This window comes from Alphaproteobacteria bacterium (assembly GCA_039980135.1).
GTDB lineage: Bacteria > Pseudomonadota > Alphaproteobacteria > UBA6615 > UBA6615 > UBA8079.
Window position 1 is genome coordinate 343,973 of record JBDXCV010000003.1, and the last position, 229,418, is coordinate 573,390.

A 229,418-nucleotide genomic window follows, 5' to 3' on the forward strand; every position below is an offset into this window, starting at 1 on the left:
ACCGATTTCCCGCCGATTTCGAACGGTTTTCTTTTTTTGACCTTTGCCATCAGGCCTTCCGCCGCTTCCGGGTGCTGCGGGTCTGAGTCCGGCCGGGCTTCGCGTTTTTCTCGATGAATTCGATGATCTTGCCGGCCACGTCGATCCCGGTGGCGTTCTCGACCCCCTCAAGGCCCGGTGACGAGTTCACTTCCATGACCACAGGGCCGTCATTTGAGCGCAGCATGTCCACGCCGCACACGTTGAGGCCCATCGCACGCGCGGACTTGACCGCCGTGGCGCGTTCCTTGGCCGTGATCTTGATCGATTCGGCGGATCCGCCGCGATGCAGATTGGAGCGGAAATCGCCTTCCTTGCCGCGCCGGATCATGGCCGCGACCACCTTGTCGCCGACCACAAGACAACGGATATCCTCGCCGTTGGCTTCCTTGACGAACTGCTGCACCAGGATGTTGGTCTGAACGCCGCCGAAGGCCTGGATTATGGATTCCGCCGCACGGGGTGTTTCGCCCAGGATCACGCCGATCCCCTGGGTGCCCTCCAGAAGCTTGATCACCACCGGCGCGCCGCCGGCCAGCTTGAGGAGTTCTGCGGCATCGGACGTCCGATGGGCGAACACCGTCACCGGCAATCCAATGCCTTCGCGCGACAGGAGCTGCATCGAGCGCAGCTTGTCCCGGGAGCGCGATATCCCGACGGATTCGTTGACCGGATAAACGTCCATCATCTCGAACTGGCGCAAAACCGCCGTTCCGAAGAAGGTCACCGACGCGCCGATTCGCGGTATGACCGCGTCATACCCTTTGAGGGATTCGCCCTGATAGTGAATTTCGGGGTCACTCGAGGCGATGTCGATATAGCAACGCAGGTGGTCGATGACATCGATGTCGTGACCGCGCTCTTCCGCGGCCTCGACCAGACGTTTATGGGAATAAAGATCGGCATTGCGGCACAGCAGAGCGAGTTTCATCGTATTTTCCTTTTGCTGGGACGGCTGCTGGTGATGTCCGCATAGTTGCGGCCGTCGAGGTAGGAGTGACTCGTGTCGATCAGGCAACGGCCCCGGATGGCCTGGCGCCCCAACAACATCCGGAACCCCATGGGATCCCGGTCTGCGAGGGTCAATTCGATCGGCCAGACGCGGCCACCGAGGGACAAACCTGTTTCAATCACGTAACGCACTTGCTTGTGGCCGGTGGAACTCTTTATCACGCGCTCGTCGCGGATCTCGGCAACACACTCGACCGGGGCGACCTTTCCGCGCTGGCCCGGCCGGACCATGAACGCGACGTGGGGGGTGCCCTTCTCGAAGGTTACGCGCTCGCGAAAGGCATGAATGGCGGATGTGCGCGCGCCGCTGTCGATCTTGGCCTTGATGGGGTCGATCCCGAGGTCGGGGAGGCCGACCCACTCGCGCCATCCGACGATGGGAATCTCGTCCGCCAGCCGCAGCCGCAGAACCGGCGACTTCCTTGGTTTGTCGACATGCTTGCTGCGCCGGCGCTTGGGTACATCGCTCACGCGGACCCCTGGGCGGGGTCGCGCGCGTCGAGGGTATGGCCGGGCCCGTCCGGCCGGTTTTCCAGCGCGGCCTCGTTCACGCGGCGATAGTTTGCGAATGTCTTGTGGCTCAGGACCACCAGATAACTATCCATGTCGATCGACACATAGCCGCGCTCGTAGAGCGCGCGGGCGACGGCCTCGATGTCCTCGGGCCAGAGGCGGCGCTTGCCGAGATACTTGCCCAACAGCTTCATGGACACCCGAAAACGACCCCTGGGCTTGCCGCCGAACGGGCAGTCGTAGAGGTCCACCAACTCATCAGCGAGTGTTTCGATCCGCGCGTGCTTTTTCTGGTGCAAGGTTAGTTATTTTCCATATAGAAACTATTATTTATCTATAGTCGAAAATAATCTTTCTTACAAGAACGGCCTTCTAGATCGCCGCCCCCACGAGGCTGCCGATACCCGCCGTGAGTGCCATCGCGAAGGCGCCCCACAAAGTCACGCGGGCCGTCGCGCGCGCCACCGGCGCACCGCCGACCTTCGACGACACCGCACCCAGAAGCGCCAGGCTCACCAGCGATGCCACGGCAACCACCGGAATGGCCTGACTCACCGGCGCCAGGGCGACGGCGATCAAAGGCAGCCCCGCGCCGATGGAGAACATCGCCGCGGAGGTCCACGCGGCCTGCATCGGTCGTGCAGCGCCGGTTTCGTGCATCCCCAGCTCGTCGCGGGCATGGGCGCCGAGCGCATCATGGGCCATGAGTTGGGTGGCCACTTCGCGCGCGAAGTCCTGTTCAAGGCCCCGCTCTACATAGATTTGCGCAAGCTCTTCGCGCTCGGTTTCCGGCGACGCCTCAATCGCCTGCCGCTCGGTCTCCAAATCCGCGCGCTCGGTGTCGGACTGGGAACTGACGGAGACATATTCGCCGGCCGCCATGGCCGTCGCGCCGGCCACCAGCCCCGCAATCCCGGCGATCAGGATGGTCTCCCGGTCGGCCGAGGCGGCGGCCACGCCGACGATCAGACTCGCCGTCGAGACGATCCCGTCATTGGCCCCGAGGACGGCGGCGCGCAGCCAGCCGATCCGGTGGACGAAGTGATGCTCGGGCTGATGGCTTGCTTGGCTCATTTGCATATCCTTTCGCGCCGGAATTGTACGCCCGCAATACCGACCAGACATACCCCGTCATGCCGCGCCAGAACAGCCTCCGGGCCATTTTCCGCTTCGGTCGTATCGGTGGCGGCGCATTCCGTGAGACATCCGACGGCCATTGTGGGCGCACGGGCGCGGGGTCGTTATGGTAGCCGGAACCAAAGCGAGGATGCCCCCATGAGCGACATCTACATCGTCGGCGTCGGCATGACGCCCTTCGGCCGGTATCTCGATCGCCCGATCAAGGAGATGACCCGCGCGGTCGTCACCGACGCGCTGGCCGATGCGGGCGCAGACGTCGCGGACGTCGAGGCGGCATGGTTCTCCAATGCCGCCCAGGCGATCCTCGAGGGGCAGGGGTCGATCCCCGGCGAGATCGCGCTGCGCAACATGGGCATCCAGGAGATTCCGGTCACCAATGTCGAGAACGCCTGCGCCAGCGCATCCACGGCGCTGGACATGGCCGTCACCTGGCTCCAGGCCGGGCGCGGCGGCGTGGCGCTGGCGATCGGGGCGGAGAAGATGTTCCACGAGGACCGGGTGAAGATGTTCTCCGTATTCGACGGCGGCTGGGACGTCCATGACGTCGCGGCGGCAACCGAACGCCTGCTGGCGCTGGGGCAGGGGGTCGCCGACCCGGACGGCGAAGAAGACACCGGCCAGCGCAGCGTGTTCATGGACGTCTACGCCGCGCTCGCCAAGTTCCACATGAAGTCCTTCGGCACCACCCAGGCGCAACTCGCCGCCGTGGCCGCCAAGAACCACGCCCATTCGGCCCACAATCCGTTGTCCCAGTACCGCGAAGCCATGACCGTCGACGAGGTCATGGCCGGCCGTAAGGTGAGCTGGCCGCTGACCCTACCCATGTGTTCGCCCATTTCCGATGGCGCGGCGGCAGCGATCATCTGCCGCGAGGAAGAGCTCGACCGTTTCGACCGGTCCCGCGCCGTGAAAATCCACGCCACCGCCCTGCGCACGGGTTCCGACCGCGAGCCCCAGGACTTCGACCGGCACATCACCCATCTGGCCGCCCGCGACGCATACGAACGCGCCGGCCTGGGACCCGACGACATGGACGTGGCCGAGGTCCACGACGCGACCGCATTCGCCGAGATCCAGCAGATCGAGAATCTCGGCTTCTGCGACTTCGGAGAAGGGGGCGCGCTGACCGAGAGCGGCGCCACAAGTATCGGCGGCCGGATTCCGGTCAACCCGTCCGGCGGCCTCGAATCCAAGGGCCACCCGGTCGGCGCCACGGGCCTCGCCCAGGTGTTCGAGTTGACGGCCCAGCTGCGCGGCGAGGCCGGTGCGCGGCAAGTGGCCGACGCCAAATTCGCGATCGCGGAAAATGGCGGCGGGTTCCACGGCATCGAGGAGGCCGTGGCCTGCGTCACCATTCTGGGGCGAATTTAAAATCGGCACTCCGTTTGCCGCGCATATATTGCGCAGCATTTTTCCGTCAATTTGAAATATTGCGTCGCACAAATTACCTTGTAAGGGTCTGTTCTTCCTGCTATTTATGTTTTGTGCACTGCAACAATATTTATACACAGGTGCACGGAGGCGACGCCGTTATCAGATACGACAACGGAGTCAGCTATGACCACAGACAACAATGACACAACCGACCGCGACGCCGCCGCGCGCCGCGCAGTGGAACTCACACCCCAGGCAATCAACGAAATCTACGAGGAAGCCAGCCGTCTGCGCGCAGAAGCGCTGCATGACGGGACCGTCCGCGCATTTCGCATCGCAAAGCGGGCGATCGTGGCGGTCTACCGCGCGCTCTTCACGAGCGAAGCTCGCCGCCACGCCTAGGCCAACGTAAACGCCATAGAGAAACAACGCGGGGCCGGCCCACCCGTTGGCCCCGCGCCTGTTTTTCCGCGCTACCACTATAAATCAACCGCGCGGCGGGACGCCGCAAATGCGGACGAACGGTCTTGCCTTTTGTGCGCTGCACAATTAGCGTTCGGGTCGTAACAGTGCCGGCGCTTTGGTGAACTCGGGGGCCAACCCGAGGCCGAGCCTGGCCAGTCGAGGATAATCCCGGAAACTGCCGGGCATAAATCCTGTCGGGGGACAGCGACCATGAGCACAGCTTCGCAAGCGAACACGCCGGCGCAGGGCAGGCGCATCGGCGTTCCGGACCTGCGCAATCGCAAGGGCGGGGACCCCATCGTCAGCCTGACAGCCTATACCGCGCCCATGGCCGAAGCCCTCGACCCGCATGTGGATTTCCTGCTGGTCGGCGATTCCCTGGGCATGGTGCTGTATGGCTTCGAATCCACGCTGCCCGTCACCCTCGACATGATGATCGCGCATGGGGCGGCCGTGGTGCGCGGCAGCACACGCGCCTGCGTCATTGTGGATATGCCGTTTGCATCCTACGAAGCGTCGCCCGCCGCCGCTTTCGCGGCCGCCTCGCGGGTGCTGACCGATACCGGTTGCGCCGCCGTCAAGCTCGAGGGCGGGGTCGCGATGGCCGAGACCATCGCTTTTCTGGTCGCCCGCGGCATCCCCGTGCTCGCCCATATCGGCCTGACCCCGCAATCGTCGAACACCTTTGGCGGATTTCGGGTTCAGGGGCGCGACGCGGCCCGCGCCCAGCAGATTCGCGACGACGCCCGGGCCGTCACGCAAGCCGGCGCTTTCGGCGTCGTGATCGAAGGGGTCCCGGAAGCCCTTGGGCGAGAGATCACCGAGGACATCGCCATTCCGACCATCGGCATCGGCGCGTCGCCGGCCTGCGACGGGCAAATCCTCGTCACCGAGGACATGGTCGGATTGTTTGGCACGTACACCCCCAAATTCGTCAAACGCTACGCTGAGCTTAACCCTTTGATCCAGTCCGCCGCCGCAGAATATGCCGGAGACGTACGCGCGCGTACGTTTCCCGGCCCGGAACATTGTTTCGGCGACGCGAAGCCCGGCGCCTGAGCGCGGCCGCCGATATGTCCGATCTGCCCGCGCCCGGCCTGACAATTGTCCGCACCGTCCGTGAACTGCGCGAAACCGTCGCGGCATGGCGGACCGCCGGCGAGACCGTCGGCCTGGTCCCGACGATGGGGGCGCTTCATTCGGCCCACATGGCGCTGGTCGAGGCGGCCCGCGAACATGCCGACCGGGTGGTGGCGACGATTTTCGTCAACCCGACCCAGTTCGGCCCGGACGAGGATTTCTCCAGCTATCCGCGCCGCGAGGCCCGTGATGTCGAGACCCTGCGCGATCACGCGGTGGACCTCCTGTTTGCACCGGGGGTCGAGGAAATGTACCCGGACGGATTCGAGACCGTCGTCAACGTGCCGGAGATCAGCCAGGGCCTGTGCGGCGACCATCGGCCGGGCCATTTCGCGGGGGTCGCGACCATCGTCACCAAGCTGCTCCTCCAGGCGCTGCCCGATTGCGCGGTGTTCGGCGAGAAGGACTATCAGCAGCTCCAGATAATCCGGCGGCTTGCCCTGGATCTGGATATCCCGGTCCGGATCATCGGGCTGCCGACCGTGCGGGAGGCCGATGGTTTCGCGATCTCGTCGCGCAACGCCTATCTGAGCGCCGTCGATCGTGCCAACGGGCCGAAACTGCACGCCACCCTGCAAGACGTCGCGGGGCGGATCCGGGACGGCGAAGCCATATCCGTCGCCTGCGCCGCGGGTCACGAGGCCCTCGCGGCCGCGGGATTCTCGCCGGTCGAGTATCTGGAAGTGCGAACCGCCGACACGTTGCTGCCCGCCGACCAGGCCCCGGCAGGCACGCCCCTGCGCGCGCTGGCCGCCGCCTGGCTGGGCAAGACGCGGCTGATCGACAATATTCCGGTCGCGTGACCGTGCGCGGCCTATTCGTGGGGCACGTCGCCCTGGATGACGATGCGATGCATCAGCCGGTGTTCGGTGTAGTCGAACAGGGCGTAGTGCAGCGATAACCGGTTGTCCCAGACCGCCAGATCGTTGGTCCGCCATTTGTGCCGATAGTTGAACTCCGGCGTGCGCAGATAATCGAACAGGTAGCGCAACAGGAAGTCGCTCTCGCGGCGGTCCATGTCCTTGATGAAGCTGGTCATGGACTCGTTCACGAACAGCCCCTTCTTGCCCGTCACGGGATGGGTCCGCACGACCGGATGGAGTGCGGGCACATTTTCGGCGCGCTTGTTGCGGATGTAATCGGTCCCCTTGTCGCCCTCATACATCTCGGGGCGGACGAACTCGGAGTAGGGCTGATAGGAATCGTGATACGCCCACAGTCCGTCCACGTGGGCCCGCATGCGGTCCGACAGGGCGTCATAAGCGGCCACCATGTTGACCCAGACCGTGTCACCGCCGCGCGGCGGGATGTCCTTGGCATAGAGCACCGTGCCCATGGTCGGCCGCGCGGTGCCGACAAAATCCGTATGCCACAGGTCGCGGGTCACATGGGGCGGGTTGTCCACGTCATATTCGAGGATGTCGATTTCCGGATTGTCCTTGCTCTTCTCGAACCCGGACACGGCGGAGGGCTGCGGCTCGCCGAAGCGGCGCGCGAAGGTGACCTGTTGGTCCGGCGTGATGTCCTGATCGCGGAACACGATCACCGTGCGGTCGAGCAGAGCCTCATGAATCTCGTCGAACTGCCGGTTGGTCAGGTCTTTGGAAAGGTCGATGCCCTCGATGATGCCACCGCACGCCGGCGACATCTCGTGCAGATCAAAACTTTCATAGCTCATGGCGTATCTCCGTATTCCCCACAATTATCTTGTACAAACGAGGCAGGCGGAGCAAGGCCCGCCTATGCTTCGGGCGGTTTGATCATCCGGCCCAGATTCTGGCCACCGAAAATATGGACATGAAAGTGGGGGACTTCCTGGCCGGAGTCCGTGCCGTGGTTGGCCAGGATTCGGTATCCGGGGTCTGCCAGTCCGAGTTCGCGCGCGACCTGCCCGACGGCGCGCATGAACCCGGCGATCTCGCCATCCGACGCGCGCGCCGTGAAATCCTCGTTCGACACATAGGCGCCCCTCGGGATGACCAGCACATGCACGGCGGCCTGAGGGTTGATGTCATGGAAGGCCAGCGCGTGTTCATCTTCAAAGACCTTGTCGCAGGGAATTTCCCCGCGCAGGATTTTCGCGAAGATGTTCTGGTCGTCATAGGTCATGTCATCGCTCATATCGGGGAACGCCTCAGCTCTGCCGGTTGGCTTTCTCGTCCAGCCCGGACATGCCCTGGCGTTCGGCCAGCTTTGCCCAGACATCCTCGGGCCGGATGCCGGCGTCGGCCCAGAGCACACAGAGATGATAGATCAGGTCGGCGCTCTCGGCCGCCAGCGCTTCCGGCCCCTCGCTCAACGCCGCAACAACGGTCTCGACCGCTTCTTCCCCGACCTTTTCCGAGATCTTGCCCGTGCCGCGCGCAAGGAGTTGCGCGGTATAGGACGAGTCCGGGTCGCCGCCGCGCCTCGATTCGATCACCGCAAAGAGCGCGTCGACGATTTCCGCATTCGGTTTTTCGGCCATCAGATGCCTTCCTTCCCGTCTTCAGCCAGCACCGGCCGGACCGGCACACCTGCCGCCGCCATATGCGCCTTCGCCTCGCCAAGGGAGTGCTCGCCGAAATGGAATATCGATGCCGCCAGCACCGCCGAAGCATGACCGTCACGCGCGCCTTCCACAAGATGGTCCAGCGTGCCGACCCCTCCCGAGGCAATGACCGGAATGGAAATCGCATCGGCAATCGCGCGGGTCAATGCGACATCGAAGCCCGCCTTGGTGCCGTCCCGGTCCATGGATGTGAGCAATATCTCGCCCGCGCCATAGGCCTCCATCTTCTGCGCCCATTCGACCGCATCGAGACCCGTCGGATTTCGGCCGCCATGGGTGAAGACCTCCCAGTTACCGGCCACGCCTTCCGATTCCACCGCCTTGGCATCGATTGCCACGACGATGCATTGCGTGCCGAACTTCTCCGCCGCCGCGCGCACGAAATCGGGGTCATTCACCGCGGCGGTATTGATCGAGACCTTGTCGGCCCCGGCGAGCAGAAGCTTGCGGATATCCTCGACCGTGCGCACGCCGCCGCCGACCGTCAGCGGCATGAAGCAGGCCTCGGCCGTCCGTGCGACCACGTCGAAGATGATGGCGCGGTCCTCATGGCTCGCGGTGATATCGAGGAAACACAATTCGTCGGCCCCGGCGCGATCATAGATCTGCGCCTGCTCGACCGGGTCACCCGCGTCGCGCAAGCCGACGAAGTTGACGCCCTTCACGACACGTCCGTCCTTTACGTCGAGACAGGGAATGACACGCACCTTGAGCATCACGCGGCCTCCCGCAAGCGGGCCAGCGCAGCGGTCAGGTCGATCCGCCCGTCATAGATTGCGCGGCCCGAAATGACCCCGGCGATTCCGTCGCCCGCATGGGGCAGGAAAGCCTCGATATCGGCGAGCGACGACACCCCGCCCGAGGCGATGACCGGGATCGAGACGGCCCGCGCAAGCGCCACCGTTGCGTCCACATTCGGGCCCTGCATCGCCCCGTCGCGGTCGATGTCCGTATAGATCAGCGCCGCCACGCCCGCATCTTCGAACCGGCGCGCGAGTTCGTCCGCTTCCAGGTCCGAGGTCTCGGCCCAGCCCTCGACCGCGACCCGGCCGCCGCGCGCGTCGATGCCCACCGCGACCCGGCCCGGATGATCACGGCAGGAATCGATCACCAGCGTCGGGTCCTTGACCGCCGCGGTGCCGAGGATCACCCGGTCCACACCGTCGGCCAGCCAGACGGCGACATGTTCTGGCGTACGGATACCGCCGCCCAGCTGCACCCGGACGCCGGCCGCGCGGGTGACATCGAGGATGCCGCGCACGGCATCACCATTGACCGACTGGCCGTCGAAGGCGCCGTTAAGGTCGACAATATGCAGCCAGTCCGCGCCGGCGTCGACGAAGGCGCGCGCCTGGTCGGACGGGCTGTCGTTGAACACCGTGGCCGCGTCCATGTCGCCACGCAGCAGCCGCACGCAGGACCCGTCTTTCAAATCGATCGCAGGAAACAAAATCATGGTCAGCCCGTTCGAGGATCCCGGTCAGAGATTCTTGGTGTAGAAATAGCCTTCAATATACTCGCCCGCGACCCGCACATATTTGGGGTGGGTGCCCCAGCGCACATAGCCGCTTTCCTCGAAGACCTGGATCGCGCGGTCCTGGGTCGCGCGGACATCCAGATTGAGGACCGTATAGGCCTCGCGCCGGGCCAGCTCCTCGCAGGCGACGAGAATGCCCGGCGCCAGGCCGTGACCGCGCGCCCAGGGCGCGACGAAGAAGGTCGATACATTAACGGCGAAGGACTGGGATTCGCTGCTCGCGCGCGGCCGGTTGAGCTGTGCGGCCCCGGCGATCACCCCGTCGAGCCGGCCGACAAAAACCGTGCGCCCCGGTACCAGAAGGTTGCCGCGCCAATAGGCCTCCATCACGTCGCGCCGCGGCGGCGTCAGCCAGCCAAAGCCGCCGCCGCCCATGATCGCGGCCTCCGCCGCGTCACACAGATCCGCCAGATCGTTGCCCCGCAACTCCGAGAGTCGTTCGACCGCGGTGTCCGTCATGGGGTCCACCTCAGGAATGCATCGATCAGCGCCAGACCCGTTTGCTGGCTCTTCTCCGGATGAAATTGCGTCCCGACCATGTTGTCACGCCCGACCGCCGCCGTGATCGTGCCGCCATAATCAACCGTGGCGAGCAAATCGCCCGCATTCTCCGCCGCCAGTTGATAACTGTGCACGAAATAGGCGTGCGGACTCCCGCCGCCGAATGCCGAAAACAACGGATGGTCGGGCGCGGCGATGGCGAGTTCGTTCCAGCCCATGTGGGGGATCTTGAGGGCGGCGTCCGACGGCGCGATCGGCACCACCTCGCCGGGGATCCAGCCGAAGCCCGGTGCCTCGCCATGTTCGAGGCCACGCGTGGCCATCAGCTGCATGCCGACACAGATCCCCAGAAACGGCTGCGCGCGCGTACGCACCGCCGCATGAATCGCGTCGAGCAGGCCATCGCGCGCTGCCAACCCGTCGCGGCAATCGCGAAACGCGCCGACGCCGGGCAGCACCACACGGTCGGCCCCGGCCACGATGTCGGCATTCTCCGTGACGACGATCTCCCGGGCCAGGCCGGCCTCGGCGGCCGCGCGCTCGAACGCCTTGGCCGCCGAGCGCAGATTGCCCGAGCCGTAGTCGATGATGGCAACGGTCTCCATCGGCCTAGGCCACTCCCGCCATGTGGCGTCGCAGATATCGTCGCTCGGCATCGCGCAGCCGCCGGGCGGCGACGGTCCCGCGCTCCAGCATGGAGCGCCGCGCCAGCACATGGCGGCGCCAGTCATTCGCCCACAGGCCGATCGCCGCCTGCAGCCCCAGCGAGACGGTAAGGTCGCCCGCCTCGGCGAGACCCACGACCAGGCCGATCCCGCTGACGGCACCGGACAGTAGCGCCAGCCCGATCGCCGTGCGCCACATGCCGTGCCACAGGGCCCAGAACGGCCCGAAAAGAAAGGCCGGCCAGCAGAAACCTTCCTTGATCAGGATCGCGTCGCCGTCGGGTGCGGCCGACCAGCTGTTCGTGTGCACCGTGAAGATTTTCGTGCCCATCTCTAGTTTTCCGACTTCGAATCTTCGCGCGCCATGCGCAGCTTCAGTTCCGTGGTGGCGAACAGCCGCAGATCCGGCAGGAAGGATTCCTTCCGCAGGAAGCGCACATCATGCCGGGTCACCGGGCCGACGAACATCAGCTTGTGGCTGACGCTGTAGCGCGCATGCGCGATGCCGAACACCTTCTGCAGGATGTAGAAGGTCAGATAGTGATTGTCGACCACCGCGCGCACCGGCAGGTCCGACCGGGCGACCACATGAATCAGGTCGAGATTGAACAGCTTGTCGCCGTTCACCGGCGAGTGGCGGTCGGGCCCGTCGGAGAAGACGAAGTCAAAAGCCCGGTCGGGCAGGGTTTCATACTGTACGCCCCGGAAACATTTGTAGAAGCCGTCGCGCTTGGGGCTGTGGATCAGGTCCACCACCTCCCGGACCTCGTCGGGAAGGCGCGCGCCGGCGATGTCGAACCAGGCCTTGTCGTCTTCCATGGAGGTCACGCGGCCAGGATTTCCGCCGTCCTCGCGCGCATTCTCCATCAGCGCATAGGCCAGCACGACGGTCGAGATACCGGTCCCGCATTCGAGAATTTCGCGCGGCCGGAACGCCCGCACCTGCTCATACAGGGTGAGGTAGTCCGAAAACGACGCGCCGGTCACCGCCGTGCCTGCGGCGGCCCGGGTCATCAGGTCCCAGAGGGGCCCGTTGGCCCGCAGCACCGCCTCGGCGCGCCGCGCACGTTTGGCGACCATGCGGTCGACCATCCACTTGCGGAAGCGCACGAGCGGGCCATAGGCCGCCGCGCTCACCGCCGTGGGCAGGGCGCCCGGTGTGGATTCGTCGCGCTTTTCCGGGCGCCCATCGCCGCGCCCGTTCTCGTTTCCGCTGTCGCTCATGTCTGCCGCCACATGGCCGATCTAGTCGATCGAGCCGCCCAGCACACCCTTGGTCGACGGCACATCGTCGGCGCGGCGCGGATCGATCTCCACGGCGATGCGCAGGGCGCGGGCGAGACCCTTGTAGCAGGACTCCACCATGTGATGGTTGTTCTCGCCATACAGCGTCTCGACATGCAGGGTCAGCCCGGCCGACTGGGCGAAGGCCCGGTACCATTCCTGGAACAGCTCGGTGTCCATATCGCCCAGCTTCGGGCGCGTGAACGGGACCTTCCACACCAGGAAGGGGCGGTTCGACGCATCGAGCGCGACCCGGGTCAGGGTCTCGTCCATCGGCACCAGCGCATCGCCGTAGCGGCGGATGCCCCGGCGGTCGCCCAGCGCCAGGCTGATCGCCTCGCCGACGGCATAGCCGGAATCCTCGGTCGTGTGGTGGAAATCGATGTGCAGGTCGCCCTTCGCGCGCACCGTCAGGTCGATCAGGCTGTGGCGCGAGAGCTGTTCGAGCATGTGGTCGAGAAATCCGATGCCCGTTTCCACGTCATAGGCGCCGGTGCCGTCGAGATTGACCGCGACGGAGATGTCGGTTTCCTTCGTCGTGCGCACGACGTTGGCTACACGTCCTTCGCCGCGCTCGGCGAGTTCCTGAACACTCATGGTTTTCACTCCTGCAAACCGGCCCGGGGCCGGATTCGGCGCCTAGATAGCAGGCGCGGCCGCCCGGCGCCATCCCGCGACGCATACGACTGCGTGTAATTCGGATTGGCCTACCGGGCGGATTTCGGCATCATACGTCAATTCGGCCCCATCACGCCTCGCTTGACGATGAACACTTTGCCCGGACGCACCCGCGTCTTTACAGATCAGGATTTCCTGCTCCGTGCCGGCGAGAACCCGGACACGGGCTTCGTGATCGTGACCGGGCGGGTCGAGCTGCGCAATGCCGCCGGCACCCTGCTGGGCGACGCGCGCCAGGGCGATGTCATCGGCGCGGCGAGCCTTTTGTTCGGCGGGCGCCAGGATCTGAGCGCCATTGCCGCCGGGCCTGTCGAGGCGGCAATGGTCGACCGGGGCACCGTGGCGGCGCAACTGGCGCGAAATCCCGAGCTGGTCCGCCGCGCGGCCACGCAGCTGCTGGCGGGCCTGGACCTGGTGCCGGCCGCGGAATCGGGTGCGGACACGCGCGTCGATATCTTCGCCGAGGCCGATACCAGCCCTGATTCGAGGGATGAATCCGCCGACGATTCAAACGTCGTCCCGATCACCGGGAAACGCACACGCCGGCCCGCCGCCCATCCGGGCGAGGTCGCCGCGCTGGGCAGCTGGTCCGCGATCTGGCTCAAACCCGCCAGCGACGCGACACGCAGCGGCATGCCCCGGCGCGGCGTCAAGATCAAGGAGACGCCTTTCGGTGTCGGGCGCAAGCCGAAGCGCGGCGAGCAGATCCCGCGCACCGATATCGTCCTGCAGTTTTCCGACGCGCGGCCCTACAATCTCTCGCGGCTCCATTTCATGATCGAACTCGGGCGGCCCGGCCTGATGATCCGCGATGCCGGCAGCCAGCTCGGCACTCTCGTCAACGGCGAGCGGATCGGCCTCGATGAGCCGCGCAACGCCGTGCCCCTTCACATTGGCGAGAACGAGATCGAGGCCGGCGGCTACAACACGCCGTTCCAGTTCATCATCGATATCCGGCCCTGAGCGCGGCTTTTCCGCCGTCAGATCGCCCCGGCGGGGCAGGGTCGCCTTGATCCAAAAGGGCGACCGCCCCACATGGAGGGGTCTCGGCCATTGCGCCCACCGCCCGGATGCGGCAGGACTCGGGGGCCGCCCTGACGGCCCAATGAATCAATCTGGAACGCGACCATGAACAATTTCCAAGCCGACGATCGCATCCCGTCCTGGCACGGCACCACGATCCTGTCTGTGCGCAAGGGCAACGACGTGGTGATCGCAGGCGACGGGCAGGTCACCCTGGGCCAGACCGTGATCAAGGCCACCGCGCGCAAGGTCCGCCCGCTGGGCGACGGCAGCGTGATCGCCGGCTTCGCGGGCGCGACCGCCGACGCGATGACCCTGTTCGAACGCCTCGAATCCAAGCTCGAGCAGCATCCCGGCCAGCTCACCCGGGCCTGCGTGGAGCTCGCCAAGGACTGGCGCACCGACCGGTATCTGCGCCGCCTGGAAGCCATGATGGCGGTCGCCAGCAAGGACACGTCGCTCGTGCTGACCGGCACCGGCGACGTGCTGGAGCCCGACGACGGCATCATCGCCATCGGCTCGGGCGGCAACTATGCGCTGGCCGCGGCCCGCGCGCTTGTCACCCGCGATGAGCTCACCCCGCGCGAGGTTGCCGAGCAGGCAATGGCCATCGCGGCGGACATCTGCGTCTACACCAACACCAATGTGACGATCGAAAGCCTATGAGCAATTTTTCCCCGCGCGAGATCGTCTCCGAGCTCGACCGCTTTATCATCGGCCAGAACGACGCCAAGCGCGCCGTCGCCATCGCACTACGCAACCGCTGGCGACGCCAGCAGCTGACCGGCGATATGCGCGAGGAGGTGCTGCCCAAGAACATCCTGATGATCGGCCCCACCGGTGTCGGCAAGACCGAGATTTCCCGCCGCCTGGCGCGGCTCGCCAACGCGCCCTTCATCAAGATCGAGGCGACCAAGTTCACGGAAGTCGGCTATGTCGGCCGCGACGTGGAATCGATCATCCGCGACCTGGTCGAACAATCGATCCTGATGACCCGCGAGACGCGCCGCAAGGAGGTCGTGGCCCAGGCCGAGTTCAACGCCGAGGCGCGTGTTCTTGATGCGCTTGTCGGCGAGAATGCGGGCGAGTCCACCCGCGCCTCGTTCCGCGAGAAACTCCGCGCCGGCGAACTCGACGACAAGGAGATTGAGGTCCAGGTGGCGGATTCCGGCGCCGGCGGCATGCCGACCATGGACATACCCGGTATGCCCGGCGGTCAGATGGGAATGATCAACCTCAACGATATGCTGGGCAAGGCTTTCGGCCAGCAGACCAAACCCCGGCGTATGACCGTCGCGGAGAGCTACGAAGTGCTGATCGCCGACGAGGCCGACAAGCTTCTCGACGACGAAAAACTGGTCCGCGAGGCGCTCAAATCGGTCGAGGATGACGGTATCGTCTTCCTGGATGAGATCGACAAGATCACGGCCCGCTCGGACCGCCAGGGTGCGGATGTCAGCCGCGAGGGCGTACAGCGCGACCTGCTGCCGCTGATCGAGGGCACGACCGTCGTCACCAAACATGGTGCGGTGAAGACCGACCACATCCTGTTCATCGCCTCGGGTGCTTTCCACCTGGCCAAGCCGTCGGACCTGCTGCCCGAGCTCCAGGGCCGGCTCCCGATCCGGGTCGAGTTGCGGGCGCTCACCCAGGAAGACTTCGGCCGCATCCTGCGCGAGCCGGAGAACAGCCTGATCCGGCAATATGTGGCGCTGATGGGCACCGAAGGCGTCACCCTCAACTTCACCGAAGGCGCGATCGACACGCTCGCGGAGATGTCGGCCCAGATCAATCAGTCGGTCGAGAATATCGGTGCGCGCCGCCTGCACACGGTGCTCGAGCGCCTGCTCGACGAGATCAGCTTCTCCGCCCCCGACCGGGACGGCGAGGAGATCGAGATCGACGAGGCGATGGTCAGGGACCGGCTGGAAGAACTCACCAAGAACGCCGATCTGTCGAAGTTCATTCTGTAGGCGCCAGCAGCCCGCACCCATATTCGTCACCCCCGCGAAGGCGGGGGTCCATAAACACCAGTGCAGGCCCGGGCTACCTCCCGTGACTATGGATGCCCGCCTGCGCGGGCATGACGACCAAAAGAAACACCATGCCCGGACTTGATCCGGGCATCTCATGCTCCCGCTTCCCCACCTGCGCACCGCGTCGTAGACTGGCGCCAACCAACAACACGCTCTTCAGGGGGAGACACCACCATGCAGATACCCACCAAGATCGTCGATCTCTCGATGGCACTCGACAATGAGACCGTCGTCGATCCCGAGATCATGCGCCCGCAAATCCAGTATGTGAGCCAGGCGGAGAACGCCGAGGCGATGGCCGGCTTCTTCCCCGGCATGAAGGCGGTCGATCTGCCCGACGGCGAGGGCTGGGCCTGGGAGATCGTCACGCTCACCACCCATAACGGCACCCATATCGACGCGCCGTGGCACTATCATTCCCACGACAAGGACGGGAACCCGATGAAGACCATCGACGAGCTGCCGCTCGACTGGTTCTACCGCCCGGCCGTGAAGTTCGATTTCCGCGACATGCCCGACGGCTATGTCGTCCAGGTGTCCGACATCGAGGCCGAGCTCAAGCGCATCGACTATGCGCTCCAGCCGCTCGACATCGTCCTCGTGAACACCAAGGCATCAGAGCATTACGGCACCGAAAAATACCTCTCCAGCGGCATCGGCATGGGCAAGGAGGCGACATTGTTCCTGACCCAGGATCACGGCGTGCGCGTGACCGGCATCGACGCCTGGGGATGGGACGCACCCTTCTCGCTGCAGCAGGAAAGCTATGCGCGCGACAAGGACGCGCTCGCCGTCTGGCAGGGCCACTGGGCGGGCATCGAGCAGCCCTATTGTCACATGGAGAAGCTGCTCAACCTCGAGACCCTGCCCGATCACGGCTTCATGGTCAGCTGCATGCCATACAAGATCAAGGGCGCGTCCGGCGGCTGGATCCGCTGCGTCGCGATGATGTTCGACTAGGCGTTCGACATTACAGATTTGAAAAGTTCGTAGGAGCGGGTTTGAAACCCGCCCCTGCTGCTTTTCGGGACAGGACACGGTCACTCAATCAACAATCGTCACCCCCGCGAAGGCGGGGGTCCATAAACGCCGATGCACAATCAGGCACGCGCCTGTGATTATGGATGCCCGCCTGCGCGGGCATGACGACAAAAATATCCCTAATACAAATCGCCCCGCAGCCGGGCCAGGATCGCCGCGGCGTCCTGGTCCGACAGGTCGCGGATTTTTTCGGCGAGCGTGTTGGCCAACTCCGTATGGGTCTCGCTGAGCCCCGACGTGTCGACCGTGATCTTGGGATGGGACAGTGCGGCGAGGCGGTGCATTTCCTCATAATCGTCCCAGATCAGGTTGAAATACTCGCAGACCTGTACCACCAGCGCCTCGGACGGGCGGCCCCGATGGCCGTGTTCCAGCGAGGAGAGATAGGCCTCGGAAATCTCCAGATCCGACGCCATCGTCTTCAGGGTGATGCCCCTGTCTCCACGCAAGGCCCGCACCTTGCTGCCGAACGGCGTCATGCCCCACCTCCCCGGCGGTCGCCTCTTTTCCGGCGCAGCAGCACATAAAACGCCCCGTCGCGTCCGTGCTGTGGGCGCGCGGGCGTAAACGCCAGAACATGCGCGCGACACGGCGGCTGGTTCAGCCATTGGGGCAGGCGCTCGCGCAAGACGCCCGAGCCCTCGCGCGACCCGCGCCCGGTGATCACCAGCACACAGCGGCGGCCCCGCGCCGCACATTCCGTGATGAACCCGGCCAGCGCATCATGGGCCGCATCCTGATAATGACCGTGCAGGTCGAGGCGCGCCTCGATGGGCAGCTTGCCCCGGCGGAACCGTTCTGCCGTGCGGCGGTCCATGCCCGCCGTGTCGCCGGCGGAAATATCCCGAGGCGGCCTGGGCGGGGCGACGGGCACCGGACGGGGGGCCGTGACGGACGCTGCCTTTTTCTTCACGGTTTTTTTCGCCGGAGGCGTCTTCGGTTTCGGCGCGGGTTTTACAGGCTGCGAGCGCCGGCGCTTCAGGGGCTCGGCGTCGGCGAGCGCGCGGCGAAACAAATCCTTGTCGTCATCATCCCTGTCGCCGGATGTCTCCATCGCCGACACGGGCCCGCTCAGTCGTCCTCGACGATGACAATGTGCAGCCGCCGGGGACCATGGGCGCCCAGCAGGAGCGTCTGCTCGATATCCCCCGAGCGCGACGGCCCGGTGATGAAGTTCACCGTGCGCGGCGGCAGGCCGCCCCGACCGGAATCGGGGTCGGCAGCCAGGTCGCGGACCGCGTCGAACACATCCTCGTAGGATTTGACGACCCGGCTGGCCGGCAGCACCACCACATGGGTCTCGGGAACGAAGTTCAGGGTCGAGGGATGCGCCGGGCCGGAATACATCGCCAGGGTCCCGGTCTCGGCCACGGCGGATGGTGCCGAGGTGATGCTCACCTGGTCGGGCTCACCGGGTACACCACGCCGGATGTCGAGCAGCGAATTGTCGGCCCAGGGCGCGGCGTCCAGATCCGTGTCCGGCGCCATCACCACCTCCGAGGGCAGGTTCTCGCCGCGCAGATAGTCCGACACCGCGCCGGGCACCTCGGCCATGTTCGACACCCGCGCGGTGGTCGCGAACACCTTGGTTGCCATGGTCTCGAACAGATCGACGAGGCCGGACTGATCCGTGTCGGTGCGCGCGGGCACGATGTTGCGCCCGTGCCCGGCGATCCTGGCCCGCAGGGTTTCGGCCGTCGCGGCGTCGACCGGCCCGTCCCGCCCCTTCGCCCGGCGAAGGGATGCCAGGATCTGGTTTTTTCCGTTGTCGGGCCCGCCGCTGGCGCTCATCACACACGCTCCCCGGATCGCCAGCGCGACTGGAAGGTCCGGCCCTGGGGCGCGGGCAGCTCGCGATACTTTGTCCAGCCCCCGGCCAGCGGCAGCGACGACAGGCGTCCGCGTTTGCGGCCCATCCAGGCGAGCATCCGCATCTGCAGGCCTGTTGCCAATTGATAGAGCTTCGGCCGGCGGGCGAAGAATGCCCAGACGCCAAGGCCGACCCGCGCGGAGCCCGGCGAGAGATGGCTCTCGAACTCCCGCTCGCGCCAGTGGCGCATCATCTTCGGCAACGGGATGCGCATCGGACAAACTTCTTCGCAGCGCCCGCAGAAGGACGAGGCGTTCGGCAGGTGCCCGGCCTCATCGACCCCGAGGAGCCCCGGCGACAGGACCGAGCCCATCGGCCCCGGATACACCCACCCATAGGCATGCCCGCCGACCGACTGATAGACCGGGCAGTGGTTCATGCAGGCACCGCAGCGAATACAGCGCAGCATCTCCTCGAACTCGGTGCCGAGCATGTCGGTGCGGCCGTTGTCGAGCAGGATCACGTGATACTGCTCGGGACCGTCCGGGTCCTCTTCGCGTTTCGGCCCGGTCGACAAGGTCGTGTAGCTGGAGAATTCCTGGCCCGTGGCCGACCGCGCCAGCACCCGCAGGATGGTGGCCGCGTCTTCCAGGGTCGGGACAATCTTTTCCAGGCTCGCCAGCACGATGTGCACCTTGGGAATCAGCTGGGACAGATCGCCATTGCCCTCGTTGGTGACGATGATCGAGGACCCGGTCTCGGCAATCAGGAGATTGGCCCCGGTGATGCCGACCTCGGCCTCGAAATACTTCTTGCGCAGGATGGTTCGCGCCTCGTTCAGAAGCATCGGTGGTTCTTCCAGCACCCGGTCAGGGTCGAGCTCGGTGTGGTTCTCGCGGAAGCTCGCCTCGACCTGCGCCTTGGTCAGGTGCACCGCCGGCGCGATGATGTGGCTCGGACGCTCGCCGCGCAGCTGGATGATGTACTCGCCGAGATCGGTCTCGACCGGCCGGATGCCGTGCGCCTCGAGCGCCTCGTTGATCTCGATCTCCTCGCCGATCATCGACTTGCCCTTGTTGACCGTCCTGGCGTCGACCGATCGGCAGATGTCGAGGACGATCCGCTGGGCGTCCGCCGCCGTGCGGGCCCAGTGAACATGGCCGCCACTCTCGACGACCTTTTCCTCATAGGCCTCGAGATAGAAATCGAGATGTTCGAGCGTATGGTTCTTGATGTCCCGGGCCTGGTCGCGCAGATCGTCGAACTCGGGGAGGTTGTCCCGCGCCGTCGCACGGCCGTCGACGAAGTGACCCCGCGCCTTGTTCAGGGCGGCCTGCAGATCCGCGTTGGCGAGCTGATCGCGGGCGTTGTTCTTGAAATTGCGACTGGTGGAATGAGCGGTGGGGTTCGTCGACATCGCACTCAGTCCTTTCCACCAGAGGGAGAGACGGCTGGCGGTTCGCCGATAGAGGGTTCGTCCCCCATCCCGGCCAGCACTTCCGCGACATGGCGTACACGTACATTCGCACCGTCGCGCTGCAGCTTGCCCGCCATGTTCATCAGGCACCCCATGTCACCGGCCAGAAGTGTCTCGGCACCCGTGGCGACAATCTTCTCCATCTTGTTGGAGACCATGTTGTTGGAAATATCCGGATACTTCACACAGAAAGTGCCGCCGAAACCGCAGCACACATTCGCGTCTTCGAGTTCGCGCAGATGCAGCCCCTCGACGCCGGCGAGCAGCGCGCGCGGCTGACCATGGATGCCGAGCTCACGCAGGCCCGAGCAGCTGTCGTGATAGGTAACCGTGCCCGCAAAAGCCGCCTCGACCGATTTGATTTCCAGCACATCCGTGAGGAACGAGATCAGCTCATGGGTGCGCGCGCCGAGTGCCGTGGCACGCGGCGCCCATTCCGGATCATCGGCCAGCAGCTCGGCGTAATGTTTGGCGATCATGCCGGCACAGGACCCCGACGGCGCGACCACATAATCATAGCCCTCGAAGGCCGCGATCACCTGGCGGGCGATCGCGATCGTGTCCTTGCGGTCGCCGGAATTATAGGCGGGCTGGCCGCAACAGGTCTGCGCCTCGGGCACCTCGACGGTACAGCCGGCATCCTGCATCAGCTTCACCGCCGCAAAGCCGACGCTCGGGCGGAACAAATCCACCAGGCAGGTTACGAATAGTGCCACGCGCGGGCCGTCGCTCATCACTCTCTTCCCCCAACTTTTCCATTCTGTTTAGCACATTCGGGCCGTCTTCAAAGACAGCCCGGGCCCGCAGCGCAGCCACCGGCAGATCATGCGGCCGGCCTGCCGTCAGCTTTGCGGCATGAGCGCGCGGGGAACAAGAATATAATAGCTGCCCCGGCTCTTCATGCGGCCGGCCTTGTCCAGCGCCGCGCGGCCTGTGCCCCAGTAGAAATCGCCGCGTACCGCCCCCCGGATAGCGTTGCCTGTGTCTTGCGCCAGCATCAGCCGTTGCAAACGGCGGTCGTCGTCGGCCCCGGCATCCGGATGCTCCGCGTCCAGCCAGACCGGTACGTTCAGCGGAACATGCTTCGGGTCGACGGCCATGGACCGTTCGGCGGTCAACGTCACCCCGGCCGCACCTGTCGGTCCGTCACCATCAATCTCGCGGAAGAAAATGTACCGCCGGTTCACCGCCAGCGTGTCGCGCATGATCTCGGGGTTCGCCTCGAGCCAGGCGCGGATGTCTTCCCAGCCCGCGCGACCCGCGTCGAGCTCGCCATTCTCGATCAGCCAGCGCCCGACCGAGCCGTAATTGTGACCGTTATGTCCGGCGAAGCCGATCCGTGTGCGTGACCCGTCGGGCAGGGCGGCGATTCCGGAGCCCTGGACCTGGAGGATAAACACATCGAGGATATCGCGCGCCCAGAACAGGATATCGGCGCTGTCACTGATGGCCCCGGCCTCGATCTCGCCGCGCTGACGATAAGGGACCAGCCGACCGGCCTCGACCCGGCCGACGATGCTCCGCCCCTTCAGTTCGGGATCGAACGCCTCCAGACGCACCGACACATGATCGCGCGGCAGCGCGTAGATCGGCTCGTGATAATCCGCCGAGCGTTCACGCGAGACCTCGATGATCGGCTCGAAGTAGCCGGTGAAAAGACCCGGGTCGTCCGCAGCGGCCCGCACCCGCAGCGGCACCAGGTTGGCCTCGATGAAGTTTCGCAAGGCGTCGGTGTCGCCCCCGGGGAGCGCCAGAACCCCGGCACAGACCACCCGCCAATCCGCGACGGTACCCACCACTTTTCCGGTCGCCTCGTTCAGTGACGGGCCAACCGGCCTGTCGTCGGGCCGGGCCGACAGGTGCGCGCAGGATTGCCGCCAGGCCGGCAGTGCCTCGGCAAGATCGTCCGCACTCCAGCCGGGAAGTTCGCCGAAGGCGACAGGCGTGTAGGTCGTTCCGGTCTCTGCGGCTGGCTCTTTTTCGGAATCACAGGCCGTGAGCGCGATCATGCCGGCGAGCAGCACAGAGCGCGTGATGGCTGTTCCGGGGACATATCGCGCGGCAAGCACCGGCGTCCGGCTCAGTTCGGCGCTTCGGTGGCGACGAGCGTCCAGTTCGGATTACGCGACCGCGTGTTGCGCGCAAAAGTCCAGATATCGGTCACCGTCGAGACCTTTGTGGGATCGCCCGATACCGGCTCTCCCGCCGCGTCGCGCACCACTTCGATCTGTTCGGAGACGATCTTCGCGGTCACGAAAGCCACGCGTCCGTCCATGCTCGCCTCGAGCACCTCGGCTTCGCGGATGCCGACAAGGGTCATCTCCATCGTCTCGCTGCGGGTTTCCCGTTCAACGATCGCGCCGGCGAAATTCTCGTAGACCTCGTCGCTGAGCAGCGGCCGCAGGGTCTCTCGATCGCCCGCGGCAAACGATGTCACGATCATCTCGAACGCCATACGCGCGCCCTCGACAAATTCGTTCACGGAGAAATTCGAGTCCGCGGCCTGAATAGCCTTCAGCCCGTCCGCAGCCGGAGTCCCGTCGGGAATGTCGCTTGACGCATCATTTTGTGCATCGGCTTGTGCATCGGCTTGGGTGCTGCGATCCGGCAGGCTGACGACGGTCGAATCGTCGTTTGCGTCCTGCGGGTCGACGCGACCGGGGGCCTGATCGTCGCGGCCGGCATAGGGGTCATGGGGCGGGCGTTCGTTCCCGGTCCGCTTGCCCAAAACGCTGCGCAGGCGAAACACCAGGAAGGCCGCCACCATTGCCAGAAGAATTATGTCTAAGAATGCCACGCGCCGTCCGTTCTGCCGTCGGTTTCACTGAAGGACCGCCCCCTGAAGATCGCAAATCTTTGCAAATGCGACCGGAAGCGGGTTGCTCGCCGTCTCAACCGTACCAACATTACGTTCTTGCTTCGCCCGATACCAGCGGCGGTTGCAAGGCCGGTCGCCCGGCGGTGCGCTGTCTGGTAACTCCTAGATAGGGGTAACATGATGAAAGAACAAGAATGCCGATCCTGATTCTCGCCCTGTTCATCGGCATCCCGTTGATCGAGATCTATCTGTTTATCCAGGTCGGCGGCGCGATCGGTGTCTGGTCGACGATCGGCCTGGTCGTCCTCACCGCATTCATCGGTACGGCACTCCTGCGCCAGCAAGGCATGGCGACCCTGGCCCGCGCCCAGGCGGAACTCGACCAGCAGCAATTGCCGGTGCGTGAGCTGTTCGACGGTGTGTGTCTGCTGATCGGCGGGCTGCTTCTGCTGACGCCGGGATTTCTGACCGACGCGCTCGGCTTCGCACTGCTGATTCCCCCGTTGCGCGCCATCTTCGGGCGCGGGGTCTGGGCGGCGCTTGCGCGCTCCCGCAATGTTCATTTTTCCGTGTATGGCGCCGGCGGTGGCCAGGCTGGTGGACATGGCAACACCCGGGGGGACGGCCCGGGCGGTGGCGGACCCGTGCTGGACGGCGAGGAGTTCGGCGTACGCAGGGACGAGGACGCAACCGGCAACGATCCGGGCCCGTCCGATCCGGCACCGCGCATCGGCAAGGAATAGGCGCGCGCGGTTGTCGTGCAGCGCATGTCCGTGTTAGCCAATGCGCGAACTTTTCAAGCGCGTTTGCGCGACCATGAAAACGATATGGAATTGCCATGAGTGACGAGAACGCAGGACAGCCCCAGCCGAATCCGGACGGCACGGACGCCACCGGCGCACCGATGATGATTGTCAACGCTCAGTATGTGAAGGATCTCTCCTTCGAGAACCCGAATGCGCCCCAGTCCCTGAGCCAGCAGACCGGCGAACCGAATGTGCAGATCGCCATCGACGTCAATGCGGACCAGATCGCCGACAAGTCGTTCGAGGTCTCCCTGACCCTGCGCGCGGAAGGCACGTCCGGCGAAGACGCGTTGTTCATCGTCGAGATCGTCTATGCGGGCATCTTCACCCTGGGCGAGGTGCCGGACGAATATGTCCCGCCGATGCTTTACATCGAAGCCCCGCGCCAGCTCTTCCCCTTCGCCCGCGCCATCATCGCCGATGCCGTGCGCGACGGCGGGTTCCCGCCGCTGCTCGTGCAGCCGATCGACTTCATGTCGATGTACCAGCAGCGGATCGCCCAGATGCAGGCCGAGGGCGGCGAAGGGAATGCCCCGGCACCCGGCGCGACGGGTGCCCCGGGTAACGGCGATGCCGGCAACCCGGATGCAGGCGGCGACAAGCAGAAGTTCGAGTTCGAACTCTAGACGTCCGCCTTCGACGAATCCCTAATCATCGGCCCTGGTCGTCAGGGGCCGACCAGACCGGGTCATTCAGGCTCTCGACGAGCGTCGCATGCGCGGCCAGTTCCTCGGCCGAAGGCGCGTGCGGGCGCGCGGGCCGGGCCTGGCGCTGGATGATCGCCGGACCATCGTCGGATTTCTTCTCGCCGCCGGCCAGCGCCAGATCGGGCTGACGGCCGCCGCGCAGCTGCAGATACACCTCCGCCAGCAACTCCGCATCGAGCAGCGCGCCATGCTTCTCGCGCCGGGACAGGTCGATCTCGAAACGCCGGCACAGCGCATCGAGGCTGGCCTGCGCGCCGGGGAAAGTCCGCCGGGCCAGCGCCACCGTGTCGATCGAGCGATCCATGGGAAGAATGGGGAAACCGAGCCGCTTGAGCTCGGCGTTGAGGAACTTCATGTCGAAACCGGCATTGTGGATGACCAGTTTCGCGTCCCCGATGAATTCGAGGAATTCGCCGACGACTTCCGCGAAGACCGGCTTTTCGGCCAGGAACTCCTCGCTCAGCCCATGCACGTTGAATGCCTCGACCGGCATGTCGCGTTCGGGATTGACGTAGACATGGTAGGTCTCGCCGGTCGGGATATGGTGCTGCGCCTCGACGCAGCCGATCTCCACGATGCGATCGCCGTTGGCCGGGTCGAGACCCGTGGTTTCGGTATCGAGAATAATTTCGCGCACGTGTGACCCCGTCCTGCTTAGTTGGTGCCGGGCGGGCCAGACTGCGCGGCGGTCCGGATCGCCATGACGATCCGTTTCAATCGGCGGAAAGTATAGGCCTTGCCCAGGCCGGTCTCTACGACAAAGTCGGCGCGCGCCCGTTTCTCGCGATCGGGCATCTGGGAGGCGAGTATCCCGGCAAAACGTTCGCCGTCCATGCCGGGTCGCACCATCACACGGCGGCGCTGCAGCCAGGCCGGCGCGCTGACAACGATCACCCCGTCGACCCGGTCTTCGCCGCCGGTTTCGTACAATAGCGGGATATCCAGCACGACCAGGGGCCTGCGCTGGCGTCTGTGCAATCGCAGGAAGCCTTCCGTGGCGGCCCGTACGCGGGGGTGAATGATCGCCTCGAGATCGCGCCGCGCGGCCGCATTGCCGAACACGGCGGCCCCCAGCGCCTGGCGATCGACCCCGCCTTCGCCGGCGGGATCAGCCACCGCGTAAGGGAAACGCGCGGCGATTGCCGCGCGCATGTCCCGGTCCCGGGCAAACAGCGCGTGCACCGTCGCATCGGCATCATGGACCGGCACCCCCATCACCCGCAGCATATCTGCGGCAGTGGATTTTCCCATGCCGATCGAGCCGGTGAGTCCGAGCACGATCATGTTCGCGCCCCGCCGTGCGCATCACGCGCCTGCAGGACCGCGGTCCGCAAATCCGCATCGACTTCGGGATCGACGCCGAACCACGCGTGGAACCCCGCGCGCGCCTGATGCAGCAACATGCCAAGTCCATCAACGACGATATTGCCCCGCGCCCGCGCCGCACTGAGCAGCCCGGTTTCCAGCGGGGCGTAGACGATGTCGTTCACCACGGCATCGACGGGCAGGCGGGTCAGGTCCAGTTCGAGCGGCGGCTGACCCGCCATCCCCAATGTGCTGGTGTTGATCAGGAGTCCCGCATCCGACAGCGCGGGCACCGCTTCGCTCCATTCGTGGGCGCTGATGGTCGCGCCCGTATCGCCGACCAGTTCCGAGAGCGCCGTCGCGCGGGACAGGGTCCGGTTGACGATGCGGATCTCCTGCACACCGGCATCCGCCAGGCCGACCACGGCGGCGCGCGCGGCACCCCCGGCACCGAGGATCACCGCCGGCCGGCCCCCGAACCGTGCCGCCAGCGCCGCGCCCGCGCGGGCGCGGATATTCTCGATCAGACCGTAGGCGTCTGTGTTGGTTGCCGCGAGCGCGCCGTCCCGGTCCACGATAATCGTGTTTATCGCGCCGATCCGGCGCGCATTGCTGTCGATCGAATCCACGATCCCGAGCGCGGCCTCCTTGTGGGGGACCGTCAGGTTCACGCCCGCAAACCCGCTTTCCGCCAGTGTCGCGAGAGCGGCGGGCAATGCATCCGGTTCGACCGGAATCGCGTCGTAGCTGCCGGCGATGCCGTACCGCGCGAGCCAATGGCCGTGCAGTATCGGCGACAGGGAATGTGCGACCGGCCAGCCCATGACGCCGGCCTTCAGAACCTCTGTCATGTCATCACCACATCTTCGTTGCGCAGGAATTCCAGCACCGGCAACAGCGGCAGGCCCAGAATATCGAAGAAATCGCCGTCGATCGTCGAAAACAGGTGCGGCCCCATGCCCTCCATCTCGTAGGCGCCGACCGACCGGCAGGCGGCCGCGCCGGCGGTCGCCACATAACGCTCGATAAAGCCCTCACTGAGCGTACGCATACGCAACGTCGCGCTGGAACCATGATGCCAGATCACCTCGCCGCCACGCACCGCACATACCGCGACGTGCAGCGTGTGGTCCTTGCCCATGAGCTGCTTCAGATGCCCGCGTACGCCTTCGAGGCCGACCGGCTTTTCGAACAACACGCCCTCGCACGACAACACCTGGTCGGCACCGAGTACGATCGCGTCCGGCGCGACATCCGTGGCCACATGCAGCGCCTTGAGTTCCGCGAGGACCTCGGCGATCGAGCCATGGGTCGCATCCTCCGCCAGGAGCCGGTCGCGCACCTCGGCCTCGTCGATATCGGCCGGGACGATGTCGTGAGGCACGCCCGCCGCGGTCAGGAGCCGGGTCCGGACCGCGCTGGCCGACGCCAGCACGATGCGCGCGCCATCCCGGGCCATCGCGGCGCCCGGCGCCGGGCCCGCTTCCGAACCGATCCGATCAGCCGGCGCCGTCATTGTCTTTTTCGGCATTCTCCGCGGCTTCTTCCAGCCACCGGTTGTAGACATTGACGATCGCTGCGGCCGTCTCCTCGATCGACCGCCGGGTCACATCGATGACGGGCCAGTTGTTGCGGGCAAAATAGCGCCGCGCCTGGGTGATTTCCGCGCGCACCACCTCCGGATCCACATAGTCGGTCTCTTCATGTTCGTGCAGGGACGACAGCCGCGCCCGGCGCAGCTCGACCAGGCGCTTGGGATCGTTGGTCAGCCCGATCACAAGCGGGTGAGTCAGATGTTCGAGAATCTCGGGCAGCGGCACACCAGGCACCCAGGGCACGTTCGCGGCCTTGATTCCCCGGTTGGCGAGGTACAGGCAGGTCGGCGTCTTTGACGTGCGCGACACCCCCACCAGGACGATGTCCGAGCCGTTGAGCTCTTCCGTGCGCTGCCCGTCGTCATGGGTGAGCGACCAGTCCATCGCCTCGATTCGGGCGAAATAGGCGTCGTCGAGCTCATGCTGGCCGCCGACCCGGTGGGTCGGCTGCTGGCCCAGATAATTGCCGACCGCGTCGATCACCGGATCGAGCACGGAAATGCACGGCACCTTGCGCAGCCGGCAGCCGCGGATCAGCTGTTCGCAAAGATCGTCGTCCACGAGGGTAAAGATCACCGGGCCGGGATTCTCGTGGATTTCCTCGAGCACGAGGTCCATCGCCTTGGGGGTGCGCGCCATCGGCCAGAAATGCTCGACCGACGGCGTATCGGAAAACTGGGCCAGGCAAGCGCGTGAGACCGACCGAATGGTCTCGCCGGTGGAGTCGGACACCAGGTGCAAGTGAAAGACATCACCTGTTGCAGCAGTTTTTTCGGTTTTGGCCATCGGCGGCACCATCTGGGCTGGGAGCGAATGCAATGACAACGGGGATAAGTCACGCCTTGGCGCAGCGCAAAATATTTGTTCAACCTTATGCCGTTCGCAAAGCCCCCTGTCATCCCACGGCGAACAAAGTTTCCAACAGCCGGTATGCATTCCCGCCCGCAGGCATTCATCCTTTTGCACGCTGCAAGTGATCCACATGCAACGCCGGCACGAATATATTTCAGAACAATGCACTGGGAGATTTGCGAACAGCGTGTCCCATCGTCCATGCACAAACCACGACCACACTGTACGGATTTGTGAGCAACGAATTATCCCTCGGATTCACCGCACATCTACAACTACAGTTCACTTTTCACTACGTTCAATTACTTATTTTTAGGATGCGCCAGGATAACCGGATCGGCATAGTCGGCGCGCATTCAGCTCAGCCCAAACGTCAGCTTTCAAACCCGTGTCCAACCTGTTTCTCGATGCCCTGTCCGGCCGACATCCCGGCAAGCCCGTCACCCGGCCGCCCTTCTGGTTCATGCGCCAGGCCGGCCGGTATCTGCCGGAATACCGGGAAATCCGGGCTCAGGCCGACGGATTTCTGGATCTCTGCTACACCCCGGAACGTGCGGCCCGGGTCACCCTGCAGCCCATCGAACGCTTCCGGCCCGATGCCGCGATTTTGTTTTCCGACATTCTCGTCATCCCCGACGCCATCGGCCAGGAGGTCGGCTTTGTTGAGGGCACCGGCCCTGTCCTCACCCCGGTAACGAGCGGCGCGGATCTGGCGAAATTCGATCCCGGCCGAACACTTGATCATCTCGCGCCGGTATTCGAAACCGTCTCCCGGGTCCGCGCGGAATTACCCGACGACGTGGCGCTCATCGGGTTTGCCGGCGCGCCCTGGACGGTCGCGACCTACATGGTCGAGGGCGGCTCCAGCCGGGACTTCAATGGGGTCAAAAGCTGGGCGGTGCGCGAACGCGCGGACTTCGCCGCCATGATGGATATCCTGGTCGCATCGACCACTGATTATCTGGTCGCCCAGGTCGATGCGGGCGCGCAGGCGCTGCAGCTCTTCGACACCTGGGCCGGGGCGGTGCCGGCGGGTGACTTTGATGACTGGGTGATCGCGCCGACCGCGCGCATCGTCGCCGGGGTGAAGGCGCGCCAGCCCGATGTCCCCATCATCGGTTTTGCGCGCGGGATCGGCGATCGGCTCAAGGGGTATGTCCGCGGTACCGGTGTTGATGCCGTCGGGCTCGATGCGTCCATGACCGCGGCCGACGCGGCGGCCAGGGTGCAACCGATCTGTCCCGTGCAGGGAAATCTCGACCCGGCTTATCTGATGGTCGGCGGCGACGAGATGGAGCGCGCGGCGCGGGAGATTCTCGACAGCCTCGGCGCGGGCCCGTTCGTCTTCAACCTGGCCCACGGCATCCACAAGGACACACCCTTTTCCCATGTCGAACGGCTCGCCGACATTGTCCGCGAATGGTCGCCGAATTCATGAGCGCGAGACCATGACCACCGCCGTTATTCTCTACAATCTGGGTGGCCCCGACGGGCCGGATGACGTCCGGCCGTTCTTGTTCAACCTGTTCAACGACCCGATGATCATCGGCGCGCCCGCACCCATCCGCTGGCTGCTGGCACAGGTCATCTCGCGCAAGCGCGCCCCCATCGCCCGGGAAATCTACGCCAATATCGGCGGCGGTTCGCCCCTGCTGGCCAACACCCGGGCCCAGGCCGACGCGCTGGAGGCGGCGCTGAACGCGGGCGAGGGCGATTACAAATGCTTCGTCGCCATGCGCTACTGGCACCCGATGGTCGATGCGGTCCTGGACGAGGTGATCGCGAGCGCGCCCGACCGGATTGTGTTGCTGCCGCTCTACCCGCAATTCTCGACCACGACCGTGGGCTCCATGATGCGGGTCTGGGAGCGGGCCGCGCGCAAACGCAAACTCGACATTCCCGTCACGGCGCTGTGTTGCTACCCGACCGACCCGGGCTTCGTTGACGCGGTCACGGGATTGCTCGCCGGCGCCCTCGAAACGGCGACAGCCGAAAAGGAAAAACTGCGCGTTCTGTTCTCGGCCCACGGGTTGCCCAAACAGATCGTCGAGGGCGGGGATCCCTACCAGTCCCAGGTTGAGCAAACCGCCGCCGCCGTGATGTCGGCGCTCGGGCAGGCGCTCGACTGGCTGTGCTGTTACCAGAGCCGGGTCGGCCCGCTGGAATGGATCGGGCCCGCCACGGACGACGAGATCGAGCGCGCCGGGGCGGACGGGAAATCGGTGATCATCGTGCCGATCGCTTTCGTGTCGGAACATTCCGAGACTCTTGTCGAGCTCGATATTGAATATCGTGAGCTGGCCGACAAGGCCGGCGTGATCGAATATATCCGCGTCCCGACCGTCGATACCGCGCCGGCATTCATCGACGGGCTGGCGGATCTGGTGCGCGGGAACATCGCGGCGGGCTGCGAAATCTGCAGCGGCGATCCTCAGGCAACCGGCGGACGGATTTGCGCGGCCGAATGGCCGAAATGCCCGGTTGCGAAGGCGGCCTAGAGCGCGATGGGTGATTTCCTCGTTACGGCCTATCCCTGGATCAAATCGCTCCATGTAATCGCGGTGATCTCCTGGATGGCCGGGATGCTCTATCTGCCGCGCCTGTTCGTCTATCACTGTGACGCGGAAATTGGCTCCGACAAGTCCGAGACCTTCAAGGTGATGGAGCGGCGCCTGCTGCGCGCGATCATGAACCCGGCGATGATCGCGACATTCGTCTTCGGCGGGCTGTTGCTGGCCACGCCGGGGATCGTCGATTGGGGGTCGGGCTGGATCTGGATCAAGCTGGCCGCGGTGGCGAGCATGACCGTGGCCCATCATGTTTTTGCCAAATGGTTCCAGGCGTTCGCCGCCGACACAAACACCCGCCCGGCGAAGACCTATCGCCTCGCCAACGAGGTACCGACACTCCTGATGATCGTGATTGTCGTCATGATCATTGCCCGGCCGTTCTAGGCACCTGTTTCGGGCGTGTGTTCCGCGCCATCTGCAGATCGACGCAGGATTGCCGCAAAACCGTCATAAGGATTGACTTGACGCGGCACGCTCACTAAGTGCGTAATATCCGCGCGCACAAGACAGTAACCTACGCGCACACCCTTCCGCATAAGTCGTTTTCTTCCGGCGTTCCCGTCGGCGTCCACGAACTTCCGCTGACATATTCAAACGCCCCCGAAAATTCGGTTCCCAGCCGATAGGGCGCGTCGCATTTCCCAAACAGAACTGGCCTCCCCATGGAAGCAATGAAACTCCAGGACCTCAAAGACAAATCCGCCGCCGATCTCCTCGCCTTCGCCGAGGAACTCGAGATCGAGGGCGCGAGCAACCTGCGCACCCAGGACATGATGTTCGCGATCCTCAAGGAGCTGGCCGAGGACGAGGTGCCGATCACCGGCATCGGCGTGCTCGAAGTGCTGCAGGACGGCTTCGGCTTCCTGCGCTCACCGGAATCCAATTTCCTGCCGGGCCCCGACGATATCTATGTCTCACCCAGCCAGGTCCGCCGCTTCGCGTTGCGCACCGGCGACACGGTCGAGGGCGAAATCCGCTCTCCCAAGGATGGCGAGCGCTACTTCGCGCTGGTCAAGGTCGCGCAGGTGAACTTCGACGACGTCGACCACACCAAGCACCGGGTCAATTTCGACAACCTCACCCCGCTCTATCCCGAGCGGAAAATCGAGCTGGAAATCGACGACCCGGAGAACAAGGATCCGTCGTGCCGTGTGATCGACATGGTGGCCCCGCTCGGCATGGGCCAGCGCGCCCTGCTCGTGGCCCCGCCGCGCACCGGCAAGACCGTGATGATGCAGAACATCGCCAAGGCGATCATGGCCAATCATCCGGACATCTATCTGATCGTGCTGCTGATCGACGAGCGGCCGGAAGAAGTCACCGACATGCAGCGCACCGTGCGCGGCGAGGTGATCTCCTCCACCTTCGACGAACCGGCCTCGCGCCATGTGCAGGTCGCCGAGATGGTGATCAACAAGGCCAAGCGCCTGGTCGAGCACAAGCGCGACGTGGTCATCCTGCTGGATTCGATCACCCGCCTCGCCCGCGCCTACAACACCGTCGTCCCGTCCTCGGGCAAGGTGCTGACCGGCGGCGTGGACGCCAACGCCCTGCAGCGGCCCAAGCGCTTCTTCGGCGCCGCCCGCAACATCGAGGAGGGCGGCTCGCTGACCATCATCTCGACCGCGTTGATCGAGACCGGCTCGCGCATGGACGAGGTCATCTTCGAGGAGTTCAAGGGCACCGGTAACTCGGAAATCGTCCTCGACCGCAAGCTTTCCGACAAACGCGTCTGGCCGTCGATCGACATCACCAAGTCGGGCACGCGAAAGGAAGAGCTGCTGGTCGACAAGGACGCCCTGTCGAAGATGTGGGTGCTGCGCCGGATCCTCAACCCCATGGGGGTCGTCGACGGCATGGAGTTCCTGCTCGGCAAGATGAAGTCGACCAAGAACAACAACGACTTCTACGACACGATGAACCAGTAGGGGCTGTCGGCCACTGCGTCGTTGAAATCCTCTCGTCACTCCCGCGAAGGCGGGAGTCCATAAACATCAATGCGGACCCGGTAATCGCCTGTGACTATGGATGCCCGCCTGCGCGGGCATGACGATTTTGGTTTGACGCGGGCTCCCGCAGCCATACCCTAATGGTTCGTGGGCGAGATGCCCGGATCAAGTCCGGGCATGACGATCGTGGTTTTGGGATTGGAAGTTCATGCACACCGAACTCGTGACCATCCCGACCGACACCGCGCAACCTCTCGACGGCGCCTGGTACGAGCCCGACGGCGGGGCGACCGCTGGGACCGTCATGCTGTTTCACGGCAACACCATGAACTTCTACGTCGGCGCGCCGCGCTTCCTGCCGCCGGCGTTGGCGGAGTTGGGCTTCGCCTGCCTGGCCTTCAACCGACGTGGCCACGACATCCTGTCCAACCGGAACAGCCGCGCTGTCGAGGGTGCGGCCTATCAGACCACTGCCGAGGCAATCGCCGACAACGAGATCGCCGCGCACTGGGTGGCGGCTGAGCGCGGTTCCGTGGTCGGGTCTGATGCGCCGGTCGTCATCGGACACAGCAATGGCGGTTTCCTGGGGGTGCAGCACGTCGCCAACCATCCCGAGACGCCCGCCCTCGTTCTGTTATCGGCCCATGCCGGCGGCGATGTCGCGGCGGCGCTGGCGCCCACGACAGGCCTATTGGGCGGCGCGCGCAGCGAGGAAATTTTCCGTGAGGCGGAGGCGATGATAGCCGACGGGCGCGGTGACGAACTCATGCTCCTGCCGGGCTGGTGGTACGTGATCACCGCGAACAGTTATGTCGACCGGCTGACGACCATGCCCAACACGGTCGCGACCGCGCCGAAGATCGCCTGCCCGAGTTTGTATATTCGCGGCGATCAGGAAATCCGCGATTCCTATCCGGCCGAGGACTTCGCCGCCGCATCAGCAGGCCCGTGCGATGTCGAGATCGTCGAGAATTGCGACCACTATTACAACGACCGTGAGGATGCGATCACCGACCTGGTCGCGGGTTGGCTGAAGCGGACCTTGATTGACGGGTAGTACAAGAAACCCGCCAACCCCCTTTCGTCATACGCGGACTTGATCCGCGTATCTCAGCTCAGACCCAGACGAGATGCCCGGATCACGTCCGGGCATGACGGCGCCTGTTAGGCCATCAGGATCGTCGAGCCCGTGGTCTTGCGGGCGACCAGATCCTTGTGGGCCTGCACCGTCTCCGACAGCGGGTAGCGCTGGTTGATTTCGATCTTCACCGCGCCCGATGACACCACGCCGAACAGGTCGCCGGCACAGGCCAGCAGCTCGGCGCGTTCGGCGATGAAGTCGAACAGCATCGGCCGGGCGGCATAGATCGAGCCGTGGGCCGAGAGCTCGGTGAGCTCCACCGGGTCGGGTGCGCCCGAGGCGTTGCCGAAGCTGATCAGGTAGCCGCGCCGCTGCAGGCATTCCATGGACCCCCTGAGCGTGTCCTTGCCCACCGCGTCATAGACCACGGGCACACCCGCGCCGCCGGTGATCTCCTTCACTTGTCCGACGAAGTCCTCGTCCTTGTAGTTGACCGTGTGGTGGCAGCCATGGGCGCGCGCCAGCTCGGCCTTCTCTTCCGAGCCCACCGTGCCGATGACCGTGACCCCCAGATGGTTGAGCCACTGGCAGGCGATCAGGCCGACGCCGCCGGCCGCGGCGTGCCACAGCACGGTCTGGCCCTTCTGCACCGGGAAGCAGGACTTGATCAGGAACTGCACGGTCATGCCCTTGAGCATCATCGCGGCGGCCTGTTCGTCGGAGATGTCGTCGGGGAGCTTCACGGCGATCTTCGCCGGCATCACGCGTTCCTCGGCATAGGCGCCGAGCGGCATGTCGGCATAGCCGATCCGGTCGCCCACGGCCAGGTCGCTCACGCCCTCGCCCACCGCCACGATCTCGCCCGCACCTTCAAGCCCCAGACCATTCGGCATCGGCACCGGGCGCGCGCCCGAGCGGAGATAGATGTCGATGAAGTTGAGACCGGCTGCGGTCTGTTTCACCCGGATTTCGCCGGGGCCGGGGTCGCCGACCTCGACCTCTTCCCACTTCATGACGTCGGGCCCGCCGGCCTCGTGGAAACGGATTGCATGGACCATGTGATTTCCCCTGAAATTTCTTCTGTGTGTTTGTTGAGGTGACCCTATCGGCTGGTTCCAGCACCTTCAAGATCGAGGCTGGCCTGGTCGTCTCCGGCGAACGCCAACCCTTCGAGGCGCAACAGCTGGCGCTTGGTCTCGACACCGCCCCGCCCGGAATAGCCGCCGATGCCGCCCCCCGTGGCGAGAATCCGGTGGCAGGGCACGATGATCGGGATCGGGTTCTTGCCGCAGGCCGTGCCCACCGCGCGGGCCGAGGAGCCGATCTCCCGAGCGAGGTCGCCATAGCTGCGGACGGCGCCTGAGGGAATTTCGCACATCGCCGCCCAGACTTTTTTCTGATGGTCCGTGCCGAGCGGCGCGAGGCGAAGGAAAAACTCGGTGCGGTCCCCCGAAAAATATTCCGCCAGCTGTTTTGCCGCATCCCGTAGAATCTTCGAGGTCGGCGCGGTTGGCTTGGCGTCTGTCCAGTCCAGTGCCGTGATGGCGCCGCCGGCCGCCGTGACGCGAATACGTCCGACCGGCGATTCAATCACGCAGGTCGTGGAATCGTCGTTTCCGGTCACGGGGACAATTCGGCCATGAGCGCCGTTGCGTCGGTGATCGGCAGGGAACAGACCGGCCCCCGGCAGACATAGGCGGTGGCCTTGCTGTCATCCTGGGTCTTGCCCGTCGCCGGGTGACCGGCGGGCAAGGCGCCATCCGGCGCGATCACCGAGATGATCCGTTCGGCGGCCGCTCCCCGGTAGGCCGAGCGGTGGAGCTTTTTCGTATCGGCCGCGTCGGGCGCGCCGATGATCGCGACCTGGGTGGCGCCGGCGAGCAGGCCCGCGGCGCGCAGCAATGTGCCGTAGCCGAAGGCGTTGTTGTGAATCTCGCCCGAGAAAGCCTCGATGATTCCCATGGACCGATCGCGATAGAACCGCTCGCCGGTCAGGTAGAACAGCCGCGCGAATGCGCCGGCCAGCAACCCGTTACCGGCAGGCGTGGCATTGTCGAAGCCCGTCCGGGTGCGGGTGATCACGTCGGTGGCCAGGTCCGAGGTAAAGAAATACGCCCCGTCGTCGGCGGTGAAATGAGCCTCGATGTACGCCGCAAGCGCGCCCGCATCGTCGAGCGGTTTCTTTTCGCCCGTGGCCTCATGGAGTGCGAGGGCGCCGGTCATGAGAGCCGCATAATCGTCCAGCGTCGCGCGATGCCGCGCCTCGCCGTTTCGCCAGCTGTGGGACAGCTCGATACTGTCGTCCGGCAGTTTCGTGCTGAGGTTGTCGCGCACGAACCCATAGGTGTCACGCGCGGCTTCCAGCCAGTCGGGCCGCGCGAAGGTCATTGCCGCCTCGACCAGCCCGGCGATCATCAGCCCGTTCCAGTCGGTCAGGATCTTGTCGTCGAGCGCGGGGCGAACGCGCGGCGCGCGGACCTCGAACAGCCTTGCCCGGGCCGCACGCAAGCGCGCCTCGGTGGCGTCGTCCTTCAGCTCGGGATCGCGGCTTCGGTTGAGGATATTGTGGCCGTCCCAGTTGCCGCCGGGCCGTACATCGTAGGCGTCTTTGAACACGCCGGCTTCGTCACCCAGAACAGCGTCGATCTCCGCCTCGCTCCAGACGTAGAACTTGCCCTCGGCCCCCTCGGAATCCGCGTCCAGCGTGGCGTAGAACCCGCCTTCAGGATGGGTCATCTCGCGCTGCAGCCAGGAAACCGTTTCCTCGACGCGTTGGGCATAGAGCGGGCTTTTGGTGCCGCGCCAGGCCGACGCATAGAGCTCCAGCAGCTGGGCGTTGTCGTAGAGCATCTTCTCGAAATGGGGGGCCAGCCAGGCGGCGTCGGTCGAGTAGCGTGCGAACCCGCCGCCGAGATGGTCGTAGATGCCGCCCTGGGCCATCCGGTCGAGGGTGAGGGTCACGGCGTCTCGTGCGGCCGCCCCGCCATGGGCCCACATCAGGGACAGCACGCCGCATTGGGGGAATTTCGGCGCGGTGCCGAAGCCGCCATGGCGCCGGTCGACCTCTCCGGCGATGGAGTCGGCGAAGGCCGTGATCTGTTCCGGTCCCGGCGCCGCACCGGGTTGGGGCCGGGCCATGTCGCCGAGCGCCTGGAGGATGGCGGCGGTGTTGGTCTGCACCTTGTCCTGCTCGTTCCGGTAGATCCTGTCGATATTTTCCAGCAGGTCCGGGAAGCCGGGTCGGCCGAAGCCGGCGCGTGGCGGAAAATACGTCCCGCCCCAGAACGGTTCGCCATCCGGCGTGCAGAACATGGTCAGCGGCCAGCCGCCCTGCTCGCCCATCAGGGACAGCGCACCCTGATAGATCGCGTCCAGGTCTGGGCGCTCCTCCCTGTCCACCTTGATGTTGATGAACAGCTCATTCATCACGGCGGCGGTGGTGTCGTCCTCGAAGCTCTCATGGGCCATGACGTGACACCAGTGACATGCGGCGTAGCCGATCGACAGCAGAATCGGTTTTTTCTCTTCCCGGGCACGCGCCAGGGCAGCGTCTCCCCATGGATACCAGTGGACGGGATTGTCTGCGTGTTGCAGAAGATAGGGACTGGTCTCGTTCCCCAGCATGTTTTCGGACGTATGTTCGGACATGGGGTGGCGGTCTCTGATATCGGGGATCGGGTACGGGGCGCGAAACAGGGCCGCAATCTACAATGTCGGCGCGCCGTGCGCATAGACAAGGTGGCGGCGATACGGTCAGGCGGCGGCCAGGTGTGGGCCGGGTGTCTGGCGCGAGGCGACAAGCGGAGGGACGGATTATGAAAGTCACGATCAACATCGATTGCACGCCCGAGGAGGCGCGCAGCTTCATGGGCCTGCCTGACGTTGCTGCGGCCCAGCAGGCGGTGATCGACGAGTGGCAGAAACAGGCCCTGGACGGCATGTCGGCGATGGACCCCCAGAGCCTGTTCAAGGCCTGGATGCCCGACGGGAACCCGATGGGCACGGAGGGCTGGGAGCAGTTCCAGAAGGCGTTCTGGTCTTCGATGACCAACGCGACCAAGCCCGGCAAGTAATCCGGAATTGGGCCCCACGCCGGATAACAGTGCGGACACGATCTACGCGTTGTCGAGCGGCGCCGGCCTCGCCGGCGTCTCGGTCGTGCGCATTTCAGGGCGGAACGCCGACGCCCTGCTGACCGTGCTCGGCGTGTCGCCGCTACCCGAGCCGCGCTATGCGGCGCTTCACAAGTTGCGGGCCGAAGGCCGCAACGGGGCCATCGATCAGGCGCTGATCCTGCGTTTTCCGGCGCCCGGCAGTTTCACGGGCGAGGATGTCGTGGAGTTGCACGTACATGGCGGCCGGGCGGTTTTGGCGGCGGTGTTCGACGGAATTTCCGCGACAGGCCTGGCGCGCCACGCGGAAGCGGGGGAGTTCACCCGACGCGCGTTCGAGAACGGAAAGCTTGACCTGACGGCCGCCGAGGGCCTGGCGGACCTCGTGGCGGCCCAGACAGACGCCCAGAGGCGCCTCGCGCTGCGCCAGTATGATGGAGCATTGGCCGATCTCTACGAAGGCTGGCGGGCCCGCCTGATCGACCTGATGGGCCATGCAGAGGCCGAGATCGATTTCTCCGACGAGGAGTTGCCCGAAGGACTGAAGGCCGCGACCGGTTCGAGTGTCGCCGCGCTGAACGAGGAGATAACACAACATATAGTAGGTTCAGACCAGGGTGAGCGGATCCGTACCGGGTTTCCCATCGTCATTCTCGGCGCTCCGAATGTCGGAAAATCAAGTATTATCAATCACTTGGCGCAACGCGACGTGGCCATTGTGGCGGATACCGCCGGGACCACCCGGGATGTCGTCGAGGTACATCTTAATCTGGGCGGGTTTGCGGTCACGGTTTCGGATACGGCGGGCATTCGCGAAGCGTCGGACGCTGTTGAGGCGGAAGGTGTGCGGCGTGCGGAACAACGCGCCGAGGATGCGGCCCTGCGCCTCGTGGTGCTCGACGCGACCGATAGTACCTTGCCGGATCGGGTTCGCACGCTGATCACCGGTGATTGCCTGGTGGTGGTCAACAAGGCCGATTTGCTCAATGATCCCTATACCGGTCCGGGTCTGCCGAAAGGGTATGAGCCCGTACTTGTGTCTGCGCAAACCGGCGAAGGACTTGACGGGTTTCTCACACAACTGACCGATTATGTCCGGGAGCGGCTGGAACTATCGGAGGCGCCGTTGCCGACGCGTCAGCGGCATCGGGATGCCCTCGCCGAGGTGCATGACGCATTGACCCGTGTGGCCAACGCGGCCTATCCGGAGCTCGCCGCCGAGGATGTGCGGACGGCACTCCGGGCACTCGGGCGGATAACCGGGCGGGTGGATATCGACGAGGTTCTCGATACCGTCTTTCGTGATTTCTGTATCGGGAAATAGAACCGGCATTGGCCGCTAAACTGCCGTACGCGGAGCCGGATGTTTCACGTGAAACATCTGAAAACCCATAGGAAAACCGCACAACCGGCCACCGATTATCGCAGGTACGCTTTGACAGGTCCGGCGACAGGGCCTACATAGCGCGCGCAATGGGTGCCCTCAAAAAATCCTACGACGTGATCGTCATCGGCGGCGGCCACGCAGGCTGCGAAGCCGCGGCCGCGTCTGCGCGGGTGGGTGCCTCCACGCTCCTGGTCACCCACAAACTCGAGACCATCGGCGAGATGTCCTGCAACCCCGCGATCGGTGGACTGGGTAAGGGTCACCTTGTGCGCGAGATCGACGCGCTCGACGGGATCATGGGCCGCGCCATCGACCGGGGCGGGATCCAGTTCCGGATGCTCAACCGCACCAAGGGTCCGGCGGTGTGGGGCCCGCGCGCCCAGGCAGACCGGAAGCTGTACCGCCTGGCGATTCAGGACATACTGGCCGAACAGGGGAATCTCGACATTCTCGGCGCCGCGGTCGACGACCTGATCCGCGAAAAGAATGGTCGCGCGTCGGGCGTGGTTTTGTCGGACGGCAGTGAAATCCCAGCGGGATGTGTCGTCCTGACCACCGGCACGTTCCTGTGCGGGGTCATTCATATCGGTGAGAGCCAGACGCCGGCGGGTCGTTTTGGCGAGGCGCCCTCGATGGGGCTTTCGAAGACCCTCGAGACGGCTGGATTCGCGCTCGGACGTCTCAAGACCGGGACGCCGCCACGTCTCGACGGCCGGACCATCGATTGGGCCGGATTGGATCGGCAACCTGGCGATTCGCCGCCGGTGCCATTTTCCTACCTGACCGATGCGATCACCACGCCGCAGATCGATTGTTACATCACCCACACGACGCCCGAGGCCCATGAACTTATCCGGGCCAATCTGGACCGGGCGCCGATCTATTCCGGTCAGATCGAGAGCGGGGGGCCGCGTTACTGTCCTTCGATCGAGGACAAGGTCGTTCGCTTCGCCGACAAGCAGCGCCACCAGATCTTTCTCGAACCCGAGGGTCTGGACGATGACACGGTCTATCCGAACGGGATCTCGACATCGCTTCCAGAGGATGTCCAGCGGGCGATGCTGCGGGCGATTCCGGGTCTCGAAAACGCCAGGGTCATACGTCCCGGCTACGCCATTGAATATGATTACGTAGACCCGCGGGAACTTGGCACTACTTTGGAAACGAGGCGGATTTCCGGACTGTTCCTGGCGGGTCAGATCAATGGCACTACCGGGTATGAAGAGGCCGCGGGACAGGGTCTCGTCGCCGGAATAAACGCCGCACTGATGGCGTCGGGGGCCGCGCGACGGTTCCGGCCCGATCGCGCACAATCCTATATCGGCGTGATGGTCGATGACCTCGTTACCCGGGGTGCGGACGAGCCCTATCGGATGTTTACCTCGCGCGCCGAGTATCGGCTCCTGCTGCGTGCCGACAATGCAGATCAGCGGCTGACCCGGCTCGGGGTCGAGCTCGGTTGCGTTGGGGCGGCTCGTGCGGCGGTTTTCGAGCGCAAGGCCGAGACCCTCGTCGCGGCGCGGCAGCGGCTCGAAGCGGTCAATGCGACGCCGGACGCCCTTGCTCACCATGGGATCAAGGTAAACCGGGACGGGGTGCGGCGCAGTGCGTTTGACCTGTTGTCCATGCCCGATACGGATTTCGAGGCCGCGGTCCGGGTCTGGCCGGAACTATCGACGATCGCCCCGCCGGTACGCGCGACCATGGAAATCGAGGCAAAATACGCCCGCTATCTGGATCGCCAGGCCGCGGACGTCGCGGCCTATCGCCGCGACGAGGCGCTCGCGTTGCCGGCGAACCTCGACTATCGCGTTGTGCCGGGGCTGTCCAACGAAATCGCCGAGAAGCTGGCGCGGCAGCGGCCCGAGACCCTGGGCCAGGCGGGACGCATCCCCGGTGTTACACCCGCCGCGCTGGTGGTCCTGCTTCGTCACGTAAGGCGCGCGCGCAAGTCGGACGCGGCGTAGTACACAATATATAGCGGTTGGTGCGAGGCCACATCCTTGGTATAGGGGTGGCATGGATCCTGACGCTCACATGTCCCGGAACGAATTCGCCGATCTCATGACGGGTGCGACAACCGGTGGGTTGCATGTTTCACGTGAAACATTGGCCGCCGAAACATTTGAGCGCCTCGATGTTTATGCGGAAACCCTGCGGGCCTGGCAGCCGCGGATCAATCTGGTCTCGAACAAGTCCCTCGACGATCTGTGGCGCCGACATTTTCTCGATTCCGCCCAGCTCGGCAAATGGATAACGCCGGACATGCAGGTCCTCGACATGGGCAGCGGTGCGGGGTTTCCGGGGCTGGTCGTATCGATCGTCACCGGCGCCCATGTGGTTCTGGCCGAATCCGATGTGCGCAAATGCGCGTTCCTTCGCGAGGTGCGCCGCCTGACCGATGCGAATGCCGAGATCGCCGAAGGTCGGATCGAGGACCTGGGTACCGGCCCGTTCGATGTGGTCGTGGCCCGGGCGCTCGCGCCGCTGTCGGGGCTGCTCGACCACGCGGCGGGGCTGATGAAGCCAGATGGATATTGTGTTTTCCTCAAGGGAGCGCGGGTCGATGACGAATTGACCGACGCGAAGGAAAACTGGAATATGCAAGTAGAGCGACACCCGAGCCTGTCCGAACCGGACGGTGCGGTGCTTAGCATAAGGAACCCGTCCCGTGTCTGATCACAGCATTATCGACAGCCCTGCGAGCGGTCCGTTCATGCCCGAAGGCCCAGCGCGAGCGCGGGGTACACGCATCATTGCCGTGGCGAACCAGAAGGGCGGTGTCGGCAAGACGACCACTGCGATCAATCTCGCAACCGGCCTGGCCGCCTGCGGGCAGAGCGTCCTCGTGGTCGATCTCGACCCTCAGGGAAACGCGTCGACGGGCCTCGGCATTTCAGAATATGAAACAGATGTGTATAACGTCCTGATCGGCGGCGGCCGTTTCGAAGACGTGATCTGCCCGACGGAGATTCCGCGGCTCGATGTCGCGCCCGCTTCCGCCGATCTCGCCGGGGCGGAGATCGAGCTGATCGAAATCCCCCATCGGGAGTCGCGCCTGCGTGAAACCATTGCCCCGGTGCTCGGCCGGTATGACTATGTCCTGATCGATTGTCCGCCGGCCCTCGGCCTGCTCACGATCAACGCGCTCGTCGCCGCGGATTCGGTCCTCGTGCCCCTGCAGTGCGAGTATTTCGCACTCGAAGGTATGACCCGGCTGATGAAGTCCATCGAGCGGATCCGTCGCGCCTACAATGAGAGCCTGAACATTCAGGGCATTGTACTCACCATGTATGACAGCCGGAACAACCTCTGCCGGTCGGTCGAGGCGGATGTCCGGGCGCATTTCAACGACCGGGTCTACAAGACCGTCATCCCGCGCAATGTGCGCTTGTCCGAAGCGCCGTCCTACGGCAAGCCGGCCCTGGTCTATGACCTGGCCTGCGCCGGCGCCCAGGCCTATGCGCGACTTGCCGCCGAACTCCTCCGCCGGGAAGGTGTCGGCCCGATCGGGGAGGCAGCCGAATGAGCGAGCCCACCGCGCGTCCGCGCCTGGGGCGCGGCCTGTCCGCACTGCTCGGCGATGACGGGGAAGATTATCAGGAGCTGGACAAGGCCAAGCCGTCGCGTGAGCTGCCCATCGAGCAACTCCACCCTGGCCGATTCCAGCCGCGCACGAATTTCGACGAAGAAGAGCTCGCCTCGCTCGTCGAATCGATCCGAGAGAAGGGAATTCTGCAACCGATCCTCGTGCGCCGCGATCCGGTGCAGGCGGACCTTTACGAGATCATCGCCGGGGAGCGGCGCTGGCGGGCCGCGCAACGTGCAAAACTGCACGAAGTCCCGGTCATCATCCGGGAGCTTGACGACAAGGCGGCGCTGGAGATCGCGCTGATCGAGAATATCCAGCGCGCGGACCTCTCGCCGATTGAGGAGGCCGAGGGATATCAGCGTCTGATGGAGCATTTCTCCCACACCCAGGATGCCCTGGCGAAGGCCATGGGCAAAAGCCGCAGCCACATCGCGAATCAGCTGCGTTTGCTCACCCTGCCGGAAGAGGTCCGCCAGATGGTTGACCGCGGCGAGTTGACGGCCGGGCATGCGCGCGCGCTCGTCGGGCGCGAAGATGCGGTCGAACTGGCGCGTCAGATTTCGCGGGACGGCTTGACCGTGCGTGATATCGAGGGCCGGGTGAGCAAGGCCGCCGGACGCAAGAAGGCGAAGAAGCCGAAAGCCCGGAAAAGCACCGATACCTTGGCGCTGGAGAGGGACCTGTCGGATGTCCTCGGTCTTAAGGTGTCGATCAACCCACGTGGAGGCGAGAGCTCGGGACGGGGCGTGCTGGAGATCGAATTCTCCACCTACGATCAGCTCGACGATGTCCTGCAGCGGCTCAACCAGAAGACACGGTCGGGTGGCGGCGTGTCCTCGGGCGGCGCCGGCCTCGGGATACCTGAAAACCCCAATAATTAATTATTTCAATTACTTATGGTTAACGCGCGCGACGCATGCTGGCGATCGCATAAAGTGTGCGTCCGCAGGCCGCGTGTGCCGGAACGCCGGTCGTCTTGAGGACCAGTTCAGCCTCGCCGAGCCGCGCAAGCGCAAGTTCGAGCTGGCCGCGGGACCAGTTTCGCGCCTGGTACTGAAACGGCCCCGACTGCTTCCAGAATACGGGCGGGCGAAGTTTCCGCGCGGCATCCTCATAACGAACCCCGGTCTCGATCTGTCCCGCGACGCGGTGCAGGCGCTGGAAATGGCGCTGGGTCGCGCGGATGAGGCCGATCGGTTCGCCGCCCTCCGCCCAGAACCGTTCGATTGCCCGGTCGAGCTGGCCGATATCGCCACCCGCTGCGGCGAAGACCGTATCGTCCATGGTCGTGGCACCGATATCCCCCACCGCAGCCAGCACGTCCGCTTCCGTCGCGGTTTGGTCGGGGCCAATGAAAAGGACGAGTTTCTCGATCTCGCGTCGGTTGGAGAGCCGGTCGTCGCCGAGAAACCCGGTCAGCGTATGAAGCGCGTCGGGGTCAATCCCGATACCTGCTTCGGACAGGAGGCTGCGGGCGAGCCCTGCGCGCGCGCCTTCGTCATCGGCATAGCAGGGCAGGGCGGCACAATCATCGCGTTTCTCGCAGAGCTTCCGAAGGCTCGACCGGGCCGTGAGGGCGCCGGCCTCGATCAACGCCACGGCATTCATCCCTGCTTCCGCGCCGGCGTCCAGCGCGCTTTCAATACTTTTGGTCAGTCCGTCGGTCGCATCACGAATGGTCACGAGGCGTCGACCGCCGCCGAATGACAGGGCGAGCAATTCATCGGCAAGCCGGGTCGGGTTCTCGCCGATGGCCGCACCGGTCAGCTCGGTCGATTGAAAAGGGTCATCCGGGTTGTCGAGGATTCTGCCCGCCAGTGTTTCGCAGTGTTCGTGGACGAGGCCGGCGTTGGGGCCATATACGAGAATCGCCGTGATGCCCGGATCCGGGTTGGCGACGAATCCCGCGACGCGGCCGGCCGAAATCTTCATCGTGAGGCGGGGGCCGCAGCCTGAATGTTCTGGCGTGACAGGTATATCGCCAGCCTGTCGACAATTGCGTCTGCGATGTCGCGTGCGCCGCGCCGCCGCGCATCATTTTCCGCCGCAAGCGTGGCAAAATCCGAGGTCAGAATATCGTAGCCATTCGACGACCGGATATCGCCCGAGAGCAGGGACTCATCCTTGCCGACAGGCGTCAATGCGAAGGTTGCCGTGATGATGAGGTTCGCGCGCGTCGCACTCGCATCACGGCGGACGGCGAGGCCCTGTTTGGATTCGTTCAGTTGAACGCTCACGACATAGAAAGGCTCCGGTGCGGGCCTGGGGTTCAGCCGGTTTGTAAGCTCGATGCGAACGAGCTGGCCGAGACGGTCCGCGAGGGGTGGTACCGACACGCGGCTCAGCAGATCCTCCGTCGGGGTGCCCTGTTCCTGATCGCCATACAGCGGCTCGAAGCCGCAAGCGGCAAGGCCAAGCAGCGCGACGACGAGAAGCGCGCGCACCCTAGACGACGAAGTTGACCAGCTTGTTGGGTACATAGATGACCTTTCGCACATCACTGTTGCCAATCGAATCCGCCACATTCTGCACGGCCCTGGCGGCGATCTCCACGGTCGACTGATCCTCGTCTGCCGGGAGATCAACCGTACCACGCAGCTTGCCATTGACCTGAATAGCCAATGTCACACTGTCGGCCACCAGCAGAGAAGTATCCGCGACCGGCCAGGCCTCGTCGCAGATGAGTGTGTCCCGTCCCAGCAACGACCACATCTCCTCGGCGAGATGGGGCATCATCGGGCCGATCAGTCGGACGATTGCCTCGAGCGCCTCGCGCAGCGCGGCCCCCGAGACAGCCGTGTCCCGGGCGGACGCCTGGATGGTATTGACCAGCTCGTAGAGATGCGCGACCGCGCGGTTGTAGTGGAACCGCTCCAGATCATCGGTGACATCGGCAATGGCCTGATGCACCGCGCGGCGCAGTGCGGCGGTCGATTCGTCACCGGTGCCAGCATCGGTTCCGGGCGCGGGCAGGCCGTCGACATTGTCGAGAATAATCCGGGAGATACGGTTTACGAACCGGAAGGCGCCCTGGACGCCGGCGTCGGTCCACTCCATGTCACGATCCGGCGGGCTGTCCGAAAGGATGAACCAGCGCGCCGTGTCGGCACCATAGGCAGCAATGACATCGGTCGGGTCGATCGTGTTCTTTTTCGACTTCGACATCTTCTCGATGCGCCCGACGGTGACCGGCGCGCCGTTGTCGGCCCGCGCGAAACTGCCGTCGTCATTCTCGACCACGCGCTGGGGCTCCAGCCATTCGCCGGCATCGTCGCGATAGGTCGCGTGATTGACCATGCCCTGGGTGAACAGCCCGGCGAAGGGTTCATCGAGCGTGAGATAATCCGTGTCGCGCATCGCGCGCATGAAAAAGCGTGAATACAGGAGATGTAGAATCGCATGTTCGATCCCGCCGATATATTGATCCACGGGCAGCCAGTATTCGCCGTCATCCCGCGCGACCGGCATGTCCGCATGGGGCGAACAGAAGCGCGCGAAGTACCAGGACGAATCCATAAAGGTGTCGAATGTATCGGTGTCCCGCTCGGCGGACTTTCCGCAGGACGGACAGTCGACCTGCTTCCATGTCGGATGGCGATCAAGCGGATTTCCGGGTGATTCGAAGTCGATATCCTCGGGCAGAACGACCGGCAAGTCTTCCTTGGGAACGGGCACGATGCCGCAGTCGGCGCAATGAACGACCGGGATCGGGCAGCCCCAGTAGCGTTGGCGCGAGACGAGCCAGTCGCGCAAGCGATAGTTGATCGTGCCCTCGCCCTGGCCGGCGTCCGCCAGGCGATCGATCACCGTTCGCTTGCCGGCCTCCACGTCCAGGCCATCCAGAAAATCCGAGTTCGCGAGTTTTCCGTCTTCGGTAAACGCATCGGTGCCGACGTCGAAGGTCGTCGGGTCGGCGCCATCGGGAATGACGACCGGCAACACGGGCAGATTATAGGTGTGGGCGAAATCAAGATCGCGTTGATCATGGGCGGGGCAGCCGAAGATGGCCCCGGTCCCGTATCCCATCAGCACAAAGTTGGCGATGTAGACCGGCAGCTCGACACCTTCCGCGAACGGATGTTTGACCCGGAGGCCGGTGTCATGGCCGCGTTTCTCAGCGGTTTGGATGGCCTCTTCGCTGGTGCCGAGCTGGCGGCATTCCTCGATGAATGCTGCGGCTTTCGGGTCGGCGCGTGCGATCTCTTCCGCCAGCGGATGGTCGGCGGCGATGGCACAGAAACTGGCACCGAAGATCGTATCCGGCCGTGTGGTGTAGACCCGCAGCACCGTGTCGCGCTTGTCGGTGAATGCGAAGTCGATATGGGCGCCCTCGGAGCGGCCGATCCAGTTCTCCTGCATCGCGCGGACCTTGGGCGGCCAGCGGTCGAGGGTTTCGAGCGATGCCAGGAGTTCGTCACTGAACGCGGTGATCCGGCCGAACCATTGGGACAGGCGCCGCCGTTCGATCGGGGCGCCGGAACGCCAACCCTTGCCGTCGATGACCTGTTCGTTCGCCAGAACCGTGTTGTCCACCGGGTCCCAGTTCACCCAGCCATCCTGGCGATAGACCAGATCCTTCGCGAGGAAGTCGATGAACATTGCCTGTTCGTGCCGGTAGTAGGATGGGTCACACGTCGCGAACTCACGACCCCAGTCGATGGACAGCCCCATCGCCTGAAGCTGGTCGCGCATCGTGGCGATGTTTTCATAGGTCCAGGATGCCGGGTGGACACCCTTCTCCATGGCCGCGTTTTCTGCCGGAAGCCCGAACGCATCCCAACCCATCGGGTGCAGGACGTTGAATCCCTGCGCGCGTTTGTAGCGGGCGACGACGTCGCCCAGCGTGTAGCAGCGCAGATGCCCCATATGAATGCGCCCTGATGGATAGGGGAACATCTCGAGGACGTAGTATTTCGGTTTTGCAGGGTCGGCTTCGACGGCGAACGTGCCGCGTTTGGTCCAGGCGGCCTGCCATTTTTGCTCGGCTTCGCGAAAGTTATAGCGTTGGGACATGGCCGGAAACCTTTTCGGCGCCTTACATTCTCAGACGCGGCGGCTCAGATAAATTCGTGTCGGACGGCAGGGTCGAACGGCGATGTGTCCGGCTAGCCGCCTGATTGAGAGATGCGCAACTCGCGTGCGCGCGAGAGAATGGCATTCTCGAGGCTGGTCGATGTGTTCTTGCCGGTGTTCGCATCCAGCCACCCGGCCCCGCCGTCCCGTTTCTGGCGGAACACGGAAACACGGACGCCGTCCGACCGGAGCTCGCGGCCCAGGATGAAGACCGTCACCTTGAAGCGCTCTTCGGGGCTTTCGGGCGGCGCATACCAGTCGGTGATGATCACGCCACCGAACGGATCCGCCGACGATAGGGGCAGGAAGGAAAGTGTGTCGAGAGATGCCCGCCAGAGGAACCCGTTGACGCCGATCCCCGAATTTGTCGGCTCGTTGTCGCCACCGCCGAGCAGGTTGATGTCCCCAAACAGCTTGCCGCCGCTCTTCTTTTCCTTGTCTTCAAAACTCTCGGCATCGGCACGCTCGGAAGTAATGCCCTCGCATGCGGTCAGACCGACGAGCAGGACAGTGGCGGCGATACGCAATGCAAGTTTGAAACGCATGGTCTGGACCCGATATGCAGCGGCTTCAAACGCGCGCCGGCGTTGTGAAACCAAGTGCCGAATCATTAGCAGAGATTTGGGCACAAAAAAACAGGGCGACAGAAATCTGCCGCCCTGCTTTCTCGTCTAGCTGTAGAGCAGCTTAGAAGACGAAACGGTTGACGAGCAGGAAGCCCTTACCGTCGTTGTCCGCGGTCGCGCCGGTACCGGCGGCCGTCGTGGCGTTGTCATGCGAGAGGAAAGTCAGCTCTGCACGAAGGGCCCAACCCGGAGCAACTGCATAACCGGCACCCAGACCATAACGGGTGATCTCGGTCTCGGTTGCACCAGCGGCAGAAGCCGTGGTCGAGTTGTCCTTGTTAGCCTGGAGGTACCAAGCACTGACGCCCCACGGGCCGGCCTGATAGCCAACACCAACGCTCCACTGGTCGCCCGCATCTGCGCCCGTGGCCGTGAGGGCCGGGGTCAGGAACGTGTCGCCATAGTCGCGATAGTGAGCACCGACAGTGAAGCCAGCGAAGTCGACTTTACCGCCAACACCCCAGATGTCGAGGTCTTCGGCAGCAGCACCACCAGTGGTTTCGTCGTCGCCGCCTTCCCAGCCGGCGGAAACGCCGACGCCAACATTGTCGAACTTGCCGACATAGTTGACGGAGAGGCCGAGAACGTTCTCGAAGTCGCCATCGTTATCAGCGTCAGCCGTGGCCGGTCCGCCCGAGACTTCACCCGTATCCGGGGTCCACGAAGCACCAATCTGGAAACCAGAGAAGCGCGGCGAGAAGTAGGTCGCCTTCGTGTCATCGGAGGTCGTAATGACCTGCCAGTCAGCGCGACCCTGCAGCGTGTCGGTACCGAGACCGCCAAACACCGTGTTCAGGTCGCCCAGGCCGCCGAACGGTCCGCCAGCACCCTTGGTCGCGTTCCACGCGCCAAGCTGCATACGGTTCGTTGCGTCGTCCTGATCGCCAAGCTCAACGCGGCCCCAGGCATCACTGTCCAGGAACGCCCAAGCTTCGTCAGCCGCTGTACCGTCGGCAGCGCCGGCGTTCAGCTCAATGTTGACACCATACTTGATGCCGTTGTCGGCCGTCGTCGACGCACCGATGTGGATTTCGGACTCACTGACCGTGAAACCGTAACCACGACCATTGGCCGCAGAAACATCCTCATCCTTGATGTAGGCGGAGAACCAGAACACACCGCCGAGGGTAACGTTCATGGTGTCCTTCGAGCCCACCGTGCCGGCACTTGCCGGAGCAGCGAGAAGCGAAGCACCCACCAAAGCCGTAGTGGCTAGTAGAGTTTTCTTCATTAATCCAACCTCCAAGATCATGGACTTGCGTCCGCGATTGGCCCTAAGGGCCTGATCAGCTTCGACACAACTGGCGTTTTCGCGGACGCCAGACATTAGTTGCGAAGCCTTGCGAAGGATAAAACTCCGGAACTCCGGGGGTTGCAACGAATTCCGTGATTATTCCGCAACGATTTCCATCAATTGTTGCAATTAAACAACAGTGCCTAAGCGCCTTGAATCGTTGAGGATCGTTCGGATTGCCTATTTGCTGTGCGCCGGGTAGCCCATTTGTTCGATGAATGGTGTGAGCGGCGCAAACGTCGTTTCCAGGAATGGCTCGAAGTGTTTCCACCGTGCGATCGCGCGCTGATGCACCGGTTCAATCACGGTATTGTAGCTTGCGGTATTGACCCAGTCGCCGGCCTGGGCCGCAGGAACGTTTCCATCAAGGCTTCCCGAGGCGGGTTCGAGGCCACAAAAATTCAGGATGCCGGGCAAATGACCGTCAACGTCAGCCGACAGCTCTTCATAGTGAACGGTCATTGTCCGGTGACGAAGCGCCGGTTTGAAGGCGAGCCAAAGGCCCATCACGGCTTCATACAGGGCGACGGTATCGGTCAGGTCGGAAAGCAGGTGGGTGGTGCGATTGACCACGAACTCGGTCGAAAAACAGCTCAGGCAGACGTCGCGGGGGTCGCGCAGCAGGACAAGCAGCGGTGAATCGGGGAACATACGCGCGATCAGCGGCAGGTTCACGGTGCTCATCGGGTCCTTGTTTACAAGGACCATGCCGGGTTCCAACGCCCGGGGTATGAGCCGTGCGACGCTGTCGCGATAATCTGAACGAAGTTGTCGGAGGTCGTCCTCGGTCAGCTGTTCAAGTGCTGCGGGCGTAAGAAATGAACTGCCGGTGATCTCGTGGAACCGGTTCACGGCGTTGCGCATTGTCGGCAGCTCGTCGCTTATGACGACATTTGGGCTGTTGCCGATCAGCCGCTCGAGCATCGTCGTCCCTGAGCGGGGAAACCCGACGATGAAGATCGGGGGCAAAGCATTCGCATCCTGGTCCGGGGTCTCTCTGGTCATCGAAGGGGCGGCGGTCGAGAGATCGGCTGCTTCGAAAGCCTTGCGGCTTTTTTGCAGGCGAGACAGATGATCTTGTGAGTTCATGCGTTGCGCGCGTGTGAGATTGCGGAGAAGCTGGTTGGCGCGCGTATAAAACCGAAAGGCCTCCTCATATTCGCCGGTCGTCTCGCAGATTCGGCCAGCGGTGTAAGAGAAGCGTAATTCCGCCGGGCTGTCGCGGACAATGTCTTCGCTGGTGTGTACACGAGAGCGTGCGAGCTCATAGTCTTTCGAGCGAGCGGCAGTTTGCACGAGGACGGTGTGGGCCATGGGCTCGAGCGGGTTTAGCGCGAGGGCCCTTTCCGCCGCCGCCTGGGCTTCGTCGAGGCGAGACACCCGCTCATGATGTTCTGCCAGACGCGCCAGCATCCGAGGCTCATCGGGGTTGACCTCGAGCGCGTCGTCGATGACGGCGTGCGCGGCTTCCGGGTCTCGCCGCCGTTCGTGGACCTGAATCAATGCCAGGGCCGTGTCGACGCGCGAGGGCGCCAGCTTTCGGGCGAGGGACAGCGCCTCGATGGCAAGGTCGGTCTGGTCCAATTCGTTGAAGCAAAGACCCAGAAGATGCAGGGCGTCGGGCCATTCAGGGTGGGCCTCGGTCAGGGTCCGCAGGTGGGCGTGGGCTGCGTCGAGCTTCCCCTGGCGCAACAGCGCAGCGCCAAGGTTACGTGCCACGATCCGGTTGTCGGGATGGCGCGTTGCCAGAATTTCAAAAAGTGTTGCGGCGGTATCCGTGGCTCTGCGGGCGAGCAGCTCTTGGCCAATCTGGATAAGGTGCTCTGTGATTTTGGGGCTGGCGTCGCGCTTGGCGCGGACAAGCTGGAGAAATTCATCATGCCGGTCCGACTGGGCCAGCAGGGCGACGAGGTTTGAGAACGCGTCCTCGTAATCTGGCTGAAAACGTAGTGCCTTGCGGTACCACTCGATGGCGTCGTCGGTTCGCTCCATGCGGCGTGCGCCTTCGCCGCGATTGAACCAGTAGAGGGCGTTTTTGGGATCGAGCTCCGTCGCGCGCGCGAATCGCGCCATGGCGTCAGTCAGGCGGTCGGTCTGGGCGAGCAGGACACCCAGCAGATTTTCCGCATCCGCATGTTCCGGGTCGGCGGCGAGCACGGCTTCATAGGCTGCCTGAGCCGCGCCAAGCTGGCCTCCCTGGTGTAATTTCAACGCATTCGAAAGGCTTTGCTTCGAACCGGTTTTCTTGTCGGTCATGGGCTTGGGTCTTTGCTTTTTTCTGCCATGTGCTTAATGCCGTGGCGGTTGGCCGGGCATCCCTATGCCGGCGCGATGACGCGCATCGAAGAGAGATCGCGAATCAGCTTGGCGCGCGCCGCGGCATCGAGACCCGGGAATGCCGCCGCGAAATCATTGTCTGAAAACTGGCGGGCATCGACGATCCACGCGACAGGATCGACGATGTCGTCGGGAATGGGCACCTGCCCCTTGCTGCTCTCGAGCAGCGCCTTGCCCTTCTGGCGGACGATCTTGAGGCTTTTGACCGACACCTCGAAACGATCCTCGCCGTTTTCCGCCAGCGCATCGCCGGGCAGGTCGAAACCGCCGCGATGATAGTGGAATCCGTCATGCAGCGGGGCGAGCGCCGCGTGGAAGGCGTCGCTCTTGCCGATCTTCGCGACCCGATCGACCAGGTCGTCGACCCAGGCCCGGCGCGCCTCGTCGCCGGTGCCGATCAACGGGATGTTGGACCGCATGGCGGGGTCCGCCAGCGCGTGCTCGAACAGCAGGGTCATCACGTCGATCCCGATGACATGGGTGACGCCGAAGGACAGGTGGATGCAGCCCTCGCTTGAAGCGAGTGCGTCATGATACTGGCCGCGCGGGATATAGAGGACGTCGCCCGGCCGCAGGGTGATCGCTTCGCGCAATTCGCCGCGGTTCTGCTCGTTGAAGGCGTCGTCCACGTTCTTAAACGCATCGTTGGCGATCGGGTTTTCGAGGCGGCCCTCATAGATGTTCCAGACTTTCTCGCCGGCGACGTGCAGGGCGAACACCTCATGGGTGTCGAAATGGGTCGGGAAGGCCTGATGGGTCTGCCAGGAGCAGTACAGGTTGCTCTGGACCTTGGCGCCGAGGCGGCTTTCCAGCGCGTCGGTGGCGGCGATCAGTCCGGGGGTGAGCGTGTCGATGTCATTGGCCACGATCGAGGCCCCGCGCCGCAGCCAGGCTTTGACCCGCTCGGCGTCGGGCTGCATGGTTTGCTGGTGGTTGCGGTCGATGGCCGGGCGGCAATATTTCTCTGTCGGGATCGCCTCGGTGTCGAGGAACAGCCGCAGGTTGCTGGGGCTCCAGATCGCCGTCATGTTGAGGACCGCGCTCAGCGCGTCCCAGCTCATGACATCGTCGAGCTTGTCCGGCGCGGGTGCGGGGATGTGCAGCGGCTTCTGGTCGTGATAATCGGCGAAGAATTCCGCTTCGCTGATGGGCGCGATCAGGTCCGCGAATGTATCGATTCGTTTTCCCATGGCACCTTTATAATACGACGGGACGCGGACGAACATCGCGTTCACGAAACGGAGGATGATGTGTCGATTGAAGCCGATATCGCCGCGCGCCTGGAACAGGTCCGCGCGCACATCGCCGCCGCCGCCGATCGGGCGGCCCGCGACCCCGGCGACGTGACGCTGGTGGCCATCAGCAAGACCCAACCCGATGAACGCATTGCCGCCGCACTGGCCGCCGGTCAGCGCGTGTTCGGCGAGAACCGGGTGCAGGAGGCCGAGGCCCACTGGGCCGATCGCCGCACGACGATCGACGGCCTCGAGCTTCACCTGGTCGGGCCGCTGCAGACCAACAAGGTGAAGGACGCCGTCGCGCTTTTCGATGTGATCCAGACCGTCGACCGGCCCAAGCTGGCCGAGCATCTGGCGCGCGCGTTCGAACGCGCGGGCGCGCCGCGCCGCTGTTTCGTGCAGGTCAATACGGGCGAGGAGCCGCAGAAGGCCGGTATCGTGCCGGCCGAGGCCGACGCGTTCATCGCTTCATGCCGCGCGCTCGAGCTGCCGGTCGAGGGGCTGATGTGTATCCCGCCGGCCGATGCGCCCGCACCGCCGCATTTCGCGCTGCTTGGCGAGATCGCGGCACGCAACGGGCTGACGAAACTAAGCATGGGCATGTCGGCGGACTTCGAAGCGGCGGTCGAACTGGGCGCCACCCATGTGCGGGTCGGCACTGGCGTGTTCGGCCCGCGGGATGCGGCCGCCTAGCCGGGCCTGATGTCGATCAACATGTCCGGGGTGAGGCGCGGCGCCATTGCGCGCAATGTCTCGTGCGGCAGGGCGATGCAGCCTTCGGTCGGGTCCAGGCCGGGCGATGCGCAATGCAGGAAGATGGCGCTGCCCAACCCCGGCACCGGCGGCGCATCGTTGTGGCCGAGGATCACCAGCAGATCGTAGAGGCCGTCGGCGCGCCACATGGTCTCCGCCGATGCGTCATAAGGCAGGACGACCGCGCAGTTGTAAGCCGGGTCGGCGGGGTCGTCGCACCAGCCGTCGGACGCCTGGATGGCGGTCGCGGGGAGCAGGGTTTGCGGCAGGTCGAGCCGGTCGGCGCGGTAGCGGATTTCGCGCAGGGCGAACCGGCCCGCGGGTGTGGCGCCATCGCCCTCGCGCTTGTCGGCGGTCACGCCGGCGCGGCCGAGCGTGCAGGCATGGGTGTTCCCGAACACGCTGAATTTGCCGTGATGGGCGCCGGTCGGGGTGACGAGAATGTCCATGCGCGGAGTCTAGCCGCGCGGGTGACGGATCGCGAGGGGTGTGCTCTGGCCGGCAGGTTGCCTGTTGTGTGCCCTAGCCGGCAGGTGGTGCGTTGCGCGCCCGGGTCAGCGCTTCGTATTTGTTCAGCGCGTCGAGCATGGCGTTGCCGACCCAGGGCTTGGCGGTGCCGGCCTCCGGCGCGGCGCCGTTCTGCAGGGCCTCGTTCATGCTTTCGGCATCGCGCAGGGCCTCGTTTACCCAGTTCGCGGGGAGTGAACGCAGGAAGCTGTCGGTTTCGGCCGCGTTTCCGGCCGTTGTGGGGGCCGGCGTGGCGACTGCTGGGGCGCCAGGCGCAGCATCCGGTGCCGCGTTGTTCGTGACCCGATCGATGCGTACGGCCGGTTGTGCATTCAGCGGCGCTGGGACGGGTCGCGCAACGGGTGGCGCGACCGGCGGTGCCAGGGAAACAGGAGCGGCGGTGGCCACCGCAGGGGTCAGGCTTGCCAGCGCGGGCGGGCCGCCCAGTACGATCTCGGGGTTTGTGGCGTCGCCGGCATAGTCGCCGGCGTCGGCCTGCTCGTGAATATCGGCCTCGGCAGGCTTTGCGCGCGCCTGCAGGGGGGCGATGTCCGGCCCGGTCTCGTCGGAGAACATGGCCAGCGCGTGGCCGAGCATGTCGTCGCCCGACGCCTGTTCGAAGATCGCATTGGCGGAGGCCGAGGCGAGGCCGATCGGGCCGCCGAACAGGCCGCCGCCGACGATGCGGGCCGAGGGGCTGATCTCGTCGCCGGTGATCTCGCGGTACAGGCTGGAGACCAGCGGGATGTGCTGCAGCGGGTTGACGATGTCGAGCAGGGTGGAGAAGAAACCCTCGCCGTCGCCCTGATTCTCCGCGCCGCCGAACGCGCCGCGCGCGTCGATGCCCACGCCGAGGGTGGGGTCGTGGTAGCCGAGCATGGCTTCGCTGTGGGCCGGATTGTGGGCGGTCAGACTCATGTCGCCCGGGTCGTTGCAAGCGCGGGGCCATGCGGCGAAGGCGCAGCGGATTCCGAAAATCGTGTCGATTCAGATAGTTACGGACCGGCGCGTGTCCGGTGTGTGCGGGCCGGCGCCCGCCCACCCGGCATTAATTGCCGCTTTTTGCCGGGCGCCTAGAACAAATGACCCGCGCGGGACCGCTTGGTCGCCAGGTAGAATTCATTGTGCTGATTCGACGGGAAGGCGTGCTCGACCCGCTCGGCGACGTCGATCTGCCACTCGCGCAACGCGGCGACCTTGTCGGGGTTGTTGGTGAGCAGGCGGACGGACGCCACGTCGAGCTGGCGGAGCATTTCGGCGGCCGGCCGGTAAAGCCGCTCGTCGGCCTCGAAGCCGAGCTGCTGGTTGGCGTCGATGGTGTCGAAGCCCTGATCCTGGAGGGTGTAGGCGCGCAGCTTGTTGACCAGCCCGATGCCGCGTCCCTCTTGGGCCAGATACAGGACGATGCCGCCGCCCTGCTTGCCGATCTCGGCGATGGCGCCGCGCAGCTGGTCGCCGCAGTCGCAGCGCAGGCTGCCCAGCAGGTCGCCGGTGAAACATTCGGAATGAAGCCGGACGAGCACGGGCTCGGCGGTGTCGGGCGCGCCGACGATGATGGCCAGATGCTCGCGCCCGCCGTCGCTGGGCCGGAAGGCGACGACCTCCACCTTGTCGTTTACGTCGAGCGGCATCCGCGCCGCGCCGACCCGCTGAAGCGTGCGGGCCTCGATCTCCTGATAGTTGCGCACATGCTCGAGCTCGACCGTGAGCAGGGCTTCGGACTCGGCCCAGGACGGCAGATATTCCAGGCGCTCGGCGGGGATCGGCGCGACCACGGCGGCGGGCAGGAGTCCCGCCAGCTTGAGCAGCTCGATCGCGCCGGTCTCGATCGCACCCGGCCGGGTCGCCGGATCGATCTGCGAAATCGAGATCGCCGGCACCTGTTTTTCGGACTGGGGGGCGGCCGGGTCGGCCATCATGCGCACGGTCTCGGCGGTCATGCCCGCGGCGAGCGCCACGCGGACGGCGCCGTCGGGATGGTCGGTCAGCCCCAGGATCGCGGCGCGGCGCCCGGTCAGGAGCAGGGATGGCGAGGCCTTCGCCAGCCCGGAGAGGCGCGCGAGCTGGCTGGCCGACGCACCTTCGGCCGGGTGGACCAGCAGCGCCTGGCCCGGCCCGGAAAGCACGATGGTCGCACCCCGGCGCAGATCGGAGATCGCGCGCTCGACGGGCTGGAGGGTGTTGGGAAGCTGCTGCATCGTGGGTTCGGGTCGGTCTTCCGGCGGGGCGTTCGAGATTCGGAATATGCGCCAACCATGTTCGGTCGGCAATACGGCGGCAAAACGGGCGCCGGACGCGCCGCCGCTCGCTTGAATGTGATCGCGCGTGATGCGCCGGATTGCCTTGCAACGCCGCGATCGCGCGCTACGTGTTTGGGGACGAACAGAAGGCAGCGCAGCAGTACAGGAGGGGGCCGTCATGGCGAAAGCAGTCTGGAACGACATCATCCTCGCGGAGAGCGAGACCTATGAGACGGTCGAGGGGAACATCTATTTCCCGATGACCGCGCTGAACAAGGAATATTTCTCCGAGAGCGCCACGACGACCGGTTGCCCCTGGAAGGGCACGGCGAAATACTTCTCGGTCGATGTGGGCGGCGCGGTCAACGCGGACGCCGCATGGTATTATCCCGATCCGAAACCGGCCGCGGAGAATATCCGCGACCACGTCGCCTTCTGGCGCGGCGTACAGGTGAGCGCGTAATCATGGCGAGTTTGGCAATGGCAAATGTGATGGAAACCAAGACCGCGAACGGCAAGAAGATCCTGCTGATCGACGACGACGACGCGCTGCGCGATTCCCTGTCGGAGCAGCTGCGCCTGCACGAGGAGTTCGTGACGACGGAGGCCGTCAGCGCCGCCGCCGCGCTCGAGGCGACGAAGGACGAGTATTTCGATGCGATCCTGCTCGATGTCGGCCTGCCCGACATGGACGGACGCGAGGTCTGCCGCCTGCTGCGGCGCAACGGCGTGAAATCCCCGATCATCATGCTGACCGGCCACGACACCGACGCCGATCAGATTCTCGGCCTCGACGCCGGCGCGAATGATTATATCGCCAAGCCATTCCGCCTCAACGTCCTGCTCGCGCGGCTGCGCGCCCAGCTGCGCCAGCATGAGCAGAGCGAGGACGCGGTCTTCACGATCGGGCCGTACACCTTCCAGCCGGCCCAGAAGACCCTGGTCGACGGGGAGCAGCGCAAGGTGCGCCTGACCGAAAAGGAAACGGCGATCCTCAAATATCTCTATCGCGCCGGCGACAAGGTGGTCAGCCGCGACACCCTGCTGGGCGAGGTCTGGGGCTACAATGCCGGGGTCACGACCCACACGCTCGAGACCCATGTGTATCGCCTGCGCCAGAAGATCGAGGCCGATCCGTCGAACGCGCGGATTCTGGTCACCGAGCCGGGCGGGTATCGCCTGGTTCCGTAGAGGGCGTTTCGTCGTCGCCCTCACCCTGAGGTCGGATAACCATCATCGTCATACGCGGGCTCGACCCGCGTATCTCGTCGCCGCTGCTCGAGAGATGCCCGGATCAAGTCCGGGCATGACGTCGAAGTTTTCGGTATGCGGTCGATGTCTTAAGCGTCGGCCTTCAGCGCGCGGATGCGCGCGCCCAGATACAGCGTGCCGGCGATGGTCAGGCCGGCGATCCCGACAAATGTGTAGGCGACGGTGATCCAGTCGCCGGTCCATTCGAACATGCCTGCCGCGATCAGCGGCCCGGCGAGGATGCCGAGGTAGCGCCCGGTCAGCACGACCGCGAACGCGTCCGTCCCGGCGCGATGGCCGCCCACGAGCGTCGAGGGCAATGCCCACAGCGAGGTCGGGGTGAGGCCCGCGGCGATGCCCCAGACGACGAGGCTGGCCAGCCCGATGACGGTGTGACCGGCGAACGGGATCATCGCCCAGCCGACCGCCTGCAGCGCCAGCGCGAAGGTGAGCAGCTTCACGACGCCGACCCCGGTCTTCAGGATCATCCCGCCGATCAGCGAGAAGACCAGCAGCACGACCACCGGGATCTGGTTGATCAGCACCGCCCCGTCGGCGGAAAAGGCACGGACATCCACCAGATAGACCGGCAGCCAGGTGAAATAGCCCATGAACTGGGCCTGCCACAGAAAGAAGAGGCTGGCCGCGACCCACAGCGCGCGAATCTCTTTTTGTGTGAGGGGGTCGTCCCCCGTCTTCGGCGCGGCACCGGCGTTGGTGGCGGCCGCGGCCGGTGCCGCGCGCATATGGGCAACACCCGGCACGGAACCGCGTTTGACGATCCACCACGTCCACAAGGCCACGGCGACGGTCGCCGCCGCGCCGAACCACCAGACCGGCTGCCAGAAATCCACCGCGACCGACGGCTGGGCGACGAGATTGGCCACCAGCTGGCCCACGGGAATCCAGGTGGCCTGTGCGGCGATGACAATCGGCAGGTGGCCGGGCCCCGCGCTCATGTTGGCGAAGGCCGGCATGCAAACGGCGAGCACGGCGGCCCCGAACCCCTCGATCAGGCGTGACGTCAGCATCACCGTGCCGGACTCGGGGAAGGCCAGCCCCAGCGCAGTGCCCGTGAGCATCAGGCCGAAGGCGGCCATCAGGTAGCGCTGGGCGCCGTCGCGCCGGATCGCGCGGCCGACCCGCACGCTGATCAGCATGCCGGCGATGGCGAAGATCGACATGAACCCGCCGGCCACGATGGTGTTGTAGCCGTACAGGTCGAACATCACCGGCAGGACCGGCGGCACCTTGAACTGGAAGTAGGCGGCGACGAAACCGAGCACGATGCCGTAGGACACGCCGGTCCAGTTGGTCTGCGTGGTCTGGGTGGCGGGGTTGGACATGGGGGCGGAACTTTAACGGGTGGCCGTGACCGGTGTGTGTCTATCTTTATAGGCGGGCCGACTCCGCGCCGCTACACGCTAATCTTCCAACGCTGCCTCGCGCCCTAACCCACCGGGTGCTTCTCGAAATACGCGACATCCTCCGCCGACTGCGTCCAGCCTTCGTTGGTCGGCCAGTCCACCTTGCGGGAGACCTTGTCGCCGCCGTAGCGCACCCTGAACAACAGGGTGCGTTCGGGGCCGTTGGTGTATTCATGCACCTCGCCAGGCGGGTGGACGACGAAGCCGCCAGGTTTGATCTCGACCGTCGTATCGGGGGTCTTCATGGTGCCGCCGCCGGAAAAGCAGAAATAGATCTCGGACGCGTGGGGGTGGCAGTGGTTGGGGCTCACCTGCCCCGGTTCCCAGCAGGCGACGGTGACGTCGCCGCCCTCGACCTCGCCGAGGATATTCTCGACATGTGTCTTCGGGTCGAAGGCCTGTTCGGCCTGCAAATCAAACGCCAACATGATTCATTCTCCTGCGGAGTCGGTTTTTCTGTGAAGCCGGCCGCCTGCGACGTCAGCCCGGGAACCCGCCTGTCCTAGCCCCCGAACCAGCCGGCTTCGGGGAACGGCACGTAGAATATCTGGGTGAACACCAGATAGGCCACGATGCTGATGCAGATCGGCACGACGATCGCCAGCCGGATGTTCGGGGTCGTGCGCTCCTGAGTGAGATAAAGCGACGCTCCGATCAGCATGACCAGGCTCGATGGCCAGAATCCGAGGCGGAACATGGCGAGCAGAAAGCCGAGCACGATCAGCAGGAAAACGACCACGTCCACCAACGACGCCCGATCGTCCGCGGACATCGCGAGGAGATCGGGCACATGCTTGCGGGCGGCCGAAACGATGAACTTCGCGAGAAAGAGAATCGCGATGCCCAGGGTGACGTAGTTGGCCAATAGCGGAAACGCCCAGTCCTTCGGGTCGGAGCTCGAACCGACGGAGAACATCGCGCTGACGCCAAAAAGCATGAGCGCGGTCAGGAGGTCCCGGTCTGCGAGTCTTTTCAACATGTTCATCCCCCTACTCCGTTCCGTCCGGTTTGATGTGTGAGGTGCCGTCCTGAATGCCCTGGCGCGCCTTCAGCCGGTCCACGTGACGAGTCCAGACCACGAGGACGATGGACAGCACGCTGAGCGAAATCAGGATGACGTTGATCGTGCCGGTGAAGAAGACGTCCCAGACCGACGTCGCATCGGAGATGTACATCGCCTGGACGAGCGACGGTTCGATGATCGGGCCGAGGATGAGGCCGAGCCCGATGGGCCCCGGATGGAATCCCAGGCGCCGGATCAGGAACACGAAAATCCCGAGCGCCAGCATGATGTAGACGTCGAAGATATTGTTCCGGATCGCGTAGGCGCCGATGATCGCCAGCAGCATGATCAGGGGCGCCAGCAGCCGCAGCGGAATCCTGATGATCTTGACCAGGAGCGGCGCGAACAGGCTGCCGAGGATGAAGGTCACGATCCCCGCGAAGAGCAGGGACCAGCCGAAGGAGAAGACCAGCGAGCCGTCGCTCTGGAACAGCTCCGGGCCGGGATTGAGGCCGCGCAGCATGAGCGCGCCGGCGATGACGGCGGCCGGCGAGGAGCCGGGTACGCCCAATGTGACCAGCGGGATCATGGCCGCGGGGGCGGCGGCGTTGTTGGCGATCTCCGACGCGGTGACGCCGCGCAGATCGCCCTTGCCGAACTGGCTCTTGTCCTTGGCCCAGCGCACCGCCTCGTTGTAGGAGACCAGTGCCGCGATCGGGCTGCCGGCGCCGGGCAGGATGCCGATGAACGCGCCGATCACCGCCGAGCGGATCACGTGGAACGGATGGGCGAGGACCCGGCCGATGGTCTTGAGGGTCTGCCCGCGCACCGGTTGGTACTCGGCAATGAATTCCTTCCGGCGCAGGTCGGCGACCATCGACAGCACCTGGGGAATGGCGAAGATGCCGATCAGGCCGGCGACGAGGGACAGGCCGCCGCGGAGCTCGGGCACACCATAGGTGAAGCGCGCGATCTCGTTGCCGTGGCTGATCCCGATGCTGCTGATCAGCAACCCGATGGCGCCGCCGGCAAGCCCCTTGAGGATCGAGTCGCCGGCCAGGCTGCCGATGATCGTGAGGGCGAAAATGCCCAGCCAAAAGAACTCCGGCGGGCCGAATTTCAGGGCGATGGCGATCAGTGGCCAGGCGAGCAGCAGGTAGGCGGCAGCGCCGAACAGGGTGCCGATCGCGGAGCTGAAACAGGCGGCGACGATGGCCTCCTGGCCCCGGCCCTTATGGACCATCGGATGCCCGTCGAACGCGGTTGCCATGGCGGCGGGCGTGCCGGGCGTGTTGACCAGCACCGCAGGGATTGCGTCGGAGAACATCGCGCAGACATATAGCCCGCCCAGCATTGCGATGCCGGCTTCGGTCGGCAGTGCGAACGTGAACGGCACCAGCAGGGCCGTGCCCATGGTCGCGGTCAGGCCCGGGAGGGTGCCCACCACCATGCCGATCAGGACGCCGACCGTCAGCCAGAACATGACCGACCAGGTGAGCGTTTGCATGAGACCTTCGATCACCGCGCAATTCCCATCATTGTGTTTGTTTCTATGTGTTGCTCATCCGGTCCGGCGCCGATGGAGAAACGTCACCTTGAGGCACAAGCGGACGGGCTGCCCCGGCACCCGATTGCGGATGCCGGGACAGCCCGAAACTTGAAAAGCCGCTACTTTGCGAACTTCTTGATTGCCGTGTCGACATAGGCCTTGGCTTCGGCCGGTGTCTGGCGCATCTGCACCAACCCGATGCTGTTCACAAGCTCGACGACCTTGGGGTCGGCGGTCGCCTGATAGAGCGCATCGTTGAGCTTCGCGACACGATCGGCCGGGGTGCCCGGAGGTGCCATGATTCCCCACGTCGTGGTGTAGGTCCACTGGGGCTCGCTCGGCACGCCCGGGAGGGCGCCGGTGGTGTTCGGGCCGGCGATGACCAGCGTGTCCACCGTGGCCTTGTGCTTCACGGCGTGATTCGACGCCGTCATGCCCGCATCCACATGGTTGCCCTGCAACATCGGCATCATCTTGCCAACGCCGCCGGACACCGGCACGTAGGTGGTCTCGATGCCGAGAATCTTGGCGAGCTCGGCGAAGTTACGGTCACCCGTGCTGCCGACACCCGCGACCGTCAGCTTGCCCGGGTTGGCCTTGGCGGCGGACACGAACTCGGCCAGCGAGGTGTACTTGCTGCCCTTCGGCACCATGAGCGCACCCACGGAGCGCACCGTCATGCCGATATAGGAGAATTCACCCGGCTTGAAGCCGACGTCCTTGCCCTGGGCCGTAATGACGACGTTGGGAACAACCACGTTGGAGATGGTGTAGCCATCGGCCTTCGAGCGCCACAGCTCGTTGAACCCGACAGCGCCGCCGCCGCCGGTCTTGTAGACGATCCGGACCTCGACGCCGAGGGCCTTTTCCAGGCCCGGCTGGAGCCGGCGTGCCTGCTGATCGGAGCCGCCGCCGGGGGAATAGGGGACGATGAACGTGATCGGCTTGTCGGGGTAGGTTTCGGCGCTGGCGGTGCCGAACGCGGCGACGGCCGTCATCAGGCCCAGGCCCGCGGCGAGAATCATGCCGCCGTGTTTTCTCTGGTTCTTGGTCATAACGTTTCCTCTCGTGCTGATATTTTTTACTTGTGGGCAGAGGTTTTCCCCGGCCCGATTTTGACCTCCATTCGACGCGGCCGATAACAGTGGTTTGTGGCAGCATCGAAGCCGCGAGGCGGTCAGGGAATGCATCCCTGATTGACCCGGCGACCTGTCGTGAAAACCCTCTGATAATGTGGGCGCGCAGTCAACCTCCGACCGGTCTTATATAATACTCATTTCGTCGGATACTCCGTGCCGGCCCGGCGCGAAGGACGGCATTGCCCCGGCAAATGGACCAGGGCCAAACGCCGCCGGGCATTGTGCGGGAGGTGCACGGACACTATATCGTTCCGGTATTACTCGCGGTGCCGGAAATCGGGCAGTCTTCAGGTCGATGTATTCAACTCTGTCATACGGTGTTCACTCGCGTGGCGCAGTTCGTCCGCGCGCGCGGCATGTCTGTGAGCCGTCCGTGAGCGCTTCGCATGGCTGATTCCGTCGAGGTCCGTTTCTGGGGGGTGCGCGGTTCCATTGCGTGTCCCGGCCCCGACACGAACGTTTTTGGCGGCAACACGTCCTGCGTCGAGGTCACATGCGGCAATCCCGATAGCGGCGGCGGCCGGGTCGTCCTCGACGCCGGCACCGGCCTTCGCCCGCTCGGCAGCGCGTTGGGCAATACGGGCGCCGGCGTGGACGCCGACCTCCTGCTGAGCCACACCCATCTCGACCATATTGTCGGGATGCCGTTCTTCGGCCCGGCCTATTGCCCGGACTCGAAGCTGCGCATGTGGGCCGGGCACCTGCAGCCCGACCACAAGCTGGCCGACGTCCTGTGCATGATGATGGCCGACCCGCTGTTTCCCATTCCGATGGACGTGATGGCGGCGGACAAGAGCTTCCACGATTTCCGTGCCGGCGAAACATTCGATCTGTCCTGTGGGGCGCGGGTGCGGACATGCCCGCTCAATCATCCGGGCGGGGCGACCGGTTACCGCATCGAGCAGCACGGTCGCGCGATCGCCTATATCACCGACACCGAACATGTCGCGGGCACCCATGACGAAAACATCCTGGCGCTGATCGACGGGGCGGATCTGTTCATCTACGACGCCACCTACACCGACGCGGAATACGGGGCCCATGTGGGCTGGGGCCATTCGACCTGGCAGGAGGGTGCGGCGCTGGCGGCGATCGCCAATGTCGGGACATACGTGCCGTTCCATCACGACCCGTCCCATGACGATGCGGCGATGGCGGCGATCGAGACAGAAGCGAAGGCGGTGTTCGAGAACACCGTGGTCGCGCGCGAAGGCCTGACCCTGACCTTCTGAAGGGTCGATCACGCGGGCTTGACGTGAAAAGGCCGGCGACCGTCGCCATATCGGGTCGTTGAAGACAGCCCGGCCGGAGCCATGACGGCGCGAAGCGAAGAAGTATCGACGAATCTGGTCGCCCGCGCGGTCACCGCGCTGCGCGGCGGCACCGCGCCGGTGCTCCCGCAACGGGTGCGCGAGGATGTCGCGCGCCAGCAGGACCGCTCGGAACAGATCATCTCGATCGTGCAGATCGTCATCGTGCTGCTGTTCGGCGGGTTGTTCCTGGCCGCACCGGGTGGCGGCGGGGTCGGCGCCGACGGGATCGACCTCGCTTTCGAGCTGACCCCCTGGGCGCTCGGTGGGTATCTGGTTTTCTCGGCCGCCCGCTACTGGGCGAGCTGTCGGATGCGCCTGCCGGGCTGGTTCCTGACATTGTCGGTGATCGCCGACATGGCGTTGCTGATGGTGCTTATCTGGTCGTTCCACCGCACCTATCAGCAACCGCCGTCATTCTATCTGAAGGCACCGACGCTGCTTTACGTGTTCATCTTCATCGCCTTGCGGGCCCTGCGTTTCGACGCGCGCTATGTGCTGCTCGCCGGGGCCACCGCCATGGTCGGCTGGTCGGCGCTGGTGTTGTATGCCGCCGCGTTCGAGACCGGCGAGATGACGATCACCCGCAACTATGTGGAATACATCACCGGCAACACGATCCTGCTGGGGGCCGAATTCGACAAGCTGATCACCATCGGCGTGGTGACGGCGGTGCTGGCCGCCGCCGCCGTGCGCGCGCGTCAGATGCTTTTTACGGCGGCTTCGGAGGGCTCCGCGAAACGGGACCTCTCGCGCTTCTTCGATACCTATGTGGCCGACCGGATTACCGGCAGCGAGCATGAACTGCGCGCGGGCGAGGGCCAGCATCGCGATGCCGCCGTGGTGTTCTTCGATATCAGGGGTTTCACTCGGTTGTCGGGCCGGCTCGACGCCGACGCGCTGGTGCAGCTGCTGTCGGAATACCAGTCACGGATCGTGCCGATCGTGCAGGACAATGGCGGCGTCATCGACAAGTTCATGGGCGACGGGGTGATGGCGACCTTCGGGGCGGTGGTGCCGAACCGGACTTACGCCGCCGACGCGCTGCGGTCGATCGAGGCGGCGATCGACGCGATAGACCGGTGGAACGCGAAGCTGGTGGCGGCGGGCAAGCCGGCGCTGGACGTGAACGCGGCGGCCGCGTCGGGCGACCTGATCTTCGCTGCGGTGGGCGACGAGAGCCGGCTCGAATACACGGTGATCGGTGACACGGTGAATTTGGCGGCGAAGCTGGAGAAACACACCAAGCGCGAGGACGCCTGCGCGGTCGTGACCGTCGAGACCTACGACCTGGCGCTTCAGCAAGGTTTCGCGCCGAAGGACCCCGGCGAGCGGCGGATCGGCCGCGTGGTCGAAGGGGTCGCGGACCATGTAGATCTGGTGGCGCTGGGGCGCAAGCGGGCGGTTTAGGCGCTTGCGCGCAGACCCCTATTTATACGGATCGGCCGCATCCCGGAGGCCGTCGCCGAGGAAGTTGAAGGCCAGGATGGTCAGGATGACCGGGATCATCGGCGCCATCAGCCACGGATAGAGCACCACGACCTGGATGTTCTGGGCCTCGTTGAGCAGCACCCCCCAGCTGGTCACCGGCGGACGCAGGCCCAGGCCGAGGAAGCTGAGCGCCGTCTCGCCGAGGATCATCTCGGGAATCGCGAGGCTCGCCGAGGCGATCAGATGGCTGGCGAAGCTGGGCACCAGGTGGCGCCCGATGATGCGTTTGGTGCTGGCCCCCATCAGGTTTGCCGCGACGGCGAAATCTTCCTCGCGCAACGACAGGAGCTTGGACCGCACCGCGCGGGCGAGTGAGGGCCAGTCGAGCATCGCCAGGATGAGCGTGATGCCGAAATAGATCACCAGCGGCGACCATTTGGCCGGCAGCGATGCCGAGAGCGCCATCCACAAAGGCAGGCGCGGGAATGACTTCAGCACTTCGATCAGTCGCTGGACGCCATTGTCGACCCAGCCGCCGTAGAAGCCGGCCACGCCACCGATGGCGATGCCGAGCCCGAAGCTGAGGAAGATTCCGATCAGGCCGATCGACAGCGAGATCCGCGAGCCGTAGATCATGCGCGAGAGCATGTCGCGGCCGAGCCGGTCGGTGCCCAGAAGGAACACGGGCTGGCGCCGGCTCTCGGGACAGAACAGATGGAAATCGCCCTTGAACAGGCCCCAGAATTCATACTCGGACCCGGGGTAACCGCCCGAACAGAAGAAGCGGATGCGGTTCACCTTGCTGGTGTCGACCGTATAGATCTTCTGCAGGGTCTCGGGGTCACGCTTGGACCTGTAGCCATACACAAACGGCCCGACGAGCTTGCCCTCGTGGAAAAGATGCACGGCCTGGGGCGGCGCGTAGATGCTGCGCACGTCGCGGTGCTGCAGTTCGTACGGCGCGAACACTTCAGCAAAGGCGGCGACCAGATACAGGAAGATCAGGAAGAAGCCTGCGGCGACCGCAATCTTGTGGCGCTTGAGTTTCCACCACATGAGCTGCCACTGGGAAGCCATGTAATATTTTTCCTGCTCCGGCGTGAGCACCACCTCGACATCGGCGTCGAAGGGCTCGTCGGACACGAAATGGGGAATCCTGTCCGGCGGGCTGTTGTCAGGCTTTTCGTTACCGGGGGTCTCGTTATCGGGGGTGTCGGAACTCATCGGGTCGTTCCCCCGCTGAGCCGGATTCTTGGATCGAGCGCCGCCAGGGCGAGATCTGACAGGAGCGTGCCGATCACGACGAGGAGTGCCAGGAACATCAGGAAGGAGCCGGCGAGGAACATGTCCTGGGCACGCAGCGCGTCGAGCAGCATGCGGCCGGTGATGTCGAGGTTGAGCACCACGGCGACGACGGCGGAGCCGGAAATGACTTCCGGTAGGATCGAGCCGATATCCGCGATGAACGGGTTGAGTGCCATGCGCAGCGGGTACTTCCAGAGCAGCTTGCGCGGGGCGAGCCCCTTGGCCCGGCCGGTGACCACATACTGTTTCTGCAGCTCGTCGAGCAGGTTCGCGCGCAGGCGCCGGATCATGCCCGCGGTGCCGGACGTGCCGATGACGATGACCGGAATCCACAGATGCTCCAACACCGAGAGCATCTTGTCGAGCGACCAGGGCGCGTTGCGATACTGGTCGTCCATGATCCCGCCGATGGACGTGTCGAACCACTGGTTGGCCAGATACATCAGCACGAGCGCGAGCAGGAAGTTCGGGGTCGCGAGGCCGAGATATCCGATCAGGGTCGCGACGTGATCGGACACGGAGTATTGGCGGGTCGCCACATAGGTGCCGATCACGAAGCTGACGATCCAGATGAAGGCGATGGTCGAGAAGGTCACGACAAACGTCAGCAGGATGCGCTGGCCGATCAGCTCCGACACGGGACGGTTATGCTCGAACGACCAGCCGAAATCCCCCTGGAGCAGCCCGAAGAGCCAGGAGAAATATTGTTCGACGGGGGTTTTATCGAGTCCGTAGGCGCGCCGCAGGGCCTCGATCTGGTTCTGATCCACGGCCTCGCCGCGCGACGCCATCTCCGCGATCAGGGTCTCCAGATAATCTCCCGGCGGGAGCTGGATGATGATGAACACGATCGCGGAGACCGCGAGCAGTGTCGGGATCATCAGGAGCAATCGGTGGATGATGTAGCGAAACATTACGGGTTATCGATCTCGGACTCTGCGAATGCGGCTAGGGGCGTTCGAAGTAGAAGGTGTCGGGCAGGTAGATGCCGAAATGGGCGCCCGGGTCCCAGGCGTAGATCGCCTTCTCGGGCACACCCTTGAGGTTCTGCATCACGACGACCGGCTGCTTGGTGCAGCACACGACGCCGATGGTGAAGGTCTCGTCGGCGTTGATCTGCAGGATGCGTTCCCAGAATTCGGTGCGTTCGGCCTGGGACGATGCGGATTGCCAGCGGCGGAACAGGTCGAACAATTCCTGGGCCGCGGGCATGTCGATGGCGTCTCCGGCCTGGCCCTCGGTCTGATAATACTGGCCCCATTTCGGCCACTGGTACTGATCCTGCCGGGTCGGGACGAATTCCTCGGGGCTCATATTCGCGGTGACGATGCCGTTGTTCGCCCCGAACCAGACCCCCATCATGGTCTCGCCTGCGAACACCCGGTTGCGGAACACCTCGCGCTGGGACGGGCGGGTGAAGATCTTCACGCCGATGTCGAGCCAGGAATCATGGACCAGCTCGAGCACGTCGGTCTGCTCGGTCTCCTCGCCCGCGGTCTCGACGACGATCTCGAGCCGCCGCCCGTCGGGCAGCAGGCGGACCCCGTCCTTGTCGCGTTTCTCGAGGCCCATGCCATCGAGCAGCGCGTTGGCGCGGTCGAGATCGAACGCGGCCCATTTGGTCTGGAATTCCTCGCGGAACAGCGGGCTCTGCGGCAGTACCGTGTTGTTCGACGGCTGGGCGAGACCGAAATAGATCACCTCGTTGATCTCCTCGCGGTCGATGGCGAGGCTGAGCGCGTGGCGGAAATCACGGTTGCGGAAGACCTCACGCCAGCCCGGGTCGGCGATGTGCAGGTTGGGGTAGAGCGCGATCCGCGCGCCGAGCGAGGTATCCCACAACAGGGTCTTGAAGCCCTCCTTCTCTTCCGACTGTTTCAGGAAGGTGAAGTGGCTCATGAACAGGTTGCGGGCCTGCAGGTCGATTTCGCCGGCGCTGGCCTTGGCCGGGATCAGCTTGCCGTCGGAGATGTTCATCAGGACCCGGTCGATATAGGGCAGCTGGTTGCCGGCCTTGTCGACCCGATGGAAATAGGGATTGCGCATGAACACGAACTGCTGGGCCGGCGGGCGGATCGTGTTGAACCAGGGCTGCAGGGTCGGCAGCGCCGGGTTGTCCATGTCATAGAGATTGTCCTGGCTGTTATGCAGGGGTCCCCAGCCACGCATGCGCCGCTTCTTGATGAATGCCTCGAGCTCGGCCGGGTCGGCGTATTTCTTGTGGAACTGCTTCAGATAATGGGCGGGCCGGTAAATGAAGGGCGGGCGCGGGCCGGCCAGTGCGGGCAGGAAGAACGGGTTCGGTTTCGACCAGCTGAAGCGAATTGTTTGCGCGTCGAGGATTTCGACCTTCGGGACCTCGCCCTCGACCTTCAGCAGGACCGGCGGCCCGAGCGGGGACAGGTCGGAATTGTTGGCCATTTCCTCCCACCAGTAACGGAAATCCTCCGTCGTGAAGGGATGGCCGTCGGACCATTTGTGATCCTTGCGGAGCTTGAAGGTAAAAATTTTGTCGTCGACCGTCTCGAAGGATTCGAGGATATCCGGCACCAGATTGTAGCCGCCGTCATAGCCGACGAGCCGGGCATAGCCGTAGACCGTCATCAGTCGGGTGTCGCGCGCGCGGGCCATCGCGATGCGCAGATCGCCGCCATAGACGCCGGGGCCGGTGTCGATGACGCGCGGCGGACGGGGCAGCCGTTGGTCGACCGGCGGGAGGTAGCCTTCCTTGACCTCGGCCGCGAGCATGGGAGATTCCGCGAAGTCGGCGGCAGCGGTTGCCGGCGTCAAGGCGAGTGCGGCGATGATGGGGGCAATGATCTTCAGGCGCATCACGCGACCTCCGGCAGGGCGCCGCGTTCCGGGTCGGCGCGTACATAGTGCCCGTCTTCCAGCTCGACGAGCCGGGGGCGGGATTGATTGTCGATTGTGAAGGGCGCTGGCCAGCGGGCCGGATCGGAGGCGCGATCCTCCATCAGGTCGGCCAGATCGAGGCGGTTGTCGAGGCTCGGCTCGGGCACGGCCGAAAGCAGCGCCTGGGTGTAGGGGTGGGACGGGTTGCGAAACAGGGTCTTCGCCGGCGCCAGCTCGACCAGGCGCCCGGCGCACATCACGGCGATCCGGTCGGCGATGTAATCGACGACCGCGAGGTTATGGCTGATAAACAGATATGTCAGCCCGAGGGCCGACTGGAGATCCTTGAGCAGGTTGAGGATCTGGGCCTGGATCGACACGTCGAGCGCGCTCACCGGCTCGTCGCAGATCAGCAGGTCCGGTTTGAGCGCGAGCGCGCGGGCGATGCCGATGCGCTGGCGCTGGCCGCCGGAGAAGCTGTGGGGGTAGCGGTTGAGGAAGCGGGGGTCGAGGCCGACCAGGCGCATCAGCTCGCGCACCGTGTCGGCGCGGGTCTCGGCCGTGCCGATGTCATGGATGACGAGGGGTTCGGCGATGATCTCGAACACGGTCATGCGGGGGTTCAGGGAGCCGAAGGGGTCCTGGAAGATTAACTGTACCCGGCGGCGGAAATCCTTGAGCTCGCGGCCCTTGAGCGCCAGCACGTCGACCGGCTGGCCGCCGTCATAGAAGGTAACGCTGCCGCTGTCGGTGGCGAGCGCACGCATGATCATCTTCGACGTCGTGGTCTTGCCGCAGCCGGATTCGCCGACCAGGCCGAGGCATTCGCCGCGCGCGATCTCGAAGCTGACATCGTCCACGGCGAGGACTGAGCGCGCTTCCTGGGAGCCGAAATAGCTGCCCTTGCGGATCAGGAAGCTCTTGGAGATGCCGTCGACCTTGAGAAGCGGTGTGCCGGCGGCCGCCTGGGGCGCGCGGTCGGCATCGGGCTTGATCAACTCACCGGATTCCGCCTTGATCTCGCGCAGCGGCACGAGGCGTTCGCCCTCGGCGAGGCCGAAGCGCGGCACGGCGTTGAGCAGCGCCTTGAGATAGGGGTGGCCGGGTGCGCGATAGATATCCTCGACGGTGCCGCTTTCCATCACCTTGCCGCGGAACATCACCACGACCTCCTCGGCGACGTTCGCGACCACGCCCAGATCATGGGTGATCATCAGGACCGCCATGTCGAGTTCCGACTGAAGGTCCTTGATCAGCTTCAGGATCTGCGCCTGGATCGTCACGTCCAATGCGGTGGTGGGTTCGTCGGCGATGAGCAACGCGGGACGGCAGACCAGCGCCATGGCGATCATGGCGCGCTGGCGCAGCCCACCCGACAGCTCGAAGGGATAGGTCTTGAGCGCGCGGGGCGGGTCGGGGAAGCCGACCAGGCGCAGCATGTCGGCGGCGAGCTCGGTGCCGGTCTGCTTGTCCACGTCGCGGTGCAGGTGGAGTGCCTCGGTGATCTGGTCGCCGACCGTGTGGAGCGGCGACAGGGATGTCATCGGTTCCTGGAAGATCATCGACACCCGGCCGCCGCGGATTGACCGCATTGCCTTGCCGTCGCGTTCCAGTTTCGCCAGATCGACCGGGGTGCCGTCGCCGCGCGGATCGGTGAACAAAATCTCACCGCCGGCGATGCTGCCGATGTTCGGGAGGATGCCCATGATGGCCTGGCTGCAGACCGACTTGCCCGAGCCGGATTCGCCGACCAGTGCCGTGGTGCCGCCCTGGCGGACCCGGAAGGACACGCCGTCCACGGCGCGCAGCTGGTCACCGTGCACGGTGAAGTCGACCTTGAGGTCGCGAACGGTCAGGAGGTCGGTCATCGTCGCCAATCCGCCGGGTTGCCCCAGCCGGTGAGGGCCGCGGGAGTGGGGTCATGATCCGGCATAATCGCGCCGAGACCAAGGGCCGCAAAGTTGCGCGCGCTGGCATCGGTGAGTTCGATGTCGAGCTGACGGGCGGCCTCGAAGGCGGCGCGGCAGATGGTCTCGAAATCCTCCAGCGCGGAGTTGAGCGCGATGGTGCGGTTTGCCCCCTGAAGCTTGAGCTGCATCCAGCCGGCCTCGCGATCGCGCCGGGTCGAGAAATAGGAAAGCTTTACGGTGGCGAGGTCTGGCCACGGAATGTTTGCGCCACCGGGGCCTCCGGTTGAAATGCCATCCGAATCCACCCGCACCGTAATCGCCCGGTTGCGCCAGGTGCGTAGCCCGAAGATGGCGAACAACACGGCGGGGATGGCGAAAACCAGGGTGACGACGATACCGAAATCGACGGCGGCCAGAGGCACCAGGCAACAGAAGAGCCCGATGCCGGCGCGCAGCAGATCCGCGTTGATGGCGCGGGGCGAGTAGCGGTGACGGGTCATGTGATCGCGAATACCTCGGCGGGGGATTGCCAGACTACCGCAGGGTGGGCCCGGGTGCGGTTCACAAATTCGCCCACAAAGGCGTGCATGTCGTCGTTCATGTCGGCGTGATGGGTCATCAGGCCGGTTGGTTCGTTTGTGTCGGCGTCACCGGTGCGCCGCGCGGTCAGATGTTTCAGCGTGTCGTCGATAATATTGTCCGCCCCCATGAAGCCTCGCGCCATGCCGGTTCGTTTGCCGTGCCAATCGATCACGTCGAGATGAACATTGGATTGACGCAACCCCCGGACGGGGGCCTCGCGCTTGCGTGCGCCGATGGTGCTCAATCCCCGAATGCCGATCTCCGGCAGGAAGGGAACGATGTGCGGGGCTATTCTGTTCCAAGGTGGCACGAGCACGGGAAGGCGACTGGCGAATTTTTCCAATGCCTGGCCGCCCATCGCCAGATCGGCGACCACATACTCGGCCGGGCGGCTGTCGTCGAGCTCGATCTTGCGGCCCTCCCCGGCGTTGAAGTCCTTGTGGGAGTAACCGTGCTGCAGGACCGAGATGCCCGTCTCGTCCGCCAGTCGGTCCCGCAGGCCGCCGGTGGCGTTCGCGGGAATGACGGCCAGTGCGAGGGGAATATCAAGCTGGGCGCGCTGTTCCAGCAACCGGTCGAGCGCGGGCGTGTGGTCGGCGGCGTCGTCGTCGCGCCACCAGAAGCTCGCAGTCAGGCCGTCGCCCGCCCAGCTGTCGAGTTCACCCATGAGGGCGCCCCACGCCGAATCCGGCATGTCAGAGCTGTCGGGCATAGAATTTGGCATAGCCGGGGCCATGGGTTTGCAAACACTCCCTGCGCGGCCCGAACCCCCCAATCCGGACTGTCTCCCAGCCATCAGACTAGCCGGTTCGAGAGCCGGGAGTAACCCGGATTTCGGGGAAATTCATGGTTAACTCAGGTCAAGGTCGGGCCAGGTCCGGACTGATCAGGCGCCGCGGTGGCGATTCAGCGCCGATTTCAGGATTTCCGCGCTGTTCCGCGCACCGCCGAGGTCGAGGCCGGAATCGGTGGCCCGATCGACGGTTACCGCCCGATCGACCGCCGCGGCGACGGCCGGCGGGTTGACTGCGTCGGGTTCGATGATTTGCAGGGCCCCCCGGTCCGCCAGCAAGCGGCAGCGCAGGGTCTGTTCGCTTTCGAGCCCGCCTGCATAGGGGATGCAGACGGCCGGCGTGCGGGCGGCCAGAACCTCCATCACCGTGTTGTAGCCGCCCTGGGAAATCGACAGCCGGCAATTCGCGAGCAACCGAGGAAAATCGGGCCGCGATCGCTCGACCGTGATCCCGCCGGGTGCGCTGTCGCGGTATGCCGTAAAGTCTGTTTCCGGCAAATTGTGACCGATCAGGACCCGCCACGGCGCATCCGACAGGCCGGGTGCGGCGGTCAGCGCGCGCGCGCCGATGGCCGCTTCGAGCATGTCGTCGCTCACCGCGCCGCCGCCGGTGGACACGATGACCTCGCCCGCGCCGGGGCCCTTCTCGTTGCGCGCGGGCGCCGGATCCACGACATAGCCGGTGTAGCGGGAGATATCCGCGATCTCGGACATGCGGGGAAAGGTCTCGTCGAAGGCGATGAAGTCGGGGTCGCCATGGATCAGCACGAGGTCGAAAAAGTCGCGGGTCCGCGTCACCATCTCGTCGATGCGCTCGGGCTTGCCGGGTTCGACCAGGATGTCTCGTACCGACGAGACAATGAGCGGCCGATTGGTGCCCTGCCCGCGGGCGGCTGCGATGAGAGGCTCGATCTCGAAACGCATCTGCCGGCGCCCGAACGGATACATCTCGATCAGGATGATGTCCGGCTGCTCGTCTTCGAAAATCGCAAGCAAATGGTCGCGTCGGCGGGCCTTCCACGCGTCGTCGATCCTGTTGTCGTCCGCGTCGACCAGCACCTTGAAGAACTTGTCGGTCGCGCGGGTCGGCGGCAGCTGGGCGAAGCGCGCGGCCCCAGCGTCAAAGCCGGGCACGGCGGTGCCGCCAGACACCAGCAGCACGTCGAAACCTCCGGCGTCGAGCGCGCGGGCCAGGGTGCCGGTGCGCATCAGATGGCCGATGCCCAGCAGATGTTGCACGTAGAACAGAATTTTCGGGCGCGGGCTCATTTGCCGGTGCCTTGTGTCGGCGCGGCGAGCGAAACATTGAGCGCATCGATTTCCGCGCTGCCGTCAGGTGACGCATGGAAGATCTGTGCCTTGCGCCGCGACATCTCGTCCGGAGTTTCGCCGGTCAGGTTCCAGCCGGTGGCCAGCGCATAGACGGTGCGGATGACCCCGCGATGGGTGACGACGATGCGCGGCGCGGGGTCGGTGGCGAGTTCCGCCAGCGCATCGGCGACCCGTGGCAGCATGTCGAGCCGGCTCTCCCCGCCTTCGGGCCGATGGTCGCCCAGGTGGGCGTCGTCGCCGAGTTTGGCCTCCATTTCGTGCAGGTTCCGGCCTTCCCAAATGCCCCAATGCTTCTCGACCAGACGCTCGTCATAGGTGATCGGCCCGAGGCCCGGATTGTTGGCCTTGAGGATGTCCGCCGTTTCGCGACAGCGGACGAGCGTGCTGGCGACGATCGGCAGGCCGGCGAGTTCGCCCAGAAAATCGGAGGGCAAACGCCAGGCAGCGACCATGGCGCGCCCGTCGTCATTCAGCGGGATGTCGCGGCGGCCCTGCATGCGCCGCTCGACATTCCAGTCGGTCAGGCCGTGACGGATAAAGGCGAGCCGGGTCACGCGGCGCGCCCGGCGATGGAGACGGTGTTCAGGGTGGAGTCGAGCATGGCGGCCGCCGTGGGGAGATCGAACTTGGCGCCGATCCGGCGCATGGCGGCGGTGCCCATCCGGGCGCGCAGGTCCGAATCGTCCATCAGGCGCCGGACCGCTGCGGCAAACGCGTCGGGGTCGCCCGGAGCGGGCAACAATCCGGTCACGCCGGATCCGACAATATCCGGTACGCCGCGCGCCTTGCCGGCGATCACGGGCAGGCCCGCGGCCTGCGCCTCGAGTAGCGCGATACCGAATGCCTCATCGACGGCCGGCCAGACGAGGATGTCGGCGAGCGCGTAGGTCTCGGCCAGGCGTTCGGGCTGGAGCGTGCCGAGTAATCTGACCCGGCCGGGTGCCGCGGCCTCCAACGTCGCCTCGATCTCCGCGCGTCGGGGGCCGTCGCCCGCGACGAGCAGGCGCCAGTTTCCCCCGTCGAGCTGCGGCAGCGCGGCGGCGAGCTGTTCGTAGGAGTCCTGCTTGGCGCCGGCCCGCATCATGCCGACCGCCAGCAGAATCAAGGCGTCGGCAGGCCAGCCGGTGTCGCGGATGAGCGCGTCACGCAGATTGCCGCGCCGTGCGGCCGCTGCCGTGAACGGGGCGGCGTCGACGAAAGGAAACATCCGCCGGTGAAGCACCGGCGGGGTCGCGACCGGCTGGAGGCAGTCCCAGTCGTCGCTGTTGAGGGTGAGGATCGCATCGGCACGCGCGATGGCGGCGTTGGCGCCCCGGTAGCCGATGTCCCACGGACCGCCGGCGCGTTTGGGTGCGGTGGACGCCTCGGTGATGATGTAGGGAATGCCAAGTGAATCCGCGACCGGTGGGCCGATCCAGTCAGGGGCCTTGTGATAGACGTGATAGGTGAACCAGGCCTCGGGACGTTCATGCGGCGGGCGTGCCGCGAGGCGCCGGATCAGCCGCGCGGCGAATTTCTCGCCCAGGACCCTGAGCCGAGCCTGGCGGTCCGGGTCGCCTGCCCCGTCCCGGCTGACGAATCGCGAGACGAGCTCGGGTTTGTGACCGGCATGGCGGAGTGCGAGCAAGAGCAACCGCGCCAGATGGCGATCGCCCGAGGGAACCGGATGATCGGGCGGCTTCATCGGCGCGTAGAACGCGATACGCATGTCAGGCGGCTGCCGCGCTGGTGTCGGATGCAGGCGGGCCGGCGGCGTCGCGCAGGTCGTCGGCGATCGCGTCGAGGCCCGCATTCATGTCGAAACGCTCCCGCACATTGCGCGCACCGGCGGCGGCGATCGCCGCCCGGCGCCCGGCGTCTGCGGCCAGCGTCTGAATTGCGTCGGCGAGTGCCGCCGGATCACCTGGCGCCGTCAGAATACCGGTCTCGCCATCGGTGATCAGTTCGGGGATGCCCGCCTCGTCGGTTGCCACGCAGGCCACGCCCATCGACTGGGCTTCGAGCAGCACGTTGGGCAGCCCGTCGCGATCGCCGTCGGGCGCGATCTTGCTGGCCAGTACGAACATGTCGGCGCGGGCGAGCAGCGCGCGGACGTCGGTCTGGGGCTGGCGCCCGTGCCAGTCGATCCGGCCGTCGATGCCGAGCCGCCGGGCCTGATTTTGAAGCGCGCCGGACAGCGCGCCGCCGCCGATATGTTCGAGCCGCCAGTCAAGATCAGCCGGAAGGCGGGCGAGCGCATCAAGCAGGTCGTCATAGCCTTTCTTGGCCACGAGGCGCCCGACCGACGCAATCTGAAGCGGTCCGGTCGTGTCGGCGGTTTTGTCGGGAGAGTCGTTCCGGGGGAAGCGCGCGAAATCGAGGCCGTGATAATTCAGATGAATCCTGTCCGAGACGTCGCCTGCGAGCGAGCGCAGCTGTTCGGCCCCGGCGCGGGTGCAGGTCGTCAGCCACGCCGCGTCGGTAATCTTTTCAGCGATGTCCCAGTCCGGGGTCGTCCAGATGTCCTTGGCATGGGCGGACACGGCGAACGGCAGGCCGCGCATCGTCGCGGCGTAGCGGGTGACGGAGGCCGGCGTGTGCAGGAAATGGGCGTAGAGCAGGTCTGTAGCCGTGTCGAGATCGGCGGCGAGTACGCAGGCCTGGCCGAAACGGCGTATTCGATTGGGCGTGCGATCACGGCGCCAGTCGGCGCGGAATCTCGACCAGGCGGCGCGATAGCCGGGCAGACGTCGTGCGCGCCGCCAGCCGCGCAGAACCCGCAGGGGTTCACGCCAGAGATACTCGGGCAGATAGGTGACGGGCGCGCTGATCTCGTCATGGATCGGATGGGTCGCGGGATCATAGGGCGCGCGCAGTGACTGGATGTCGAGCGCGAACCCGCGTGCTTCGAGGCCGTGAAGTTCCTGGGCGATGAAGGTTTCGGAAAGGCGCGGATAGCCCTTCACGATCACGGCGATGCGTGATCCGGCCGGCAATGTCCCGGGGCTCAAGAGTGACCCGTATGCTGCCCGGATCTGCCGCGATCGACGACATGCATGCCCGCATGGCGGCGTCCGGCGGCGATTTCGACGAGCCGGTTCACATTGCGCAGACCATCGAGAAGGCCCGGCACGACGACTTCCGAGGGCACGCTCTGCTGCGGCAGATGTCGGAGCGCGGTCGCCATCACCTTCCAGTCGGGCAGCGAGGTCTGGTCGATGGCAGCCGCTTCTGGGACGAGCATCTTCACCAGCCCCATCTCCTGCATGCGCGATGCGCGCAGAAATTGTTCGAGGCGCGGCTTGGTACGCGGCACGATCAGCGACGGCCGATCGAAGGACAGGATTTCACACACCGTGTTGTAGCCGCCCATGGCGACGATCCCGGCCGCATCCGAAATCAGGGATTCGGGGTGCGTGTCGAAGGTGACCGATTCGACATTGTGCAGCCGGGCGATCCGGGCGGTGAATTGCGAGACGAGGTCGGGGTCGAGAAACGGCCCGAACATGAAGAAGGCGGGCACCGGCTGCGCGGAATCATTCTCGTAGGCGCGCAACACCCAGTCGAACATGAGCTCGCCGTCGCCGCCGCCGCCGGCCGTGACCATTATATATGGCCGGTCGCCGAAAGGTTTGTCGGCATCGAGGGCGGCCGCGCCGCTTCGCACCGCGCGGCGCAGATACCCGGTATAGCTGGTCTTGCGCGCGATGGCGCCCGGCAGGTCGAGTCCTTCGAGCGGGTTCGAGACCTGGGGCAGGCCGTAGATCCAGATTTCGTCGTAGAGATTTTCCAGCGCCGGCAGCACGTTCTTGGTCTGCCATTCGGGCGCCAGCAGGAGCGGATCATCGAGAATGTCGCGCAGGCCGAGGATCAGCTGGGTGCCGCGTTTCTTGAGGGCAACGAGGGTGTCGAGCACTTCGCCGCGCAGGCCGTGGGGCTCCTTGTCGACGATAAACACGTCGGGCTCGTAGGACAGCGCTGTGTGGCGAATGATGTTGGCGCGCAGGGCGACCGTTTCCTCGATGTCCATCGGCAGTTTCAGGGGCTTGTACTCCCCGTTCTGCAGCTTGATGACACCGGGGATGCGCACGAAATCGACCCGGTCGCGGAATTCGAAGTTCCCGATAATCGGGGAGCCGGACAGGATCAGCACACTCAGGCCCGGATCGTGCTGGACCAGCGCATGCGCGATGGCGCGGCAGCGGCGCAGATGGCCGAGGCCGAAGGTATCGTGGCTGTAGATCAGGACTCGCCGGTTGCGCGTGGGCAAAACCAACTCCCGTTCGTGGCGCGCGTTCGCCGGGACTATGGCACAACCCGGTTATTCGCCGAAAGTCCTTGATTCATCAACAATCGGAAGAACTTGCTCGCGAATGAGTTACCGTTTTTGCTTGTATGCGCTAGTCTCCGCTCTGATATGCGTGAAGTATAGAGTTTCCGGGAGAAGCGTGTGAACGAACGTCTCGAACGCAGCATGTACAGTTTTGTGCTGCGCTACAGCGGACGCCAGCAGCTGGGCATACTGGCTTTCGTGGTGTTGTCCTGGCCCGTGGGTTTCATGCTCCTGGATCTGCCCAAGCAGATTATCAACCGGGCCCTGGAAGCGAAGGAGGATGTCTTCCAGCTGGCGGTCCTGGGGGCGCTGGAGATCCCGCTGCAGGTCTCCCAGTCCACCTTCCTTGTCATCCTGTGCACCGTTTTCCTGGCGCTCGTTGTCGTCAACAACGGGCTCAAGTTCCACATCAACACGACCAAGGGGCGGACGGCCGAACGGCTCCTGCGCCGCCTGCGCTATGCGCTCTATTCCCGGGTCCTGCGATTCCCGATCCCGCGCTTCAAGCGGACCAGCCAGGGCGAGATCATCTCCATGATCACCGCCGAGACGGAGCCGGTCGGCGCCTTCTTTGTGGGTGCGGTGGTCGATCCGATCTTCCAGGGCGGGCTGCTGCTCGTGGCGATCGGCTTCATCATTGTTCAGAATCCGTGGCTCGGCCTGGCCGCCGCTGCCTTCTATCCGCTGCAAATCTATGTGGTGCCGCGGCTGCAGAAAAAGGTCAGCGCGTTGGGCAAGGCCCGGCTGCGGGAAATACGCCATTTGTCGGATCATGTGGGCGAGACCGTCAGCGGTATCGTCGACATCCACGCCAATGACGCCTCGAACCTGGAACTCGCGCGTTTCACGGACCGCCTGAGCAACATCTACAATATCCGGTTCGAGATTTTTCAACGCAAGTACATGATCAAGGCGCTGAACAACTTCCTCGACAAGCTGGCGCCATTTCTCTTCTACCTGTTCGGCGGCCTGCTGGTGATCGACAACAAGCTCGATATTGGACAGCTTGTGGCGGTGATCGGCGCGCATCGGGAGATGTCGTCGCCGTGGAAGGAAATGCTCAACTGGTACCAGCAGCAGGCCGATGCGCGGGTCAAGTATGACCAGGTGGTCAGCCAGTTCGATGTTGACGGGATGCTCGACGATGCGATGCAGCACACCGACCCCGAGCCGGGTTTCTCGCTGGCCGGCGAGATCGATATTTCGAATCTCAGCCTGGTCGACGAAGACGAAGTGCGCCGGCTCGCCAATCTGACGATCAAGCAGGTCACCGATTCCAATCTTGCGGTCGTCGGCGCGGGCAACAGCGGGAAAGATTATCTCGGCCAGGTGCTGGCGCGGCTCGCGGTTCCCACATCGGGCCAGATCAAGATTGCCGGCCATGACCTGACCGCGCTGCCGGAATCGGTCACCGGCCGGCGCATGACCTATGTGTCGGGGGCGCCGTTCATGCAGTCCGCCAGCGTGCGCGATAATCTTCTCTACGGGCTCAAGAACCGCCCGCTGCGCCCGGCCGATTATGATGACGAGGAGGCCCCCGCGCGCGAACGGGACTTCGCCGAGGCCGCACGCACCGGTAACATCGTGTTCGACTATCGGGCGGATTGGGTCGATTTCGAGGCGGCCGGCGTCGAGAATATGGACGAGCTGTTCACCCGCCTGATCCAGGTGCTCGATATCGTCGAAATGTCCGACGACATCTACAATCTCGGCCTGCGCGGCACGATCGACCCGGATCGCCGCCAGGACATCGCCGAGGCCGCACTGAAGGCCCGCGCGGGCCTCACCGAACGCCTGAGCGAGCCGGAATATGCCGGGCTGGTCGAGAAATTCGACAGGTCGCGCTACAACACCAATGCCAGCGTGGCGGAGAACCTCCTGTTCGGCACGACGGTCGGCGATGCATTCGATCACGATCGCATGGCCGAGAATGATTATGTGCTGCAGGTCCTGCGCGATGCCGACCTGATCGACGACATGCTGGCGGCGGGACGGTCGGTCGCCGAGACGATGATCGAAATCTTCGCGGATTTGCCGCCCGGCCACGAATTCTTCGAACAATATTCCTTTATCAGCTCGGACGATCTGCCAGAGTTCCGCACGCTCCTGTCGCGCACGGAAAAGAGCGGCGCTGACGACATGCGGCCCGAGGATCGCGCATCGCTGCTGTCGCTGCCGTTCAAGGTGGTGACCGCGCAGCACCGGCTCGGGGTCGTCACGGACGAACTGGAGACGAAGATTCTTCGCGCCCGCGAACTGTTCGCCGAGAACCTGCCCGATGATCTTCGCGGCGGGGTCGAGTTTTTCGAGCCGGAGAAATATAACGCTGCGGGGTCGCTCCAGGACAACATCCTGTTCGGCAAGCTGGTCTATGGACAGGCGGAGGGCATGCGCCGGATCGGCGGCCTGGTGGCGGAGACGCTCGACAATCTCGGGCTTCGCGGCGCGGTTCTCGAAGCGGGGCTGGAATTCCAGGTCGGGGTCGGCGGCAGCCGCCTGTCGTCCGGTCAGCGCCAGCGCATGGGTATTGCCAGGGCCCTGCTCAAGCGCGCCGATATCATGGTGTTGAACGAATCATCTTCGGCGCTCGACCCGGCAGCCCAGGACCGCCTCGCCGCGAAGGTGCTCGAAGCCCGCGGCGGCCAGGGTGTGGTCTGGGTCGCGAACCGGGCCTCGATGGCGTCGCAGTTTGCCCAGGTCGCCGTGCTGGCCGATGGCCAGATCGCCGAACAGGGCAGCTATGACGAGTTGAACAAAGAGGGGACGGCCCTGCATGAACTGCTTCAGTCCTCCTAGCGCGGGGCGGGGCGGAAACCGGTGGCCGATGGGGAGTAACGAAACGTGAGCCTGAACGAAGAAGTCGAACTGCTGCGGAATATCCCGCTGTTTGCGAAACTCGAGCCGTCGAAGCTGAAGCTGTTGGCGTTCACGGCCGAGCGCATCACCTATGAGCCGAACCAGGTCCTGTTCAACCAGGGCGATGTGGGCGACGCGGCCTATATCATTGTCGACGGGGCGGCGAAGGTGATCGTCGACACGCCGGACGGCGAACTCGAAGTGGCATCGCTGGGGCGCAATGATTTCGTCGGCGAAATCGCGATCCTGTGCGATGTGCCCCGCACGGCCACTGTGCGGGCGAGCGCCAAGACCGTCACCCTGAGAATTACCAAAGACCTGTTCTTTCGTCTGGTGGCCGAGTTCCCGGAGATGTCGGTCGAGATCATGCGGGAGCTGGCGTCACGCCTGGAGCACACGACCCAGCAGTTGCGCGAGGCGCTGGCGCAAAACTCGTGAGCCGGCTCGACAGTTTCATCCGGCGCATGCAGGCGCAGCGCGACTGCCTCAACAACGCGGCCGGGATGATCGCCGACGTGCCTGGTGCGGTGTTCGATCTGGGTCTCGGCAATGGCCGCACCTTCGATCATTTGCGTGAGACCCTGCCCGACCGCGAGGTTTTCGTGTTCGACCGGGTGGTGAACGCCAATCCCAAAAGCACCCCCGACGCCGACCATCTGTTTCTCGGCGAGGTGGTCGACCAACTGGCCTTGCAACAGAGCCGCTTCGCGAACGCCGTGGCGCTGGTGCATTCGGACCTCGGGACGGGCACCGCGGAGGATGCGCCGCTGACCGCGGCCCTGATCCCGCTGTTGCGCCCGGTGCTGGCATCCGGAGCGGTTCTGGTGGCGAACAATCCGTTTCCCGATGCCGGGTGGGAGGCCCTGCCGCTGCCGGACGGCGTGCCGGCGGAGCGCTATTTCATGTATCGGGTTGGCGCTTAGGCGGAGTTGATCACTCGTTTCGTCATGCCCGCGCAGGCGGGCATCCACAGTCACGGGCGGCAGTCCGGTCATGTACAGGTGTTATGGACTCCCGCCTTCGCGGGAGTGACGACCGAGGTTTTGGCTAGGCGTCGATCTCGACCACGACAGGCACATGGTCCGAGCTCTTCACCCAGTCACGTGCGTCGCGCAGAATCTCGTAGGACTTCAGCTTCGATTTGAGCGCCGGCGTGACCCAGACATGGTCGAGGCGGCGGCCCCGGTCGGATGCCCGCCAGTCCTTCGCCCGGTAACTCCACCAGCTGGCGAGCTTTTCCTCGTCCCCGGCGAAATGGCGGACCGCGTCGACCCAGCCATGGGCGGTTTGCACCCGATCCAGCGCCTCCACCTCCACCGGCGTGTGGCTGACCACGTCGAGGAGCTGCTTGTGTGACCAGACGTCGGATTCCAGCGGGGCGATGTTGAGGTCGCCGACGAGCACGCGCTTGGCGCGCGGGCTGGCGATGTCCGCCAGCCAGTCTGTCATCTCGTCGAGGAACTGGAGCTTGTGGGCAAATTTGTCGTTCTTTTTGGGGTCCGGCACGTCACCGCCGGCGGGCACGTAGAAGTTGTGAACCTCTACCCCGCCCGCGAATTTTGCCGTGACATGGCGGGCGTCCTCGCGTCCGCACCAGTCGCGTCCACCCGTCGCGGTGAAAGGCAGCTTCGACAGGATCGCGACGCCGTTATACGCCTTCATCCCGCGCACATGGCGGTGGGGATACAGGTCCGCCACCGTGTTGTGGGGGAACAGCTCGTCGACCACCTTGGTTTCCTGCAGGCAGACAACATCGGGCGCGGCAAGTTCGTCGAGTTGTGCGAGGTGATGGGCCCGCATGCGGACCGAGTTGATGTTCCAGGTCGCGATCCGCATCGCTCGGCTTCTCCGGCTGCCCCTTCGAGACGACCGCTGCGCGGCCCCGTCAGGGTAAGGTTTCAAATATAATCCTCATGCTGAGGAGCGGACTTTTTATAGCCAAACCTCAGAATGAGGAGTGGCGGAAAGCCGCGTCTCGAAGCATGCGTTCCGGTGAGACTTAGCGCACCGAGATTTCGATGTCGCTCAGCCCGTCGATATGACCGTGCATCTTGTCGCCGGAAACCACGGGGCCGACGCCGTCGGGGGTGCCGGTGTAGATGAGGTCCCCCGGCGCGAGCGTGACCAGGCCGGACAGGTTGGCGATGGTTTCCTTAAGGTTCCAGATCATCAGTTCGAGGTCGGAATCCTGTTTGGTCTCGCCGTTGACCTTGAGCCAGAGGTTGCCCTTCGGGAAGTGGCCGACGTCGGCCACCGGGTGAATGTCACCGCAGGGTGCCGACTGGTCGAAACCCTTGCCCATGTCCCACGGACGTCCCTTCTCGCGATGGGCGATCTGGACGTCGCGGCGGGTCATGTCGAGGCCGGTCGCGTAGCCATAGACATGGTCGAGCGCGTTTTCTTCCGTGATGTTCGCGCCGCCTTTGCCGATGGCTGCGACCAGTTCCATCTCGTAGTGGAGATTGTTGGTCTGGGGCGGGTAGTCGATGGTCCCGCCCGTCGGCACGATCGCGTCGGCCGGCTTGCAGAAATAGAAGGGCGGATCGCGCTCGTCGCCGCCCATCTCGCGGATATGCGCGACATAGTTGCGGCCGACGCAGAAGATGCGGCGCACCGGATAGCGGGCGGTTTCACCGACGACGGCGACGGAAACCTGTTCCGGCGCGGGAATGACATAATCCATCCCTGTTCTCGCTTTCAAATTTGTTGTTGTTGGCGGCGCCTATTTAGGCTGCCGGGGCGACACTTGTCACGGGGCCGGGTGGGGAAAACTGCCGCTCTGCAGGCTGCCGAAGCCGATGCTCAGGCGACATCCGCGCCGGCCCGGGCCGCGGCGCGGCGGCGCGAGGCATGGCCGAAAGCCTCGAACAGGGCGCGGTTGAAAGGATGGCTCCCGACATTGTACTCGGCGTGCCACTGCACGGCGGCGACGAAGCCGGCGCTGCCGGGCATCGAGATCCCCTCGACCACGCCGTCGTCGCTGACCGCCTCGACGCGCAGCCCGTCGGCAACGCGGTCGAGCCCCTGGCCGTGCAGGGAATTTACCATCACCTCATGGCCGTCGATGCCGGCGCTTTGCGCAATGTCGGCGAACAGCCCGTCGGGTGTGAGGTTGATCGGGTGGCGGATGGCGAAGCGTTTGGCCATCACGTCGGTCTGGGGCATGCGGTGATCGTTGACGCCATCGAGTTCCCACAAATAGGGGTGCAGGGAGCCGCCGAGTGCGACGTTGATTTCCTGGATGCCGCGGCAGATGCCGAAGATGGGCAGCCCGCGCGCGATCGATTTGCGGGCGAGCGGCAGGGTCGTGGAATCCCGCATGGGGTCACGCAGGGTCTCGGGCCGGAACGGCGCCCCGTCATAGTGATGGGGCTCGACATTGCTGCGTCCGCCGGTCAGGACCAGCCCGTCGAGCTTGTCGATGAGGTCGTCCACATGCAGTTCGCCGCCGCCGTCCACATCGCCCAGGGTCGGCACCATCACCGGAATACCGCCCGCACCCTCGATCACGGCGGTCACATATTTCAGCCCGGTACCGATGAAATCGATACCGTTATTGTCTCTCACATCGGCGTTGACGCCGATCAGCGGGCGGAAGGTGTCGGAGCGGGGCATGGACATTCTCAAGCAGGAAGGCGCGCGGTCATTCGGCACATAACCGAGCGGGGAATCTATTCAATAACGTTGTTCGGGTCGATGGTCGAGAACAGGTCGCTGGCGTTCTTGAAGGCGACACCAAATCTGGGCTCGAGCAACGAAACATCGACCGCCGTGCCCTGGGCATCGACCACCCGCCACTTGGCGAGACGCAGTGGGGAATCCTCGAACATCAGGGTGACAGACCCGGTATCGGGAGAATCGGTCTCCTCGAGTGTGACGCGGAAGGCCTTGGGGGTCCGTTCGAACCGGGTCACGGTCACTTCGCCCGACAGCGCGATTTCATCATCTATGAGGAGCGCGGCAGGGGTCTCGCTCACCGGCAGGAAGGTGGTCTGCTTGAGCTTGGTGTCGTGGTACATGAGTAGCGGGCTGCTGGCGATCATCAGCACCGGCACCGGCGGCGCGTATTCGATGCGCAGGCGGCCCGGCCGGTCGAGCATGATCCGCCCCTCGGCCACACCGTCCTCGGAGAATTGCAGGAACCGGCTCTCCATCGTGGTGAGCGCATTCAGATAGGCCTCAATGCGTGCGAGATCGGCGCGGTCGGCCGCGCTCAGGGTCGCCGGGATGGCCTCGGCGGCCGCCGCGAACCCGTTCCCGAGCGGCGTCCACATGGCGGCCAGCAGGACCGACAATATGGTCGCGATGCGGGATGTGCATTTCACGTTAAACATGGGCGTCAGAATAGGCGTGCCGATGCGCGGGCGCGAGTGACGATTTTGTGGCAGCGCCCGAGTTTTTCGGTCAGTGGCTGTGGTCGCCGACCAGCACCTCACGCTTGCCGACATGGTTGGCCTGGCTGACCACGCCGTCATTCTCCAGCTGCTCGATGAGGGTGGCCGCCCGGTTGTAGCCGATCCGAAGATGTCGCTGGATAAAGCTCGTCGAGGCCTTCTGTTCCCGGGCCACAAGCGCCACGGCCTGATCGTAGAGATCATCGCCGCTGCTCTCGCCCTCGGCCGATTCGAAGCCCGGGATGCCGTCGGCGGCCCCCTCGTCTTCCGTGACGGCGTCGATATATTCCGGCTCGCCCTGGGCCTTGAGGAAGGCGACCAGATCCTCGACCTCCGTGTCGGCCAGGAAGGGGCCGTGGACGCGGGTGATCCGACCGCCGCCGGCCATGTAGAGCATGTCGCCCTGGCCGAGCAATTGCTCGGCGCCCTGCTCGCCCAAAATGGTGCGGCTGTCGATTTTCGTGGTGACCTGGAACGAAATCCGGGTCGGCAGATTGGCCTTGATGGTGCCGGTAATGACATCCACAGACGGACGCTGGGTGGCCAGAATCAGATGGATTCCCGCGGCACGCGCCATCTGGGCGAGACGCTGGATTGCCGCCTCGACATCCTTGCCGGCGACCAGCATCAGGTCGGCCATCTCGTCGACGACGACGACGATGAAAGGCAGCGGCGACATATCGAGGGGCTCTTCCTCGAACACCGGCTTGCCGGTTTCCTCGTCGAAGCCGGTCTGGACCTTGCGGGACAGAATTTCGCCCTTCTTGCGGGCCTCCTCGACCCGCTGGTTGTAACCGGCGACGTTGCGCACGCCGAGCTTGGACATGGAGCGGTAGCGGGTTTCCATCTCGCGTACGACCCATTTGAGCGCGACCACCGCCTTCTTCGGGTCGGTGACCACCGGCGCCATCAGATGCGGGATGCCGTCATAGACCGACAGCTCCAGCATCTTGGGGTCGATCATGATGAAGCGGCATTCCTCGGGCCGCAGGCGGTAGAGCAGGGACGCGATCATCGAGTTGACGCCGACGGACTTGCCCGAGCCGGTGGTGCCGGCGATCAGCAGGTGAGGCATGCGGGCCAGATCGACCATGACCGGCTCGCCGCCGATGTCCTTGCCCAGCGCCAGCGACAGGCCGGCATTGTGTTTCTCGAAGGTACGCGACGCCAGCAGCTCGCGCAGATAGACCATCTCGCGCGACACGTTGGGCAGCTCGATGCCGATCACGTTCTGGCCCGGGACCACGGCGATTCGGACCGACACCGCGCTCATCGAGCGGGCGATATCGCCGGCCAGGCCGATGACCCGGCTGGTCTTGGTGCCCGGCGCGGGCTCGAGCTCATACAGGGTCACGACCGGGCCCGGGCGGACCTGGACGATCTCGCCATGGACGCCGAAATCCTGCAGCACGGATTCGAGCATCCGGGCGTTGGCCTCAAGTGAATCGTCCTTGGCGCGTCCGGCGGCGCGGGCCGCCTCGTCGGGCTCCTCGAGCAGATCGAGCGGCGGAAATTCATAGTCGCCGTTGGGGTTGGGCAGGTCGAGCTTGCGCTGCCTGGCCGCCTCGGCGCGCTTGCCGGCCTTGGGCTTCGGCGCGCGCGCAGCCACCCGTTTCGCGCCATGGCGCGCGGCCTCTTCCGCGACGACCGCGTCATCGTCGTTATGCGCGTTTTCGGGTGCCGACGGTGCGCGCGTCGGCGTGCTGCCGGGCACGAGCGAGGGTTCCTGGCGCGCCGTGCCGCGTTCGGCGATGAAATGTTTGACTCCGCCGGATCCGCGACGCACGGCGCCCGCGCCGTGACGGGCCGACCAGCTGGCCCCCAGGCGTGCGCCGCGCGCGCCGAAACGTACGCCGTGAGCGGCCCCCAGGCCCATGGCACGCCATTCGCTGCGGGTCAGGCCGAGGGCGAGGAACGTGAGAATGACCGCCGTACTTGTGGCGACGCCGGCCACCGCGATCGCGGGAATGCCGAAGCCGGAAAGCCAGACTGCGGCACCGGGGAAAGTCAGATCCCCGAATGTGCCGCCCAGCCCGGCGCGGATCGGCCAGCCAACGAAGGCTGGCGCGGCGTGCAGCGCGAAGGCAAACGCGCAGATGGCAAGAAGGACGCCCAGCACCCGCCAGCCGAAACGCGGCACGGCGCGGTGACGGACCAGCCGGGTGCCCCAGGCGAGCAGGGCAAGAACGGGCAGGATGGCGACGATGCCGAAGGATTGCAGCGCGATATCGGCGATCGTGGCGCCGGCGGGACCGAGCAGGTTGGCCGGGGCCTGGCCGGTTGCGTTATTGAAGGAGGCGTCGAGGCTGTCATAGCTGGCAAGTGCGATGGACAGCGCGGCCGCGCCGGCAATGAAAAGGGCGCCGGTGACCTCGAACATCCGCCGTTTCGCGAACTGGCGCACGGGTTCGGGCAGGAAAGCGAGCCTCGCTGCAAGACCGCGACCGGTTCCGGTATGTGTTTTTGCCACCATGTTCCTTGTCCCTCTGCTGGGTTTTTCGTTTTATTTCAGGCGTGTATGGGCGATTTTTGCTTGGCGAGTGTATCCAGGAGGCGCGTCATCGCGTCCCGGGTCGTGTCCAGATCGTGCACCAGGGCGAGCCGGATGTAGGCCGCACCCGGATTGGAGCCGTCGGCGTTGTCCCGGGCCAGGTAGGCGCCGGGCAGGACCCTTAGCCCGGCCTCGGTCCAGAGCTTGCGCGCCGCCGCCTCACTGTCGCCGACATCGAGCCAGAGATAGAAGCCCCCGCCGGGCCGGGTGGCACCGAACGCGCCGTCGAGCATGTCCAGGGCCAGATCGAATTTCTGCCTGTAGAGATCGCGGCTCGCCTCGACATGGGCCTCGTCGCGCCAGAGCGCCGCCGAGGCGTTCATGACGGGAAGGGGCACCTGGGCCCCGCCATACTGACGCAGGCGCAGTAGCAGGCGGATCAGCCCGGGATCGCCGGCCACGAAGCCCGACCGCAGGCCCGGCACGTTCGAACGCTTGCTCAAACTGTGGAAAACGAGGGTGTTCTTGAGCGGATCACCGTCGCCGGACGCGCCGCCCAGTTCACGACATGCGTCGAACAGGCCCGGCGGCTTGTCGCCGGTATAGATTTCCGAATAGCACTCGTCGACGGCGAGCACGAAATCACGATCCCGGGCCAGGCTGACCGCGGCTTTCAGGCGTTCGAGGCTGGCCACGGAGCCTTGCGGGTTGGCGGGTGTGTTGAGATAGGCGAGCGCCGTGCGGTCGAGTTCGGCGTCCGGTACGGCCGCGAAGTCAGGCTGGAAGCCGGTTTCCGGGCCGGCTGGCAGGTAGACCGCCTCGCCTCCGGCCAGCGCCGCGCCGCCCACATAGACCTGATAGAAGGGGTTGGGCATCAGCACCGCAGGTCGGGCACCGTTTTTCTCGGTCGGCACCGCCAGCAGGGCGGCCATGAACAGCGCCTCGCGGGTGCCCGAAACGATGGCGATGTGGCGCGCCGGGTCGACCATGCTCGGGGGCAGTGCGTAGCGGGAGGTCAGCCAGTCGGCGATGGCGGCCCGGAGATCATCCGGGCCGTTGGGCGGCGGGTACTTGCCCCACTCGGACATGTCTTGCGTGAGCAGCGGCGCGATGAAGCCGGGTGGCGAGTGCTTGGGTTCGCCGATCTGCATGTGTATGGGCGCACAGCCGTCCGGTGGCGCGCTGTCGCCGAGCAGCGACCGCAGGCGGTCGAACGGATAATCCGTCAGTGTGTCGAGTACGTCGTTGTGCATGCCAGGCGCGTGTTTTTCGCCCCCGAAACGAGCGGAAGCATTAAAAGTATACCAAAGTCATGAGGTTGTATCCATAAGCTAATAAATCACACAAGAAAAATGCCTGTCGGGCCTGTGATTCTGGTTCGAATCGTTTTGCTTAAAGTGACGTATTACGTGGTGATAGTGATAAAAATACACTAATTTCATGGTTCTAGGCGGTTTTTTGGTGTGTTTGGCGCAAAAAAGGGGCCCGGCGGAAGAACCGCCGAGCCCCGACCCTGGGAGGTTTGGTTTGACCGGTCAGGCGCGTTGCGAACCGCGTCCGAATTCGGGATAGGCCTCGAGACCGAGTTCGGCCGAATCGAGCCCCAGATCTTCTTCTTCATCGCTGGCCCGGATGCCCATGGTGTATTTGAGGGCGAGCCAGACGATCGAGCTCGTCACCACGACGAACACGCCGATGGCGAGGATGCCGACGATCTGCACGAACAGGTCACCGCCGCCGAAGATGCCCACGGCGAGCGTGCCCCAAATGCCGGCCACCAGATGGGCCGAGATCGCGCCGACAACGTCGTCGATCTTCATCTTGTCGAGCAGCGGGATCGCGATCACCACAAGCACACCACCAATGGCGCCGACGATGATCGACATCAGGTGGTTGGTCAGGTCAGGTCCGGCCGTGATGGACACGAGACCGGCGATCGCGCCGTTGAGCGCCATCGTGAGATCGACCTTCTTGTACATGATCTGGGTCATGAGCATCGCGGCCACCACACCGCCCGCGGCAGCGAGATTGGTGTTGGTGAAGACGATGGCCATCCAGGTCGCGTCCGCAGCAGAGCCCAGCGCCAGCTGAGAACCGCCGTTGAAGCCGAACCAGCCGAGCCAGAGGATGAACGTGCCCAGAGTTGCCAACGGCAGATTTGCGCCCGGAATCGGGTTTATCTGGCCGTTCGGGCCGTATTTGCCCCGACGCGCGCCGAGGATGATGGCACCGGTCAGTGCGGCCCAGCCGCCCACGGAATGGACGATGGTGGAACCCGCGAAGTCCGAGAAGCCCATCTCCGACAACCAGCCGCCGCCCCAGGTCCAGGAGCCCTGGATCGGGTAGATGATCGCGGTCAGCACGACGACGAAGATCAGGAACGGCCACAGCTTGATGCGCTCGGCCACGGTGCCCGAGACGATCGAGGCCGCGGTGGCGACGAAGACCATCTGGAAGAACCAGTCCGAACCCACGGAGTAGCTGTTGTCCACGACAGCCGCGACCATGGCGTCGGTCGCTTCGTCGGCGCCGAGAAGCGCCAGTTCCGCGTCAGACGGGTTGTAGAGGAAGGAAATCGACCCCATGAAACTGCCGACATCGACATACATGAGATTGTAGCCGACGAGGTAGTAGAGGATGCCCGCGATCGAATAGAGGGCGATGTTCTTGAGACAGATCGTGGCCGTGTTCTTGGAACGTACGAGGCCGGATTCCAGCATCGCGAAGCCCGCGGCCATCCACATGACCAGCGCGCCCGAAAACAGGAACGAGAAGGTGTTGAATACATAGCCGGTCTCGGCCTCAACCGCCGCCATGGCCGGCGGGGCGGCCAGGAGCGCGGCGCATGCGGCGCCGATGCCGACCGCTGTTTTGGTCGTTAAACGAAACATTGTCTTGATAACTCCTTTGCCTAGAGCGCTTCGGTGCCGGTTTCGCCGGTGCGAATCCGCATGGCGCTGAGCACGTCGACGACGAAGATCTTGCCGTCCCCGATGCGACCGGTGTTGGCCGCCTTGGAAATTGCTTCAACCACGGAATCGACCTGGTCGTCCTCGACGACGATCTCGACCTTCACCTTTGGGAGGAAACTCACGGCGTACTCCGCGCCGCGATAGATTTCCGTCTGCCCCTTCTGGCGTCCGTAACCCTTAACTTCGGATGCGGTCAGGCCCTGAACCCCTAATTCGGTCAGTGCCTCGCGTACCTCATCCAGTTTGAACGGCTTGATCACCGCCATTACCAACTTCATGAAAGCCCCCTTCTGCGCGAGCCGATGGCCGCCCCCGACCATTCGGGCGCGGTTTCTACCGCAATGCAATACAAGAGCCATGCCAAACGGGACGGGAAAAAACATTGTTGCAATTCAACCAGATAGCGCGCGCGCCGCAGAACATGACGGAACGGGCCCGCATAAAAAATGGTCATGGAAAACGATATGCCTGTTTTTTATGCATATAATTTGTGCGGAAACGCCGCATCACGCGCTCTCCCCGCGGTCTAGACATTGTGCTGGGGGCGGGCCAAGTTTCCGCCATGAGCACGACCCAAACAGTCGAAGCCGTGATCGTCGGTGCCGGGATGGCCGGTCTGACCCTGGCCCATGCGCTGGCGAGCGCGGGCATCGAAGTCGCGGTCGTGGACCGGGCCGATCCGAAGACTTTCTCCGATGCTGCCCATGACGGCCGCACGACGGCAATCGCGGCCGGCAGCGCCGCGGTGCTTGACGGGATCGGCATGTGGGGCGCGCTTGCGCCGAAATCCTGTCCGATCGCAGCGATCCGGGTGAGCGATGGCGATGCGCTAATGTTCATGCATTTCGATCACCGGGAGGTCGGAGATGATCCGCTGGGGCATATCCTCGAGAACCGGGATATCCGCAGCTACCTGCTGGCCAGCGCCGCGCAGGCGGCATGTATCGAGTTGATCGCGCCGGCCGGCATTGCGTCCATTGTGCGGAATACCGGCGGCGTTTCGGTCGCGCTCGACACGGGCCGCGAGATACGCGCGCGGGTGATCTTTGCTTGCGACGGGCGGGGTTCGTCCCTGCGGCGCGATGCGCGCATTCCGGTCACCGAATGGCGTTACGACCAGTCGAGCTTCGTGTGTACGATTGCGCACGAACACCCGCACCAGAACATCGCCCATGAGCGTTTCCTGCCGGGCGGGCCGTTCGCGATCCTGCCGATGCGTGATGCGGACGCGCCGATCGAGACCGCATCAGGCAAATTGCGCCATGCGGCTTCCATCGTGTGGAGCGAATCCAACGAGTTGGTTCCGGCCATACGCGACTTCGATGACGCCGCTTTCATCGCCCAGCTTGGAGAACATGTCGGGGGGTTCCTGGGCGAGATTGCCCTGGCGAGCCCCCGCTGGGTGCATCCGCTCGGCCTCAGCCATGCGACGCGCTACACCGATCAACGCCTGGCGCTGGTGGGCGATGCGGCGCATGCGATCCATCCGATCGCCGGCCAGGGCCTGAACATGGGCATCCGCGATGTGGCAGCACTGGCCGAGGTGGTCGTGGACGCGCGGCGGCTCGGCCGCGATATCGGCGACCCGGATATTCTCGCGGATTACGAGCGCTGGCGGCGCTTCGACAACATGCTGCTGGCGGTGGTGACCGATAACCTGACCCGGCTGTTCTCGAACGACATCGCGCCGGTGCGCGCCGCGCGCGATCTGGGGTTGGGGATCGTCAACGCGATCCCGGCGGCGCGGAAATTCTCCATGCGCCACGCCATGGGTGTGGTCGGTGACCTACCGAGGCTGGTGCGCGGCGAGGCGCTTTAGCGCCGGTCAGGGATCGCGGGATAGCCCGCGCGTGTCCAGGTCCGCCAGGTATTGCGCCCACCATTCGGTGTGGCTGTCCCCCAGTTCGCGCAGATAGGCCCAGGTGAACAGGCCGGTGTCATGCAGATCGTCGAAATGCAGACGAACGGCATAGTTGCCGACCGGCTCGATTTTCATGATTCCGACATGCCGGCGCCCCGGCACGATCTGGCGTTCGTCGGCCCCGTGGCCGCGAACCTCGGCGGACGGGCTGTAGACACGCATATACTCGGCCGGAAGCACATGTTCGACCCCGTCATCGAAGGTGACGGTCAGGGTCTTGGTGTCCTTGCTGTAGTGCAGGTCGGTGGGCCAGGGGTCGCTCAACGGGAGACCGTCGCCGCTACTTGCCGTCGGCGTCGAGTTCGCGGGCCTCGTCGGCCAGCATGATCGGGATGCCGTCGCGGATCGGGTAGGCAAGACCGGCCTGCTTGCTGATCAGTTCCTGGGCGTTTGCATCATATTCCAGCGGGCCCTTGGTGACCGGGCAGACGAGTATCTCCAGCAGCTTGGGATCGACCTTGGTGGTGTCCGTGTTCGTCTCAGTCATGAACGCTCCTTAATTCAGCGCAGTGTTGCCGTTGTCGTTATCGGCACGCAAGGCGGATTCGACGAAACCGATCAGCAGTTTGCACCGCTGGGCCAGATCGTCGGCCTCCAGCAGCACCTGTTTCTCGGCCGGGTCGAACGGACAGACCATCGACAGGGTCGTCACCAGCCGCTCGTCCGGTGTCTTGACCAGGGCCTCCCAGTCGGCCCCGATGCCCTGTTTTTCGAAATAACCCTTGAGACCGCTGAGCAGTCGGTCGCGTTCGATCGTGGCATCGTCGGCGGGCGTGAGATCTGGGTGATAAGGCGTGAAGTCCGGGCGTATCCGCCGGTATCCGTCGCGAAGCTCGAGTTCCTCGGCGACGTCGAAGCGGCAGATGCCGCGCAACTCGATGAGGTAGCGGCCGTCCTCGGTCTCCTGGAAACCCGTGATCCGCCCGGCGCATCCGGTGCGGTAGAGGTCGGTGCCGTCCGGCGCACTGAGCCCGGGTGTGCCGTCGGCGGCGGGCTGGATGATGCCGATCATTCGCCCGCCCGCGAGGGCCCCATCGACCATCGCCAGATAGCGCGGTTCGAACACGTTGAGCGGCAGCGTGCCGCGCGGCAGCAGCAGGACCCCGTTCAGCGGAAACAGCGGCAGTTCGTCGGGAAGCGCACCCCTTGGCGAATCTGGCGGCGAATCCGGCGGGGTGTCGGTCATGTGGCGCGGCCTACGAAAAAAGGATCGATGAAAGCTTGCGCCGCCCGGCGTTGGTGAACGTGTCGGTCGGGCCCAGCGCCTCGAAAATCTTGAGCAACTCGGTGCGCGCCGCCTCTTCGTTCCACGCGCGGTCCCGCTGGATGATCTCCAGCAGCGCGTCGATGGCGCCTTCCGGGTCGCCAGCCGCGAATGCCGCGACCGCATAGTCGAAGCGGGCCTGATGGTCGGCCGGGTCGGCCTCGACCTTGGCCTTCAGCGCGTCGATCTCGCCTGCGCTGGCGGACCCCGCCTCGGCCAGTTCGACGGCGGAAACCACGCTCTTGAGATCTTCGCTCGCGCGGGCCTCGTCGCTTGCCGCGTCGATCAGTTCGCGGGCCTTGTCGATGGCGCCGCCTTTGACGTAGGCCCGGGCCATGCCCGACAACGCCCGGAGATTGTCCGGCTCCTGGTTGAGGATCTGGGCATAAAGCGCGCCGGCGTTGCTGATGTCGCCGCCCTCCATCGCCGCGTCGGCGGCGTCGAGCGCTTCGTCGAGGGGAGAGGGACCCGCGGCCCCGGCCCCGCCATGAACCTTCACGAGCTGGTCGACCCAGGCCTTGATCTGGCTTTCGGGCAACGCTCCCTGGAAGCCGTCCACCGGCTGGCCGTCACGGAAGGCGTACACGGTCGGGATCGACTTGATCTGTAGCTGGGCGGAAATGTCCGGCGCCTTGTCCACATCGACCTTGACCAGGCGCACAGCACCCCCGGCCTCCATGACCACTTTCTCGAGTAGCGGCGTGAGCTGTTTGCACGGACCGCACCAGGTGGCCCAGAAATCGACAATGACCGGAAACTCGCGCGATGCCTGAATCACGTCGCGGACGAAGCTGTTCTGGTCCGCGTCGATGATCACCGCGGATGCGCCGCCGGCGGCCGGCAGTTCGCCGGGGGCGGCAGGGGCGGCGGGAGCGGCTGTGGGGTCGATCTGGATCGGGTCCATCGTGTAACTCTGTCTGGTTTGTGTTTTCTTGCGTGCGAGGCAGAAGATGGAGCCTCGATGCCCGGCTATCAAGCCCCGAGTGCGGGACGGAACGCGGAAAGGCGCCTGTTTCGTCGTTAATCGAGGGCGATCATCGTCGGCGGGTGGTCGCATGCCGCCAGGAAATGCAGCAGGTCGTCGCGCGAGATCGCTGCCGTTGCCGCGTTGTGCAGCGGATGGGCGTTGATCGGGTCGTGATCGAGAATGCCGCGGTCGAGCACCATGGTGACGATGCCTGTCGTGTCGTTCATGACCGCAAACGGCGTGACGGAACCGGGCGCGACACCGAGCGATGCCTGGAGCAATTCCGCGCTGCCAAAGCTCAGATTGCCGCTGGCGCCCAGCGTATGGCGCAGTGCCTTGAGGTCGACGGTGGCGTCTTCCAGGACCGTGACCAGCCACTGGTTTCGCTTCTTGTCGCGCAGAAACAGGTTCTTGATATGGCCGCCGGGCAGGGTGCCGCGCAGTTCGCGGGATTCGGCCACCGTGTGCAGGGGCGGGTGCTGGTGGATCTCCACCGCGATGCCCAACGCATCCAGCCGCGCGCGCAGCGGTGCTTCCGTTTCGTGATGATCGGTCATATTCGCGGATATACCGGGTTTGGCCTTTTGTGGGTAGTTGTGGTCCGGCGGAGGGAATCGAACGATTCCGGTTGATCGGCACTTGAAATCGAAGGCCGGTTGCGGTTATGTCCGGCAACTCGTTGCGGGAATAGCTCAGTGGTAGAGCATCACGTTGCCAACGTGAGGGTCGCGAGTTCGAATCTCGTTTCCCGCTCCAATACTTGAAGGGTCCGGTCGGATTACCGCCGGGCCCTTTTTGTATGCGCACCTGTATCGCTACGCGCCGGTACTTGCCTGCCGGTGCACGGACACCCTACGCTGCCGGGACTGAACCATGTCCGTGCACTACTTGTCGTACGCGAGGGAGGCCGCCATGCCGTTTTACGAGAAGGGTGATGTTCGCATCCGATACGAGGAGGCCGGGCGCGGCTTTCCGTTGCTGGTCACGCCGGGCGGCGGTCTCAACTCGCGGGTCGATAACTGGCCGACCGCGGTGTTCAACGCGATGGATGCCTTCAAGGATGATTTTCGCTGCATCACGATGGATCAGCGCAATGCCAATGGCGGCGAGAGCACGGGGCCGATCGACATCGACGACCCCTGGGGCGCCTTCGCCGACGATCAGCTCGGGCTGATGGACCATCTGGGCATCCGCGAATTCGCCTATATGGGTTACTGCATCGGCGGCTGCTTCGCCGGAACGCTTCTCAAGCGCGCGCCCGAACGCGTCGTCACTGCGGTGTTCTGTCAGACGGTGGGACACCGGCCCGATGATCCCGATGTGATGTACCGGTCAGGCCGGGATGTGTGGGCGCCCGATCTGCTCGCCCGGCGGCCGGACCTCGACCAGGACATCATCGACGCGTATCTGCACAGTCTTTACCGGGCGAACCCGGACTTTCTCTACAGCGTGGCGCGCGATGACATCCGTGACTGTCCCACGCCGATTCTGGTGCTGCCGGACGATGTGCCCTCCCACCCGCTTCAGACATCGGTCGATGTTGCCTCGCTGGCGCCGAACGCCGAGATCACGGTCTTTCCATGGGCAGAGCCGCCCGAACTGAAGGCGCGAACGATCGACCGCGTGCGCAAATTCGTCCGGACGCACGTTGCCGGGCTGTAGCGACGGGACGCGTTCGGCTATCGGTTCCGCCTGGCGATTGTGAAAGACCGGAATAAAATTAAATCGAAATACGGCCCTTGCCGGGTGGCGACCGGACCCCCTACGGTGCGTTCAGTCTGGCCGTCAGACCTAAGCAATAACGTGCAACACTCGGCCGGAAATAAATGTGCCGCCTCGGCGGTGCATCGTCTGGGAGGACGAGCAAAAATGTCATTTGCAGATACCAAACGCTTGACCAGTGCGGGCGCCAAACTGATGGTGGCTGCCGCTATCGCCAAGGCCGAAGAATTCGGCATCGCGGCGACGGTGGTCGTCGTCGATGCGGGCGGACACCCGATGATGCTGGAGCGCATGGATGGTGGCCGTTTCCATACGGTGCATTCCTCGACCACCAAAGCGGTCACCGCGTCCTCGAATAAACGGATCACGACCACCCAGGGTGCGCAGGGCCAGGATCTCGACACCCTGCACGCGATCGGCCTGACCCTGGCCGCCGGCCCCGAACGCTGGACGGCCATGGAAGGCGGCTATCCCATTATCCTCGATGGCGAATGCCTCGGTGGCATCGGCGTGAGCGGAGGTGATTGGCAGCAGGACGCGGATATCGCACAAGCCGCCCTCGAAGCGGTGGGTATCTCGAGTTAGGCAAGACGTAAATCCAATAACCACAGAATCTGGGAGGATTCCAACATGAACATGTTTCGCACGATGATGGTCGGCGCTGCCGCGCTCGGCCTTGCGGCGGCGGCGACGCCAGCCCAGGCGTTTCCCGACGGTCCGATCGAGTTCGTCATTCCCTTCGGCGCCGGCGGCGGTGCCGACATCGAGGGGCGGCTGCTCGCCAAGGAGATGTCGGCCGTCCTCGGGGTGCCTGTGACGCCGGTGAACCGTCCCGGTGGCGGCGGTGCTGTGACCTACACCTACATCAAGAACTCCAAACCCGACGGACACACCGTCGGCTGGAATTCCACCTCGGTGCTGACCACAACCAATCTTGGCAACACGGATTTCGCCTATGACGCGATGGACCATGTGGGACGGGTCGAGTTCCAGCCCCAGCCGTTTGTTGTCAAGGGCGACGCGAAATGGAATACCTTCGCCGAGTTCGTCGCCGACTGTAAGGCAGCCCCAGGCACGTTGAAGGTCGCCAACTCCGGCACTGGCAGCGCTACGCATACCTCCGCGATCCAGTTGATGAACGCGGCGGGCTGCGAGGTCGTGCATCTGCCCAAGGGCATCAAGGGCCGCAACACGTCGGTCCTGAACGGTGAGGCTGACGCGATGATCGCGCCGCTGACCGGCGCCGTGAATCTGACGAATGCGGGAAAACTCAAGATCCTGCTGATGCCGACTGCGGAGCGCAGCCCGGTATTCCCGGATGTCCCGACAGCCAAGGAAGCGGGCTATGATGTCGCGCTCGACTTGTTCCGCGGCCTGTCCGTCGCGCCAAACACGCCCGACGACGTGAAGTCGAAGCTGGCTGACGCAATGTCCAAGGCGGCGAATTCGCCGGCATTCCTGAAGCTTGCCAAGGACAAGGGTTTCACGGTCGCCCCGCTGGGACATGCGGAGTTTGAAGTCCTGCTGGCGGAAGAGAATGCGAAGGTGAAGGAAATCTTCGCGAGCGCCGGACTGCTCAAGACCAACTAAGCCTATCTTTGTGGGCCCGCTCCGGGAGAACACCCTCCCGGGTGCGGGTCCCATGCCTTCACGTCCGGCCTTCTGCCGGGCGCCCCGATCCAATTTTTTGCGCGGGTCCCATGCGCCGCCGAAACATTCTTGCCGCACTGGTTCTGCTTGCGCTCGGCGTTGGCTACGGCGTTTTCACGTCGCAACTGCCGGTGCGCAGCCTTCCCGACACACCGGGGCCGCCGTTCTTCCCCTGGATCAACACCGTCGTGATCCTCGCCCTGTCCGCCGCGCTGCTCGTGCAGGGTTTGGTGGGGACGGGCGGGCCGGCGCCGGCACAAGTACAAGGCCGCTGGCGCGCCGGCTGGGCGTTGGGGGTCTTCGTCGTCTACCTGGCAATTCTGCCGGGCCTCGGCTTCATCCTCGCGACCGCGCCGTTCTTCGCGGCCCTGATGCTGCTGTTCGGGGAGACCCGGACCCTCCGCGTTGCCGCCGGCGCGATTATCGCCACGGCGCTCCTGTATTTTCTGTTCCGCCACGGATTCAACGTGTTTCTGCCGACCGGGGTGCTGAAGGGGATCGTGCCGTGATCGGGTTTGAAACATGAGTCCGGATGTCCTCGCCGGGATCGCCCAGGCATCGGGTGCGCTCGTCCTGCTGACGACGGCGGTGGGCGTGTTTATCGGCCTGACCGTTGGCATGATCCCCGGCATGACGATCAGCACCGGCATCATCATCCTGCTGCCGGTGACGTTCGTGCTGCCGGCGGACATCTCCATCGCGCTTCTGTTGGGCCTCTATGTCGGCGGGATGACCGGCGGGAGTTTTTCGGCGGTCCTGCTCAACATTCCCGGGACGCCGTCGGCGTCGGCCACGGCGCTCGACGGCTACCCCATGTCGGCGCGCGGCGAGGCCGGCCGCGCGCTGGGTGTCGCCATCACGGCGAGTTTCATCGGCGGCATGGTCAGCTTTTTCTGTCTGCTGTTCATTGCACCATTGCTGGCCGACGTCGCGCTGAGTTTCCGCACCGAGGACATGTTCGCGCTTATCTTCTTCGGCATCACGATCATCTGCAGCTTCGCGGCCCAATCCCTGGTGAAGGGCCTGCTGTCGGGTGTGATCGGCCTCGCGATTGTCACCATCGGGCAGGACCCGGTGATGGGCTCCCAGCGTTTCACTTTCGGGCAGGTCAATCTGATCGGCGGCGTTCACTTTCTGACGGCGATGATCGGGCTGTTCGCGATCCCCCAACTGGTCAGCAATCTGGTGGATGTATCGGGCGGGGCCGCGCGCGTTCAGACGAAGCTGAAATCCGTCCTGCCGCGCCTGTCGGATTTGCGTGCGATCCGCCTGCCCGTCACGATCGGGTCGCTGACAGGCGCCTTTCTCGGCATCCTGCCGGGCGCGGGCGGGCCTATCGCGGCCTTCATCAGCTACGACTATACACGGCGTTTCTCGAAGCGTCGGGACGAATTCGGCACCGGCGCGGTCGAGGGGGTGGCGGCGCCGGAATCAGCGAATAATGCCGTCACCGGCGGCGCGCTCATCCCGATGATGACTCTGGGCATCCCCGGTGATCCGGTGACGGCGATCCTGATCGGCGCGCTGATTATTCACGGCCTGGCTCCGGGTCCGCTGATGTTCATCGAGCGGGGCGACTTCGCCTTCGGGCTGATCTTCTCGTTCTTCTGGGCGAACATCTTCAACTTCGTCATCGCGCTGACAGCGCTTCGGGTGCTTGTCAGGCTGCTGGCAACGCCACGGGCGCTGCTGATGCCGACGGTGGCGGTGCTGTGTGTGATCGGCGCCTTTGCGCTGCGCAACAATTTCTTCGATGTCTATGTGATGCTGTTCTTCGGTTTCGTGGGGCTGGCCATGCGCTGGCTCGACATGCCGGTGGTGCCGTTGCTGCTTGCTCTCGTGCTCGGGGTGCCGCTGGAGGAAAACCTGCGGGTGGCCCTGACATCGTCCCAGGGCGACATCGCGATCTTCTTCTCGTCGCCGATCAGCGTGGCCTTCCTCGGCCTGTCGGCGCTTTCCATAATCTGGTCGCTTCGGTCGGCCCGGCGGCGGCGCATGTCGGCGCAACCATCCAACAAGGAGAATTCATCATGAGTAGTTCACCGCTTCGCGTTGCATCCGTTGGCCTGGGCTGGTGGTCCGATGTGCTGGCCGATGCGGCCGGCCGCACCGATGGCCGGGTCGAGATCGTGTCCTGCTTCACCCGCTCGGAGGACAAGCGTCAGGCGTTTTCCGAGAAGTATAATTGCGGGGCGGCAGCGAGCCTCGATGAGATCCTGAACGATGATTCGATCGACGCGGTCATCAACACCACGCCGAACCATGTACATCTCGAGACCACTGCGGCGGTGGCTCAGGCGGGCAAGCATGTGTTCCTCGACAAACCGGTGGCCAACACCATCGGCGAGGCGCGACAGATCACCAAGGCCTGCGCGGATGCAGGGGTGGTTCTGTCGGTGGGTTATCAGCGCCGGCGCGAGAATCATTTCCGGTGGATCCAGGAGCGTATCGCAGCCGGCGAGTTCGGGACCCTTGTGCAGGCGGAGGCGAATATCAGCCGTGACCGGGCCGGCCAGTTCGAACTCGGCCACTGGCGCTATACCGCCGAGGGCATGCCGGGCGGCGTGATGCTGCAGATCGGGCTGCATTATGTGGACGTGCTGACGATGCTCCTCGGTCCGGTCGAATCCGTTTCGGGCATGGCCGCCCAGCTGGTTTTGCCGGGGGACAATCCGGACGTCGGGACGCTGCTGATGCAGCATGAAAACGGGGCAGTGTCGTCGCTTTCGACCAGCTACGCCTCGGCGTCTGAATATTACCTGATGAACATCTACGGCAAGAAGATGAGCGCCTACTACAATCTGTTCGACGGGCTGCGCTCCCTCAGCCAGGGTGACAAGGACCAGACGCCTGTGGCGGTCGAGAAGAACGACGCCATCGCAGAGCAATTGATCGAGTGGGCCGACGCCATTGCGGGCGACGGGTCACCCGAGGTCGGCGGCGAGAGCGCCATGACGTCGCTGGCCGTGGTCAAAGCTGGGATCAAGTCGGTCGCCGAGGGGCGGCATGTGACGGTGGCGGAGATTCTCGCGTCGGACGATTGATCACGATTTATCGTTGGGACGCCTGTTTCCACCGATCCGATTCGCGGCAGGCTGTAGGGTCTGTGGGGGAAATGGCCTGGAGAAAGGTGGACCGGAATGTCGCAGGATCATATTGACGAAGAGCGGGTCGAGGCGGCGTTCAAATCTATTCGTGCCGCACGCGCGAGCGCATGGAACCTGTCGGTCGATGAGGTCGCCGCGCTGGCCGAGCGGGTGCGCCTGGAGATCATGCTGGAGCGCGGGATGCGCCGGGCGCGCAAGCGCTGGTACCGGGCCTATGCGGACTTCCTCGACGATGTGGTCGAGGAACGGTTGGAGAAGGAAGGCCGCAGCGCGGATACCTTCCATGCGGGTGTGGTGAATTATGTGCGCGGCATGCTGAGCGATAATGGCGGTTCGGATGACGGGTGATCATGTATCACCGGCACGTGGATGACGGGGGAAGACGACGATGCTTGAAAAGACCGTAAATGTGCACACTGACGACGGCGTGATGGAAACCTTCATCACCCACCCGGAAGCGGGCGGCCCGTTCGCGCCGGTCATCCTGTACATGGACGTGTGGGGTATCCGCGAGCAGTTGCGCGACATCGCCCGGCAGATCGCCTGCGTCGGCTACACGGTGGTGCTGCCGAACATCTACTACCGGATGGGCGGCGAGCATTTCGATTATCGGAACCCGGATGGCACGACCACGTCCCTGAAGGATATGCCCGCAGCCGAGCAGGAAAAAATCCTGGCCTATCGGAGCCATGTGAGCGATCCGATGGCAGTGGCGGACACGGGGTCGCTGATGGCGTTCCTGGCGGGTGAGGACGCCGTGCGACCAGGCCCCGCCGGGTCGGTCGGCTACTGCATGGGCGGCCGCCACGTCCTGCGGGTCGCCGGCGCGTTCCCGGAAACGTTTGTGGCCAGCGCGTGCCTGCATGGCACGCGGTTGTTCGTGGAAGAGGGGGATTCACCCCATAGCGAGGCGCCGCGGGTGCGCGGCATGTTCTACAACGGTATCGGCGCGAAGGATCACTACGCGCCGGCCGAGACGGTGGCGGCGGTCGAGGCGGCGTTTGTGGGCCAGGATTGCGACTACACCCAGTTCATCCACCCTGGTGCGCCACACGGCTATGCCATTCCCGACCGCGACGCCTACGACAAGCAGGCGACGTATCGGGACTGGGAGCATATCTACGCGATGTATGACCGGATGCTGCGGGGGCGGTAGGCGCAGGGGGACAGAACAACCCTGGCCCGAGACGGACCGGGGTTGTTTGTTTTCGGCATGGGCGAACCCGGATCAGGCGGCCTCGGCGCGTGCATTGACGGCTTTCAGCGCCGCGAGAATATTCTCGGGCGAGGATTCGCCATAAGGGTCGTCCTCGGCGTTGTCGCCATATCCGGGCTCCTCGAACCAGGCCTCGACCACACCGTCATTGACGATCGCGGCGTAACGCCAGGAACGCATGCCGAAGCCGAGATTGTCCTTGCTCACGAGCATTCCCATCTTGCGGGTGAACTCGCCCGATCCGTCCGGGATCAGCTTGACGTTCTCGAGGCCCTGCTGCTTGCCCCAGGCATTCATGACAAAGGCGTCGTTGACCGACAGGCAGTAGATCTCGTCGATGCCGTTCTCGCGGAACTCGCCGGACAGCTTCTCGAAGTTGGGGAGCTGGTAGGTCGAGCAGGTGGGAGTAAAGGCGCCGGGCAGAGAAAAGAGCACGACGCGCTTGCCCTTGAAGAAGTCCGCCGTATCGCGGATGTCCCAGCGGAACGGGTTGGGGCCTTCGATGGAATCGTCGCGGACGCGGGTTTTCCAGGCCACGGTGGGGAGGGTTTTGCCGATCATCGGATGTCCTTTCGTTTCGAGCATCATTCAGATGCGATGTTGTTTATTAGAACAATTCTAATGTAATAACGAAGCGCGCGGAATCAATGGCGCGCGAGAAATAAACTCACGCGCTGATCGAGGGCCGGAAATCCGGCGTTACTTGCCCTGAAAAGCGTCCTTCATGACCTTGCCCAGGAAGTCGATCTTGCCGATCTGGACCCCCTCGGCGCGCAGCAGATCGTAGGCGGTGGTGCAATGGAAATACACCTGCGCCTGGGCGATCTGCAGGACGAAGTCGATGGCGGGCAAGGTCAGGTCGCCGAGGCGCACAGTGATCGTCACTTCGCGCGCAGGGTCGCCGTCGATGGCGTCCGGCGCGACGCCGCGAATGAAATCGAGCGTATCGGCGATCCGCGCCCGCGCGTCCGAGATATCCACCGCCAGCGCCTCGGGCAGGGCCGGCGCGGGGATATCCGCGAGCGTGGCGATGGTCTGGCGGGCGTGGAAACAGGCCCGATCGACTTGATGACCAAGCGTGAACATGTCGGGCGCGCAACGACGCTCCAGGAGTTCACCCTCCTCGAGCCCCTTTTCCGCCGCAAAATCCGCGCCCCGGTCGAGGACGAAGTCGAGGTTGGTGAGCATCTGGTCGTAGACCGGAACGGTGATCCGGTGCAGCGATAGGGTCATGTTCTGTGTTCCTGTGATAAGCGGGTTTAGTCGAAGCTGAAGCCGATGGTGCGGCAGCGAAAATAGAGCCCGCCATCCTGAATGACGAGGCTGAGCATCGCCGTGTCACCCTCATTGTGATGCTCGTGCAGTTCGGCGGGCGGCGTGATCATGAGCGCATGGGGGTGCCAGTCCAGCCGGTTCCCCTCGATGACCGAATACACATTGTCCGCCGCGATCGGCAGGGTGAGTGCGACCGAATTGTGCCGGTGGGGCCGCTGGACGGAATGTGGGTCGAGCGTGTTCATGGCGAGCTTGATGGACGGGTGTGCCGCGTCGGCGTTGCCGTTGCGCTCGCTGGTCAGGTGTAGCGCGCGCCCGGATGCGTTGGGGTCGGCGGACTGGTCGGACCGGACCCGGCCCATCTCGGCCATGATCTCGGCCATGGGATAGCGTACGGCCCGGGTGGGGGCGGCATCCGGGGTGGGTGCCTCGAGACCATGAAAGGCCAGTTCGGGTTCGTTGGTGACCAGGAGCAGGACCGCGCCCTCGGCACCGCCGTCGAGGCGGGTCTGGCCGCCACCGGGCAATGTGAATACGTCACCGGATTGCCAGGCGAAACTTTCATTGCCCTTCGAGGCCCGGCCGTCACCGGAAATCACGTAATAAAACTCGCCGCTTGCGTGGAAAGCGCCGGTCAGGGTCTCGCCCGGCGTGATGCGGGCATAGCGGGCCAGCATGAGCGGCGTGGTCGCGGGCTCGTCGAGACCGATCTGCTCTCCGATATCGAGCGGAATCCAGCCGGTTGGTGTGTCGGGTGCCATGGCCCGGTCGCGTTGGGTGACAAACGCCATTTGCGGTATGGGGGGCCGTTCGACCTTGAAGATGTTCGCCGGGCTGTAGTAGCGCGCCCGCGCCTCGACACTCTCTGCCTGATCCGTGCTGTTGACCGTGCCGTCCATGATCCGCCTCCCATGTTGTGTCTGCCAGTCTAGTTCAACCGGACGGGCGCACCAATCGACATGACTCATGCCCCTTGACCGGACTTGCCACGCAGCATTCACTGGGGACAATCGGGGACAGGACAACGCATGCCGGACACCATCGCCACGACGGCCATAACAGACCTTAAGTCACGTGCCGCCGCATTTGAGCCTGTACTTGCGGCCCGGGCCCCGGCGACGGAGACCCTGCGCCGCCTGCCCGATGAGACGATCGCGGAACTCAAGGAAGCGGGGCTTCACCGGATTTGCCAACCCGCACGCTTCGGCGGGGCGGAGGCGTCGCTCGACGAGGCCTGCGACATCGTTGCCACCCTGGCGCGGGGCTGTAGCTCCACGGGCTGGGTGACGGGTGTCTACACGGACCACCAGATTCTGATCGGCATGTTCGACCCGCGCGCGGCCGACGATGTCTGGGGAGAGAACCCCGAAGCCCTCGTCTCCGCCGGTTTCACCCCGGGGCGAGACCACGAACAGGTCGAGGGCGGCTGGCGAATCTCGGGCAGTTGGGAGTGGTCGAGCGGCTGCGATCATGCCGATTGGCTGATTCTGGGCAGTCTGTTGCCGACCGGCCCGGACGGCGCGATCGAACCGAACTACTGCATCGTATCGCGCGCCGACGTTTCCATCGAAGACAACTGGTATGTCATGGGGCTGGCCGGAACCGGCAGCAAGAACTTGCATGTCGAGACCGCCTTCGTGCCCGACTATCGCGCGTTGCCGTTTCGGATGGCGGGCGCGGGCGGTGCCGAGCGGGCCGCGGCGCGGGGGCTGTCAGATGTACCGGCGCTCTACCGGCTGCCCCATCCGCCTTGTGTGCCGTTCATGCTGGCTGTCCCGGCTCTGGGCATCGCGGAAAGCCTGCTGGACGCCGTGGTCGAACAGATGGCGGGCCGTCGCTCGCGCGGGGTGCGGGTCGCCGAACATCAGACGCTGCAGGTGCATATCGCGGAGGCGGCGGCGCAGATCGATGCGGCGCGGCTGTTGATGCAGCGCGATACCGGCGAGGCGATGGCGGCGATGCATGCCGGCCGCGAGCTGGGCGACCTGGAACGGGTGCGCAATCGTCGCGATCAGGCCTATCTGGTGCGCGAGTGTCGGGCGGCCGTAGATCGCCTCTTTACCACCCTGGGCGGCCAGGGGATATTCCTCGACAATGCCCTGCAGCGAAAGTTCCGGGACATGCACGCCATGAGCGGACATTTCGCCCTGAACTGGGATGTCGCCGCGACCACCTACGGGCGGGTGGCGCTGGGCCTCGAGCCGACGACCCATCTGAGATGACCGCGATGTTCTACGAGGGCCGCCCGCCGCTTGAAATCGTCGGGCAGCTGATGATCGCGACGCTGTTTCTGGGGCCGCTGGTGGTCAACGCCGCGACGAAGGAGCAACAGCATGTGGACCGGATGGCGGCGATGAAGATTCCGCTGCCGCGCGCGACCCTGTGGGCGGGTTTCGCGCTGCAGGCCGCGGGCGGCGTGATGGTCGCGCTCGACTGGCAGGCGAGCCTCGGGGCGGCTCTGCTAATTGTCTTCACGGTGCTGGCGAGCGCCATCTTCCATCGCTTCTGGACGGTGGGCGACCCGCTGCGCCGTCACCTGCACCTGTCCTTCCTGTTCTCGAATATCGCCGTCATCGGCGCGCTGTTGCTGCTGATCTGACGCACGTCTTGCTTCGGCGGTGCTCGCTAGCGGTCTTTTGCCGCCTTAAGATATGTCGTGTCGATGTAATGCGCGGGTCCGTGAAGATCGTCGGGCGCGGGACCGAACTCGCGCCGCAGGTCGAGCACCGTGGCGATACCGGGCAAGTCGAACATGCCGTCGCGGCGTATGCCGGTATCGGCATCGAAGAACACGTCGCACGCCCCCGCCGCGACCCCGCGCGGCATCTGGGGCATGTTTTCGGCGATGATGTCGAGGGCGGTCTCGCGGTTGGCGGGGTCATAGAGCCAGTTCACGGCCTCGAGCCACCCGGCGATGAAGCCGGACAGGTCGTCGGCGTTCTCACGCGCCCAGGCGACGCGGGTCCCGCCGACGATCCCCTGATAGGACTCCAGCACATCGGCCGCACGGGCGAGCACATGGTGGCCCTTCGAAGCGCCCATGATTTCGAACGGGGTCACCTGCAGCGTGCCCTTCTGTTCGGGGTGTTCCATCATCGCCTGCCAGCGTTGCAGGACGCCGCCGGTGGACATCCACTCGATCGCGTTCTCGTCGATACCGTTCAGCGCCAGCATGCGCCGGAGCACGAAGGCGAAGCCGGTGGTGAGCGCGTCAGCGGTCAGGATCTTGCCCGGCAGGTCGGTGAAGGACTTTATGTCTTCCTGGACGACGAAACGCAGGAACGCGTCGTCGGACCCCATGAAGGCGAACAGGTCGGTGTCGCCGTCGGCGGGAACCTCTCCCTGGCTCTCCTTGTAGGCGATGATGTTGTCGATCGCCGTGAGCATGATGTCGAACTCGCCCGCCGCGATCCCGGTCAGCTGCTCGACCGAGTTCGGCGTGAAGATGATCTCCAGATCGAGTTCGCGCCGGGCGAAGAAACCCTGCTTGAGCCCGGCCCACAGAGGGATATTGATGGCCCCCGGGAACACGTTGATGGTCAGCGTTCGCATGGTCTTGTTCCCCCGTTTGTGACCCTTGTCGCCCCAGGCTATTTCGCGCAATGCCGGAGCCGCTCATTTTCCTGTTTGTGTGCGCGCGAAAAAAGCGCTTTGTTCGCGCTGTCATGACAACCACCACCATTACCTATGCCGGGCGGCACCAGATCACGGTCCTGCCGGGCCGCGCGCTCCGCCTGTCCGACGGCAATTATCCGTTGTTCAAATCGCCCGTGCCGGAAACCGTCGCGGCCCCCGACGAATGTCTGGCGTTCCTGCGTGAGCTCAGCGTCAGCTTGGTCGATGTGTTCGATATCGCATCGCGGCGCTGGCTCAACGCCTATTTCGATGCGGTGATCGCCCGAGCGGATGCCGCGCGCGACGAATTGCCTGTGCCCGGTGGCATGGAGGCGGTGGAGAACGGCTATCGCAACTGGTGCTACGGCGCCTATCGGCCGCTGATCCGGGCGAATTTTGAAGACGACGGCCAGACGGTCAGCGCGACGATACTGTTCTGGCTCGACGACGGGCCGCTGGTTGCCCAGCCCGGCGAGGGGATCGACCCTCGCCTGCTGGATTATCTGACCGGCGTCGCGGCCCCGCACCATCCGTTCGTGCGGCGGCCGCTCGCCGGGCTGCTAGGCTAGATGTCCAGGGACAGGCAGTAGAGCCCGCCCGCATGGCGATCTACGCAATAGACGATGCGGTTCTCATCGACATAGACATCGTTGATCTGGGCCGTCGCGACCGGTGAATTGTCTGGCTTCGGCGGCACGAAATACGCCACTTCCTTGGGCTGCAGCGGGTCCTTGAGATCGAACACCCGCAGGCCCCCGTTGAAGAAGGTGCCGAAGATCAGATCGTCGGACTGGAAGGACGGGCCGGGCCGGTTTTCATGCAGGTTATGCGCCCCGAATCGACCGCCTCGATTGCGGAAATCGTCCAGCGGCGGCATCGGCAGGGTACCGATCGGCACGAGATTGTCTTCCACGCGCGCGTCGACGACCCAGGCCAGTTTCGGCCAGTCCATGGCGTCGTCCCGGATGCTTTCGTCCGTGACGATCAGGATGTCCTTGCTGAACAAGGGCAGCACCGTGTGGGCAAACCCGTTATAGGGCGGACTGGGGTTCCAATCGCCGATCACCTTGGGGTCCGATTTGTCGGAGATGTCCATGATGAAGGTGCCGCCATCGAGATAGCCGAGATACATGCGGTCGGGGCGCTGGGGATAGACGTTGGTGTTGTGGGCGCGGAAGCCGGAATCGAACGTCGGGTGGCGCGGCGGCGGCGGCACGTTGTCGCCCTCGCGGGTGCCGGGATACCACCAACGACCGATTTCGCTCGGTTTCGACGGGTTGCGCACATCGATGCAGCGGTAGAACTGGTCGTCCTTGGGGTGGGTGGGCACGAAATCGTCCGAGCCGCCCGCGAAATGGACATATTCGCCGTCGGCGAACCAAAGCTGATGGACGCCGCGCGAGTGGGGACCCGAGCAATCGAAGAAGGAGATCGATTTGGGGTCCTCCGGGGTCGATAGATCAAACAGCTCGACGCCGACCTTCTGCTCGTTCACGCCGGGCGTCTGGTAGGCGACGGCCATGATATCGCCGGTCACTTCCAGCGAGTTCGAACGCATGTTGACGATTGGCAGTTCGGTCTGGATGACAACCTTGGGCTTGCGGGGGTCGGAGACGTCGACGCCGGTGAAGTTCTTCGGCCCGGATTCATGGGCCAGCCACATGATGCGGCGACCGTCCGGTGCGACTTGCATGGCCATGCCTTCGCCCATGCCGCCATGCCCGACGAGCGTGTCCTGGGACAGCAGTGTCATATTTTTGATTTCTGGACCAGCCATCGTGATTCTCTCCTTGGATTGGAATTTTTGTTGGATTGTTGGTGCCGATTATACGGCGTTTTGGTTGGCGTTTTGAATGGCCTGCCAAACTCTTTCCGGCGTGGCAGGCATGTCGATATGGCGTATGCCGAGAGGGCGCAGCGCGTCGCAGACGGCATTCATGACCGATGGCAGCGCCCCCACGGTGCCGGCCTCGCCCGCACCCTTGAGGCCCATCGGGTTGTTCTTCGACGGGATGTTGTGTTCGTGCACGTCGAAGCTCGGAAAATCATCGGCGCGCGGCATGGCGTAATCCATGAAGGAGCCGGTCAGCAGCTGGCCGCTATCCGGGTCATAGATCACGCGTTCGAGCAGCGCCTGGCCCGCGCCCTGGACCACGCCGCCATGTACCTGGCCCTTGACCATCATCGGGTTCAGGGCGACGCCCACGTCGTCGAATACGGTATAGGCGATGATCTCGACTACGCCGGTGTCGGGGTCGATCTCGACCTCGCAGGCATGCGCGCCGTTGGGATAGGTCGGCCCGGGTGGCACGATGATGGCGCCCTCGGCGAGGCCCATGTCCATTTCGCGCGGCATCTTGGCCGGCAGGTAGGACGCCTTGGCCACGTCCGTAAGTGAAATGGCGCGATCGGTGCCGGACACGGTGAATACGCCGTTGTCGAACTGAATATCGGCGGCCGCGGCCTCCAGCAAATGGGCGGCAATCAGGGTCGCACGTTCGACGATCTTTTCCGATGCGCGCAGAAGTGCCGCCCCGCCGACGCTGATCGAGCGTGAGCCGAATGTACCCTTGCCATGATGCACGAGATCGGTGTCGCCATACTGGACCCGGATCGAATCGAACGGAACGCCGAGAGCCTCGGATGCGATCTGGGCGAACGCCGTCTCATGGCCCTGACCGTGGGAGTGGGTGCCCATCAAAACCGATACGCCGCCATCGGTATCGAAACGCACGGCTGCACTTTCCTCGTTGGGGTGCGGCAGCGGTCCGCCGGCGATCTCGATTACCGAGGCGATGCCCATGCCGCGCAGCTTGCCACGGGTCGCGGCCTCGGCGCGGCGTGCCTCGAAGCCGTCACGGTCTGCCGCGCTGATGACATTGTCGAGGCAGCCGGCGAAATCACCGCTGTCGTAGGTGAAGACGAACCCCGTGTCATAGGGCAGAGCCTCGTTGGGGATCAGGTTGCGCCGGCGTAGCTCGACCGGGTCGATGCCGAGATCATGGGCGGCGGTGTCGATCAGCCGTTCTAGGCCATACGAGGCTTCCGGCCGCCCGGCACCCCGATAGGTCGCAGTCGGGCTTGTGTGGGTGAACACGCCGCGTGCTTCGACATGGACATGAGGCGTGGTGTAGACGCCCGACAGGCCACCGAGATTGTTGGTAGGTGAATGAGGCCCGGAATTGCTGAGATAGCCACCCAGTGCGGCGTCGGTGGAGACCCTGAGGCCGAGAAACCTGCCGTCGTCATCGAGCGCGAGCGCGGCGTGGGAGACGTTGTCACGGGCATGGTAATCGCTGATCAGCGCCTCGCTTCGGGTTGCCGTGAAACGGACCGGACGCCCCGTGCGTCTTGCCGCCCACAAGACCAGGGCGTGCTCGACGAAGGGGCTGCCGCGCATGCCGAATCCGCCACCCATGTCGGGCGAGATCACGCGCAGTTTGCCTGCAGGAATTCCGAATACGTTCTTCGCGAGGTCGGCGCGCAGCCGGTGCGGCGATTGGCACCCGGCATAGAGTGTGTAGCGTCCCTCAAGCGGGTCGAAGTAGCCGATCGCCGCGCGCACCTCCATGGTGTTGGTCGACACGCGGCTGATTACATAGTCCAGCTCGACCACATGCGCAGCCGTTGCGAAGGCCGCGTCGGTGGCATCCTTGTCGCCCAGGGAGAAAACAAAACTTTCGTTTCCGGGTACCGTGTCCCAGACTCCCGCCGCGCCTTCGTCCCGGGCGCGACCGGTCTCGATGACGTGGTCGCGCGGCGCGTAATCGACCACGATCGCCTCTGTCGCGTCGACCGCCTGGGCGTAGGTTTCGGCGATGACGGCCGCGACGGCCATGCCGACCAGATGGACCTCGCCGTCGGCCAGCAGCGGGTATGGCGGCTCGACCATGGGGGCGCCGTCGCGTTGTTTGCGTTTCACGCTGCAGGCCAGCCCGCCGATGCCATCCGCCTTCAGATCTTCAGCCGTCAGCACCTCGATGACGCCGGGCATCGCGGCCGCGGCAGACGTGTCGATTGCGCGGATGTCCGCTGCCGCATGGGGTGAGCGTGCGATGGCCATATAGGCCGCCCCCGGCACCTTGCGGTCGTCAGTGTAGTTGCCCTTGCCCGTGAGAAGGCGCCGGTCTTCGACCCGCGGCACCGACTGGCCGATGCCGTATTCGCGCATCAACAGCTCCCGGAACGCGCCGGGGTTGGCAACATGCTTACGCGGGAACTCGGCATCAGGGCCTAGTCACCCTTCTGTTCATCGCCGGCTGCGAGTGCCGCTTCGCCCTGCTCGACGGCCTGGTCCCAGGCCTTTGGTTTGAACGAGTAGTACAGCGCGATGACAATCATGAAGATGATGACGTCCGAGATCCAACGGCTGAAGATGAAGCTGAGCGGGCTGTCGTCCGAGACGATCAGCACATTGCGCAGCCCTTCTTCGGCGATCGGACCCAGGATGATGCCCAGCAGGATACCGGCCGGCGAGAAATTATACTTCTGCGCCAGATAGCCGACGATCCCCATGGCGACCATGATCCACACATCCCAGGGGTTTCCGCTGGCGGCGAAGGTGCCGACGACGCAGAAGATCATGATGATCGGTGCCAGCAGGCCCCGCGGGAACAGGGTCACATAGGCCAGCAAGCGCGCCATCACGGCGGCGATCCCGCCCATGAAGAAGTTGGCCAGGATGAAGCCCCAGATCACCGTGAAGATGACTTCGGGCGAGTCCGTAAACAGCCGATCGCCCGGTTGCAGCCCGTGGATCATCAGCGCGCCGAGAATAACGGCTGCCGAGATGCCGCCGGGAATACCGAGCACAAACATCGGGATCAGGGAGGTGCCCGTCACGCCATTGTTGGAACCCTCGGTGGCGGCGAGACCCTTGACCTCGCCCTCGCCGAACTTGTCGCCGGGCTTGCCGCGCTGGATCTCCCAGGCATAGGCGATCCACTGGGCCACACTGGCGCCGGCGGCGGGCACGATGCCCATAACCAGGCCGGTCACCCAGCCACGCACCAGCGACCAGCGGCAATGCATGATCTCCGACCAGCGGGGCATGATGTTCCAGCTGAGTTTCGCCTTGCCGGAAATATTGGTCCTGGGGCTGCCCTCGCACAGGGTCAGCGCCTGGGCGAATGCGAACAGGCCGATCACGGCGGGCAGGATACCGACGCCGGACAAAAGACCGGTCATGCCGTAGTTGAATCGCGGATAGGCCGACGCCGCATCGACACCGATGGTGCTGATCAGCAGACCAGCGAGCCCGGCGATCAGCCCCTTCAGGACGGCCCCGAAGGACACAGCGGCGATCGCCGTCAGGCCGAGCAGGGCGACCACGAAAAATTCAGCCGGACCGAACAGGAGCGACACCTTGGCCAGCGGCGGCGACAGATAGAGCAAAGCAAATCCGGAGATCAGACCTCCCATCACGGAGGCGAAGGTGGACATGCGGATGGCTTCGGTCGCGCGGCCGCGCTTGGTCATCTCGTAGCCTTCGATGGCCGAGGCCGCCGACGCCGATGTGCCCGGCGCGCGCAGCAGGATAGCGGTAAACGAGCCGCCGTAGATACCTGCGGCATAGGTCGAAACCATCAGGATGAGCGCGGTTTCAGCCGGCCATTCGAACGAGATCGGGATCATCAGGGCGATGGCCATGGGCGGTCCGAGGCCCGGGATGGCGCCGATGATGAGGCCGACGACGATGCCGACGAACATCGCACCGATGTTGGCGAGAGTCAGAACGTTGAGAAGAAAGTCGATGCTATCCATGATCCTAATCTCCGCGTGGCGCTAAAAGAGAATGCCTTCGGGCAGAAACGCGCCGAGGACCAGGGTGAAGAATGCGTAGAGCAGCGGGAACAGAATGACGGCGGTGAGCACGATCAGTTTGTGGTCGCGCAGGCCGGTCATGTAGGCCGCGATAAAATAGAAGAAAAAGGAGGTAACGTAGAAGCCGATCTCGAACACGGCGAAGGTGTAGATAACACCCAGGAGCATGATGTAGACGGGCTTCCAGGCGGTGTAGGAGAAGTCGAACTTCACCATGCCCCGGAGGCGTTCCTTGTCGCGCGCGGTGAGGGAGCGCACGAGCATGCCGAATGCGAGCACCATGATGCCGATCTCCGCGAATTGCGGAAATGCCCCGGCGCGTTTTGGCCACCCGGTCGTCTGGGTGTACATGAAGCCGGCCGCCAGGATCAAACCTATGGCGACGAGCCGCTCAGCCATTAATCGTGTCATGAAATCCCCCCCCCCAGGATATCTCTTGAACGGAGCGTTCTTGTGTCGCTCTCACATTGTCACGAGCGGGACCACACGCCCCGCCGGATCAACCGACGGGGCGTGCATTTGGAAACGGCGTTTCCGGTACCCGTATAACGTACTGGTGTTTACTGGACGCCTTCCTGTTCCCAGTAGGCAGCCTGCTCGGCAACCTTCTGACCTTCACGCAGGAGCGTCCACATCTCGTCGCCTTCGGCGAACATGAGATGGTTCTTGTTGGCGGCTTCCTTGGCCATATACTCGGGGTTGGCGATCGCCCGCTTGATGGCGGCGAGATAGACCGCACGCTTCTCGTCTTCGAGACCGTTGGCAGTCGCCAGCGTACGACCGGCATAGGTGATGTTGCGTTTGCCGGTGATCTCCTCGAACGTCGGGACGTCGGGCAGCAGGTCCCAGCGGGTCGGATGCAGGACGGCGATCGGCCGCAGCTTCTTTTCCTCGATTGAGGGAATGAAGAAGCCGACGTTGGCGGCGATCAGGTCGACATGCTTGCCCAGCGCGAGCTGAATCTTGGAGTTGTCGCCACGGCTGGTCACGAACTTCGCCTTGAAGCCCGGAACGGCCTGCTGTGCGAATGCCACACCGATATGGTCATCACTGCCGAAGCTGCCCGGGGCAACGATGATCGGCTGCTTCTGAGCATAAGCGAGGACGTCGTCCAGATCCTTGAAACGTTCGTCATCGTAGCGTGTCAGCCACAGGCCCGGATCATAGGAGTGCCAGGCCAGGAAGTTGAAGGATTCCAGCTTCTCTGTACGCTTCATGGCCGGATTCAGGAACGAGAAGATGTGCGGAATGTTGACGACGGCCAGCTTGTGATCATCGCGCCGCGCGTTCCAGTCGTTGACGACCTGGCTCCACGAGACCCAACCGCCGCCGCCGGCGACGTTGGTGACTTTCACCGGCACACCGAGTTCTTCGGCGAGATAGGGAGCAAACAACCGGAACGTCCGGTCCGCGCCGCCACCCGGTGCGAAGGGCACCTGGAGCTGGACGGGTTTGCTCGGGAAATCCGCGGCGGATGCAGTGCCGGGAGTCACGAATGTGAACCCGAGCACGGCCAGTGCCGCGAAGACAAATGATGTAATGCGTTTCATAAGACGACCATCCCCTGTTTGGATTTTTTGGTTTCTTGTCCGCAAAGCCTATCGCTATCGGGAGCGCGACAGCAAACATTTTTTCCAAAAGGAAAATAGTACCGCTCCGCAGACAAGGATCGCGTTCCCGCAGGGCGGGGGTGCGGGGTCACAGGGTCAAGCGAGAGGCTCGGCGTCGAGCAGGATGCCGGCGAGCAGGCAGGGCTCCTCCGTCCGGTTCGACCAGGCATGCAGGGTGCCGCGCTGGACGCAGGTGTCCCCGGCTTTCAGGCAGACTTCTTCATCATCGAGAATCAGCCAGATTTCCCCTGAAATGACGATCAGATAATCGACCGACCGGGTCTTGTGCATACCGGGGTGTTTCTGCCCGTCGAGACGTTTTCCGGCGCCCATCTGCTCGAAATATTTTTTCATGGTGTCGAAGTTGCGCTGGGAGTCCGGCGGCACCTCGAGGGTGCGGAACACCGCGCCGCCGGCCGGGGGTTCGAGCGTGACCTTGTCGCCGACGGTGTCGGCGTTGCCGACATTGCTGTCGGGGACATTGCTCGATACCCAGACGTCGGACAGCCGGACATTCGGCTGACCCTCCGGGGTCAGCACATGGCCCAGGTCCGGGGTCATGGTTTCGTCGATCGTCACGATCGAGTTTCCATTCTCGTCATGGCCGGTAATGACCCGGCGAATATCGCGCGGCATGTCGTTCTCCTCAGTTCTTGTCGGGGTTCTTGCGGTCGCGCCAGTCGGCGGGTTTGACGATCCGGGTGGTCAGCACACCGAGGGACTCCACGTCGAGTTCGATCACATCGCCGTCCTCCAGATATCGGTTATGTTCGAGCCCGCAACCGGTCGGCACCGTTCCCGAGCCGAAGACTTCGCCGGCATGGATCGTCTGGTTGAGGCTGAGATGTTCGAGCACGCGTTCGAAACGGTGGTCCATCATCGACGAATTGCCGCGGCTCCATTCTTTGCCGTTGATCCGGGCGCACATTTCCAGATTGTAGGGGTCTGTGATCTCGTCGGCGGTGACGATACAGGGGCCGAAGACGTTGCCGGCGTCGAAATCCTTGCCGGGCCCGCCCATGCCGGCACCGCTCCTGATCTCGACCGCCTGGATGTCGCGCGCGCTGATGTCGTTGAAGATCGTGTAGCCAAAAATATGGTCGGCCGCGCCACTGGCCGGGATGTTCGATCCGCTGCGGCCGGTGATCATGGCCCATTCGAGCTCATAGTCCATCCGCCGCGCCTCATGAGGCCAGATTGCCACGTCCTCGGGACCTATGACGCTCAGGTGATTGCTGTTGAGATAGACGGGTGCGGCGACCCATTCGGGAGGCACATCGAGCGCGCCGGCAGCGCGGTAGCGTTCGAGGGCCGCCTCGGGGTCGTCGGTGCGGGCCGCCAGACGGGTGTGGCGGATTTCGCGGGCGTTGCGCAGATGCTGCAGGAAACAGGCGCAGTCGCGCAGGCGACGCGGGTTGGGCAGCGGCGCTTCGAGGCGCACCGCCATGCGTTCAAGCAGTGCCTCCTCGACATCGGCCTCGCAAAGGCGTCGCGCCAGATCCAGAGACGCCGGCCCGCCGTCAATCAACGCGAGCATCGATGAGAAGACCGAGATGTCGCCGCCGGGAGACACGCGCTGCGCGGCCGCGGCGAGATCGACAATCATGTCGTCGTTGTCGATGAAGGCCCCGACGCGGGTGGCACCGGATGTGGAATATGTCACGAGACGCAAGGCGATCCCCCCTGAAAAAACCTGAGCCGGTTTCAAGGGTCTCGTAAATGGAACGCGGGTACAAGCGTTGCGGGTGGTTTCGTCTCAGCAGGTGCGTCGCGTCAGAACTGAAGCACGGAACCCGCGGCGAGGAAGCCCACCAGCCCCAGCACATAGACGCCGACCAGGCTTGATCCAAGAAAGATGATGTTCCCGATCGTCCGCAGCGGGTGGCGGGTTCGTTCGACCGACCTGCGGGTCTTCGAACGCCGCTCGGGGCCGGCGAGAACCGAAAGAAACACGGGACGGCCGGGCACCGGTACGGTCACGCGGAGGTCGACAGGGTGCGCCTTCGCCGGCGCGGGTTCCGTGAAGGCGCTGAACGCATGGCGTTGTTCCGGCGTCAGGCTGGCGCGCAGTGCGTCCGGCAGGCGTTCCAGCAGGGGAACGGCATGATCGTGGCCGGTGTCGATGTCGGAGTTGCTGATGTCTTGAGCGGTCATGGTGTGCTTCGTGTTCCGGAAATGCGGCGCCTGTGGCGCAGTTTTCGTCGCACGCCATTATGAAAAGACATGGTTAACGAATGCTTGCCGGTGTTAACCATGTTTTACCAATCGGTTCGTATGTTCGACGTGAACAAACCGCGATCGGGGCGACCGTGCCAATTCGGACGGCCGACCGCAGGGCATAAAAGGAAATTATTCGATGGCGACGCGCAGCGATACGCGGAAGAAAAATCTGGTCAGCAAGGCGGCCCAACTCGCCAGGAAACGCCTCGGCAGCGAAGCCGGCGCGGCCTGCGCGGATTTTCTGCGCGCCTACTACGCCAATGTGCCCCCGGCCGATATCGCCGAGATGGACGCGGAAACGCTCTATGCCGCCGCGCAGTCATATCTTCAATTCGCGCAGAAGCGATTGCCGGGCGAACCGCTGATCCGCGTGTTCAATCCGCGCCAGGACGACCATGGCTGGCATGGCTCGCACACGGTGATCGAAATTGTGACGGAGGACATGCCGTTCCTTGTCGATTCCGTCACTGCCGAGCTGAATTATCAGGGCCTGACGGTACATCTGGTGATCCACCCGATCTTCCAGGTGACACGCACGGCGGCGGGTACGATGAAGGATTGTGTCGCGCGCACAGCCGACGGGACCGGCGCCGAAAGCTTCATGCATTTCGAAGTCAACGAGTTGACCGACCCCAAGACGCTGGCCAACCTCACCGGACGGCTTGAGCAGGTGCTGCAGGATGTCAGCGCGTCCGTCGAAGACTGGCAATCCATGCACGGCCAGGTGGCCGGCATTCTGGCCGACCTCGAAGCCCGACCGCCGAAGATTGCCAAGGCCGAGATCGAGGAGACCCGCGCCTTCATGGAATGGATGCTCGACAATCATTTCACCTTCCTGGGTTATCGCGAATACGACCATGTGGGTACGGGCGCGAAGCAGAAACTGAAGGCGCAACCGGGAGGTCTCGGTCTGTTGCGCGATGCCGGACGGGAGATATTCGAGAACTGGGCCGACGATGCGCCGCTTCCCGAGGAGGTACGGTCGTTCATTCGCCAGCCTCATCTGGTGATGATCACCAAGGCGAACCAGCGCGCGACGGTACATCGGCGCGTGCATATGGATGTGGTTGGCGTGAAGAAGTTCGATGAATCCGGCAAGGTGACGGGCGAACGGATGATCGTCGGCCTGTTCACGTCCGGCGCCTACAGTCTTTCCCCGTCGCGCATCCCCATATTGCGGCGGAAGATAACGACGGCGATCGAGGGTGCCGGCTTCCCGCCGTCGAGCCATGATTCCAAGGCGCTCGCCCACATCCTCGAAACCTATCCGCGCGACGAGTTGCTGCAGATCGACGATGACCTGCTACTGGAACATGCGCTGGGCATTCTGCATCTGCAGGAGCGTCAGCGCACGGCGCTGTTCGTCCGCGAGGATCCGTTCCAGCGTTACATCACCGCGCTTGTGTTTGTGCCGAGCGACCATTTCGATACCGAACTGCGCGAGAAACTCGCCAGGATTCTGGAAGATTCTTTCGACGGAAGCTGCGTCGCATTCTTCCCGGATTTCGGCACGGATTCGGTCCTCGCGCGCATCCTTTTTGTCATCAAAACGGGCGCGGACCGAATTCCGCCGTACCGGATTGAAGAGATCGAGGCGGCGTTGCGCGAGGCGACACGTTCCTGGGAAGACCGTTTGCGTGACGCGCTGGTCGAGACACGCGGCGAAGAGGTTGGCCTGGTCATGCATCAACGCTACGGGAATGCCTTCACCGCGGCCTATCGCGACCGCTATCTTCCCGACGCGGCCGTCGGCGATATCGCTTCAATCGACGCGGCGCGGATTTCGGAGAAATTGCAACTGAACCTGTATCGTCCCGACGGCGATGAGGCTCAGACGGTGCATCTGAAACTCTATCATGCGACGCGGGCACTGCCCCTGTCCGACGTGATTCCGATGCTCGAGAATATGGGCCTCAAGGTGATCGGAGAGGAACCGTTCGAGGTTGAGTACCAGTATGGCGATGGGGCCGGCACCGTCTGGGTGCACGATTTCCAGATGGAATCGCGGTCCGGCGCCGATATCGATCTTGCGACAGTGCGAGAATCCTTCCACGAAGGTTTTGCCCGGGTCTTCGACGGGTCGATCGCGGATGACGGCTTCAACAAGCTGATTTTGGGTGCCGGCCTGGAATGGCGTGAAATCCTGGTGCTGCGCGCCTATTGCAAGTTCCTTCTGCAGAGCCGGATCGCCTACTCCCAGACCTATATGGAAGAGACGCTTGCCAACAATCCGGGCCTCGCGCGCGTCATCGTCGAACAGTTCATGGCGCGGTTCGATCCGGCTGTCGCCGGGACGCCGGCAAGCGCGCGCCGGGTCAAGAAATTGACCAAGGATCTGGCGGACGGACTCGACGCCGTCTCGAATCTGGACGAAGACCGGATCATCCGCCGGTTTGCCAACGCGGTCGATGTGACCCTGCGTACCAACTTCTTCACCACAGCCGAGGATGGCGGCTTCAAACCCTACGCGTCATTCAAGATCGATAGCGCGAATGTCGATGAACTTCCCGAGCCGCGGCCGAAGAAGGAAATCTTCGTCTACAGTCCGCGCATGGAGGGTTGTCACCTGCGTGGCGGCGATGTCGCGCGCGGCGGCATCCGCTGGTCGGACCGGCGCGAGGATTTCCGCACGGAAATCCTGGGGCTGCAGAAGGCCCAGATGGTCAAGAATTCGGTGATCGTACCCGTCGGCGCCAAGGGCGGCTTCGTGTGCAAGAACCTGCCGGTGCCGACCGGTGACCCCCAGGCGGACCGCGCGGCGACACAGGAAGAGGTGATTGCCTGCTACAGCACATTGATTCGCGGTTTGCTGGATGTGACCGACAATCTGGTTGGCGGCAAACTCGTGCCGCCCGAGACCGTCGTGCGCTACGATGCGGACGACCCGTATCTGGTGGTGGCTGCGGACAAGGGCACGGCGACTTTTTCCGACATCGCCAATGGTTTGAGCCAGGAATATGGCTTCTGGCTGGGTGACGCCTTCGCGTCGGGCGGGTCGGTCGGGTACGACCACAAAAAAATGGGCATCACGGCCAAGGGCGCGTGGGAATCGGTCAAACGCCATTTCCGCGAGATCGGACATGACACCCAAGCGCAGGATTTCACCACGGTCGGCGTCGGCGATATGTCGGGTGATGTGTTTGGCAACGGGATGCTGCTGTCGAAGCACATCAAGCTGGTTGCCGCGTTCAACCATATGCACATCTTCATCGATCCGAACCCGGACCCGGCAAAGAGTTTCGCCGAGCGCAAGCGCCTGTTCGCGCTCCCGCGGTCGAGCTGGACCGACTATGAGACGAAGCTGATCTCGAAGGGTGGCGGGATTTTCGAGCGTTCGGCCAAGTCGATCAAGCTCAGCGCCGAGATCAAGCGGTTGCTTGGTGTGGCGCGTGACCAGATGCCCCCGAACGAGCTGATCCGGGCGCTTCTTGTTGCCGAGATCGACCTGCTCTGGTTTGGCGGGATCGGCACCTACATCAAGGCGACAAGCGAAAGCCAGGCCGACGCGGATGACCGGTCGAACGACGCGGTGCGCGTCGATGCGAAGACCCTGCGTTGCAAGGTCATCGGTGAAGGTGCGAACCTGGGCGTGACCCAGCGGGGCCGGATCGAATATGCCCGCACCGGTGGACGAATCAACACCGACTTCATCGACAATTCGGCCGGGGTGGATTGTTCGGATCACGAGGTGAATATCAAGATCGCGCTCGACGATGTGGTGTCGGGCGGTGACATGAACCTGAAGCAGCGCGACGCACTTCTGGTCGAGATGACGGACGAGGTCTCGGACCTGGTCCTGAACGACAATTACCTGCAGACCCAGGCGATTTCCCAGGCGGAGCGCCGCGCTCCCGAACTCCTCGAATCCCAATGGCGGGTGATGCGTTCGCTGGAGCGGCGCGGCCTGCTGGATCGCCCGATCGAGCACCTGCCGGACGATGAACGTATGGCCGATCTCCAGGCTGACGGGCTGGGCCTGACCCGGCCTGAATATGCCGTTCTGTTCTCGCACGCCAAGATCGCGCTCTATGGTGATCTGCTGCCGACCGACGTCCCGGACGATGCCTATCTGGTCAAGGATCTGGCCCGCTATTTCCCGCGCCCCCTGCGCAAGCGTTTCGAGACGCAGGTTACGCGCCATCGTCTGCGTCGGGAAATCGTCGCGACCTATGTGACCAACTCGCTGATCAACCGGGTCGGGGCCGCGTTCGTCCATGACCTGACCGAACGGTCGGGGGCGTCCGCCGATGATGTCGCAAGAGCCTATGTCATCGCGCGGGATGTCTTCGACCTGCGTCCATTGTGGCGCGACATCGAGGCGCTCGACCTCAAGGTGACAGCCGACACGCAGAACGAGATGGCTCATGAGCTGGAGGAGCTGGTCGAGCGGTTGACGATCTGGTTCCTGTCCCATGCCCGGCGGCCGCTCGATATCTCGGCGACGATCGAGCGCTATGCGCCCGGAATTCGCGAGCTGGCGAAGAAGCTGCCGGACATCGTGGCGGCGGAGGACCGGCAAAGCATCGACCGTCATATCGAACGGCTCACCGGCGGGGGTGTTCCCGCCGCGCTGGCGCAACGGATTGCGAGCCTGGACATCCTCGCGGCGGGTGGCGATGTTGTCCGTATCGCCCGGGATTCCGGCGTGCCCGTGCTGGATACGGGCCGGGTTTACTTCGAACTCGGCGCCCGGCTCGGGATCGATTGGGTGCGCCACGCATCCAAGGAGATTGCGCCGGAGAGCGAGTGGGAAAAGATCGCGATCGATTCCATTGTGGATGACAGCTATCGCCATCAATCGGCACTGACCAACCGGGTCCTCGATGTCGCCGGCGGCGGCAAGCTCGGCGCGAAGGTCGCGGCCGGGGTGATCGAGACCTGGATCGGATCGCGCAACGGCGCGGTGGAACGCACCTGTCAGCTTCTGGATGACATGCGCGCCGGTGAAACCGTCGACCTGGCGATGCTTTCGGTCGCCAACGGGCAATTGCGAAATCTGCTTGCCGGGTAAACGACTGCGGGTCCATGGTCGCCCCGCGCGCCGGTCGTTGATGCGGCGCGGTGTTTGACCTCGCCTCGACCGGACACCTTGTGAGCCGATACTTCAATCCTACCGCCAGCAATCTGGCGATTGTCGCGGCGCTCGCCGCGTGCCTGTCGACGGCATTGGGCGGCTCGGGGTTTGTCGCCATGCGGTTCCTCGTGACCGAGACCGATCCGGTGACCGTTGCCTTTCTGCGCAATGTCATCGCGGCGGTCATCCTGACGGCGATTGCATTGGTGATCGTCCGGCGCTGGCCGTCGCCGCGCGATATACTGATCCTCGGTTTCATGGGGGCGATTTTCTTCGGGGTCCTGCAATTCATCTTTGCCAATGCGCTGACCTACACCACCTCGTCGCGTGGTGCGCTGGCCTATATGACCGCACCATTCCTGACACTCCTGATCGCGGCGGTGTTCGGGATCGAGCGACCGACGCGCCAGAAGTTCGCCGGAATCCTGCTGGCGACGCTGGGTATCGTCGTCGCACTCGGGCAGAGCGCGGGGGCGCCGCCGGATGCATGGATCGGCGACGGGCTTGTACTTATCGGCGCTTTGATTACGTCGGTGTATGGCGTCTGGTCGAACCGTTGGCTCCGGCGCCATCCGCCCCTGGTCGCGGTGGTGTCGGGGGTCGTGCCTGGTTCGGCGTTTCTCTACGTGGTTGCGCTGGCGACGGATGCGCCGGCCTTCACGCCGGAACTCTCGCGCATGGGCTGGATGGCGATCGCCTATCTCGGGGTCGGTCCGGCGGCGATTTCCTATACACTCTGGCTCTGGGCGCTGCGTCACACGACACCGACACTGGTGGCTGTCGCGCTGCCGATGAACCCGCTGATGGCACTGTTCTGGGGGGCGCTGCTTCTGGGTGAGCAGATCACGCTCGCGATTCTCATCGGTTTCGCATTGGTGATCGCCGGAATCGCCGTCGCCAACTGGCCGAAGAAGTCCGGGGCTGAGCCGGTATGACCGGCGGCATGGCCCCGACCCACAGACTTGCGTTGCTGGCGGCGATCGCCGCCGTGGTCGCGCCGTTTGCGGCAGGAACCACGCTTGGGGCCATTCGGTTCGTCGCCGCCGATATCGACCCGTTGACCATCACCATCCTGCGTTTGGGGATCGGTGCGGCGGTGCTGTTGCCCCTGGCGCTGGTCTTCGCGCGCGGCTGGCCGCGGGGTCGTGAATTCTGGATTGTCATCGGGTTTGGTGTTTTGATTTTCGGTGTCGGCCAACTTCTGGTATCCGCGTCGCTGGCATACACCACGGCTGCACGGGGCGGCATTCTCGCCTCGACCGTGCCGTTCATGACTCTCGCGTTGGCGGCCGGCATTCGGGCCGAGCAACTTACCTGGCTCAAGGTGGCCGGGGTCGGGGTCGCGACCCTGGGTGTGGGGTTCGCACTCTGGCAGGACGCGAGTGCGATACCGGGTGGGTGGCGCGGTGATCTCCTGATGTTTGCCTCGTCACTCATGCTCTCGATCTACAACGTGGCGACACGAAGAATCATTCGCCGCTATCCGCCGTTGATATTTGTGATCTGCAACCTGCTCCCGGGCGCGGTTTTTCTCGGCATTGTCGGAACACTTACAGGGACGATCAGTGCGGCGTCGTTTGCGAATGTTGTCGCGACGCAAGACGGTATTCTGGCCGTGCTTTACATCGGGGTTGTCGGCAGTGCGTTTACCTATTTTCTCTGGCTCTGGGCGCTTCGTCACACGAGCCCGACCCGCGTGGCGATTGGCCTGACCATGAATCCGGTGGGGGCATTGGTCGCGGCGGTGATCGTTCTGGGCGAGACCGTCACCTTCGGTGTGTGGGTGGGCCTGATCTGTATTGTTGGCGGCATACTGGCGACGAACTGGCGCCTGCAGGACCGTGACGGGGATGGGGTCGATGGCGGCTGATTCACAGCGGAATCTCGACCGCAAGTCCGTGGCGGGTTGGTGCACCTATGACTGGGCCAATTCGCCCTTCCCCGCGATCGTCCTGACTTTCGTCATCCCGGCCTACTTTACCCAGGCCGTGGTCGGTGATCCTGCGACCGCGACCACCTGGTGGGCGATCATGACCGGGACGGCGGCGCTCGCGATCGCGATCCTCAGCCCCATACTCGGCGCCGTCGCGGATCAGGGCCGTCGCCGCAAGCCGTGGCTCGGGGTCTTCACGATCATCATGGCGCTGGGCTCGGCCCTGCTCTGGTTCGTCCAGCCGGTCCCGACCGACGCAATGTTGCTGCTGGTCCTCGTGGGGGTCAGCATCGTCGCGTTTGAATTGTCGATGGTGTTCTACAACGCGTTGTTGCCCACGCTCGTACCGCAAAACTGGCTCGGGCGAATTTCGGGCTGGGCCTGGGGGCTTGGCTACTTCGGTGGCGTCGGCGGCCTGCTGCTTGTGCTGTTCGGCTTTGTGCTGGCAGACCCGCTGCCATTTGGCCTGGATGGCTCCCGGGCCGAGCATATCCGGCTCTCGGGTCCGATCGTCGCGCTCTGGCTATTGGTCTTCTGCCTGCCGTTGTTCATCTGGACGCGCGATCCGCGTGGGCGTGGCCTGACGGCTGGTGCTGCGGTACGGGCGGGCCTCTGGGAACTGCGCACCACCCTCGCCGGTCTGCGCGCGCACCCACAATTGTGGCGTTATCTGCTGGCGCGCATGATCTTCACCGACGGGCTGAACACGCTGTTTGCGTTTGGTGGGGTTTTCGCCGCGGGGACGTTCGGGATGCCCGTCGCGGAGGTGATCATGTTCGGCCTGATCCTGAATGTGACGGCGGGGACCGGCGCCTTCGCGTTCGGCTGGATCGACGACCGGATCGGTGCGAAGCGAACCGTTCTTCTGGGGCTCTGCGGGCTCGTGATCGTGGGTGTGCCGCTGTTGCTGGTCGAGTCCAAGCTCGCCTTTATTGTTCTCGGCTCGATCCTCGGCATTTTCTTCGGACCGGTCCAGGCGGCCAGTCGCTCGCTGATGGCGCGCATTATTCCCGAAGGAACCGAGGGCGAGATGTTCGGTCTCTATGCGCTTTCAGGCAAGGCCACGGCGTTCGTCGGCCCCTGGCTGGTCGCCCTGATCACGGCGATCACCGGCAGTCAGCGCTGGGGGATGGCGAGCGTCCTGCCGTTCCTTGTCATCGGCGGGCTGCTGCTCTGGCTGACCGTGCGCGATGTCCCGCCCGACCGCCAGAGCCGCTAGTCCGCATACCCGCGGGCCTAGTGCCGGAAATGGCGCATGCCCGTGAAGACCATCACGATACCGGCTTCGTCGGCCGCCGCGATGACCTCGTCGTCGCGCACCGAGCCGCCGGGCTGGATCACCGCCGTCGCGCCGGCCTCCACCGTGGTCAGGAGCCCGTCGGGGAACGGGAAGAACGCATCTGATGCGGCCACGGAACCGGTCGTCAGACGTTCGGTCTCGCCCGCCGCCTCGGCGGCTTCGCCCGACTTGTGGGCGGCGATGCGGGCCGCGTCGACGCGGCTCATCTGGCCTGCCCCGATGCCGACCGTGGCGCCGTCTTTGGCATAGACGATAGTGTTCGATTTCACATGCTTGCCGACGGTGAAGGCGAACAGCATGTCCGCGATCTCCTGGTCGCTCGGCTGGCGTTTGGTGACGATCTTCAGATCGTCGCGGGTGATGTGCCCGGCATCGCGGTCCTGGAGCAGGAACCCGCCAGCCAGCGGCTTCAGCAGGCGTCCGGCTGCGCGCGGGTCGGGCATCTCGCCGGTGAGTAGCAGCCGTAGGTTTTCCTTCCCGGCAAACACGGCGCGGGCATCGGTGTCGGCGGCGGGGGCGATGACCACCTCTGTGAAAATTTCCGTGATCGCCTCGGCCAGCGCGCCGTCGAGTGGGCGGTTGGCGGCGACGATGCCCCCGAAGGCGCTGACCGGATCGCATTTGCGTGCCGCGCGATATGTCGCGACCAGATCGTCCCCGGTGGCGACGCCGCAGGGGTTGGCATGCTTGATGATGGCAATCGAGGGGGCGTCGAATTCGGCCACCAACTCGAAGGCCGCATCCGCGTCACCCAGATTATTGTAGCTGAGTTCCTTGCCCTGGATCTGTTCGGCCTGGGCCACGCCGGGCCGCGGTGCACCGCCGATGTAGAGCGCGGCCTCCTGATGGGGGTTTTCGCCGTAACGCAGGACGCTGGCGCGGCGACCAGCGGTCACATGGGTTTCGGGAAAGGCGTCTCCGAGTTCGCCCGACAGCCAGGTCGTGATGGCGCCGTCATAGGCCGCGGTCCGGGCGTAGGCCTTGGCCGCGAGGCTGCGGCGGAGATCAGGCGGGAGTGCGCCTTTGTTGGCATCGAGGGCCGAGATCACGTCGTCATAGTCCCCCGGGTCCGTGACCACTGCGACATGGGCGTGGTTCTTCGCCGCCGCCCGGATCATCGCCGGGCCGCCGATGTCGATATTCTCGACGCAATCGTCATAGCCGGCGCCGGATGCGACGGTGGCCTCGAAGGGGTAGAGGTTGATAACGATCAGGTCGATGGGCCCGATTCCGTGTTCGGCCATCGCGGCCTGGTCGTCGGGATGGTCGCGCCGGGCGAGGATGCCACCGTGGATCTTCGGGTGCAGGGTCTTGACCCGTCCGTCCATGATCTCGGGGAAGCCAGTGTGGTCGGCGACCTCGATGACGGGGATGCCCGCCGCGGCGAGCGCCTTGGCGGAACCACCCGTGGACAGGATTTCAACACCGTGCCCGGTGAGCGCCTGGCCGAGTTCGGCGAGACGGGACTTGTCGGAGACAGAGATGATTGCACGCGTGATCGGCGTGTCGTGATTGCTTGGCACCGGTCTGGTTGTCCTTCATTAAGTGCTTGAGGTGGAGGTTCTATCCGGGCCAGGGGTGAACCTATTGCGCCGACGCGGCGCCGGTGTCGGGTGCGCCGGACTGAAATTCCGGCACCAGATGGGTCAACAGGCTGCGGCAGCTGTCATTGTTGTTCTCGCGCGCGGCGGCGCAGATCTCATCGATGGCACGCTCCAGAACTTCGCGGTCGGCGACGCGCGGCGTCGCGAGACGGATGGCGGCGTTGCCGGTCGGTGCCAGGCTCTCGGCGTCGTGGAAGAGCTCTTCATGGAGTTTCTCACCGGCGCGCAATCCGACATAGGTGATGTCTATATCCTCATGGGGTCGCTTGCCAGCGAGGCGGATCATCTGTTCGGCGAGGTCGAGAATTTTGACCGGCTCGCCCATGTCGAGCACCATGATTCCGCCGGCCGCCGTATTCTCGGATCGGCTGAGGGTCGAGGCCTGGAGTACCAGTTCGACGGCCTCGCGGGTGGTCATGAAATAGCGGGTGATATCCGGGTGGGTCACCGTGATCGGCCCGCCGGCGGCGAGCTGGCGCTCGAACAGCGGCACCACCGAACCGGTCGAGCCCAGAACATTGCCGAACCGGACCGTCAGAAAGCGGCAGCCGTCTTCGCCGCGGGCGCGATCGAGCGCCTGGCAATAGCTCTCCGCCACCCGCTTGGTCGCGCCCATCGCGCTCGACGGGTTGACCGCCTTGTCTGTCGAAATCAGGACCATGATCCGGGCGCCATGCTCGTGGCACAGATCAGCGACGTTGCGGGACCCGGCGATGTTGGTCTGCACGGCTTCGGCGACATGTTCCTCGACAATCGGGACATGTTTCAGGGCGGCGGCGTGGAAGACGAGCTCGGGTTTGAGCCCGGCGAAAACCGATGCCATGGCGGTCGGGCTGCGGACATCGGCGAGGTGGGCATGCCGGGTGATGTCCGGTGCCAGCTCGGCGATTTCGAGATCGATCGAGTAGAGATTGAATTCCGAGCTGTCGACAAGCGCGAGCTCGGCGGGTTCCAGTGCGACGATCTGGCGGGCGAGTTCGCCGCCGATGGTGCCGCCCGCGCCGGTAATCAGGACCCGACGACCGGCAACCAGAGTCTGCATGGCGGGGCGATCCAGGACCGCCTGGGGGCGACCCAGCAGGTCTTCGACGGCAACCGGTTTTACCTCGATCTCGTCCCCCAGCCCGGCCTGGAATGCCGTGAGCCGCGGCAAGCGGGCCATGGTCATGCCCTGGGCCTCCGCCAGATCGAGCAGTTTCCGCATCAGGGCGGGATCGAGCCCGGCCTTTGTGACGATCAGGCGCTGGGGACGTTCGCCGCGCAGGGCAATCCGGCGCATGATCGCATCGAGATCATCGGGTGTGCCCAACACGGTCACGTCGCGTATCTGGCGACCGACGCGGCGGCCTTTTTCATCGAGCACACCGACGATCCGGTACGCGGCGCCGGGTTGGCGGCGAATGGCGCGGATGAAAGTCTCGGCCTCATCGCCCGCACCCATCAGGAGCACGGGAATGCCGGGTTTTCCGCTGCTGTCCGCCGAAAGCTCGAAATGCCGATCCTTGACCAGGCGGTAGATGAAGCGGGGCCCGCCGAGCAGGGCCATCAGGACAAACCAGTTGATCGCCGGCAGGGAGCGCGGCAGGAACTCCGACCGCGAGACGACGAACAGGATCAGGGAGAAAACCAGAACCGCCAGGGTCACTGCCTTGGTGATCTGGATCAGGTCGTTCATCGACGCGTAGCGCCAGATGCCCTTGTAGAGGCCCATGGGCAGGAAGATCGCGGCTGCGATGACCGCGAACATTGCCGTGCCCTGAAGGATGAAATCGATCGGCACGGAATCGATCGACTGTCCCATGCGCAGCCACAGCGACAATGGCAGCGAAACCGCCGCCATGAAGATGTCGTGCGCATAGGCGATATTCGCCCGACTCAGTCGAATTTTTCCGCGCATGAACGGGCCCCGTTGGATAGCCCGCTTATACCATTCCGGAGACTCGGGCCAAGACTCCCATCATGCGATGGGCGTGGATTACTCGATCAATTCTTCGTCGCGTCGCGCGGGCCCGCAAGCCAGGCCAGGAGCAGGACGACCAGTATCCCCGCCGCGAGCAATGCGAGCCACGCCAACAGCGTGCCGGGGCCCGCCAGGACGCTAATCACCGCCAGGACGACCAACAGCAGGTTGGTGACCGCAATCGCGGTGCTGACACGGGCGTGGGAGAGGCCCTGCTTGATCGCCGCCTGGTAGAAATGATCACGATGGGCGTGCCAGAACTTCTCCCCCCGCGCAATCCGGCGGAACAGCGTGATGGTCGCGTCGGCGAGATAGTAGAGCGGCAGAATGGCCGCCGCCTGCCAGAGCCCGTTTGCCGCGAGCGAGAGCAACAGCCAGCCGAGCAGATAGCCGAGGGGCACGCTGCCGCTGTCGCCGAGGAAAATCCGCGCCGGGGGCCAGTTCCAGACGAGAAAGCCGATGGCCGCCGCCGCGACGGTGAGCGCCTGACCGTGGGTCTGGTCGAGGGGTTGCGAACCGACAACGCCGATCAGGAAAAGCCCGACGCCGATCGCGACGGCCTCGACCCCGCTGATGCCGTCGATCCCGTCCATGAAATTGAACAGGTTCATGAACCAAACCCAGCCGATCGCCGCAACGAGCGCATCGATCGGGCCGGGCAGCAGACCCTGGAAAACCGCCCCTTCGATCAGGAATACACCGACCAGCGCCGCAAAAAACTGGGCGGCGAGCCGAGGTAGTGGCCCGATCGTCATGAGGTCGTCGATCCACGACACGCCGGCGAGCAGCAGGGCGGCCAGGGGGATCATCCATTGGGAAATCGCGGCACCGTCCGTCGGTGAAGAGGTGGGCAAGAAGAACGCGATGGCGACCCAGGCCGGCAACAGGGCCGCCAGAACACCCAGCCCGCCGCCGCGCGGTGTGGGGGCGTCGTGGGAGCTGCGTGCGTTGGGCCGGTCGAGGATGTCGTGGCGCAAGAGTTGAATCCGGACCAGCCCGACCAACGCGGTGGATGCGAGCGCCGTGGCGGCGGCGATGATAGCGAGAGTCCAGATCACGTCTTGGCTTCCACGAGGCGGCATTCGGCTGGGTCGTTCGATCCTGCTTGTAACGGCAAAAACAAAGGCCCGGCAAGGTGCCGGGCCTGGATTTGGCGGTCTGTACGGGAAATCAGGTCGTGCGCAGGCCGAGATGGTCGAGCTGTCGGTCGATCACGAGGCGTTCGTCATACAGGCGGCGTCCACGTTCCAGTCCAGCGGCCCCCAGGGCCTGGCGGCGTGCGGGGTCCTGCGCCAGGGCTTGCAGGGCGCGGGCCAATGCGGCCGCGTCACGGACCGGCACGAGCAGCCCGGTTTCCCCGTCGACAACTTCCTCGCGGCTGCCGCGAACATCGGTGGCCACGACCGGGAGCCCGGTCAGCATCGCCTCAATGATGGAGCGCGGCATGCCTTCGCGGTGGGAGGGCAGGGTGAAGATATCGGCGGCGCGCATGAGGTCCGCCATGTCGTCGCGGTAGCCGAGAAAGCGAATGCGGTCCCGCAAGGCAGGGTCTGCCTCGATCTCCCGGATCGCGTCGTTGATCCCTGCCGCATGGTCGCTGCTCAGCCGGGCGCCGACGGCCCAGAGTTCGGCATCCACATTGCGCATGGCGGAGACCAGTTCGCCATAGCCTTTCTCGGCGACCAGGCGCCCGGCCATGAGAATGACCAGCCGGTCGTCTGCGGTGCCGATTGCCGCGCGGGTGGCGGAACGCGCCGCCGGATCGTCGGACGGCTTGAAGACCTCCGGGTCGCTGCCGTTGCCGATGGCCAGTATGTCGCCCGTCCGGCACAGGCCGAGGCGTCGCGCCGTTCGGGCGTCTTCTTCCGACTGGGTCATGAGCGTGTGGGTGAACCGACCGGCGAACCATTCGGCCGCAATATGGGCCTGGCGGCGGGGCAGCGGCATGTTCTCGTGAAAGTAAAAACCGTGCGCGGTGTAGACGATCCGGGGCACACCGGCGCGGGCGGCGGCGAGACGCCCGACGAACGCCGCGACGGGCGTATGCACATGAACGATATCGAACTTCTCGCGGCGAAAGAGATCGCGAAGTGCCTTCCCGCCGCGCCAGTTGCGGGCCGGATTGGCGGATCGTGTCAGCGGTACCGTTTCGATGCGAAACCCGTCTGCCCGGACTGACGCGATCAGGTTGCCGTCGGCGCAAACCCCAACGACGTCATGGCCCTGCTCGCGCATCGCCCGCATGAGCGGGTGCAGCAGATGGTAGAGCGTGAAGTCCACCGTACAGAGCTGACAGATCTTTTGCGGCATCGTGGTTTTGCGAACTCGATCGTCGACGATATCTGAGCGTATCGGCTGGTGACGGCGATGCTGCCGCCAGCCGTCGTGGATAAGCTAGGCCGGGTCGGGCGGTACGCCCGCTCGGGTCGGTGTCACCAGGGCCGTCATTACAATAGCGAACAATGCCAGGCAGGAAAGCCACCAGCCCTGCCAGATTCCGAAACTCAGCTCGGCGTTGACGAACGCCGCTGCCACGGCGGCGCATGCGGCCGACCGCTCGAACGTCCCCGCGACGCCGCGCCGGATTGCCAGAACGGCGCTGGCAAACAGGCCGGCGAGGATGAGGGCGCCGGGAACCCCGAGCTCGAGCCAGGCCTGGATGAGGGCGTTGTGGGGATGCAGGGGCAGGGCGTCGACTGCGCGGGATCCGAGATTGGGGGCGTCATCGACGGAGACAATCTGCCCGCTGCCGACGCTGCGTGCCGCATCGAGCCCCCAGCCGATGATAGGCTGGGCGAGCACACGTTCGGAGGCAAACTCCCAGATCGCCATACGATGCAGCTGCGAGAACTCGCTATACCCGAGACCGCGTACCAGATCCGTCACGATCGGTGTGAGTTCCGCGATGAAGGGGATCATGATGAGCGACGCGGCCACGGTCGCCAGCAATAGGGTGAATGCCAGGCGCGGCAGGAACCATGCGACGGCGAAGAATCCGGCGCCGACGATGAGCGCCAGGAAGGGTGAGCCGGGCTGGAGTTGCGAAATCACGAAACCCGACACCAATATGAGCACGGCAGCTCCCAACCAGCCGAAACGTCGCCAGACGGGAACGATGGCGACCCACGCGGCGATGGAAATCACGCTCGAGGCGCGGTTCAGTTCGAACAGATTCTTGACCGGATTTTTTTCGAAGCCGTTCAGGGCGCCGTGCACGAGGCCGCCGGTCGCCAGCTCGAACAGCATGAACAGCAAGCCGAAGGCGACGCCGGCGATGACAAAGGATTCGAGGGTCTTTCGGCCGGCCGGATCGAGGCTGACCGCCGCAGACAGCAGGAAAATCGTACCGCCGGCGATCAGGAACAGGCGCAGGGCCTGCGAAGCGCTTCGATCCGGGACGATCGACCAGACCATGCTTATGGCACCCCAGACCACGAGTGCGGCCAGAAGCCAGGTGACTGTCCGGTGCAGGCGCGGCCACTCGCCCCGACCTGCGCATCCGAGGATCGCGGCGAATGCCGCCAAGGCTGCAATGATGGAAAGCCAGAGGGGCTGCAAGGCCGCGACGGGAACAATTAAAACCGCGGCCACAGACAGGATGGCGTAGGCGGGAAGGTATCGCTGAAGGGCATGCATGGGTGACGCCCTTGTGCCGGAAAACACGTTAGGCGGCAAGGCGGGTCCCGGGGCGCCAATCAGGCGCCGGAATTGGCAATATCCGCCAGATGTTCAGCGGTCCGCTGCGCGGCTGTGCCGCCGCCATAAATGTCGTCGGGCGCGTCGGTCGGTTTTTCACGCATAGCGTTTTCTACGCCGGAGACGATCGCGTCGGTGTCGCCCGGCGGGACGAGGCGATTCCAGCCGCATTCGACCAGCTCAACCCATTCGGTCTCGGTGCGCACGGTGATGCAAGGCACCCGGTGGAAGAAGGCCTCCTTCTGGACGCCGCCGGAATCGGTGACGATCGCGACCGCGTGGCGTTCGAGGGCCTGCATGTCGAGATAGCCGGCCGGCGGAATTCGCTGTACGTCCGAGAGGCGATCTTCGAGGCCGAACTCGGCCAGCCGCGCTGTCGTGCGGGGGTGGATCGGCATGACGACGGGCCGGTCATGCGCCAGCACGGACAAGGCATCGGCGATGGCCGTCAGCCGCTCGCGCGAATCGGTGTTCTCGGCGCGGTGGATGGTGGCAAGGATGAAGGTCCCCGGCTCCCGCGAAAGTCGTGCGAGGATATCGCTGTCCCGCTCGGCACGGGCACCATAGTAAAGCGACGCGTCATACATGACGTCGCCGACCAGATGGATGTGCCGGGGGTCGATGCCCTCACGGGCGAGATTCGTATCGGCGGTGACGGTCGGCGTGAAAAGATGCGCGCTCAGATGATCGGTCAGCACCCGGTTGATCTCTTCGGGCATGGCGCGGTTGAACGAGCGCATCCCCGCCTCGACATGGGCGATGGGGATGTTGAGCTTCGCGGCGGTGAGCGCGCCGGCCAGCGTGCTGTTGGTGTCGCCATAGACGAGCACCAGTCCGGGGTCTTCCTCGAGGAGGACTGATTCAAGGCCCTCCAGCATGCGGGCGGTCTGGCTGGCGTGGGACCCGCCGCCGATTCCCAGCGCGTGCTCGGGCGGGGCGATCTCGAGCTCGTCGAAGAAGATATCCGACATGTCAGCGTCATAGTGCTGGCCGGTATGGACGAGCACCTCGGCGATGCCGGAATGTTCGCGCAGCCGGTGCGACACGATCGCGGCCTTGATGAACTGGGGCCTGGCGCCGACGATGGTGACGATTTTCATTCGGGAATCCGGAGACGCTCAGGCCGCATTGTCTGCTGCGGCGGTGCGCACGGCGGCGATGATGCGGTCCTGGGTGGCCGCGTCGAGATAGGGATGCATCGGCAGGCTGATGACCTCCGCGGCTGCCGCGTCGGACACCGGGATGCCGCCGGGTGCGAGCGGGTAGCCCGTGTAGGCGGTCAGGCGCGGCAGGGGGTTTGGGTAGTAGATCGCGGTCGGAATACCCTGATCCTTCAATGTTTTCTGGAGCGGGTCGCGGCCTGCAATGCGGATGGTGTACTGGGCCCAGGCGCTGACGGCGTCGTCGGCGATCACGGGCACGTCCGCGATATCGGCCAGCGCGTCGCTGTAGCGTTGGGCCACAGCCTGGCGCGCGTCGATCTCGGAACCGAGGATCGAAAGCTTCTCGATGAGGATCGCGGCCTGAATCGTGTCGAGGCGGCTGTTGGTGCCGATCACGACGTTGTCGTACTTGTCGCGTCCCTGGCCGTGCATGCGCAACGACCGAAGGGCTGCTGCGAGCGTGTCGTCATTGGTGAGAATGGCACCGCCATCGCCATAGGCACCCAGAGGCTTGGCCGGGAAGAAGCTTGTGGCCGCCATGCGACCATGCGCCCCCGCCGCCGTTGCCCCGAGGCGCGCGCCCATGGATTGGGCCGCGTCCGAGAAGACCCAGAGATCATGTTTGTCCGCGACTTCCTGAATCGCGGGATAGTTCGCGGGGTTCCCGAACAGGTCGACAGGGATGATGCCGGCCGGCTGCAGCGCCCCGTCGGCCAGGGTCGCGGCAATGGCGCTGTCCAGGCTATGCGGGTCCATATTGTAGCTGTCACGTTCGATATCGACGAACACCGGTGTGGCGCCCACCAGACAGACGATCTCCGCCGTCGCGGCAAATGTGAAGGCGGGCACAAAGACCGCGTCACCCGGTCCGATGTCCAGAGCGCGCAACCCGAGCTGCAGGGCGTCGGTACCGTTGGCACAGGACACGACATGGGACACACCGTTCTCGGCGGCAAGCCGTTCTTCGAACGCCGCGACTTCGGGGCCGAGAATGAAACGCCCATGTTCGAGGACGCGGGCGATTGCCGCGTCGATCGCGTCGCCGATCCGGGCGCGTTGTGCCTGGAGGTCGATGAAGGGGATCGGTTCACTCATGTTATTTGTCCTTCGGAGCGACGGCCTGCAGGCCGGCCTCCGTTTCGCTGTAACGCCGGTCGGTGCGTGGGCAAACATACTGTCCCGTCGCGCCATCCCGGGTCAGCCGTTCGCCGGCATGACCGACCCAGCCGATCTGTTTCGCGGGCACGCCGACCACGAGTGCGTGGGGCGGAACATCGCCCGCAACGACCGCGCCCGCGCCGACAAAGGCGAAGGCGCCGACCGTGCTGCCGCATATGATGGTGGCGTTCGCGCCGATGCTGGCGCCGCGCGCCACGCGGGTTTCGGACAGTTCGTCCATCCGGTTGATATCGGCGCGCGGCGTGTTGACGTTGGTGAATACCGCGGATGGCCCGACGAAGACGTCGTCTTCGAGGGTCACACCCTTGTAGACGCTGACATTGTTCTGAATCTTGCAGCGGTCGCCGATCCGCACGTCCGGGCCGGCCATGACATTCTGGCCGAGGGAGCAGCCGACGCCGATCCAGGTGCCGGTGATGATGTGGCTGAAGTGCCAGATGCGCGTGTCGTCGCCAATCTCGACGCCATCGTCGACATAGGCCGATTCATGAATAACGGGTGCCGCCACGATCCGTCCTCCTAGATATTGCCGCCGCCCAGGGCGTTCTCGGCCGCGTGCAGAACCTGCAATACCCGCAGGCCCTCGGCACCGTCGGTGCGCGGGGTCGCGCCGGTTGCGACGCAGGTGAGGAAATGTGCGCACTCCTCGCGCAGAGGCTCCTGCTCGGTCAACGGGATGGCTTCGGCGTCGGCGCGTTCGGCCACCGGCGCCTGCCCGCCCAGCTCCACCTTGTGCGGGTACAGGACGAGTTTTCCGGCCCATGGCTGAGTATCGTCGAACACGGCCATGCCGTTCTCTCCGATCACGACGAGCTTCTGGTCCTTGAACGGATGCAGCCAGGAGACATAGATGTGCGCGTTGACCCCGTTGGGAAAGCCGAGATGGGTCGTCGTCGTATCCGCAACACCCGCCTGTAGATAGCTGTGTCCGATGGCGCTGACATTGTCGGGGGCGACACCGGTGAGCGACAGGATCATCGAAATATCATGCGGGGCGAAGCTCCAGAGGATGTTTTCCTCATGGCGCATTTTCCCGAAATTCAACCGGTTGGAATAGATGTACTGGAGCGTGCCCAGGCGGCCGTCCGATGCGAGTTCCTGCAGCGCGAGGAACGCCGGATGATATTGCAGCAGATGGCCCACCATGAGGGTTCGCGCCGCGGCTTTCGCCGCCGCAATCAGGCTTTCCGCAGTTTCGATATCCAGCGCCATGGGCTTTTCGACGAACACATGCTTGCCGGCCGCGAAAGCCGCGCCGGCCATCTCGCCATGGGTCGCCGCGGGGGTGGCGATCGCAACGGCGGAAATATCAGGGTCGTCGAGGATATCCTGCCAGGAACGCGCGGTGGTACCGTGAGCCTGCGCCATGACGTCGGCCGCCGCGGCATTCGCGTCACAGACCGCATCCAGCGCCCCGAGTTCCGCGAAGTTCCGGACCAGATTGCGGCCCCAGTAGCCGCAGCCGGCGACCGCGATGCGGACGGCAGAGATGTCGGCATTTGCTTCGGACGATGGCATCGATGGTTCACCCTTGCTTGTGCCGCCGGTCATGATGCGTGGCCTTTGGCTTCCAGAAGCATTTCGTACAGCCGTGTATAGGCGTTCGTACAGGCCTCCAGTGAATGAAGTTCGCGTGCGCGCGCCTGCCCGGCCTGCCCCATCGCCGCGCGGCGCGCCGGGTCACGCACCAAAGTACGGATCGCCGTGGCGATCGCGCTCGAATCATTCATCGGCGCCACAAGCCCGGTAACGCCGTCGGCGACCGCCTCTGCCGTGCCGCCAGCATCGGTCACGACCATGGGCAAACCGGCGGCCATGCTCTCGAGCACGCTGTTCGGCGACCCTTCCTGGTGGGAGCAGAGCAGGCCCAGATCGCTCGATGCGAGGACATCGGCAATATTGGCCTGGCCGCCGAGAAATCGGATATGGGATGCGATGCCAGCCTGTGTGGCCTGTGCTTCCAGTGTGGTGCCGATGCCGTCATCGCGGCCTGCGAGCAAGAGCCGCCAGTCGTCGGGCATCGCGTCCGCGCATAATGCCAGTGCGTCGATGAGGTCGGCATGGCCCTTGTACGGAATCAGGTTCGCGACGCAGGTCATCACGAGTGCCTCGTCGGACAGATCCAGTTTCGCCCGCGCTTGCGCCTTCGGGATCGGGTCGAACATTTCATCCGGGACACCATTGCGGATGACATGCAGGCGCGTGTCGGGAACGCCTTCGGCGCTGAGTTCGTGCCGTACCGCGTCGCTGTTGGCTACCAGGGCCGTCATGCGCCGGTGCAGAAACTTCTCCAACCGGGCGACCCAGGGGCGGCCGAATTGATAATTATTCAGGCTGCGCCGGCTCATGGTGAGGCGTGGGTGGCGGAGCAGCCATGCCGTCAGACCCCCGAGAATATAGGCCTCCGGCAGAAAAAAATGGACGATGTCCGGTCGCCAGCTGCGAATCTGCCGCCCTATGTTGATGCAGGCCGCGAGTTGGCGCAGGGGTGAGGGCCGCCAGGCGTGCGTGTTGAAAACCGGAACGCCGGCGTCGCGCAAACCCTGGTCGAGGACAGCCTGTGGTCGTGCGGTGACGATCCGGATGTCGAAGCCGCTCGCACGCAGGCGGGGATACACGGTGGCGATGTGCTTCTCCGCGCCACCCACGGCCAGCAGCGGTACGACCACGAGCACGCGCGCCGCGCGCGGCGAATCGTCTCGAATGCCAGCTTGTTTCGAGGGTGCCGGATGTGAATCTGTTAGGCTGTCGTTCACGTGAACCGGAGCATTTCTGTGCGGACGTTATTCGATATCTTCGTGGTCTGGCCGATGCCGGCGCTCTGGGTTTTGGTGCCGGGGGTCATTCTGTTGCGCCGGCGGATCGGGCGGCTGCTTGTTCTGCTGGGGGGAATCTCGCTCCTCGCCGGCACGACCCCGTTCGTTGGAAACGCCCTTCTGGGCATACTCGAGCGCGGGGCCCCCATGTTCGATGCCAGTACGATGTCGGCGGAAAAATTCGACGCCATCATCGTGCCCCTGGCGGGTGCGTATGAAGATCCGGCGGGCCGTTGGTGGCCTTTGCCCGGTTCGGTCGATCGCACGGTTCGTGGCCAGCAGGTGCAGGCGGAGACGGGTTTTCGGTTGATCATCCTCGGCGGCGCACCGCTTCCCGGACAGACCGAACCGGAGGTCGTCGCACTCCAGCGCGTCATCACGCTTGGCCCCGAGACAGTGGTCGAATCCACGGCGCGGAACACCTTCGAGACCGCCCGGGCGGTCTCCGGAATGTTGCAGGGTCCGGCGTTCGCCGGACGTTCGCCCCGGGTGGTCCTTGTTACCGGCGGGTCGCATGTGATGCGCATGGCGGCGTCGCTGCGCCGGTTCGGGATCGATGTGGCGGCGGTGCCGCCGCGCCGGTACGAGGATGTGAGGATCGCGCGCAATTTCTGGCTCGACCTTGTGCCGAGCGCGCGGGGTGCGGGGCGTGTGCGCCGCGCCGCGCATGAATTCACGGGCATTGGCCTGTATCTCGTCACCGGGCGTATCCGGCTGCAGGATCTGTAGCTGTCGTGCGGGGTTCCGCGCGCCATGCCTCGAACATCAGGACCGGCCACAACAGGTATTGATGGTTGCGGCTGCCGGCCAGGTGCTCGTGCCAGATGGCGGTGATGGCCCCGGCGTCGATAATTTCGCTCTCCCGCAGACGTTGCGGTGACAGCAGGGATTCCGCCCATTCACGCAGGTCACCGCGCAACCAGTCGCCGACAGGAACGCCGAATCCCATCTTGGGCCGCTCGAACATTTCGCGCGGGACGTGGCGCGCGAGCACTTCGCGCAGGATCCACTTTCGGGTACCGCCGCGTATCTTCTGCGACATCGGCAGCCGCCATGCGAAGGCGTAGAGCGCATGATCGAGATAGGGCACGCGACTTTCCAGGCTGACGGCCATGCTGGCCCGGTCGAGTTTCACCAGGATATCGTCGGGCAGGTAGCTGATCGCGTCCAGCAGCATCAGTTGCTCACTGCGCGACGGCAGCGCGGGCCAGGATTCGGGATCGTCGACAAGGTGGCCGGGCATGCCGGCCCCCGGCACCGCGCGTTCGGGTTTCTTCCATTGGGAGACGAGGCGGGCATAGATCGCCGCGAAATCCCGCGCGTCCAGCACTTCCGCCAGCTTGTGCAGCTTGTCGCCGAACTGGGCCGGCCGATAACGCCCCGGGATCATCGCGGCCAGCCTGTCCCAGTGCCGGGGTGCGACGGATTCAAGCCCGCCCCGCATCAGCCGGCGCAGCGCCGTCGGGACCGGGCCGAAGGCGCGTGCCAGGTTGTTGGCCCATGTGTAGCGGTTGTACCCGCCGAAGACCTCGTCGCCGCCGTCCCCCGACAGGCTGACCGTCACCTGTTGGCGCGCCAGCTGCGAGACGAGATAGGTCGGGATCTGGGAGGAATCGGCGAATGGCTCGTCATACATCGCCGGCAGGGACGGAATGACCGCCTGGGCGTCTGCCGGGGTCACCATCAGTTCGGTGTGGTCCGTTCCCAGGTGCCTGGCGATCTCGGCCGCCGCGTCGGCCTCGTTATAGTCGGCCTCGGAAAAACCGATCGAGAAGGTCTTGATCGCCCGGTCGCTCAGCCCCTGCATTGTTGCGACGACCGCCGTCGAATCGATGCCCCCTGACAGGAACGCGCCGAGCGGGACATCGGACACCATGCAGGCGCCAACGGCGCGCTGGAGTTCCGTCTCGAGGGCGGAAACCGCATCGGTATCCGGCAGGTTCAACGGATCGTGTGTACCGGCCATTGCGGTCCCGGCGGCAGACCAGTAGGCGACGGGTTCGGGCAGGGCGCGCCGTTCGACCGCGGCGGTGTCGATCGTCAGTATCGTTCCCGGCAGGAGCTTCCAGCAGCCGGGATGAATCGTGTGGGGGGCCGGGATCATCGCGAAGCGCATTAGTTGCGTCACGGCCGACGGATCGATCGCGGTGTCGAATCCCGGCAGGCCCGTCAGCGCCTTGAGTTCGGAGCCGAATGCGAGATTTTTCCCGGCCCAGCCATAGTAGAGCGGCTTTTGCCCGAACCGGTCGCGCGCCAGTTGCAGTGTCCGGGTCTCCCGGTCCCACAGGCCAAAGGCGAACATGCCGTTCGCGTCGGCCAAGGCCGCCTCGAGCCCGAAAGCCGCGATGGATTCGAGCAGAGCTTCGGTGTCCGAACGGGTGCGCAGGCCGACGCCCCTTTCCGACAGGCGCTTGCGCAGCTCCTCGAAATTGTAGATCTCGCCGTTATAGACGATCACATAACGCCCGCAGGCAGAGACCATCGGCTGGCGCGCGCCGGCCGAAAGATCGATGATCGACAGACGACGGTGCCCGAAACCGACGCCGGCTTCCGGGTCGGCCCACGCGCCACTGTCGTCGGGACCGCGATGCACCAGGGTCGATGCCGCGGCTTGCGCCAGCCCGGTCAACCGGGCTGCCGAGTATCCCTCATGGGGCGCGAACAAGCCCGCGATTCCGCACATGGAGTCAGCCCTCTCCGGTCTTTTCAAGCACGGCGAACAAACGAAATCCCATGAGTGGCCCGAGGATCGGGCAGATCAGGCGTTCGAACCCGATCAGCGTCGGCGCGAGTATGGCGGGCAGCGCGCTCCAGGACCTGAAGCCGCCTGACAGGGGGTAGGCGAACAGGCTGAGCCAGGTTTTTTGCAGCAGCCGCAGGTTCGGGTGGGTGGCGGCGAGGCGGTGCCGGTCACGGCCGAACAGGCGGGTGGGGAGCGCCTGGTTCCCCTCGAACGGGTCCTTGGCAGGCGGCGGACTCGGGTCGAGCGGGTCTTCGTGCATGTCCACCGGTTCGTCATGGAACAGGCGAAAGAAGATCAAACTCAATGGCGTGATCCCGGGTTCGACCATGATGACGCGGCCACCGGGCCTCAGCACCCGTTCCGCTTCGGCGAGGAAACGGGCCGGGCGGGCGATGTGGTGGAGCACGTCGACCATCACGATGTTGGCGAAACAGGCATCGGCGAACGGCAGCGCCTGGGCGTCGCAAACCGTGTCGAGCCAGGCGGCGGGGACGATGTCGGTGGACACCACGTCCCGGGCGAAGTCCTTCATGTTGCCGGAGCCGCCGCCGATCTCGAGGGTCGGTCCGGCGACACAGGCGGCCCTCATCCGGGCGTAGTAATCCGTATAAACCGCGCGCAGGACGGGTTTGTCCGACCAGATCGCACGATAGTCGGCGGGTCTCAGTTCGGCATCCATGCGGGCGGGGCTACAGCGCCTTGAGCTTCCGGAAGGCGAAGACGACCATGCGGAGCAACTGCCAGCCATCGCGGAATCGCGAGATCTGGGTCTCGCCATACAGGCGCGCGGCATATCGGACAGGTACTTCGGAGATCTTCAGGTTGAGCTTCGCGGCCCCGAAGATCAGGTCGTAGTCGCCGAAGGGGTCGAAATCGCCGAAGTAGCTGCGCCCATCGCGCAGGCGCGCGTAATTCTCGCGCGACAGAACCTTGGTGCCGCAAAGCGTGTCGGTGAAACGTTCGTTCAGCAGATAGGAGAAGATCCGCGAGAAGGTGCGATTGGCAAGGAAGTTCAGGAGCCGCATCGCCTCGGGTTCCATCGGGTAGACCAGGCGCGAGCCATTGACGAACTCCGCCTTGCCGGATGTGATCATGTTGTAGAACTTCGGCATTTCCTCGGGGATCACGGTCATGTCTGCATCGAGGATCATCAGGATGTCGCCGCTGGCGTTATCGAAACCTTTCCAGACCGCGTCGGCCTTGCCGCGCCCTTCCTGGTGCAGCAGCCGGATGTTGCGGTCGGGATAGGCGGCGATCACGCGCTCCACCTCTGCGGCGGTGCCGTCGCTGCTATTGCCCTCGACGAACATGATTTCGAGCGACGTGCCGAATTCCGGCAAACGCTGGACCAGGGGCTCCACATTGCCGCGCTCGTTGCGTGCGGGCACGACAACCGTTACCGATTTGGGGGTAGGCTGCTGGGCGCGGCGCGAGCGGGCGACCAGATAGTAGCGCAGGCAGAACCGCCGGATGATCGGCAGCGGCGCGATGAACCGGTTGATCAACCGCCCGATCCCGAACATGTTGCGGGGCACGAGCTGGCGCCATTCCCGCTTGATGACATCATAGTCGGCGGCCTCGAGCATGTTCTCGATGTCGCCGGTCCCCAGCCAGTTGAGGCGCCGTCCCTGGGGCATGCGCAGACCGAGCGCGCCGCCGACCTTGAGCAGCGGTTCCCAGAGTTTGGAGTAGTAGGCGATGACGATGCGGGTGTCGGGGTTGCACAGCGTCTGCATGGCCTCGAAGCCGGCCGCGATGTCTTCCATCCAGCCGACCGTGTCCGACACGATGACCGCGTCGAAGGTCTCGCCGAGGTCCGCCAATGCGGTCGCATCCTCGATGTCGGCTTCCACGAAATGAAGATCTGGATGGTTCTGTTGCGCGCGAGCGACCATCTTCGGGCTGATATCGACGCCCACCCCGCGTGACGGTTTCAGGGCTGCCAGCAGCTGGCCCGTGCCGCTGCCGAGTTCGATCACGCGGCTGCCTTCGGGAATGAGGAACCGCATGTAGCGCTGGTCGTCGGCATAATAGGCGCGATTGCGTTCGATCCATCCGTCGCGCGCATCCGCCATTTCGTCGGCATGGTTGCGCACGTCGCGCTTGTGGGCGGACGGTTCGGTGGGGCCGGGCGTATCGGTGGTGGGAGCAGGCTGGTTCATTGTGGGCGATCACTCATTCCGGGGCCCGGAAAACAAAGGTTTCGGTTTCCGCGTTCCAGCGCGGCGGTTTCTTCGCGACATAGGCAGCCAGGTACGGGTCGGGCAGTTCGAAATTGTCGATACATTCGACCGACGCGAAGCCGGCCGCCAGTCCCGCGGCGCGCATGCAGGCGATGTCATAGAGGAAGCGGTGACCGAATGCGCGCATGGTGAGATTGATCTGCTGCGCCTCGGAATGGAACGGCTCGGGATAGAAGCGGGTGCCCGCCTCCATCAGCATGGCCTTCGCCTCGCTGTCCGGCCCGTACAGGGTGCGGGCGATTTTCTCCACCGACGGCGTGGCGACGATGTGCAGCCCGCCGGGTTTCAGGGCGCGCAGGCTCTCGGCCAGGAAGCGTTCGAATTGCAGCCGGTGAATATGTTCCACCAGATGGGAGGAATAGATCATCACGAAGGAATTGTCGGGCAGCGGCAGGCGGCGGGTCACGTCGATCGGGACATGGCCGAGTATCTGCGAGTTCAGCCAGCCGTCGAGTGGCTGGGATGCGCCGAGGTGCAGCTTTCCGTCGGCGTGGTCGCGGGTGTAGGCGCTGATCGCGCGGCGTTGCACGACATGGCCGTGGCGCAACCAGGTCAGCGCTGCGCGGGCACGAAATCCGGCCAGCGCGCGGGCCCCGCGGTAGAGAAAGTTAAGTTCGGATGTGGCGTTGATCACAGAAACGATGATCCTTGGTGGCGCCCGGCGTCATCTTCGAGCGCGCGGGCCAGGTCTTTCTTTCGGCTGAATGTCTCGTGCCAACGCGTCTTGAACGGCAGATCGCGCAGGGTCAGGGTGCGGTATATCTCCATAACACGCAGGAGGAAGCCCGGTAGCCCGTCGACGATATTCGTGAATCGACGGCCAAGCGCCAGCCGCCGCTGCAGCTTGGCGGAACCGGATTCCAGTCCCGGGGCCTGCCGTGCGGCCCCATCGTCTGGGGCGAGGCCCATCATCTCCAGCCCGCGCCGGTTCCAGTCCGCCTTGTCCTGGAAAAGCGGGAAGCTGTCGTCCGAACTGCGGCTGGCATGATAGATGCGGATCTGCGTTCCGCCCTTCACGCGCCACTTTCCGTCGTCGTCCTGATAGGGCGCGAGCAGCTTGAGGAAGGTCTGTGAGATATTGATGCCGGGATCATGCACCAGCGCGACGCCGGGCAGATTCAGGAACGGGTCGAGATATTTCTGTTCGTAGTAAATGCCGGATAACGGCACCGCGGTGCAGGCGTTGAAACAGGCGGCCTTCCAGATTGCGACTTCGCGGAGCGTGCTGCGCGAGAGGCCCAGAACGCCGGCCGAGAACAACCCGAACCGGCCGGCCTTGCTCCATTCATCGACCCCATGGCGGCCGGTGACGAGGACGGCCGGATGGTCCTCGAGCAGCTCGACGATGTCGTCGGTGCGGTCGAGAAACAGGAGATCGCTGTCAAGCAACAGGAGGGATCGCGCTTGCGTCTCCAGCGTCCAGGCACAGATCGCGGACTTCGTGGCAAACGCGCGTTCGGCACGGGTCATGCGTGCGGTCATGTTCCGCCAGCAATCCGGACCCCAGACCGTTTCGGCCGTGACCGTTACGAGATGGGAGTCTTCGATGGCCTCGAATGCCGCCGCCGCGCCATCGTCGAGCGCACAGATCACCACCGTCGTATCCGGGTAATATTCGCGCAGGTTCAGGAGCAGGCCGGCGGTCTGATCCACATATCCCTGGGAGGTGACGGTCGCGAAGGCGAAATCGGGCGCGTTGTCAGGCATCGGCCGTCATGGCGTCATTTCGGTTTCGTCGAGCGGTAATCCAATCGATGGCCCATTGCAGGCCCATCGCTGTGAATATGATCAACGCCGGTTCCGCCGGTATCCGATATTTCGGGTTGCCGATGGGGCCGTTGATGGCGAGGAAGTAGACGACCGTCATGGCGAGGAAGATGGTGTAGGGGCGGGTCCGGCGATCGGCGAGGCCACCGAGGATGCCGCCGAGTTGCACCAGCCGGGATGCGAACAGGGCGATCTGGGCAAGCACCCATACGCCCATGAAGACGTTGTTGCGATTTTGGCTGACGAAGTTTGAGAACCGCTCTCCCAGGGTATTGCCCGGCATGGCCGAGAAGAAAGTGGCGGGCTGGTTGAACTGGGAAAGGCTCTCGTAGACGCCGGTTTGAATGACATTCTTGATGGCGCCGATCGTCATGCCCTTGATGATCTGTACGATTCCGAGTTCCCATATCCGTTCGGTGCCGACCTCGCGCATGATGACATCGCGCGCGAACCTGTTCTCCTGTTCGGCCTCTGGCAACGCCGCCAGGCGGGTGGCGATGGTCGGCGCGTTCTCCTCCCAGGCCTCGCCATGGCTCGCGCAGGACCAGGGCGTACGCAAGCAGGGATAAACCCATTTGACGATGTGGGCGCCGGACTGGCTGGTGAATACGGCGTGCCCGAACTCCGCCTGGTGGCTCGCCACACGGGGTGCGGCGGCGGCGAAGATCACCAGAACCGGGATGGCGGCCAGGAAAAGACTGCGTTTCAGGCTCGCCGCGCGGCTGGCCGTGAGCGCATAGACCAGCGTCGGGAACAGGAACAGGGGGAAGAACATCATCACCGGCCGCGTGTAAAGCGACAGGGCGAACAGCAACCCCGCCCCGAGCAGCAGCCAGGGGGGACGATAGCCGCGCATGGCCCAGAGGATGGCGCACATGCCCCAGACAAAGAAGAGCAGGAACAGGTTCTCGTTCAGCACATAGGCGGTGTGCACGAGGAAGTTCGGAATTACGGCCGCTATCAGGGCGGTCGGGATCACCAGCCTTCGATCAATCGCCATGGCGGCCAGGGCCAGGCCCACAATCGTGATCAGTTCGACAAAAATCTGGACCCGTGCGACGGCCTGCAGGTTTCCGGTGCCAAAGACATTGAACACACCGGCCAGGAAGTAGGGGTAGACCGGCATCCGGTTGAGCTCGCGCCGGACCCCGTTCTCGGTCATGCGTCCGTACTCCCCGGTCTCGACAATGGTCTCGGCGATCACGATGTATTTTCCGGAGTCGCTCCCGTTGTGGAAACTCCCGCCGTAGGACAGCATTCCCTCCTGGTAACCGAAGCGCAGCACAGCCGCCAGAATCAGGACAAGTACCAGCCAGCGGTTCATCGCATGCATCCGCATGTCGTTGTCCGTGTCCCGTTGTTCATTACTTACGGCGCTCCCGGTGCGGCGGTGTCGGTCATGGGTGCACTGATGTCGCGCAGCCAGAGTTCGATGTTGATGAGGTGTACCAGTACGCGTGCGCCGGTGGAATCACCTGCGCGGAAACGTTCCACCATCGTGCGGATGCCCGCCTTGTCACCGAATTCGGCCAGTTTCGCGCCCGGTTCGACCAAACCGTCCAGATACCGGCCCAAACCGCTGCTGTCGGAGAGCCATTCCGCGAGCGGCAGGGTCAGGCCGACCTTCCGCCGGTGCACGAAATCGTGCGGGAAGTATCGTTCCGCGACCGATTTCAGGACCGGTTTCGTGATGCCCCCGGGCACCCGCAGCGCGTGGGGCAATGCGTTGGCGGCATTGACCACCGGTTTGTGTACGAAAGGAACCCGCGCCTCGACCGACGCGGCCATCGCCATCTTGTCCTGACGCAACAGCAGAGATTCGAGATAGGCGGTCTGGTCGACGGCGAATATGCGGTCGCGGAAATCGCGAAAGCGGCCGGCGGCGGCCTCGCGTGCGCCGGGCACGGGCACAAGCTCGGGGAAGATCCGGTTCAGCCCGAGATAGTCGGCATAGACGCCGGCATAGACCGCGGGATCATGGTCGGCGTAGATGCGGATCGCCCGATAGCGGTGCAGCAGCGGCCAGAGCGCCCCCGGGACCATCCGGGCGAAGCGCCGGTATTTGACGAGATCACGCCAGATCCCGTAGCGCGAATAGCCGCCGAACATCTCGTCGGCACCCTCACCCGTCAGCACGACCTTGGTCACGTCGCGCACGGCGTCGCACAGCACCATCAGGAGAATACAGCCGAGATGGGGGCTCGGTCCCTCCATGTGATGGACCGCGCGGGGAAACGCGTCGGCGAACACCCGGCCGTCGACGGCGACCTCATGATGCTGCAGGCCGGTCTGCGCCACCACGGTGTCACGATAGGGCCTCTCGTCATGGGGGTTGTCGCCGAGATAGAGCCCGAAACTGTGCACGTCCGCGCCGCCGGTTTCGCTGGCAAGTTGCGCGATCAGGCTGGAATCGATTCCACCGGAAAGCTGCAACGCGTAGCCTACATCGCTTGCGAGATGGTCCGTGACCGACGCGCGCATGACGTCGTCGATTTGCGCGGTGGCGGCGTCGGCGGAGATGTTGGGCCGCGGGGTGGCGATACTGTCGCCGATATCGGCGTATCGGCGCTCGCGGTAACCGGACCCATCCAGCTTCACGTTCACGACGGTCCCGGCGGGAATGCGATCGATCCCCCGGAGATTGCTCAGGCGCCCGGCGGCGAACCGAAAAAGCAGGAGTTCCGCCAGCGCGGTCGGATCGGCCTCGCTTCCGACCAGGCGGCGGAGTGGCCGGGCTTCGCTCGCGAATGCGATGAGGCCCCCCTTGCGGCACGCGTATAGCGGCTTGATACCGTACGGGTCGCGGGCGGCGGTGACGCTGTTGGTCTGGCGGTCATAGACCACGAAGGCGAACATGCCTTCGAGTTTGTCCAGGACCCCCGCGCCCCATTCGGCAAAGCCCTGCAACAGCACCTCGGTGTCGCCGGTTGTGCGAAACCGGCGGCCGGCCGCCTCGAGTTCGGCGCGCAGCCGCCGGTAGTTGTAGATCTCGCCATTGAAGACCAACAGATAGCGACCGTCCGGGTCCTGCATCGGCTGGTCGGCGACGTCCCGCGTGTCGAGGATCGACAGGCGGCGGAACACAAGCGCGAGGCCCGGCTCGGAGACAAGTCCGGCGGAATCCGGCCCGCGATGGAACAGGTCGGTATCGATACGCGCGAGCAGGTCCGGCGCGAAACGCCTGCCCGCCTGAAACAAAGCCGCGAAACCGCACATCTCAGACAACTGCCTTTCTGCCAGTATCGTCGGCAGGTAGCAGCGTTTCCTCGATCATGCGGGCGAAGCGCGCGGCGAACAATTGCCCGGCCTCCGGGCCGCTGACGTGGCGCAGATACTCGTCCTGGCCGTGCGCGGCGATCGCGCTGGCGCTCTGTCGGTCGTCTTCAATCTGCGTCAGTACATCATCCAGGTCGGTGAGGTCCCAGCGAAACGTGCGGATGGTCTCGCCGTCGCGATACATATCGGGCCAGGTTTCGAGGTGCCGCATGTCCGGCTTGACGAGCAGACCGCCTGTCACGAAGACCTCGAAATCCTTCAGCGTGATCTCGCCGAGCCCGAAGGGCGAGAGGACCGCGCGACTTGATTTGAGCTCGGCAAAGTACCCGCCCCGGCGAAGCTTGTCGGAACGTATCCGGCTCGCCAACCGGTCACGGATAAGCCGCCGCTGATGGGCCACACTGTTGCGCGTATAGCCGATACCCATGCGACAGGACAAAGCGATCTGACGTGGTGCGTCTGCCGGCCGCGCGGCCCGGGGTTGCCCGAGAAGGCAGGAAAACGGCAGGCGCCCGTAAAGCGCCATGCGTGCGGGCCCGAAGCGGGAATAGTCGGCCAGGCCGGAGTTCCAGCCCAGGCGGATGCGTTCGAGCAGCGCCGGGTCGTCGATCTGTGGCGTATCGGTGGCCTGGTCGTCGGTCACCCCATCTTCGCGGTGGTAGAAGTCGGCGTAGGCGCGGCGCGCATACATCGGGCGCAGATAGGCCGCACGGTCGCGCAGCAGCTGGCTCTTGAAGTAGCGGCGCACCAGCGGCAGCACACCACCGACGACCCAGCCCGCGCTGTCGGTCGAGTCGTACCAGGCAAGTGTGATACCGGACGCGGCGAAGCCCGCCAGCGCATCCTGCACGAAGGCGAGTTGGCCACGGACGGGGCCCTGGAAATGCTTGCTGTCCACAAGCAGGACGTCGCACGCCGTCAATTCACTTTCGACACGGTCGAACGTGCGAACCGAAATGCCGGCCTCCGCCAGGGCGCGCCGGTGCATGATGAGCGGGTAGAGCAACGCCCGCGCATTGGGCGCCTTGAAGCCGTCCGAGAGGACGTGGACGCGGCGGGCGGTCATGCGGGGTTGTCCGAAAGTGCGGACGTGAAATCAACCGCGGCGTCCCACCGCGTGAATGCATCGTCGTTGTAGCGTCGGGCCTGCATGCTTGTGCGGGCGGCGTTACCGAGCGTCTCGCGCAAGTCCCGGTCGTCGATCAGACGTTGCAGGGCGCGGGTCAGCGCGGCCACGTCACCGGCGGGCGTGACCAGCCCGTTCGTGCCGTTCGTGATCAGGTCGAGCGGCCCGGGCGAGGCATCGCTGACGATGGCCGCCATGCCGTAGCTCATGGCTTCCATCAGGGCGTTGGGCGTTCCCTCGTGGCGGGACGGCAGCGCGAAGATATCCGCGGCGCGAAAATAGTCGGCCGGGTTGGAGACAGTGCCCGTGAACCTTACCCGGCCACTGATTCCAAGCGTGTCGGCCTGAGCCGACAAACGCGCACGCTCGTTGCCCTCGCCGACGATCACCAGGTTCCAGGCGGGCCGCTCGAGCGCGGCGAAGGCGTTCAGCAACAGGTCGAGCCCCTTCTGCGGATGCAACCGCGCGACGGCGAGGATGCAGGGGCCGGGGATGTCGGCCGTCGCGCCGTCGATGGGGTGCGGCATGGGGTTGGGTGTGTAGATCAGGCGGTCGGGTTGCACGATGCTTCGTAATGCGTTTGCCGCGCCGGTCGAATTTATTGTCACCCTGTCGGCGCGGCGGTAGGCCCAGCGGCGCAGGCGATCCCACATGCGCCCGAAACTTTGTCGTGCCGGGTCGTTGCGTTCGGCCGCAACGGTGTGGATGCCGGTGCCCATGGCCGCGGCGACCAGAAGCACGGCGTTGGGGCCGACGAAGGCGACCGCGACGGCGGGACGGAGCTCGCGCAGAACCCGTCGCAGATGGCGGATACGCGCAACGTTGCGCAACAATCCGCCGACGGGAGATCGCGATCGGGCGTTCAGGTTGATCGCGCGGCGTTGCACGTCGGCGGGCAGGGTGAAGAAATCCTGGTCCGGCGATGAAAGTGTCGCTACGGCGACACGCCGCCCGGCCCCCGACCAATGTTCCGCAAGGCGGCACAGGACACGCTGCGCGCCGCCGCTACCCAGGTCGCTGATGAACAGCAGGATATCCACGCGCTCTTCGTGCAGGGCCGATTCGGTCATGGCTTCCGGCCCGTGAGTTCGCCGATCAATGCGAATTCTTCGGCGACGCGGGCATCCCAGCTTTGCACCAGCTTGTCCGCGGTCGCCTTCATGTTGGCGCGCAGGGCGTTCCGGCGTTCCGGGTCTGACGTCAGGGTGCGCAGTGCGTCTGCCAGCGCATCGGTCTGGTTGACCCAGGGCAGGCGCAGAACGGCGCTTTCGTCGACCAGCGCCTCGGTTGCCAGATCGATCCCGCGCTCGGGCTGCGCGGCGGGGACGATCATGCAGGCGCCCATCGACATGGCCTCGAGGTTGGCGTTGCTCAACTGCCCCAGTCGGTTGAGTGAGACATAGATGTCGGACCGGCGATGGGCCTCGGGCACCTGATCATGGTTGAGCCTGTCGATGAAGGTGAACATGTCCGCCGCGCCGGCCTCGGTGACGCGTGTCTGGACGCCGTCACGCAGCCGGCCGGTACCGATCATCACGGCGTGGATGTCCTGCCGGCCTTCTGCGTGGAGCTGAATCAGCGCGTCGGCGAATTCCTCACATCCCTTGATTGATTCGAACCGCCCGACGAAAAGCACGATTGTCTTGTCGGCGGGTATCGCCTCAAACCGCGGGTCGGTCTCGGCGGAACGTGCGCTGCCGTCGAACCCGTTAAGCAGCATGCGGAACGGTGTGCCGGGGTGTAGCGCCTCGGGCAGCCAGCGTTCGCCGCCGCTGCCGTCCTGCGTACACAGCGCCAGCGCGAAGGGCGCGCGATAGGCCCAGCGCGCGACACGGGCGCCGCGGGACCGTTCGGTCAGCGCGTCCCACATCGAGGGGTAGACGCCCATGACCCGCAGGACCACGGGAATACGTGTGAGCCGCGCGATCAACGCGCCGGCGAGAACATTCGAGCGGTCGACATATACCAGATCGGGCCGGGTCTTCCGGACGGTGCGCCAGGTGCGCCAGAGGTGCCGCAGATTGGTCAACGGCCCGCGCAAGCGGCCCAGCCAGGCGGGGTAACGATGCTCGCTGGCGAGAACGTGAACCGGCCGGCTCAGGCCTTCCAGTTCGACTTCCCGGTCCGCCGGGTCGGTCCAGTCCGTGCGATAGTCGGCGCCGACACCACGACACGTCATCAGGAAGGTGACCTCATGGTCGGTCCGGTCGAGCGCTTCGATGACGCGGTAGATGGTCGGAGCACCGGTCGGCTGCCAGCGGCGCCGTTCGAGGCTGGTCTCGAACCCGCTGAAGACCCGACAGAGATAAAGCATGCGCATGACTGCGGTTGCTCAGGCCCGGGCGATGGCATCGACATCGACGCCCTCGCGTTCGAGCCATTCGCGGGCATACAGCGATGCCGGGTTTCGCATGTCGTGCATGTGCCGCTTGAAGGTGGAGAATCCGAACATCCGGTAGTGGTCGCTGAACCGGTCGAAATAGTTGAGATATCGGAACAGGCGATCGCGGCGCGCGCGGCCGGCGAGCAGGCGGGTGGCGACGGCAACGGGTGCGAGGACGGCGCTGAGCGCGCGCGGCCAGGCGGTGATGCGGCTCGAGATGGTGGAGAAGACCTGCGTGTGGTCCCAGTCGAAGAGCCAGTCGCGGTATAGCGCCTGGTTGTACTTGTCTGCCAGCGGTGCGTCGCGCCAGAAGGCGGTGAAGTCCCGATCCCACAGGGGCAGATCCCAGTCGAGGCCGAGAAAATCATAGATGCGCTGGCCGCCGACCACATACTTGGCCTGCCGTTCGCGATATTCCCAGAGCTCAAAAAATGCTGCGGCCTCTGCCGCACTCACAGGGCGTGTCGCACTGTCTGCGATGCCGAGGCGATCCGCGATCCGCGCACGAATGGCGGTGATGTTCGCCGGGGTGAGCAGCGAACGCCAGAGGCCATAATGCTTGTCCAGGATGGCCGTGATCACCGTTTCGAGCGGGATGGTCTCGTCAGACATCAACGCGGCCGGGATGTGCCCGCCGGTAACGAAGTCACCGGTCTGGCCGTTGACGATCATCGCGTCGGCCGGGAGCCGACCTCGCTGCCGGAGCACGGACAGGGCGAGCAAATCCTGGTGATTGGGCACCGCGCACAACCCGTCGGCGAAGTGGCCATATTCCTGGCGCAGGACATCGGGCAGTGCCGCGCGCGCCCCGCGACTGCCGGTCGCGATGAACTCCCATTCCACGCCCAGGCGCGCCGCGACACGCTGCGCGACCGCGGCGTCGGCATTGCGGCCGGGGCCATAGGAAAAAGCCCGCAGATTCCTGGCGCCGTGTTCGGCCAGCTTGGCCAGCACGAGGCGTGAATCGAGCCCGCCACTGAGGGGGACGATAATTGTCCGCCCGTTGGCTTTCGTGATTGTCCGCGCGAATGCGATGTCGGCGATGTCCGACAACCGGGCGCGGGCCTGTTCCGGCGAACACGCATCGCGCGCGTCCGGCCAATGGCGGTAGGACGACGCTTGCGTGGAGGTGTCAGCGCCGCTTTGCCAAACCCTGACGTCGCCGGCCTCCATCTGCGCGATTGCCGGCACGAGAGTGTCGGCGCCGGTGACATAACCCGCCATCGCAAACTCGCGGACCGCGTCCGGGTCGAACGGCGGCTGCCCGGCCGTCAACGCACGCGCATCGGTTGAAACAGGCGCCTGTCCGTCCGTGACCGGGCCACGGCAATAGAAGAGCGGTGTGCTGCGGATATGATCGACGGCCCCGACGGTGCCGCCCGGGCCGGTTCCGATCACGGCGTAGAATCCGGCAATCTCGACCAGACGCGTGGCGATCGACTGTGCATCGCAGGGCGGCGCCGCGAGTGCCGCGGCGACGATTTGCGCTGCCGCCGGCTCTCCGCGATGAACCACATGCACCGCGCCGGCGGTGAACTGCGTCCAGCCGTGCCCATGCGTGGCCGTCCCGCCGGCTGCGGCAGGGGGCGACGTGATGACCGGTTTCATGCTGGAGCCGTTGACTGGATCCGCGTGTTGCCGCTGTCAGGCCAGCGCGCCGTCGGGGAGCATTTCGAACTTTTCGAGAGCGTCCCGAATCTGCGCCTGCTCGGCCTCGTTGGCGTCGCGGTAGTAGCTGGTCATGTGCGGCCCGCAGATGCCGCGTAGCGAAAGGATGTACTTCTCCGCCGCGCCAGGGATGAAATTGTCGGTCTTGAGTGTGCCCGGCAAGGCATCCTGGAACCCGTTCAAGCGCCGCTGCATTTCGAGGGATTCACTGATGTTGCCGTCGCGGAACGTTTTGTACTGATTGATGATTGCTTCCGGGACCGCACAGGCGAGGCTGGTGGTCGTGCCCTGCACGCCGAGCGCCAGGTTCGAGTGGAAGCAGGCGACCACGGCGGTGATCACCTGGAAGCCGGGCTCGGCAAGCGAGATCGCCTTGGTGCAATGGACCGTGTTGTTGGAGCTGAACTTCACACCCGCGATGTTGGGGTGATCCTTGATTCGTTCGTAAAATTCCGGTGGGACCGGACGGCACCAGTTGGCGCTGGAATAGCCCCAAAGCGGTTTCGGCGCATGGTCCGCAATCGCCCGATAATGCCACTCAAGCCGGTCGAGGCTGTAAAGCGGATGATAGGGCATGAAGTGGTAGGCATCGGCCTCGAGATGGCTCGTTGCGTCGATGAAATCGTGGCTGTCCTCCAGCGCGTAGAAGCTGCAGCCCAGGAGGACCGGCACCCGCCCGGCGACGGTCTTGGTGACCAGTTCGGCGACTGTCAGGCGCTTCTTGAAGGACAGGTTCATGTCCTCGGAATTGGTCCCGAGCACCCAGAGCCCGCCGACACCGCGCTCGATGAGAAACTCGACGAGGTTTACCAATCCGGCCTCATCGATTTCGCCTTCGGCCGTGATCGGCGTGACGAGCACGGGGATGACCCCTTCGACGCGTCGCATATCTTTCATTGATTGATCTCCTTCGGGGTCGGAATATTGAGGTGGCGAACAAGGGCCTCGGCCACTTGGAAGTCTGCCTCGGTGTCGACGTCGATCGAGTGATACTCGTCCATCACCAGGGGGATTTGTCGCGCGGACACGAACTTCCGCTCGCGCCGGAACCAGTCGCAACGCATCGCATAGATCGACGCGTTATAGATGTAGAACGGTTCCCAATCGGGACCGGGCGGCGTACCGCAATAATCTTCCAGCACGCCGTCGCGAATGCGTTTGAGATTGGGATCCCGCTTCTTGAACGGGCCTTTCACACTGGCGACCGTGTCCAGATCGGAGCCCTGCAGGGACTCGATGGCTGTGTCGATATGCGCAGACTGGCGGATCGGACAGGTCGGCTGGAGCAGGACAATCACGTCATAGGCCGCCCCCGTCGCCGCTTCCATATGGTCGAGTGCATGCAGCATGACGTCGTTGTTGCGAATCTCGTCGCCGCCGAGCTCTGCTGGGCGCTTGTAGGGCACGGGCGCGCCGTAGCTCTGTGCCGCGGCCATGATCTCGTCGTCGTCGCTCGAGACCAGCCAGTCGGTCAGGTTCGCCGCGCCGGCCGCCGCTGCGATTGTGTATGCGATCAGGGGGGCGCCGTTCAGGTCGCGCACATTCTTGCGCGGCAGGCGTTTCGATCCGCCGCGTGCGGGGATGACGCCGAGGGTGCGTGGTTTGGGGTTTTCGTTCATCTTTCAATTCCGGTCTTCGCGCGGCGGCTGACATCGTCGTTGATCTTGCGGATGCTTTCCGCATGTCCGTCGGCATCTTCGCTCGTCGTCGTCTCGAATTCGGCGTCGATGAGCCAGCCGAGACGCCGGTCCGTACTGTCAAGGTCATGCGGGGTGCCGCCACCGAGGGCCTCCAGCAGGAGTTTCGGCAGGTCTGCGATGGATTTCGCGGTAACGCCGATACCGGGCGAATCGTAGAAGGTGCGCGCCAGGGTGATGACCCGTCGGCCGAGCAATAACCCCTCCCAGCCCGACGATCCGTTGTCGGTGATGATCACTTCGGCATGGCGGATATATTTGAACTGATCATCGAAGGGGTCGGCGAGGACCACGTTCGGCAGGGCGGCGAGCGCCCGGTAGTAGCGGGTTGGTCGGCGGCCGCGGTTGAGCCGGTGTTCGCGCACGATGAGGATCGCGTCGTGGGGCAGCGCCGCGCTGATCTGGGCCGCCGTCTCATACTGGTTGTGGAACGACGGGGCCTGAAAGTTGATCGCCAGCTCAGGCTCCTTGTGAAACGGCAGATAGACGTATTTTTGCCGGGTCAGTTCGGCCGTCTCGGGGCGCGAGAAGAACTTCCGCTGGCGACCGGCCAGATAGCGCGTTCGATAATATTCCGCGACCGCGGGCAGCACCGGGCGTGGCGCACTTGTGCGGCGCCGAACCTTGTGGGCGACCCGGGTCACCAGCAGTTCGACGAAGAACCGGTGGCGGCTGAGCCAGGTCTCCGCATCGCCCGACTTCCAGTATCGGGCGATGTATCCGACGGTCGAAGGCTTGTTGCGGAATTTGTCGATCAACTCGTACGCCATGGCGGAGACCGGCCGCGCCGCCTTGGCGTTGGCGGCGTACTGCGACTCGGCATCGGTATTGAGCATCGCGATATCGCGGGTCCAGAAGGTGCGGTCCGTGAAAATCTTGGAGGACCGGCCGCTGAGGGCGGGAATGCCGCGATGGGCGGCGATCATTGCCGCCGCCGTGTGATGGGGTGAGGCGAAGTTGCCCGTCAGGATCAGATCCGGATTGGCGGCGCGGATCACGTCGTCCATAAAGGCGAACTGGGCGTACACCACGCGGCGCGGAAAGCTGTTGTCGGCCAGTGCGCGCCGCGCGACCCGGCGCAGCGGCCAGTGATATGCCGGCAAGCCGAACGCCCGCCCGATGTCACGCTCGCTGGCCAGGATCAGACGGTTGACGGGAATGTCCGACGCCTGCTCGCTGCCGGCGATCAGGCGCACATTCGCCGCCATATCGATGTCGTTCGCCGTCACCGCAAAATCGGGCAGCGCATACACATGATCATCCGATGCCACGATGCCGTCATAGGCGTCGCGGGCATTCTCCTCGCAGATCACGGAAATTTCCCACCCGGCCGTCTCGCGCGCCTGGCGCAACAGCTCGATGAAATAATTATGGCGTCTGCCGTGGGGTAGAAAAAGAACGCGCATCGGTTGTTTCGGTCTTTGCGGTTAGAATTCCAGAAGTGCCTTGGCGGCGTTGTGGTCGTCCATGGCGTTGTCCTCGATATAGTGACGGTCGCTGTCGGATACATGGGATGTGCGATCGACGACCGCGTCGACGACGCCGGTGTCGGCATCGTCGAAGCTCGAATTCGCGACGATCGAATCGCCGTTGAAGGTGGGTTGTTCGAGGGCCGGTTCGAAGTCGATGCCGATCCGCGCGCTCAGGGCGCGCATGGTGTCCGCTGGCGCGGCGGCGAGCTGTTCGAAGGACACGATCAGCGCGCGGTCACCATGGTTTGCACGGTTCCGCACCATCGCCCGGGCGCTGGCCCGCCAGTAATCCATGGCGCTTTCGACGTCGGCGAACATGTGGCGCTTCGAGTTGTGGCGCTGGGCCGAGGCGAACCAGGATACGGGGTCGCGCAGGACCGAGATCAGATAGCCGTCGGGGTAGGCCGCAAAGAATGACGCCATGTTGGCGGCGTCCTCGAGCATGCGGGGCACGAACGCGCTGATATAGCGGGCGTCTTCCACGCGGCCGCGATAGTTGAGCCAGGCGTTGAAGTAGGAGCCGAAATAGGCGTCGAGCACATCGCGCTCGGTCGCCGGAGGGTTGTTCGCGAGAATAGCCGCGAACACCTGCTTCTGCACCACCGGCGGCAGGAAGAACCGGAACCGGCGCGGCTCACGCTTGCCCTTGGTGTAGCCCTGCTCCACCAGCGAAATATTGGTCCGCTCGAACAGCATGGCGAACAGGTCATCGGCCGACGCGTGGACGTTGATCGGCGGCCAGTTGAACTTCTCCGGGTAGCCGATCTTCAGTTCCTGGGGATGGGACAGGATGGCGCTGTGGCCGTCGAAGAGCTGGCTCAAAAGGGTGCCGCCGGAACGCTGGACCTGGGAGATCATGATCAGCGGCGCGGCGACCGGGATGGTCTCCTGTACGCACTGACGGGCGATGTCGTCGAGATTGGCCCGGTCGCCGGCAAGGGCTTCCTGGTCCGTCTGCTGCTGTGCGCGCGCCAGCGCGTCGGCATGGATGTTGTGGCGCAGGCCATGGGGCACGACCCGGCGCAATACGGACCTGACCGGCGCGAACGCCGGCCGGTCGATCAGAGACAAAATGGACGGGCTCATGCGGCGGATCCCGGGGTCAGCAAGGCGATGGTCTCGCGCACGCCGCGCTGCAGGTCGCCGGTCGGCGTAAACCCGGTCTCGCGGAACCGCGCATCGGAGACTTCATAGGAGAGCTGGTTCATGATCTCCGCGTCGACGAACGTCACGTCGAGATCGGGCACATGGATGCGGATGGCATCGACGATGTCGCGCACCCGCGCGTTCAGGGTCAGGACGTTATAGATGCGCTTGTCGAAGATCTTGCCCCGGATGACATGTGCGAGTGCGGCGACCGCATCCTCGAGGTCCAGATAAGGGCGCTTTTGCTCGTAGGCGGTGCTCCACACGGTGAGTGGCTCCCCCATCGCCGCCTGCCAGCAGAATTTGTTGACCGCGGTGTGGAAGCGCATGCCGGGCGACACGCCGAAGATCGTGCCGAAACGCGCCATGAAGAAGGCGAGGTCGTCGCTCTCGCCCAGCTCGGCCAGCAGGCGTTCTTCCTTGAGCTTGCAGTCGGCATAGGGGCTCTGCGGGTTCAGATCTTCCATGCCTGCGGTCTCGTCGACCACCGCCTTCTGCGATCCGTATACGCTTGTCGACGACAGCGAGATCAGGGGCGTCCTCATACTGGCGCAGGCGCGGGCGACTTTTTCCGTGCCGATATAGTTGACGGCTTCGAGCTCGTCAGCGCGGCCGAAGCTGGACGCCGCGTCGGTGATTGCGGCCAGATGAACGACGCAATCCGCACCCTCGACGACCGGCTCCAGCGGGTCGCGCGTGATGTCGATCTCGCGGAAGCGATAGCTGGCCTCGTCGCCGAGATCGAATAGCGCGGGATAGCGCTGGGTCATCAGATTGTCGACGAGATCGATGCTGCAGCCCGGGAAGTGATCCGGCAGGGCGCGCACGAGACGCGAGCCGATATGTCCAAGGGCGCCGGTGACGACGAACTTCATGAAGAGGTCTCCGAAATGCCGCGGAAGCGCAGATAGGCGTCGCGGTCACGAATATAGTCGTCTTCCTCATACGGGCGGTCGCACAGCACGAGGAGGATCGTGTCGTCTTCGAGATAGGTCTGCTGGCTCCAGATGCCCGGCGGGACCAGCAATCCGTCCTTCGGATTGCGGAGCGTGTAGTCAGCTTGCGCGGCCCCGTCGTCACACACCACATCGATGGCCCCGGACACACAAATCATCAACTGACTGCACAATTTGTGCGCATGTGTCCCCCGAACGGCATTCGGGCGGCCTTTGACGATAAAGGAACGCTGGACATCGAACGGCAGGCCACCGGCCTTCTCCAGAACGATGAGTTCGCCCGACGGGTTTACATGCTCGGGGAACTCGATCTCCCGGACTTCGGAAAGGGCTGTTTCTATCTTGCTCATGACAGTATCCGGTTCAGGATTCCAACCCGATGTTGCCCTGTTCCTTCCGCCGCCGCAGGGTCTCTCGCAAGCCGTCTTCGAGGGACCATTTGCATGACCAGCCGGTGTCACGGTGCAAAGCATCGGTATTGGCGATGAAGTTTCGCTCTTCGACAGGGTGGAGCGGCTCGGGCGGCTCAACGAACATGATCGGAACCTCAACGCCGGTAGCCTCCTGTGCAATGTTTGAAACAAGCTGGAATGCATCCGCGAGCGGCGTGCCGACCCCCGACCCGACCAAGTAGGAATCACCCTTCAAGTTACTGCTCTCTGATCCGGCTGCCTGGAATGCCGCGATCACGTCATCGACGAACACATAGTCACGCAGCCAGTTTCCCGGTTCGAATATTCTCACGGTTTCACCCTTGAGGGCTCTGTCCAGAACCCTGTCGAGGATACCGCGGTTTGTTCCCGTACGTGTATGCCCGGCGCCGAACACATTCGTTAGCCGCAGCGACGCACCGGATATGTAGCCCTCCGTTGCAAAAATGCGCAGATAGTTTTCGGACTGAAGTTTATTGGCATCGTAAATCGAAAGCGGCCGTTCGCGCCCCGACTCATCGACGGGCGTGGTGTGCGAGACTCCGGCTGTTGTCGCGGTGCTTGCGAAGACGACAGCCGGACACTGTCCTGACCTTCTTGCACCTTCGAGCAAGCGCAATGTCGCCATCGTGTTGATATCGAGGTCTTCCATCGGGTCCGCGAGTGAGTGCCGCAAATCGGTTTGACCGGCGAGATGGAACACGACGTCGACCTGCCTGTCGAACACGCGCTGCCATAGGTTCGGGTCCCGAATGTCACCCTGTATGTCGTCGACATCCGTCGCGGCATCCGGCATCGGCGGCAGCGGGTTGCGGGCAACGCGCACCAACTGACCGGCCGACAGGGAAAGGCTGCGACCCAGTTGTGAGCCGAGGAATCCACCCGCCCCGGTGATCACGACGTTCTGGCCTTCGAAGCGCGGGTCCGGCTCGACAGTCATTTTTGGGTATCGGCCACGAAAACGAAATGCGACGTGTGTTGGACCTGCATGCGGTCCGGGAAGTTCCCCATCGGCAGCGGCTGGCGCTCCCCAAAGAATCGCCCGCGATAGAGGGAGCGCTTGATCAGGCGGTAGCCGGTCTGCGAAACGGCCGCGAGAAACTCGTCGGCGTTCCAGAACCAGCTTGGGATTTTCTGCCCGTAGTAGTTTTGCAACGTTACATAAGTCGGCTGCGGTCCGGCCATGACGTCGTCGAGAATCAGAAGAGGTGCGCGGTAACCTGCGAGAGCGCCCAACAGGCTCTTCCAGTCATCGATGTACTGCAATGCGCTGCCGACGTGAACGATATCGAATGGCGAACTTTCGACAGGCAAATCCGTATTGAACCGAATGCGATCGTCATGCGCGTAAACGTCTTCACCGATCGCGCACAGATTTGCATTCTCGACAACGAGGAAATCGAGCTTGTCGGATGCGCTCAGGCCGGTGGCGACCTCGTTGAAACTGAAGCCGGCGGCGCCACCGAAATCGAGAATTCGGCACACACCAGTCAGGCGCGCGACGGTCGCCGCAAATTCGGGCAGACAATAATGGTCCGTGATGTCACAGCTCTTGCCATTGTGGTTGGAATCGGGAACGCCGGAGGCGATCTCTACGGCGCGTGCGTGCGAGCGCGACAGCCATGTTTCGGATTCGAAAACGCCTTCGTCTCCGCCGGCTGCAGCGAAACTTTCGTAGACACCTTCCCAGATGAATTCCGGACGGTCAGACATTCTGCGCGCCGCCAACATTGATGGGTTCTGCTTCTGGGTTCCCCGCCAGCGGTGGGGTCGACTTCCCATAGCCTGACGCGGGAAGCTCGCGCCTAATCATCGATTCGAGGCGTGCGTTATGCGGGCGAAAATACTCTTCGATTTGTCGCATGATCTCCGGGGACGGGCGCTTGCGATTGCTGGCCTTGGTGGTGGTGCGATCGACGGCCCGCGCCCTTATTCTTTCCTTCAGGCGCCAGAGCGCAGGTGCTTGCCGCGATAGCGAAAACCAGGGGAAGAACCGTTCGCGGATACGGGCGTAGCGATTCTCGGCCCCGCGCACCGAGTAGTACATGTCCGTTTTCCGCTTGTTGTGCCACTCCGTGCCGAGTGCGGTGACGGCTTCATCGGCATCGACTTCGAGGAACGTCGCAACGTCGCGCGCAAAGATATCCGGTGTGTCGCGGAGATCTTCGAACAGGAACACGCCGACGTTCTCGCGCCCGAACTTGTCGGCGTACAGATCGACAAGTTGGTCATACCGGTAGGTCTGGATGTCGGCCGAACTCACGAAATCGCCCATCCTTGCCGACTGAAGCCGCTTGCCGACCCAAGTGTCGAAGGAATCGGCAAGCGTGCCCTTTCGGGAAAGATGCTCGTAGAGGGACAAGATTGCGTCGGGCTGGCTGCGGATGGTGATCAGAATTTTGGCGTCGCCCAGCACGTCTTTCAGCCGGTCTGCAACGAGGGCCCTGTCTACCGCGCGCGCCGTCGACAGGGCTTCTTCGGCGAGAACAGATAGCTTGCCGAAATCTAGCTGACAGGTTTCGAGAGCCGATAATGCACGGGCGCGTTCATGCGCGGCATCGAAGGTCAGGGAATCCTGTGTCCAGATATTAAGTACGGCTTCGGCGAATTCGTTCGCGGCCTGCGCGCTTTCGGCGGTATCCGGCCAGGGACCGGCCTCGAAAGGCTTGCCGACAAAATCAATCTCAGGGTGCGCGGGGAACAGACTTCTTTGAAGCGTTGTTGTGCCCGACTTCTCGACGCCGATATGTACTGCCCAGCGAGGGGTCACTTTGTTGGGCTCCGCTGATAGAAATCCCGCAACACGCGATAGGCGGACTCGGGCAACAAACGGCGCATTGCGGGGACGATGTTTCGGAAAACAGCGCTGCCTGCTTCCGTCCCCAGATAGCTCGCCAGCAAGGGCGCCACCATCCATTTTTGGCGGGTGTTCAGGATCGGTGATCTGACGAAGGACAGGAGAATCTGCCGGGCCGCCTGGACGTAGAAAGAGAAGAGCTTGCCGGAGCTGATTTGCAAATTCGCTTCGTTGGGGTTCCGCAGATGCGCTGGTTGCCGGTGATACTCTCGTTGAAACAGTGATTCCTGCGTGACGACGAACGGGCCCGCGAGGGCAAGATGGCAGCTCAGAATGCGATCATTCAGGATCGGGCCGGTATCCTTGAGGGCAGAAAATACACCCAGTAGCTTGTCACGATCGATAAGCCCGTGAATGAAGTTTCCATACGGTGCCCGACTTTTGTTGCGGCCGCGTTCCTTGATCAAAATTCGTTTTGCCAAGCGTAGTCCACTGAAGTTTTCTGGGTTCCTCGCGCCGGTGAAATCGGCTGTGTAGACATCCTCGCCGGCATCCCAGTCATGAAAGACAGGGGGACTGGCAGCCGCAACCGCAGATGGGGTGTCCTGCAACCGCTGAACAAGCGCGCCGGTGAAGCCGGAAGCATAGGTGTCGCCGGGACAGCACCAGGTGATGAACTGACCGCTGGCCCGCTCGGTCGCGAGCGCGTAGTTCCCCCAACCACCAAGATTATGCGGCGTGTTCATGTTTCTCACGCGGGGGTCCGATGCTGCATAACGCGCCGCAATGTCACGCGTCCCATCTGACGAACCGTCATCCTGGATCAGGATTTCAAGGTTCGCGTGGGTTTGCGCCAACAGCGATTCAAGTGTGCGTTCAAGCGTTGCCTCTGCATTGTAGGTGAGGACAGCGAACGTCACGAGTGGCGCTGTATCCGGATGCCCGGAAGTCGTCATTCGGTGATGACCTCGACCCGCGGTACGAAGGTGATCCACTGGCCGCCCGCCGCGACATAGTCGGTTTCGTTGGCGAAGATTTCGGCTTTATGGTTCCAGGCGAACAGCACGGCATAGTCGGGGTAGTCCGCCGCGAAATCAGCGTAGGGCCGGACCGGGATATTCGTCCCCGGCGTGAGCTTGCCCTGTTTGATAGGTGTGGTGTCGGAGATGAAGGCGATATCGTCGGGGCCGATGCCACAATAATTCATGACGGTCGTGCTCTTCGATGTCGCGCCGTAGCCGACAACGCGTTTGCCTTCGGCGTTCAGGTCGCGAAGCAACTTGACCAGATCGTCGCGGGATTTCTCGCAAGCGGCACGGAAGGCATCGAAGGTTTCGGGCTTGTCGAGCCCGAGTGCGGTCTCGTGGGCCGTCAGTTCGGCCACGCGGGGTGACACCGTGCGCGCGCCCGCCCGCCCGATAACGTAGCGCATCGAACCGCCATGGGTGCCCTGGGGCAGCGCGTCGATCAGCTCCATGCCGAAGGGTTTGAACCAGGATGCAACCGAACGCAGGGAGAAGATGAAGACATGCTCGTCGTAGAGCTGGTCGTAGGAGGTGTTCTCGATCATGTCGCCCAGATACGGCTCCTCGAAGACGAAGACACCATCCTCCTTGAGCAGGATGTCGATGGCCTGGGCCACGGCCTGAACGTCGGGGATATGACAGATGACGTTGGCGGCGATGACCGCGTCGGCATTGCCATGGGTCTCGACGACGTTCTTCGCGGTCTCCGGATTGAGGAAGGCGCACAGCGTCTCGACCCCGTGGCGGCGTGCCTCCGCGGCGGTGTTGTCCGATGGCTCGATGCCGAGATGACGGGTGCCGGTCTTGGCGAAGTTCTCCAGCATCGCGCCGTCGTTGCTGCCGATCTCGACCACGAACGGGTCCGCGCCGCTGACGAAGTTTTCTGCAACCCAGGCGGCGTATTCGCCGAAATGGGCGACCATGCGCCGCGAGGTGCGCGTGAAGAACGCATACTGGTCGTGGAACATCGCCTCGGCCGGCGGCTGATCGATGATCTGCAACGTGCCGCAGGAATCGCAGAATGCCGGGGCGAGTTCGTAGAAATACTCGTCCCCTTTCTCGTCGGGGCTGTGAAAGCCGTTCGCGATCGGCTGCTGGCCGAAACTCATGAAGGCGGAAATGGGCGCGTCGCAGACGCGGCAACGGTCAGTCATGCTCTTGAGGGCTCTGTCGTGAGGGTGTGTGGGTGAGGTATGGCGCGCGGGGCTTGCTTGGCGTGGGCGAGGCGATATGCTCGCCGAAACCCTTGCGCGTCCGCGCGCATCTTGAAGGAGCGGAATATTGGCGTTCGCTGTTTACAATGCGCCGGATACGCCCTGCCGGCGCGCGATTATTCTGGCCGGCGGCACCGGGTCGCGTCTGACCCCGATGACCTGGGCGATCAACAAACATCTGTTGCCTGTCTTCGACAAGCCGATGATCTATTACCCGCTGACGACGTTGATGTTCGTCGGCATTCGCGACTTCCTGATCATCAGCAACGCGGATGCCATTCCGGAGTTCCGGCGCTTCTTCGGCAACGGTTCCCAGTGGGGTCTCAACATCGAATATGCGACCCAGGACGGTGCCAACGGCATCGCCGAGGCGCTGTTGATCGGCGAGGCGTTTATCGCCGGGGAGCCGTTCTCGCTCGTGCTGGGTGACAATATCTACTACGGACACGGCCTGCCCGAAATGCTGGCTGCGAGCGCGATGCACGCCAGGAATGGCGCGGGTGTTCTGACCTACAGCGTCTCGAACCCGCAGGATTATGGCGTCCTGACCGTCGATGCCGCGGGTCAACCGGTCCAGATTGCTGAGAAACCCGCCAACCCGACATCCAACAGGGCGATTACAGGACTTTATTTCTACTGCGCGGAAGCCGTCGAAATGGCGCGCGCGCTGACGCCCTCGGCCCGCGGCGAACTGGAGATCACGGACCTGAACCGCGTGTTCATGGAGGCCGGCCGGCTGCATTACGAGGAACTTGGCCGCGGCTCGGTCTGGTTCGATGTCGGCACGACCGACGCCTTGTTTGCGGCCAGCGCATACATCGAAATTGTCCAGCGACGGCAGTCCATCGGCATCGCCTTCCCCGAAGAGGTGGCGTTCCGATTGGGCTATATCGATCTGGATCGGTTCAGTCATATCGTTGATGGGTTGCCTGATTGCGCCTATCGGGGCGTGCTCGAGGATGTTCGCCGCGAGGCGACAGAGGGATGAAGCTGCACGAAACCACGATCGCCGGCGCGCTCATTCTCGAGCCGGATGTATTCGGCGACGAACGCGGCTTTTTCCTGGAGACCTACCGGGACAGCCGGTTTGCCGATGCCGGTATCGAAGCTTCGTTCCCGCAGGACAATCACTCGCGCTCCGGCCCCGGGGTGTTGCGCGGGCTCCACTACCAGATCACCCGTCCGCAGGGGCATTTGGTGACGATTCTTTCGGGCGCGATCTTCGATGTGGGGCTCGACCTGCGGCGCAGCTCGCCGAGTTTCGGCACGGTCTTCACCACCGAGCTGAATATGGACGGCCCGCGTCAGATCTGGCTGCCGCCGGGTGTGGCCCATGGCTTCTGTGTGCTCGGTGACGGTGCTGATATCCACTACAAATGTTCCGATATCTATGTGTACGGCGACGAGGCCGGCGTGGCCTGGAACGATCCCGATCTGGCGATCGACTGGCCGCTGGACGCACCGCTCGTGACCGCGAAGGATGCGGCGCATCCGCGCCTGCGGGACATTCCCGAAGAGCGTCTGCCCCACGCCTGATCAGGTCCCGGCCAGGCCGAGCCGGCCGCCGTCATAGCTGGATCCCAGGATCGGTTCCCACCAATTCTGGTTTTCCAGATACCAGTCGACAGTCTGTCGCAGGCCTTGGGTGAAATCGACCGAGGGTCGCCAGCCGAGTTGTTCGTGTGCACGGGTCGCGTCGATGGCGTAGCGGAAATCATGTCCCGGTCGGTCCGCGACGAAAGTGATCAACCGGTTGTGGGGCGCGCCGTCGGGCCGGGCCGCGTCGAGGGCGGCGCAGAGCGCGCGGACCAGATCGATATTCCGCATCTCGCAGGCAGCCCCGATATTGTAGGTCCGGCCCGGCGTGCCATCGTTCGCGGCGATCCAGAGCGCGCGCGCGTGGTCATCGACATGAATCCAGTCGCGCACATTGGTGCCTTCGCCATAGACCTCGAGGGTCTGTCCCTGCAGACCGCGCAGGATCGTGCGCGGGATCAGCTTTTCGGGAAACTGATAGGGCCCGTAATTGTTGGACGCGTTGGTGACGATGGTCTCAAGCCCGTAGGTCGTATGCCAGGCCCGGGCCAAGTGATCCGCCGCGGCCTTGGTGGCGGCGTAGGGGGAATTGGGTCGGTAGGCGCTGTCTTCGTCGAAGCGGCCTTCGTCGCCGAGCGACCCGTAGACTTCATCGGTTGAGACGGCGACGAAACGTGGTGCGGGCCGGTCTCCCCGCTTGCCGGCCTGGCGCGCAGCAGCTTCGAGCAGACTATATGTGCCCTGTACGTTGGTGCTGATGAAGTCGGCCGGACCGTCGATCGACCGATCGACATGGGATTCGGCCGCCAGATGCACCGTGTAGTCCGGGTCGACATCGGCGAACAACGCCGCCATGGCATCCCGGTCGCAGATGTCCGCCTGGACGAACCGATGGCGGTCGTTGTCTGCGAAACCGTCCACGGTCAGCGGGTTGGCCGCATAGGTCAGCTTGTCGACGTTGACCACGGTCGCGTCTGTGTCGGCGAGCAGATGACGCACCAGTGCCGAGCCGATGAAACCGGCGCCGCCGGTGACGATCACCCGGGGGGCGTCGGGGTTATGATTTCGCGAAGCTGTCACGATAATGGTACCGGTCGTTTTCCCATTTGTAGAAGTCGCTGGCCGCGTCGAGCCGACTGGCCTCGTCGAACGCGCCGGCGTAGCCGAAACCTTCCATCAGACCGTGGAAGTGGAACTCGATGATTGCGGCCTCTTCCTCGCTGATGCGGTCGCGCCAGCGGCCGATATTGCGGTCGGAGATCGCGGAGAAGTCGATTTTCTCGAAGCTGTTGCCCCGGGTCGGTTGTCCGAACACGGTCGGCACCAGCATGGTCGGGTCGGCTGGAATGCCGAGGAAATCGCAAATGCTGCCGAGTGCGGTTTCGCTGTCCGATACCAGATCCTCGAAGCGCAGCACCATGTAACGGTCGGCACCGAAGCGGGCGGTGTTCGCATTTGCGTAGATCATGCCGAGACGCGCGCGATGAATGATGCTGGCCAGGGTCATGCGCTCATCCTCGCCGAACCGGGAGTAATGGCTTTCCACGCCGGATTTCAGGGCGCCGTAATTGTCGCGCGGGTCGCGCAGGAGCTGAATGAACTTCGCGTTGGGGAATGCCGCCATCAGCTCCCCGGCCATCAACTCGATGCTCGTTTCCTTGATGACGTTCCAGGCTCGCCCGGCACTGCCCGCCGTTTGTGCAAACGTATCGAGCTGGTGGTGCACCACCGCCGTGATGTCACGGAGCTCGATTTCCGACAGTCCCGCCTTGAAGCGTTCATTGAAGGCCGTGAGATCGAACCCGGCCGCATCTGCCGGTGTCCGCAACGTGTCGGAGAGGAACTCGCAGACGATCCGTTCGAGCCGCGCCCGGCGATCGTCATCGGTGTACTCCTCGCCAAGCCAGCGCGGGTGATAGGCGTACATGACCGTCGCGTCGTGGGGGTATACCGACAGGTCCGGATGTCCGTCGAACAGATTAAGAAACATCGTGGTGCCGCATTTGCGGTGGCCGCAGACGAAGAGGACGGGGGTGTCGAATGCCATGGTCGAGGTGTCAGATGTTCTGAGGCTAGAAGCGGAAGTAGATGAATGTCTGCGAGCGGTCGATGAACAAGAAGGTCGCGACGAGAAGCACACCGAGTCCGGCGCTATAGCTTGCCGTACGCAGCAACGAACGCGGGTCGGCATGAATGAGCCGTTCGAAACGCACCCCGAAGCAAACCAGCGCGGCGATGGCGACGACGAGCCACATCTCCAATGTCGTACCCAATCCGCCTGCGCCACCGAAGGCATTCGCGATGCTCGAGCCGAAATGGGCGAGGTCGGTCCAGCTGAACAGGAACAGGAGCCAGCCGATCGAGACCAGGGTGAAATTGGCCGTTTGCTGCGCGCGCATCGGCAGCCGGTCCCACCAGCGCGCCGATAGGTGATATCCGATCACCAGGGCTGCGTGGTACAGGCCCCAGACGATGAAGGTCCAGCCGGCACCGTGCCACAGGCCGGCGATGGCGAACACGATGGCGATGTTGCGCAGATAGTGTCGATTGCCACCCAGCGGCAGGTAGAGATAGTCGCGAATCCAGTAGGACAGGGTGATGTGCCAGCGGCGCCAGAAGTCACGCGGGTTGGCGGCGCTGTAGGGGCGGTTGAAGTTTGCCGGAAAGTCGAAGCCGAAAATCTTGCCCAGCCCGATGGCGACCATCGAGTAGCCGTAGAAGTCGAAGTAGATCTGGAAGCTGTAACCAAGAATCACATAGACCGCCGCGCTGCCCGACAATTCGCCGGGGCTCTCGACGAGCGGTGCCAGCTGGGCATCCAGCGTATCGGCGATCAGCACCTTGGCGGCCAGGCCGAAACAGATGTATCCCGCCGCTTCGGCCAGCCTTGCATGGTTCGGTACATAGGCCTTCAGCGTGGCGAGCGACTTCTGGACCTGATCGAAGCGCAGAATCGGCCCGGCCACCAGCTGGGGGAAGAAGCTGATGTAGAGGGCGAAGTCCGGGAGCCGGGCGGGTTGTGCGATGCGCGCGGTGTAGCGGTCGACGGCGTAGGAGACGAGCTGGAAGGTGAAGAAGGAGATACCCGCCGGCAGGACGATGTCCTGGAACAGCGAGAAAACCTCTTCGGACTGCGCGGAGGCCGGCAGGACCGAGCCGATCACGAAGTCCGCATACTTGTAGTAGAACAGCGCCGCGACCGGTCCCGCGATGGCCAGCGCGAGCTGCCAGGGCCGGTCGCGCAGTTCATCGCTGCGGGTCAGCAGGTAAACCCAGACGACGCCGCCCACGAGAACCGCCAGATGGTCGACGCCGGACAGGCCGTAGAACAGCCACGACGCGCCGAGCAGCACGTAGACGCGCGCGCTCCGCGGCAGGGCGAAGAACAAGGCGACGACCGCGGCCAGAAAGAAGACAAAGCGGAATTCGTTGAAGATCATCTGGCGAGTGTCTTCAGCCGTTGCCCGGGAGATTGAGGAACGACTTCAGATAGTCCGCGAGGACCGGGGCCGGCGCGTGACAGCAATCGGGCCAGGCCTGCGCGCTGCCGCCGAGCGCGGGTGGTGCGAGGTGGCAGGTCAGCGTGAAACGGTCGCACGCTTGCGAGACCTGTTGGCGAAGGGCGAGCGCGTCTCCGGCCGGCTGTCGGCCGTCGAGAGTGCCGGGCGCCAGCGGCGACTCGTAGATCGTGATCGCGATGCCGCTGCGCGCGAGCGCGTCGAGACGTGCAAAATCCTGATCGATCATCTGCGGCACACCCACCGCCATCACCTGTGGCGCGAGGCTGAAATCGCCGCCCGCCGCCTCAAAGGGCGCATTCCGGCTGCCGTCGGTGCGTGTGGCGCGGTCATTCGTCGAGGCCCGAATGACGTCGGGGTATCGCGCCGCCATCCGGTTGCGCAGGCGCGCGGCGTTGAACAGGTTCGTGAATCGATCCCACTCCAGAAGGAAGCGATCCGCCACCACCTTGGCCGAGAGGACTGGATTGCCGCTGCCGGACCAGGCGGATGCGACGTCGTTTGCCGCCAGGGTCCACCGCCGGAGCGGGGCCGGGTAGTCCGGCGGCGCGTAATATTGCAGCTCCAGATGGTCGAGGCTGATCACCGCGTGGCGGGGCGCCTTGCCGTCGCGCGACAGTTCCTCGAGGAGCGCGATGCTCTGGCGCATCGATCCGCCGGGCAGGGAGAAGTTGAAGAAGCCATCGGTCGGAAGGCCCAGATCCGTATGTGAGACCATCACCGAACGGCTGTTGCCGAACAGGCCCATGTCGAACGGGTCGTTCGCGCGAGCATGGGCATGCTTGTAGGCGGCGAGGTCCTCGATCGGTAGCGTATCGAGCTGCGCGCGCAGTTGCGCGTTCTCCGGCACGAACGGATCGTTGCTGCTCGGACCCTGCAGATATGCCAGCAGCGCCAGCATCACAACGATGGCGGCAGTGAAGATGCGGAAGTCGAAATGCGTCATGTCGCGGTCGAGAGGAAATTTCCAATCGCGGTGCCGACCCGCGCCGGCACGTCCGTGGGCAGTTCCGGATACATGGGCAGGGACAGAACGCGGGCCGCCGCCGCCGTGGTTTCGGGCAGTTCTCCGACGCAACGTACATGCTGGGCATAGCCCGGATTCTCGTGCGCGGGCATCGGGTAGTGGATCGCGGTACCGATCCCCCGGTCCTTGAGGAAGCGCGCGATATCATCGCGCCGATCGCTTCGAATGACATACTGGTGCCAGGCGTGGCGGCATCCCTCCGCGGCCCGGGGTGTCTCCAGGTCGAGCCCGACGAGCGCCTCGTCATAGGCGTTTGCCAGCTTCTGGCGTCGCGCCAGGTCCGCCTCGAAACGGGCAAGTTTGATGGCCAGGATCGCGGCCTGAATTTCGTCCAGCCGGCTGTTGACGCCGCGTTCATGGGAAACGCGCGTCGCATCCCAGCCATACTGGCGCAATGCGCGCAGGCGGTCCGCCAATGCTGCGTCGTGGCAGGTGATCATCCCCCCATCGCCGATCGCGCCCATATTTTTGGTCGGGTAGAAGCTGAAGCAGCCTGCGACCCCGATGCCGCCCACGCGTTTGCCGCCATACTCGGCGCCATGGGCCTGTGCACAATCTTCGATCACGACGAGCCCGTGGGCCGCCGCGACGGCGGCGATCTCGTCCATCGGTGCCGGATGACCATAAAGGTGCACGGGGATGATCGCCTTCGTACGATCGCTGATGGCGCCGGAGATCTGGTCGGCGCGCATATCGAAATTGCCCGGGTCGATATCCACCAGCACCGGGGTTGCCCCGCTCGCATCGATTGCCGCGATCGTGGCGAGCGCCGTATGAGACACGGTGATGACCTCGTCGCCGGGTCCGATGTCGAGGGCGCGCAACACTAGCGTGATGGCGTCCGTACCGCTCGCGACGCCGACGGCAAGTGCCGTGCCACAATAGTCCGCGAAGGCCGTTTCGAACGCCTCGACCTCGGGGCCAAGCACATATATTCCGCGGTCGAGAACCCGGCCGATAGCCGTCTCGATCTCCTCGCGATGGGCGAGATACTGCGCCTTGGGCAGGTTGGGCAGAAGAAAGTCGGACATGGATCGAATTAGTGCGCCGCCGCGTTGCGTTCGGCGGCATCGTCGGCGCGTGTCACCGCGCCATGCTGGATGCGGTAGATCACGTCGGCCATCGTCAGAATCGCCGGCTGGTGTGAAATCGCGATGATCGTCACCTTCCCCTTGAGCGGCGCGAGCGAGGCGATCACCTCGCGTTCCGTCTGTGGATCGAGGGATGCGGTAGCCTCGTCGAGAATGAGCAAAGCGGGTTTCCGGACCAGCGCTCTGGCGATGGCCAGCCGTTGTCGCTGGCCGCCCGACAGACGGGTGCCGCGCTCACCAACGAGCGTGTCGAGTCCCTCGGGCTCGCTTAGAACGAATTCCCACAGGCCGGCGGCCCGGAGGGCCGCTTCCGCGTCGGTTTCGCTCAGCTTCGGATCACCGAGGGTGACGTTGGAGAGAATCGAATCGTGGAACAGCACGCTGTCCTGGGGGACATAGCCGATGCGTCCGCGCCACCAGCGCAGATCGGTTTCCGTCAGAGGCGTGTCATCGATGGCGATCTCGCCCGCGTCGGGTCGGATCAACCCGGTCACGAGATCGAGGATGGTCGTCTTGCCGGCACCGGACGGACCGATGATCGCCGTGCATTGTCCGACGGGAACATCGATATCGAGGTTCTGCAGGACGTTGGTCTCGTCGTAGCCGAACTGCACGCCGCGAAAGGTCAAAGCCCTGTCGAGGGCGGGTTTTTCGGTGCCGGCGAGCTGTTCGGCCGATTGGTGGGCATCGTCTATCGAATTGCGCAGGCGCCAGAACGTCGTCTGTGCGACGACCAGGGCTTGGTACGAACCCTGTAGAGTATTTACCCGCGTGATCATGCGTTGCAGGACAATCGCCATGAACAGTATTTGCGCGAATGGCAGGGCCAGGAATTCCAGCGCCACGAAGATACCGCCCGCGAGGATCAGCACGACCAGCGGCTCGGTCACGCCCTGGAACATCGCCACGCCGAAAACTTCGCGGCGATGGCTCATGTTGATCTCGTCGGACTCATGCTCGAGCAACGGCAGCAGACGGTTCTCCAGCGCCATGGCCTTGATCGGCTTGATCGATGACAGGCTGTCGGTGAACCGGTCGACGAGCGAGCGCATCAGCGCCGCGTTTCGGTCGCTCGCCGAATGGGCGATTCGGATCAATCCATGCAGAAAGACAAATGTTACGGCGCCGAAGGCCAGCCCGGCCAGCGTGACCTGCCAGGATGTGAGCAGGGCCACAGAGGCGTAAATCAGCACCAGGAAGGCTTCCGTTACGAGCTTGATGCCTTTCTGATAGGACGACGAGGCGACCTTGGCTTCATGGCCGAGTGCGGTGGCGAGGATGCCGGTCGGCTGGGTCACGAAATATGACCAGCGCGCCCGCATCAGGCTGCGGATCAGTTCGAGGCGCAGATCGGTCATCATGCGCGCCGAGGTGTATCCGACCTGGGTGGCGGCGAGCACGTTGAGGATCGCCTTGGAGGTGATGAAGACCACGATCAACGCGAGCAGAGAACCGATCGTGGGCGTTAATCCGACCGTGGCAAATGCCGATGTTACGGTGTCGATGATTTCGCCGCCGATTTCCGCCTGTTCACCCATGGCGACCGCCAGCAACGGGAGGAACATCACCACGCTGAAGCCCTCAAGCAGGCCGGCCAGAAGCACCAGAACCACGGCGAGAATATTCTTGGCCGGATAGGCCAGCGTCATGATCCGCAACAGGCCGACGGATTCGCGCCAGATGTTGGTGTCTATGTTTGCGGGGCGTTGTGCCATGTGGATCGGGTCCGGTTAATGCTGGCCGAGGACGAGTGTGCGGAGCGGGTCACCGCTATAGCGCGTCGGGTCGATATCGACGGAGGTCTTGTGGCTCATGGCGGCGTAGTAGCTGGCGAAGCCGAACATGAACAAAACCCGCTCGTCTTTCTCGGTGCGTGCGCCGTAGTGAAAGCAGCGTCCGGAATCGACAATGCTGCAGGTGCCCGCGGGTCCCGTCGCGTCGCGCGAATCCTCGGGCCGGCACATGGTGTACATCTCATCGTCGGGGACGGAGCGGCGCCAGTCGCCCATTTGACGCGACACCCGGTCGGACACATCGGCCGGCAGGAAGGTGAAGGGACCGTTCTCGTCACCGATGTCGCTGACATTGATGAAGAACTTCAGCTCGCGCCAATCCATATTGTCGCGGTGGTAGAGCTGGCTGCCCTGCATGTAGTCGTTCTTCGGCGACCACCAGCCCTGCACGGTCTGCAGCACCGGTACCGCGCCGAAATACTCACACGCAATTTGTAAAATTCCGTCGGACATCACGAAGTCGAGCACCTCGGGGTGGTCATCGAGGTCGCTCGGCAGGAACACCTTCTTCTGGAACGGGTCCCACCACTCGGCGGTGTCGCGGCGTTGGGCGAGCTTCTCGCGGACGGCCGCGATGACGACTTCGGCGCCTGGCAGGGTCCCGGCCGCAAGCTTGCCATAGCCGGTCTTCGAATCGACGGCGTTGGCCAGTGCAGGATTGTGGGTGACGGCGCGCATCGTCGACTTGCGCTTCATCCATGCGACGGGATTACGGATGAACTTGATGGTCCGCGAGATATAATAGGCGAGTTCGATGTTGAGCCCGAGCCGGTGAACATAGCCGCGTATCTGGCGCCCGTCGGCGGTGGCAAAGGAACGCATCACGCGCCCGGCGCGCTGGAAGTTTCGGGTGATGGCTGTCATGGCGAGATTCCGATCCGGTCCAGTTGATCAGTTACGCAATTGTTGTTGGATGACGCCGGCCAGGCTTTCCCGGTCGAGACCGTGATGGCGCAGCGCCTCTTCGTTTGTGCCGCATACCGGCAGTTCATCAAGGCCGAACCGCGTGACCCGCGGCGTCTTCGAAAGCCCGAGTTCGGCGATGACAGAGGCGATCCGTTCGCCCTGGCCGCCGTCCCGGTAGTGATTGTCGATGGTGAAGACCCGCGCCAGCCCGTCGATTTCCGCCTCCAGCCAATCCGCGTCGATGAGGTTCAGCCAGGGCATGTTGACGACCCGACAGTCGATACCGTCATTGGCGGCGAGGCTCTCGGCGGCGGCGTATGCCTCCGACAGCATCACCGGCCCGTAGGCGAAGATGGCGGCATCGGCGCCGTCGCGGAGCCGTGTGCCCTGCCCGACCTGTAGCGCCGACGGCGCACCGGGCGTGTAGCTCAGCGCGACCGGGATCGAGGTCAGGCGCAGATAGCAGGGGCCGTCGGCCTGATCGACCATCCAATCCAGCGCGGCGGCGGTCTCCGCAGCGCTCGATGGCTCGAACGCGGTCATGCCGGGCACGCAGGACATCAACGCAATGTCGCGCACCGACTGATGGGAGTGGCCGGGCCCGGCCGGGAGAAGCCCGGCGAGGCTGCCGGCGTAGATGATCTTCGTGCGCTCGGAGGCGTTTGTGTAGACCTGCTCGTTCGCCCGCGGCGTGAGGAAGCAGGCGAAGGAATGCACGACGGGAAGCTTGCCGGACAGCGCCAGGCCGCCGGCCTGACCGACCATATCCATCTCGGCGATACCGCATTCGATGTAGCGCTCGGGATAGGTGTCGCGGAACGGGATCAGCCCGCAATCGAGGACGAGATCCGCGTCGAGCGCGACGAGGTCGGGGTTGCGGCCCCCGGCGGCAACAATCGCATCCGCATAGGCCGGGATCAGCCGTTCGACCTTCGGTGCCGCACCGGCGGGCGGGCGCGCGAATATCTCCGCGTCGAGCGGCGCGGCGCCGGCACCGGCCAACTGTGCGTTGGCGCGTTCCGTGAGTTCGGCCGTGGCCCGGTCATAATCGTCCGCAGACGGCGCGCCGCTGTGATAGCCGTAGAGTTCTAGGTCGCCGAGATCGCCCGGTTCCATGAACGACACGCCGCGGCCCTTGATGGTGTCGGCGATGATCACGCTGGGGGCGGACACATCGCGCGCCGCGTCCAGTGCCTTCGCGAAGGCATCAAGATCATGCCCGTCGCAGCGTTGGACATGCCAGCCGAAGCTGGCGAAGCGGACCTCCAGACCACCGAGGTCGCTGGTGTTCGAAACCCAGTGATCCGACTGGATCTTGTTGTGGTCGACGATCACGGTGATCGCGTCCATCCTGGCGTTGGCCGCGCCCTGCAGGGATTCCCAGATCTGGCCTTCCTGCAGTTCGCCGTCGCCGGTCATCACGTAGAAGCGGCGATCATCGCCGGTCAGCCGGTCGGCCCGCAGCATGCCCTTGGCCTTGGAGATGCCCATCCCCAGCGAGCCGGAGTTGGTTGCGATATGCGGGATGGAGACATCGGGATGCCCGGGCAGCCCACCCAGCCGCCGCAGCGTGTCGATCTTGTCGAAGGGCAGCAGGCCGAGCGAGATCAGGACGGTGTAAAGCGCGGGGACATCGTGGCCCTTGGATGAGAAGAACACATCCAGCGGCGCGCCGTCGGTATCGCAGCGCATCTCGTTCAGATAGAGCCAGGAGACCATGTCGAGGCAGGAGAAACTCGATCCCACATGGCCCGAGCCGGCCCGGGCGATCATGTAGAGCGTGTTGATCCGGCACAGGGTCGCGAACAGCGTGGTCCGCTCGGCCGGCGCGTTGAGTGCTGCCAGCGCGCGATCGATCTCGGCCTTGGGTATCAGGTTCAAATCACGCATCGGAAAAACTCACCAGGCAGAAAAGCCGCCGTCGATCACGAGATCGGCGCCGGTCATGTAGCGGGATGCATCGGACAGCAGGAACAGGATGGGTCCGGTGTAGTCGTCGGGTTCGGCCATTCGCCCGAGCGGCACCTTCGGCAGATAGCGCTCGAGGAATTCGGGGTCCTGTTCGTCGAAGACGCCGCCGAATGTCACGCTGTTGGTGCGCACACCCTGGCGCGCCCAATAGGTCGCGATGTAGCGGGTCAGATTGTAGAGCGAGGATTTGGAGGCGGAGTAGGCGACGGGTTTGAAGAAGGTCTCACCGCGCTGGCGCCGGTATTCATAGAGATTCTGGTCCGGGCTCAACGCGCCGTAGATCGACGCGATATTGACGATGGAACCGCGCCCGGCTTTGGCCATGGCGCTGCCGACCACCTGGCAGCACAGAAACACGCCCTTGGCGTTGACCGACATCACCCGGTCCCAGGATTCTTCCGGGTACGTCTCGAAGGGACCATTCTCCTCGACAGGCGCATCGGGCGGTGAATCGAGTGCGGCGGCATTGACGATGCCGTGTGGCGTCTCCCAGCGCGCCTCGATATCGGCCAGCGCGGTCTCGATGGAGGCCCGGTCGGTCACGTCCACCTCAAGCTGGGACAGGTTGTCGTCATCGGCATTTGCGATCTCGCCGGTGTCGATCATTGTGCGATCGAAGATCGCGACGCGCGCGCCCGCATCGATGGCGGCGGTCACGAATGCGCGGCCGAGGTTTCCCGCGCCGCCGGTGATGACGATCGTGCGGCCGTCGAGAGAAAAGCTGTTTGTGCTCATGATGGGGTGACTCCTGTCGGCGCGCGTTCGGCCGGCCATGGGGTGGCCGAAGCCTCGACGACGCCCTCGGCGAGAAGCGCGTGGGCGAAACCGACACAGGTCTCGAACGGCAACTCGATCCGGTCCGCGAGAGCAATCAGATCAAGCGTACCGTCGGCGAAGGCCAGGAAGTTGACGATGTCGCGCACGCTGTGAGGCAGGGTCTTGGTGTTGAGATCCGGATAGAGGCCGCGCTTGCCGAGCTGCGGTTCGCAGGGCTGTGCGGTGCGGAAATAATAGTTGCTCTCGAAGGCTGCGATGCATTTGCGCAACGCCTCGAACCCGCCACCCAACCCGGCCGGCGATGCGAGAGACAGGTCGTCCAGCGACGTGTGGTATTCCGGGAACGCGTCGAAACGTGACCGCATGATCAGGGCGATGGGAAGATCGGCGCCGGGGCTGCTGTACTGGCGCTCGTCGCTGCCGCGCTCAAGATAGGTCGAGGTCGTGAAATCCGGCGCATGGTGTGTCATCACATGGCGTGAGATCCGGTCCACCAGCGTGTCGGCCCAGCGGGTTTCCTGGAACGTGTAGTTGCGGTCGTCGCCGATACAGCTGAGCACGTAGCCGCCGATCGTGTGGGCGCGCATGGCCGCCAGATTCCGGCTCAGATAGACGATTGAGCCGATGGTCTCGGGCAGGAAAACGATGCGATAGCTGTAGCGACGATCGGTTTGGTCGGCCAGCCAGCGCGCCAGCGCGGTCAGGACGACCACGCCCGACAGGTTGTCGTTCGCCATCGACGGATGACAGGTATAGGCGGATAGCAGGATTTCCTTTTCCTCGCGGCCCGGCAGCAGCAGCTCGGCATAGGTCAGCGACCCCGGTGCCAGCGTGCTGTCGATCACCACATGATAGTTGCCTGGCTTCAAGCGGCTGCGTTGCTGTTCGCTCAGGCAGAATCCCCAGCGCGGTGTGTAATAGGACGAGATATACGGAATCGCGTCCGGCTGTTCGGGCAGGGAATAGAGATGCGGCTCCAGTTCCTCGAGGGTCATCTTCGCGTCGACCGGGGTCGAGTAGCTCATGACGTGAAGATTGTTCGCCTGGAAGTCGATGATCCTCTCGCCGGCCTCGTCGGCGATGAAGGCGTCGCGGATCGACCATTCGTCGGGCACGGTCCAGTCGAAGCATTCGGTGCCCGTCGGTACCTCATGGATTTGCAACCCGGGCAGAATTTCGCCGAGATAGGCCATCGTCTCGCGTACCCCCGGGCCGGTAATGCTCCGGCAAATCGGGAACAGGTCACGCATCCAGGCATACATCTCGTCATGCACACCCGGCGAGGGCCGGGGCATGTCGATGCGGTTCGTGAAGGGGTTTACGTTGTTCATATCTGAAGGGTGGCGGGTGCCGCGTCGTCTAGGAGGCGACCACGACGGCGCTGATATTGTCATCGGTCGTCAGGGCAACGGACGTGGTCCGGCCGACAAAGTTCCCGATTTCATAGGGTGGGGTGCCGTCGCCCGGCGACTTGATCGCGATGTCGTCACGGGTGAGCACATGGCCCGCGGGCAGATCATGTGCGGCAACGAGTTTCTTGCTCATCTTGGTCAGCGGCGCGGCCTCTTCGTCATAGGCGCGCTTGACCCCGTCGCCGAGCGCGATGTTGAGGCGTTGCAGGTCGCGGGTCAGCCGCCGCAGGCCGCTCGATTCCAGTGAGAAGGCATGGTCAGTCCCCTTCTTGGAGCGGTTGAGCGTGAAATGCTTCTCAATCACGCGGGCCCCGAGCATGTAGGCGCCGAGGCCGAGCGTGTAGCCGTTGTCATGGCTCGAGAGGCCGACAACAGTGTCGGGGAAAGCCTCACGGAAGGTCTCGACGACACGCAGGTTGAGCTTGTCGAACTCGCACGGGTAACTGGCGGTGCATTGCATGATGCAGAGTTGCGGGTTGATGGCCGCCGCCGCGTCATGGGCCCGGCGCACATCATCCATGGTGCCGCCGCCGGTGCTCATGAACATCGGCTTTCCCTGCTTGGCGACATACTCGATCAGCGGGATGTTGGTGAGATCTCCGGACGCGATCTTGTAGGCCGGCAAATCGATTTCCTCGAGGAAGTCCGCGCTCTCGAAGTCGAAGGCGGTCGAGAAGAAGGTGATGCCGAGTTCCGCGGCGCAGGCCTTGAGCTCCAGATACTCGTCGCGCCCGAACTCGAGGAACTCGCGATGTTCGCCATAGGTCGGCGCGAAGGCATTTTCGCTATTGTAGGGCTCGTCGAACATCGCCTTGGTGTACATCGTGCGGTTCGCGCGCTTCTGAAGCTTGACCGCGTTGGCCCCGCAATTCGAAGCGGCCTTGAAGAGCTCCTTGCACTGGTCAAGGTTCCCCTGGTGATTGTGGCCGATCTCGGCGATCACATAGCAATCGTTGTCGTCGTTGATCGTGTACCCGTCGACGGTAAGTTCGCGCATGGTGGTTCAGTCCAGTTGTCTGGTTGAGGAGTTGCCGGTCCGGTCAGGTGCGGTAGACCGCGCCATAATAGGAATCGGCGTAAGCCGTGTTGGTGTGTTCGTGGGCGCCGAGAATGGCGTTTCGCAGCGCATCCCAGTCGGGTTGCGGTCGATTGTCCGCATCCAGCGCGACAGGCACACAAGCGCAACGCTCTTCGAGCAACGCGCGCGCCGGGGCGCGAAATTTGAACAGTCCGAAATCGGCGAAGACGGCCGGCCGGTCGGTCGAAAGCGCGGTGGCGAAGGCTGTGGATGACGGGTCGGGCAGGATCAGCACATCGGCCTGATGGATCACCTTCTCCGACGGCTGGTTGAGTTCGCGCGCGCCGAACTGTGGGGCCATATCCATCGGGGAGCGGGTCACGATCAGCGGGTGGGGCTTGTAGAGCGTCGGGAAATCCCATTCCTTCAGCTTGGCGAGAAGTCGCGCTTCCCAATCGAGAAATGGCACGTCGGGCATGAAGGCCTGATAGGTCACCCAGTCACCGAAGAAAAAGCTCGAGAGCACCATGACCGTGGGTTTGTCTTTTGGGCCGCCCGCCACCGGCGGCGCCTTGGTGGCTGCTGCCGGCAGACCTTCCAGGGTGGGCGTGTCCGCTCGCACCAGGAGATCGGGCCGGAAGTGACCCGCGAGACCCTCGGCCTGGGTCGGTGTGAAGGACACGAAATGATCGCAGGTGTCGAACTCGACGATGTTCTTGAACCACTCGTCGGTGAACTGCCCCGACCCCGCGCCGTGATCATGGGCCACAACCCGACCGCCGCGCTGGCGGACCGCATGGCGCAGCAGCCGCGACCAGATGTTTCCGCCGCTGCCCGTCCAAAGCTGGGCCGGTATCGGCGTGCCACAGGTCTCCAGGTCGCGCAGATGGGCGACGATCAACGCCATCGCCGGGTGCAGCCATTCTCGCAGATAGGTTTCGAGGAAGGCGGGCGAACATGTGCTGCCGGCGGCATAGCCGGCATTGAACGCCGCCATACCTTTTTCGACGGCCCGGTCGAGCGCCGGTGCATCGACGAGTGACAAATCCGTTTCGCGCGGGGTGAACCAGAGATGCGGGCGTCTGAACGTAACAGGCGTATCGATGGATCGCGCATGGGCGGCCATCACCTCGTCGACCCCCAGCGCGATGATTTCAGTTTCATAGTCCGGCCCCGACAGACGTCGCCGGATGATGCCGTCGCGCATCATCAGGTCGCGGGCCAGACGCAGCGGCGCGCGCAGGAGGCGCGGTGCGCCGGGGCCGTTCTGCAGATGCCAGATGATCGACGGCGCCGGCGGAGCGGTTTCGTTGAGGACCGCGGCAAGCGCACGGCCACGCGACGGCGGCAGGGGTTCGCGCCCGGCTTGCCGGAACGCGTCGGTCACGAGCGATGCCTGGAACAGGGACAACGCGTCGATGAAGAAATGATGCGCCAGCAGGAAGAAGGCCTGGTCGGCGAGCGAGTCCGACCCGGCGGTCTCGCGCAATCCCGCAACCAGCTGCGCCGCGGCGGCGTCGCGCATCGGCTTGTGACTGCCGACCGGAACCGGCCAGAAGAAGTCGCGCACGCCGTCACCGTCGATGGCGACGTTTTCCATCTCGAGCGGATAGGGCGTTGCGGTCATGATGGTCTGTGTGTCTTCGGGGGGCATCGAACAGTCAGGTTCAACCGGTGCCCTGCCCGACCTGGCCAACCTGGCCGACGACATCGCCAGCGAGCTCCAGCGCCTCGCGCACCACGACTTCAAAATCATCGACGGCGAAGCTGCCCTCGCGGCTGAGAATTTCGCGCAGGGCGAATTGCATCTTGGCGCAGGTGGCAAGCGCGATGAGCGGTTCGCGTCCCGCCGTCTCGTCGAGGGCGTCGAACAGCGGCCCGAAGCGGTCGGTGATGTCCGGCGGGAAGGGGAAGTCTGACCCGTATTCGCTGTCGCTGATCGGGGTGCCGCCCGTGCCGGGGGCGGCGGTCTTGGTAATCAGGTAGCGAAGGTCGCCGTCGCCGAGCCAGACGGTATCATCGGGAAACAGGGTCCGGCGGTGGCTCGTGTCGTAGGAGACGCCATAGGGCAGCGGTTTCGGGTTGTCGAACCCGAAGTCGGCGAGACGGGTGCTGAAATCCGCGTCCGAATAGGTGCGCAGATACGGGACCTTCCAGTCGTCCAGATACTCGGCGACGTAGCGGTTGGCATAGCCCATCAGGCGAAGCGCGGCGATGCAGGCATCGGCCGGCACGTTGGCGAGGAGGTTGCGGAACCGGCGAACGGCGTACCAGTAGGCGCCGCCCGCGCCATACACATAGATCCAGGCCTGGCCGCCGATCTTGAGCACGCGCGCCAGTTCGCGCAGGCAGGTATCCGGATTGTGGGTGTGCATGACCACGCCATTGCACCAGAGGAAGTCGAAGCTCTCATCCTCGAACGGGAGCGATTCGAGACTGGTTTCATGACCGGCGAAGGCATCGAAGCCGAAGCTTTCCAGATTGCGTGACGTGCTCTCAATGTTGATCGGGCTGATGTCCGCAAAGTCCACATGGGCGGCACCGTTCGACAGCATGAAGATCGAGCCGCGACCGTTGCCGCAGCCCGCGTCGAGGCATTTCTTGCCCTCGAATATCGCGCGCGGATCGAGATCGTTGGCCGCGAAGCGCTGGGTGAAGAAGCCGACGAACTCCTCCATCTCCGGGCGATCATAAAGGGCGAAGGTCTTGCCGAAGACGGTGTCGTGCTGGGATTCGAGATTGTTGCTCATGGGGTTTCCGATTGGCGTTTGTACCGGGGGCCGAGGTTCCGGGTATGGGTTTAAGCGGCCGGTGTGTCGTCGGCCAGATGGCCGGGAAGGGTCCAGCGCCCAGCATCGTCGCGATGCCAGATGTCTGTGTTGCGGTAGCGGTCCATGACCGCGTCGAAGTCTTGCCGGGACATGTCCAGAAAACCGGTAAAGGCCTCGATGAAGGGTTCGCTGAGGTCCTGCAGGTCATGCCGGCGCACCAGTTCCTTGGCGGCGTCGCGGGTCAGCCGCCCGTTGCGGATGTCTTCGCATGCATGGTCGGTTGCACGGCCATAGCCGAACTTCAGGACCTTGAAGTACTGGTGGATACGATGAATTTTCTCGTCGATGCCGACATAGTTCCGGAACGTTCCTTCGGCCGGTTCGGGCAGGGCCTGGAAGCCGTGTCCGCGGGCGATGTCCAGATGGGTTTCGGAATCCCAGTGGAAGAAATGGCTCATGAACATCGCCTTGGTCGGCGATGACGGCAGTTCCTCGGGATAGTCGTAGGCGAGCAAATGGTCGTAGGGAATGTCATAGGCCTCGGCGACATGGCGGGCGTCGTGACCGTCATTGGCGGCGAATTTCATGAACCAGTCATGGGTCATCTCGGCGCTCTCGGCGATGGACGCGTCGCCGCCATACTCGAAGGCCGAATTTTCCCCGAGCATGACGAGCGGAATTTCGAACCGCAGCGCCACGCGCAACGGCATGGCGTGCAACAGCGTATGGCTCAGCAGGTCGGGGTCACCGTAATCCTCGAACCCGATGCGGATCAGGCGACGGTGAAGGGGCTGTGCGGGCGTGAAGACAAACAGGTTCGCTCCCATGTTCGGGATCACCGAGAGATTCTGCACGCCGATCTCGGTCTTCATGCCGTAGTCGATATTCACCGCGAGGATGCGCAGGTCGTTGCCGAGCACGCGGTGCACCTGGGTGATACTGTCCTTGCCGCCGCTCACCGGTACGAGGACATCATAGAGCGGTGCCTTCTTCGCCTTGGTCTCGGCGATCAGTTCCCTGAAGGCCTCGCTGCGTGCCGCCCAGTCGATGCCGGCGACGGCGGCGTTCTTCTGGTCATGGGCAAGGCAGGCGCCGCACACGCCGTGCGCGTCGAACACGACGTGGGGTTTGCTGTCGGGGATCAGGCATTTGCGGCAGTAGCGCACGTGTAATCCTATTCGCGAAACTTGACGATCTCGGCCGGGCGGCCCTGGACGATCGCGTTTTGTGGAATGTCTCCGGAGACAATCGAAGACGCCGATACAACGGCGCCGTTGCCGATGCGCGCACCGCGCAACACGAAGACGTAGGCGCCGAGCCAGGCATCTTCGCCAATGGCGATCGGCGCGTGTTTGAAGCCCTGGTCCCGGATCGGGATTCCCTTGGCGAAATTATGATCCGAGACGTTCAAATAACAGTAACCGGCGGTGATGGTGCCGCGACCGATGGTAACGTCGCGACCCGCGTTGATGATCGAACCCATGCCGATGCTGGCATTCTCGCCCACCGCGATCGTGGCGTTGTTCGCCGCAACCAACCGGGCGTTGGTGTCGAGAGTCGAGCGGTCATGCAGGACGATCGTGCCGTTCTCGCGGTTCTTCAGATGCACGCCGGGCATCAGGGTTACGTTGTCACCGATCTGCAAATTCGCCGGCTTGCCGTCGATCTGCAGCAGCAGGCGGCCGAGAACCCGCAGCCCGCGGCCATAGGGGATGCCGAGCATGCGGAAGCGCATCTGGTAATAACGCGTCCAGAATCCTGCGCATTTGCGGATCTCGACCGTTTCGTCATAGCGCAACGGAATGTCGCCGGCATCGCTGTAGCCGAGGTCGATTGCGGGCTGTGTATTGGCGTCGCTCATTGGGCGGCCGAGGTCATGGCCTGGGTCCCAGCGTCGGCCGGGAATTCTTCGAGGAACATCCGTGCATTGATCACTGCGAACAGGAACAGCCCCTCATGATTGTCGAGGTCGGGTGCATCGAGCAGCGACTCGACGGTCTCGCGCCGGACGATATCGTAGATCGCCCCGTCGTCGAGAACCTGTGCCCGGACGTCGGGGTCGTTGCGGTCGAGGAAGCCAAACAGGGGCGCGTTGAATCCGACCTTGCGGCGATTGTCGAGAATAGCGTCGGGGACGATGCCCCGCATGGCTTCACGCAGGACCGCTTTCGCCTTGCCGTCCTGGACGAGATGGCGAGTCGGTACGGCGTAGCAGGTGTCGAACAGGTTGCGGTCGAGGAAGGGCGAGCGGTTCTCGATGGAGAAATACATCGCGTTGAGATCTTCTTCGTGGAGCGGCGGCGGGATGGTCTCGACGAACAACTCGTTGAGCATCCGATTGCGCAGGACATCACTGTCCCAGCTGTCTTCCGTGAACGGCTCGCTCCATGGCGACGTCAGGCTTTGTGAAAACGCCTCGGCGTTCATATAGAGGTGGCGTCGTTCGTCGGAATTGTCGACGAACATATCCGGGTTCCGCAGCAGCGGGTTCAGCACATGAGGCAGGATGTGTGTTTCCCAGTTGGCGCGCGCGTTGTCGTAGTCCGGCGTTCCATGCATCGCGGCGAGATAGGCGAGGTGGTGGTCGTAATAGCCGGAGAACAGCTCGTCGGCGCCGGTACCGCTGATGGCGATCTTGTAGCCGGCGTCGTGGACCGCCTCCATCAATAGCCAGTGACAATAGGCCGAGATGGTGAAAACCGGCGCGTCATGCTGGCGGATCAGAGTGCGCAGCCGGGGCAGGAAATCCTTGGTCTCGAGCGGCACTTCGGTGTGACGCAGATTCTGCGCATCCACCGCCGCATTCACCATGTCCTGCTCGATGTAGCGGGAATCCTGATTGACCACAGTGAAACCATGCACGTCATACTCGAACATGTTGGCCGCGATGCTGATCAGGGAGTTCGAATCAATCCCGCCGCTCATGCAGAAGGCGAGCGGCACGTCGGCGCGCAGGCGAATACGGACGGCATCAATGACGGCCTCGCGTGCCTGTTCGACAGCATCGTCGAAACCGAGCGCGTCGTTGCGCGCGATATCAGGGTTCCAGTAACGCGCGGGTGCAGCACTGAAATCGCTGCCGAGCTGCAACATGGCGCCGGCCGGAAGTTCGCGCACGTCGTCGAAGAAGGTCTCGCTGGATTTGTAGAGCGCCCGGTAGCCGTTGACGATCAGGCGCTGGAGTTGCGCGGTGTTCGGGCGAAGCGGGCGTCCGGCAAGGGCGGCGATGAATTTCACTTCCGAGCCGAAATACATCCCGTCGTCGGCGGACAGCATATACAGCGGCTTCTCGCCGAACCGGTCACGGGCGAGGGTCAGGAAGCCGGATTTTTCATCGAAGGCGGCGATGGCCCACATGCCTTCGCATCGATCTAGGGCCCCGGCCATTCCCCATTGCGCAATCGCGGCGAGGAGCACCTCGGTATCGCTCTGGGTCGTGAAGGTTACCGACCGCGACTCGAGCTCACGACGCAGTTCCACGAAATTGTAGATCTCGCCGTTCGTCGCGACCACATGCGGCCCACGCTGCATCGGCTGGTTGGCCCGCTGATCGAGGTCGATGATCGACAACCGGCTGTGCAGCAGGTCGACGTGTCGCTCGGGCCCTGCGGCGTGATGATAGACACCCACAGCGTCCGGCCCGCGCCGGCCCATCAACGCGTGACAGGCCGCCACGGCCGCGTCGGACAGCTTGCGTTTACCGATATATCCGGCGATGCCGCACATCTGGCTAGCTGTCCTCACCCAGATCGGTCAGGTCGCCATCGAGCCAGCGCACCATTTGCATTTTCTGTTCGCTCAGATACGCCTCGAATGCGTCGTCGTGACCCTGTTCAACCAGCACGACGAAATTCTTCGCCTCTGCATTCCGCACCAGCGCGCCGCGGAGGCCGAAACCGGCAAGGCGCCCGTTGAGCGAAGGCGTGGCGTAGAATCCCCAATCGGTGCGGGCGAAATCACACTCGCCGCCCGCGGGCGTGGTGAAGGTCACCTGTTCGCCCGGCTCGAGCGCCACGGAACCGCAATCCAGAAGGGTCCGGCCGGCGGCGCCGAAGGCGCGCGGCGGCGATGTCGGATCGAACTTCACGCCGCCACCTCGCCGGCCTGTCCCTGGGTGGCGTGCGCCGCGTCCTCGAGGAACATCCGGGCACAGACGAAACCGAACAGGAACTTGCTCTCGCTGTTGGCGAGGTTGTCCTGATCGAGCATTGCTTCGACGGCGTCACGGCGGACCAGATCGAAGACCGGTCCGTCGTCCAGCACCTGGGCGCGCACTTGCGGGTCCTTCGTGTCGAGCAGGTCGCCGATAGGTGCGTTGAAGCCGACCTTGCGGCGATTGTCCACGATCGCATCCGGGGCGATGCCACGGATGGCTTCGCGCAGGACCGACTTGGCCTTGCCGTCCTGGACGAGATGCCGGGTCGGCACGCTGGCCGCGGTCTCGAAGAGGTTCCGGTCGAGGAACGGCGAGCGGTTCTCGATCGAGAAATACATCGCGTTGGCGTCGTCTTCGTGGAGGATCACCGGAACCGACTCATGGAAAAGCTCGTTCATCATCCGGTTGCGCAAAAGCCCGTCGCAATAGCGCGTCTCCGAGAAGGGTTCGGACCATGGTTCGTGGAGCGCGTCGGAGAACATATCGGCGTTGAGATAGATGTGGTTGCGAAATGACGGGTCGTTCATGAACAAGTCCGGATCCTGGAGATGCGGGTTGCGGACGATCGGCGCGACATGCTCGCGCCAGGCCGCCAGCGCTGTCGCGTGCGATGCGGTGTCCCCGGCGACCTCGTACAGGTAGGCGTTGTGATGATCGTAATAGCCGGTGAACAGTTCGTCCGCCGCGGTGCCCGACAGGGAAATCCGGTAGCCGGCATCGGCGACCGCCTGCATCAGCAGCCAGTGAACATAATAGGAGATCGTGTACACGGGAGCGTCGTGTTGGTGCACGAGGGTGCGGAGATTGCCGAGGAAGCCATCGGTCGACAGGGGCACGCCCGTGTGCCGGATACCGAGCTCGGCGACACTCAAATCGACCATGTCCTGTTCTTCATAGCGCGCGTCGGTGTTCAGGATCGTGAAACCGTGGACGTCGGCATCGAATTCGCGGCGTGCGATGGCGACGATGGCGTTTGAATCGACCCCGCCCGACAGGCAGAAGGCGAGCGGCACGTCGGCGCGCAGGCGTAACCCCACGGCGTCGATCAGGGCGCCGCGCGTGGCGGCGACCGCGTCGTCGAAACCCATCGCCGGGTCCGGCGCCGCCGACCAGGACCAGTAGCGCGCCCGTTCGCTGCTGCCGTCGGCCCGCAGGGTCAGTGAGGTGCCCGGGGGCAGCTCCTCGACGCCATCGAAAAACCCTTCATCGACCTTGTGCAGCGCCTTGTAGCCGTTCACGAGGAACCGGGTGAGGTGGTTGCGATTGACGCTCGGGGTGGTGCCGGCGAGCGCGAACAGAAACTTCGGCTCCGATCCGAAATACAGTCCCGCCGCGGTTTGCATCAGGTAGAGCGGCTTTTCTCCGAACCGGTCGCGAACCAGGGTCAGGGTCCGGCCAGCTTCGTCGAGCGCGGCAAAGGCCCACATGCCCTCACCCCGATCCAGGGTCTTTTCCAGTCCCCATTCTTCGATGCCCGCGAGGAGCACCTCGGTATCGCTCTGGGTCTTGAATGTCGCGCCCGCGGCGCGCAGCTCATCGCGCAGTTCGCGGTAGTTATAAAGCTCGCCGTTGGTGGCGACGACATGATCGCCGCGCCGCATCGGCTGGTTGGCCCGGGGGTCGAGGTCGATGATCGACAGGCGGCTGTGCAGCAACAGCGCGTGTTTGCCTGGCGCCAGTTCGAAGCTATGCCGGCCGTTGGCGTCGGGCCCGCGGCGAACCATCAACGCCTCACACGCCTCGATGCGCGCCGTCGACGGCGGGGTCGGCCCCAGATATCCCGCGATGCCGCACATGGTCTAGTCGAGCGCGCTTTCGTCAATGGGGGCGCCGGCTGCGATGGCTTGCGTCGCGCGTCGCCCAATCAGCGAGGGTTCTTCTGCCGGCGCAGTTCCTTCGGCCGGCCGCAGGCACACCGTATCGTCGGCCGACAGGATGCTGCCCGCCGCAATATCGCGCAGCGCGTGCACGGACCGCCGCACCGCCGTGCGAACTTCGGTCTCGACCGGAAGCACCCGTTTTCCGCCAGTGCCGATAAGAATCTCGGCCTGCCGCACGCGATGGACAAGTGATTTGAGGTCGTCGGGATCGGCGGACAGCGCGTGGTCACGGAAATCCGAGTAAGCCTTGTCCAAGGTGAAATGTTTTTCGATCACGCGGGCGCCGAGGGCGACGGACAACACGGCCGCATCGGGGCCGGCGGTGTGGTCGGAATAGCCGACCATGGCGCCGAGGGTTGCAAGGTCGGCGATCGCCGAGAGATTGGCATCGGCCTCCTCGGTCGGATAGCTGACCACGCAGTGGAGGATGACGACCCCCGGATCCACGCCGTTGGCGGCATGCACGGCGGCGATTGTCTGCTGGGCGGTGCGGACCTCGTCGAGAGTCGCCGCACCGGTCGACAGCAGGATCGGTTTGCCGGTCTGTGCCACCGTTTCGAGGAGCCGCGTGTAGGTGCAGTCTCCCGATGCGATCTTGAAGGCAGGCACGATCGGATCGAGCCATTCGACCGCAGGCAGATGGAACGGGGTCGACAGGAAAAGTACATCCTTCTCGCGCGCCGTGGCGGCGAGGGATTCGAATTCCGCGCGGGACAGTTCGAAGCGCCCGAGCTGTTCGAGGCGCGCCGGTTGATCGGCGGCGACGAGGCGGCTCGGTTCGATCGTCTGGAACTTCACCGCGTCGGCGCCGGCATCGGCGGCCGCTATAACCATCTCGCGCGCGACCTCGACATCGCCTTCATGATTGTTGCCGACCTCGGCGATGATCATCACCGATTCGGACAGATCATGCTGGGCGATATGGATGGGTCTGTTGGGTTCAGCGGGCATGGCGATGGAAAATATGGCTGGCGGAGTCGAACCTGAATCCGAGCGATTCATAGAGTCGGATCGAGGCGGTGTTGGCGAGTTGCGTGCCGACCCGAATGGGCGCGCCCGGATTGCAGGTGCCGGCGGCGAAGGTGATCATGGCGCGCGCAAGGCCGGTGTTGCGCGCCGCGCTGTTGACGGCGACAAGGTCGATCACGACATCGCCGTCCCGGTCGAGCAGTTGCAGGAAACCGCTGACCTGTCCGTTCTGGCGACCGACCACCATCCATTCGCCGCGCTGGCCGGCGAAAAAATTTCTCGCCCAGTCGGCCTTGATCCGGTCTGCGATCCGGTCGTCGATCTCCGGGTCGGCATGAAAACGGTCGGTCCTGAAATTTTCACCGGCGATCCGCGCCACGTGGTCGGCGTCGTCGGGGTCACCCATGCCGACATCGGCGTTGAACTGTGCTGTCTCGACCCTGCCTGTTCGCAAGAAGCTGAGGCTTGTATCGACAAGCGTGAAACCCGCGGCCCGCAGAGCCTGGGGTCGTGCCAGGTCGGCAACCGGCACGCGGGCATCGATGAATGCCGGTGTCGGCACATCGATACGGGACGGCGCGGCATCGGCGGCGAGATGCCACGCCGGTTTACCAAGCCGTTCACCGAGCCAGGCATCCTCTGTCAGACCCGATGGGCTCACGAGGCCGCCAGCTGATTGCCTTTGCGCTCGAACAGGTTCTTGTACCACTCGATATATTCGACGAAGCCCTTGTCGAGGGGGAATTGCGGGTCGTAGCCGATCAGACGGCGTGCCTTGTCGACCGACAGCGTACCGCGCTCCGGCATCAGCACATCGCGGTCCTCATACTTCACGCGGACGTCCGGGAAATGGGCCTCGATGATCTCGGCCATCTGCGCGATTGAACGTGCGCCGCCATAGGTCAGGTTGAAGGTCTCGTTGCGGGAGTTCTCGTTCTCGATCACCTTCTCGATACCCTGCACAAGATCGCCGATATAGGTGAAGTCGAGGGCGTCGGTGCCGTCGCCGAAAACCGTGACATCGGCGCCCTGGATGGCGTTCTCGATGAAGATCTGGCCGACGCGCCGGCTGACGCAGCGCTCGCCATAGAGCGCCGACGGCCGCACGATCGTGTAGGGAAGATCGAACACCTGATTGTAGGCGATGACCATTTTCTCGCCGGCGAACTTCAGGGCGCCATAGATGCCGAGCGGATCGCAGATCGTGTCCTCGGTGACCGTGTTCCCGTGGAAATTTCCATAGACCATCGAGGAGGAGAAGAAGACGAAATGCTCAACCGTGCCGCGCGAATAGTCGAGCGCGTTCTCGAGTGTACGCAGGCTGTGGTCGAAGGTGCTGTAGGGGTCCTTGTTCGACCGGTTGGCGTGGGAGACCGCCGCGAGCTGGACGACAACCTGAGGCTCGATGTCCGAGAGCATGTTGGACAGCGCGTGATACTCCCGCGCATCCTGAAGATGCACGGGGATATCCGCCTGGCGCAGCAGGTCGAGCCGCTCCTGGGTGATCTGGATATAGAGCTCGCGGTTGACCATATCGTTCTGGGAGTTTCCGAACGCGTACAGGTTGTTCACCTGCAGACTGTCGATGATATGCACGTCCGCACCCAGCGCCTTCAGGCGTAGGGCCAGATTATGGCCGATGAAACCGGCGCCGCCGACCAGGGCGATCCGGCGGTTGGCGATCGGGATGGTCATGAGAGAACCTCGCTTGTGACATCTTTGACCGCCGCGACAATGGTTTCCATGTGGCTCTCATCGAGATGAGGCCCGACAGGAAGGGCGATCGAACAATTGCTGATCCAGCTGGCAACCGGATGGTCTTCGGGGGCATGCCCGAACCGGTCGCGATAATAGGTGGTCTGAGGCACGGGTCCGGGATAATGGACCGATGTGCCGATGCCCCGGGCGTTCAGGGCCTGGATGACATCCGTGCGCTTGTCGGCGTCGCCGGCATCCAGCATGACGTTGAAGCAGTAGTGGCCTGAAACGAAACGCCCCTCGGGCCGGTCGAACAATGTCAGCCCGGCTACGTCGCGCAGGCCGCCGTCGAGCACTTCGAAATTCGCGCGCCGCTGGCCGAGAAAACGATCCAGTTTCTTGACCTGCTCGACGCCGATGGCCGCCTGTAGTTCGTTCATCCGGAAATTGTAGCCCAGTGTGACCACATCATAGATGCCGGGGACCTTGCGTTCGTGCATGGCGCGGTCGACTCCGAACGCCTTGCGCAGGCGCATGCGGCCGGCAAGATCGCTGTCACGGGTGATGACCATGCCGCCTTCGGCGGTGGTCATGTGCTTGACCGGGTAGAAGGAGAACACGCCGGCATCGCCAAACAGGCCGGCATGCACCCCGTCGAGCCGGGTGCCGATGGCCAGCGCCGCGTCCTCGAGCACGAACAGGTCATGCGCCGCGGCGATCTCCATCACCCGCACCATGTCCACCGGCATGCCGAGATAGTGGACGACGGCGATGCCGCGGGTCCTGGGCGTGATGGCGGCGGCCAGCGCGTCGAGGTCGATGTTGCCGGTATTCGGTTCGGCATCCACGAACACCGGCGTGGCACCGGTATAGGCGACGGTGTGCACCGTCGCGGTGTGGGTCTGGGCCGGGACGATCACCTCGTCTCCCGGACCAATCCCGCATGTGAACCAGGCCAGATGCAGCCCGGCCGTGCAGGAAGATACGGTGAGCGCCTCGGGGGCCCCGGTCCAGGCCGCGAAGTCGGCCTCGAACTGTCGGCCACGCGGGCCATGCGCCAGGATCGGGTCGTCGAGTGCGGCCATCACGGCGGCGCGCTCTTCGTCTTCGATCATCGGGCGTCCGAAAGGTATGTCAGTCACGGGCGTGGTTCACTCAGTGATAGTTGATGTCTTGCGGTTTGCCGGTTGTCACCGCGCGTTCAATGGCCAGCGATACGGCCATCGCGTCCAGCACGTCCGCGCGTGACACCTCGGCATCCCCGCCATCGAGAAGCAACGACACGAAGGACGGGATCAGGTCGCCCTTGAACGACCCGGGATAGGGATCGTCGAGAAGGTCCGGCGGCGTTTCGGGGTCGCGGCTGCGATAGAGCCGCGCCGCGTCGGGTGCGTTGCGCCAGGTGCCGTTCGTGCCGAACACAACCACGTCGTGGAAGTGGGGATAGACGCACGGAAAGTTTGCGCTGACCTTTGCGATGCTGTCGTCGGGAAACCGAAGCAGGGCGACGACGGTGTCATTGAAAGAAAATTCGGTGTCACGGGAGGCGCGTTGCGTGCCCATGGCCGATACCTCCACGGGCCGCCGGCCGGTGAGCCAAAGCAGCAGGTCGATCATGTGGATGCCGCCGCCATGGGTGACCGAATAGAACGGCAACGTGCCGCGCCATCCGTTGAGGATTTTCTCCATCCGGCCATAATTATAGTCGCCTTCCAGATAGTAGATATCGCCCAGCTCGTCGCTGTCCAGAAGGGCCTTCAACCGCGCGAATCGCGGATACTTCCGAAGGATGAGGTTCGACGATATCTGAACATCGGGGCGTCGGGTCAGCGCCTCGGATATGGCCGCGAACTCCTCGTCGTGAAAGCAAAGCGGTTTCTCGACAAAAATATGTTTGCCCGCGGAGACCGCCGCCAGAACCTGTGCGGCATGGGCGTCGTCATAGGATGCGATCGAGACGGCGTCGATGTCCGGGTCGTCCAGCACATCTTTCGGGCTGGGGGTGGTTCGGGCATTCGGATGCCGGGCGGACACTTCGCCCAGATGAGTTTCGTCGATATCGCAAAGCGTTGTCACGCGGCAGCGGGAATCCTGTTCGAACCCGGCGATATGGGCCTCGCCGACCCCGAGACCGATGATTCCGACCCTTAATTCATGATCGTTCATGTTGACGCCAATTCGACGCCGGCGCGCAGTTTCAGGATCTCGTCGAGACCATAGGACCAATGGGGCGCATCCATTCTTGCCACCAGTGTCTCGAACGCTCGGAAATCGTCTTCGGTATCGACGCTCAGATTGATATCTCCGAGCGCCCGGCCGCTGGTGAATTCGGCAATGCGCCAGTCCTCGGCTGTTCGATAAAACAGCGGGGTGACATGCTCGATATCCTCAGCCGACGTCATCAAGGTTCGGGCCCGGCGGAAAGCGCCGGCGTCGAGCAGTTCGACGGACATTCCCTTGGGGTAGGTGCGATGTTTCACGTTGGTCACGAGGTCGGCTGTCGTTTTTGCGTAGAGGGCGCGCGCCTCGGTGACGAGCGTTGTGTCGAGCAGCGGGCTGTCCCCGCTGACCCGGACAAAGGCGTCGGCGCCCGTCTCGTCGAGCGCCTTTATGAAACGCGAGGCAACATCATCCAGCGGCCCACGTACGCAGGTCACGCTTTGTGTGTGACAGAAAGCGGCCACCGGGTCGTCGTCGGCATTGCCGGACGTTGCCACCACGGTCCGGATATCGGGCGCCAGGCGCGCCAGCCGCTCAAGCAGGTAGCCGAGCAATGGCTTGCCGTGGGCCGGACGCAACACCTTGCCCGGCAAGCGTGCCGAACTCATGCGGGCCTGAACGACGACTACCGGGGGCAATTTGAATTTTCCATGCTACCGCAGTCCGGGTGAATCAATCTCCCGAACCAAATGTGTCGCAACCGCCCTGCCGAGGGCGGATTCGCACATCGAATGTCACATACGAAACGGCGCGGTCAGTGCACTAAATCCGGCCCGGGGACCGCATAAAAACCGAGACCGGAATTTCCGACCCTGGCGGCCAGTACACTGTTTTTACGAACAATTCCGTATGCACACGAAGTGATCACGAACCGGATTTCACCCGGAGCGTTCACTTTGTGAACAGTATGTTGGCAAGGGTGATTCAGTCAAGTCTGCTGACGCACCGTCAACGACCGCGAAAAGCAGTTTTTCGGGTCTGAAATCCGCGTCTACCGAGGCGGTCTTTTCGTGACCAGCCAAAGCACCCCGCCGGGCAGCCCGCCGACCAGCAGAACGATGCCGAACAGGATCGATACACTGACGGCCTGGGTTGCACCGATCCCGAGGGCGCCGAGCAGAATGACCAGGATCTGCTCGCGGACCCCCCAACCGGCGATCGAGATCGGGATGCTGACCAGCAGGATCGTCGGTGTCATTGCGACCATGTAAACCAGGAAACCAGCTTCCCCGCCCAGCGCGTGATCGAGGCTCCAGGCGAGCGCGATGGTCGCCGCGTGGATGGCGATGGACAGACACAGAGTGGGGATCGCAACGCCCGGGCGCAGGCAAAGGGCGACCGCATCCCGCGACAGCAGGATCGCGAAGTTGATGATGCGAATATGCTGAAATCGCCGGGTCAGGGAATTGTCGAACACGCACAACATGACCACGGCGGACCAGCCGCCCGTGAGGACGGCGATCAATCCCGTTGCCGCGATGGGGTTGTCGAGTTTCTCGACCAGTAGCGGGGTGATCGCTGTCGTAGCGACAATCAGAACGATCAGGCCGATGATCCGGTCCAGCAGAACGCTGTTGGTTGCGGTTTGCACGCCAACGCCGGTCCGCCACAGATAGAACACGCGCATTGCGTCACCGCCGATGCTCGACGGTAGCGTCTGGTTGAAGAACATGCCGATGAGGAAAAGCCGCAGCGCTGTCGTCGCGGGAAGTTCGACGTTCAGGCTTCTGAGAACCAGCCGCCAGCGCGCCGTGCCCAGGGCGACGATCGCGGCGAAGAAAAGGGCCGCCAGACCGATCCAGGGAATCTGCGCGTCCGCCAGTTTCCCGAGGACCTCCGCGAAGTCGATTCCGCCGAGCACCCACGTGATCAGGGCGACGGAGACGGCCAGTTTGGCGAACATCAAAAGGTGTTTTTGCATCGGTCTGGAAGGGCTGCTTCGGTCGGGCCGGGGCCGGAATGAGCGGGTCTGCGCGCGGTGGGTGGTTCAGATTAGATCGGGTGTCCGAGTGCTACCTACATCAACTGGCGCGGCAGGCATATCCGTGATCCCGCATTCCGCTGCATCGCAACAGATGTTCAGGGCGGTGCGGGCCGCATTTCCGGCTGTTTCGCCCTGATTGTAGGGCTTTCTTAACCAAACTCGCATTCAATGGGTGAGGCCGAATGTGCCGGGTTTTCCACCCGTGGCGCAGCGCGGCGAACGAGAAACCGGATGACAAAGCCCATGCATGCACATGATGAGGACCATTCGTTTGAAATTTCGGGCCGCACCGTGGGTGGCGATGCGCCCGCCTATCTGATTGCCGAGGTCGCGCAAGCACATGACGGATCGCTGGGGACGGCGCATATGTTCATTGATGCCGCGGTGGATGCGGGAGCGGATGCCGTCAAGTTTCAGACGCATATTGCAGATGCCGAATCGACACGCGACGAGCCCTTTCGCGTGGCGTTCAGTAAGCAGGACAAAACCCGGCTCGACTATTGGCGGCGCATGGAGTTCAGCGCCGAACAATGGGCCGGACTCGCCGACCATGCGCGGTCGTCCGGACTGGATTTCATGAGTTCGGCCTTCTCGCTCGAGGCCGTCGCCCTGTTGCGGCGGCTGGATGTCCCGGTCTGGAAGATTGCCTCGGGTGAGGTTCGCACCCGGGGAATGGTCGCGGCCATCTGTGCCGACGCAAAGCCCGTTCTGTTGTCGACGGGGATGAGCCCCTGGGGTGATATCGATGCCGCGGTCAGCGAGATCGGCGCGGCAGGGTCATCGGTTGCCGTGCTCCAATGTGTCAGCCGGTACCCCACGCTGCTCGAGGATGTCGGCCTCAATGTCATGGCGGAGATGCGCGCGCGCTACGCCTGTCCGGTGGGGCTGTCCGATCATTCGGGGCAACCCTGGCCGGCGCTCGCCGCGATCGCGCGCGGCGCGGCCGTCGTCGAGTTGCACCTCACATTGTCGGAACGGATGTTCGGGCCGGATGTACCGTCGTCGCTGACCGTTGATCAGTTCCGGACGGTGTCCGATATGCGTGATGCCGTCGCGACAATGGATGCGCACCCCGCAGACAAGGACGCGGTCGCGGAAGATCTTGCGGACATGCGCGCGATGTTCGGGCGCAGCCTGGCGCCGAAGCATGACCTTGCGGCCGGCACACTTGTTACCGAGGACATGTTGCTCGCCAAGAAACCCGCGACGGGCATTCCCGAGAATGACATCGATGCGGTCGTCGGGCGAACGCTGGTACGCGATGTCCCGTCCGATCGCCTGATTGCCTGGTCGGATTTGCATGTTGACGGTTGAGGTGACGACGCCATGAGCTGGGCAGACGGAAGCCGTTCACCGGCGGTCCTCGCCGTGATACCGGCGCGTGGTGGTTCCAAGGGTATTCCGGGGAAAAACATGAAGCGGCTCGGCGGGCTTACGCTCGTCGGCCGGGCGACACGGCTGGCCGTGTCGCAGAACTGGATCGATCAGGTCATCGTCTCGACCGACGATGCCGAGATCGCCGCCGAGGTCGCGCGTCAGGGCGGTGATGCGCCGTTTCTGCGGCCGGCGGATCTGGCCGGTGATACGGCATCCTCGGACGATATGTGGCGTCATGCCTGGCGGTCAGCCGAAGATCATTACGGGCGGCGTTTTGATGTCTCGGTTCTGCTCGAACCGACGAGCCCCCTGCGCCAACCGGCCGACCTGACGGCCACGATGACGGCGCTGTTTGGCGGCGCGTTTCATGGCGCGGCGACGGTCAGCCCCACACCGGCGCATTACGCGCCGCAGAAAACCCTGACGGTCAACGAGGGCCGGGTCGGGTTTCTGCTCGAGGAAGGCGCGCGCACGGCGCGCCGCCAGGACGTGCCGCCGCTCTACCACCGCAACGGGCTTTGCTATGCGCTGCGCCGTGAACCGTTTCTCGACGGCGCACCCATCCTCGATGAGGCCTGTGCAGCCGTCATTATCGAACGTCCGATTGCGAATATCGACGAGCCGTTTGAACTGGAACTTGCCGAATGGCTATTGCAGCGACAGGGGCTCATCGTCACCGATACGCCGCTATCCGAAACGGCTTGAAACCGCGCCGGGGTTAATTCGCCTGTCAGCCGGCGGGGGCCAACGCGGTCATCGGCATTTTCACGCGGACCTGACGACCCAGCAGATTCAGCAGAAGAAAAACGCGATGCTGGTCCGAAGGCGCATCGAAAATACCGATATGGTCGGCCATTGAGCCTTCGGTAATGCGAACCTTGTCGCCCTTCTGCAGGCCGGCGCGCTCGCCGAGGATGACATACCCGCTCGCATCCTCGTGGCGGCGAATATCGTCGATGACATTGTCCGGCACGGGTGCGGGTTGCCCGCTGTGGCAGATCAGTTCGCTCACACCGACGGTCGAATTTAGCGCCCGCCACCGCGCGCGCTCGGGGTCCATGCCCACGAACAGGTAGCCGGGAAAGAGCGGCTTCTGGACGCTGTCTGTCTTGCGGGCGTGGCGTCGGCGCTTGATGTAACGGGGAAGATATCCATCGAACCCCTGGCGCAGGATATGCGCCAGCGCCTTGAATTCACCATTGGGGTGGGTCTTGACGACGAACCAGCGTTTCGCGTCGTTCATTGTCGGGTTCATGGCTGCGCCTCTTCGACCGGCGGTACGCTGATCTGCAAGAGGCCGGGCACGATAACCCGGCTTGCGGGATATTCGCGCAGGAGCGAATCGTAGGCCGCCTGCGGATTCGAAAGCACCGTCAGCAGCAACGCGTCTATGTCGCCGGCTTCGTTGATTGACGGCACGACCGGCAGATGGGCGAAACTGGCCTGCGTGTGGGCGGGGTCCACGATAGCGACAATCTCGACGCCCGACGCCTCACACAAAGAGGCGACTTCGGTCAGTTCGCTTGCGCCATAGAGGGCGATACGATTCCAGCCCCGTCGGCCGGCTTCGTTCAGGGCGTCGGTGCATTGGCTGCGCGCGTCGCGGAAGAAACGAAATGAGTCCGACAGATATTCGGCCGTCAGCCGACTCTTCTCGGTAAACCCCTGGGGTGTGAGGTAGTAGGCATACCGGTTTGCCGGCGCCTGGCTGACCTTGATCAGGCCCTTCTTCACACAGCGTTTCAGATAGGCATTCGTCAGCCCGAGCGCGATGCCCAGATCCTGTGCGACCGTACGCTGGGTGATGCGCTCATTCTCGTGAATGGCGTTCAGGATACCGAGAGTGATCTCGGAATCGTCGGCTTTGCCGACCGGTATGCGTTCAGCGTTGCTCATGCGCGGTGTTCACTTTGTGAACATATGGTGTTCAGGCGGTGAACGTCAAGTATTTCATGCGCTTAGGTGAATTATCGCGGGTTGCTGAAATTCTCCGTCACGTAAACCACCAGTTCGTCGACACATTCCTCGATGCTGCGGCCGCTCGTATCGACGCTGATGTCGGGATCCGCCGGCTCCTCATAGGGGGCGGAGATACCCGTGAATTCCTTGATGTCTCCCGCGCGGGCCCGTTTGTAGAGCCCTTTCGGATCGCGCGATTCGCATGTCGCGACATCCGCGTCGATGAAGACTTCATGGAAGGTGTCGCCCGCCGCTTCGCGCGCCCGATCGCGGTCGGCACGATAGGGTGAGATGAAGGCCGTGATCACGATCAGGCCGGCATCCGCCAGCAGTGCCGCGACCTCGCCCACGCGCCGGATATTTTCGGCGCGGTCTTCCGGCGAGAAGCCCAGATTGGCATTCAACCCCGTCCGCACATTGTCGCCGTCCAGCACATAGACCTGATAGCCCTTGTCGAACAGACGCTGCTCCAGCGCCATCGCCAGGGTCGATTTGCCCGCGCCCGACAGGCCGGTGAACCAAAGCACGCCGGGCTTGTGACGGTTGCGAGCAACCCGTCGGGCCGGATCGACGCGATGATCGACCTCCGTCAGATTGGTGCCGCGCACCGTGACCGCCTGGCGCTGATCGGGATAGATGCCGAGCGAAACGACGCCGCCACCCAAAGTCAGATGTCTGTCGACGACGACGATCCGTCCCGTGTGCGGCAGGTTGTCGTGATCGTCGAAGGCGACGAGCTGGCTCGTGCGGATCACAACGTCGGCGATTTCGTCGCGCACGACCCGTGTCGCGTCATGGTCCGACAATGCGTCGATATCGATCACCCGCTCGATCTGCTCGACCACGGCATCGACCCGTTTCGGGCCGATCTTGAGTTCGCATGTGGCGCCGATCTCCAGCGGTGTCTCCGCCAGCCAGAAGAGGCGGGCATGAAACACGTCCGATTCGATCGGCGCCGCCATCTCGTGGCTGGCGATCTCGCCGCGTTCCACGAAAATCTGTTCGTCGAGCGTGATGCCGACGGATTCGCCGGCGCGCGCCGTGGTCGCGTTCCCGTCGGTGTTCCAGCTTTCGATGGATTCCACCCGGGCCGTCCGGTTGCTGGGCGAGAAGACAAGTTCGTCGCCGACATTCAGGGTACCCGATTCGATCCGTCCGGCAAGGATGCGACGCTCGTCGAACTTGTAGACGTCCTGCAGCGGCAGGCGCAGCGGTTGCTCGGCTGCGGATGCCGGGTGCTCGAACTGCGGCAGGGTCTCGAGAATGGTCGGCCCTTTGTACCAGTCCATCTTGTCTGACGTCGTTGCGACGTTGTCGCCCTCGCGCGCCGAAATCGGAATGATCTGGCGCGGCGTGATGCCGATCCCCTCGAGATACTGGCGATACTCGGCCTCGATGGCGCGGAAGCGATCTTCGTCATAATCGACGAGGTCCATCTTGTTCACGGCGACGGCGACCTCGCGAACCCCGAGCAGTTGCAGCAGATACATATGATGGCGTGACTGGCGGCGCACGCCCTGGTCGGCATCGATCATCAGCAATGCCGCATCGGCATTCGATGCACCGGTTACCATGTTGCGGATGAACTCGCGATGGCCCGGTGCGTCGATCAGCACATATTCGCGCGCATCGTGACGGAACCATATCTGCGAGGTATCGATCGTGATGCCCTGGTCGCGCTCCGCCTTCAGGCTATCCATCAGGAACGCCCATTCGAACGGCATCCCGCGCCGTCGGCACATTTCCTCGATGGCTTCGAGTTTGCCGTCAGGCAATTGGCCGGTGTCGTGGAACAGGCGGCCCACCAGCGTGGATTTTCCGTGATCGACATGGCCGACGATCACCACGCGCATTTGCTGCTCGGGTGCCGGGCGGGCTTTGACGGGATCGGCGATGGTCTGTGCGTTGGCCATTACATGTACCCCGAGGTGCGCAGGCGCTCGAAGGAATCTTCGGCTTCGGTGTCCATCAGCCGTCCCGCGCGTTCGGGTTCCCGGGTCATCTCGAGTTCCTCGATAATCTCGTCGATGGTTGCCGCGTCGCTGTCGATCGGGGCCGTGATGTTCTTCTCTCCCAAAGAGCGATAGCGCTTCCCGCCCTGGGAGAAATAGAGCGGGTTGATCGGGATATTCTCTCGCTGGCTGTATCGCCAGATGTCGATTTCGGTCCAGTGCAGCAACGGGTGAATGCGCAGATGGGCGTTCTCGGGGGTGTCGGTCGTGTATTGATCCCAGAACTCGGCGGGCTGGTCACGGAACTCCCATGCCCCGTCGGTCGCGCGGGGGCTGAACACGCGTTCCTTGGCGCGGGTTGCTTCCTCGTCGCGCCTGATCCCGACGAAGATACCCTTATAGCCACCGTCCGCCAGAAGGTTGGCCAAGCCGGCGCTCTTGCGGGCGGCCGCGCGTGTCATCGGCGGCAGGCTCGGGTCCATTTCGCTTTCGGGCGGACAATCGATAACGATCAGGTCGAGGTCCCACTCTTTCGTATACTGATCGCGGTAGGCATAGACCTCGTCGAGCTCCATGCCGGTGTCGAGCTGCACCACCGGGAACGGCACCTTTCCGAAGAAGGCCTTGCGCGCGAGCCAGAGCACGACATTGGAATCCTTGCCGATCGACCAGAGCATGGCGAGCGGGCGGGCGCAGGCGTAGGCCTCGCGCAGGATGTAGACGCTACGGGATTCGAGTATGTCCAAACGGTCCATTGTACACAAATTTCTTGTTGGTTATTTTAATTCACACGATGTTTGTGGCGAACCACATAGGTCAGTCCTTAAGGCAACGCAAGAGGGCCAGCCGAATTTCTCTGGTTTTCTTCGCGCGTTGAGGATTTTCGACCCTGTTGCGTCAAAACATGAGCCGATGCAAGCGGAATTGTCGCAAAACCCTGCTGATCGCGCGATCTATCGGACTTGGCATCGCGCCCCTGTCCGCGTTATGAGCCACCCGCAATGTCGCGATGGCGCGGCACACAGCGGAGCGGAAGAAGATGTCCTCCTCACCACGCATTTCTGTCGTCGGCCTCGGTTATGTCGGCCTGCCGCTGGCGATCCATCTCGCCCGCCATTTCGAAGTGACGGGCTTCGATATCGATGCAACGCGGATTGCCGAACTTGTGGCCGGGGAAGATCGGACGGAGGAAGTGGAGCCCTCCGCGCTGCGCGACACGAAGATGCGCTTCAGCGATGATGAAGCCGCGCTCGCGGGGACGGATATTTTCATTGTGACGGTGCCCACCCCGGTCGATGGGGACAATAAACCGGACCTGCGCCCGATTCGCGGCGCCAGCGAGACGGTGAGCCGCAACCTCGAGGCCGGCGCGACGGTTGTCTTCGAGTCCACCGTGTATCCCGGCGTCACCGAAGATGTTTGCGGACCCATTCTCGAAGCTGGGTCTGGACTGAAATGCGGGGTCGATTTCTTCCTCGGATATTCGCCCGAACGGATCAATCCCGGAGACCGCGAACATACCGTCGACCGGATCACCAAGGTCGTCGCCGGGCAAACCCCGGAAGTGACCGCGCAGCTTGTCGCCATGTATGGCGCGGTCAATGGCGGGGATGTTTTCGAGGCGCGTGACATTCGCACGGCCGAGGCCGCCAAGGTCATCGAGAATGCCCAGCGCGATATCAACATCGCCTTCGTCAACGAAGTGGCCGTGATTCTTAACGGCCTCGACCTGAACGTCCTGGACGTGCTCGACGCGGCCAATACCAAGTGGAATTTCCTGCCGTTCCAGCCCGGCCTCGTGGGGGGGCACTGCATCGGTGTTGACCCGTTCTATCTGGCCCATGCCGCGCAGGCGGTGGGACATAACCCGGAAGTCGTCCTCGCCGGCCGGCGGATCAATGACGGCATGGGCGGGTATATCGCGCGCGAAGTCGCCGAGCGTCTCGAGGCTCCCAAGGCACGGGTGCTCGTCCTGGGTCTGACGTTCAAGGAGAACGTGCCCGATCTGCGCAACTCCCGCGTGGTCGATATTATTTCGGCCTTGCGTGATATGGGGCATGGCGTCGATGTGCATGACCCTCATGCCGACCCGGATGAGGCGCAGCAGTTTTTCGGAATCGAACTGCTCGCCTCGCTCGACGATGGTGCGGGTTATGATGCGGTCATCGGCGCGGTGCGCCATCACGAGTATGGCGAGCTGGGTCCGGAGAAGCTGGCCGGACTCCTCGCCGAGGGCGGATTGCTGGCGGATATCAAGGGCATGTGGCGGGGCACCGAAATGCCTGCAGGTTACCGCCGCTGGCAGCTCTAGCGCGACCGCAGGGATCAGAAGATCTGCGCGAACTCTTCGTTGGCCCGCCGGTAATCGTCGAGCTGACCGATATCGACCCAGTATTCCTGGACCGGATAGGCCAGTGTCGAGAGACCGGCGTTGCGGCAGGCTTCGAACAGGTCCGGCATGTCGAACGCGCGGTCGTCGGGGACCATGTCCAGCGCTTCGGGCCCGAGGACATAGATGCCGGCATTGATGAAGTGGCGTGTGACGGGTTTCTCGCGCAGTCCCCTGATTTCATGGTCGTCGATATCGACGACACCGTAGGGGACCTGCACTTCGTAGCTGCGGACCGCCATCGTGGCCGCCGCACCGTTCTCGCGGTGGAAATCGATCATCTGCACCGGGTCCACCTTGGACAGGATGTCGCCGTTCATGACCAGGACGGGCGCGCTCGCCTCGCGCGACAGCTTCGCCAGGGGCCCGGCTGTGCCGAGCGGCATGTCCTCCTCGATATAGGAGACATCCACATTCATGGAGGCGCCGTCGCCGAAATGATTGCGGATGACGTTCGCGCGGTAGTTCACAGAGATATGGAATTCGGAGAAACCTGAATTGGCCAGGCGCCGAACGATGGTCTCGAGAATCGGGCGGCCGCCGACATCGAGCATCGGTTTCGGTGTGTGCTCGGTCAGCGGACGCAGGCGCAAGCCTTCGCCGCCGGCCATCAGCACGACCCGGTAGGGCTGGTCGTGCGGTGCCAGAAGGGTGTCGATCGTGATCAGATCGACGGCGCGCCCGGCGAAGTCGATGACCGGGATATGCTTGATTTTCTCCCGGCGCATGAAGGCGAGAACATCGCCGCGCGGTTCGCCGAAGCGAATGGTGCGCGGTGCGGGGTTCATGATCGCGCGTACGGGCGCGTCGGTCGCGACGCCGCGCAGGAGTCCCCGCCGGATGTCACCGTCGGTGACGGTGCCGATCAGCTTGCGTTGCCGGTCGACAACGAGGCCGATCTGAACGGTCCAGGCCGTGAACCGTTCGATCAATGTGTGAATGGATGTGTCCGGCCCGATCAGGCTCTGCGCGAGCCGCGTTTGCGGGGGCGCGACCTGTTCGACCGACGACTGTTCGGCGGGCGCGGGCGCGGGGGCCGGAGGGGTAATATGAGCGACTGCGGAATCCATGATTTCACTGCATAGAATTCGCGAAAAACTTTAACGATCGATTGACGGTTAACGCTTTATTTCAGCGCCCAGCCCTGCGCCGGAGGGCAAGGTCAGGCCGCAGGCGGCCAGCCGTTCGGTGACCGCAAGCGTCGCGCGGGGTGCACCCGCATACATCGCCATGTCATGAAGCGGCGCCCAGAAGGGGCGGCATTGATATCCATTGTCGTTCAGGCGGGTCAGTGCGAGGTCGCGTGCGTCGGGTTCATCGAAGATGAGCCCGCACAGCCAGTTGTTGCTGTCGCCCCAGGGTGGGGATGACAGAAGCCGGACCCCCGTCACCGAGCTGAAGGCGCCCGCGTAGTGTGCGGCGAGGTCGCGCTTTGCATTGAGCTTTGCATCGAGAGTTTCGAGCTGGGCACAACCGAGCGCGGCGTTGATGTTCGGCAGCCGGTAATTGTAGCCGACCATGTCATGAACCAGATCTGCGCCGTCATTTACCCGCGCCGTCGTCGTCAGGTGGCGCAGGCGTCGCGCGAGCAGCTCGTCGTCGGTAATCAGCGCGCCGCCACCGCCGGTGGTGATGGTCTTGTTGCCGTTGAAGCTGAAGGCGCCGATCCGGCCGAACCGCCCGGTGTGGGTGTCGCCGATGACGCTGCCGAGGGACTCCGCCGCATCCTCGACGATTGTCAGCTTGTATCGCGCCGCGACGTCACACAGCGCCGCCATGTTCGACGGAAGTCCGTAGCAATGAACCGGCACCATCGTGCGGATAGTGGCACCCGTTTCCCGATTGATCTGGGACTGTCCGCGCAGTTCGCCGATACTCTCGAGATGCCTCTCCAGCGCGACAGGGTCGATTCCGAGACCCTCGGCTTCGCAGTCGACGAAGTGGGGCGTGGCACCGCAATAGCTGACGGCGTTGGCTGTGGCGACGAATGTGAAGGAGGGAACCAGCACTTCGTCACCTGGTTTGACGCCGACGGTGAGAAGCCCGGCATGCAGGGCGGCGGTGCCGTTGACGGTCGCGACGGCGTGCCGTGCGCCCGTGATGTCGGCGAGCTCCCCCTCGAACCGGTCCACCCACGCGCCCACCGACGACACCCAACCGGTGTCGAGGCAGTCCTTCACATAGTCCCAGGCGTTGCCGTCGATCTCGGGGGCGTGCAGCGGGTACGGGCCGCCGGCGTGGGGCAGGACAGTGGTGATCCGGTCCAGCACGTCGTCGGCGACGGCTTCGGGGCTTGCATGCCCTGCGACTGCGGCGTGTGCAACCTCAGACATTATAGAGATGCGCCTTGTAGCCGGCCCGGTTCGCGGGTGCCGCGAACCAGTCGATCGTTGCGGCGAGCCCGCGGCGGAAGCCCTCGAGGCCGACATGGGTCGGCTGCCATCCGAGCATGGCGGCGGCCTTGCGATTGTCACACCACAGGCGCTCCACCTCGGAGGCGTCGGGCCGAAGGCGCTGATCCTCCGTCTCGATCCGGATATCGATACCCATCTCGGCCGCGATCGCCTCGGCGGTCTCGCCGACGGAGATCTCGAAGTTGGTGCCGAGATTGATCACCTCACCGCTCGCTGCGGGCGAATCTGCGGCGGCGAGAAATCCGAGCACGGTGTCGCCGACGAAAGTGAAATCGCGGGTCGGGGCGGTCGCCCCGAGCTGAATGGTCGCCGGGCCGCTGCTCCGGTCGTGATTCGCCAGCTGGGTGATGATGGTCGGGATGACGGCGCGCGCCGATTGCCGGGGGCCGAAGGTGTTGAACGGGCGCACGACGGTCACGGGGGTGCCGAACGAGCGGCCGTAGGACAGGGCGATCTGGTCGGCGCCGACCTTCGTGGCGGCGTAGGGGCTTTGCGGGTTGAGCGGATGGGCTTCGTCGATCGGGACATACTGGGCGGTCCCGTAGACCTCGCTCGTCGAGGTGTGGATGACGCGGCCGACGCCGAGGTCGGTGGCCGCCTGCACGATATTGAGCGTGCCGGTCACGTTGGTATCGACGTAGCTTTCCGGCGCCAGGTAGGAATAGGGAATGCCGATAAGGGCCGCGAGGTGGAACACGGTGTCGCAACCCGACATGGACTGACGGACGGCGTGGGAATCGCGGATGTCACCCGCGATAACCTCAACCGCATCGCGAATCCCGGGGTCCGAATCGTCGAGCCAGCCCCAGGAGCCGCGGGAATCATATTCGACAAAGGCGCGCACATCGGCGCCCTCCGCCACGAGTTTCTCGACGAGATGGGAGCCGATAAAACCGCCGGCGCCGGTCACCAGGACTTTGGACAATTCACCCTCACATACGCTTTGCCGGAACCCGGCCCAAGGATGCCCATGGTCGGTGAGGATGGTTAAGGAAGGGTAAGGACTATCGCTAAAGCGGTGCTATGGAAGCCGTCGAATGAGGTTGTGCGGCGGTCCTGTTCAGCTCTTCTTCGGAACTCTTTTCAGCGCCCATTTGACCCGGGCCGCACTGGCGCCGGCTTCGAGTGCGCCGGACACCACGATTTGTTCGCTGCGGCGCACGTCTTCGGTCTCGCCAAGATAGATGCTTTCCGCCAGCGAGACGGTGCCGCCCTCCGCGATCAGCCGCCAGCCGATGCCGCTCGGCAGGCGCAGCAGCACGGCCGAACCGTTTTGCACCAAGGACGCCTGGACGGTGGGGTGGAGGTGGAACCGCAGGGCGAAACCCATTGCCGGGCGGGCCTTGTCCGCGACCCCGGCCCGGCTCAGCACGTCTTCGCCACGAATATCGTCCCCATCCATGGCCATATAGATGCGCCGCTCATGTTCCAGCCCGAAGGCCGGCACATAGCCGTCATGGCCGGCGTTCACCCAGATATTGCCGTCGTCTTCACTGCGTTCGACGCGGACATTCTGCGGCCGCCGCCCAAACGTGCCGTCGGCGAGAATTTCCGATGAGTTCGTGTCGTCAACGACCATCGTCGAATGCGCGGCCGATGATCGCTGGACGGTGGCCCACGGGTCACGGTTGCCGGGTCGCGCACCGCAGTTCGTGATCATCCGCTCCTTGCCGATCGAGACCTCGAGGCTCAGCGTGCCCGCATGGGCGTGGATATCGAGCCCCGCCTGTGGCGGGGTGCCCGTGTCCAGGAGCGCCACGGTGCGGTTGGCGACAATGCGTTCAAATCCGGTGTGCGGCGCGCTAGACGGGGCCCGGCCACGCGCATCGGCCTGTGCCAGCAGCATGTCGATCTGCCAGTCCTCGCCCTCGCAGCCGCCGTTGAACAGGGCGAGCCGCCCGTCGTTGTGGCGCAGCATGCGCAGGAAGGGCGCGGCGCGGTCGATGGCCCCGAGAAGAAAGCCGGGAATATCTTGCTCGGCCGCGAGCAGGGCGCTGCGTACATCCACCAGGTCGCGCAACACGGTCGCCTGGGTTTGCGGGTTGCGCGAGACATGGCCGCCATCGGGCAGAATCTGTCGGTCGCAGGCGCGTTCGAGAATCCGGAGGCCCTGGCGGATCGACGCTTCGTGGCCCGGCAGTGCCACGCCCGCAACGGTGAGGCCCTTGGCGGCCCGGATCAGGCCCGCCCCCTCGACACCGCCGGGCAGGACGCGGGCCAGATGCTTGGCCTGCCGCGCGATGGTCGCGAGATAGCGGCGCCGGTAGTCGTCGTCCGCGGATGCGCAGAAGAAATCATGCTGGCCGAGCCAGGCGAACAGCCGCGTCGCGAGAATATCGGGGCGCCAGGCGATCTCCTGCCAGCCGGTCTGGTGTTCGATCCAATCCTCGACCAGATCGCGTGCGCGGCGTCGCGCGGCATCGCCGCCCACGGCCCGCAGATCACGCAGCCAGTCGAAACCGTGCAGCTCCGCCAGCCAGGCATCGCTCATGCCGACCGGTCGCCAGGCGTGCTTGCCGCCGCGTACGGTCTCGCCCAGAAACGACAACTCCCCGGCCGAGACGGCGGTACCGCGCTCGGCGTTGCCGGGCCAGGAATCCGGCGGCACGATGGCGAGTTCGTTCGGCGCCCGTCCGATCAGGGTGTAGCGATAGACCGGCGAGGCGTAGAACAGCTTGCCGACGCCATAGCGCAATTCCTGAAAGACGTTGCCGCTCACCCGCCGCCTCGCATGGCGGCAATATTGTCGGCATAGGAATCCGGACCGCCCCGGAAGGTGGCGGTACCCGCCACCAGAACATTGGCCCCGGCGGCGATGGCGCGGGGTGCGGTATCCCGGTCGATCCCGCCATCGACCTCGAGGTCGATCGGTTGGCCACCGGCGGCCATATGGGCGTCGATACGCGCGCGCAACGCGGCGATCTTGTCCAGCTGGCTCTCGATAAAGGCCTGGCCGCCGAAGCCGGGATTGACGCTCATCACCAGGATCAGGTCGACCATGTCCATCACTTCGTCGACCACCGCGACCGGCGTCGCGGGGTTGAGCACCACGCCGGCCTTCTTGCCCAGACCACGGATCGTCTGTAGCGAACGATGCAGGTGGGGTCCGGCCTCGGGGTGGAGGGAGATCACGTCCGCGCCGGCTTCTGCAAAGGGCTCGATCATGTAATCGACCGGGCTGATCATCAGATGCACGTCGAAGGGCAGATCGCAGTGCGGGCGCAGCGCCTTCACGACACCGGGCCCGATCGTGAGGTTGGGCACGAAATGCCCGTCCATGATGTCGATATGGATCCAGTCGGCACCGGCGGCGGCGACCGCGCGCACTTCCGTGCCCAGGCTGGCGAAATCGGCCGCCAGGATCGAGGGTGCGATGCGGACAGGAGCCGCCTTTGAGGAGGGAGCCATGGTTTTCTGGTAACCGATTTGCAGACTGCGCCGCAAGCAAAGCGACGCGGGGCGTCCCGGCCTAGTTCCGGATCAGGCGCGCGGCGAAGAACCCGTCCATGCCGCCGCGCTCGGACCAGTGGCAGGGCAAGGTCCGCAGGGTCCCAGCCGGCGTGATCGCGGCCGGTTTCAGCCCATCCAGCTCCGGCCAGTCGTCGGCCGAGATCGGGTCGAGCGTGACCGGGGCGCCGGAGGCCAGAAGTGCATCGACGCGCGCGGTGCCTTCTTCCGGCTCCAGTGAGCAGACCGAATAGATGATGGTGCCGCCCGGGGCGACCATGTTGACCGCGGCCAACAGCAGCCGGTCCTGCAGCGCGGTGGCGGCCTTGATGTCGGCTTCGCGGCGGCGGTGGGGGATGTCGGGATGGCGACGGATCGTGCCGGTGGCCGTGCACGGCGCGTCGAGTAAAACCGCGTCGGCCGGGGTCGCGGGCCGCCATTGGGTCGCATCGGCATCGACGATATCCGCGATCAGGCCGGTGCGCGCGAGATTTTCCTGGAGCGCCGACAACCGCTGGTTGGAGATGTCGACCGCCGTGACGGCAGGCCCGCGATTGGCCAGCTGCATCGTCTTGCCGCCCGGTGCGGCACAGAGGTCGATGACCCGCGCCTCGGCATCGTCGCGCAGCAGCTTCGCCGGCAGGGACGCCGCCACGTCCTGGACCCACCAGATTCCGTCGTCGAAACCCGGCAGTTCGGAAATGCGTCCGCCGGTCGGCCGGCGCAGGGTGCCGCCGGGCAGGATCTCGGCGTCGAGTTTTGCCGCCCATTCCGCCGGGTCGGCGCGTTTGGCCAGGGTAAGGTCGAGTGGTGGCTCGATCAGGTGGGCGTCGGCGATCGCGCGGGCGGTGTCGGCGCCATAGACATCCTGCCAGCGCTTGAGCATCCAGTTGGGCGTGTTGATCTCGCCCGGCGATCGGGTGCCCTCGCGACTTTCCGGCTCACGGCCGATCCGCCGCAGCACCGCGTTCACCAGCCCCTTGAGGGCGCCGCGCCGGTACTTGCCGGCCAGGCGCACCGCACCATCCACGGCGGCATGGGCCGGGGTCTCCAGGAACAGCAGTTCGGCGGTGCCGATCCGCAATATGTTGCGGACATGGGCGTGGCGGCCGGCCAGCGGCCGGTCAAGGCATTCCGAGATTCGCGCATCGACCTCGCCGAGGCGGCGCAGCACGGTCGCGATGATCCGGCGCGCCTGGGCGCGGTCGCGCGGGTCGAGCTTCGCCATGGTGCGGTCGGCGGCGAGGGTCGTATCCAGGGGTTTTCCGTCGTCGAGGACGGCGTCGAGGATCTGGCAGGCGGCGGTGCGGGAATCGGACATGATGCTTTATGGCGCGCTTTATGCCCCAAAAACAAATCGACCGCAGCCGGTCATCGAACCCGCTGCGGTCGAATGGCTGGAACCGGCGGGAACTAGGCCGCCGTTTTGTCTTTCCGGATATACGCCATGGCGCAATGCTCCGCGCAGTAGGGCCGCCCGGGAACGGTATCGGCCTCGCAGAAGCTGAAATCTGAATCGCCGGGGTCGCCGATCGGCCACAGGCAGTCGGAGACGTCGCCGCCACGCCGCGCCAATGGCGGGATCGGCGCTTCCGGGATGCGTTTGCCGCCGTCCGGCACGATCTTTTCACCGCCGATTTCCTCATCGGCCATGGTCCCGCGCAAGGCCTTGGCCTCGAGTGCCCGGTCGATGGCCCTGTTCCGCCGGCGTGAACCGGTGCCATTGCCCCGGATGGGGGAAGGCCGGCTCTCCAGGCCGAGCCGGTGTGCCTTGCCGATCACCGCGTTGCGCGTCACGCCGCCCAACTGTACGGCGATCTGGCTCGCACTCAGGCCCTTGGCCCACAAATCCCGCAACATTGTTACCCGTTCGTCAGTCCAAGACATGTCCGGTTCCTGTTCGTTTCTTATTGCCCCAACGGCCGCCGAGCGCGACCTTGATCCCGGGCGAAGCCTAGATCATGTAGGAACAGGGGGGCAAGTACACAAAATGGGGTATGAACCCCAATATGTGGACAATCTGTTAGCCGAATACCCAGATTTTGGGGGTTTTTGGCTGTACTCATGTTCATTTTCGTGCCCAGGGGCCGCCGGATCGTCCGCCGGCGGGTGTCCCTGATCGCGACCATGGCCCGCCGGTGGTCGGGGCTGTATCTCCCGGTTTTCCGTGACCCCCGGACATTTCCCGCAGGCGTGCGACCCTGTTTGCGGTATTCGGGTGGGTTGAAAACAAGCTGTCATGCTTGTGGGTGTGCAGCGGGTTGACGATGAACATGTGCGCGGTCGCCGGGTTATGCTCAGCGGCCTGGTTGTCGATGCGTTTCGACCCCGCCTCGAGCTTCTCCAGCGCACTGGCCAGCCATTCCGGATCGCCGCAGATCAGCGCCCCTTCCCGGTCGGCCTGATACTCGCGGTTGCGGCTGATTGCCATCTGCACCAGCATCGCGGCGAGAGGCGCCAGAATCATCATGGCGATGGTGCCGAGGAGGCCGAACGGACTGTTGCGGTTGCCGCCAAAGAACAGCGCGAAGTTGGCCAGCATGGAAATCGCGCCGGCAAAGGTCGCGGTGATGGTCATGATCAGCGTGTCGCGGTTCTTCACATGCGCCAGTTCATGGGCCATGACGCCCGCGACTTCGCGTTCGTTCATCAGTTGCAGCAGGCCGGACGTCGCGGCGACGGCGGCATTGTTGGGGCCGCGACCGGTCGCGAACGCGTTGGGCTGGGGGTTGTCGATGATATAGACCCGGGGCATCGGCAGCCCGTCGCGGTCGGCCAGCTGGGCGACGATCCGATAGAGCGGATGGGTCGGATCATTGAGTTCGCGGGCCTTGTAGTAGCGCAGGACGGCGCTGCCCGAGTTCCACCAGGCGAAAATATTGATCGCCGCGGCGACGGCCAGCGCGATCACGATTCCCTGGGGGCCGGCCAGCAGGAATCCGCCGACCATGAAGATCGCGGTCAGGGCGGCCAGCAGCAGCGCGGTACGGAAATAGTTCGACATGGTGGTCCCGTATGGTCCTGTTTTGTCTGAATGCGTGTCGGCTACTCAATGTGGGGGCGCGTCGGCTGCAAGCAATACCCTGCAAACCTGTGGCAAACCCTTGGCAAACAGGGCCTGATCGTCCATATCAACGTCATGTCCGATAAACATGACAAATCGCCCGACGTGCAGACGCGTCCGCCACCGCAGTACCGCGTCCGCAAGCCGGAGGGAGAGACTTCAGCACCGAAATCCGCCCAAAATACGGCGGACAAGTCAGCCGGAATGCAGGTTGCGGACGCATCGAAGGCCGACGGAACAGGCAAGGCCACGGAAATCGGCGGCCCCAAGGGACCGGAACCGACCCGGTTCGGCGACTGGGAACGCGACGGACGCTGCGTCGATTTCTGACACGAAAAAAGAATGCCCGACACGCTGAACGACGTGGTGCCCGCATCGGGGATGGTGGTCATCGCCGATCTGGAATACACGTCCTGGGAAGGTGCGCAGGAAAGCGGCTGGGCCGCGCCGGGCCAGTTCCGCGAGATCGTGCAGATCGGCGCGGTGCGGGTCGATGCAGGCGATCACTTTTCGGAGTGCGCGGATTTCTCAATGCTCGTCCGGCCGACGATCAACCCCGAACTGTCCAACTACTTCACGGCCCTGACCGGCATCACCAATGAATCCGTCGCGCGCGATGGCGTGGGTCTGGCAGAGGCGCTGACCGCCTTCGCGGGTTTCGTGCGCGGAGACATTGTCCTGTCCCACGGGCGCGACGAGCTGGTGATCGGCGAGGACTGTGCGCTGAAGGAACTCGACAATCCGTTTGCGTCTGCGGACTGGCGGGACATCAACCCGCCGATCCGCCGGGTCACTGACGAACATCTGATGAGCTCGGAGTTGCCCGCGTTCTTCGGTCTCGATCCGGTTGGCCCGGCCCATGACGCCCTGGCCGACGCGCGCGCGTTGGCAAAAGTGCTGGCACATCTCAGGAACGAGGATCGCGACTGATTTTCCCCGGTCGGTTCAGCCCTTCGGAATTTCCGCCACCACGTCGAGCATCCGGCCCGCGGGGCCGAACTCGCCGAGCGCCGCACCGATCTGCTCGGCGTTGGAATCACGGAAGTCGATGAAATCCTGGTGCGTGTCCCAGCGCATGTAGTTCAGCACCGTGCCCGTTGCGGCTTCGACGTGGACCGTCGCGCCGTGAAATTCCGGCTGGGCCGCGACAAGCGTCCCGGTGATCTTCTGTACCGCGGCGGCACAGGCCTCCACGCGCTCGGGGCCGACGGCGAATTCCACCATAACGATTTGCATCAGTCTTTTTCCTCGTCCGTTTGATCCTTGGTTTCGTCGGTGCCGCGTGTGTTCTCACGCAGGCGGTCGAAGTCGAAGGCCGTCGATTCGTGCCGCGTGAACGCGGGTTCGGCCGGTTGCGGGCGGGCGGCGGGTTTCGCCGGGGCCGGGCGCGCCGGCGTGTCGTCGCGGTTCTCTGGTTCTTTTGCCGCCGGCCTTGGCGCGGCGGGCTTGGGTGCGGCGGGCTTCGGCGCGGCCGGCCTGGGAGCTTCGGATCGCGGCGCGGATGCCCGCGGGGCTTCCGTCTGTCGGGTCTGCGGTCGTTGGGCTTCCGGCGGCGGGGTGCGCGGCGCGGGGGGGGCCGGGACCGTGTCGTCCGGTCTTGCCCCGCGTCGTCGGGTGTCACGGTCGGGCGCGTCTGTCGGTGGGGGCGTGTTCGGTGGCGCCGTCTCGTCCCGCTCGACGGTCGCGCCCAGCTTGGCCCAGTCTATATGGGTGTCGTGGACGGCCTCATGGCGTGAGGCCTGTTCGCGCCGTGCCGGTGCGGCGGGCGCCGCCTCGGGTTCCCGGGGTCGCGCCGCAGGTCTGGCCGGCGGCTCGGGCGGGGTGTCGCGCATGACCGGTTCGCGCGGCGCTGTCGCATCATGTTCGGGTGCGGCGCCCGGCGAGGCGTCCTGCATGGCGCCCTGTGCGGTGTCGCGGCGGCGGCGCTTGCGGAGCCAGGGCGCCTTCTGGCGGCGTCTTCCGGCGGGTTTCTCGCCAGCGGGTCTTTCGGCGGGTCTCTCGTCGACTCTTTCGGCAGAACGATCCGGGGACGAGTCCGGACGGGCTTCTACGTCCGGCGCATCTGCAATCGTCTGCCGCACTTCGGGTTGCGGGGATACGCGAGGCCGGTCTTGCGCTTCGCGGGGCGCGGGATCGACCGCCGGCGGGTCCTGGCGCGACGGCGCATCGTCGGGTTCCCGCCGGTCGTCAAATTCCGGTTTGCTGTCAAAGGCCGGTTCCGGATCGAGTTTCGTTGCTTCGTTGAATTCGGGTTCGTCATCGCGCGCGTAGGCGCCCTGCGCCGGTTCGTCGGAATACGCTGAAGGCTCGGCCGTGCGATCCTGCTGTTCAGGTTCGAAGGCGGTGAATTCGTCGGGCTGTACCGGGGCAGCCACATTGGCGGGACGCCGGCCAAACAGCGTTCCCAGCATCACCAGCACCAGTGCTGTACCGAGAAGCCCGGTCGCGAGCCACATCTCGGGGAGGGGCAGGCGCGGTACGACCGCCGGCGCGGCGAACCGGGCGACGAGCACCGTGACCAGCAATATTGTCGCAAGGACGCCGAGCCCGACGTCGACGATGGCCAGCCAGATCATGGTGAAGGAGGCACCGAGCATGGCCATGGCCGCGCAGGTGAGGACCAGCAGGATGAGTTGGCCCTGGGTGTAGGGCCAGACGAAAACGTCTGTCGATGTCGCGGATGGCGCAAACATGATGTCGGTGCCGGCCATCAGGCCGGTGGTGATCAGCAGGAATAAGAATGTCGTCGCCAGGACATGCTGGTGCCGCCGGGGGCCGAACAGGCGGGCGATAATAAAGCCGCCCAGCCCCAGACAAATGGCCGCCGCGACGTTCGGTTCGAGGCCGAACCCTTCGAGCGGGCTCCTGCGGGCGAAATCACCCAGATAAGCGGTCGCCGTGTATCCGGTGAGCGCCATCGCGACCAGCAGTGCGTATATTTGCGGCCCGGTGAGGATGAAGCCCAACGCGGCGCGTGCATCCGCGCGCAGTTCGGCGGAGAACAGCGCATTGGGCCGTCCGCCGCGCGCGCGCCCCATCGCCCGGAACAGGCTCAACACGAGGAGCACGGTCAGGATGATCGCCAGCCAAGCCATCGGCGCGACGGCGCCCAGGCCGAAATTGTCCGTGAGAGCTGCGATGCGGCCCTCGGCCTCGGGGCGGGTCAGCATGCCGATGAGGGCAACCACGATGAACGGGCCGAGGATCAGGCCCGGCATGCCGGCGGCGATCTGGCGATGGGATCCGTAATGGCCGAGCACGAGTATGGGCAATATCAGCAAGGCGCCGGCGGCCAGGTTGAGCGTGGCACGGCCCCACCCGAATGTCTGTGGCGATCCGATGGCCAGCATCGCCGCGACGGCGACGACGATGGTCAGCACGGCCAGGAACATCGATTTGCGCCCGCCGATGATATAGGCGAACAGCAGGCCGATGATGCTGCCGGCGACCACGGCGCCCGGTTGTCCCGCAAACGAGAGGGATGCGGACGCGGCGCCGACGGCGCTTGCCCCGTTCCCCGTGCCCGCAACCGACAGACTCTGCATAACTGGGACGAGCGCGGCCGGGAGCGCGACCAACAGGACGAGAGAGGTCAGCGGCAAGCGCACGTGCGCGATGTCATCGGGCTCGTATGTCACAACAATGCCTACATACCTTTGTATGTGTGCGTCGGGCTACCTGTTCTGCCGATTTTCGACGAGATCGTCTACCACACTCGGGTCAGCCAGAGTGGAAGTATCGCCCAGCTGATCATGCTCATTGGCCGCGATCTTGCGCAGGATGCGGCGCATGATCTTGCCCGACCGGGTCTTGGGCAGGGCGGGCGCCCACTGCAGCAGATCCGGGGTCGCGATCGGCCCGATCTCCTTGCGCACGAATTTGATCAGCTCGTTAAGCAGCGCGTCGTTGCTCTCGACCCCCGCCTTGAGGGTGACATAGGCGTAGATGCCCTGCCCCTTGATATCGTGGGGATAGCCGACGACGGCGGCCTCGGCGACATCGTCATGCTCGACGAGCGCGCTTTCCACTTCCGCGGTGCCCATCCGGTGGCCCGAGACGTTGATGACGTCATCGACGCGTCCCGTGATCCAGTAGTAGCCGTCCTCGTCGCGCCGGCAGCCGTCGCCGGTGAAGAACCGGCCGGGGTAGGCCGTGAAGTACGTCTCGGCGAAGCGCTTGTGGTCGCCATAGACCGTACGCATCTGGCCGGGCCAGCCGCCGTCGATGCACAGGATGCCCTCGCACGCGCCTTCGAGCTCGTTGCCTTCGGCATCGACGATGATCGGTTTGACCCCGAAGAACGGCAGGGTCGCCGATCCGGGTTTCAGCATCGTGGCACCGGGCAGTGGCGTCAGCAAAATGCCGCCGGTCTCGGTCTGCCACCATGTATCGACGATCGGGCAGCGATCGTCGCCGACCACCTGGTGATACCAGTGCCAGGCCTCCGGGTTGATCGGCTCACCGACCGTGCCGAGCAGGCGGATGGATTCGCGCGATGTCTTCTTCACCGGCTCGTCGCCCTCGCGCATCAGCGCGCGGATTGCCGTCGGGGCGGTGTAGTAGATGTTGACCTGGTGCTTGTCACAGACTTCCCAGTGGCGCGATGCGTCCGGGTAGTTGGGCAGACCCTCGAAGATCAGGGTCGTGGCGCCGTTCGCCAGCGGTCCGTAGACGATATAGCTGTGGCCGGTGATCCAGCCGCAATCCGCCGTGCACCAGTAGATATCGCCGTCGTGATAATCGAAAACATACTGGTGGGTCATCGACGCATAGACCATGTAACCGCCGGTCGTGTGGAGCACACCCTTCGGTTTGCCGGTCGAGCCCGAGGTGTAGAGGATGAACAGCGGGTCCTCGGCATTCATCGGCTCGGGCGGGCAGTCCGCCGACTGGGCGTCGCACAGCTCGTGGTACCAGACGTCGCGCCCCTCGACCCAGTTGATGTCGGCGCCGGTGCGGTTGACCACGACGACCTTGTCGACGTGCCCGGCGGTCAGCTTCTCGATGGCCTGATCGACATTGTCCTTGAGCGGAATGGTGCGGCCGCCGCGCAGTCCCTCGTCCGACGTGATGACGAAGGAGGATTCGCAATCCTCGATGCGTCCGGCGATCGAGTCCGGTGAGAAGCCGCCGAAGACGACGGAATGCACCGCACCGATGCGCGCGCAGGCCAGCATGGTGATGGCGATCTCGGGGATCATTGGCAGGTAGACCGTCACCCGGTCGCCCTTCTTGACGCCGAGGGACTTGAGGCCGTTGGCGAACTTGCAGACCCGTTCGTACAGATCGTTGTAGTTGAGCTTGGCGTCGTCCTTGGGGTCGTCGCCTTCCCAGATGATCGCGGTCTGGTCGCCACGCGCGGGAAGGTGCCGGTCGAGGCAGTTCGCCGACGCGTTCAGCACACCGTCATAGTACCACTTGATGTGCAGATCGGACGCGTCCCACGACACATCGCTGACATGGGTGTAGGGCTTGATCCAGTCGAGGCGTTTGCCTTCCTCGCCCCAGAACCCCTCCGGATCGTCGATCGAGCGCCGGTACATCTCCTGATACTTTGCGTTGTCGGCCCAGGCGCGGTTTGCCCATTCGTCCGGGACGGGAAACTTTTCGCGGAACATGGCGCGGTCTCTCCCCTGATTTGATCGCGTTGTCCGGCGTTTCTTGCGCCCGGGTCCGCCCTGCGAGGGTGGGCCCGATGCCGCCGGTTTCGTTGCGCCGCATTATCGGGAAATCGGCGCGCCCAGACAACCGCCCGCAGCGTCCGGCGTCGCGTTCTTTTTTGTTGAGCAGCGGTTCCTAGGCGCCGAAGAGGACCATGCCGTCATCGTCGATCATCACCGGGAGCGGTCTCAGGGATTTGCCGACGCACGGTCCCTTCACGCAATAGCCGTCTTCCTTGCGGAACATGGCCCAGTGGGTCGAGCATTGGATCAGCTTGCGATCGACGTCGAGAAAGGTGTCGGGCTTCAGTTCCAGATATGTGCCCTGATGCGGGCAGATATTCATGTAGCAGAACAGGGAACCGGCCTCGTCGCCCGGGATGATGAAGATCGGCATCGTCGCATCCGGGTTGTCCTTGAAGATGTGATGCAGGACGAATCCCTTGCCGGCTTCGCCGATCTCGTCGGCGTGACAAAGGACGCGGCGGTTGCCGCGCATCACCGGCTTGGTGATATCGTCACTCTCGGTGTTCATGGTTTCACACCGGCCATCCGGCACACCTCGCGCCATTCGGCGGCCTTCACTGGCTGCACCGACAGGCGCGAATTGTTGACGAGCACCATGTCGGCGAGCTTTGGGTTCGACTTGACGTCGGCGAGCGTGACCGGGGTCTCCACGGGCTTGACGGTCTTGATGTCGACCATGCCGAAGCGGCCGGATTCGTCGGTGTGATCGGGGTAGTGCGTCCGCACCACCTCGACGATCCCGACGACCTGCTTCTCGTTCACCGAATGATAGAAGAAGCCTTTGTCGCCGACCTTCATGGCCTTCATGTTGTTGTTGGCCTGATGGTTCCGGACCCCGTCCCAATGCTCGGTGCCCTTCTTGACCTGGTCGTCCCACGACCAGGTACCCGGTTCGGTTTTGAAGAGCCAGTACGCCATATGTCTTCTTCCTTTCAGTCGTCTTCATCTTTCGAGACGGCGCCGCGAGCCGCTTCTCGAGGTGAGAATATAGTCAAAAAGTCAGGCTGAGGAGGTCTGCGTCCAAAGAAAGCAGGCCGTCTCGACGCATTGTGAAATCAACCCTCGGCGCGCAGGGGCCGCGCCAGAATTGCGGTGATGGTTTCGTCGACGTCGGCGTCGTCATGGAGGATCGCGCTGACCGCGGCGCAGATCGGCATCTCGACGCCAAGCGCCGCCGCGCGGGTCAGGACGGCAGGTGCGGTGGTGGCGCCCTCGGCGACGGAAGATTTTCCGGCGATCGCATCGGCATAGGAGGAGCCGGACCCGAGGGACTTGCCGAGGCTGTAGTTGCGCGATGCCGTCGAGGTACAGGTCAGGGTCAGGTCGCCCAATCCGGACAGGCCCATCAAGGTACGCGGGTCCGCGCCGAGTGCGGCGGCGAAGCGCGTGATCTCGGCCAGCCCGCGTGCGATGACGGCGGCGCGGGCGTTCTGGCCCAGCGCACGGCCCTCGACGATCCCGCAGGCGATGGCGATCACGTTTTTTATCGCGCCGCCGACTTCGGCGCCGACCAGGTCGGTCGCGGTGTAGGGCCGGAACGAGGGTGTGCCGAGCGCAGCGGCGAGGCCGGCCGCCGTGCCGGCATTGGTGCAGGCCAGCGTGACCGCTGTCGGAAGCCCGCGCGCAACTTCGGCGGCAAAGGTTGGGCCGGAAAGCACGGCCAGTTCCGTGTCGGGTGCCGTTTCTTCCGCCACCTCGTTCATCAGTTTGCCGGTGTCGAGCTCGATCCCTTTCGAGCAGATGATCAGGGGTGTGTCCGGCGCTGGTGCCAATGCTGTCAGCGTGGTGCGCAGGAACTGCGCGGGTGTGACCATCACGATTGCGTCGGCCTCGTCGGCGGCATGGGAAATATCGTCGGTTGCCGTGATCGCCGGATCGAGTGCGATACCGGGCAGGAAAATCCTGTTCTCATGGCTATCATTGATGGCGGCGGCCGTTTCGGCCTCATGGGCGTGGATCACCACGTCGCGCCCGGCCCGGCGCGCCACGGCGGCAAGCGCGGTGCCCCAGGCGCCCGCACCGATCACGGCTATGCGTTGCATCGGCGGGCTCCTAGCTCAGATTGATCGCGACGGAAATGCGCGTACCGTCGCCGAAATAGGGTCGCACGGCGTGGGAGACCCAGGACGGGAACATCAGCACGGTGCCGGGCTTGGGGCTGATCGACTCGCTGGCACCGAACGCGGCACCGCCGGGCACATTGGGCACCAGTTCGGGCCTGAACATCGCCGGCGCGACGCCGCGCGGATCCTGCAGTTCGAACTGTCCGCCCAGCGAGGGGTCGCCGGCGGCGCCGCCATCGTCGACATAATACACGGCAGACCAGACGCAGCCCGGATGGGTGTGGAACTCGTTGCCATGTCCCGAGCGGTTGACGTTGGCCCAGGCGTTCATGCGCCAGGTCTGGGGGGCCGGTTTGCCGTGGCGGTCGATGGTCAGGGTGTCGGCCATGTGACGTACGAAAGAAAGAAGATAATCCGCCGCGTCTCCACCCCAGTCCGCCATGTCCCAGCTCGATTGCCAGCCGCCGAGATTGGAATGGGCAGTGGACGGCTCCTGTTCGGCGCGGGCCAGGATGGTCTCGCGCAGCGCAGCGCTGATGCGTTTGTCCTCGGGCAGGGTCGCGATCGCCACTGGTGTGGCGAACAACGGCTGGATATCGATCTTGGTATTTGGTGTGGCGTCCGCGGCCATGATGATTGTCTCCCGGCGCGCGCAGCTTATTCCGCGGCGTGCAGTTCGGCCAGCGGCCAGCGCGGGCGCGGCCGGAAGTCGAGCGGGTCGGTGGCTCCCGTGCGCAGCCGCTCGACGCCCGCCCACGCGACCATCGCGGCGTTGTCGGTGCACAGCGCCGGCGGCGGGGCGACCATGGAGGCGCCCTGTGCCTTGCCGACCGCGGTCAATGCCGCGCGCAGCGTCTTGTTGGCAGCCACGCCGCCTGCCGCCACCAAAATCGGCGGCACGTCGGGGTGGCGCGCGGTGAATTCGGCCAGCGCATGTCGGCACCGGTCGGCGAGGACGTCGGCGACGGCGGCTTGGAAACCGGCGGCGAGGTCGGCGGCGTCCTGCGCAGTCGGGTCGCGGCCAAGATCGAGTGCCGCCTGTCGGACGGCCGTCTTCAGGCCGGAAAACGAAAAATCACAGCCCGGCCGGCCCTTGAGTGGCCGGGGCAGCCGGAAGCGTTCCGGATCACCGTCGAGCGCCGCGGCCTCGACGGCGGGGCCGCCGGGAAAACCGAGGCCGAGAAGCTTCGCCGTCTTGTCGAAGGCCTCGCCGACCGCGTCATCCATCGTCGTGCCGAGCAGCACATGACGTCCGACATCCTCGACGATCAACAACTGGCAATGGCCGCCCGAGATCAGCAGCAGCAAATACGGAAAAGCCACATCGTCGGTGAGCCGCGCCGTCAGCGCATGGGCTTCGAGATGATTGACCGCGATGAAAGGGAGATCGCGCGCTACCGCGATGGCCTTGGCCGTCATCACCCCGACGATCACCCCGCCGATCAGACCCGGTCCGCCGGTCGCGGCGATGCCGTCGAGCATGTCCAGATCGATGCCGGCCTCGTCGCGTGCCCGCGCGATGATCGAATCCAGATGCTCGAGATGCGCGCGTGCGGCGATCTCCGGGACCACGCCACCGAACGGCCGGTGATCGTCGAGTTGGCTGAGCACGACGTTCGACAAGATCGACCGGTCGTCGGACACGATCGCGGCCGCCGTCTCGTCACAGCTGGTTTCAATTCCGAGGACAAGCATGGGGATCATATACCCCATTTGAAGGGCGGCGTCGCACCGTCACGAGCGCGCCATCGAGAAGCGGTTTTGCAATCGGCGCGCATGCGGCTATGAGTTTTACATGAATGACACGAAACTCCGTATTGGCACCCGGGGCAGCCCGCTCGCCCTGTACCAGGCGAACGCGGTGCGCGACCTGCTGGCCGCCGCGAACCCCGGCGCCCCTGCAGCCGAGATCGTCCCGATCCGCACCACGGGTGACGCGGTCACGGACCGCCCGCTGGCCGAGCTCGGCGGGAAAGGGTTGTTCACGAAGGAAATCGACCGCGCACAGCTGGATGGAGAGATCGATATCGCGGTGCATTCGGCAAAGGATATGGAAACCTGGCTCGTCGACGGCATCACCATCGGTGCGGCATTGGAACGCGAAGACCCGCGCGATGCGCTGATCGGTGCGAACGCCATCGCTTCGATTCCCAAGGGCGGTCGCGTCGGCACCGCCTCCCTGCGCCGGCGTGCGCAGTTGCTCGCGCTGCGGCCGGATCTGGAGACGGTTCTGTTTCGCGGCAACGTGGAGACCCGGCTGCGCAAACTCCGCGACGGCGAGGCGGACGCAACCCTGCTGGCCTATGCGGGCTTGCGTCGTTTGGGCCGGGACGACGCAGCCGATGCCATATTGGATGCGGGCGAAATGTTGCCGGCCGCGGGCCAGGGAATCATCGCGATCACCCATCGCGGTGACGATGCCCGCGCCGCCAGCGCGCTGCAGGTGATATCCCATGCGGAAGCGATGACATGCCTGCGTGCGGAGCGCGCCATGCTCGACGCGCTCGACGGGACCTGTCACACCCCGATCGCCGGGCTGGCGCGTCTGGATGGTGATGACTTGCATCTCACCGGCCTTGCCGCCTGGCCCGACGGGCGTGATCTCGTCCGTCTCTCGCAATCGGACCACGCATCGGACCCCGAGGCGTTGGGCAAAACCGTCGGTTCGGCACTACGCGCCCGCATGGGCCCTGAATTTTTCGCGGCCCTGGGCGGCTGACATGCTTGTGGCGGTGACCCGGCCCCGGCCTGACGCCGATGATACGGCCGCAGAACTTTCGGCGCGTGGCCACGACCCGATTGTGGCCCCGCTTCTGACGGTCACCATTCCGTCGGACGCGACACTCGACCTGGACACCGTACAGGCGATCCTGATTACCAGCGCGAACGGCGCGCGCGCCCTCGCGGCCGCGACCGACCGGCGCGATGTGCCGGTTTTCGCGGTCGGTCACGCAAGCGCGGCCGCCGCGCGGGGCTGCGGTTTCGATCGAACCGAGAGCGCCGATGGAGATGTAGCGGCGCTGGCCGAACTGGTCGCTTCCCGGCTTTCACCGCGCGACGGCGGGCTGCTTCACGTGGCCGGATCCGTTACCGCGGGGGACCTGTCGGGCATGCTCGGCAGTTCGGGGTTTACGGTGCGCCGGGCGGTCGCGTACCGCGCCGATCCCGTGACGGTGCTGCCCCCCGCAATGACGGCGCCGCTGCGATCCGGCACGCTCGGTGCGGTGTTGTTCTATTCACCGCGTACGGCGGCGCAATTCGTGAAACTCGTTGCCGAGGACAGCCTGTCGGAGGCGTGCGTCGGGGTGACCGCCATCGCACTTTCCCAGGCGGTCGCCGACAAACTGGCGGCGGTGCCGTTCTCGGACGTCAGGATTGCGGAATCGCCGGACCAGCCAAGCCTGCTGCAAGCGTTGGACGGGCTGAACGCGTAGACGTACGCCTATAAAAATTGCCAGAAAACCGGGATTTTGTGGCGGAACGAGCAGATTTGGCGTATGTACGCGTCAGTACGCAAGGAAACAGCGGAATCCGATCATGACCGACGATACAGACCAGCCGGCAGGCGCGATCATTGATGCATTCGGCGGCATTCGCCCCATGGCGGCCCGTCTGGACATCCCTGTCAGCACCGTCCAGGGCTGGAAACAGCGCGATTCGATCCCGGCGGGGCGGATGCAGGCGGTTCGTGACGCCGCCGAAGCCGACGGGATCGCCCTGGAATCCGTAGCCGGGGACGCCGCGCCCATGTCTGAATCGGTCGTGGTCGAACCGACCGTGATTGACGCAACCGGGCCGGAAACGTCGCACGAAGCGGGAGATCAGTACGAAACGGGTGCCGAGAACCGGCGACCGGAATCCGACTTGCGGTCGATTACCCCGTCGCGTGCCAGCAATGTCGCGGTGTTCGCGCTTCTGGTCTCCCTTGGCGTCGGCGGTTGGCTCGGATGGACCACGGTGGGACCGGGTGCCGCCGGCGGCGACAACGCCCGATTGTCCGCACTGGAAGGCCGGGTCGCCCGCCTCGCGGATGGGCCGGGCGAAGGCGCATCCGGCATTGACGTCACGGCCTTGACCCGGGACGTGGCGGCGCTGCGTGCGCAGCTGGCCGATTTGTCTGCGCCCGATCTGGAATCCGGCCTCGCGCCTCTGCAGGCGGAGATCGACAGTTTGCGCGATGCGTTGGTGGCCCAGGCCGCCGACGGCGGCGCGGGCGGGACGCGCGGGGCCGCCATGCTCGATTCATCCCTGCTCGCGCGTCTGGACGCGATCGAGGTTGAAATTCAGAACGCCACCCAACTCGCATCGACCAACATGCAGGCCATGGCCGGCGGGTTGCTCGAGTTCGACACCAGGTTGAAGGCGCTGGCGGACTCCCAGACGGAATCCGCCGCTGGTCTGGGGACGCGAATCGCGGCATTGGAGGCCGGCCGAAGCGCGGATGAAGTCGAGATAAGCAGGGCGTCGATCCTGGCGCTCGCGGCAGGCCAGCTGCGCACGGCGCTGGAACGCGGCGCACCCTTTGCGGGGCCGCTCGAACTCGTGGAAACGGTGAGCGCCGACGACCCGAAGCTGGACGCGGCCCTGACGACGCTTCGCGGGATGTCCGGGACGGGCGTTGCGACCGGATCGGCGCTCGAGTTGTCGTTTGCGAGACTGGTGCCCGACCTGCTCGCCGCGGATCGCGCCGCAACCGCCGGCGCAGATGGCGACCTGGTCCAGCGCCTGACCGGGCGGCTCAATGACATCATCAGCGTGCGCCGCACCGGTGCCAATGTCGACGGCGACGATGTGGAGGCGCGCATCGCCCGGGCGGAAATCTTCCTGGCGGATCGTGACGTTGTGGCGGCGATACTTGAGTTCAACGGGCTTGGCGGGCCTGCCGCGGATATTCTCGTGCCCTGGCTGGCGCGCGCGCGCGGGCATGTCGATGCCCGCGATGCGCTCCGTGTGATCGAAGAACAGGCGATCGCCCGGTTGCGTGTTGACGGTGGTGCGCAATGATCCGTTTTCTGATCTATGCGATTGAAGTCGCGGTCGTGGTGGCGGTCGCGGTGTGGCTCGCCGACCATCCCGGCGTGGTCTCGCTCGACTGGCAGGGCTGGCGAATCGAGACGTCCGTGGGAATCCTCGCGCTTTCGGTATTCCTGCTCGCGGTTGCGGCGGCGGCGATTTTTGCGGCCTGGCGCTGGTTGCGTCGCCGGCCACGTGAATGGTCCATACGCCGCCGCCTGAGCCGCCAGGAAGCTGGTCTGCGGGCGTTGTCCGACAGCCTGGTGGCGATCGCTTCGGGCGACGCGGACAATGCGCGTAAAGCCACACGACGCGCGGGCGCACTTCTCGATCACGCGCCGGTATCATTGTTGCTTGAGGCCCAGACGGCGCAGATCGCCGGGGATGAGGCGGCGGCGCGCGCCACATTCGAACGCATGACCCAGAATGAGGAGACCGAGTTCCTCGGGCTGCGTGGCCTGATTACCGATGCCTTGCGCGACGGTGACGATAGCCGCGCCCTGGTCTATGCACGGCGCGCCTACGCGCTGAAGCCGCGCACCCCATGGCTGGTTGATACGATGGTGCCCCTGTTGAGCCGGGCCGGGGATTGGCGCGAGGCGCAGCGGCTGATCGAGGAATCCGAGAAGTCGAAACGCATGTCGTCGGCACGGGCCCCGCACCAGCAGGCCGCCCTGCTCACCGAACGCGCGCGTGCGGCGCAACGCGATGGCCGGGCGGCCGATGCCTATGCCCAGGCGCGCAAGGCGAATGAACTCGACCCCGCCCTGGTGCCGGCGGCAAGCATGCTTGCGCGGCTGGTTGCCGAAGACGGCCGCGCCAGGCGGGCGCGGAAGTTTGTCGAAAAATCATGGGTCGCCGCCCCGCATCCTGAATTGCGCGACGTCTATCTCGGCTTGCTCGACGCGGACACTCCGCCGCTCGAGCGATACAAGGCGGTCGAGGCGTTGGTGCGGTCGACGGCGGAACATCCCGAAAGCCGCCTCGCACTGGCCCGCGCGGCCCTCGATGCAAGTTTGTGGGGCGAGGCCCGTCGGCAACTCGATGAGTTGCAGGCGATGGCGCCCACGGCAGATGTGTATCGTCTCCGGGCGCGGCTTGCCGACGAGGACGAGGAAGACTTGTCGACCCCCGCGGACTGGCTGGAGCTTGCGGCCGGCGCGGATTCCGATCACGCTTGGGTCTGCAGCGATTGCGGCACGGTGGCGGATGACTGGTCGGCCGTGTGCGGGCATTGCGGTGCGTTCGCGACACTCGACTGGAACCAACCGCCACGCATCCATCGCGCGATCGAGAGCGGGGCGGGCGCCGGCGGAACTGCGGCGGCCGGCGCGCCGGTCGCGGGCGACGCCGGAGACATCCCGACCGGGGAAACCACGAGCCCGGCCTGATGCGGGTCGGTTGCCCGCTGCGTCGCGATGCGGCCGGGGCCGGGGCCGTCGTAAAGCCTTTGCTAACCAAATTTGCGTTCAATGACATCTCGAACGCCGGCTCTGCCGTGCGCCGCGAATATTCGAAAGATGTCGATGACCGAACTATCCCTGTTTCAGAAGAATCTCGTCTTCCTCGATACCGCCTTGCCCGGTGTCGCGTCGCTGGTGCGGCGTTCCAAAGACACGATTACCAAGCCGGTTTTTGACGACGCCGGCCGGGCGGTCGACATCGATATCGGCGCGGGTCGGCTGTACAACACGGACGCCGGTGAATTCGCACGTTTGCAGGTGGAGTCCTGGCGGAAGTCCCCGATGCGCGTCGTCGTCAGCCGCCCCGAGCCGGACGCTCTTTCCGATCAGTGCACGAAGATATTGTCGGCGGATCTCGCGGCCTGCGCGGGCGAATCCCTGCTTGCGATCCCGCCCGTCGAACATGCCGGCATGCTCGTTGTCGTCGGCCTCGGTCTCGGGCTGCAGGTGCCGGCGCTGCTGGAGAATTTGTCGCCCCGCCATGTGGTTCTGATCGAACCGATGGAAGAATTTCTGGTCCACAGTCTGCACGCGCTCGACTGGTGTGCCCTGTCCGACCAGTGCACGGCCCAGGGTGCCACGCTCGATGTCATCGTCCAGCTCGACCCGCGCGCCGCACAGAAGGAACTCGAGGAACTGATGAGCCGGTTTGGCGCCTCGTCCGTCGATGGCGCCTACACCTATGTCCATTATCAGACCGATGCGACGATCGCGATCACCCGGGGATTCCATGAACTCGTCGGCATGAAGTCGATCATGCAGGGTTATTACGGCGACGAGAAACTGATGATCGAGAACACGGTCTCGAACGTCGACAACCATGAATTCTGGATGGTCGACGGCAGCTATCAGGCGCCGCACGACCTGGCGGCCTTCATTGTCGGTTCGGGCCCGTCGCTCGATCGCTCGATCGAGGCCATCCGCGCCTGGGAAGGGCATGCCGTGGTGTTCTGTGCCGGGTCGGCCCTGCAGACATTGTTGAGCGCCGGGATCAGGCCGGACTTCCAGATCGAGAAAGAGAATAACGAGACCACCGAGGCGCGCATCGCGCACATCTTCGAGCGAAATGGCGGGGACGGTGAAACATTCGGTGTCGATCTGATGGCGTCGGTTTCGGTCAAGGCTGGGGTGACGCGCCTGTTCGACGACAAGTTCCTGTTCCATCGCGAGTTTTTGAGTTCGACGCGGATGTTCGGTGACGGACATCATCCGGTCGTTGGCACGGGCCCCTTTTCAGCGAACACCGCGATGGCGCTCGCCACGACACTGGGGTTCCGGAAAATCTATCTGTTCGGCTGCGATTGCGGCTCCGTCGATCAGGCGCTGCATCACGCGAAGGACACAGTCTATCACACCCGTGCGGGCCATACTCAGGGGCACAACGATATGCCCATCCAGGTGCCGGGGAACTTCGGGTCACCGGCCTGGACCAATTCCTACTTCCTGTGGAGCCGCTGGGTCTTCGAGACGGTGATCGCCAGTGCGGAAGTCACCGCGTTCAACTGCAGCGACGGTGTCGCCATCCCTGGTGCGATGCCCGTACGGCCCGAGGATCTCGCGCTGCCGGGGGCACCGCTCGACAAGCAGAAAGTCACGCGCGCGATCAAGGGGGCGGGCCGTCACTTCGATGCCGGCCAGTATATGGAAAGTCAGGATGTCGCGGGACGGCTGCGGACCTGGCACGCCTTCGTCCGGGAGATGCGCGCGTTCATGGACGAGACCCTGCAGCATGCCGACCAGCTGCATGAATTCGAGGTCGTGCTCACCCGTTTCCTGACCCGATGTGACGAAGAATATGGCGGCGTGGTGGTGCCCGTCAGCGGATCGGCCCGCGGCATGCCGCCGATCGCCGGCTACTACATCAACCGTGCGGCGGATACCGATGCGCACACGCGGATGATGGACGTGTTCCGTGACGTGTTCCGCGCGCAGATCGAGAATATTCTCGACGATGCGACGGGGCTCATGGAGACCATCGCGGCGGACCATGCGCACGGCAGTCAGATGAGGGAAGCGGGATGAACGCGATCCGGAAACTCAACGGCAGTCCGGCGATCCGCAAGGTCTGCGTCGTCGTTAACAGCCGGGCCAACTACGCGCGTATCAAGTCGGTCATGCGCGCCGTCCAGCAGCATAACCGCCTGGAGCTGCAGCTGATCGTCGGCGCGTCGGCGTTGCTCTATCGCTACGGCAATGTCGTCGATCTGATCCGCGCCGACGGGTTCGAGCCATCGGCGGTGATCTACTCGATCGTCGAGGGCGAGAACCCGACCACCATGGCGAAATCGACCGGCATGGGCATCATCGAGCTGTCGAGCCAGCTGGAAAACCTGCAACCCGACATCGTGCTCACCGTCGCCGACCGGTTCGAGACCATGGCGACCGCCATCGCGGCGGCCTACATGAATATTCCGTTGGCCCACACCCAGGGCGGTGAGGTCACGGGCTCCATCGACGAAAGCGTACGCCACGCCATCACCAAGCTGGCCCATATCCATTTCCCGGCAACCGAACGCGCCCATGATTTCGTCACCCGCATGGGCGAGGCGCCGGAGACCGTCCATCTGACCGGCTGCCCGGCCATCGACCTGCTGGTCGATACCGACCTCAGTCTGGACCCGGGCCTGCTCAATGGCGGGCGGGGCACGGGTGCCCATCTCGACCCGTCGCGCCCTTACATGGTGGTCCTGCAGCATCCGGTGACCACCGAATACGGCTCCGGCTTCGATCAGATCTCGGCGACGCTCGAGGCGGTCCGCCGGATCGA

The 229,418-nt window shown here is 64.4% G+C and carries 216 protein-coding genes, 1 tRNA gene and 1 pseudogene (2 of these 218 running past the window's edge); 60 read left to right on the top strand and 158 right to left on the bottom strand.

What is annotated here, in order from left to right:
* The 5 genes from ABJ363_03530 to ABJ363_03550 form a co-directional block, all read right to left on the bottom strand.
* Positions 1–50, bottom strand: the beginning of a protein-coding gene (locus ABJ363_03530; GenBank protein ID MEP4378048.1) for a succinylglutamate desuccinylase/aspartoacylase family protein. 1,003 nt of this gene lie to the left of the window's left edge; 50 of the gene's 1,053 nt are visible here — the first part of the coding sequence; it begins with the start codon at positions 48–50; its stop codon lies off the left edge, out of view.
* A complete protein-coding gene (gene rimK, locus ABJ363_03535) occupies positions 50–970 on the bottom strand; it encodes a 30S ribosomal protein S6--L-glutamate ligase (GenBank protein MEP4378049.1) in 921 nt (306 codons plus the stop codon). The genes ABJ363_03530 and rimK overlap by 1 nt, the downstream gene beginning before the upstream one ends.
* Positions 967–1,521, bottom strand: coding sequence for a RimK/LysX family protein (locus ABJ363_03540; GenBank protein MEP4378050.1), 555 nt, complete (start codon positions 1,519–1,521; stop codon positions 967–969). The genes rimK and ABJ363_03540 overlap by 4 nt, the downstream gene beginning before the upstream one ends.
* A complete protein-coding gene (locus tag ABJ363_03545) occupies positions 1,518–1,862 on the bottom strand; it encodes a hypothetical protein (protein ID MEP4378051.1) in 345 nt (114 codons plus the stop codon). The genes ABJ363_03540 and ABJ363_03545 overlap by 4 nt, the downstream gene beginning before the upstream one ends.
* 73 nt (positions 1,863–1,935) lie before the next feature.
* Positions 1,936–2,637, bottom strand: a complete 702-nt coding sequence (locus ABJ363_03550; protein MEP4378052.1) for a VIT family protein — start codon at positions 2,635–2,637, stop codon at positions 1,936–1,938.
* A 201-nt stretch (positions 2,638–2,838) separates the two neighbouring features.
* Between ABJ363_03550 and ABJ363_03555 the strand changes: the two genes are divergently transcribed.
* From ABJ363_03555 to panC, 4 genes are all read left to right on the top strand, one after another.
* Positions 2,839–4,074 (top strand): thiolase family protein, encoded by a 1,236-nt coding sequence (locus tag ABJ363_03555; protein ID MEP4378053.1) that lies wholly within the window; start codon positions 2,839–2,841, stop codon positions 4,072–4,074.
* A gap of 186 nt (positions 4,075–4,260) precedes the next feature.
* Complete coding sequence (locus ABJ363_03560; GenBank protein ID MEP4378054.1) at positions 4,261–4,479, top strand: hypothetical protein; 219 nt, start codon at positions 4,261–4,263, stop codon at positions 4,477–4,479.
* A gap of 273 nt (positions 4,480–4,752) precedes the next feature.
* Positions 4,753–5,601, top strand: coding sequence for a 3-methyl-2-oxobutanoate hydroxymethyltransferase (gene panB / locus ABJ363_03565; GenBank protein MEP4378055.1), 849 nt, complete (start codon positions 4,753–4,755; stop codon positions 5,599–5,601).
* Between the two features lie 14 nt (positions 5,602–5,615).
* The gene (panC, locus tag ABJ363_03570) at positions 5,616–6,485 is read left to right on the top strand and encodes a pantoate--beta-alanine ligase (protein MEP4378056.1); all 870 of its coding nucleotides are present in this window, start codon (positions 5,616–5,618) and stop codon (positions 6,483–6,485) included.
* An 11-nt stretch (positions 6,486–6,496) separates the two neighbouring features.
* Here panC and ABJ363_03575 read toward each other — a convergent pair whose 3' ends face one another.
* From ABJ363_03575 to hisB, 10 genes are all read right to left on the bottom strand, one after another.
* A complete protein-coding gene (locus ABJ363_03575) occupies positions 6,497–7,360 on the bottom strand; it encodes a TauD/TfdA family dioxygenase (GenBank protein ID MEP4378057.1) in 864 nt (287 codons plus the stop codon).
* A gap of 62 nt (positions 7,361–7,422) precedes the next feature.
* Complete coding sequence (locus ABJ363_03580) at positions 7,423–7,803, bottom strand: histidine triad nucleotide-binding protein (protein ID MEP4378058.1); 381 nt, start codon at positions 7,801–7,803, stop codon at positions 7,423–7,425.
* Between the two features lie 13 nt (positions 7,804–7,816).
* Positions 7,817–8,149: a phosphoribosyl-ATP diphosphatase gene (locus ABJ363_03585; GenBank protein ID MEP4378059.1), complete on the bottom strand. Its 333-nt coding sequence runs from the start codon at positions 8,147–8,149 to the stop codon at positions 7,817–7,819.
* Positions 8,149–8,949, bottom strand: a complete 801-nt coding sequence (gene hisF, locus ABJ363_03590) for an imidazole glycerol phosphate synthase subunit HisF (GenBank protein MEP4378060.1) — start codon at positions 8,947–8,949, stop codon at positions 8,149–8,151. Before hisF ends, ABJ363_03585 begins: the two co-directional genes overlap by 1 nt.
* Positions 8,949–9,689, bottom strand: coding sequence for a 1-(5-phosphoribosyl)-5-[(5-phosphoribosylamino)methylideneamino]imidazole-4-carboxamide isomerase (gene hisA, locus ABJ363_03595; GenBank protein MEP4378061.1), 741 nt, complete (start codon positions 9,687–9,689; stop codon positions 8,949–8,951). The genes hisF and hisA overlap by 1 nt, the downstream gene beginning before the upstream one ends.
* A 24-nt stretch (positions 9,690–9,713) precedes the next feature.
* Positions 9,714–10,229 carry a GNAT family N-acetyltransferase gene (locus ABJ363_03600; protein ID MEP4378062.1) on the bottom strand — a complete coding sequence of 172 codons (516 nt, stop codon included), beginning with the start codon at positions 10,227–10,229 and terminating at the stop codon, positions 9,714–9,716.
* Entirely contained in the window at positions 10,226–10,876 is a 651-nt protein-coding gene (hisH, locus tag ABJ363_03605) for an imidazole glycerol phosphate synthase subunit HisH (protein MEP4378063.1), read from the bottom strand. Before hisH ends, ABJ363_03600 begins: the two co-directional genes overlap by 4 nt.
* A 4-nt stretch (positions 10,877–10,880) precedes the next feature.
* Entirely contained in the window at positions 10,881–11,267 is a 387-nt protein-coding gene (locus ABJ363_03610; GenBank protein MEP4378064.1) for a DUF2628 domain-containing protein, read from the bottom strand.
* 2 nt (positions 11,268–11,269) lie between these two features.
* Positions 11,270–12,160 (bottom strand): hypothetical protein, encoded by an 891-nt coding sequence (locus ABJ363_03615; GenBank protein MEP4378065.1) that lies wholly within the window; start codon positions 12,158–12,160, stop codon positions 11,270–11,272.
* A 21-nt stretch (positions 12,161–12,181) separates the two neighbouring features.
* Positions 12,182–12,817, bottom strand: coding sequence for an imidazoleglycerol-phosphate dehydratase HisB (gene hisB, locus ABJ363_03620; GenBank protein ID MEP4378066.1), 636 nt, complete (start codon positions 12,815–12,817; stop codon positions 12,182–12,184).
* A gap of 168 nt (positions 12,818–12,985) precedes the next feature.
* Between hisB and ABJ363_03625 the strand changes: the two genes are divergently transcribed.
* From ABJ363_03625 to ABJ363_03640, 4 genes are all read left to right on the top strand, one after another.
* Positions 12,986–13,861, top strand: a complete 876-nt coding sequence (locus ABJ363_03625) for a cyclic nucleotide-binding domain-containing protein (GenBank protein MEP4378067.1) — start codon at positions 12,986–12,988, stop codon at positions 13,859–13,861.
* A 165-nt stretch (positions 13,862–14,026) separates the two neighbouring features.
* On the top strand, positions 14,027–14,587 hold the full coding sequence (gene hslV / locus ABJ363_03630) for an ATP-dependent protease subunit HslV (GenBank protein MEP4378068.1): 561 nt from the start codon (positions 14,027–14,029) through the stop codon (positions 14,585–14,587).
* Positions 14,584–15,894, top strand: coding sequence for an ATP-dependent protease ATPase subunit HslU (gene hslU / locus ABJ363_03635; protein ID MEP4378069.1), 1,311 nt, complete (start codon positions 14,584–14,586; stop codon positions 15,892–15,894). Before hslV ends, hslU begins: the two co-directional genes overlap by 4 nt.
* Positions 15,895–16,131: 237 nt before the next feature.
* Complete coding sequence (locus tag ABJ363_03640; GenBank protein ID MEP4378070.1) at positions 16,132–16,917, top strand: cyclase family protein; 786 nt, start codon at positions 16,132–16,134, stop codon at positions 16,915–16,917.
* Positions 16,918–17,117: 200 nt separating this feature from the next.
* Here ABJ363_03640 and ABJ363_03645 read toward each other — a convergent pair whose 3' ends face one another.
* From ABJ363_03645 to ABJ363_03675, 7 genes are all read right to left on the bottom strand, one after another.
* A complete protein-coding gene (locus ABJ363_03645; protein ID MEP4378071.1) occupies positions 17,118–17,477 on the bottom strand; it encodes a helix-turn-helix domain-containing protein in 360 nt (119 codons plus the stop codon).
* On the bottom strand, positions 17,474–18,052 hold the full coding sequence (locus ABJ363_03650; GenBank protein ID MEP4378072.1) for a Smr/MutS family protein: 579 nt from the start codon (positions 18,050–18,052) through the stop codon (positions 17,474–17,476). The genes ABJ363_03645 and ABJ363_03650 overlap by 4 nt, the downstream gene beginning before the upstream one ends.
* Before the next feature lie 17 nt (positions 18,053–18,069).
* A complete protein-coding gene (locus ABJ363_03655) occupies positions 18,070–18,789 on the bottom strand; it encodes a lactate utilization protein (GenBank protein MEP4378073.1) in 720 nt (239 codons plus the stop codon).
* A complete protein-coding gene (locus ABJ363_03660; GenBank protein ID MEP4378074.1) occupies positions 18,789–20,225 on the bottom strand; it encodes a LutB/LldF family L-lactate oxidation iron-sulfur protein in 1,437 nt (478 codons plus the stop codon). Before ABJ363_03660 ends, ABJ363_03655 begins: the two co-directional genes overlap by 1 nt.
* A gap of 5 nt (positions 20,226–20,230) precedes the next feature.
* Positions 20,231–21,019, bottom strand: a complete 789-nt coding sequence (locus ABJ363_03665) for a (Fe-S)-binding protein (GenBank protein MEP4378075.1) — start codon at positions 21,017–21,019, stop codon at positions 20,231–20,233.
* 108 nt (positions 21,020–21,127) lie between these two features.
* Entirely contained in the window at positions 21,128–22,309 is a 1,182-nt protein-coding gene (locus tag ABJ363_03670; GenBank protein MEP4378076.1) for an MltA domain-containing protein, read from the bottom strand.
* Positions 22,310–22,365: 56 nt separating this feature from the next.
* Positions 22,366–23,082: a Tim44/TimA family putative adaptor protein gene (locus tag ABJ363_03675; protein MEP4378077.1), complete on the bottom strand. Its 717-nt coding sequence runs from the start codon at positions 23,080–23,082 to the stop codon at positions 22,366–22,368.
* 215 nt (positions 23,083–23,297) lie between these two features.
* Between ABJ363_03675 and ABJ363_03680 the strand changes: the two genes are divergently transcribed.
* Together ABJ363_03680 and secB are read left to right on the top strand one after the other, a co-directional pair.
* Complete coding sequence (locus ABJ363_03680; protein ID MEP4378078.1) at positions 23,298–23,846, top strand: FxsA family protein; 549 nt, start codon at positions 23,298–23,300, stop codon at positions 23,844–23,846.
* A gap of 95 nt (positions 23,847–23,941) precedes the next feature.
* Positions 23,942–24,424, top strand: a pseudogene (secB, locus tag ABJ363_03685) (protein-export chaperone SecB).
* A 136-nt stretch (positions 24,425–24,560) separates the two neighbouring features.
* Here the strand turns inward: secB and dnaQ are convergent.
* Genes dnaQ through ABJ363_03710 form a run of 5 tightly spaced genes read right to left on the bottom strand, consistent with a single transcriptional unit; the run spans position 24,561 to position 28,302 of the window.
* On the bottom strand, positions 24,561–25,253 hold the full coding sequence (dnaQ, locus tag ABJ363_03690; GenBank protein MEP4378079.1) for a DNA polymerase III subunit epsilon: 693 nt from the start codon (positions 25,251–25,253) through the stop codon (positions 24,561–24,563).
* Positions 25,254–25,270: 17 nt separating this feature from the next.
* Positions 25,271–25,900, bottom strand: coding sequence for a dephospho-CoA kinase (gene coaE / locus ABJ363_03695; GenBank protein ID MEP4378080.1), 630 nt, complete (start codon positions 25,898–25,900; stop codon positions 25,271–25,273).
* Complete coding sequence (locus ABJ363_03700; protein ID MEP4378081.1) at positions 25,897–26,772, bottom strand: shikimate dehydrogenase; 876 nt, start codon at positions 26,770–26,772, stop codon at positions 25,897–25,899. The genes coaE and ABJ363_03700 overlap by 4 nt, the downstream gene beginning before the upstream one ends.
* On the bottom strand, positions 26,769–27,452 hold the full coding sequence (locus tag ABJ363_03705) for a Maf family protein (GenBank protein MEP4378082.1): 684 nt from the start codon (positions 27,450–27,452) through the stop codon (positions 26,769–26,771). The genes ABJ363_03700 and ABJ363_03705 overlap by 4 nt, the downstream gene beginning before the upstream one ends.
* Positions 27,421–28,302 (bottom strand): pyruvate, water dikinase regulatory protein, encoded by an 882-nt coding sequence (locus tag ABJ363_03710; GenBank protein MEP4378083.1) that lies wholly within the window; start codon positions 28,300–28,302, stop codon positions 27,421–27,423. Before ABJ363_03710 ends, ABJ363_03705 begins: the two co-directional genes overlap by 32 nt.
* A 454-nt stretch (positions 28,303–28,756) precedes the next feature.
* On the opposite strand from ABJ363_03710, the gene hemE reads away from it, so the two are divergent.
* The 5 genes from hemE (at position 28,757) to ABJ363_03735 (ending at position 33,944) form a co-directional block, all read left to right on the top strand.
* Positions 28,757–29,806 (top strand): uroporphyrinogen decarboxylase, encoded by a 1,050-nt coding sequence (hemE, locus tag ABJ363_03715; protein MEP4378084.1) that lies wholly within the window; start codon positions 28,757–28,759, stop codon positions 29,804–29,806.
* 10 nt (positions 29,807–29,816) lie between these two features.
* On the top strand, positions 29,817–30,866 hold the full coding sequence (gene hemH / locus ABJ363_03720) for a ferrochelatase (protein ID MEP4378085.1): 1,050 nt from the start codon (positions 29,817–29,819) through the stop codon (positions 30,864–30,866).
* Positions 30,867–30,872: 6 nt separating this feature from the next.
* Positions 30,873–31,322, top strand: a complete 450-nt coding sequence (gene hemJ, locus ABJ363_03725) for a protoporphyrinogen oxidase HemJ (GenBank protein ID MEP4378086.1) — start codon at positions 30,873–30,875, stop codon at positions 31,320–31,322.
* Positions 31,323–31,609: 287 nt separating this feature from the next.
* The gene (rho, locus tag ABJ363_03730; GenBank protein ID MEP4378087.1) at positions 31,610–32,866 is read left to right on the top strand and encodes a transcription termination factor Rho; all 1,257 of its coding nucleotides are present in this window, start codon (positions 31,610–31,612) and stop codon (positions 32,864–32,866) included.
* Positions 32,867–33,095: 229 nt separating this feature from the next.
* Positions 33,096–33,944, top strand: a complete 849-nt coding sequence (locus ABJ363_03735) for an alpha/beta fold hydrolase (protein ID MEP4378088.1) — start codon at positions 33,096–33,098, stop codon at positions 33,942–33,944.
* A gap of 107 nt (positions 33,945–34,051) precedes the next feature.
* Here ABJ363_03735 and ABJ363_03740 read toward each other — a convergent pair whose 3' ends face one another.
* Genes ABJ363_03740 through ABJ363_03750 form a run of 3 tightly spaced genes read right to left on the bottom strand, consistent with a single transcriptional unit; the run spans position 34,052 to position 37,616 of the window.
* Entirely contained in the window at positions 34,052–35,026 is a 975-nt protein-coding gene (locus ABJ363_03740) for a quinone oxidoreductase (GenBank protein ID MEP4378089.1), read from the bottom strand.
* A 44-nt stretch (positions 35,027–35,070) separates the two neighbouring features.
* Entirely contained in the window at positions 35,071–35,592 is a 522-nt protein-coding gene (locus tag ABJ363_03745; protein MEP4378090.1) for a methylated-DNA--[protein]-cysteine S-methyltransferase, read from the bottom strand.
* On the bottom strand, positions 35,589–37,616 hold the full coding sequence (locus tag ABJ363_03750; GenBank protein ID MEP4378091.1) for a thioredoxin domain-containing protein: 2,028 nt from the start codon (positions 37,614–37,616) through the stop codon (positions 35,589–35,591). Before ABJ363_03750 ends, ABJ363_03745 begins: the two co-directional genes overlap by 4 nt.
* A 167-nt stretch (positions 37,617–37,783) precedes the next feature.
* On the opposite strand from ABJ363_03750, the gene ABJ363_03755 reads away from it, so the two are divergent.
* From ABJ363_03755 to ABJ363_03780, 6 genes are all read left to right on the top strand, one after another.
* A complete protein-coding gene (locus ABJ363_03755; protein ID MEP4378092.1) occupies positions 37,784–38,041 on the top strand; it encodes a DUF6489 family protein in 258 nt (85 codons plus the stop codon).
* 7 nt (positions 38,042–38,048) lie between these two features.
* Positions 38,049–39,404 (top strand): tRNA uridine-5-carboxymethylaminomethyl(34) synthesis GTPase MnmE, encoded by a 1,356-nt coding sequence (gene mnmE, locus ABJ363_03760; protein ID MEP4378093.1) that lies wholly within the window; start codon positions 38,049–38,051, stop codon positions 39,402–39,404.
* A gap of 149 nt (positions 39,405–39,553) precedes the next feature.
* Positions 39,554–41,434 carry a tRNA uridine-5-carboxymethylaminomethyl(34) synthesis enzyme MnmG gene (gene mnmG / locus ABJ363_03765; protein ID MEP4378094.1) on the top strand — a complete coding sequence of 627 codons (1,881 nt, stop codon included), beginning with the start codon at positions 39,554–39,556 and terminating at the stop codon, positions 41,432–41,434.
* 70 nt (positions 41,435–41,504) lie between these two features.
* A complete protein-coding gene (gene rsmG / locus ABJ363_03770) occupies positions 41,505–42,146 on the top strand; it encodes a 16S rRNA (guanine(527)-N(7))-methyltransferase RsmG (protein ID MEP4378095.1) in 642 nt (213 codons plus the stop codon).
* A gap of 37 nt (positions 42,147–42,183) precedes the next feature.
* The gene (locus tag ABJ363_03775) at positions 42,184–42,996 is read left to right on the top strand and encodes a ParA family protein (GenBank protein ID MEP4378096.1); all 813 of its coding nucleotides are present in this window, start codon (positions 42,184–42,186) and stop codon (positions 42,994–42,996) included.
* Complete coding sequence (locus ABJ363_03780; protein ID MEP4378097.1) at positions 42,993–43,940, top strand: ParB/RepB/Spo0J family partition protein; 948 nt, start codon at positions 42,993–42,995, stop codon at positions 43,938–43,940. The genes ABJ363_03775 and ABJ363_03780 overlap by 4 nt, the downstream gene beginning before the upstream one ends.
* A 19-nt stretch (positions 43,941–43,959) precedes the next feature.
* Here ABJ363_03780 and holA read toward each other — a convergent pair whose 3' ends face one another.
* From holA to ABJ363_03815, 7 genes are all read right to left on the bottom strand, one after another.
* Positions 43,960–44,991, bottom strand: a complete 1,032-nt coding sequence (gene holA / locus ABJ363_03785) for a DNA polymerase III subunit delta (GenBank protein MEP4378098.1) — start codon at positions 44,989–44,991, stop codon at positions 43,960–43,962.
* Positions 44,988–45,503, bottom strand: a complete 516-nt coding sequence (gene lptE / locus ABJ363_03790; protein ID MEP4378099.1) for an LPS assembly lipoprotein LptE — start codon at positions 45,501–45,503, stop codon at positions 44,988–44,990. Before lptE ends, holA begins: the two co-directional genes overlap by 4 nt.
* 1 nt (position 45,504) lies before the next feature.
* Entirely contained in the window at positions 45,505–48,072 is a 2,568-nt protein-coding gene (gene leuS, locus ABJ363_03795) for a leucine--tRNA ligase (protein MEP4378100.1), read from the bottom strand.
* A gap of 92 nt (positions 48,073–48,164) precedes the next feature.
* The gene (locus tag ABJ363_03800) at positions 48,165–48,677 is read right to left on the bottom strand and encodes a DUF3576 domain-containing protein (GenBank protein MEP4378101.1); all 513 of its coding nucleotides are present in this window, start codon (positions 48,675–48,677) and stop codon (positions 48,165–48,167) included.
* 142 nt (positions 48,678–48,819) lie between these two features.
* Entirely contained in the window at positions 48,820–50,010 is a 1,191-nt protein-coding gene (locus ABJ363_03805; protein ID MEP4378102.1) for a porin, read from the bottom strand.
* A gap of 222 nt (positions 50,011–50,232) precedes the next feature.
* Complete coding sequence (locus tag ABJ363_03810; GenBank protein MEP4378103.1) at positions 50,233–52,308, bottom strand: tetratricopeptide repeat protein; 2,076 nt, start codon at positions 52,306–52,308, stop codon at positions 50,233–50,235.
* A gap of 62 nt (positions 52,309–52,370) precedes the next feature.
* Positions 52,371–53,579, bottom strand: a complete 1,209-nt coding sequence (locus ABJ363_03815; GenBank protein ID MEP4378104.1) for a cupin domain-containing protein — start codon at positions 53,577–53,579, stop codon at positions 52,371–52,373.
* A gap of 60 nt (positions 53,580–53,639) precedes the next feature.
* Between ABJ363_03815 and ABJ363_03820 the strand changes: the two genes are divergently transcribed.
* Positions 53,640–54,320 carry a YggS family pyridoxal phosphate-dependent enzyme gene (locus ABJ363_03820; protein MEP4378105.1) on the top strand — a complete coding sequence of 227 codons (681 nt, stop codon included), beginning with the start codon at positions 53,640–53,642 and terminating at the stop codon, positions 54,318–54,320.
* On the opposite strand, the gene ABJ363_03825 is transcribed toward ABJ363_03820, so the two are convergent.
* From ABJ363_03825 to ribA, 3 genes are all read right to left on the bottom strand, one after another.
* Complete coding sequence (locus tag ABJ363_03825) at positions 54,317–54,829, bottom strand: L,D-transpeptidase family protein (protein ID MEP4378106.1); 513 nt, start codon at positions 54,827–54,829, stop codon at positions 54,317–54,319. The genes ABJ363_03820 and ABJ363_03825 overlap by 4 nt on opposite strands.
* Positions 54,830–54,902: 73 nt before the next feature.
* Positions 54,903–55,805, bottom strand: a complete 903-nt coding sequence (locus tag ABJ363_03830) for a hypothetical protein (protein MEP4378107.1) — start codon at positions 55,803–55,805, stop codon at positions 54,903–54,905.
* 155 nt (positions 55,806–55,960) lie between these two features.
* Positions 55,961–57,085, bottom strand: a complete 1,125-nt coding sequence (gene ribA, locus ABJ363_03835; protein MEP4378108.1) for a GTP cyclohydrolase II — start codon at positions 57,083–57,085, stop codon at positions 55,961–55,963.
* Positions 57,086–57,305: 220 nt separating this feature from the next.
* On the opposite strand from ribA, the gene ABJ363_03840 reads away from it, so the two are divergent.
* Positions 57,306–57,590, top strand: coding sequence for a DUF427 domain-containing protein (locus ABJ363_03840; GenBank protein ID MEP4378109.1), 285 nt, complete (start codon positions 57,306–57,308; stop codon positions 57,588–57,590).
* A gap of 2 nt (positions 57,591–57,592) precedes the next feature.
* A complete protein-coding gene (locus ABJ363_03845; protein MEP4378110.1) occupies positions 57,593–58,318 on the top strand; it encodes a response regulator transcription factor in 726 nt (241 codons plus the stop codon).
* 149 nt (positions 58,319–58,467) lie between these two features.
* Here ABJ363_03845 and ABJ363_03850 read toward each other — a convergent pair whose 3' ends face one another.
* The 5 genes from ABJ363_03850 to ABJ363_03870 form a co-directional block, all read right to left on the bottom strand.
* Positions 58,468–59,724: an MFS transporter gene (locus tag ABJ363_03850; protein ID MEP4378111.1), complete on the bottom strand. Its 1,257-nt coding sequence runs from the start codon at positions 59,722–59,724 to the stop codon at positions 58,468–58,470.
* A gap of 104 nt (positions 59,725–59,828) precedes the next feature.
* Positions 59,829–60,233: a cupin domain-containing protein gene (locus ABJ363_03855; protein ID MEP4378112.1), complete on the bottom strand. Its 405-nt coding sequence runs from the start codon at positions 60,231–60,233 to the stop codon at positions 59,829–59,831.
* Positions 60,234–60,307: 74 nt separating this feature from the next.
* On the bottom strand, positions 60,308–60,784 hold the full coding sequence (locus ABJ363_03860; GenBank protein MEP4378113.1) for a tripartite tricarboxylate transporter TctB family protein: 477 nt from the start codon (positions 60,782–60,784) through the stop codon (positions 60,308–60,310).
* 10 nt (positions 60,785–60,794) lie between these two features.
* Positions 60,795–62,330: a tripartite tricarboxylate transporter permease gene (locus ABJ363_03865; GenBank protein MEP4378114.1), complete on the bottom strand. Its 1,536-nt coding sequence runs from the start codon at positions 62,328–62,330 to the stop codon at positions 60,795–60,797.
* Between the two features lie 146 nt (positions 62,331–62,476).
* A complete protein-coding gene (locus ABJ363_03870; GenBank protein MEP4378115.1) occupies positions 62,477–63,412 on the bottom strand; it encodes a tripartite tricarboxylate transporter substrate binding protein in 936 nt (311 codons plus the stop codon).
* 470 nt (positions 63,413–63,882) lie between these two features.
* Here ABJ363_03870 and ABJ363_03875 point away from each other — a divergent pair, with 470 nt between their 5' ends.
* Both ABJ363_03875 and ABJ363_03880 read left to right on the top strand, forming a co-directional pair.
* On the top strand, positions 63,883–64,728 hold the full coding sequence (locus tag ABJ363_03875; protein MEP4378116.1) for an MBL fold metallo-hydrolase: 846 nt from the start codon (positions 63,883–63,885) through the stop codon (positions 64,726–64,728).
* An 81-nt stretch (positions 64,729–64,809) separates the two neighbouring features.
* The gene (locus tag ABJ363_03880; GenBank protein ID MEP4378117.1) at positions 64,810–66,216 is read left to right on the top strand and encodes an adenylate/guanylate cyclase domain-containing protein; all 1,407 of its coding nucleotides are present in this window, start codon (positions 64,810–64,812) and stop codon (positions 66,214–66,216) included.
* A gap of 18 nt (positions 66,217–66,234) precedes the next feature.
* Here the strand turns inward: ABJ363_03880 and ABJ363_03885 are convergent, their stop codons facing one another.
* The 11 genes from ABJ363_03885 to ABJ363_03935 all read right to left on the bottom strand — a co-directional run bounded on the left by ABJ363_03885 (position 66,235) and on the right by ABJ363_03935 (position 79,261).
* On the bottom strand, positions 66,235–67,461 hold the full coding sequence (locus ABJ363_03885; protein ID MEP4378118.1) for an ABC transporter permease subunit: 1,227 nt from the start codon (positions 67,459–67,461) through the stop codon (positions 66,235–66,237).
* Positions 67,458–68,456, bottom strand: a complete 999-nt coding sequence (locus ABJ363_03890) for an ABC transporter permease (protein ID MEP4378119.1) — start codon at positions 68,454–68,456, stop codon at positions 67,458–67,460. Before ABJ363_03890 ends, ABJ363_03885 begins: the two co-directional genes overlap by 4 nt.
* Positions 68,457–68,490: 34 nt before the next feature.
* Positions 68,491–70,374, bottom strand: coding sequence for an ABC transporter substrate-binding protein (locus ABJ363_03895; GenBank protein ID MEP4378120.1), 1,884 nt, complete (start codon positions 70,372–70,374; stop codon positions 68,491–68,493).
* A complete protein-coding gene (locus tag ABJ363_03900) occupies positions 70,374–72,263 on the bottom strand; it encodes an ABC transporter ATP-binding protein (protein MEP4378121.1) in 1,890 nt (629 codons plus the stop codon). The genes ABJ363_03895 and ABJ363_03900 overlap by 1 nt, the downstream gene beginning before the upstream one ends.
* On the bottom strand, positions 72,260–72,805 hold the full coding sequence (locus tag ABJ363_03905) for a hypothetical protein (GenBank protein MEP4378122.1): 546 nt from the start codon (positions 72,803–72,805) through the stop codon (positions 72,260–72,262). The genes ABJ363_03900 and ABJ363_03905 overlap by 4 nt, the downstream gene beginning before the upstream one ends.
* On the bottom strand, positions 72,802–73,581 hold the full coding sequence (locus ABJ363_03910) for a polysaccharide deacetylase family protein (protein ID MEP4378123.1): 780 nt from the start codon (positions 73,579–73,581) through the stop codon (positions 72,802–72,804). Before ABJ363_03910 ends, ABJ363_03905 begins: the two co-directional genes overlap by 4 nt.
* A 192-nt stretch (positions 73,582–73,773) precedes the next feature.
* A complete protein-coding gene (locus tag ABJ363_03915) occupies positions 73,774–74,949 on the bottom strand; it encodes a glycosyltransferase (protein MEP4378124.1) in 1,176 nt (391 codons plus the stop codon).
* Positions 74,946–75,566 (bottom strand): histidine phosphatase family protein, encoded by a 621-nt coding sequence (locus ABJ363_03920; GenBank protein MEP4378125.1) that lies wholly within the window; start codon positions 75,564–75,566, stop codon positions 74,946–74,948. Before ABJ363_03920 ends, ABJ363_03915 begins: the two co-directional genes overlap by 4 nt.
* On the bottom strand, positions 75,563–76,720 hold the full coding sequence (locus ABJ363_03925) for a glycosyltransferase family 4 protein (protein MEP4378126.1): 1,158 nt from the start codon (positions 76,718–76,720) through the stop codon (positions 75,563–75,565). The genes ABJ363_03920 and ABJ363_03925 overlap by 4 nt, the downstream gene beginning before the upstream one ends.
* 1 nt (position 76,721) lies before the next feature.
* On the bottom strand, positions 76,722–78,002 hold the full coding sequence (locus ABJ363_03930) for a glycosyltransferase (GenBank protein ID MEP4378127.1): 1,281 nt from the start codon (positions 78,000–78,002) through the stop codon (positions 76,722–76,724).
* A complete protein-coding gene (locus ABJ363_03935) occupies positions 77,999–79,261 on the bottom strand; it encodes a hypothetical protein (GenBank protein ID MEP4378128.1) in 1,263 nt (420 codons plus the stop codon). The genes ABJ363_03930 and ABJ363_03935 overlap by 4 nt, the downstream gene beginning before the upstream one ends.
* A gap of 180 nt (positions 79,262–79,441) precedes the next feature.
* Here ABJ363_03935 and ABJ363_03940 point away from each other — a divergent pair, with 180 nt between their 5' ends.
* Genes ABJ363_03940 through ABJ363_03950 form a run of 3 tightly spaced genes read left to right on the top strand, consistent with a single transcriptional unit; the run spans position 79,442 to position 83,103 of the window.
* On the top strand, positions 79,442–82,120 hold the full coding sequence (locus ABJ363_03940) for an ABC transporter transmembrane domain-containing protein (GenBank protein ID MEP4378129.1): 2,679 nt from the start codon (positions 79,442–79,444) through the stop codon (positions 82,118–82,120).
* A 45-nt stretch (positions 82,121–82,165) separates the two neighbouring features.
* Positions 82,166–82,618, top strand: a complete 453-nt coding sequence (locus ABJ363_03945) for a cyclic nucleotide-binding domain-containing protein (protein ID MEP4378130.1) — start codon at positions 82,166–82,168, stop codon at positions 82,616–82,618.
* Entirely contained in the window at positions 82,615–83,103 is a 489-nt protein-coding gene (locus ABJ363_03950; protein MEP4378131.1) for a class I SAM-dependent methyltransferase, read from the top strand. Before ABJ363_03945 ends, ABJ363_03950 begins: the two co-directional genes overlap by 4 nt.
* Positions 83,104–83,227: 124 nt before the next feature.
* Here ABJ363_03950 and xth read toward each other — a convergent pair whose 3' ends face one another.
* From xth to ABJ363_03990, 8 genes are all read right to left on the bottom strand, one after another.
* Positions 83,228–84,016, bottom strand: coding sequence for an exodeoxyribonuclease III (gene xth, locus ABJ363_03955; protein ID MEP4378132.1), 789 nt, complete (start codon positions 84,014–84,016; stop codon positions 83,228–83,230).
* Between the two features lie 163 nt (positions 84,017–84,179).
* Positions 84,180–84,863 (bottom strand): fumarylacetoacetate hydrolase family protein, encoded by a 684-nt coding sequence (locus tag ABJ363_03960; protein ID MEP4378133.1) that lies wholly within the window; start codon positions 84,861–84,863, stop codon positions 84,180–84,182.
* Between the two features lie 119 nt (positions 84,864–84,982).
* Positions 84,983–85,795, bottom strand: coding sequence for a gamma-glutamyl-gamma-aminobutyrate hydrolase family protein (locus tag ABJ363_03965; GenBank protein ID MEP4378134.1), 813 nt, complete (start codon positions 85,793–85,795; stop codon positions 84,983–84,985).
* 56 nt (positions 85,796–85,851) lie between these two features.
* Positions 85,852–86,514 (bottom strand): outer membrane lipoprotein carrier protein LolA, encoded by a 663-nt coding sequence (locus ABJ363_03970; GenBank protein MEP4378135.1) that lies wholly within the window; start codon positions 86,512–86,514, stop codon positions 85,852–85,854.
* Between the two features lie 70 nt (positions 86,515–86,584).
* Positions 86,585–89,047, bottom strand: a complete 2,463-nt coding sequence (locus tag ABJ363_03975; protein ID MEP4378136.1) for a DNA translocase FtsK 4TM domain-containing protein — start codon at positions 89,045–89,047, stop codon at positions 86,585–86,587.
* A 35-nt stretch (positions 89,048–89,082) separates the two neighbouring features.
* On the bottom strand, positions 89,083–90,318 hold the full coding sequence (locus tag ABJ363_03980) for an aminotransferase class I/II-fold pyridoxal phosphate-dependent enzyme (GenBank protein MEP4378137.1): 1,236 nt from the start codon (positions 90,316–90,318) through the stop codon (positions 89,083–89,085).
* A 282-nt stretch (positions 90,319–90,600) separates the two neighbouring features.
* Positions 90,601–91,956: an ammonium transporter gene (gene amt / locus ABJ363_03985; GenBank protein MEP4378138.1), complete on the bottom strand. Its 1,356-nt coding sequence runs from the start codon at positions 91,954–91,956 to the stop codon at positions 90,601–90,603.
* 20 nt (positions 91,957–91,976) lie between these two features.
* A complete protein-coding gene (locus ABJ363_03990) occupies positions 91,977–92,315 on the bottom strand; it encodes a P-II family nitrogen regulator (protein MEP4378139.1) in 339 nt (112 codons plus the stop codon).
* Between the two features lie 284 nt (positions 92,316–92,599).
* Here ABJ363_03990 and ABJ363_03995 point away from each other — a divergent pair, with 284 nt between their 5' ends.
* Positions 92,600–93,856: a UbiH/UbiF/VisC/COQ6 family ubiquinone biosynthesis hydroxylase gene (locus ABJ363_03995; protein ID MEP4378140.1), complete on the top strand. Its 1,257-nt coding sequence runs from the start codon at positions 92,600–92,602 to the stop codon at positions 93,854–93,856.
* Positions 93,857–93,862: 6 nt separating this feature from the next.
* On the opposite strand, the gene ABJ363_04000 is transcribed toward ABJ363_03995, so the two are convergent.
* The 5 genes from ABJ363_04000 to ABJ363_04020 form a co-directional block, all read right to left on the bottom strand.
* A complete protein-coding gene (locus tag ABJ363_04000) occupies positions 93,863–94,222 on the bottom strand; it encodes a DUF971 domain-containing protein (protein ID MEP4378141.1) in 360 nt (119 codons plus the stop codon).
* Positions 94,223–94,238: 16 nt separating this feature from the next.
* Entirely contained in the window at positions 94,239–94,445 is a 207-nt protein-coding gene (locus ABJ363_04005; protein ID MEP4378142.1) for a Trm112 family protein, read from the bottom strand.
* 9 nt (positions 94,446–94,454) lie between these two features.
* Positions 94,455–95,144 (bottom strand): LON peptidase substrate-binding domain-containing protein, encoded by a 690-nt coding sequence (locus ABJ363_04010; GenBank protein MEP4378143.1) that lies wholly within the window; start codon positions 95,142–95,144, stop codon positions 94,455–94,457.
* A gap of 10 nt (positions 95,145–95,154) precedes the next feature.
* Positions 95,155–96,126 carry a thioredoxin gene (gene trxA, locus ABJ363_04015; GenBank protein MEP4378144.1) on the bottom strand — a complete coding sequence of 324 codons (972 nt, stop codon included), beginning with the start codon at positions 96,124–96,126 and terminating at the stop codon, positions 95,155–95,157.
* Between the two features lie 116 nt (positions 96,127–96,242).
* Positions 96,243–96,746 carry a prolyl-tRNA synthetase associated domain-containing protein gene (locus ABJ363_04020; protein MEP4378145.1) on the bottom strand — a complete coding sequence of 168 codons (504 nt, stop codon included), beginning with the start codon at positions 96,744–96,746 and terminating at the stop codon, positions 96,243–96,245.
* A gap of 124 nt (positions 96,747–96,870) precedes the next feature.
* Between ABJ363_04020 and ABJ363_04025 the strand changes: the two genes are divergently transcribed.
* The 9 genes from ABJ363_04025 to ABJ363_04065 all read left to right on the top strand — a co-directional run bounded on the left by ABJ363_04025 (position 96,871) and on the right by ABJ363_04065 (position 103,824).
* Positions 96,871–96,945: transfer RNA gene (locus tag ABJ363_04025), tRNA-Gly, on the top strand.
* 156 nt (positions 96,946–97,101) lie between these two features.
* Entirely contained in the window at positions 97,102–97,851 is a 750-nt protein-coding gene (locus tag ABJ363_04030; GenBank protein MEP4378146.1) for an alpha/beta fold hydrolase, read from the top strand.
* A gap of 207 nt (positions 97,852–98,058) precedes the next feature.
* Entirely contained in the window at positions 98,059–98,496 is a 438-nt protein-coding gene (locus tag ABJ363_04035) for a heme-binding protein (protein ID MEP4378147.1), read from the top strand.
* A gap of 45 nt (positions 98,497–98,541) precedes the next feature.
* The gene (locus tag ABJ363_04040; GenBank protein ID MEP4378148.1) at positions 98,542–99,501 is read left to right on the top strand and encodes a tripartite tricarboxylate transporter substrate binding protein; all 960 of its coding nucleotides are present in this window, start codon (positions 98,542–98,544) and stop codon (positions 99,499–99,501) included.
* 110 nt (positions 99,502–99,611) lie between these two features.
* Positions 99,612–100,070: a tripartite tricarboxylate transporter TctB family protein gene (locus ABJ363_04045; protein ID MEP4378149.1), complete on the top strand. Its 459-nt coding sequence runs from the start codon at positions 99,612–99,614 to the stop codon at positions 100,068–100,070.
* Between the two features lie 13 nt (positions 100,071–100,083).
* On the top strand, positions 100,084–101,595 hold the full coding sequence (locus ABJ363_04050) for a tripartite tricarboxylate transporter permease (protein MEP4378150.1): 1,512 nt from the start codon (positions 100,084–100,086) through the stop codon (positions 101,593–101,595).
* Positions 101,592–102,605, top strand: coding sequence for a Gfo/Idh/MocA family oxidoreductase (locus ABJ363_04055; protein ID MEP4378151.1), 1,014 nt, complete (start codon positions 101,592–101,594; stop codon positions 102,603–102,605). Before ABJ363_04050 ends, ABJ363_04055 begins: the two co-directional genes overlap by 4 nt.
* Before the next feature lie 96 nt (positions 102,606–102,701).
* Complete coding sequence (locus ABJ363_04060) at positions 102,702–103,016, top strand: hypothetical protein (GenBank protein ID MEP4378152.1); 315 nt, start codon at positions 102,702–102,704, stop codon at positions 103,014–103,016.
* Between the two features lie 40 nt (positions 103,017–103,056).
* Positions 103,057–103,824: a dienelactone hydrolase family protein gene (locus ABJ363_04065; protein ID MEP4378153.1), complete on the top strand. Its 768-nt coding sequence runs from the start codon at positions 103,057–103,059 to the stop codon at positions 103,822–103,824.
* Positions 103,825–103,896: 72 nt separating this feature from the next.
* Here the strand turns inward: ABJ363_04065 and ABJ363_04070 are convergent, their stop codons facing one another.
* From ABJ363_04070 to ABJ363_04080, 3 genes are all read right to left on the bottom strand, one after another.
* A complete protein-coding gene (locus ABJ363_04070) occupies positions 103,897–104,445 on the bottom strand; it encodes a peroxiredoxin (GenBank protein MEP4378154.1) in 549 nt (182 codons plus the stop codon).
* A 138-nt stretch (positions 104,446–104,583) separates the two neighbouring features.
* Complete coding sequence (locus ABJ363_04075) at positions 104,584–105,117, bottom strand: DUF1993 domain-containing protein (protein ID MEP4378155.1); 534 nt, start codon at positions 105,115–105,117, stop codon at positions 104,584–104,586.
* A 26-nt stretch (positions 105,118–105,143) separates the two neighbouring features.
* Positions 105,144–106,058, bottom strand: a complete 915-nt coding sequence (locus ABJ363_04080) for a hypothetical protein (protein ID MEP4378156.1) — start codon at positions 106,056–106,058, stop codon at positions 105,144–105,146.
* A 129-nt stretch (positions 106,059–106,187) separates the two neighbouring features.
* Between ABJ363_04080 and ABJ363_04085 the strand changes: the two genes are divergently transcribed.
* Both ABJ363_04085 and ABJ363_04090 read left to right on the top strand, forming a co-directional pair.
* On the top strand, positions 106,188–107,381 hold the full coding sequence (locus tag ABJ363_04085) for an acyl-CoA dehydrogenase family protein (GenBank protein ID MEP4378157.1): 1,194 nt from the start codon (positions 106,188–106,190) through the stop codon (positions 107,379–107,381).
* The gene (locus tag ABJ363_04090; GenBank protein MEP4378158.1) at positions 107,378–107,758 is read left to right on the top strand and encodes a hypothetical protein; all 381 of its coding nucleotides are present in this window, start codon (positions 107,378–107,380) and stop codon (positions 107,756–107,758) included. Before ABJ363_04085 ends, ABJ363_04090 begins: the two co-directional genes overlap by 4 nt.
* Before the next feature lie 26 nt (positions 107,759–107,784).
* On the opposite strand, the gene ABJ363_04095 is transcribed toward ABJ363_04090, so the two are convergent.
* Entirely contained in the window at positions 107,785–108,711 is a 927-nt protein-coding gene (locus ABJ363_04095) for an ABC transporter substrate-binding protein (GenBank protein ID MEP4378159.1), read from the bottom strand.
* Between the two features lie 113 nt (positions 108,712–108,824).
* On the opposite strand from ABJ363_04095, the gene ABJ363_04100 reads away from it, so the two are divergent.
* Positions 108,825–109,343 (top strand): hypothetical protein, encoded by a 519-nt coding sequence (locus ABJ363_04100; GenBank protein ID MEP4378160.1) that lies wholly within the window; start codon positions 108,825–108,827, stop codon positions 109,341–109,343.
* On the opposite strand, the gene ABJ363_04105 is transcribed toward ABJ363_04100, so the two are convergent.
* The 8 genes from ABJ363_04105 to ABJ363_04140 form a co-directional block, all read right to left on the bottom strand.
* Positions 109,340–110,551 carry a hypothetical protein gene (locus ABJ363_04105; protein ID MEP4378161.1) on the bottom strand — a complete coding sequence of 404 codons (1,212 nt, stop codon included), beginning with the start codon at positions 110,549–110,551 and terminating at the stop codon, positions 109,340–109,342. The two genes, ABJ363_04100 and ABJ363_04105, sit on opposite strands and share 4 nt — an antisense overlap.
* Before the next feature lie 48 nt (positions 110,552–110,599).
* Positions 110,600–112,945, bottom strand: a complete 2,346-nt coding sequence (locus ABJ363_04110; GenBank protein ID MEP4378162.1) for a xanthine dehydrogenase family protein molybdopterin-binding subunit — start codon at positions 112,943–112,945, stop codon at positions 110,600–110,602.
* Positions 112,946–113,007: 62 nt separating this feature from the next.
* Entirely contained in the window at positions 113,008–114,537 is a 1,530-nt protein-coding gene (locus ABJ363_04115) for a tripartite tricarboxylate transporter permease (protein MEP4378163.1), read from the bottom strand.
* Positions 114,538–114,558: 21 nt separating this feature from the next.
* Positions 114,559–115,008, bottom strand: coding sequence for a tripartite tricarboxylate transporter TctB family protein (locus ABJ363_04120; protein MEP4378164.1), 450 nt, complete (start codon positions 115,006–115,008; stop codon positions 114,559–114,561).
* A gap of 149 nt (positions 115,009–115,157) precedes the next feature.
* A complete protein-coding gene (locus tag ABJ363_04125; protein MEP4378165.1) occupies positions 115,158–116,147 on the bottom strand; it encodes a tripartite tricarboxylate transporter substrate binding protein in 990 nt (329 codons plus the stop codon).
* Positions 116,148–116,303: 156 nt separating this feature from the next.
* Complete coding sequence (locus ABJ363_04130; GenBank protein MEP4378166.1) at positions 116,304–116,843, bottom strand: cupin domain-containing protein; 540 nt, start codon at positions 116,841–116,843, stop codon at positions 116,304–116,306.
* Positions 116,844–116,853: 10 nt separating this feature from the next.
* Complete coding sequence (locus ABJ363_04135; GenBank protein MEP4378167.1) at positions 116,854–117,870, bottom strand: fumarylacetoacetate hydrolase family protein; 1,017 nt, start codon at positions 117,868–117,870, stop codon at positions 116,854–116,856.
* 110 nt (positions 117,871–117,980) lie between these two features.
* Complete coding sequence (locus ABJ363_04140) at positions 117,981–118,361, bottom strand: hypothetical protein (protein MEP4378168.1); 381 nt, start codon at positions 118,359–118,361, stop codon at positions 117,981–117,983.
* 202 nt (positions 118,362–118,563) lie between these two features.
* Between ABJ363_04140 and ABJ363_04145 the strand changes: the two genes are divergently transcribed.
* The 4 genes from ABJ363_04145 (at position 118,564) to ABJ363_04160 (ending at position 126,653) form a co-directional block, all read left to right on the top strand.
* Positions 118,564–123,438 carry an NAD-glutamate dehydrogenase gene (locus ABJ363_04145; protein ID MEP4378169.1) on the top strand — a complete coding sequence of 1,625 codons (4,875 nt, stop codon included), beginning with the start codon at positions 118,564–118,566 and terminating at the stop codon, positions 123,436–123,438.
* 80 nt (positions 123,439–123,518) lie between these two features.
* Positions 123,519–124,436 (top strand): DMT family transporter, encoded by a 918-nt coding sequence (locus ABJ363_04150; protein ID MEP4378170.1) that lies wholly within the window; start codon positions 123,519–123,521, stop codon positions 124,434–124,436.
* Positions 124,433–125,371 carry a DMT family transporter gene (locus ABJ363_04155; GenBank protein MEP4378171.1) on the top strand — a complete coding sequence of 313 codons (939 nt, stop codon included), beginning with the start codon at positions 124,433–124,435 and terminating at the stop codon, positions 125,369–125,371. The genes ABJ363_04150 and ABJ363_04155 overlap by 4 nt, the downstream gene beginning before the upstream one ends.
* Positions 125,361–126,653, top strand: coding sequence for an MFS transporter (locus ABJ363_04160; GenBank protein MEP4378172.1), 1,293 nt, complete (start codon positions 125,361–125,363; stop codon positions 126,651–126,653). Before ABJ363_04155 ends, ABJ363_04160 begins: the two co-directional genes overlap by 11 nt.
* Positions 126,654–126,670: 17 nt before the next feature.
* Here ABJ363_04160 and purH read toward each other — a convergent pair whose 3' ends face one another.
* The 10 genes from purH to ABJ363_04210 form a co-directional block, all read right to left on the bottom strand.
* Positions 126,671–128,257: a bifunctional phosphoribosylaminoimidazolecarboxamide formyltransferase/IMP cyclohydrolase gene (purH, locus tag ABJ363_04165; GenBank protein MEP4378173.1), complete on the bottom strand. Its 1,587-nt coding sequence runs from the start codon at positions 128,255–128,257 to the stop codon at positions 126,671–126,673.
* A gap of 61 nt (positions 128,258–128,318) precedes the next feature.
* Positions 128,319–130,235, bottom strand: coding sequence for a nucleoside-diphosphate sugar epimerase/dehydratase (locus ABJ363_04170; GenBank protein MEP4378174.1), 1,917 nt, complete (start codon positions 130,233–130,235; stop codon positions 128,319–128,321).
* Between the two features lie 86 nt (positions 130,236–130,321).
* Positions 130,322–131,356, bottom strand: a complete 1,035-nt coding sequence (locus tag ABJ363_04175; GenBank protein ID MEP4378175.1) for a glycosyltransferase family 4 protein — start codon at positions 131,354–131,356, stop codon at positions 130,322–130,324.
* A 112-nt stretch (positions 131,357–131,468) separates the two neighbouring features.
* Positions 131,469–132,608, bottom strand: a complete 1,140-nt coding sequence (locus ABJ363_04180) for a glycosyltransferase family 4 protein (GenBank protein MEP4378176.1) — start codon at positions 132,606–132,608, stop codon at positions 131,469–131,471.
* An 84-nt stretch (positions 132,609–132,692) separates the two neighbouring features.
* Positions 132,693–133,934 (bottom strand): O-antigen ligase family protein, encoded by a 1,242-nt coding sequence (locus ABJ363_04185; protein MEP4378177.1) that lies wholly within the window; start codon positions 133,932–133,934, stop codon positions 132,693–132,695.
* A 59-nt stretch (positions 133,935–133,993) separates the two neighbouring features.
* Positions 133,994–135,094, bottom strand: a complete 1,101-nt coding sequence (gene wecB, locus ABJ363_04190; protein ID MEP4378178.1) for a UDP-N-acetylglucosamine 2-epimerase (non-hydrolyzing) — start codon at positions 135,092–135,094, stop codon at positions 133,994–133,996.
* An 18-nt stretch (positions 135,095–135,112) separates the two neighbouring features.
* A complete protein-coding gene (locus ABJ363_04195) occupies positions 135,113–136,240 on the bottom strand; it encodes a DegT/DnrJ/EryC1/StrS family aminotransferase (GenBank protein ID MEP4378179.1) in 1,128 nt (375 codons plus the stop codon).
* A 13-nt stretch (positions 136,241–136,253) separates the two neighbouring features.
* Complete coding sequence (locus ABJ363_04200) at positions 136,254–136,844, bottom strand: acyltransferase (protein ID MEP4378180.1); 591 nt, start codon at positions 136,842–136,844, stop codon at positions 136,254–136,256.
* An 11-nt stretch (positions 136,845–136,855) separates the two neighbouring features.
* Positions 136,856–137,887: a Gfo/Idh/MocA family oxidoreductase gene (locus ABJ363_04205; protein MEP4378181.1), complete on the bottom strand. Its 1,032-nt coding sequence runs from the start codon at positions 137,885–137,887 to the stop codon at positions 136,856–136,858.
* Positions 137,884–139,092 (bottom strand): glycosyltransferase, encoded by a 1,209-nt coding sequence (locus tag ABJ363_04210; GenBank protein MEP4378182.1) that lies wholly within the window; start codon positions 139,090–139,092, stop codon positions 137,884–137,886. The genes ABJ363_04205 and ABJ363_04210 overlap by 4 nt, the downstream gene beginning before the upstream one ends.
* Before the next feature lie 18 nt (positions 139,093–139,110).
* On the opposite strand from ABJ363_04210, the gene ABJ363_04215 reads away from it, so the two are divergent.
* A complete protein-coding gene (locus ABJ363_04215) occupies positions 139,111–139,881 on the top strand; it encodes a YdcF family protein (protein ID MEP4378183.1) in 771 nt (256 codons plus the stop codon).
* Here ABJ363_04215 and asnB (ABJ363_04220) read toward each other — a convergent pair.
* Genes asnB (ABJ363_04220) through ABJ363_04325 form a run of 22 tightly spaced genes read right to left on the bottom strand, consistent with a single transcriptional unit; the run spans position 139,850 to position 165,036 of the window.
* Positions 139,850–141,835 (bottom strand): asparagine synthase (glutamine-hydrolyzing), encoded by a 1,986-nt coding sequence (gene asnB / locus ABJ363_04220; GenBank protein MEP4378184.1) that lies wholly within the window; start codon positions 141,833–141,835, stop codon positions 139,850–139,852. The genes ABJ363_04215 and asnB (ABJ363_04220) overlap by 32 nt on opposite strands.
* Positions 141,836–141,839: 4 nt before the next feature.
* Complete coding sequence (locus tag ABJ363_04225) at positions 141,840–142,574, bottom strand: class I SAM-dependent methyltransferase (protein MEP4378185.1); 735 nt, start codon at positions 142,572–142,574, stop codon at positions 141,840–141,842.
* 10 nt (positions 142,575–142,584) lie between these two features.
* Positions 142,585–144,057, bottom strand: a complete 1,473-nt coding sequence (locus ABJ363_04230; GenBank protein ID MEP4378186.1) for a glycosyltransferase — start codon at positions 144,055–144,057, stop codon at positions 142,585–142,587.
* 13 nt (positions 144,058–144,070) lie between these two features.
* Positions 144,071–144,772, bottom strand: coding sequence for a methyltransferase domain-containing protein (locus ABJ363_04235; GenBank protein MEP4378187.1), 702 nt, complete (start codon positions 144,770–144,772; stop codon positions 144,071–144,073).
* Entirely contained in the window at positions 144,769–145,845 is a 1,077-nt protein-coding gene (locus ABJ363_04240; GenBank protein MEP4378188.1) for a hypothetical protein, read from the bottom strand. The genes ABJ363_04235 and ABJ363_04240 overlap by 4 nt, the downstream gene beginning before the upstream one ends.
* Entirely contained in the window at positions 145,838–147,244 is a 1,407-nt protein-coding gene (locus ABJ363_04245) for a glycosyltransferase family 39 protein (protein ID MEP4378189.1), read from the bottom strand. Before ABJ363_04245 ends, ABJ363_04240 begins: the two co-directional genes overlap by 8 nt.
* A gap of 29 nt (positions 147,245–147,273) precedes the next feature.
* On the bottom strand, positions 147,274–149,121 hold the full coding sequence (gene asnB / locus ABJ363_04250) for an asparagine synthase (glutamine-hydrolyzing) (protein MEP4378190.1): 1,848 nt from the start codon (positions 149,119–149,121) through the stop codon (positions 147,274–147,276).
* Position 149,122: 1 nt separating this feature from the next.
* Positions 149,123–150,247: a glycosyltransferase gene (locus ABJ363_04255; protein MEP4378191.1), complete on the bottom strand. Its 1,125-nt coding sequence runs from the start codon at positions 150,245–150,247 to the stop codon at positions 149,123–149,125.
* Positions 150,244–151,377: a glycosyltransferase family 4 protein gene (locus tag ABJ363_04260; protein MEP4378192.1), complete on the bottom strand. Its 1,134-nt coding sequence runs from the start codon at positions 151,375–151,377 to the stop codon at positions 150,244–150,246. The genes ABJ363_04255 and ABJ363_04260 overlap by 4 nt, the downstream gene beginning before the upstream one ends.
* Entirely contained in the window at positions 151,374–152,621 is a 1,248-nt protein-coding gene (locus ABJ363_04265) for a glycosyltransferase family 4 protein (protein MEP4378193.1), read from the bottom strand. Before ABJ363_04265 ends, ABJ363_04260 begins: the two co-directional genes overlap by 4 nt.
* An 18-nt stretch (positions 152,622–152,639) precedes the next feature.
* Complete coding sequence (locus ABJ363_04270) at positions 152,640–154,298, bottom strand: asparagine synthase-related protein (protein ID MEP4378194.1); 1,659 nt, start codon at positions 154,296–154,298, stop codon at positions 152,640–152,642.
* A gap of 36 nt (positions 154,299–154,334) precedes the next feature.
* Positions 154,335–155,255: a dihydrodipicolinate synthase family protein gene (locus tag ABJ363_04275; GenBank protein MEP4378195.1), complete on the bottom strand. Its 921-nt coding sequence runs from the start codon at positions 155,253–155,255 to the stop codon at positions 154,335–154,337.
* The gene (locus tag ABJ363_04280; protein ID MEP4378196.1) at positions 155,252–155,977 is read right to left on the bottom strand and encodes an acylneuraminate cytidylyltransferase family protein; all 726 of its coding nucleotides are present in this window, start codon (positions 155,975–155,977) and stop codon (positions 155,252–155,254) included. Before ABJ363_04280 ends, ABJ363_04275 begins: the two co-directional genes overlap by 4 nt.
* Positions 155,974–157,461 carry a hypothetical protein gene (locus ABJ363_04285; protein MEP4378197.1) on the bottom strand — a complete coding sequence of 496 codons (1,488 nt, stop codon included), beginning with the start codon at positions 157,459–157,461 and terminating at the stop codon, positions 155,974–155,976. The genes ABJ363_04280 and ABJ363_04285 overlap by 4 nt, the downstream gene beginning before the upstream one ends.
* 21 nt (positions 157,462–157,482) lie before the next feature.
* On the bottom strand, positions 157,483–158,613 hold the full coding sequence (locus tag ABJ363_04290; GenBank protein ID MEP4378198.1) for a sulfotransferase: 1,131 nt from the start codon (positions 158,611–158,613) through the stop codon (positions 157,483–157,485).
* Positions 158,610–159,548, bottom strand: coding sequence for an SDR family oxidoreductase (locus tag ABJ363_04295; protein MEP4378199.1), 939 nt, complete (start codon positions 159,546–159,548; stop codon positions 158,610–158,612). The genes ABJ363_04290 and ABJ363_04295 overlap by 4 nt, the downstream gene beginning before the upstream one ends.
* Positions 159,545–159,979, bottom strand: coding sequence for an FdtA/QdtA family cupin domain-containing protein (locus ABJ363_04300; GenBank protein ID MEP4378200.1), 435 nt, complete (start codon positions 159,977–159,979; stop codon positions 159,545–159,547). Before ABJ363_04300 ends, ABJ363_04295 begins: the two co-directional genes overlap by 4 nt.
* A 13-nt stretch (positions 159,980–159,992) precedes the next feature.
* Positions 159,993–161,000 (bottom strand): NAD-dependent epimerase/dehydratase family protein, encoded by a 1,008-nt coding sequence (locus tag ABJ363_04305; GenBank protein ID MEP4378201.1) that lies wholly within the window; start codon positions 160,998–161,000, stop codon positions 159,993–159,995.
* Positions 160,997–161,773: a methyltransferase, TIGR04325 family gene (locus tag ABJ363_04310; GenBank protein ID MEP4378202.1), complete on the bottom strand. Its 777-nt coding sequence runs from the start codon at positions 161,771–161,773 to the stop codon at positions 160,997–160,999. Before ABJ363_04310 ends, ABJ363_04305 begins: the two co-directional genes overlap by 4 nt.
* Positions 161,766–162,830 (bottom strand): sulfotransferase, encoded by a 1,065-nt coding sequence (locus ABJ363_04315; protein MEP4378203.1) that lies wholly within the window; start codon positions 162,828–162,830, stop codon positions 161,766–161,768. Before ABJ363_04315 ends, ABJ363_04310 begins: the two co-directional genes overlap by 8 nt.
* Complete coding sequence (locus ABJ363_04320; GenBank protein ID MEP4378204.1) at positions 162,827–163,777, bottom strand: glycosyltransferase family A protein; 951 nt, start codon at positions 163,775–163,777, stop codon at positions 162,827–162,829. Before ABJ363_04320 ends, ABJ363_04315 begins: the two co-directional genes overlap by 4 nt.
* 32 nt (positions 163,778–163,809) lie before the next feature.
* The gene (locus ABJ363_04325; GenBank protein MEP4378205.1) at positions 163,810–165,036 is read right to left on the bottom strand and encodes a class I SAM-dependent methyltransferase; all 1,227 of its coding nucleotides are present in this window, start codon (positions 165,034–165,036) and stop codon (positions 163,810–163,812) included.
* Positions 165,037–165,163: 127 nt separating this feature from the next.
* Here ABJ363_04325 and ABJ363_04330 point away from each other — a divergent pair, with 127 nt between their 5' ends.
* Positions 165,164–166,084: a sugar phosphate nucleotidyltransferase gene (locus ABJ363_04330; GenBank protein ID MEP4378206.1), complete on the top strand. Its 921-nt coding sequence runs from the start codon at positions 165,164–165,166 to the stop codon at positions 166,082–166,084.
* On the top strand, positions 166,081–166,632 hold the full coding sequence (gene rfbC / locus ABJ363_04335; protein ID MEP4378207.1) for a dTDP-4-dehydrorhamnose 3,5-epimerase: 552 nt from the start codon (positions 166,081–166,083) through the stop codon (positions 166,630–166,632). The genes ABJ363_04330 and rfbC overlap by 4 nt, the downstream gene beginning before the upstream one ends.
* On the opposite strand, the gene rfbB is transcribed toward rfbC, so the two are convergent.
* From rfbB to ABJ363_04460, 25 genes are all read right to left on the bottom strand, one after another.
* A complete protein-coding gene (gene rfbB, locus ABJ363_04340; GenBank protein ID MEP4378208.1) occupies positions 166,633–167,712 on the bottom strand; it encodes a dTDP-glucose 4,6-dehydratase in 1,080 nt (359 codons plus the stop codon).
* On the bottom strand, positions 167,690–168,679 hold the full coding sequence (locus ABJ363_04345) for a sulfotransferase (GenBank protein MEP4378209.1): 990 nt from the start codon (positions 168,677–168,679) through the stop codon (positions 167,690–167,692). The genes rfbB and ABJ363_04345 overlap by 23 nt, the downstream gene beginning before the upstream one ends.
* Before the next feature lie 25 nt (positions 168,680–168,704).
* Positions 168,705–170,072: an MBOAT family O-acyltransferase gene (locus ABJ363_04350; GenBank protein ID MEP4378210.1), complete on the bottom strand. Its 1,368-nt coding sequence runs from the start codon at positions 170,070–170,072 to the stop codon at positions 168,705–168,707.
* Positions 170,073–170,085: 13 nt separating this feature from the next.
* Positions 170,086–171,096, bottom strand: a complete 1,011-nt coding sequence (locus ABJ363_04355) for a hypothetical protein (protein ID MEP4378211.1) — start codon at positions 171,094–171,096, stop codon at positions 170,086–170,088.
* On the bottom strand, positions 171,093–172,208 hold the full coding sequence (locus tag ABJ363_04360) for a DegT/DnrJ/EryC1/StrS family aminotransferase (GenBank protein MEP4378212.1): 1,116 nt from the start codon (positions 172,206–172,208) through the stop codon (positions 171,093–171,095). The genes ABJ363_04355 and ABJ363_04360 overlap by 4 nt, the downstream gene beginning before the upstream one ends.
* A gap of 8 nt (positions 172,209–172,216) precedes the next feature.
* Complete coding sequence (locus tag ABJ363_04365) at positions 172,217–173,983, bottom strand: ABC transporter ATP-binding protein (protein ID MEP4378213.1); 1,767 nt, start codon at positions 173,981–173,983, stop codon at positions 172,217–172,219.
* A gap of 15 nt (positions 173,984–173,998) precedes the next feature.
* Positions 173,999–174,925 carry a hypothetical protein gene (locus tag ABJ363_04370; protein ID MEP4378214.1) on the bottom strand — a complete coding sequence of 309 codons (927 nt, stop codon included), beginning with the start codon at positions 174,923–174,925 and terminating at the stop codon, positions 173,999–174,001.
* Between the two features lie 27 nt (positions 174,926–174,952).
* Positions 174,953–176,857 (bottom strand): transketolase C-terminal domain-containing protein, encoded by a 1,905-nt coding sequence (locus ABJ363_04375; GenBank protein MEP4378215.1) that lies wholly within the window; start codon positions 176,855–176,857, stop codon positions 174,953–174,955.
* A 9-nt stretch (positions 176,858–176,866) separates the two neighbouring features.
* Positions 176,867–177,673 carry an SDR family oxidoreductase gene (locus ABJ363_04380; protein ID MEP4378216.1) on the bottom strand — a complete coding sequence of 269 codons (807 nt, stop codon included), beginning with the start codon at positions 177,671–177,673 and terminating at the stop codon, positions 176,867–176,869.
* Positions 177,670–179,046, bottom strand: coding sequence for a DUF4910 domain-containing protein (locus ABJ363_04385; GenBank protein MEP4378217.1), 1,377 nt, complete (start codon positions 179,044–179,046; stop codon positions 177,670–177,672). Before ABJ363_04385 ends, ABJ363_04380 begins: the two co-directional genes overlap by 4 nt.
* A gap of 28 nt (positions 179,047–179,074) precedes the next feature.
* A complete protein-coding gene (locus ABJ363_04390; GenBank protein MEP4378218.1) occupies positions 179,075–180,124 on the bottom strand; it encodes an N-acetylneuraminate synthase family protein in 1,050 nt (349 codons plus the stop codon).
* Positions 180,125–180,167: 43 nt separating this feature from the next.
* On the bottom strand, positions 180,168–181,772 hold the full coding sequence (locus ABJ363_04395) for a hypothetical protein (GenBank protein MEP4378219.1): 1,605 nt from the start codon (positions 181,770–181,772) through the stop codon (positions 180,168–180,170).
* A gap of 40 nt (positions 181,773–181,812) precedes the next feature.
* On the bottom strand, positions 181,813–182,895 hold the full coding sequence (locus tag ABJ363_04400) for a class I SAM-dependent methyltransferase (GenBank protein ID MEP4378220.1): 1,083 nt from the start codon (positions 182,893–182,895) through the stop codon (positions 181,813–181,815).
* 50 nt (positions 182,896–182,945) lie between these two features.
* Positions 182,946–184,082 (bottom strand): N-acetyl sugar amidotransferase, encoded by a 1,137-nt coding sequence (locus tag ABJ363_04405; GenBank protein MEP4378221.1) that lies wholly within the window; start codon positions 184,080–184,082, stop codon positions 182,946–182,948.
* Positions 184,083–184,090: 8 nt separating this feature from the next.
* A complete protein-coding gene (locus tag ABJ363_04410) occupies positions 184,091–184,777 on the bottom strand; it encodes an acyltransferase (GenBank protein ID MEP4378222.1) in 687 nt (228 codons plus the stop codon).
* A complete protein-coding gene (gene asnB, locus ABJ363_04415; protein MEP4378223.1) occupies positions 184,774–186,642 on the bottom strand; it encodes an asparagine synthase (glutamine-hydrolyzing) in 1,869 nt (622 codons plus the stop codon). Before asnB (ABJ363_04415) ends, ABJ363_04410 begins: the two co-directional genes overlap by 4 nt.
* A gap of 4 nt (positions 186,643–186,646) precedes the next feature.
* Positions 186,647–187,003 (bottom strand): hypothetical protein, encoded by a 357-nt coding sequence (locus ABJ363_04420; GenBank protein MEP4378224.1) that lies wholly within the window; start codon positions 187,001–187,003, stop codon positions 186,647–186,649.
* Positions 187,000–188,868 (bottom strand): asparagine synthase (glutamine-hydrolyzing), encoded by a 1,869-nt coding sequence (gene asnB / locus ABJ363_04425; GenBank protein MEP4378225.1) that lies wholly within the window; start codon positions 188,866–188,868, stop codon positions 187,000–187,002. The genes ABJ363_04420 and asnB (ABJ363_04425) overlap by 4 nt, the downstream gene beginning before the upstream one ends.
* Positions 188,869–188,871: 3 nt before the next feature.
* A complete protein-coding gene (locus ABJ363_04430) occupies positions 188,872–189,903 on the bottom strand; it encodes an N-acetylneuraminate synthase family protein (GenBank protein ID MEP4378226.1) in 1,032 nt (343 codons plus the stop codon).
* On the bottom strand, positions 189,893–190,582 hold the full coding sequence (locus ABJ363_04435; GenBank protein MEP4378227.1) for a GNAT family N-acetyltransferase: 690 nt from the start codon (positions 190,580–190,582) through the stop codon (positions 189,893–189,895). Before ABJ363_04435 ends, ABJ363_04430 begins: the two co-directional genes overlap by 11 nt.
* A complete protein-coding gene (locus tag ABJ363_04440) occupies positions 190,579–191,616 on the bottom strand; it encodes an NAD(P)-dependent oxidoreductase (protein ID MEP4378228.1) in 1,038 nt (345 codons plus the stop codon). The genes ABJ363_04435 and ABJ363_04440 overlap by 4 nt, the downstream gene beginning before the upstream one ends.
* Positions 191,613–192,734 carry a DegT/DnrJ/EryC1/StrS family aminotransferase gene (locus ABJ363_04445; protein MEP4378229.1) on the bottom strand — a complete coding sequence of 374 codons (1,122 nt, stop codon included), beginning with the start codon at positions 192,732–192,734 and terminating at the stop codon, positions 191,613–191,615. Before ABJ363_04445 ends, ABJ363_04440 begins: the two co-directional genes overlap by 4 nt.
* A gap of 40 nt (positions 192,735–192,774) precedes the next feature.
* Positions 192,775–193,785, bottom strand: a complete 1,011-nt coding sequence (locus ABJ363_04450) for a Gfo/Idh/MocA family oxidoreductase (GenBank protein ID MEP4378230.1) — start codon at positions 193,783–193,785, stop codon at positions 192,775–192,777.
* Positions 193,782–194,477, bottom strand: coding sequence for an NTP transferase domain-containing protein (locus ABJ363_04455; protein ID MEP4378231.1), 696 nt, complete (start codon positions 194,475–194,477; stop codon positions 193,782–193,784). Before ABJ363_04455 ends, ABJ363_04450 begins: the two co-directional genes overlap by 4 nt.
* Before the next feature lie 353 nt (positions 194,478–194,830).
* Positions 194,831–195,760: a lysylphosphatidylglycerol synthase transmembrane domain-containing protein gene (locus tag ABJ363_04460; GenBank protein ID MEP4378232.1), complete on the bottom strand. Its 930-nt coding sequence runs from the start codon at positions 195,758–195,760 to the stop codon at positions 194,831–194,833.
* A gap of 294 nt (positions 195,761–196,054) precedes the next feature.
* Between ABJ363_04460 and ABJ363_04465 the strand changes: the two genes are divergently transcribed.
* Together ABJ363_04465 and ABJ363_04470 are read left to right on the top strand one after the other, a co-directional pair.
* A complete protein-coding gene (locus ABJ363_04465; GenBank protein ID MEP4378233.1) occupies positions 196,055–197,137 on the top strand; it encodes an N-acetylneuraminate synthase family protein in 1,083 nt (360 codons plus the stop codon).
* A gap of 12 nt (positions 197,138–197,149) precedes the next feature.
* Positions 197,150–197,905, top strand: a complete 756-nt coding sequence (locus ABJ363_04470) for an acylneuraminate cytidylyltransferase family protein (protein ID MEP4378234.1) — start codon at positions 197,150–197,152, stop codon at positions 197,903–197,905.
* Positions 197,906–197,930: 25 nt separating this feature from the next.
* On the opposite strand, the gene ABJ363_04475 is transcribed toward ABJ363_04470, so the two are convergent.
* The 4 genes from ABJ363_04475 to cysD all read right to left on the bottom strand — a co-directional run bounded on the left by ABJ363_04475 (position 197,931) and on the right by cysD (position 201,866).
* On the bottom strand, positions 197,931–198,443 hold the full coding sequence (locus ABJ363_04475) for a transcriptional activator RfaH (protein ID MEP4378235.1): 513 nt from the start codon (positions 198,441–198,443) through the stop codon (positions 197,931–197,933).
* A gap of 8 nt (positions 198,444–198,451) precedes the next feature.
* Positions 198,452–199,096: a winged helix-turn-helix transcriptional regulator gene (locus ABJ363_04480; protein MEP4378236.1), complete on the bottom strand. Its 645-nt coding sequence runs from the start codon at positions 199,094–199,096 to the stop codon at positions 198,452–198,454.
* Between the two features lie 71 nt (positions 199,097–199,167).
* Positions 199,168–201,072: an adenylyl-sulfate kinase gene (cysC, locus tag ABJ363_04485; protein ID MEP4378237.1), complete on the bottom strand. Its 1,905-nt coding sequence runs from the start codon at positions 201,070–201,072 to the stop codon at positions 199,168–199,170.
* The gene (gene cysD, locus ABJ363_04490; GenBank protein MEP4378238.1) at positions 201,072–201,866 is read right to left on the bottom strand and encodes a sulfate adenylyltransferase subunit CysD; all 795 of its coding nucleotides are present in this window, start codon (positions 201,864–201,866) and stop codon (positions 201,072–201,074) included. The genes cysC and cysD overlap by 1 nt, the downstream gene beginning before the upstream one ends.
* A 284-nt stretch (positions 201,867–202,150) precedes the next feature.
* On the opposite strand from cysD, the gene ABJ363_04495 reads away from it, so the two are divergent.
* Positions 202,151–203,422 carry a nucleotide sugar dehydrogenase gene (locus ABJ363_04495; protein MEP4378239.1) on the top strand — a complete coding sequence of 424 codons (1,272 nt, stop codon included), beginning with the start codon at positions 202,151–202,153 and terminating at the stop codon, positions 203,420–203,422.
* Between the two features lie 14 nt (positions 203,423–203,436).
* Here ABJ363_04495 and ABJ363_04500 read toward each other — a convergent pair whose 3' ends face one another.
* From ABJ363_04500 to htpX, 8 genes are all read right to left on the bottom strand, one after another.
* Entirely contained in the window at positions 203,437–204,570 is a 1,134-nt protein-coding gene (locus tag ABJ363_04500; protein MEP4378240.1) for a nucleotidyltransferase family protein, read from the bottom strand.
* A gap of 48 nt (positions 204,571–204,618) precedes the next feature.
* Positions 204,619–205,833, bottom strand: coding sequence for a LegC family aminotransferase (locus ABJ363_04505; GenBank protein MEP4378241.1), 1,215 nt, complete (start codon positions 205,831–205,833; stop codon positions 204,619–204,621).
* Positions 205,826–206,839, bottom strand: coding sequence for an NAD-dependent 4,6-dehydratase LegB (locus ABJ363_04510; GenBank protein MEP4378242.1), 1,014 nt, complete (start codon positions 206,837–206,839; stop codon positions 205,826–205,828). Before ABJ363_04510 ends, ABJ363_04505 begins: the two co-directional genes overlap by 8 nt.
* Before the next feature lie 135 nt (positions 206,840–206,974).
* Entirely contained in the window at positions 206,975–208,633 is a 1,659-nt protein-coding gene (locus ABJ363_04515) for a heparinase II/III family protein (GenBank protein MEP4378243.1), read from the bottom strand.
* The gene (gene rpe, locus ABJ363_04520) at positions 208,630–209,322 is read right to left on the bottom strand and encodes a ribulose-phosphate 3-epimerase (protein MEP4378244.1); all 693 of its coding nucleotides are present in this window, start codon (positions 209,320–209,322) and stop codon (positions 208,630–208,632) included. The genes ABJ363_04515 and rpe overlap by 4 nt, the downstream gene beginning before the upstream one ends.
* 61 nt (positions 209,323–209,383) lie before the next feature.
* Complete coding sequence (locus ABJ363_04525; GenBank protein MEP4378245.1) at positions 209,384–210,682, bottom strand: transcription antitermination factor NusB; 1,299 nt, start codon at positions 210,680–210,682, stop codon at positions 209,384–209,386.
* Between the two features lie 92 nt (positions 210,683–210,774).
* A complete protein-coding gene (locus ABJ363_04530; protein ID MEP4378246.1) occupies positions 210,775–211,248 on the bottom strand; it encodes a GcrA family cell cycle regulator in 474 nt (157 codons plus the stop codon).
* A 181-nt stretch (positions 211,249–211,429) separates the two neighbouring features.
* On the bottom strand, positions 211,430–212,365 hold the full coding sequence (htpX, locus tag ABJ363_04535; GenBank protein ID MEP4378247.1) for a zinc metalloprotease HtpX: 936 nt from the start codon (positions 212,363–212,365) through the stop codon (positions 211,430–211,432).
* A gap of 135 nt (positions 212,366–212,500) precedes the next feature.
* Between htpX and ABJ363_04540 the strand changes: the two genes are divergently transcribed.
* Together ABJ363_04540 and ABJ363_04545 are read left to right on the top strand one after the other, a co-directional pair.
* Entirely contained in the window at positions 212,501–212,755 is a 255-nt protein-coding gene (locus ABJ363_04540; GenBank protein MEP4378248.1) for a succinate dehydrogenase assembly factor 4, read from the top strand.
* A 12-nt stretch (positions 212,756–212,767) separates the two neighbouring features.
* A complete protein-coding gene (locus ABJ363_04545) occupies positions 212,768–213,355 on the top strand; it encodes an exonuclease domain-containing protein (protein ID MEP4378249.1) in 588 nt (195 codons plus the stop codon).
* A 15-nt stretch (positions 213,356–213,370) separates the two neighbouring features.
* On the opposite strand, the gene ABJ363_04550 is transcribed toward ABJ363_04545, so the two are convergent.
* From ABJ363_04550 to tsaD, 8 genes are all read right to left on the bottom strand, one after another.
* Positions 213,371–213,661 (bottom strand): antibiotic biosynthesis monooxygenase, encoded by a 291-nt coding sequence (locus ABJ363_04550; GenBank protein MEP4378250.1) that lies wholly within the window; start codon positions 213,659–213,661, stop codon positions 213,371–213,373.
* Entirely contained in the window at positions 213,661–216,063 is a 2,403-nt protein-coding gene (locus tag ABJ363_04555; protein MEP4378251.1) for a hypothetical protein, read from the bottom strand. Before ABJ363_04555 ends, ABJ363_04550 begins: the two co-directional genes overlap by 1 nt.
* Before the next feature lie 36 nt (positions 216,064–216,099).
* Entirely contained in the window at positions 216,100–218,043 is a 1,944-nt protein-coding gene (gene acs / locus ABJ363_04560) for an acetate--CoA ligase (protein ID MEP4378252.1), read from the bottom strand.
* 178 nt (positions 218,044–218,221) lie between these two features.
* Positions 218,222–218,620 (bottom strand): Rieske 2Fe-2S domain-containing protein, encoded by a 399-nt coding sequence (locus ABJ363_04565; protein MEP4378253.1) that lies wholly within the window; start codon positions 218,618–218,620, stop codon positions 218,222–218,224.
* Entirely contained in the window at positions 218,617–219,030 is a 414-nt protein-coding gene (locus ABJ363_04570) for an EVE domain-containing protein (GenBank protein ID MEP4378254.1), read from the bottom strand. The genes ABJ363_04565 and ABJ363_04570 overlap by 4 nt, the downstream gene beginning before the upstream one ends.
* A gap of 137 nt (positions 219,031–219,167) precedes the next feature.
* Positions 219,168–220,154: an NAD(P)H-dependent glycerol-3-phosphate dehydrogenase gene (locus tag ABJ363_04575; GenBank protein ID MEP4378255.1), complete on the bottom strand. Its 987-nt coding sequence runs from the start codon at positions 220,152–220,154 to the stop codon at positions 219,168–219,170.
* A gap of 10 nt (positions 220,155–220,164) precedes the next feature.
* Positions 220,165–220,806 (bottom strand): TIGR02466 family protein, encoded by a 642-nt coding sequence (locus ABJ363_04580; protein MEP4378256.1) that lies wholly within the window; start codon positions 220,804–220,806, stop codon positions 220,165–220,167.
* A 26-nt stretch (positions 220,807–220,832) separates the two neighbouring features.
* Positions 220,833–221,870, bottom strand: a complete 1,038-nt coding sequence (gene tsaD, locus ABJ363_04585; GenBank protein MEP4378257.1) for a tRNA (adenosine(37)-N6)-threonylcarbamoyltransferase complex transferase subunit TsaD — start codon at positions 221,868–221,870, stop codon at positions 220,833–220,835.
* Between the two features lie 100 nt (positions 221,871–221,970).
* Between tsaD and hemC the strand changes: the two genes are divergently transcribed.
* The 6 genes from hemC to neuC all read left to right on the top strand — a co-directional run.
* Entirely contained in the window at positions 221,971–222,894 is a 924-nt protein-coding gene (gene hemC / locus ABJ363_04590) for a hydroxymethylbilane synthase (GenBank protein ID MEP4378258.1), read from the top strand.
* Between the two features lies 1 nt (position 222,895).
* The gene (locus tag ABJ363_04595; GenBank protein MEP4378259.1) at positions 222,896–223,609 is read left to right on the top strand and encodes a uroporphyrinogen-III synthase; all 714 of its coding nucleotides are present in this window, start codon (positions 222,896–222,898) and stop codon (positions 223,607–223,609) included.
* A 103-nt stretch (positions 223,610–223,712) separates the two neighbouring features.
* Positions 223,713–225,179, top strand: a complete 1,467-nt coding sequence (locus ABJ363_04600) for a mitofilin family membrane protein (GenBank protein MEP4378260.1) — start codon at positions 223,713–223,715, stop codon at positions 225,177–225,179.
* Entirely contained in the window at positions 225,176–226,579 is a 1,404-nt protein-coding gene (locus ABJ363_04605; protein ID MEP4378261.1) for a heme biosynthesis HemY N-terminal domain-containing protein, read from the top strand. The genes ABJ363_04600 and ABJ363_04605 overlap by 4 nt, the downstream gene beginning before the upstream one ends.
* A gap of 135 nt (positions 226,580–226,714) precedes the next feature.
* Positions 226,715–228,673, top strand: a complete 1,959-nt coding sequence (locus ABJ363_04610; GenBank protein MEP4378262.1) for a 6-hydroxymethylpterin diphosphokinase MptE-like protein — start codon at positions 226,715–226,717, stop codon at positions 228,671–228,673.
* Positions 228,670–229,418, top strand: partial view of a UDP-N-acetylglucosamine 2-epimerase gene (gene neuC, locus ABJ363_04615; GenBank protein ID MEP4378263.1) — the 5' portion only. The gene runs 436 nt beyond the window's last position; the window shows 749 of its 1,185 coding nt (coding positions 1–749); its start codon is at positions 228,670–228,672; its stop codon lies off the right edge, out of view. The genes ABJ363_04610 and neuC overlap by 4 nt, the downstream gene beginning before the upstream one ends.

What these genes read in the sequence shown, in the direction of transcription:
- rimK (MEP4378049.1), bottom strand. Translation starts at nt 970, where the DNA reads ATGAAACTCGCTCTGCTGTGCCGCAATGCCGATCTTTATTCCCATAAA.
- ABJ363_03550 (MEP4378052.1), bottom strand. Translation starts at nt 2,637, where the DNA reads ATGAGCCAAGCAAGCCATCAGCCCGAGCATCACTTCGTCCACCGGATC.
- ABJ363_03555 (MEP4378053.1), top strand. Translation starts at nt 2,839, where the DNA reads ATGAGCGACATCTACATCGTCGGCGTCGGCATGACGCCCTTCGGCCGG.
- ABJ363_03560 (MEP4378054.1), top strand. Translation starts at nt 4,261, where the DNA reads ATGACCACAGACAACAATGACACAACCGACCGCGACGCCGCCGCGCGC.
- panB (MEP4378055.1), top strand. Translation starts at nt 4,753, where the DNA reads ATGAGCACAGCTTCGCAAGCGAACACGCCGGCGCAGGGCAGGCGCATC.
- panC (MEP4378056.1), top strand. Translation starts at nt 5,616, where the DNA reads ATGTCCGATCTGCCCGCGCCCGGCCTGACAATTGTCCGCACCGTCCGT.
- ABJ363_03575 (MEP4378057.1), bottom strand. Translation starts at nt 7,360, where the DNA reads ATGAGCTATGAAAGTTTTGATCTGCACGAGATGTCGCCGGCGTGCGGT.
- ABJ363_03580 (MEP4378058.1), bottom strand. Translation starts at nt 7,803, where the DNA reads ATGAGCGATGACATGACCTATGACGACCAGAACATCTTCGCGAAAATC.
- ABJ363_03585 (MEP4378059.1), bottom strand. Translation starts at nt 8,149, where the DNA reads ATGGCCGAAAAACCGAATGCGGAAATCGTCGACGCGCTCTTTGCGGTG.
- hisF (MEP4378060.1), bottom strand. Translation starts at nt 8,949, where the DNA reads ATGCTCAAGGTGCGTGTCATTCCCTGTCTCGACGTAAAGGACGGACGT.
- hisA (MEP4378061.1), bottom strand. Translation starts at nt 9,689, where the DNA reads ATGATTTTGTTTCCTGCGATCGATTTGAAAGACGGGTCCTGCGTGCGG.
- ABJ363_03600 (MEP4378062.1), bottom strand. Translation starts at nt 10,229, where the DNA reads ATGACGGACACCGCGGTCGAACGACTCTCGGAGTTGCGGGGCAACGAT.
- hisH (MEP4378063.1), bottom strand. Translation starts at nt 10,876, where the DNA reads ATGGAGACCGTTGCCATCATCGACTACGGCTCGGGCAATCTGCGCTCG.
- ABJ363_03610 (MEP4378064.1), bottom strand. Translation starts at nt 11,267, where the DNA reads ATGGGCACGAAAATCTTCACGGTGCACACGAACAGCTGGTCGGCCGCA.
- ABJ363_03615 (MEP4378065.1), bottom strand. Translation starts at nt 12,160, where the DNA reads ATGAGCGACAGCGGAAACGAGAACGGGCGCGGCGATGGGCGCCCGGAA.
- hisB (MEP4378066.1), bottom strand. Translation starts at nt 12,817, where the DNA reads ATGAGTGTTCAGGAACTCGCCGAGCGCGGCGAAGGACGTGTAGCCAAC.
- ABJ363_03625 (MEP4378067.1), top strand. Translation starts at nt 12,986, where the DNA reads ATGAACACTTTGCCCGGACGCACCCGCGTCTTTACAGATCAGGATTTC.
- hslV (MEP4378068.1), top strand. Translation starts at nt 14,027, where the DNA reads ATGAACAATTTCCAAGCCGACGATCGCATCCCGTCCTGGCACGGCACC.
- hslU (MEP4378069.1), top strand. Translation starts at nt 14,584, where the DNA reads ATGAGCAATTTTTCCCCGCGCGAGATCGTCTCCGAGCTCGACCGCTTT.
- ABJ363_03640 (MEP4378070.1), top strand. Translation starts at nt 16,132, where the DNA reads ATGCAGATACCCACCAAGATCGTCGATCTCTCGATGGCACTCGACAAT.
- ABJ363_03645 (MEP4378071.1), bottom strand. Translation starts at nt 17,477, where the DNA reads ATGACGCCGTTCGGCAGCAAGGTGCGGGCCTTGCGTGGAGACAGGGGC.
- ABJ363_03650 (MEP4378072.1), bottom strand. Translation starts at nt 18,052, where the DNA reads ATGGAGACATCCGGCGACAGGGATGATGACGACAAGGATTTGTTTCGC.
- ABJ363_03655 (MEP4378073.1), bottom strand. Translation starts at nt 18,789, where the DNA reads ATGAGCGCCAGCGGCGGGCCCGACAACGGAAAAAACCAGATCCTGGCA.
- ABJ363_03660 (MEP4378074.1), bottom strand. Translation starts at nt 20,225, where the DNA reads ATGTCGACGAACCCCACCGCTCATTCCACCAGTCGCAATTTCAAGAAC.
- ABJ363_03665 (MEP4378075.1), bottom strand. Translation starts at nt 21,019, where the DNA reads ATGAGCGACGGCCCGCGCGTGGCACTATTCGTAACCTGCCTGGTGGAT.
- ABJ363_03680 (MEP4378078.1), top strand. Translation starts at nt 23,298, where the DNA reads ATGCCGATCCTGATTCTCGCCCTGTTCATCGGCATCCCGTTGATCGAG.
- coaE (MEP4378080.1), bottom strand. Translation starts at nt 25,900, where the DNA reads ATGATCGTGCTCGGACTCACCGGCTCGATCGGCATGGGAAAATCCACT.
- ABJ363_03700 (MEP4378081.1), bottom strand. Translation starts at nt 26,772, where the DNA reads ATGACAGAGGTTCTGAAGGCCGGCGTCATGGGCTGGCCGGTCGCACAT.
- ABJ363_03705 (MEP4378082.1), bottom strand. Translation starts at nt 27,452, where the DNA reads ATGCCGAAAAAGACAATGACGGCGCCGGCTGATCGGATCGGTTCGGAA.
- ABJ363_03710 (MEP4378083.1), bottom strand. Translation starts at nt 28,302, where the DNA reads ATGGCCAAAACCGAAAAAACTGCTGCAACAGGTGATGTCTTTCACTTG.
- hemH (MEP4378085.1), top strand. Translation starts at nt 29,817, where the DNA reads ATGACCACCGCCGTTATTCTCTACAATCTGGGTGGCCCCGACGGGCCG.
- hemJ (MEP4378086.1), top strand. Translation starts at nt 30,873, where the DNA reads ATGGGTGATTTCCTCGTTACGGCCTATCCCTGGATCAAATCGCTCCAT.
- rho (MEP4378087.1), top strand. Translation starts at nt 31,610, where the DNA reads ATGAAACTCCAGGACCTCAAAGACAAATCCGCCGCCGATCTCCTCGCC.
- ABJ363_03735 (MEP4378088.1), top strand. Translation starts at nt 33,096, where the DNA reads ATGCACACCGAACTCGTGACCATCCCGACCGACACCGCGCAACCTCTC.
- ABJ363_03740 (MEP4378089.1), bottom strand. Translation starts at nt 35,026, where the DNA reads ATGGTCCATGCAATCCGTTTCCACGAGGCCGGCGGGCCCGACGTCATG.
- ABJ363_03750 (MEP4378091.1), bottom strand. Translation starts at nt 37,616, where the DNA reads ATGTCCGAACATACGTCCGAAAACATGCTGGGGAACGAGACCAGTCCC.
- ABJ363_03755 (MEP4378092.1), top strand. Translation starts at nt 37,784, where the DNA reads ATGAAAGTCACGATCAACATCGATTGCACGCCCGAGGAGGCGCGCAGC.
- mnmG (MEP4378094.1), top strand. Translation starts at nt 39,554, where the DNA reads ATGGGTGCCCTCAAAAAATCCTACGACGTGATCGTCATCGGCGGCGGC.
- rsmG (MEP4378095.1), top strand. Translation starts at nt 41,505, where the DNA reads ATGTCCCGGAACGAATTCGCCGATCTCATGACGGGTGCGACAACCGGT.
- ABJ363_03775 (MEP4378096.1), top strand. Translation starts at nt 42,184, where the DNA reads ATGCCCGAAGGCCCAGCGCGAGCGCGGGGTACACGCATCATTGCCGTG.
- ABJ363_03780 (MEP4378097.1), top strand. Translation starts at nt 42,993, where the DNA reads ATGAGCGAGCCCACCGCGCGTCCGCGCCTGGGGCGCGGCCTGTCCGCA.
- holA (MEP4378098.1), bottom strand. Translation starts at nt 44,991, where the DNA reads ATGAAGATTTCGGCCGGCCGCGTCGCGGGATTCGTCGCCAACCCGGAT.
- leuS (MEP4378100.1), bottom strand. Translation starts at nt 48,072, where the DNA reads ATGTCCCAACGCTATAACTTTCGCGAAGCCGAGCAAAAATGGCAGGCC.
- ABJ363_03800 (MEP4378101.1), bottom strand. Translation starts at nt 48,677, where the DNA reads ATGCGTTTCAAACTTGCATTGCGTATCGCCGCCACTGTCCTGCTCGTC.
- ABJ363_03805 (MEP4378102.1), bottom strand. Translation starts at nt 50,010, where the DNA reads ATGATCTTGGAGGTTGGATTAATGAAGAAAACTCTACTAGCCACTACG.
- ABJ363_03810 (MEP4378103.1), bottom strand. Translation starts at nt 52,308, where the DNA reads ATGACCGACAAGAAAACCGGTTCGAAGCAAAGCCTTTCGAATGCGTTG.
- ABJ363_03815 (MEP4378104.1), bottom strand. Translation starts at nt 53,579, where the DNA reads ATGGGAAAACGAATCGATACATTCGCGGACCTGATCGCGCCCATCAGC.
- ABJ363_03825 (MEP4378106.1), bottom strand. Translation starts at nt 54,829, where the DNA reads ATGGACATTCTCGTCACCCCGACCGGCGCCCATCACGGCAAATTCAGC.
- ABJ363_03830 (MEP4378107.1), bottom strand. Translation starts at nt 55,805, where the DNA reads ATGAGTCTGACCGCCCACAATCCGGCCCACAGCGAAGCCATGCTCGGC.
- ribA (MEP4378108.1), bottom strand. Translation starts at nt 57,085, where the DNA reads ATGCAGCAGCTTCCCAACACCCTCCAGCCCGTCGAGCGCGCGATCTCC.
- ABJ363_03840 (MEP4378109.1), top strand. Translation starts at nt 57,306, where the DNA reads ATGGCGAAAGCAGTCTGGAACGACATCATCCTCGCGGAGAGCGAGACC.
- ABJ363_03845 (MEP4378110.1), top strand. Translation starts at nt 57,593, where the DNA reads ATGGCGAGTTTGGCAATGGCAAATGTGATGGAAACCAAGACCGCGAAC.
- ABJ363_03850 (MEP4378111.1), bottom strand. Translation starts at nt 59,724, where the DNA reads ATGTCCAACCCCGCCACCCAGACCACGCAGACCAACTGGACCGGCGTG.
- ABJ363_03855 (MEP4378112.1), bottom strand. Translation starts at nt 60,233, where the DNA reads ATGTTGGCGTTTGATTTGCAGGCCGAACAGGCCTTCGACCCGAAGACA.
- ABJ363_03860 (MEP4378113.1), bottom strand. Translation starts at nt 60,784, where the DNA reads ATGTTGAAAAGACTCGCAGACCGGGACCTCCTGACCGCGCTCATGCTT.
- ABJ363_03870 (MEP4378115.1), bottom strand. Translation starts at nt 63,412, where the DNA reads ATGACCAAGAACCAGAGAAAACACGGCGGCATGATTCTCGCCGCGGGC.
- ABJ363_03875 (MEP4378116.1), top strand. Translation starts at nt 63,883, where the DNA reads ATGGCTGATTCCGTCGAGGTCCGTTTCTGGGGGGTGCGCGGTTCCATT.
- ABJ363_03880 (MEP4378117.1), top strand. Translation starts at nt 64,810, where the DNA reads ATGACGGCGCGAAGCGAAGAAGTATCGACGAATCTGGTCGCCCGCGCG.
- ABJ363_03885 (MEP4378118.1), bottom strand. Translation starts at nt 67,461, where the DNA reads ATGAGTTCCGACACCCCCGATAACGAGACCCCCGGTAACGAAAAGCCT.
- ABJ363_03890 (MEP4378119.1), bottom strand. Translation starts at nt 68,456, where the DNA reads ATGTTTCGCTACATCATCCACCGATTGCTCCTGATGATCCCGACACTG.
- ABJ363_03895 (MEP4378120.1), bottom strand. Translation starts at nt 70,374, where the DNA reads ATGCGCCTGAAGATCATTGCCCCCATCATCGCCGCACTCGCCTTGACG.
- ABJ363_03900 (MEP4378121.1), bottom strand. Translation starts at nt 72,263, where the DNA reads ATGACCGACCTCCTGACCGTTCGCGACCTCAAGGTCGACTTCACCGTG.
- ABJ363_03905 (MEP4378122.1), bottom strand. Translation starts at nt 72,805, where the DNA reads ATGACCCGTCACCGCTACTCGCCCCGCGCCATCAACGCGGATCTGCTG.
- ABJ363_03910 (MEP4378123.1), bottom strand. Translation starts at nt 73,581, where the DNA reads ATGCCGGATTCGGCGTGGGGCGCCCTCATGGGTGAACTCGACAGCTGG.
- ABJ363_03915 (MEP4378124.1), bottom strand. Translation starts at nt 74,949, where the DNA reads ATGAGCCCGCGCCCGAAAATTCTGTTCTACGTGCAACATCTGCTGGGC.
- ABJ363_03925 (MEP4378126.1), bottom strand. Translation starts at nt 76,720, where the DNA reads ATGCGTATCGCGTTCTACGCGCCGATGAAGCCGCCCGATCATCCGGTT.
- xth (MEP4378132.1), bottom strand. Translation starts at nt 84,016, where the DNA reads ATGCGGATCGCGACCTGGAACATCAACTCGGTCCGCATGCGGGCCCAT.
- ABJ363_03960 (MEP4378133.1), bottom strand. Translation starts at nt 84,863, where the DNA reads ATGGATTATGTCATTCCCGCGCCGGAACAGGTTTCCGTCGCCGTCGTC.
- ABJ363_03965 (MEP4378134.1), bottom strand. Translation starts at nt 85,795, where the DNA reads ATGCCCCGCTCCGACACCTTCCGCCCGCTGATCGGCGTCAACGCCGAT.
- ABJ363_03970 (MEP4378135.1), bottom strand. Translation starts at nt 86,514, where the DNA reads ATGTTTAACGTGAAATGCACATCCCGCATCGCGACCATATTGTCGGTC.
- ABJ363_03975 (MEP4378136.1), bottom strand. Translation starts at nt 89,047, where the DNA reads ATGGTGGCAAAAACACATACCGGAACCGGTCGCGGTCTTGCAGCGAGG.
- ABJ363_03980 (MEP4378137.1), bottom strand. Translation starts at nt 90,318, where the DNA reads ATGCACAACGACGTACTCGACACACTGACGGATTATCCGTTCGACCGC.
- amt (MEP4378138.1), bottom strand. Translation starts at nt 91,956, where the DNA reads ATGTTTCGTTTAACGACCAAAACAGCGGTCGGCATCGGCGCCGCATGC.
- ABJ363_03990 (MEP4378139.1), bottom strand. Translation starts at nt 92,315, where the DNA reads ATGAAGTTGGTAATGGCGGTGATCAAGCCGTTCAAACTGGATGAGGTA.
- ABJ363_03995 (MEP4378140.1), top strand. Translation starts at nt 92,600, where the DNA reads ATGAGCACGACCCAAACAGTCGAAGCCGTGATCGTCGGTGCCGGGATG.
- ABJ363_04005 (MEP4378142.1), bottom strand. Translation starts at nt 94,445, where the DNA reads ATGACTGAGACGAACACGGACACCACCAAGGTCGATCCCAAGCTGCTG.
- ABJ363_04010 (MEP4378143.1), bottom strand. Translation starts at nt 95,144, where the DNA reads ATGACCGACACCCCGCCGGATTCGCCGCCAGATTCGCCAAGGGGTGCG.
- trxA (MEP4378144.1), bottom strand. Translation starts at nt 96,126, where the DNA reads ATGGACCCGATCCAGATCGACCCCACAGCCGCTCCCGCCGCCCCTGCC.
- ABJ363_04020 (MEP4378145.1), bottom strand. Translation starts at nt 96,746, where the DNA reads ATGACCGATCATCACGAAACGGAAGCACCGCTGCGCGCGCGGCTGGAT.
- ABJ363_04030 (MEP4378146.1), top strand. Translation starts at nt 97,102, where the DNA reads ATGCCGTTTTACGAGAAGGGTGATGTTCGCATCCGATACGAGGAGGCC.
- ABJ363_04035 (MEP4378147.1), top strand. Translation starts at nt 98,059, where the DNA reads ATGTCATTTGCAGATACCAAACGCTTGACCAGTGCGGGCGCCAAACTG.
- ABJ363_04040 (MEP4378148.1), top strand. Translation starts at nt 98,542, where the DNA reads ATGAACATGTTTCGCACGATGATGGTCGGCGCTGCCGCGCTCGGCCTT.
- ABJ363_04045 (MEP4378149.1), top strand. Translation starts at nt 99,612, where the DNA reads ATGCGCCGCCGAAACATTCTTGCCGCACTGGTTCTGCTTGCGCTCGGC.
- ABJ363_04050 (MEP4378150.1), top strand. Translation starts at nt 100,084, where the DNA reads ATGAGTCCGGATGTCCTCGCCGGGATCGCCCAGGCATCGGGTGCGCTC.
- ABJ363_04055 (MEP4378151.1), top strand. Translation starts at nt 101,592, where the DNA reads ATGAGTAGTTCACCGCTTCGCGTTGCATCCGTTGGCCTGGGCTGGTGG.
- ABJ363_04060 (MEP4378152.1), top strand. Translation starts at nt 102,702, where the DNA reads ATGTCGCAGGATCATATTGACGAAGAGCGGGTCGAGGCGGCGTTCAAA.
- ABJ363_04065 (MEP4378153.1), top strand. Translation starts at nt 103,057, where the DNA reads ATGCTTGAAAAGACCGTAAATGTGCACACTGACGACGGCGTGATGGAA.
- ABJ363_04070 (MEP4378154.1), bottom strand. Translation starts at nt 104,445, where the DNA reads ATGATCGGCAAAACCCTCCCCACCGTGGCCTGGAAAACCCGCGTCCGC.
- ABJ363_04075 (MEP4378155.1), bottom strand. Translation starts at nt 105,117, where the DNA reads ATGACCCTATCGCTGCACCGGATCACCGTTCCGGTCTACGACCAGATG.
- ABJ363_04080 (MEP4378156.1), bottom strand. Translation starts at nt 106,058, where the DNA reads ATGGACGGCACGGTCAACAGCACGGATCAGGCAGAGAGTGTCGAGGCG.
- ABJ363_04085 (MEP4378157.1), top strand. Translation starts at nt 106,188, where the DNA reads ATGCCGGACACCATCGCCACGACGGCCATAACAGACCTTAAGTCACGT.
- ABJ363_04090 (MEP4378158.1), top strand. Translation starts at nt 107,378, where the DNA reads ATGACCGCGATGTTCTACGAGGGCCGCCCGCCGCTTGAAATCGTCGGG.
- ABJ363_04095 (MEP4378159.1), bottom strand. Translation starts at nt 108,711, where the DNA reads ATGCGAACGCTGACCATCAACGTGTTCCCGGGGGCCATCAATATCCCT.
- ABJ363_04100 (MEP4378160.1), top strand. Translation starts at nt 108,825, where the DNA reads ATGACAACCACCACCATTACCTATGCCGGGCGGCACCAGATCACGGTC.
- ABJ363_04105 (MEP4378161.1), bottom strand. Translation starts at nt 110,551, where the DNA reads ATGGCTGGTCCAGAAATCAAAAATATGACACTGCTGTCCCAGGACACG.
- ABJ363_04110 (MEP4378162.1), bottom strand. Translation starts at nt 112,945, where the DNA reads ATGCGCGAATACGGCATCGGCCAGTCGGTGCCGCGGGTCGAAGACCGG.
- ABJ363_04115 (MEP4378163.1), bottom strand. Translation starts at nt 114,537, where the DNA reads ATGGATAGCATCGACTTTCTTCTCAACGTTCTGACTCTCGCCAACATC.
- ABJ363_04120 (MEP4378164.1), bottom strand. Translation starts at nt 115,008, where the DNA reads ATGACACGATTAATGGCTGAGCGGCTCGTCGCCATAGGTTTGATCCTG.
- ABJ363_04125 (MEP4378165.1), bottom strand. Translation starts at nt 116,147, where the DNA reads ATGAAACGCATTACATCATTTGTCTTCGCGGCACTGGCCGTGCTCGGG.
- ABJ363_04130 (MEP4378166.1), bottom strand. Translation starts at nt 116,843, where the DNA reads ATGCCGCGCGATATTCGCCGGGTCATTACCGGCCATGACGAGAATGGA.
- ABJ363_04140 (MEP4378168.1), bottom strand. Translation starts at nt 118,361, where the DNA reads ATGACCGCTCAAGACATCAGCAACTCCGACATCGACACCGGCCACGAT.
- ABJ363_04145 (MEP4378169.1), top strand. Translation starts at nt 118,564, where the DNA reads ATGGCGACGCGCAGCGATACGCGGAAGAAAAATCTGGTCAGCAAGGCG.
- ABJ363_04155 (MEP4378171.1), top strand. Translation starts at nt 124,433, where the DNA reads ATGACCGGCGGCATGGCCCCGACCCACAGACTTGCGTTGCTGGCGGCG.
- ABJ363_04160 (MEP4378172.1), top strand. Translation starts at nt 125,361, where the DNA reads ATGGCGGCTGATTCACAGCGGAATCTCGACCGCAAGTCCGTGGCGGGT.
- ABJ363_04170 (MEP4378174.1), bottom strand. Translation starts at nt 130,235, where the DNA reads ATGCGCGGAAAAATTCGACTGAGTCGGGCGAATATCGCCTATGCGCAC.
- ABJ363_04180 (MEP4378176.1), bottom strand. Translation starts at nt 132,608, where the DNA reads ATGCCGCAAAAGATCTGTCAGCTCTGTACGGTGGACTTCACGCTCTAC.
- ABJ363_04185 (MEP4378177.1), bottom strand. Translation starts at nt 133,934, where the DNA reads ATGCATGCCCTTCAGCGATACCTTCCCGCCTACGCCATCCTGTCTGTG.
- wecB (MEP4378178.1), bottom strand. Translation starts at nt 135,094, where the DNA reads ATGAAAATCGTCACCATCGTCGGCGCCAGGCCCCAGTTCATCAAGGCC.
- ABJ363_04205 (MEP4378181.1), bottom strand. Translation starts at nt 137,887, where the DNA reads ATGACCGGCGGCACAAGCAAGGGTGAACCATCGATGCCATCGTCCGAA.
- asnB (MEP4378184.1), bottom strand. Translation starts at nt 141,835, where the DNA reads ATGTGCGGAATCGCGGGCTTGTTCGCGCCCCATGAGGGATACTCGGCA.
- ABJ363_04225 (MEP4378185.1), bottom strand. Translation starts at nt 142,574, where the DNA reads ATGGATGCCGAACTGAGACCCGCCGACTATCGTGCGATCTGGTCGGAC.
- ABJ363_04230 (MEP4378186.1), bottom strand. Translation starts at nt 144,057, where the DNA reads ATGAACCAGCCTGCTCCCACCACCGATACGCCCGGCCCCACCGAACCG.
- ABJ363_04240 (MEP4378188.1), bottom strand. Translation starts at nt 145,845, where the DNA reads ATGCCTGACAACGCGCCCGATTTCGCCTTCGCGACCGTCACCTCCCAG.
- ABJ363_04245 (MEP4378189.1), bottom strand. Translation starts at nt 147,244, where the DNA reads ATGCGGATGCATGCGATGAACCGCTGGCTGGTACTTGTCCTGATTCTG.
- asnB (MEP4378190.1), bottom strand. Translation starts at nt 149,121, where the DNA reads ATGTGCGGTTTCGCGGCTTTGTTTCAGGCGGGCAGGCGTTTCGCGCCG.
- ABJ363_04255 (MEP4378191.1), bottom strand. Translation starts at nt 150,247, where the DNA reads ATGACCGCCCGCCGCGTCCACGTCCTCTCGGACGGCTTCAAGGCGCCC.
- ABJ363_04260 (MEP4378192.1), bottom strand. Translation starts at nt 151,377, where the DNA reads ATGACCGAATCGGCCCTGCACGAAGAGCGCGTGGATATCCTGCTGTTC.
- ABJ363_04265 (MEP4378193.1), bottom strand. Translation starts at nt 152,621, where the DNA reads ATGCTTTATCTCTGTCGGGTCTTCAGCGGGTTCGAGACCAGCCTCGAA.
- ABJ363_04270 (MEP4378194.1), bottom strand. Translation starts at nt 154,298, where the DNA reads ATGAAACCGGTCATCACGTCGCCCCCTGCCGCAGCCGGCGGGACGGCC.
- ABJ363_04275 (MEP4378195.1), bottom strand. Translation starts at nt 155,255, where the DNA reads ATGAAAGATATGCGACGCGTCGAAGGGGTCATCCCCGTGCTCGTCACG.
- ABJ363_04280 (MEP4378196.1), bottom strand. Translation starts at nt 155,977, where the DNA reads ATGAACGAAAACCCCAAACCACGCACCCTCGGCGTCATCCCCGCACGC.
- ABJ363_04285 (MEP4378197.1), bottom strand. Translation starts at nt 157,461, where the DNA reads ATGCGCGTTCTTTTTCTACCCCACGGCAGACGCCATAATTATTTCATC.
- ABJ363_04290 (MEP4378198.1), bottom strand. Translation starts at nt 158,613, where the DNA reads ATGAGCCCGTCCATTTTGTCTCTGATCGACCGGCCGGCGTTCGCGCCG.
- ABJ363_04295 (MEP4378199.1), bottom strand. Translation starts at nt 159,548, where the DNA reads ATGAAGTTCGTCGTCACCGGCGCCCTTGGACATATCGGCTCGCGTCTC.
- ABJ363_04300 (MEP4378200.1), bottom strand. Translation starts at nt 159,979, where the DNA reads ATGAGCAAGATAGAAACAGCCCTTTCCGAAGTCCGGGAGATCGAGTTC.
- ABJ363_04305 (MEP4378201.1), bottom strand. Translation starts at nt 161,000, where the DNA reads ATGACTGTCGAGCCGGACCCGCGCTTCGAAGGCCAGAACGTCGTGATC.
- ABJ363_04310 (MEP4378202.1), bottom strand. Translation starts at nt 161,773, where the DNA reads ATGTCTGACCGTCCGGAATTCATCTGGGAAGGTGTCTACGAAAGTTTC.
- ABJ363_04325 (MEP4378205.1), bottom strand. Translation starts at nt 165,036, where the DNA reads ATGACTGACCGTTGCCGCGTCTGCGACGCGCCCATTTCCGCCTTCATG.
- rfbC (MEP4378207.1), top strand. Translation starts at nt 166,081, where the DNA reads ATGAAGCTGCACGAAACCACGATCGCCGGCGCGCTCATTCTCGAGCCG.
- ABJ363_04345 (MEP4378209.1), bottom strand. Translation starts at nt 168,679, where the DNA reads ATGGCATTCGACACCCCCGTCCTCTTCGTCTGCGGCCACCGCAAATGC.
- ABJ363_04350 (MEP4378210.1), bottom strand. Translation starts at nt 170,072, where the DNA reads ATGATCTTCAACGAATTCCGCTTTGTCTTCTTTCTGGCCGCGGTCGTC.
- ABJ363_04355 (MEP4378211.1), bottom strand. Translation starts at nt 171,096, where the DNA reads ATGACGCATTTCGACTTCCGCATCTTCACTGCCGCCATCGTTGTGATG.
- ABJ363_04360 (MEP4378212.1), bottom strand. Translation starts at nt 172,208, where the DNA reads ATGTCCGACTTTCTTCTGCCCAACCTGCCCAAGGCGCAGTATCTCGCC.
- ABJ363_04365 (MEP4378213.1), bottom strand. Translation starts at nt 173,983, where the DNA reads ATGGCACAACGCCCCGCAAACATAGACACCAACATCTGGCGCGAATCC.
- ABJ363_04370 (MEP4378214.1), bottom strand. Translation starts at nt 174,925, where the DNA reads ATGACAGCCATCACCCGAAACTTCCAGCGCGCCGGGCGCGTGATGCGT.
- ABJ363_04375 (MEP4378215.1), bottom strand. Translation starts at nt 176,857, where the DNA reads ATGCGTGATTTGAACCTGATACCCAAGGCCGAGATCGATCGCGCGCTG.
- ABJ363_04380 (MEP4378216.1), bottom strand. Translation starts at nt 177,673, where the DNA reads ATGAGCACAAACAGCTTTTCTCTCGACGGCCGCACGATCGTCATCACC.
- ABJ363_04385 (MEP4378217.1), bottom strand. Translation starts at nt 179,046, where the DNA reads ATGAACAACGTAAACCCCTTCACGAACCGCATCGACATGCCCCGGCCC.
- ABJ363_04390 (MEP4378218.1), bottom strand. Translation starts at nt 180,124, where the DNA reads ATGCGCGAACTTACCGTCGACGGGTACACGATCAACGACGACAACGAT.
- ABJ363_04395 (MEP4378219.1), bottom strand. Translation starts at nt 181,772, where the DNA reads ATGACCGCAACGCCCTATCCGCTCGAGATGGAAAACGTCGCCATCGAC.
- ABJ363_04400 (MEP4378220.1), bottom strand. Translation starts at nt 182,895, where the DNA reads ATGAGCAACAATCTCGAATCCCAGCACGACACCGTCTTCGGCAAGACC.
- ABJ363_04410 (MEP4378222.1), bottom strand. Translation starts at nt 184,777, where the DNA reads ATGAGCGACGCCAATACACAGCCCGCAATCGACCTCGGCTACAGCGAT.
- asnB (MEP4378223.1), bottom strand. Translation starts at nt 186,642, where the DNA reads ATGTGCGGCATCGCCGGATATATCGGTAAACGCAAGCTGTCCGACGCG.
- asnB (MEP4378225.1), bottom strand. Translation starts at nt 188,868, where the DNA reads ATGTGCGGCATCGCGGGATATCTGGGGCCGACCCCGCCGTCGACGGCG.
- ABJ363_04430 (MEP4378226.1), bottom strand. Translation starts at nt 189,903, where the DNA reads ATGCCCGCTGAACCCAACAGACCCATCCATATCGCCCAGCATGATCTG.
- ABJ363_04440 (MEP4378228.1), bottom strand. Translation starts at nt 191,616, where the DNA reads ATGACCATCCCGATCGCCAACCGCCGGATCGCCCTGGTCGGCGGCGCC.
- ABJ363_04445 (MEP4378229.1), bottom strand. Translation starts at nt 192,734, where the DNA reads ATGATCGAAGACGAAGAGCGCGCCGCCGTGATGGCCGCACTCGACGAC.
- ABJ363_04450 (MEP4378230.1), bottom strand. Translation starts at nt 193,785, where the DNA reads ATGAACGATCATGAATTAAGGGTCGGAATCATCGGTCTCGGGGTCGGC.
- ABJ363_04460 (MEP4378232.1), bottom strand. Translation starts at nt 195,760, where the DNA reads ATGCAAAAACACCTTTTGATGTTCGCCAAACTGGCCGTCTCCGTCGCC.
- ABJ363_04465 (MEP4378233.1), top strand. Translation starts at nt 196,055, where the DNA reads ATGACAAAGCCCATGCATGCACATGATGAGGACCATTCGTTTGAAATT.
- ABJ363_04470 (MEP4378234.1), top strand. Translation starts at nt 197,150, where the DNA reads ATGAGCTGGGCAGACGGAAGCCGTTCACCGGCGGTCCTCGCCGTGATA.
- ABJ363_04475 (MEP4378235.1), bottom strand. Translation starts at nt 198,443, where the DNA reads ATGAACGACGCGAAACGCTGGTTCGTCGTCAAGACCCACCCCAATGGT.
- ABJ363_04480 (MEP4378236.1), bottom strand. Translation starts at nt 199,096, where the DNA reads ATGAGCAACGCTGAACGCATACCGGTCGGCAAAGCCGACGATTCCGAG.
- cysC (MEP4378237.1), bottom strand. Translation starts at nt 201,072, where the DNA reads ATGGCCAACGCACAGACCATCGCCGATCCCGTCAAAGCCCGCCCGGCA.
- cysD (MEP4378238.1), bottom strand. Translation starts at nt 201,866, where the DNA reads ATGGACCGTTTGGACATACTCGAATCCCGTAGCGTCTACATCCTGCGC.
- ABJ363_04495 (MEP4378239.1), top strand. Translation starts at nt 202,151, where the DNA reads ATGTCCTCCTCACCACGCATTTCTGTCGTCGGCCTCGGTTATGTCGGC.
- ABJ363_04500 (MEP4378240.1), bottom strand. Translation starts at nt 204,570, where the DNA reads ATGGATTCCGCAGTCGCTCATATTACCCCTCCGGCCCCCGCGCCCGCG.
- ABJ363_04505 (MEP4378241.1), bottom strand. Translation starts at nt 205,833, where the DNA reads ATGTCTGAGGTTGCACACGCCGCAGTCGCAGGGCATGCAAGCCCCGAA.
- rpe (MEP4378244.1), bottom strand. Translation starts at nt 209,322, where the DNA reads ATGGCTCCCTCCTCAAAGGCGGCTCCTGTCCGCATCGCACCCTCGATC.
- ABJ363_04525 (MEP4378245.1), bottom strand. Translation starts at nt 210,682, where the DNA reads ATGTCCGATTCCCGCACCGCCGCCTGCCAGATCCTCGACGCCGTCCTC.
- ABJ363_04530 (MEP4378246.1), bottom strand. Translation starts at nt 211,248, where the DNA reads ATGTCTTGGACTGACGAACGGGTAACAATGTTGCGGGATTTGTGGGCC.
- htpX (MEP4378247.1), bottom strand. Translation starts at nt 212,365, where the DNA reads ATGTCGAACTATTTCCGTACCGCGCTGCTGCTGGCCGCCCTGACCGCG.
- ABJ363_04540 (MEP4378248.1), top strand. Translation starts at nt 212,501, where the DNA reads ATGTCCGATAAACATGACAAATCGCCCGACGTGCAGACGCGTCCGCCA.
- ABJ363_04545 (MEP4378249.1), top strand. Translation starts at nt 212,768, where the DNA reads ATGCCCGACACGCTGAACGACGTGGTGCCCGCATCGGGGATGGTGGTC.
- ABJ363_04550 (MEP4378250.1), bottom strand. Translation starts at nt 213,661, where the DNA reads ATGCAAATCGTTATGGTGGAATTCGCCGTCGGCCCCGAGCGCGTGGAG.
- acs (MEP4378252.1), bottom strand. Translation starts at nt 218,043, where the DNA reads ATGTTCCGCGAAAAGTTTCCCGTCCCGGACGAATGGGCAAACCGCGCC.
- ABJ363_04565 (MEP4378253.1), bottom strand. Translation starts at nt 218,620, where the DNA reads ATGAACACCGAGAGTGACGATATCACCAAGCCGGTGATGCGCGGCAAC.
- ABJ363_04570 (MEP4378254.1), bottom strand. Translation starts at nt 219,030, where the DNA reads ATGGCGTACTGGCTCTTCAAAACCGAACCGGGTACCTGGTCGTGGGAC.
- ABJ363_04575 (MEP4378255.1), bottom strand. Translation starts at nt 220,154, where the DNA reads ATGCAACGCATAGCCGTGATCGGTGCGGGCGCCTGGGGCACCGCGCTT.
- ABJ363_04580 (MEP4378256.1), bottom strand. Translation starts at nt 220,806, where the DNA reads ATGGCCGCGGACGCCACACCAAATACCAAGATCGATATCCAGCCGTTG.
- tsaD (MEP4378257.1), bottom strand. Translation starts at nt 221,870, where the DNA reads ATGCTTGTCCTCGGAATTGAAACCAGCTGTGACGAGACGGCGGCCGCG.
- hemC (MEP4378258.1), top strand. Translation starts at nt 221,971, where the DNA reads ATGAATGACACGAAACTCCGTATTGGCACCCGGGGCAGCCCGCTCGCC.
- ABJ363_04595 (MEP4378259.1), top strand. Translation starts at nt 222,896, where the DNA reads ATGCTTGTGGCGGTGACCCGGCCCCGGCCTGACGCCGATGATACGGCC.
- ABJ363_04600 (MEP4378260.1), top strand. Translation starts at nt 223,713, where the DNA reads ATGACCGACGATACAGACCAGCCGGCAGGCGCGATCATTGATGCATTC.
- ABJ363_04605 (MEP4378261.1), top strand. Translation starts at nt 225,176, where the DNA reads ATGATCCGTTTTCTGATCTATGCGATTGAAGTCGCGGTCGTGGTGGCG.
- ABJ363_04610 (MEP4378262.1), top strand. Translation starts at nt 226,715, where the DNA reads ATGACCGAACTATCCCTGTTTCAGAAGAATCTCGTCTTCCTCGATACC.